The organism is Nonomuraea thailandensis, from assembly GCF_024172165.1.
GTDB classification, from domain to species: domain Bacteria; phylum Actinomycetota; class Actinomycetes; order Streptosporangiales; family Streptosporangiaceae; genus Nonomuraea; species Nonomuraea thailandensis.
The window spans coordinates 12,242,260-12,472,945 of the sequence record NZ_JAMZEB010000002.1 but is presented as its reverse complement, the minus strand read 5'-3'; the positions used below and the strand labels follow the sequence as shown (position 1 = coordinate 12,472,945).

The 230,686-nt window shown below is 70.5% G+C and carries 178 protein-coding genes, 1 tRNA gene and 2 pseudogenes (2 of these 181 running past the window's edge); 86 read left to right on the top strand and 95 right to left on the bottom strand.

Going from position 1 to position 230,686, the window contains the following annotated elements; genetic code table 11:
• The 3 genes from HD597_RS61995 to HD597_RS61985 all read left to right on the top strand — a co-directional run.
• On the top strand, positions 1 to 682 hold the 3' portion of the coding sequence (locus tag HD597_RS61995) for an NAD(P)-binding domain-containing protein (protein WP_253758732.1). Its footprint begins 95 nt before the window's first position; 682 of the gene's 777 nt are visible here — the last part of the coding sequence; its start codon lies off the left edge, out of view; its stop codon occupies positions 680 to 682.
• Between the two features lie 261 nt (positions 683 to 943).
• Positions 944 to 1,381, top strand: a complete 438-nt coding sequence (locus HD597_RS61990; protein ID WP_253758730.1) for a hypothetical protein — start codon at positions 944 to 946, stop codon at positions 1,379 to 1,381.
• Positions 1,378 to 1,896, top strand: coding sequence for a nitroreductase/quinone reductase family protein (locus HD597_RS61985; protein WP_253758727.1), 519 nt, complete (start codon positions 1,378 to 1,380; stop codon positions 1,894 to 1,896). Before HD597_RS61990 ends, HD597_RS61985 begins: the two co-directional genes overlap by 4 nt.
• Before the next feature lie 16 nt (positions 1,897 to 1,912).
• Here the strand turns inward: HD597_RS61985 and HD597_RS61980 are convergent, their stop codons facing one another.
• A complete protein-coding gene (locus HD597_RS61980) occupies positions 1,913 to 2,470 on the bottom strand; it encodes a TetR/AcrR family transcriptional regulator (RefSeq protein ID WP_253758725.1) in 558 nt (185 codons plus the stop codon).
• Between the two features lie 90 nt (positions 2,471 to 2,560).
• On the opposite strand from HD597_RS61980, the gene HD597_RS61975 reads away from it, so the two are divergent.
• The 3 genes from HD597_RS61975 to HD597_RS61965 are packed head-to-tail and all read left to right on the top strand — an operon-like array spanning position 2,561 to position 7,003.
• On the top strand, positions 2,561 to 3,499 hold the full coding sequence (locus tag HD597_RS61975; protein WP_253758722.1) for an alpha/beta hydrolase: 939 nt from the start codon (positions 2,561 to 2,563) through the stop codon (positions 3,497 to 3,499).
• Complete coding sequence (locus HD597_RS61970; protein ID WP_253758720.1) at positions 3,492 to 5,264, top strand: ABC transporter ATP-binding protein; 1,773 nt, start codon at positions 3,492 to 3,494, stop codon at positions 5,262 to 5,264. Before HD597_RS61975 ends, HD597_RS61970 begins: the two co-directional genes overlap by 8 nt.
• Entirely contained in the window at positions 5,261 to 7,003 is a 1,743-nt protein-coding gene (locus tag HD597_RS61965; protein ID WP_253758718.1) for an ABC transporter ATP-binding protein, read from the top strand. Before HD597_RS61970 ends, HD597_RS61965 begins: the two co-directional genes overlap by 4 nt.
• Here HD597_RS61965 and HD597_RS61960 read toward each other — a convergent pair.
• Complete coding sequence (locus HD597_RS61960; protein ID WP_253758716.1) at positions 6,984 to 7,445, bottom strand: GNAT family N-acetyltransferase; 462 nt, start codon at positions 7,443 to 7,445, stop codon at positions 6,984 to 6,986. The two genes, HD597_RS61965 and HD597_RS61960, sit on opposite strands and share 20 nt — an antisense overlap.
• 145 nt (positions 7,446 to 7,590) lie before the next feature.
• Between HD597_RS61960 and HD597_RS61955 the strand changes: the two genes are divergently transcribed.
• Entirely contained in the window at positions 7,591 to 9,915 is a 2,325-nt protein-coding gene (locus tag HD597_RS61955) for a polysaccharide lyase 8 family protein (RefSeq protein ID WP_253758713.1), read from the top strand.
• A 34-nt stretch (positions 9,916 to 9,949) separates the two neighbouring features.
• Here the strand turns inward: HD597_RS61955 and HD597_RS61950 are convergent, their stop codons facing one another.
• On the bottom strand, positions 9,950 to 10,993 hold the full coding sequence (locus HD597_RS61950) for an alpha/beta fold hydrolase (RefSeq protein WP_253758709.1): 1,044 nt from the start codon (positions 10,991 to 10,993) through the stop codon (positions 9,950 to 9,952).
• 58 nt (positions 10,994 to 11,051) lie between these two features.
• On the opposite strand from HD597_RS61950, the gene HD597_RS61945 reads away from it, so the two are divergent.
• On the top strand, positions 11,052 to 11,624 hold the full coding sequence (locus HD597_RS61945) for a helix-turn-helix domain-containing protein (protein WP_253758707.1): 573 nt from the start codon (positions 11,052 to 11,054) through the stop codon (positions 11,622 to 11,624).
• Between the two features lie 14 nt (positions 11,625 to 11,638).
• Here HD597_RS61945 and HD597_RS61940 read toward each other — a convergent pair whose 3' ends face one another.
• Entirely contained in the window at positions 11,639 to 13,483 is a 1,845-nt protein-coding gene (locus HD597_RS61940; protein WP_253758705.1) for a serine hydrolase domain-containing protein, read from the bottom strand.
• A gap of 514 nt (positions 13,484 to 13,997) precedes the next feature.
• On the opposite strand from HD597_RS61940, the gene HD597_RS61935 reads away from it, so the two are divergent.
• The 3 genes from HD597_RS61935 (at position 13,998) to HD597_RS61925 (ending at position 17,389) form a co-directional block, all read left to right on the top strand.
• Positions 13,998 to 14,621 (top strand): WD40 repeat domain-containing protein, encoded by a 624-nt coding sequence (locus HD597_RS61935; protein ID WP_253758702.1) that lies wholly within the window; start codon positions 13,998 to 14,000, stop codon positions 14,619 to 14,621.
• Between the two features lie 168 nt (positions 14,622 to 14,789).
• Entirely contained in the window at positions 14,790 to 16,031 is a 1,242-nt protein-coding gene (locus HD597_RS61930) for an FxsB family cyclophane-forming radical SAM/SPASM peptide maturase (protein WP_253758699.1), read from the top strand.
• Positions 16,028 to 17,389 (top strand): HEXXH motif domain-containing protein, encoded by a 1,362-nt coding sequence (locus HD597_RS61925; RefSeq protein WP_253758696.1) that lies wholly within the window; start codon positions 16,028 to 16,030, stop codon positions 17,387 to 17,389. The genes HD597_RS61930 and HD597_RS61925 overlap by 4 nt, the downstream gene beginning before the upstream one ends.
• 15 nt (positions 17,390 to 17,404) lie before the next feature.
• On the opposite strand, the gene fxsT is transcribed toward HD597_RS61925, so the two are convergent.
• Positions 17,405 to 19,903 carry an FxSxx-COOH system tetratricopeptide repeat protein gene (fxsT, locus tag HD597_RS61920; protein WP_253759974.1) on the bottom strand — a complete coding sequence of 833 codons (2,499 nt, stop codon included), beginning with the start codon at positions 19,901 to 19,903 and terminating at the stop codon, positions 17,405 to 17,407.
• Positions 19,904 to 20,660: 757 nt separating this feature from the next.
• Here fxsT and HD597_RS61915 point away from each other — a divergent pair.
• Positions 20,661 to 22,628 carry an nSTAND1 domain-containing NTPase gene (locus tag HD597_RS61915; RefSeq protein ID WP_253758694.1) on the top strand — a complete coding sequence of 656 codons (1,968 nt, stop codon included), beginning with the start codon at positions 20,661 to 20,663 and terminating at the stop codon, positions 22,626 to 22,628.
• Here HD597_RS61915 and HD597_RS61910 read toward each other — a convergent pair.
• Positions 22,560 to 23,168, bottom strand: a complete 609-nt coding sequence (locus HD597_RS61910; RefSeq protein ID WP_253758692.1) for a hypothetical protein — start codon at positions 23,166 to 23,168, stop codon at positions 22,560 to 22,562. The two genes, HD597_RS61915 and HD597_RS61910, sit on opposite strands and share 69 nt — an antisense overlap.
• Positions 23,169 to 23,473: 305 nt before the next feature.
• Here HD597_RS61910 and HD597_RS61905 point away from each other — a divergent pair, with 305 nt between their 5' ends.
• Positions 23,474 to 24,034, top strand: coding sequence for a hypothetical protein (locus HD597_RS61905; RefSeq protein ID WP_253758690.1), 561 nt, complete (start codon positions 23,474 to 23,476; stop codon positions 24,032 to 24,034).
• Here the strand turns inward: HD597_RS61905 and HD597_RS61900 are convergent.
• On the bottom strand, positions 24,007 to 25,272 hold the full coding sequence (locus HD597_RS61900; protein ID WP_253758689.1) for an oxidoreductase: 1,266 nt from the start codon (positions 25,270 to 25,272) through the stop codon (positions 24,007 to 24,009). The two genes, HD597_RS61905 and HD597_RS61900, sit on opposite strands and share 28 nt — an antisense overlap.
• Before the next feature lie 40 nt (positions 25,273 to 25,312).
• Here HD597_RS61900 and HD597_RS61895 point away from each other — a divergent pair, with 40 nt between their 5' ends.
• Both HD597_RS61895 and HD597_RS61890 read left to right on the top strand, forming a co-directional pair.
• Positions 25,313 to 26,266, top strand: coding sequence for an aldo/keto reductase (locus tag HD597_RS61895; RefSeq protein WP_253758687.1), 954 nt, complete (start codon positions 25,313 to 25,315; stop codon positions 26,264 to 26,266).
• Positions 26,267 to 26,414: 148 nt separating this feature from the next.
• Positions 26,415 to 27,308, top strand: coding sequence for an IclR family transcriptional regulator (locus HD597_RS61890; protein WP_253758685.1), 894 nt, complete (start codon positions 26,415 to 26,417; stop codon positions 27,306 to 27,308).
• A 19-nt stretch (positions 27,309 to 27,327) separates the two neighbouring features.
• On the opposite strand, the gene HD597_RS61885 is transcribed toward HD597_RS61890, so the two are convergent.
• Both HD597_RS61885 and HD597_RS61880 read right to left on the bottom strand, forming a co-directional pair.
• Positions 27,328 to 28,965, bottom strand: a complete 1,638-nt coding sequence (locus HD597_RS61885; protein ID WP_253758683.1) for an FAD-dependent oxidoreductase — start codon at positions 28,963 to 28,965, stop codon at positions 27,328 to 27,330.
• A gap of 11 nt (positions 28,966 to 28,976) precedes the next feature.
• Positions 28,977 to 30,413: an aldehyde dehydrogenase family protein gene (locus HD597_RS61880; protein WP_253758681.1), complete on the bottom strand. Its 1,437-nt coding sequence runs from the start codon at positions 30,411 to 30,413 to the stop codon at positions 28,977 to 28,979.
• 143 nt (positions 30,414 to 30,556) lie between these two features.
• Here HD597_RS61880 and HD597_RS61875 point away from each other — a divergent pair, with 143 nt between their 5' ends.
• The 6 genes from HD597_RS61875 (at position 30,557) to HD597_RS61850 (ending at position 38,154) form a co-directional block, all read left to right on the top strand.
• Positions 30,557 to 32,359: a thiamine pyrophosphate-binding protein gene (locus tag HD597_RS61875; RefSeq protein ID WP_253758679.1), complete on the top strand. Its 1,803-nt coding sequence runs from the start codon at positions 30,557 to 30,559 to the stop codon at positions 32,357 to 32,359.
• A complete protein-coding gene (locus HD597_RS61870) occupies positions 32,356 to 33,360 on the top strand; it encodes a zinc-dependent alcohol dehydrogenase (RefSeq protein ID WP_253758678.1) in 1,005 nt (334 codons plus the stop codon). The genes HD597_RS61875 and HD597_RS61870 overlap by 4 nt, the downstream gene beginning before the upstream one ends.
• Positions 33,361 to 33,375: 15 nt before the next feature.
• Positions 33,376 to 34,857, top strand: a complete 1,482-nt coding sequence (gene tcuA / locus HD597_RS61865; protein WP_253758675.1) for an FAD-dependent tricarballylate dehydrogenase TcuA — start codon at positions 33,376 to 33,378, stop codon at positions 34,855 to 34,857.
• Positions 34,858 to 34,919: 62 nt separating this feature from the next.
• Positions 34,920 to 36,356 (top strand): MFS transporter, encoded by a 1,437-nt coding sequence (locus tag HD597_RS61860; RefSeq protein WP_253758673.1) that lies wholly within the window; start codon positions 34,920 to 34,922, stop codon positions 36,354 to 36,356.
• Positions 36,357 to 36,358: 2 nt separating this feature from the next.
• Complete coding sequence (locus HD597_RS61855) at positions 36,359 to 37,300, top strand: NAD-dependent epimerase/dehydratase family protein (protein ID WP_253758671.1); 942 nt, start codon at positions 36,359 to 36,361, stop codon at positions 37,298 to 37,300.
• A complete protein-coding gene (locus tag HD597_RS61850; RefSeq protein ID WP_253758669.1) occupies positions 37,297 to 38,154 on the top strand; it encodes a sugar phosphate isomerase/epimerase family protein in 858 nt (285 codons plus the stop codon). The genes HD597_RS61855 and HD597_RS61850 overlap by 4 nt, the downstream gene beginning before the upstream one ends.
• 13 nt (positions 38,155 to 38,167) lie before the next feature.
• Here HD597_RS61850 and HD597_RS61845 read toward each other — a convergent pair whose 3' ends face one another.
• A complete protein-coding gene (locus HD597_RS61845) occupies positions 38,168 to 38,581 on the bottom strand; it encodes a hypothetical protein (RefSeq protein WP_253758667.1) in 414 nt (137 codons plus the stop codon).
• A gap of 60 nt (positions 38,582 to 38,641) precedes the next feature.
• Positions 38,642 to 39,061: an HIT family protein gene (locus HD597_RS61840; protein WP_253758665.1), complete on the bottom strand. Its 420-nt coding sequence runs from the start codon at positions 39,059 to 39,061 to the stop codon at positions 38,642 to 38,644.
• A 141-nt stretch (positions 39,062 to 39,202) separates the two neighbouring features.
• Here HD597_RS61840 and HD597_RS61835 point away from each other — a divergent pair, with 141 nt between their 5' ends.
• On the top strand, positions 39,203 to 41,281 hold the full coding sequence (locus HD597_RS61835; RefSeq protein WP_253758663.1) for a serine/threonine-protein kinase: 2,079 nt from the start codon (positions 39,203 to 39,205) through the stop codon (positions 41,279 to 41,281).
• Positions 41,282 to 41,284: 3 nt separating this feature from the next.
• On the opposite strand, the gene HD597_RS61830 is transcribed toward HD597_RS61835, so the two are convergent.
• Positions 41,285 to 42,289, bottom strand: a complete 1,005-nt coding sequence (locus tag HD597_RS61830; RefSeq protein ID WP_253758661.1) for a LacI family DNA-binding transcriptional regulator — start codon at positions 42,287 to 42,289, stop codon at positions 41,285 to 41,287.
• A gap of 201 nt (positions 42,290 to 42,490) precedes the next feature.
• On the opposite strand from HD597_RS61830, the gene HD597_RS61825 reads away from it, so the two are divergent.
• Complete coding sequence (locus HD597_RS61825) at positions 42,491 to 43,450, top strand: hypothetical protein (RefSeq protein ID WP_253758659.1); 960 nt, start codon at positions 42,491 to 42,493, stop codon at positions 43,448 to 43,450.
• Between the two features lie 70 nt (positions 43,451 to 43,520).
• On the opposite strand, the gene HD597_RS61820 is transcribed toward HD597_RS61825, so the two are convergent.
• On the bottom strand, positions 43,521 to 46,103 hold the full coding sequence (locus tag HD597_RS61820; protein ID WP_253758657.1) for an FtsX-like permease family protein: 2,583 nt from the start codon (positions 46,101 to 46,103) through the stop codon (positions 43,521 to 43,523).
• Complete coding sequence (locus HD597_RS61815) at positions 46,100 to 49,132, bottom strand: ABC transporter permease (RefSeq protein WP_253758655.1); 3,033 nt, start codon at positions 49,130 to 49,132, stop codon at positions 46,100 to 46,102. Before HD597_RS61815 ends, HD597_RS61820 begins: the two co-directional genes overlap by 4 nt.
• Before the next feature lie 356 nt (positions 49,133 to 49,488).
• Between HD597_RS61815 and kdpF the strand changes: the two genes are divergently transcribed.
• From kdpF to HD597_RS61780, 7 genes are all read left to right on the top strand, one after another.
• A complete protein-coding gene (kdpF, locus tag HD597_RS61810) occupies positions 49,489 to 49,578 on the top strand; it encodes a K(+)-transporting ATPase subunit F (protein WP_253758652.1) in 90 nt (29 codons plus the stop codon).
• Positions 49,578 to 51,239, top strand: a complete 1,662-nt coding sequence (kdpA, locus tag HD597_RS61805; RefSeq protein WP_253758650.1) for a potassium-transporting ATPase subunit KdpA — start codon at positions 49,578 to 49,580, stop codon at positions 51,237 to 51,239. Before kdpF ends, kdpA begins: the two co-directional genes overlap by 1 nt.
• 1 nt (position 51,240) lies before the next feature.
• Complete coding sequence (gene kdpB / locus HD597_RS61800; protein ID WP_276083328.1) at positions 51,241 to 53,334, top strand: potassium-transporting ATPase subunit KdpB; 2,094 nt, start codon at positions 51,241 to 51,243, stop codon at positions 53,332 to 53,334.
• The gene (locus tag HD597_RS61795) at positions 53,335 to 54,144 is read left to right on the top strand and encodes a potassium-transporting ATPase subunit C (protein ID WP_253758648.1); all 810 of its coding nucleotides are present in this window, start codon (positions 53,335 to 53,337) and stop codon (positions 54,142 to 54,144) included.
• 1 nt (position 54,145) lies between these two features.
• Positions 54,146 to 56,695: a DUF4118 domain-containing protein gene (locus HD597_RS61790; RefSeq protein WP_308210945.1), complete on the top strand. Its 2,550-nt coding sequence runs from the start codon at positions 54,146 to 54,148 to the stop codon at positions 56,693 to 56,695.
• Positions 56,696 to 56,818: 123 nt separating this feature from the next.
• Positions 56,819 to 57,715, top strand: a complete 897-nt coding sequence (locus HD597_RS61785) for an ABC transporter ATP-binding protein (RefSeq protein ID WP_253758646.1) — start codon at positions 56,819 to 56,821, stop codon at positions 57,713 to 57,715.
• Entirely contained in the window at positions 57,712 to 59,274 is a 1,563-nt protein-coding gene (locus HD597_RS61780) for an ABC transporter permease (protein ID WP_253758644.1), read from the top strand. Before HD597_RS61785 ends, HD597_RS61780 begins: the two co-directional genes overlap by 4 nt.
• Before the next feature lie 52 nt (positions 59,275 to 59,326).
• On the opposite strand, the gene HD597_RS61775 is transcribed toward HD597_RS61780, so the two are convergent.
• The 6 genes from HD597_RS61775 to HD597_RS61750 form a co-directional block, all read right to left on the bottom strand.
• On the bottom strand, positions 59,327 to 60,046 hold the full coding sequence (locus HD597_RS61775; protein WP_253758641.1) for a MerR family transcriptional regulator: 720 nt from the start codon (positions 60,044 to 60,046) through the stop codon (positions 59,327 to 59,329).
• A 26-nt stretch (positions 60,047 to 60,072) separates the two neighbouring features.
• Entirely contained in the window at positions 60,073 to 61,497 is a 1,425-nt protein-coding gene (locus tag HD597_RS61770) for a serine hydrolase domain-containing protein (RefSeq protein WP_253758639.1), read from the bottom strand.
• Between the two features lie 119 nt (positions 61,498 to 61,616).
• Positions 61,617 to 62,432, bottom strand: a complete 816-nt coding sequence (locus HD597_RS61765) for a class I SAM-dependent methyltransferase (RefSeq protein WP_253758637.1) — start codon at positions 62,430 to 62,432, stop codon at positions 61,617 to 61,619.
• A gap of 464 nt (positions 62,433 to 62,896) precedes the next feature.
• The gene (locus HD597_RS61760; RefSeq protein ID WP_253758635.1) at positions 62,897 to 63,472 is read right to left on the bottom strand and encodes a hypothetical protein; all 576 of its coding nucleotides are present in this window, start codon (positions 63,470 to 63,472) and stop codon (positions 62,897 to 62,899) included.
• A 114-nt stretch (positions 63,473 to 63,586) separates the two neighbouring features.
• Complete coding sequence (locus tag HD597_RS61755; RefSeq protein ID WP_253758633.1) at positions 63,587 to 64,882, bottom strand: hypothetical protein; 1,296 nt, start codon at positions 64,880 to 64,882, stop codon at positions 63,587 to 63,589.
• Positions 64,852 to 65,946 (bottom strand): TOMM precursor leader peptide-binding protein, encoded by a 1,095-nt coding sequence (locus HD597_RS61750; protein WP_253758631.1) that lies wholly within the window; start codon positions 65,944 to 65,946, stop codon positions 64,852 to 64,854. Before HD597_RS61750 ends, HD597_RS61755 begins: the two co-directional genes overlap by 31 nt.
• A gap of 544 nt (positions 65,947 to 66,490) precedes the next feature.
• Between HD597_RS61750 and HD597_RS61745 the strand changes: the two genes are divergently transcribed.
• Positions 66,491 to 66,718 (top strand): hypothetical protein, encoded by a 228-nt coding sequence (locus tag HD597_RS61745; protein WP_253758629.1) that lies wholly within the window; start codon positions 66,491 to 66,493, stop codon positions 66,716 to 66,718.
• Positions 66,719 to 66,784: 66 nt separating this feature from the next.
• On the opposite strand, the gene HD597_RS61740 is transcribed toward HD597_RS61745, so the two are convergent.
• Positions 66,785 to 67,060 carry a hypothetical protein gene (locus HD597_RS61740; RefSeq protein ID WP_253758627.1) on the bottom strand — a complete coding sequence of 92 codons (276 nt, stop codon included), beginning with the start codon at positions 67,058 to 67,060 and terminating at the stop codon, positions 66,785 to 66,787.
• Between the two features lie 191 nt (positions 67,061 to 67,251).
• Between HD597_RS61740 and HD597_RS61735 the strand changes: the two genes are divergently transcribed.
• From HD597_RS61735 to HD597_RS67155, 4 genes are all read left to right on the top strand, one after another.
• A complete protein-coding gene (locus tag HD597_RS61735) occupies positions 67,252 to 67,473 on the top strand; it encodes a hypothetical protein (protein ID WP_253758626.1) in 222 nt (73 codons plus the stop codon).
• 332 nt (positions 67,474 to 67,805) lie between these two features.
• The gene (locus HD597_RS61730) at positions 67,806 to 68,582 is read left to right on the top strand and encodes a hypothetical protein (protein ID WP_253758624.1); all 777 of its coding nucleotides are present in this window, start codon (positions 67,806 to 67,808) and stop codon (positions 68,580 to 68,582) included.
• Between the two features lie 13 nt (positions 68,583 to 68,595).
• The gene (locus HD597_RS61725) at positions 68,596 to 68,814 is read left to right on the top strand and encodes an FAD-dependent monooxygenase (protein WP_308210995.1); all 219 of its coding nucleotides are present in this window, start codon (positions 68,596 to 68,598) and stop codon (positions 68,812 to 68,814) included.
• On the top strand, positions 68,768 to 69,049 hold the full coding sequence (locus HD597_RS67155; RefSeq protein ID WP_345694345.1) for an aromatic-ring hydroxylase C-terminal domain-containing protein: 282 nt from the start codon (positions 68,768 to 68,770) through the stop codon (positions 69,047 to 69,049). The genes HD597_RS61725 and HD597_RS67155 overlap by 47 nt, the downstream gene beginning before the upstream one ends.
• Before the next feature lie 38 nt (positions 69,050 to 69,087).
• Here HD597_RS67155 and HD597_RS61715 read toward each other — a convergent pair whose 3' ends face one another.
• Positions 69,088 to 69,303, bottom strand: coding sequence for a hypothetical protein (locus HD597_RS61715; protein ID WP_253758618.1), 216 nt, complete (start codon positions 69,301 to 69,303; stop codon positions 69,088 to 69,090).
• A 265-nt stretch (positions 69,304 to 69,568) separates the two neighbouring features.
• On the opposite strand from HD597_RS61715, the gene HD597_RS61710 reads away from it, so the two are divergent.
• On the top strand, positions 69,569 to 70,309 hold the full coding sequence (locus HD597_RS61710; protein WP_253758615.1) for a class I SAM-dependent methyltransferase: 741 nt from the start codon (positions 69,569 to 69,571) through the stop codon (positions 70,307 to 70,309).
• Positions 70,309 to 71,232 carry an NAD(P)/FAD-dependent oxidoreductase gene (locus tag HD597_RS61705; protein WP_253758613.1) on the top strand — a complete coding sequence of 308 codons (924 nt, stop codon included), beginning with the start codon at positions 70,309 to 70,311 and terminating at the stop codon, positions 71,230 to 71,232. Before HD597_RS61710 ends, HD597_RS61705 begins: the two co-directional genes overlap by 1 nt.
• Before the next feature lie 48 nt (positions 71,233 to 71,280).
• Here HD597_RS61705 and HD597_RS61700 read toward each other — a convergent pair whose 3' ends face one another.
• The 7 genes from HD597_RS61700 to HD597_RS61670 all read right to left on the bottom strand — a co-directional run bounded on the left by HD597_RS61700 (position 71,281) and on the right by HD597_RS61670 (position 88,936).
• A complete protein-coding gene (locus tag HD597_RS61700) occupies positions 71,281 to 73,725 on the bottom strand; it encodes a class I SAM-dependent methyltransferase (RefSeq protein ID WP_253758611.1) in 2,445 nt (814 codons plus the stop codon).
• The gene (locus tag HD597_RS61695) at positions 73,712 to 75,142 is read right to left on the bottom strand and encodes an ABC transporter ATP-binding protein (protein WP_253758609.1); all 1,431 of its coding nucleotides are present in this window, start codon (positions 75,140 to 75,142) and stop codon (positions 73,712 to 73,714) included. Before HD597_RS61695 ends, HD597_RS61700 begins: the two co-directional genes overlap by 14 nt.
• Positions 75,139 to 75,897 (bottom strand): ABC transporter permease subunit, encoded by a 759-nt coding sequence (locus HD597_RS61690; RefSeq protein WP_253758606.1) that lies wholly within the window; start codon positions 75,895 to 75,897, stop codon positions 75,139 to 75,141. The genes HD597_RS61695 and HD597_RS61690 overlap by 4 nt, the downstream gene beginning before the upstream one ends.
• Positions 75,898 to 75,986: 89 nt before the next feature.
• Entirely contained in the window at positions 75,987 to 76,913 is a 927-nt protein-coding gene (locus tag HD597_RS61685) for an ABC transporter permease (protein ID WP_253758605.1), read from the bottom strand.
• A 10-nt stretch (positions 76,914 to 76,923) separates the two neighbouring features.
• Positions 76,924 to 78,456: an ABC transporter substrate-binding protein gene (locus tag HD597_RS61680; protein WP_253758601.1), complete on the bottom strand. Its 1,533-nt coding sequence runs from the start codon at positions 78,454 to 78,456 to the stop codon at positions 76,924 to 76,926.
• A gap of 2 nt (positions 78,457 to 78,458) precedes the next feature.
• On the bottom strand, positions 78,459 to 85,007 hold the full coding sequence (locus HD597_RS61675) for a type I polyketide synthase (RefSeq protein WP_253758599.1): 6,549 nt from the start codon (positions 85,005 to 85,007) through the stop codon (positions 78,459 to 78,461).
• Positions 85,004 to 88,936 carry a non-ribosomal peptide synthetase gene (locus HD597_RS61670; protein WP_253758598.1) on the bottom strand — a complete coding sequence of 1,311 codons (3,933 nt, stop codon included), beginning with the start codon at positions 88,934 to 88,936 and terminating at the stop codon, positions 85,004 to 85,006. Before HD597_RS61670 ends, HD597_RS61675 begins: the two co-directional genes overlap by 4 nt.
• Positions 88,937 to 89,049: 113 nt before the next feature.
• On the opposite strand from HD597_RS61670, the gene HD597_RS61665 reads away from it, so the two are divergent.
• The 3 genes from HD597_RS61665 to HD597_RS61655 are packed head-to-tail and all read left to right on the top strand — an operon-like array spanning position 89,050 to position 93,278.
• Entirely contained in the window at positions 89,050 to 90,225 is a 1,176-nt protein-coding gene (locus HD597_RS61665; RefSeq protein ID WP_253758596.1) for a class I SAM-dependent methyltransferase, read from the top strand.
• Between the two features lie 36 nt (positions 90,226 to 90,261).
• On the top strand, positions 90,262 to 92,208 hold the full coding sequence (locus HD597_RS61660; RefSeq protein ID WP_253758594.1) for a phosphopantetheine-binding protein: 1,947 nt from the start codon (positions 90,262 to 90,264) through the stop codon (positions 92,206 to 92,208).
• Positions 92,205 to 93,278, top strand: a complete 1,074-nt coding sequence (locus tag HD597_RS61655) for a saccharopine dehydrogenase NADP-binding domain-containing protein (RefSeq protein ID WP_253758592.1) — start codon at positions 92,205 to 92,207, stop codon at positions 93,276 to 93,278. The genes HD597_RS61660 and HD597_RS61655 overlap by 4 nt, the downstream gene beginning before the upstream one ends.
• Before the next feature lie 51 nt (positions 93,279 to 93,329).
• Here HD597_RS61655 and HD597_RS61650 read toward each other — a convergent pair whose 3' ends face one another.
• Positions 93,330 to 94,550: an alpha/beta hydrolase family protein gene (locus tag HD597_RS61650; protein WP_253758590.1), complete on the bottom strand. Its 1,221-nt coding sequence runs from the start codon at positions 94,548 to 94,550 to the stop codon at positions 93,330 to 93,332.
• A 232-nt stretch (positions 94,551 to 94,782) separates the two neighbouring features.
• On the opposite strand from HD597_RS61650, the gene HD597_RS61645 reads away from it, so the two are divergent.
• Positions 94,783 to 95,376, top strand: coding sequence for a hypothetical protein (locus tag HD597_RS61645; RefSeq protein ID WP_253758587.1), 594 nt, complete (start codon positions 94,783 to 94,785; stop codon positions 95,374 to 95,376).
• A gap of 14 nt (positions 95,377 to 95,390) precedes the next feature.
• Here the strand turns inward: HD597_RS61645 and HD597_RS61640 are convergent, their stop codons facing one another.
• Positions 95,391 to 96,392, bottom strand: a complete 1,002-nt coding sequence (locus HD597_RS61640; RefSeq protein WP_253758585.1) for a hypothetical protein — start codon at positions 96,390 to 96,392, stop codon at positions 95,391 to 95,393.
• Between the two features lie 407 nt (positions 96,393 to 96,799).
• Between HD597_RS61640 and HD597_RS61635 the strand changes: the two genes are divergently transcribed.
• A complete protein-coding gene (locus HD597_RS61635; RefSeq protein ID WP_253759966.1) occupies positions 96,800 to 97,714 on the top strand; it encodes an ADP-ribosylglycohydrolase family protein in 915 nt (304 codons plus the stop codon).
• Positions 97,715 to 97,866: 152 nt separating this feature from the next.
• Here HD597_RS61635 and HD597_RS61630 read toward each other — a convergent pair whose 3' ends face one another.
• On the bottom strand, positions 97,867 to 98,163 hold the full coding sequence (locus tag HD597_RS61630; protein ID WP_253758582.1) for a hypothetical protein: 297 nt from the start codon (positions 98,161 to 98,163) through the stop codon (positions 97,867 to 97,869).
• A gap of 305 nt (positions 98,164 to 98,468) precedes the next feature.
• Between HD597_RS61630 and HD597_RS61625 the strand changes: the two genes are divergently transcribed.
• Positions 98,469 to 98,960 (top strand): hypothetical protein, encoded by a 492-nt coding sequence (locus HD597_RS61625; protein ID WP_253758579.1) that lies wholly within the window; start codon positions 98,469 to 98,471, stop codon positions 98,958 to 98,960.
• 52 nt (positions 98,961 to 99,012) lie between these two features.
• Here the strand turns inward: HD597_RS61625 and HD597_RS61620 are convergent, their stop codons facing one another.
• From HD597_RS61620 to HD597_RS61590, 7 genes are all read right to left on the bottom strand, one after another.
• Positions 99,013 to 100,482 carry an SDR family oxidoreductase gene (locus HD597_RS61620; protein ID WP_253758578.1) on the bottom strand — a complete coding sequence of 490 codons (1,470 nt, stop codon included), beginning with the start codon at positions 100,480 to 100,482 and terminating at the stop codon, positions 99,013 to 99,015.
• Between the two features lie 125 nt (positions 100,483 to 100,607).
• Positions 100,608 to 102,644: an ABC transporter ATP-binding protein gene (locus HD597_RS61615; protein WP_253758576.1), complete on the bottom strand. Its 2,037-nt coding sequence runs from the start codon at positions 102,642 to 102,644 to the stop codon at positions 100,608 to 100,610.
• A gap of 28 nt (positions 102,645 to 102,672) precedes the next feature.
• Positions 102,673 to 103,557, bottom strand: a complete 885-nt coding sequence (locus HD597_RS61610; RefSeq protein ID WP_253758575.1) for an ABC transporter permease — start codon at positions 103,555 to 103,557, stop codon at positions 102,673 to 102,675.
• Complete coding sequence (locus HD597_RS61605; protein ID WP_253758573.1) at positions 103,554 to 104,501, bottom strand: ABC transporter permease; 948 nt, start codon at positions 104,499 to 104,501, stop codon at positions 103,554 to 103,556. The genes HD597_RS61610 and HD597_RS61605 overlap by 4 nt, the downstream gene beginning before the upstream one ends.
• 30 nt (positions 104,502 to 104,531) lie before the next feature.
• Positions 104,532 to 106,427 carry an ABC transporter substrate-binding protein gene (locus HD597_RS61600; protein ID WP_253758571.1) on the bottom strand — a complete coding sequence of 632 codons (1,896 nt, stop codon included), beginning with the start codon at positions 106,425 to 106,427 and terminating at the stop codon, positions 104,532 to 104,534.
• Positions 106,428 to 106,593: 166 nt separating this feature from the next.
• Positions 106,594 to 107,658, bottom strand: coding sequence for a dipeptidase (locus HD597_RS61595; protein WP_253758569.1), 1,065 nt, complete (start codon positions 107,656 to 107,658; stop codon positions 106,594 to 106,596).
• Positions 107,655 to 109,010, bottom strand: a complete 1,356-nt coding sequence (locus HD597_RS61590) for an amidohydrolase family protein (protein ID WP_253758567.1) — start codon at positions 109,008 to 109,010, stop codon at positions 107,655 to 107,657. The genes HD597_RS61595 and HD597_RS61590 overlap by 4 nt, the downstream gene beginning before the upstream one ends.
• A 155-nt stretch (positions 109,011 to 109,165) precedes the next feature.
• On the opposite strand from HD597_RS61590, the gene HD597_RS61585 reads away from it, so the two are divergent.
• Entirely contained in the window at positions 109,166 to 109,930 is a 765-nt protein-coding gene (locus HD597_RS61585) for an IclR family transcriptional regulator (protein ID WP_253758565.1), read from the top strand.
• The gene (locus HD597_RS61580) at positions 109,923 to 110,879 is read left to right on the top strand and encodes an ornithine cyclodeaminase family protein (protein ID WP_253758563.1); all 957 of its coding nucleotides are present in this window, start codon (positions 109,923 to 109,925) and stop codon (positions 110,877 to 110,879) included. The genes HD597_RS61585 and HD597_RS61580 overlap by 8 nt, the downstream gene beginning before the upstream one ends.
• Before the next feature lie 18 nt (positions 110,880 to 110,897).
• On the opposite strand, the gene HD597_RS61575 is transcribed toward HD597_RS61580, so the two are convergent.
• Positions 110,898 to 111,344 carry an Lrp/AsnC family transcriptional regulator gene (locus tag HD597_RS61575; RefSeq protein ID WP_253759965.1) on the bottom strand — a complete coding sequence of 149 codons (447 nt, stop codon included), beginning with the start codon at positions 111,342 to 111,344 and terminating at the stop codon, positions 110,898 to 110,900.
• Between the two features lie 153 nt (positions 111,345 to 111,497).
• On the opposite strand from HD597_RS61575, the gene HD597_RS61570 reads away from it, so the two are divergent.
• Positions 111,498 to 112,388: a tryptophan 2,3-dioxygenase gene (locus HD597_RS61570; protein ID WP_253758561.1), complete on the top strand. Its 891-nt coding sequence runs from the start codon at positions 111,498 to 111,500 to the stop codon at positions 112,386 to 112,388.
• Between the two features lie 235 nt (positions 112,389 to 112,623).
• On the opposite strand, the gene HD597_RS61565 is transcribed toward HD597_RS61570, so the two are convergent.
• Positions 112,624 to 113,130, bottom strand: coding sequence for a hypothetical protein (locus HD597_RS61565; protein ID WP_253758559.1), 507 nt, complete (start codon positions 113,128 to 113,130; stop codon positions 112,624 to 112,626).
• Between the two features lie 69 nt (positions 113,131 to 113,199).
• Here HD597_RS61565 and HD597_RS61560 point away from each other — a divergent pair, with 69 nt between their 5' ends.
• Positions 113,200 to 114,498, top strand: coding sequence for a ClpP family protease (locus HD597_RS61560; RefSeq protein WP_253758557.1), 1,299 nt, complete (start codon positions 113,200 to 113,202; stop codon positions 114,496 to 114,498).
• Positions 114,495 to 115,085, top strand: coding sequence for a ClpP family protease (locus tag HD597_RS61555; RefSeq protein ID WP_185101837.1), 591 nt, complete (start codon positions 114,495 to 114,497; stop codon positions 115,083 to 115,085). The genes HD597_RS61560 and HD597_RS61555 overlap by 4 nt, the downstream gene beginning before the upstream one ends.
• Positions 115,086 to 115,112: 27 nt before the next feature.
• On the opposite strand, the gene HD597_RS61550 is transcribed toward HD597_RS61555, so the two are convergent.
• The 6 genes from HD597_RS61550 to HD597_RS61525 all read right to left on the bottom strand — a co-directional run bounded on the left by HD597_RS61550 (position 115,113) and on the right by HD597_RS61525 (position 124,333).
• Complete coding sequence (locus HD597_RS61550) at positions 115,113 to 115,439, bottom strand: helix-turn-helix domain-containing protein (RefSeq protein WP_253758555.1); 327 nt, start codon at positions 115,437 to 115,439, stop codon at positions 115,113 to 115,115.
• Between the two features lie 614 nt (positions 115,440 to 116,053).
• On the bottom strand, positions 116,054 to 119,419 hold the full coding sequence (locus HD597_RS61545) for an alginate lyase family protein (RefSeq protein ID WP_253758553.1): 3,366 nt from the start codon (positions 119,417 to 119,419) through the stop codon (positions 116,054 to 116,056).
• 99 nt (positions 119,420 to 119,518) lie between these two features.
• A complete protein-coding gene (locus HD597_RS61540; RefSeq protein WP_253758551.1) occupies positions 119,519 to 121,141 on the bottom strand; it encodes an extracellular solute-binding protein in 1,623 nt (540 codons plus the stop codon).
• A gap of 33 nt (positions 121,142 to 121,174) precedes the next feature.
• Positions 121,175 to 122,044, bottom strand: coding sequence for a carbohydrate ABC transporter permease (locus HD597_RS61535; protein WP_253758549.1), 870 nt, complete (start codon positions 122,042 to 122,044; stop codon positions 121,175 to 121,177).
• Positions 122,045 to 122,139: 95 nt separating this feature from the next.
• Positions 122,140 to 123,051: an ABC transporter permease gene (locus HD597_RS61530; protein ID WP_253758547.1), complete on the bottom strand. Its 912-nt coding sequence runs from the start codon at positions 123,049 to 123,051 to the stop codon at positions 122,140 to 122,142.
• On the bottom strand, positions 123,044 to 124,333 hold the full coding sequence (locus HD597_RS61525; RefSeq protein ID WP_253758545.1) for a polysaccharide pyruvyl transferase family protein: 1,290 nt from the start codon (positions 124,331 to 124,333) through the stop codon (positions 123,044 to 123,046). Before HD597_RS61525 ends, HD597_RS61530 begins: the two co-directional genes overlap by 8 nt.
• A gap of 79 nt (positions 124,334 to 124,412) precedes the next feature.
• Between HD597_RS61525 and HD597_RS61520 the strand changes: the two genes are divergently transcribed.
• Both HD597_RS61520 and HD597_RS61515 read left to right on the top strand, forming a co-directional pair.
• Complete coding sequence (locus tag HD597_RS61520) at positions 124,413 to 125,417, top strand: LacI family DNA-binding transcriptional regulator (RefSeq protein WP_276083325.1); 1,005 nt, start codon at positions 124,413 to 124,415, stop codon at positions 125,415 to 125,417.
• A gap of 132 nt (positions 125,418 to 125,549) precedes the next feature.
• Entirely contained in the window at positions 125,550 to 125,732 is a 183-nt protein-coding gene (locus HD597_RS61515; RefSeq protein ID WP_253758539.1) for a hypothetical protein, read from the top strand.
• Here HD597_RS61515 and HD597_RS61510 read toward each other — a convergent pair.
• Together HD597_RS61510 and HD597_RS61505 are read right to left on the bottom strand one after the other, a co-directional pair.
• Entirely contained in the window at positions 125,717 to 125,959 is a 243-nt protein-coding gene (locus HD597_RS61510) for a hypothetical protein (protein WP_253758537.1), read from the bottom strand. The two genes, HD597_RS61515 and HD597_RS61510, sit on opposite strands and share 16 nt — an antisense overlap.
• A 520-nt stretch (positions 125,960 to 126,479) precedes the next feature.
• Positions 126,480 to 127,178, bottom strand: a complete 699-nt coding sequence (locus HD597_RS61505) for a TetR/AcrR family transcriptional regulator (protein WP_253758535.1) — start codon at positions 127,176 to 127,178, stop codon at positions 126,480 to 126,482.
• A 378-nt stretch (positions 127,179 to 127,556) separates the two neighbouring features.
• On the opposite strand from HD597_RS61505, the gene HD597_RS66405 reads away from it, so the two are divergent.
• Positions 127,557 to 127,814 carry a hypothetical protein gene (locus HD597_RS66405; protein WP_308210942.1) on the top strand — a complete coding sequence of 86 codons (258 nt, stop codon included), beginning with the start codon at positions 127,557 to 127,559 and terminating at the stop codon, positions 127,812 to 127,814.
• A gap of 27 nt (positions 127,815 to 127,841) precedes the next feature.
• Complete coding sequence (locus tag HD597_RS61495; RefSeq protein ID WP_253758532.1) at positions 127,842 to 128,048, top strand: tautomerase family protein; 207 nt, start codon at positions 127,842 to 127,844, stop codon at positions 128,046 to 128,048.
• Positions 128,049 to 128,213: 165 nt separating this feature from the next.
• Here the strand turns inward: HD597_RS61495 and HD597_RS61490 are convergent, their stop codons facing one another.
• The gene (locus HD597_RS61490) at positions 128,214 to 128,813 is read right to left on the bottom strand and encodes a TetR/AcrR family transcriptional regulator (RefSeq protein ID WP_253758530.1); all 600 of its coding nucleotides are present in this window, start codon (positions 128,811 to 128,813) and stop codon (positions 128,214 to 128,216) included.
• A gap of 93 nt (positions 128,814 to 128,906) precedes the next feature.
• Here HD597_RS61490 and HD597_RS61485 point away from each other — a divergent pair, with 93 nt between their 5' ends.
• On the top strand, positions 128,907 to 129,680 hold the full coding sequence (locus HD597_RS61485) for an SDR family NAD(P)-dependent oxidoreductase (protein WP_253758528.1): 774 nt from the start codon (positions 128,907 to 128,909) through the stop codon (positions 129,678 to 129,680).
• Positions 129,681 to 129,761: 81 nt separating this feature from the next.
• Positions 129,762 to 130,514, top strand: a complete 753-nt coding sequence (locus HD597_RS61480) for an SDR family oxidoreductase (RefSeq protein ID WP_253758525.1) — start codon at positions 129,762 to 129,764, stop codon at positions 130,512 to 130,514.
• A 151-nt stretch (positions 130,515 to 130,665) separates the two neighbouring features.
• On the opposite strand, the pseudogene HD597_RS61475 reads toward HD597_RS61480, so the two are convergent.
• Positions 130,666 to 130,764 (bottom strand): annotated as a pseudogene (locus HD597_RS61475) (IS5/IS1182 family transposase); the annotation flags it as partial.
• Between HD597_RS61475 and HD597_RS61470 the strand changes: the two are divergent.
• Positions 130,754 to 130,870: pseudogene (locus HD597_RS61470) on the top strand (IS3 family transposase); the annotation flags it as partial. The pseudogenes HD597_RS61475 and HD597_RS61470 sit on opposite strands and share 11 nt — an antisense overlap.
• Position 130,871: 1 nt before the next feature.
• Positions 130,872 to 131,270: a tyrosine-type recombinase/integrase gene (locus HD597_RS61465; RefSeq protein ID WP_253759964.1), complete on the top strand. Its 399-nt coding sequence runs from the start codon at positions 130,872 to 130,874 to the stop codon at positions 131,268 to 131,270.
• 476 nt (positions 131,271 to 131,746) lie between these two features.
• On the opposite strand, the gene HD597_RS61460 is transcribed toward HD597_RS61465, so the two are convergent.
• From HD597_RS61460 to HD597_RS61450, 3 genes are all read right to left on the bottom strand, one after another.
• Complete coding sequence (locus HD597_RS61460) at positions 131,747 to 132,382, bottom strand: hypothetical protein (RefSeq protein ID WP_253758521.1); 636 nt, start codon at positions 132,380 to 132,382, stop codon at positions 131,747 to 131,749.
• A 29-nt stretch (positions 132,383 to 132,411) separates the two neighbouring features.
• Positions 132,412 to 132,774, bottom strand: a complete 363-nt coding sequence (locus HD597_RS61455) for a hypothetical protein (protein ID WP_253758518.1) — start codon at positions 132,772 to 132,774, stop codon at positions 132,412 to 132,414.
• Positions 132,775 to 133,163: 389 nt separating this feature from the next.
• On the bottom strand, positions 133,164 to 133,415 hold the full coding sequence (locus HD597_RS61450) for a hypothetical protein (RefSeq protein WP_253758516.1): 252 nt from the start codon (positions 133,413 to 133,415) through the stop codon (positions 133,164 to 133,166).
• A 317-nt stretch (positions 133,416 to 133,732) separates the two neighbouring features.
• Between HD597_RS61450 and HD597_RS61445 the strand changes: the two genes are divergently transcribed.
• The gene (locus HD597_RS61445; RefSeq protein ID WP_253758514.1) at positions 133,733 to 134,803 is read left to right on the top strand and encodes a HesA/MoeB/ThiF family protein; all 1,071 of its coding nucleotides are present in this window, start codon (positions 133,733 to 133,735) and stop codon (positions 134,801 to 134,803) included.
• The gene (locus tag HD597_RS61440; RefSeq protein ID WP_253758511.1) at positions 134,800 to 136,047 is read left to right on the top strand and encodes a hypothetical protein; all 1,248 of its coding nucleotides are present in this window, start codon (positions 134,800 to 134,802) and stop codon (positions 136,045 to 136,047) included. Before HD597_RS61445 ends, HD597_RS61440 begins: the two co-directional genes overlap by 4 nt.
• Before the next feature lie 116 nt (positions 136,048 to 136,163).
• On the opposite strand, the gene HD597_RS61435 is transcribed toward HD597_RS61440, so the two are convergent.
• Positions 136,164 to 136,556 (bottom strand): hypothetical protein, encoded by a 393-nt coding sequence (locus HD597_RS61435; protein WP_253758509.1) that lies wholly within the window; start codon positions 136,554 to 136,556, stop codon positions 136,164 to 136,166.
• 114 nt (positions 136,557 to 136,670) lie between these two features.
• Between HD597_RS61435 and HD597_RS66400 the strand changes: the two genes are divergently transcribed.
• Positions 136,671 to 137,771, top strand: coding sequence for an integrase core domain-containing protein (locus HD597_RS66400; RefSeq protein ID WP_253758507.1), 1,101 nt, complete (start codon positions 136,671 to 136,673; stop codon positions 137,769 to 137,771).
• Between the two features lie 82 nt (positions 137,772 to 137,853).
• On the opposite strand, the gene HD597_RS61425 is transcribed toward HD597_RS66400, so the two are convergent.
• The 4 genes from HD597_RS61425 to HD597_RS61410 all read right to left on the bottom strand — a co-directional run bounded on the left by HD597_RS61425 (position 137,854) and on the right by HD597_RS61410 (position 141,808).
• Positions 137,854 to 138,147 carry a hypothetical protein gene (locus HD597_RS61425; RefSeq protein WP_253758504.1) on the bottom strand — a complete coding sequence of 98 codons (294 nt, stop codon included), beginning with the start codon at positions 138,145 to 138,147 and terminating at the stop codon, positions 137,854 to 137,856.
• A gap of 423 nt (positions 138,148 to 138,570) precedes the next feature.
• Positions 138,571 to 140,370 carry an IS481 family transposase gene (locus HD597_RS61420; RefSeq protein WP_372513612.1) on the bottom strand — a complete coding sequence of 600 codons (1,800 nt, stop codon included), beginning with the start codon at positions 140,368 to 140,370 and terminating at the stop codon, positions 138,571 to 138,573.
• 248 nt (positions 140,371 to 140,618) lie between these two features.
• On the bottom strand, positions 140,619 to 140,924 hold the full coding sequence (locus HD597_RS61415) for a hypothetical protein (protein WP_253758500.1): 306 nt from the start codon (positions 140,922 to 140,924) through the stop codon (positions 140,619 to 140,621).
• The gene (locus HD597_RS61410; protein WP_253758498.1) at positions 140,921 to 141,808 is read right to left on the bottom strand and encodes an SAM-dependent methyltransferase; all 888 of its coding nucleotides are present in this window, start codon (positions 141,806 to 141,808) and stop codon (positions 140,921 to 140,923) included. Before HD597_RS61410 ends, HD597_RS61415 begins: the two co-directional genes overlap by 4 nt.
• A 294-nt stretch (positions 141,809 to 142,102) precedes the next feature.
• Here HD597_RS61410 and HD597_RS61405 point away from each other — a divergent pair, with 294 nt between their 5' ends.
• The 4 genes from HD597_RS61405 (at position 142,103) to HD597_RS61390 (ending at position 145,107) form a co-directional block, all read left to right on the top strand.
• Positions 142,103 to 143,407: an NsdA family TPR-like regulatory protein gene (locus HD597_RS61405; RefSeq protein WP_253758496.1), complete on the top strand. Its 1,305-nt coding sequence runs from the start codon at positions 142,103 to 142,105 to the stop codon at positions 143,405 to 143,407.
• A 44-nt stretch (positions 143,408 to 143,451) separates the two neighbouring features.
• Positions 143,452 to 143,589 (top strand): hypothetical protein, encoded by a 138-nt coding sequence (locus tag HD597_RS61400; RefSeq protein ID WP_253758494.1) that lies wholly within the window; start codon positions 143,452 to 143,454, stop codon positions 143,587 to 143,589.
• 11 nt (positions 143,590 to 143,600) lie between these two features.
• Positions 143,601 to 144,158 (top strand): GNAT family N-acetyltransferase, encoded by a 558-nt coding sequence (locus HD597_RS61395; RefSeq protein ID WP_253758492.1) that lies wholly within the window; start codon positions 143,601 to 143,603, stop codon positions 144,156 to 144,158.
• A 493-nt stretch (positions 144,159 to 144,651) separates the two neighbouring features.
• Complete coding sequence (locus HD597_RS61390) at positions 144,652 to 145,107, top strand: hypothetical protein (RefSeq protein WP_253758490.1); 456 nt, start codon at positions 144,652 to 144,654, stop codon at positions 145,105 to 145,107.
• Here HD597_RS61390 and HD597_RS61385 read toward each other — a convergent pair.
• The gene (locus tag HD597_RS61385; protein ID WP_308210994.1) at positions 145,073 to 147,121 is read right to left on the bottom strand and encodes a DUF6571 family protein; all 2,049 of its coding nucleotides are present in this window, start codon (positions 147,119 to 147,121) and stop codon (positions 145,073 to 145,075) included. The two genes, HD597_RS61390 and HD597_RS61385, sit on opposite strands and share 35 nt — an antisense overlap.
• A gap of 545 nt (positions 147,122 to 147,666) precedes the next feature.
• On the opposite strand from HD597_RS61385, the gene HD597_RS67150 reads away from it, so the two are divergent.
• Positions 147,667 to 147,870 carry a PfkB family carbohydrate kinase gene (locus HD597_RS67150; RefSeq protein WP_372513657.1) on the top strand — a complete coding sequence of 68 codons (204 nt, stop codon included), beginning with the start codon at positions 147,667 to 147,669 and terminating at the stop codon, positions 147,868 to 147,870.
• A gap of 148 nt (positions 147,871 to 148,018) precedes the next feature.
• Here HD597_RS67150 and HD597_RS61380 read toward each other — a convergent pair whose 3' ends face one another.
• From HD597_RS61380 to HD597_RS61330, 11 genes are all read right to left on the bottom strand, one after another.
• The gene (locus tag HD597_RS61380) at positions 148,019 to 150,151 is read right to left on the bottom strand and encodes an MGMT family protein (RefSeq protein WP_253758486.1); all 2,133 of its coding nucleotides are present in this window, start codon (positions 150,149 to 150,151) and stop codon (positions 148,019 to 148,021) included.
• 577 nt (positions 150,152 to 150,728) lie between these two features.
• Complete coding sequence (locus tag HD597_RS61375; RefSeq protein WP_253758484.1) at positions 150,729 to 152,594, bottom strand: N-6 DNA methylase; 1,866 nt, start codon at positions 152,592 to 152,594, stop codon at positions 150,729 to 150,731.
• Positions 152,591 to 153,484 (bottom strand): serine/threonine-protein kinase, encoded by an 894-nt coding sequence (locus HD597_RS61370; protein ID WP_276085435.1) that lies wholly within the window; start codon positions 153,482 to 153,484, stop codon positions 152,591 to 152,593. The genes HD597_RS61375 and HD597_RS61370 overlap by 4 nt, the downstream gene beginning before the upstream one ends.
• Positions 153,481 to 155,607: a UvrD-helicase domain-containing protein gene (locus HD597_RS61365; protein ID WP_253758480.1), complete on the bottom strand. Its 2,127-nt coding sequence runs from the start codon at positions 155,605 to 155,607 to the stop codon at positions 153,481 to 153,483. The genes HD597_RS61370 and HD597_RS61365 overlap by 4 nt, the downstream gene beginning before the upstream one ends.
• Positions 155,604 to 161,978, bottom strand: a complete 6,375-nt coding sequence (locus HD597_RS61360) for a DEAD/DEAH box helicase family protein (protein WP_253758478.1) — start codon at positions 161,976 to 161,978, stop codon at positions 155,604 to 155,606. The genes HD597_RS61365 and HD597_RS61360 overlap by 4 nt, the downstream gene beginning before the upstream one ends.
• Complete coding sequence (locus HD597_RS61355) at positions 161,975 to 163,036, bottom strand: ParA family protein (protein WP_253758476.1); 1,062 nt, start codon at positions 163,034 to 163,036, stop codon at positions 161,975 to 161,977. The genes HD597_RS61360 and HD597_RS61355 overlap by 4 nt, the downstream gene beginning before the upstream one ends.
• Positions 163,033 to 164,211, bottom strand: a complete 1,179-nt coding sequence (locus tag HD597_RS61350; protein WP_253758474.1) for an ATP-binding protein — start codon at positions 164,209 to 164,211, stop codon at positions 163,033 to 163,035. Before HD597_RS61350 ends, HD597_RS61355 begins: the two co-directional genes overlap by 4 nt.
• Before the next feature lie 52 nt (positions 164,212 to 164,263).
• The gene (locus HD597_RS61345) at positions 164,264 to 169,219 is read right to left on the bottom strand and encodes an Eco57I restriction-modification methylase domain-containing protein (RefSeq protein ID WP_253758472.1); all 4,956 of its coding nucleotides are present in this window, start codon (positions 169,217 to 169,219) and stop codon (positions 164,264 to 164,266) included.
• Entirely contained in the window at positions 169,219 to 171,963 is a 2,745-nt protein-coding gene (locus tag HD597_RS61340) for a DEAD/DEAH box helicase (RefSeq protein ID WP_253758470.1), read from the bottom strand. Before HD597_RS61340 ends, HD597_RS61345 begins: the two co-directional genes overlap by 1 nt.
• A gap of 11 nt (positions 171,964 to 171,974) precedes the next feature.
• Positions 171,975 to 172,976, bottom strand: a complete 1,002-nt coding sequence (locus HD597_RS61335) for a serine/threonine-protein kinase (protein ID WP_253758468.1) — start codon at positions 172,974 to 172,976, stop codon at positions 171,975 to 171,977.
• A gap of 155 nt (positions 172,977 to 173,131) precedes the next feature.
• Positions 173,132 to 174,895, bottom strand: coding sequence for a serine/threonine protein kinase (locus HD597_RS61330; RefSeq protein WP_276083324.1), 1,764 nt, complete (start codon positions 174,893 to 174,895; stop codon positions 173,132 to 173,134).
• A gap of 359 nt (positions 174,896 to 175,254) precedes the next feature.
• Here HD597_RS61330 and HD597_RS61325 point away from each other — a divergent pair, with 359 nt between their 5' ends.
• The 6 genes from HD597_RS61325 to HD597_RS61300 all read left to right on the top strand — a co-directional run bounded on the left by HD597_RS61325 (position 175,255) and on the right by HD597_RS61300 (position 190,281).
• Entirely contained in the window at positions 175,255 to 181,431 is a 6,177-nt protein-coding gene (locus HD597_RS61325; protein ID WP_253758463.1) for an nSTAND1 domain-containing NTPase, read from the top strand.
• Positions 181,428 to 183,464, top strand: coding sequence for an MBL fold metallo-hydrolase (locus HD597_RS61320; protein WP_253758461.1), 2,037 nt, complete (start codon positions 181,428 to 181,430; stop codon positions 183,462 to 183,464). Before HD597_RS61325 ends, HD597_RS61320 begins: the two co-directional genes overlap by 4 nt.
• 180 nt (positions 183,465 to 183,644) lie before the next feature.
• The gene (locus tag HD597_RS61315) at positions 183,645 to 184,484 is read left to right on the top strand and encodes a hypothetical protein (RefSeq protein ID WP_253758459.1); all 840 of its coding nucleotides are present in this window, start codon (positions 183,645 to 183,647) and stop codon (positions 184,482 to 184,484) included.
• 778 nt (positions 184,485 to 185,262) lie between these two features.
• Positions 185,263 to 187,632, top strand: a complete 2,370-nt coding sequence (locus tag HD597_RS61310; protein ID WP_253758457.1) for a DEAD/DEAH box helicase — start codon at positions 185,263 to 185,265, stop codon at positions 187,630 to 187,632.
• A gap of 1,082 nt (positions 187,633 to 188,714) precedes the next feature.
• The gene (locus tag HD597_RS61305; RefSeq protein ID WP_253758454.1) at positions 188,715 to 189,824 is read left to right on the top strand and encodes a tyrosine-type recombinase/integrase; all 1,110 of its coding nucleotides are present in this window, start codon (positions 188,715 to 188,717) and stop codon (positions 189,822 to 189,824) included.
• A complete protein-coding gene (locus HD597_RS61300) occupies positions 189,817 to 190,281 on the top strand; it encodes a tyrosine-type recombinase/integrase (protein WP_253758453.1) in 465 nt (154 codons plus the stop codon). Before HD597_RS61305 ends, HD597_RS61300 begins: the two co-directional genes overlap by 8 nt.
• Before the next feature lie 206 nt (positions 190,282 to 190,487).
• On the opposite strand, the gene HD597_RS61295 is transcribed toward HD597_RS61300, so the two are convergent.
• Positions 190,488 to 190,561: transfer RNA gene (locus HD597_RS61295), tRNA-Arg, on the bottom strand.
• A 54-nt stretch (positions 190,562 to 190,615) separates the two neighbouring features.
• A complete protein-coding gene (locus tag HD597_RS61290; RefSeq protein ID WP_253758451.1) occupies positions 190,616 to 190,927 on the bottom strand; it encodes a hypothetical protein in 312 nt (103 codons plus the stop codon).
• 200 nt (positions 190,928 to 191,127) lie between these two features.
• Between HD597_RS61290 and HD597_RS61285 the strand changes: the two genes are divergently transcribed.
• Positions 191,128 to 192,120: a protein kinase family protein gene (locus HD597_RS61285; protein ID WP_253758449.1), complete on the top strand. Its 993-nt coding sequence runs from the start codon at positions 191,128 to 191,130 to the stop codon at positions 192,118 to 192,120.
• A complete protein-coding gene (locus tag HD597_RS61280; RefSeq protein ID WP_253758447.1) occupies positions 192,104 to 193,057 on the top strand; it encodes a cobalamin biosynthesis protein in 954 nt (317 codons plus the stop codon). Before HD597_RS61285 ends, HD597_RS61280 begins: the two co-directional genes overlap by 17 nt.
• A gap of 429 nt (positions 193,058 to 193,486) precedes the next feature.
• Here HD597_RS61280 and HD597_RS61275 read toward each other — a convergent pair whose 3' ends face one another.
• From HD597_RS61275 to HD597_RS61260, 4 genes are all read right to left on the bottom strand, one after another.
• The gene (locus HD597_RS61275; protein WP_253758445.1) at positions 193,487 to 193,720 is read right to left on the bottom strand and encodes a hypothetical protein; all 234 of its coding nucleotides are present in this window, start codon (positions 193,718 to 193,720) and stop codon (positions 193,487 to 193,489) included.
• Positions 193,721 to 193,812: 92 nt separating this feature from the next.
• Positions 193,813 to 194,610 carry an exodeoxyribonuclease III gene (locus tag HD597_RS61270; protein ID WP_253758444.1) on the bottom strand — a complete coding sequence of 266 codons (798 nt, stop codon included), beginning with the start codon at positions 194,608 to 194,610 and terminating at the stop codon, positions 193,813 to 193,815.
• 35 nt (positions 194,611 to 194,645) lie between these two features.
• Positions 194,646 to 195,617, bottom strand: a complete 972-nt coding sequence (locus tag HD597_RS61265) for an inositol-3-phosphate synthase (RefSeq protein WP_253758442.1) — start codon at positions 195,615 to 195,617, stop codon at positions 194,646 to 194,648.
• Between the two features lie 7 nt (positions 195,618 to 195,624).
• Positions 195,625 to 198,162, bottom strand: a complete 2,538-nt coding sequence (locus tag HD597_RS61260; protein ID WP_253758440.1) for an ATP-binding protein — start codon at positions 198,160 to 198,162, stop codon at positions 195,625 to 195,627.
• Positions 198,163 to 198,236: 74 nt separating this feature from the next.
• Here HD597_RS61260 and HD597_RS61255 point away from each other — a divergent pair, with 74 nt between their 5' ends.
• Positions 198,237 to 199,382 carry an MFS transporter gene (locus HD597_RS61255; RefSeq protein ID WP_253758438.1) on the top strand — a complete coding sequence of 382 codons (1,146 nt, stop codon included), beginning with the start codon at positions 198,237 to 198,239 and terminating at the stop codon, positions 199,380 to 199,382.
• Here HD597_RS61255 and HD597_RS61250 read toward each other — a convergent pair.
• The gene (locus HD597_RS61250) at positions 199,348 to 199,977 is read right to left on the bottom strand and encodes a hypothetical protein (protein ID WP_308210940.1); all 630 of its coding nucleotides are present in this window, start codon (positions 199,975 to 199,977) and stop codon (positions 199,348 to 199,350) included. The two genes, HD597_RS61255 and HD597_RS61250, sit on opposite strands and share 35 nt — an antisense overlap.
• A gap of 18 nt (positions 199,978 to 199,995) precedes the next feature.
• Here HD597_RS61250 and HD597_RS61245 point away from each other — a divergent pair, with 18 nt between their 5' ends.
• Positions 199,996 to 200,163, top strand: a complete 168-nt coding sequence (locus tag HD597_RS61245; RefSeq protein WP_253758436.1) for a hypothetical protein — start codon at positions 199,996 to 199,998, stop codon at positions 200,161 to 200,163.
• Here the strand turns inward: HD597_RS61245 and HD597_RS61240 are convergent.
• Positions 200,139 to 201,698: an ABC transporter substrate-binding protein gene (locus tag HD597_RS61240; protein WP_253758434.1), complete on the bottom strand. Its 1,560-nt coding sequence runs from the start codon at positions 201,696 to 201,698 to the stop codon at positions 200,139 to 200,141. The genes HD597_RS61245 and HD597_RS61240 overlap by 25 nt on opposite strands.
• Positions 201,699 to 201,897: 199 nt before the next feature.
• Between HD597_RS61240 and HD597_RS61235 the strand changes: the two genes are divergently transcribed.
• A complete protein-coding gene (locus HD597_RS61235; RefSeq protein ID WP_253758433.1) occupies positions 201,898 to 203,775 on the top strand; it encodes a sensor histidine kinase in 1,878 nt (625 codons plus the stop codon).
• The gene (locus HD597_RS61230; protein ID WP_043630385.1) at positions 203,768 to 204,124 is read left to right on the top strand and encodes a DUF742 domain-containing protein; all 357 of its coding nucleotides are present in this window, start codon (positions 203,768 to 203,770) and stop codon (positions 204,122 to 204,124) included. Before HD597_RS61235 ends, HD597_RS61230 begins: the two co-directional genes overlap by 8 nt.
• Here the strand turns inward: HD597_RS61230 and HD597_RS61225 are convergent.
• The gene (locus tag HD597_RS61225; RefSeq protein ID WP_253758431.1) at positions 204,102 to 205,496 is read right to left on the bottom strand and encodes an MFS transporter; all 1,395 of its coding nucleotides are present in this window, start codon (positions 205,494 to 205,496) and stop codon (positions 204,102 to 204,104) included. The two genes, HD597_RS61230 and HD597_RS61225, sit on opposite strands and share 23 nt — an antisense overlap.
• A 73-nt stretch (positions 205,497 to 205,569) precedes the next feature.
• Between HD597_RS61225 and HD597_RS61220 the strand changes: the two genes are divergently transcribed.
• A complete protein-coding gene (locus HD597_RS61220) occupies positions 205,570 to 206,049 on the top strand; it encodes a MarR family winged helix-turn-helix transcriptional regulator (RefSeq protein WP_253758429.1) in 480 nt (159 codons plus the stop codon).
• Here the strand turns inward: HD597_RS61220 and HD597_RS61215 are convergent.
• The 7 genes from HD597_RS61215 to HD597_RS61185 are packed head-to-tail and all read right to left on the bottom strand — an operon-like array spanning position 206,019 to position 213,790.
• Positions 206,019 to 206,891 carry an ABC transporter ATP-binding protein gene (locus tag HD597_RS61215; protein WP_253758427.1) on the bottom strand — a complete coding sequence of 291 codons (873 nt, stop codon included), beginning with the start codon at positions 206,889 to 206,891 and terminating at the stop codon, positions 206,019 to 206,021. The two genes, HD597_RS61220 and HD597_RS61215, sit on opposite strands and share 31 nt — an antisense overlap.
• A complete protein-coding gene (locus HD597_RS61210) occupies positions 206,888 to 207,625 on the bottom strand; it encodes an ATP-binding cassette domain-containing protein (RefSeq protein WP_253758426.1) in 738 nt (245 codons plus the stop codon). Before HD597_RS61210 ends, HD597_RS61215 begins: the two co-directional genes overlap by 4 nt.
• Positions 207,622 to 208,476, bottom strand: a complete 855-nt coding sequence (locus HD597_RS61205) for an ABC transporter permease (protein WP_253758425.1) — start codon at positions 208,474 to 208,476, stop codon at positions 207,622 to 207,624. Before HD597_RS61205 ends, HD597_RS61210 begins: the two co-directional genes overlap by 4 nt.
• The gene (locus HD597_RS61200; protein WP_253758424.1) at positions 208,473 to 209,489 is read right to left on the bottom strand and encodes an ABC transporter permease; all 1,017 of its coding nucleotides are present in this window, start codon (positions 209,487 to 209,489) and stop codon (positions 208,473 to 208,475) included. The genes HD597_RS61205 and HD597_RS61200 overlap by 4 nt, the downstream gene beginning before the upstream one ends.
• 3 nt (positions 209,490 to 209,492) lie before the next feature.
• A complete protein-coding gene (locus HD597_RS61195; protein ID WP_253758423.1) occupies positions 209,493 to 211,109 on the bottom strand; it encodes an ABC transporter substrate-binding protein in 1,617 nt (538 codons plus the stop codon).
• Between the two features lie 22 nt (positions 211,110 to 211,131).
• A complete protein-coding gene (locus tag HD597_RS61190) occupies positions 211,132 to 212,742 on the bottom strand; it encodes a hydantoinase/oxoprolinase N-terminal domain-containing protein (protein WP_253758422.1) in 1,611 nt (536 codons plus the stop codon).
• The gene (locus tag HD597_RS61185; protein WP_253758421.1) at positions 212,735 to 213,790 is read right to left on the bottom strand and encodes an S-methyl thiohydantoin desulfurase family protein; all 1,056 of its coding nucleotides are present in this window, start codon (positions 213,788 to 213,790) and stop codon (positions 212,735 to 212,737) included. Before HD597_RS61185 ends, HD597_RS61190 begins: the two co-directional genes overlap by 8 nt.
• A gap of 103 nt (positions 213,791 to 213,893) precedes the next feature.
• On the opposite strand from HD597_RS61185, the gene HD597_RS61180 reads away from it, so the two are divergent.
• Positions 213,894 to 214,328, top strand: a complete 435-nt coding sequence (locus tag HD597_RS61180; protein WP_253758420.1) for an RpiB/LacA/LacB family sugar-phosphate isomerase — start codon at positions 213,894 to 213,896, stop codon at positions 214,326 to 214,328.
• On the opposite strand, the gene HD597_RS61175 is transcribed toward HD597_RS61180, so the two are convergent.
• Positions 214,329 to 214,886: a TetR/AcrR family transcriptional regulator gene (locus HD597_RS61175; protein ID WP_253758418.1), complete on the bottom strand. Its 558-nt coding sequence runs from the start codon at positions 214,884 to 214,886 to the stop codon at positions 214,329 to 214,331. It abuts the gene before it with no gap.
• Positions 214,887 to 214,958: 72 nt separating this feature from the next.
• Here HD597_RS61175 and HD597_RS61170 point away from each other — a divergent pair, with 72 nt between their 5' ends.
• The 6 genes from HD597_RS61170 to HD597_RS61145 all read left to right on the top strand — a co-directional run bounded on the left by HD597_RS61170 (position 214,959) and on the right by HD597_RS61145 (position 222,743).
• Complete coding sequence (locus tag HD597_RS61170) at positions 214,959 to 215,363, top strand: organic hydroperoxide resistance protein (protein WP_253758416.1); 405 nt, start codon at positions 214,959 to 214,961, stop codon at positions 215,361 to 215,363.
• Positions 215,364 to 215,426: 63 nt separating this feature from the next.
• The gene (locus tag HD597_RS61165; RefSeq protein ID WP_253758414.1) at positions 215,427 to 216,593 is read left to right on the top strand and encodes an amidohydrolase; all 1,167 of its coding nucleotides are present in this window, start codon (positions 215,427 to 215,429) and stop codon (positions 216,591 to 216,593) included.
• Positions 216,594 to 216,620: 27 nt separating this feature from the next.
• Positions 216,621 to 219,134: a Tex family protein gene (locus tag HD597_RS61160; protein ID WP_253758412.1), complete on the top strand. Its 2,514-nt coding sequence runs from the start codon at positions 216,621 to 216,623 to the stop codon at positions 219,132 to 219,134.
• 331 nt (positions 219,135 to 219,465) lie between these two features.
• Positions 219,466 to 220,725 carry a carotenoid oxygenase family protein gene (locus HD597_RS61155; RefSeq protein WP_253758410.1) on the top strand — a complete coding sequence of 420 codons (1,260 nt, stop codon included), beginning with the start codon at positions 219,466 to 219,468 and terminating at the stop codon, positions 220,723 to 220,725.
• A 19-nt stretch (positions 220,726 to 220,744) separates the two neighbouring features.
• Complete coding sequence (locus tag HD597_RS61150; protein ID WP_253758408.1) at positions 220,745 to 221,626, top strand: TetR/AcrR family transcriptional regulator; 882 nt, start codon at positions 220,745 to 220,747, stop codon at positions 221,624 to 221,626.
• 97 nt (positions 221,627 to 221,723) lie between these two features.
• Complete coding sequence (locus HD597_RS61145; RefSeq protein ID WP_253758406.1) at positions 221,724 to 222,743, top strand: hypothetical protein; 1,020 nt, start codon at positions 221,724 to 221,726, stop codon at positions 222,741 to 222,743.
• Here the strand turns inward: HD597_RS61145 and HD597_RS61140 are convergent.
• The 3 genes from HD597_RS61140 to HD597_RS61130 are packed head-to-tail and all read right to left on the bottom strand — an operon-like array spanning position 222,740 to position 225,285.
• On the bottom strand, positions 222,740 to 223,813 hold the full coding sequence (locus tag HD597_RS61140) for a spore photoproduct lyase family protein (protein ID WP_253758404.1): 1,074 nt from the start codon (positions 223,811 to 223,813) through the stop codon (positions 222,740 to 222,742). The two genes, HD597_RS61145 and HD597_RS61140, sit on opposite strands and share 4 nt — an antisense overlap.
• A gap of 13 nt (positions 223,814 to 223,826) precedes the next feature.
• Positions 223,827 to 224,576 carry a DNA-formamidopyrimidine glycosylase family protein gene (locus tag HD597_RS61135; RefSeq protein WP_253758402.1) on the bottom strand — a complete coding sequence of 250 codons (750 nt, stop codon included), beginning with the start codon at positions 224,574 to 224,576 and terminating at the stop codon, positions 223,827 to 223,829.
• Positions 224,577 to 224,586: 10 nt separating this feature from the next.
• Complete coding sequence (locus HD597_RS61130; protein ID WP_253758400.1) at positions 224,587 to 225,285, bottom strand: TetR/AcrR family transcriptional regulator; 699 nt, start codon at positions 225,283 to 225,285, stop codon at positions 224,587 to 224,589.
• Between the two features lie 100 nt (positions 225,286 to 225,385).
• Between HD597_RS61130 and HD597_RS61125 the strand changes: the two genes are divergently transcribed.
• A complete protein-coding gene (locus HD597_RS61125) occupies positions 225,386 to 226,606 on the top strand; it encodes a saccharopine dehydrogenase family protein (protein WP_276083322.1) in 1,221 nt (406 codons plus the stop codon).
• A 76-nt stretch (positions 226,607 to 226,682) separates the two neighbouring features.
• Entirely contained in the window at positions 226,683 to 228,332 is a 1,650-nt protein-coding gene (gene ilvD, locus HD597_RS61120; RefSeq protein WP_253758396.1) for a dihydroxy-acid dehydratase, read from the top strand.
• A gap of 211 nt (positions 228,333 to 228,543) precedes the next feature.
• Here ilvD and HD597_RS61115 read toward each other — a convergent pair whose 3' ends face one another.
• The 4 genes from HD597_RS61115 to HD597_RS61100 form a co-directional block, all read right to left on the bottom strand.
• The gene (locus HD597_RS61115) at positions 228,544 to 228,939 is read right to left on the bottom strand and encodes a hypothetical protein (protein ID WP_253758394.1); all 396 of its coding nucleotides are present in this window, start codon (positions 228,937 to 228,939) and stop codon (positions 228,544 to 228,546) included.
• A gap of 159 nt (positions 228,940 to 229,098) precedes the next feature.
• Positions 229,099 to 229,992, bottom strand: a complete 894-nt coding sequence (locus HD597_RS61110) for a sigma-70 family RNA polymerase sigma factor (protein WP_253758392.1) — start codon at positions 229,990 to 229,992, stop codon at positions 229,099 to 229,101.
• Positions 229,993 to 230,001: 9 nt separating this feature from the next.
• A complete protein-coding gene (locus HD597_RS61105) occupies positions 230,002 to 230,388 on the bottom strand; it encodes an STAS domain-containing protein (protein WP_168010020.1) in 387 nt (128 codons plus the stop codon).
• Positions 230,389 to 230,429: 41 nt separating this feature from the next.
• On the bottom strand, positions 230,430 to 230,686 hold the end of the coding sequence (locus HD597_RS61100) for a phosphotriesterase family protein (protein WP_253758390.1). Its footprint extends 721 nt past the window's final position; only the last 257 of its 978 coding nucleotides appear in the window; its start codon lies off the right edge, out of view — the gene reads right to left on this strand; the stop codon is at positions 230,430 to 230,432.

Genomic DNA, 230,686 nt, shown 5'->3' with positions numbered 1-230,686 from the left:
CGAGGTGTTCCTCTCGCCCCGCGGCGCCCGCACGGCCGCGGAGCTGTCCGAGCGCTACGGGAGCGTCCAGGTGTGCGCGGGCAACCAGGACGTGGTGGACCGCTCCGAGGTGGTGATCATCGCCGTACGCCCCCAGGACCGGCACGAGGCGCTGACCGGCCTGCGGGTGGGCGACGACAAGATCGTGATTAACGTGATGGGCGGCGTCGCGAACGACGACGTGCGCCGCGCGCTGGCCACCGGCGCGCCGCTGGTGCGGGCCATCCCCCTGCCCGCCGTCCGCGAGCGCCGCTCCGTCACGGTGACCTGCCCGTCGCATCCCGTGGTGGACGCGCTCTTCGAGCCGCTGGGCGGCGTGCTTCCCGTTCCCGACGAGGCCGCCTTCAACGTCTTCTCGGCGCTCACCGCGACGCTGACCTCCCACTACTGGTACCTCGCCACGCTCACCTCCTGGGCCGCCGGGCACGGCATGACCGCCGACGCCGCGGACCGCTACGTCCGCGGCCTGTTCCAGGGCGTCGGCCGGAGCCTGAGCGACGAGTCCCGTTCCCTGGACCGGCTCGCAGCCGACCACGAGACCCCGAACGGGCTCAACCAGCGCATCCGCACCACCTGGTTCGACCAGGCCAACTCCGACGCGCTCCGCGCGGCTCTCGACGCCCTTCTCGCCGACCTGAGGTGACCCCGGCTCAGGCGGGCTCCGTGGCCCGAGCTGCCGCGCAGGGGGCGTAGCCCTTCCTCGACGTGGCCGGCGCGATGCGCCGGCTCGCGATCGAGCGTGCCTTCGAGCGCTTCCGGGCTCATGCTGCCGACCTCGATCCCTCCCCTCGTGCGCCATCGAATCTGAAAGTCACTTTCTCAAGCGATTGACTAGCCGATAGCGGAATGCCTAGAGTCACTCGCTGGAGATAGTGACTGTCTCGAATCTGAAGGGACTCGCGCAATGACGCTGGAACAGAGATCACGCAGCCGGATCGTCCTGGTGGCGATGTACGTCGGAGCGGCACTCACCGCGCTCGCCGCCCTCTTCCCGTTCGCCGACCGGTCGGTGCTGGCGGATCACCTCAGGGCGAGCTACCCGAGCTACGACCCCGGCGCGATCGACGCGGCCGTCTCCGCGTACCTGGTCATCCTGGCCACCGTGGGGGCGCTCGGGCTCATCGGCTGGTTCGGCACGATCCTGGCGGCGCGCGCCGGCAAGCGCTGGACCCCGTGGCCGGCGACCGGACTGCTGGTGATCGCTCTGTCCATCGCGATCGCCGGGCTCACCGTCCAGGACGTCTCCGGCGATGTCGGCCTGGCGCCGCTGCTGGGCTGGCTCCTGGTACTGCCGTGCGTACCCGGCCTCGTCGCGGTCGCGATGTGGAAGAGAACGCGATGAGCGAAGACCGCCCGGGGGCGCGAGGCGCCGGCGGGGCCGTGACGCGGGGGCTCGCGGCGCTCAAGCGGGCGATGTACCGGGGCGGGCGGCCGAACACGATCATGCGGTGGTGGAACCGTCTCGACGCCCTCGCCTACGGGGTCCGCTGGTTGTCGCCGGGCCATGCCGCCGTCCTGAAGGTGGTGGGGCGCCGCAGCGGGAAGCTCACGTCGGTTCCGGTCGCGGTCACCCGCCACCGCGGCGCCGACTTCCTCGTCTCGATGCTCGGACCGGACGCGAGCTGGGTGCGCAACGTCGAGGCGGCGGGCGGCAGGGCGGCGCTGCGCCGGCAGGGCCGCGAGTTCCCCGTCCAGCTCGAGGAGATCCCGACCGGCCAGCGCGCCGAGATCCTGCGCCGCTACCTCGCCGGCGCGCCCGGCGCCCGGCCGCACCTCGGCCTGGCGCCGTCGGCGCCCCTGCCGGAGTTCCGCCGGATCGCGCCGCGGCACCCCGTCTTCCGCGTCCACGAGCTCTAGACGGAGCCCGGGGGCCTCAGCGGAAGGCCGGCAGGACCATCTCGACCAGCGCGTCCACGTCGGCGTCCACCATCGGCTCGCCGGTCATGCCGAGCCGGTGGAGCAGCGTGCCGACGATGACGTCGATGAAGAACAGCACCCGGCGCTCCGGCTCGCCGAGCACGTCCTGGAGGGCGAGCCGGTAGGGGTCCTGCAGCCGCGAGGAGAGGATCTCGCGCAGCTCCGGGTCGCTGACGGCGTCACTGAACACGCCCGCGAACGCGTCGCCCACCCCCGGCTCACCGATCTTCCCCGCGATCCACCGGATGGCCGAGGACAGGATCTCGGCCCGGTTGCCGCCCTCGAGCGGCGCCGGGCCGAACGCGTCGAGGAGGCAGTCCACGATCAGCGCCCCCTTCGTCGGCCAGCGACGGTAGATCGTCGTCTTCGCGATACCGGCCGCGGCGGCGATGCGCTCGACGGTGGCACGCGCGTAGCCCAGCTCGTGGACCGTGCTCAGCGTCGCGGCGAACACCACGGCGTTGACGCCGGAACGCGGGCGGCCGGGCGGCCGGGCGGGTGTGCTCGAGGTCATGCGCACACGATACCTTTTTACGCTACCTTGGGTTTCGAAACCTTAGGTAGCGAAACCTGAGGTAGCGAAACTCGCCGACCAAGGAGGGACATGAGCGACATCACCATCGCGGAGCGGCCGTCGGAGCCGGACTGGCCGACGCTGACCGCCGCGGAGCTGATCGCCTACCGGGACGCCGAGAACCGGGTCCGCGCGTCCGCCGCGGCCCGGGCGATCACCGGCGAGCCGGATTCGGGCGCCGCGATCGAATGGCGCCGGGTGGCGCTGCCCGGCCGCGAGCTCCCGGTCCGGGTGTACCGCCCCGCGGCCGGCGGCCCCCTGCCGCTCGTGCTGCACGTGCACGGCGGCGCCTTCGTGGGCACGGCGGCGCAGAGCGACTGGGTCAACAGCCACCTCGCCGCCCACCTGCCCGCGCTGGTCGTCTCGGTCGAGCACCGTCTCCTCGACTTCGCGACCCCGCTGTCCGCCGCCGCGGACGACGGCTGGGACGTGCTCGGCCACGTGGTGGGCCACGCCACGGAGTGGGACGTCGATCCCGCGCGCACCGCCGTCTTCGGCGAGAGCTGCGGCGCGCTGATCAGCGCCCTGGCGGCGATCAGGGCCCGCCGGGCCGGCCTGCCCCTGCGGGCGCAGGTGCTGGTCAACCCCGCGGTCGACGTCACCCCGGCGGCCCTCGGCCACGAGTCGATGAGCCGGTTCGCGCACACCCCCACCCTCACCATGCCGCAGTTGCGCTTCTTCCAGCGGCTGGCCGTGCCGGACGGAAGCGACCCCCGGGTCCTGTCACCGCTCCACGCCGGCGACCTGAACGGCCTGGCCCCGGCGCTCGTGGTGGTGCCGACCCACGACCCGCTGGCCGACCACGGCCGCCGCTACGCCGACCGGCTCCAGGCGGCCGGGACGCCCGCGCGGCTCAGCGAGTACCCGGAGGCGGGGCACGCGTTCCTCAGCATGCCGGGCGTGGCGCCCCAGGCGGCGCCGGCCCGGGCGGAGATCCTCGAGTTCCTCCGCGAGGCCCTCCATGGATGACGACCCGCTCGGGGGCGCCCCGCCGCGGGTGTCCGGGGCCGGCACCGTGGCCGGCCTGCTGCGCCCGCACGCCGGCAGTTTCGCCGCCCTGGTGATCCTCCAGGTGATCGGCGCCGTGGCGGGCCTGGCGCCGCTGCTGGCCGTGGTGGAGCTGGGCCGCGCGTTGTTGTCGCCCGGCCCGCTCGACAGCGGTCACGTCTGGTTCGTGGTGCTCGCCGGCGCGGCCGGCCTGCTGGTCCGGTTGCTGTTCACCTCGGCCTCGTCCGGGATCGGGCACCTGCTGGACGGCCGGGTGCAGCTGGCGTTCCGCCGGCGGCTGGCCGCGCACCTGGGGCGCGTGCCGATCGGGTGGTTGTCCCGGCGCCGGACGGGTGAGCTGGCCAAGCTGGTCGGCGACGACGTGAGCGCGGTGCACCCGTTCGTCGCGCACACGCCCGGCGAGCTGGTCTCGGCGTTCGTCGTGCCGCTGGTGTCGCTGGTCTACCTGTTCGCCGTGGACTGGCGGCTCACGCTGATCACGCTGATCCCGGTGCTGCTGGCCCTGGCGATGGTGCCGCTCATGATGACCGCCGCGCGGCAGCGGGAGCAGCGCGAGTTCGACGCGGCCATGGGGCGGATCGCCGGCTCGGCCGTGGAGTTCGTGCAGGGCATCGCGGTGGTCAAGGCGTTCTGCGGGGCGGAGCGTACGCACCGGAGGTTCCTGACGGCCACGGACGAGTTCGCCGATACGTTCCTGCGGTGGGCGCGCGGGCTGGCCCCGATCGCCGCCGCGATGCAGACGGTGCTGGCGCCGCCGTTCGTGCTGCTGGTCGTGCTGGCCGGGGGCGCCGTCCTGATCGGCGGCGGCGGCCTGGCCCCGGCTGACCTGCTGCCGTTCCTGCTGCTGGGGCTGGGGCTGACCGCACCGGTGGCGGCGCTCGGCCACGGCTTCGACGACATGCAGGCGGCCTGGCGCGCGGTCGGCCGGATCCGGGACGTGCTCGCGGTCGAGCCGCTGCCCGAGCCCGCCCGCCCCGTCGCGCCGCACGGGCACCGGGTGGAGCTGCGGGACGTGCGCTTCGGGTACGACGCCGGACGCGAGGTGCTGCGCGGGATCGACCTGGTGCTCGAACCGGGCACGGTCACCGCGATCGTGGGCCCCTCGGGCAGCGGCAAGTCCACGCTGGTCCAGCTGCTGCCCCGGTTCTTCGACCCCACCGGCGGCTCGATCACCCTGGGCGGCGTCGACCAGCGCGAGCTCGGCAGCCGCCGGCTCTACCAGGCGGTCTCCTTCGTCTTCCAGGACATCCGCCTGCTGCGCGCCTCGGTCGCCGACAACATCGCGCTGGCGGTCCCGCACGCCGGCCGCGACCAGGTGGTCCGCGCCGCCCGCCTGGCGGGCGTCCACGACCGGATCCTGGAGCTGCCGCGCGGCTACGACACGGTGCTCGACGAGGAGGCCGGGCTGTCGCGCGGCGAGGCGCAACGGGTCGCCCTCGCCCGCGCGCTGCTGGCCGACACCCCCGTGCTGGTGCTCGACGAGGCGACCGCGTTCGCCGACCCGCAGACGGAGCAGGCGGTGCGGCGAGCGCTGGCCACGTGGCAGGGCGGCGAGCGGACGATCGTGGTCATCGCGCACCGGCTGGAGACGATCGCCGACGCCGACACCGTCGTGATGCTGGACAACGGATCGATCGTCGAGCGCGGCACACCGGCCGAGCTGCTGCACCGCGACGGCAGGTTCGCCGCCTTCTGGCGGTCACACCGAGGAGACGAGCCCCGATGATACGCATGCTGCTGCGCGTGCTGGGACACCAGTACGCGCGACCGGTGCGCCGCACCGTGGCGCTGATGACGACGACCGCGATCCTCGAAGGCCTGTCGTACGCCCTGCTGGTCCCCGTGCTCGCAGCCCTCTTCGAGCGCGACGCCGCAGCCGCCCGCCCGTGGCTGATCGCGTTCGGCGCGGCGGTCGCAGTCTACGCCGGGCTCCGCTACGTCAGCGACCTGTCCGGGTTCCGCGTGGGGACCACGCTGCTGCGCGGCACGTACCGCCGGCTCGGCGACCACCTGGCCCGCCTGCCCATCGGCTGGTACGGCCCCGGCCGCGTCGGAGAGGTGTCGCTGCTGGCCGGCCGGGGCGTGCTGCAGGCGATGAGCGTGATCGCGCACCTGCTGACGCCGTACGTCTCCGCCGCCGTGACCCCGCTGACCATCGTGGCGGTGATGCTGGCCCACGACTGGCGGCTGGGCCTGGCCGCGCTGCTCGCCGCGCCCGCCGTGGCGGCGGTCCAGCTCTGGACGGGACGCGCGACGGCGGCGGCCGACGCCGAGCGCCACCACCGCGACCAGCAGGCCGCCGGCCGGGTCGTCGAATACCTCCAGGCCCAGCCGGTGCTGCGGGCCGGCGGTCGCACCGTCGAGCGCTTCGGCCTGCTCGACGACTCGCTGCGCGAGATCCGGCGTGCTTCCCGCCGCTCCGCGCTGTCGGCGCTGCCCGGCGTTCTCGGGCTGTCCCTCACGGTGCAGGCGATCCTGACCGCGCTGCTGGTCCTGGGCACGTACCTGGCGCTCGGCGGCGGCATCGGCGCGGCCGAGGTGCTGGCGATCCTGGTGCTGGCCGCCCGCTGCGCCGACCCGCTCCTGTCCCTGGCCGACCTCGGCGGCCAGCTCCGCGGCGCCCGCGCCGAGCTGGCCAAGCTCGACACGCTCCTGAGCACCCCGCCGCTGCCCGAGCCCCGCGAGCCGGTCCGCCCGGACCGCCACGACCTGGAGTTCGACTCGGTCACCTTCCGCCACGGCGACCGCACGGTGATCGACGACCTGTCGCTGACGCTGCCCGAAGGGCGGCGGCTGGCCGTCGTCGGCCCGTCGGGCGCGGGCAAGAGCACCCTGCTGCAGCTCCTGGCACGTTTCCACGACGTGGACTCCGGCGCGGTCCGCATCGGCGGCGCGGACGTCCGCGCCGTCGACACGCGGACGCTGATGTCCCGGATCGCCATCGTCTTCCAGGACGTCTACCTCTTCGAAGGCACGATCGAGGACAACATCCGCCTCGGCCGCCCCGACGCCACGGAGGCCGAGGTCCGCGAGGCGGCGACCGCCGCCCGCCTGGACGAGGTGATCGACCGTCTGCCGGACGGCTGGGCCACCGACGTCGGCGAGGGCGGCGCCCTGCTGTCGGGCGGCGAGCGCCAGCGGGTGTCCATCGCCCGCGCCCTGCTGAAGGACGCCCCGATCGTCCTGCTGGACGAGGTGACCTCCGCCCTGGACCCGGTGAACGAGGAGGCGGTCCATGCGGGCATCGAGCGGCTGGTGGCGGGCCGGACGGTCGTGATGGTGGCCCATCGCCTGCGCACCGTCCGCGACGCCGACCGCATCGCCTTCCTGGACGCCGGCCGCATCGTGGAATCAGGCACCCACGACGACCTGCTCCGCCGCGGCGGCCGTTACGCGGCCTTCTGGGAGATCTCCATGGCCCCGGCTGCGAACGGCGGTGTGGACGTCAGAGCGTCCGGGTCATGAAGGCGCTGTGCGGGTCGGGGCCGTAGCCGGCGAACGCGCCGCAGGGCTCGAAGCCGAACTTCTCGTACAGCCTCCTGGCCCGCGCGAAGTGCTCGGTGGAGCCGGTCTCCAGGCTGAGCCGTTCCAGGCCCATCGCCTTGGCCTGCTCCAGCATGTGGGTGAGCAGCAGGCCGGCGATGCCGTCGCGGCGGCGGGCGTAGGCGGTGCGCATGGACTTGATCTCCCCGTGCGCGCCGCCGATGCGCTTGATCGCGCCGCAGCCGACGAGCTCGCCGTCGTCGTACACCACCCAGAACGTGACCTCGGGGCCGCGCAGCGCGTCGAGGTCGAGCGCGTGCACGCTGCCTTCGGGGGTGATGGAGCGCATCTCCTCCAGGTGCTCCTCCAGGAACGCGGCGATCTGCGGCCCGCGCAGATCGTCGACCACGATCGTGAACGCCATCGCTCTCCCCCGTGCGGCCCGGCCCGTTCCCCACTCACCATGCGGTCGTGCATGCCGGTGGCACCAGACCGCAACCAGGCGACATGCATCTGGTCGGGCAGAAAGCGGGGATACGCGAAGATCAGGGTTCCATATCCTATTACGCATGGTGATCCACCCCCTCAGCCGACGTTCCGCCCTGCTGGGCGCCGCCGCCACGGCCGGCCTCGCCCTGTGGGACAGCCCGGCCGAGGCGGCCGGCAGCACCCTAGGGGCCACCATCGGGGCCGCCGCGTTCGACGCCGCGCGGGAGCGGTGGGTGGGTCTGCTGGCCGGAGGGGAGTACAACAGCGCCTACGCCGACAAGACGCGGGCGGTCGAGGGCTCGGCCAACGCGGTGCTGCGCAAGCTGCGCTTCTCCTCGGGCCGCCGCCCGAGCCTGTGGCCCGACCTGCCGCTCGACGACCCCCGTACGGGCAACTTCAACCGCGCCTACAACCGCATGCGCACGCTGGCGCTGGGCTGGGCGACACCGGGCACCACCATGCACGGGGACGACGAGGTCGCCGAGACCGCGGTCAGGGCGCTGGACTTCCTGTACGAGCACGCCTACCACGAGCGGCTCGACCCGCGCGGCAGCAACTGGTACTGGTGGGAGATCGGCGTCCCCCGCTCGCTGACCGACACCTGCGCCCTGCTGTACGACGGCCTGCCCGAGGACCGCCTCAAGCGCTGGCTGCGCCCGTTGCGCCGCTGGTGCCCCGACCCGGAGCGCCGCGTCAGCCACCACGGCGTCGTCGAGACCGGCGCCAACCGCGCGGGCAAGGCCATGGCGGTGGCCATGCGCGGGCTGCTCACGCACGACGCCCGCCTGGTCAGGCGGGCCAGGGACGCGGTCTCCGACCTGCTGCGGCCGACCAGGGGCCCGGGCGACGGCTTCCACCGCGACGGCTCCTTCATCCAGCACGACGTGTACCCCTACACCGGCGCCTACGGCGTGGACTATCTGGAGAGCGTGGCCAAGCTGATCGTCATGCTCGCGCGGTCGCCGTGGGAGATCTCCGGCATCGAGAAGGTCTACGACATCGTCGATCGCTCCTTCGTGCCGTTCGTCTTCGACGGGCTGATGATGGACTGCGTGCGCGGCCGGTCCATCTCGCGCCAGGGCCACCGCGACTACCACTCGGGGCAGAAGACGGTCGAGGCCATCCTCACCTTGCTGGACGCGGCGCCCGAGCGTCATGCGCGGCGCTGGCGGCCGCTGGTGAAGGGCTGGCTCACCCGCAACCAGGCCATCCCGTACGACACGGTCGCCCCGCTGTCGAGCATCGCGAAGGCCAGGGCGCTGCTGGACGACCCATCGGTCGAGGTCGGCGCGCGCACGACCGGCACGTACGTCTTCGCCGACATGGACCGGGTCGTGCACCGCCGCCCGGGCTGGGCCTTCGCGATCGCGATGAGCTCGCGGCGCATCGGCGCGGCCGAGGCCATGAACCGGGAGAACCTGCACGGCTGGCACACCGGCGACGGCATGACCTACCTCTACACCGGCGACCTCACCCACTGGAACGACGAGCTGTGGCCGACGATCGACCCGTACCGGCTGCCCGGCACGACGGCCGACACCCGCGAGCGGGCCGATCTCCAGCACGGTCATCGCCGCCTGCCGCCCACCCCGTGGGCGGGCGGCGTGGCCCTCGACGGCGAGTACGGCGTGGCCGCCATGGAGCTGGTCGCCGGCGGCTCCTCCCTGCGGGCCAAGAAGGCGTGGTTCCTGCTCGACGACGTGGTGATCGCCCTCGGCGCCGGCATCTCCGCCTCCGACGGCCGCCGCGTCGAGACCATCGTGGAGAACCGCAACACCCACGACCGCCATCCGCCGCTGGCGCGGGGCGACGGCTGGATCCACCTGCCCGGGGTGGCCGGCTACGCGCTGCTCGACGGCGACAGCGCGGGCGCCGAGGTGATCCGCGAGAAGCGCACCGGCCGCTGGCGGGACATCGACCAGGGCGCCACCACCGGCGGCGACCGAACCCCGGTGACCAGGCACTACACGACGATCGTCATCGACCACGGCGTCGATCCGCGCAAGGCGCGCTACGCCTATGCCGTGCTGCCCGGCGCCTGCGCCGCGCAGACCGCGGCCTACGGCCTGCAGCTCAGGATCCTCGCCAACTCCGGCTCCGTGCAGGCCGTCGCCCGCGGCGACCTGCTGGCCGCCGTCTTCTGGCGCGCCGGAAGCGTCGAGACCGCGCACGGGACGCTCGCCGCCGACGGCCCCTGCACGCTGCTGGTCCGCCGGGACCACGAGCTGGTACGGCTCGCGGTCTCCGACCCGTCCAGGACCGCCGACGAGGTGAGGATCACGCTGCCCTGGCCGGTGCGATCGGTCAAGAAGGGCGGCCGCGGCGTCCGTAAGGCCAAGCGCTCGATCAAGGTGGAGCTCGGCGGCAGCCGCGGCCGTACCCACACCGCCGTGGTCCGGGTCTGACGCCGGTGCTCAGCCGCGCCCGCCGACACGTTCATCAGCGGGCCGTGAACGAGAGGATCTCCCGCACCACCGCCTCGGGGTTCTCCTCCGCGAGCCAGTGCCCCGACTCGGGGATCTCGGCCGCGCGCGTGATGTTGCGCAGCAGGGGCGCCACGGCCGGCCGGGTGGCGGCGAGTGAGCCGGTGGCCGTGAGGAGCAGCGTCGGGGTGTCCACGCGGGCGGCCGCGGCGTTGTCGCGCTCGTCCGCGTCCAGGCTCCGGTAGAGCTCGAATCCGGCGCGCAGGACGTCCCGGCGGCTGTAGGTGCGGACGAACTCCTCGACCTCCGCGCCGGTGAAGGGCTGCTTCGTCCTCGTGCCGCCGAACGCCGCCCCGCCGTGGGCGACCTGCGGGTAGAACGCCGTGAGGTATTCGCGCACGTCCGCCGGATCGTCGATGAGCCGCTCGGGAACGGCCCGCTGGCTGTTGAAGGCCATGTGCCAGGAGAAGGTCCGGTACCGCGCGGCGGGCAGCTCCGGCCCGGGGAGCGGGTAGTCCATGTGCACGTAGGACCTCACCTGCTCGGGGAACTGCGAGACGTACTGGAATCCGACCCCGCCGCCGAGGTCGTGCGCGACCAGGTCGAAGCCGCGCAGCCCGATCCGGTCGCGCAGCAGGCCGTGGACGTAACGGGCCAGGGTCTTCTTGTCGAAGCTCGCCGGGCTGCCCTGGCTGTCGCCGAGGCCGGGGAGATCGAGGGCGTAGACGGTGTGACGCTCGGCGAGCGCCGGCAGGACCTTGCGCCATTCGTACCAGGTCTGCGGCCAGCCGTGCAGCAGCACCAGCGCCGGGCCCCTGCCGCCCGTGACGTAGTGCATGCGCACGCCGCGCACGGTCGCGAACCGGTGCTCGAACGTCGCGTTGAACGCCGCGTCGTGCCTGGTCGCCGCGTCGTACGAGGCCGCCGGCGGGGTCGTCGAGGCGGCGGCGGCCGGCGCCCCGCCGGGCGGGTGCCATCCGGCGGCGCCGCCCGCGGCGAGTGAGAGGGTCAGCGCGGCGGCCGTGAGGAGCAGCCGCCGCCGGCTTCGAGTCGGTGTCATGCCCCCAGCTTGAGCTGCGGCCTTGCGGTTGTGCACACTTTTTTGCAGGATTGCAAGAGTGACGGAGGACCAGGCGGTACTGCAGAACGTCGGCCCGAGGCTGCGGCACTTCCGCAAGGCTCTCGGCATCACCCTCGCCGAGCTGGCGGAGCGCACGGGGCTCACGCCGAGCACCATCTCCCGGCTCGAACGCGGGCACATCCGCCCCACTCTCGAACAGCTCCTGCCGCTCGCCCGGGCCTACTCCGTGCCGCTCGACGAGCTCGTCGCCGCCCCGGCCACCGGCGACCCGCGGGTGCACCTGCGGGCCTTCCACAAGCACGGGCTGACGTTCGTGCCGCTGGGGGTGAAGACGGGGGGTGTGCAGGCGTACAAGGTGATCTATCCCCCCGTCTCGCAGCTCCCGCCGCCGAAGTTCCACAGGCACCCCGGCAGGGAGTGGTTCTACGTGCTGCACGGGGCGGTCCAGCTCGTCCTCACCGACACCCGGACGGTGCTGACGGCGGGCGAGGCGGCGGAGTTCGACACCGGCGTCGCGCACTGGATCGGCAACGCCCGGGACGACATGCCCGCCGAGACCATCGCCCTCTACGGGCGGCAGGGCGAGCGGGTGCACATCACCGACGTCTGAGCCGCTGGCGCGGGTCAGGGCCAGCCGTACACCTTCCTGACGGCGGCGGCGACCTCGGTGACCAGGCTCGTGCTGCTGCCGTTGGCCAGGACGGCGAAGCCCGCGCCGAGCTTCGGGTAGCCGGTGAACACGGACCTGAAGCCGTAGTTGGAGCCGTCGTGGCCGTAGGAGAAGCCGTCGGTGCCCGCGCCGGCGAGGAACAGGCCGCGGCCCATGCCGGGCTGGGGGCCCTGGCTGAGCAGCGTACGGACCGAGGCCCTGGTGAGCGGGCCGGCGAGGTCGCCGGAGGCGGTGTAGGCCCGGTTGAGGTAGGACACCAGGCGGCACAGGTCCAGCACGTTGGTGTAGAGGCCGGCGGCGGCCGACTCCGGGTAGCGGTTGCGTTCGCCGGGGATCACCGCGCCGGCGGCGGTATGGCCGGCGGCCTGCTCGAACCCGGGGCTGAGGGCGTAGGAGCTGGTGGTCATGCCGAGCGGCGCGAACACCTCCTGCTGCATGTACTGCGCCAGCGTCAGGCCGGTCTGCTGCTCCACCATCCGCTGCAGGAGCACGAACCCGGCTCCGGAGTAGTGGTACTCGGCGCCCGGCGCGGTGGTCAGCTCGATCTTCGGGGTGTTGCCCCCGCCGTTCATGATCTGCAGCAGCGTGGGGACGGCCGCGTCAGGGCCGTAACCGGGGAAGCCGCCCCCGCCCGCGTCGAACCCGGTGCAGGCGCTCGCCGGGGTGGTGGAGCCGCGGCCGATCACGCCCGCGCGGTGCGTGAGCATCCGGTCGATCGTGGGCACCGCCGTGGAGGTCACGCAGGAACGGCGCGGCAGGGTCCAGCCGAGGTAGGGGCGGATGTCGGCGCCGAGCGCGATCTTCCGGGTCTGCAGCAGGCGCAGGACGCCGATCGCGCTGACGGCCTTGCTGATCGAGGCGGCCTGGAACGCGGTCTCGGGATGGGCCGCCGCGGCGCCGCCGGCCTCCAGCCGGCCGTACCCGGTCGACCAGGCGATCTTGTTGCCGACGACCACCGCGACCGCGACCCCGGGCGTCCGGTACGCGTTCATCCGCTGCCAGATCGTCGAGCCGCCGACGGCGTTCTCGACCTGGCGCACCTTGTCGGCGGGCAGCGACGGCACCTTGCCGCGCGAGGCCAGCGCCCAGCCGCCGGACGGCGAGAAGGCCATACCGTGCACCTGCCAGCCGCCGGCCGCCAGGGTGTTCATGCGGTCGAAGCAGGCGTCGGGGATGCCGCGGGCGTGGAACTCGTCCTGGGCCACGACCGTCCAGCCGCCGGCGCGGGGGAAGGCGACCCGGGTGATGCGGCGCCCGCCCTGCGTGAGGTTGCGCATCATCTGGTAGCACTCGTCGTCCACACCCTTGGCGTAGTAACCGGCGGAGGCGGCCACCACCCAGCGGTCGCCGCCGGCGGGCGGGAAGGCGACGTCCACGACCTGCTGCCCGGCCTGGTAGAAGGCGTCGATGCGCAGCTCGCACGCCTCGGGGATGCCGCGCGCCGTCACCCCCCGGTCCGTGGCGATCACCCACCGGTCGCCGCCCTCCGGCGGGAAGGCCACACAGTTGATCTTCCTGCCTGCCTCGCTGAGCCTGCCGATCTCGGCGAAGCAGGCGTCGGGGATGCCGCGCGCGAAGTACCGGCCGTCCTGCGTGACGACGACCCAGCCGCCGGACGGGGTGAACGCGAGCGCCGTGACCCCGTACGCGGCCAGCTCACCCAGCTTGGTGTGCGCCTCGTCGGGAATGCCGCCGTCGTAGTAGGGGTAGCTCGCGGCCTGGGCGGGGGCGGCGACGTGTCCGGTCGCGGCGCCAAGACCGGCGGCGCCTGCCAGGGCCAGGAAACGTCGGCGTTCCATGGGTCACTTCCTCCTCAAGCCGGGCCCGACGATCTTAGGGGTGTTCGAGAAGGTTGTTCATCCCTGGTGGGGATCCGGGGGTTGCAACCCGAATCGGTCCGCTTGCACACGCCCGTCTCGCAGACCCCTCCTGCGCAGGCCGCGGCAAGCGTCCGCTCCTCCGGAACAGGGATCCCGGGCCGCTACAGTGACGCCTGCTCGTGATCACGATCAGGGCTCCGGGGCAGAACGCCTGGAAGGACAGGGAGATGGCGCGACGCGCGGTGAGGACGAGTGCCGGAACGCCGGCGGTCGCACTGGGTCTCCTGGCAGCAGGCACGTGCTGGCACACGCCCATGGTGATGGCGACGCCGGTCGCCGGCCAATCTGCCAGGTCCGCAGAGGCTCCGCCCTTCGGCAGTGAGCTGCGCGGACCGCTGAAGGGCCACGCACGCGGCATCACCGCGCTGGCGATCGGCGAGCGCAGCGACGGCACTCCTGTCATCGTCTCCGGCGGCGAGACGGCACCGTACGGATGTGGAACCTCAACACCGGCAAGCTCATCGGCAAGCCATGGTGGGGGCACTGTTCCACGGTCATGGAGATCGAGGTCACCAAGAGCGCCGATGGGAAGCCCATCTTTGTGACCGGCAGCACTGACTCAAGGATGCGGATCTGGAGCCTCGACACGCGTAGACCCATCGGCAAGCCTTTCAACACCTGCTTCACCTGCATGGTGTACGGGATCGCGATCGGGGCGCGCAGCGATGGACAGCGCATCGTGATCTCGGCGGAGATCCCGTACTTCCCGCTGGACGAGGGAAGCCCACCAGCGACGCTGCGTATCTGGAGCCTGGAGTCGGGCCGGCCCCTCGGGGAGGCCCTCACGCATGAAGGAGACGCCCACCATCCCGTCGTCGTGACGGCCAAGGACGGCGACGGCACCCCGGTCATCATCTCGGGTGGCGACGACCGCAACGTGGTCGCGCGCAACCTCGACAGCGGCCGGCCCCTTGGCGGCTCCTTCACCGGCCACACCGGCGACATCAGCGCTCTGGCCGTGGGCACCCGCGAGGACGGCACCCCGTCGTCGTCTCCGGCAGTCTCGACGCCACGATCCGGATGTGGAGCCTCGCCTGAGCACACCTACGCCGCATGAGCCGCCGTCGCCGGTCCACCTCACGTGGCCGGACAGAGAAATCTCAGCACAGACGTAATATGCGACTTTTGACGCGGTACACCGTACGTTTTAGCCTGTCGGCGTGGGGTCCACTTTGGTGCAGATCACCGCGGTAAGGAGCCACATCCTCCTTGTCCGGGAGGCTGTGTGACAGCAGGTGACGAGCTCGCGCCTCGAGACGACGAGGAATGGCCGGCCACCCTGGATGTTAAGGCGCTCCGAAACACGGGCTGGGAACCGACACCATTCCGTGAATTCGTGCTCAAGATTCACAGCCGATGCAATCTTGCCTGCGATTACTGCTACATGTACGAGATGGCCGACCAGAGCTGGCGGGGCAGGCCGGTCCGCATGTCACCTGCCGTCGCCGGCCAGACCGCCGCCCGGATCGCCGAGCACCTCCACGACCATGGCCTCACCTCCGCCCAAGTGGTGTTCCACGGCGGAGAGCCGCTGCTCGCGGGCCCCCGGCTGATCGAACACCTGGTGAATTCCATACGCCGTCAGGTCGGCCCCGATATACGGATAACCTTTCATGCGCAAACCAACGGCGTGGAGCTGGACACCGGATATCTCACCCTCTTCGACCGCCTGAACATCCTGGTCGGCGTGAGCCTGGACGGCGCCGCCGCCGCGCACGACCTGCATCGCCGCTTTCCGAGCGGCCGCGGCAGTCATCAGGCGATGATGCCGGCGCTGGAGAACCTCACCGGCACATTCAGGCACCTGTTCGACGGACTGCTCTGCACGATTGATCTGGGCAATGATCCATGCGAAACATATGAGGCGCTGCTGGCCTTCGACCCGCCGGCCGTGAATTTCCTCCTGCCGCACGGAAACTGGTCCGCTCCCCCGCCAGGCCGGGATACCGCCTCACCGGAGGCCCCGTACGGTGAATGGCTGACGTCCGTGTTCGACCGCTGGTACCACGCGCCGCGCAGGGAAACGCAGGTACGCCTGTTCGAAGAGATCATGCAGGTGCTGCTCGGCGGTGTGCCGGCCAGCGAGGTCGTGGGCCTGGCCCCGGTGGCGATCATCGTGGTGGAGACCGATGGAGCCATCGAGCAGTCCGACGCGCTGAAGTCCGCCTACTCCGGAGCCGGCGCGACCGGCTTGCATGTCTCCCGCAACTCCTTCGACGAGGCCCTGACGCTGCCCTCGATCATGGCGCGGCAGATCGGCGAGCTGGCGCTGTCCCCGCAGTGCCGGTCCTGCCGGATCAACCGGGCCTGCGGCGCCGGTCTCTACGCCCACCGCTACCGCGTGGGAACGGGTTTCGCCAACCCTTCCGTCTACTGTCCAGATCTGTATCGTCTGGTGACCCACATCGCCGGCGCCTTGCGTACCGATCTCGCGGCGCGCGTGCAGTACCTGCGGGACCGCAGATGATGCCGCCTGCCTGCGACATCCCCGACGACGTCTTCACGGCGCTGGCCCGCGGCGCGGGAGGTTACCGGGCAGCGCGCCGCCTCACGGCGGTCGAGACCAGCAAGACCCTGCTGTTCCTGCGCGGCGTCGTCCTCGAATCCGAGGCCGCCCGCCACCCGGAAGCAGAGGCCGCCGCCCGGGCCTACGACCTGCTCGCGTCCATCCAGCACATCTCGCCCGGCGCTGTCGAGGCCGTCCTCGCCTACCCCACGACCGGCGCCTGGGCCAGGAGCACCGTGCTGGCCCTGCGCGACGTACATCCCTTCCGTGCCCATCCCGGGCAGCTCGCCGCCTTGGCGGCGGCGGCCGCCATCAGGGCTGGGTCACGGCACTCCATCCCCGTCGTCGCACACGGACGGGTGCTGACGCTGCCCTCACTCGGGCAGGCCCGGCTGAGCACCGACCGCAGCGCACTGCCGATGCGCTACGAAGTGACCATCCGCACGGGACCGTCCGGAGCCGAGATCATCGGGCGGCATGGCCAGGTGCGCTTGCCGTCCCTCTCGCACCGGGACGCGGACGACTGGCGAGGGCTGCGCCGTCTGTCCGCATCCGCCGACGGCGCCAGCCTGACCGTCACTCTGGACGATCTCGACCCTCATCGCCTGAGCGACCAGACTGACTTCTCCGAGCGGGTGTCCCCTGCCGAGCTCACGCTCTGGCAGTCGAGGCTGGAGGCATCCTGGACGATCCTCGTACGCCACCACTGGACCACCGCCGCGGAACTGCAAGCAGTGCTACGGACCCTGATCCCGCTGCGCCCGCTTCCCCAGGGACAGCGCAGCGGTACCGACCCCCGGCTCTTCGGTGCATCCGTGTTGTCCCTTCCGCCGAACGCTCTCTCCTTCGCCCTGACCCTCGCCCACGAGCTTCAGCACGCCAAGCTCGTGGCTCTGCTCGACGCCCTCCCCCTGATGGACCCCGAGGACGAGCGGCGCTACTACGCACCCTGGCGCGATGATCCGCGGCCGCTGGGCGGCCTGTTGCAGGGCGTTTACGCCCATCTCGGCGTCAGCGGCTTCTGGCGTCGCCAGCGCTGGCAGGAGTCAGGGCAGGCCGCGGCGCACGCTCACGCCCAGTTCGCCCGCTGGCGCATGGCGGCGTTGTCGGGTGCGCGTACCTGCACCGCCGCCGACGGGGTCACGCCGTCCGGCCGGCGCTTCCTCGCGACGCTCACCCGCACCCTGCGGGCGTGGAACCGGGAGTGGGTCCCGGAGCCGGCGCTCGACCGGGCACGTCGTGAGGCGTGGCACCACCTCATGACGTGGCTGGCACGGAACTCCGCAACGAGCGCCGCCCGCCACTCGCCCGGCGACTGAGCCGTGCAGTCCTGATCAGATCGGGGGCGGGTCGAAGTCGAAGTCCAGCGGACGGATCTCCTTGGCCACCACGGTGTCGGGGTGCGCGGCACCGAGCAGCTCGTCGTACGTGCTGAACGTGGGTCCGGCGAGCACCTCCGCCTCGTCCTCCCTGTCCTGCCTGCGCAGGATGCTCACCAGGTTGGCCGCGCAGCCCAGCGAGAGGGGATGGGCCTCACCGAACAGCTCTCGTGCCGTGTCCATGGTCTGCTCAGCGAGGGCACGCGCCCGTTCCAACTGGCCGAGGGCGGCCAGGTCGCTGGCCAGGTTGATGGCGACCGTCAACGAGTAGTGGTGCTTGCGCGTGAGAGTGCTGTCGAGGCCCTTGAGGCACTCCTCGTTGAGCCTGGCCGCCGCCGGCGCGTCGCCGCGCACGCGATGCAGGAGCGCGAGGTTGCCGGCACAGCTGTAGTTGTAGGGGTGTCTCTCGCCGTAGATCCGGGGATAGCGGTTCACGATGTCCCTGGCCAGCCGGAAGGCCTGGTCCACGTTGCCGATGGTGCGCAGGATGTTGGTCTGGTTCATCGCCGCCGCGAGAGTGTCGGGCTGGTTCTCCCCCAGCACGTGGTTGCAGCGGTCGTGGACCTCGGTGGCGATCTCCAGCGCCTGCTCGTAGTCGCCGTTGCGGCGCAGGGCGATCGACCGGTCCTTGCCCGCGCGCAGTGTCCAGATGTGGTTGGCGCCCAGCTCCTTCAACGCGTATTCGTGCACGTCCTGCCCCAGGTCGCAGGCGGCGGCGTAATCACCGCACAACCGCACCAGGCGGGCCAGGCCGTTCCAGGACGTGACGAGGGTGACGGCAGGCACGCTGGGGGTCATCTTCCTGAGCTCGTCGTACGCCCGGCGCTGCAGCTCGCGTGCCTTCACGTACTGGCTCACCAGGCCGTAGTCGAGTGCCAGGTTGTTCATGACGCGCAGCGTCTCCAGACCGTTCTCGCCGAAGACGCGCCCGCACCGCTGCAGCGTGTCCTCGTCCTGCGCGAGTGCCGCCCGGAACTCACCGCGGCCCCGCAGGTCGGCACCGAATCCGTTCGCCAGGCTGAGGGTGACCTTGTCGTCGGCGCCCAGGACCCGCCCGGCGAGGTCGAGAGCCTCCCTGCTGTTGTCGTAGGCCTCGGCGTACTCGCCCTGCTCTCGCAGGACGTTGCTCAGGTGCCGGTGAGCGGCGATGACCTCCGGGTCGGCGGGACCGGAGTCGGCGGTCCAGCCGTCGATGAACCTCTCGGCGAACGCCCGCGCGGTCTCCCAGTCGCCTGCCCGGTGCAGGTAGCGCACGGCCTTGTTGGCGAAGGCCCGCACCTGCGGGCTGCGGCACGCCCCGACGGAGGCGGCGGTGATGTGCCCGATCAGATCGTCGTAGCCGGACCAGTTGGCCTCGGTGTCGGGATCATCAGGGGCGGCGCTGGCGAGCAGCAGGTGGACGGTGTGCCGGAAGTACTCCTGATCCTCCCCGGAGAGCTCGCCCCGCAGCAGTGACTGGATCAGGCGGTGGACCTGGATGGTGCGCGTGGCCGGATCGATCTTGGCCAGGGCGAGGCTGCCGATCAGGCGGATGGCGCGGCTGTGGAGGATGGGATCCGCCAGCACGTCATGCAGCCGCTCTCCGGGCTCGGTGACGCTGCGGCGGAACACCTCCCGGGGGATGGGCTCCGGGCCGAAGAAGGCGCAGCAGCGCAGCAGGTCGACCGCTACCGGCAGTTGTTCGTCGAGCTGCGAGACCGACAGCCGCCAGGCCGCCGTCATCGAGCGTGGGTATTCGCGTGGCTTGTAGTCGTCGAGCACCGCCGCCATCTGCTTCTCGAGCAGCACGAGGTAGTCGTCGACTGCCATGCCGGTGAAGGCCTGCATGGCGCCGGCCTGCTCCAGAGCGAGCGGCAGGTCGCCGAGCTCGTGCGCCAGCCGACCGGCCTCGGCGTCACTCATCTGCCTGGGCACGCGCTTGCGCAGGAACTCCACGCTCTCCCTGCGGGTGAACACATCGACCAGGACGATCTCAGCCGCGTCCTGCCACTCCTGGTTGCGCGAAGTGATCAGAACGCGCCCTGGGCCGCCGGGGACGAGCCGGGCGACCTGCTCGGGCTGGTCGGCGTTGTCGAAGACGAGCAGCCATTTGTCGTACGGCTTGCCGGTACGCAGCGCTTCGATCACGGCGGCGGCCGCCTCCGCGATGCTCTGAGCCCTGACGCTCTGCAGGCCCAGGCGCGGCGCGAGAGCCGCCAGCGAGGCGTTAATCAGCTCGGGACGATCGGCAGAAACCCACCATACCAAATCGTATTCATACTGATATCGGTGCGCATACTCAACTGCGATCTGCGTCTTGCCGACGCCTCCCATGCCGTGCAAGGCATGCGGGAGCACCGCGGTGACTCTGGAAATGCTCTGATGCAGGACGTCGAGGAGATCTTCGCGCCCAGTGAAGTTCTTCAGACGAGGCGGGATCTTCTCGCCCCACACTTGCGGTCGGCGCTCTTGCATCCCGGCCATGCCCTTCCTCTTCTGGTGGAGCAATTCTAAGCACTTTTCGCGCCCAGCCCTACCCGTGTTCCTGCGACTCGCCACCGGTGTCCGGTGAATCCGCGCATGGCCGCTGATAATGGTCGCCTGGTCTCCGCAATACGGGACACCCGAAAACCGGTGCAGCCCGTTGAGGTCGATTCACACCCATGCTCTCACCACCTCATACAGAAGTGCGTCGCCACCGGGATGGGCAACACCTTGATCGAGCGGGACGCTGACGAGAACATGCTCCTGTAGCTCCCCGTTCTCTCTGCACCGCGACGCGGAAGGCAACGTGGTTGACAAGACACACGCGTACCGAGGGCGAGCAGGCCGATGGGCACCCAGAGGGGCTGCCCGATTTGTCGTCTGTTGACCTGGATGCACTGAAAAGAATGGCCAGTGAAGACCCTACGGCATTCGGGCGAGCCCTGCATCGCGCACTCACAGGAGGTGAGATCAAAACGAGGTTAGGTTTTGATTCCGGCATATAGCATGTCCAGCATGCCGCGCATGCCGAGAACTCGCCTTAGCAGGGATCGTTCATGGAACCAATCACTCACCCAAGGGGACCAGGACCGCATCACCGGACGACTGCATGCTCCAATATCCCGAGGTCCTATTGTTGCCGAAAAGGGACACTTTATGATTTGTCGGCGCCGGGTCGATCCGTCGCATGCCGGCATTTTTCGATGAGTGTTCGTTTCAGCATGCCGTGCCTTGGCGAGGCGGCCTCATGACGATCCCTCTGATGACCAACGGCGTGTATCAGGGCCCCTATGTCGGCCAACGCCCTTTTCGGGAAGACGAGGACTCGCGGTTCTTCGGCCGCCGGCAGGAGTCCTCCACGATTGCCGATGCCTGGCGCAAGCAGCGGCTCCTCATCCTGCACGGCCCCTCCGGCGTGGGCCGGACAAGCCTGCTGCGTGCCGGCGTGCTCCCGCTGATCGAGTTGGGCGCCACCGGAGTGCTGCCCGTCGGCAGGGTCACCCGGCGAAGGGTCTTCCCGAGCGCCGCCCTGCCTGAGCACAACCCGTACGTGCTGGGACTGCTGGCCTCCTGGTCTCCAGCCGACTCCGTCGGCCGGCTGGCAGGGCTGACCCTCACCGAGTTCCTCAAGCGCCAGGGCGACAGGGCCAGTATGTTCAGCGAGCCTGTCCCTCTGCTCGCAGCGGTGGACCAGATCGAGGAACTCCTCGATGGCCCGCCGGGCTCTCAATCGCACCGCGACGAGTTCCTGACCCAGCTCAACGAGGCGGTGGCGAAGCTGCCCGAGCTGCGCCTGCTGATCGTCGCACGGGACACCGACCTGCCCTGGTTGCGCGACAGGCTGCAGCTCTCGCCCGCGCTGATCCGTATGGAGCCACTGGATCACGCCGCGGCCGTCGAGGCGGTGAGCAGGCCGCTGCACCACACCGGCAGATGGTTCGCCGGCGACACCGCCGCCGAGATCGCCGCCGACCTGCGTGGTGCCACCCAGGTGATCGAACCGGCCCTCCTCCAGGTCGTGTGCTCGCGGTTGTGGGAGGCGCTACCGGCCGAGGTGGAGGCGATCACGATGGCCGACGTCGGCGAGCGTGCCGGGGTCGACCGGTCGCTGGCCGCCTTCTGCGGCGAGGTCGTGGAGTACGTCACGGATGGCCGCGGCGTTTCCGCCCCGTCCTTGATGACCTGGTTGCAGCAGCACTTCACCAGGTCGGCGGCCGAGCCGGTCGCCGAGGGCGAATCCGAGACCCGCGGCATGCCGAACGGCCTTCTGCGCGCCCTCGAGGACCGCCACCTGCTGAAGGCGGAGCTGCAGCGCGACGGGCGGGTCTACCGGCTGCAGCACGAGCGGCTGGCCGGCCCCTTGCTGCAGGCTCGTCCCGCCGGCCGCGCGGCGCTGGACACCGATTCTCGCGAGCATCTGGAGGCCGCCGCGGTCGCGCTCGCCAAGGGTCTATGGCCGGAGGCCGAGCGCGAGCTCCGGCTGGCTGTGCAGTTCGGTGAAGAAGAAGATCTTCGGCTGCAGGCGGAGGTCGAATGCCTATGGGGAGACATCGCCCACGCGCGCAAGGATCACGAGCGGGCGGGGAAGCACTACCGCGAGGCTGCCATGCTCTTCGAGGCGTTGCAGGACACTTTCGCGGTGGCCTGGCTTCTTGCCGCGGCCGGCGCCGTGCTGCTGCGCGACGAGGAGCGGGGCGCCGAGGTCATGGCGGTGATGCGGTCGGCCGCCGACCGGCTCCCCGACGACCTGTCCCTGCAGGTGCAGCTCGGCAGGACGCTCTGGCTGCTCGGCCGGGACGACGCGGCCAAGGCGATTCTGGGCGGAGTCCTGGCCGCCGACGCCGCCATGCCACAAGCGCTGCGCGCACGTGGCGAGATGCTGGCAGACCTGGGCGATGTCCGGGCGGCGCTGGCCGACCTGCACCGCGTGCGCGGTTACCGGCCGCCCACCACTCGCGCCGCCCACGCGCTGGTGCTGTCGGCGCTCAGCAGGGAAGGCGAAGGGGAGAACGACCTGCTGTCGGCGCTCGGCGACGCGCCGGAGCACGGCCTGGTGCTCCTGTACGCCGCGCGGGCCAGAGCCGCGCAGGGCGATCACGCGGAGGCCGCCGCACTGGCCAGGCGAGCTCTCACGGCCGACCCGCCACTACTTCCTGCGCAACGCGAGAAGGCTCTTCAGCTTTCCCGCTCTGTTTCCGGCGGGTTCCAGAGCTGACGAGTTCCTGACCATTCCGGCCTCGGCCGCGGCGGCCTCGTAGAAACGATCCACTTTTGCTTCGAGCGTCTTGAAATCGGGCGAGCTGAGCAGTTCTCCGCCGAAATGCTCGCCGTTGGCCGCGTCGTAGATCAGATTCGCCGAACCGACGATGCTTGTCACAAGGCTGCGTGCCTGTTCTCCGAGGTCGCGCGCGGCGTCCCCCACCGCGCCTGGTTTGAGGAGCGCGACCTGGCCGGCGTGTACGACCACCTGGATCGCTTGTTCCTGCATGTCCACCAGTTGGGTGCTCAGGTCGGCCCAGGCTCGCTGGCCCGTGATGTCGGCACGCATGCGCAACCGGGCGACGGCGCCCAGCAACTCGGCCGCGCTCTGCTGACATGACTGCTCCCAGCGCTCCAACGCCTGCCTCTCCGCCTGACGCTCCTCTTTCCGGAGATTGGCCCTGTTGGTGAGGGCTACCCCGGCGAACGTGCTGAGAGCTCCGAAGACCACGCCCAGGACCGGGATCAGCGCGAGGAGCACGTTCTGGTCCAACATAAATACATGCTGCCACCCATTGGCCAACGTCGGAATATGGCATGATTTATCGAAATAGAGATAACCCTTACTGCTAATATGCGACAGCCGTTGCTCGTCGGGACGGCCGCCACCGATTGGGGCCTTTGCCCGAATTGCCGTAACCGGTGAGGGGAAGCGTCGGGGACATGGAGCTTTGGAGCGGATTCCTTGGTCAAGTGATGGATGACCGGCCGTCCGTTACGGAATCCTGGACGAGGCGACAACGACGCAGCCCGCCGGACCGGCTGCCCCCCGAAGCGATGTACGAGTGCGATGGCGGATCCGTGGAACAGCTGGAATACCGAAAGCTCATCAAGGTGCTGGAGCAGGTGGCCGCGGCTCGTCAGGGGGCGCTGTATCCGGTGCTGGCCGAGGCCCTGGCCGTCCACCTCGGGTGGATCGACGCGTTCGTGGCCGAGAACCCCGCGTACCTGGCGGTGGGCTGCGGTGGTGAGGAGCAGTATCTGACCACGTTCCGGCCGGACTTCGTGGAGGAGTACGTCGAGCGCTGGCGCTACAACAACCCGTTCGCCTCGCACGACGGGGTCGCCTGCCTGACCCGCCACGGCGTGGCGACCCTCGGGCAGCTCCGGCTGCGGGCGACCGGGCCGGAGCGGGACTTCGCCGACAAGTTCCTGCGCCGCAACGGCATCGACGACATGTTGAAGATCGTCGTCAGGTCGCGGGCCACGGGGACGGTCAGCACGCTGGGGGTGCCGTTCGACGGCGCGCGGCGGGCCATCGGGCCGGGCGACCGGCTGATGGCGGCCACGCTGGGGCCGCTGCTGAGCCCGTACTTCGACGCGGACGCCGGTGACTACCCGCCGGCCAGCCAGGCGCGGTAGCGCCGCAGCAGCCGGGCGCGGCGGCGCGCGTCCAGGCGCAGCGCCGCGTCGGGGTCGGTGGTCTCCGGAGCGGTTCCGCGGGCGGCGGTCCGTCTCAGGATCCAGCGGACCGCGGCCTGCTTCGCGGCGGAGACCGTGGCCTTGTCGGACGCCGAGGAGGGCGGCAGCGGCTCGGGGCCGGGACGTCCGCACGACCAGTCGCGGGGAAGAGTGGGGCGTTGCGCGAGGGCGGTGGCGACCCCGACGACGGCCACCCCGGCGCGCAGGACCTCCTGGGCTCCTTCGGCGGTCCTGATGCCGCCGGTCAGCATGATCGGCATCGGGGAGGCCGCGACGACCTCGCGGGCGAGGTCGAGGAAGTACGCCTCCCTCGCCAGGGTCCGCTCGTCGAGAACGCCGTGCATGACCGGGCGCTCGTCGAGAACGCCGTGCATGACCGGGCGCTCGGCGCTGCCGCCCGAGAGCTCCACCAGGTCCACCGGGTGCTCGCCCAGCAGCTCGACCACCCGCAGCGCGTCCTCCTGCTGGAAGCCGCCGCGCTGGAAGTCCGCCGTGTTGAGCTTGACGCCGAGCGCGGCGCCGGCGGGCATGGCCGCGCGCACGGCCCGCACGACCTCGATCAGCAGCCGGGCCCGCTGCTCGATCGGGCCGCCCCAGCGGTCGGTACGCCGGTTGGCGAGCGGGGACAGGAACTGCGAGAGCAGGTAACCGTGCGCGGCGTGAATCTGCACCCCGGTGAAGCCGGCCTCGATCGCGCGGGCCGCGCCGGAGGCGAACATCGTGATCACGGCCCGGATGTCGTCGTCGTCCATGGCGACCGGCCGGGCGAAGCCGCCGGTCCCGGAGATCGGGACGCCCGACGGCGACCAGGCGACGCCGCCGAGGTCGGCGCGTACCTGCCGTCCGGGGTGGTTGAGCTGCATCCACGCGGCGGCGCCGCCGGACCGGGCGGCGGCGGCCCAGGCGGCGAACGGCTGGAGCGGCGCCCGCGCGTCGAGGACGACTCCGGCCGGCCCGGTCATCGCGCGGGCGTCCACCATGACGTTGCCGGTGATGAGCAGCCCGGCGCCGCCGGCGCCCCAGATGCGGTAGAGCCTGCGCAGCCGGTGGTCGGGAATCTGGCCGGGCGCGGCGAGGTTCTCCTCCATCGAGGCCTTGGCGACCCGGTTGCGCAGCACCGCGCCGCTGGGAAGGGTCAGTGGGGAGAACAGCACTTCAGCCTGGTCCGAGCCTTGCACGTGTTGCAGCATAAGCAACGGTTTGGGCATTATGCAATCTATGACAACGCACGGGATCACTCCGGCCACCGGGCCCGCTCCGATCGTGCTCGGCGGCAACGTGTTCGGCTGGACCGCCGACCGCGAGGCCTCGTTCGCGGTCCTGGACGCCTTCGTGGCGGCGGGCGGCACGCTCATCGACACCGCCGACTCCTACTCGCAGTGGGCCCCGGGCAATGCCGGCGGCGAGTCGGAGACGATCATCGGCGCCTGGCTGGCCGGGCGCGGTGACGGGCCGCCGGTGTCGATCGCCAGCAAGGTGAGCCAGTCGAAGCACCGCCCTGGGCTCGCCCCGGACAACATCCGCGCCGCGGTGGCCGACTCCCTCGCCCGGCTCGGCCGTTCGTCGATCGAGCTGTACTACGCCCACTTCGACGAGGAGGACCGGCCCATCGAGGAGATCGCGCGGGCCTTCTCCCGGCTGCGGGACGAGAAGCTGATCGCCGAGATCGGCGTGTCGAACTTCAGCGCGCAGCGGATCGCCGCCTGGCTGGACGTGGCGGAGCGCGAGGGGCTGCACGGCCCGACCGTGATCCAGAAGGAGTACAGCCTCGTGGAGCGCGGCATCGAGGCCGACGTCGTCCCGCTCGCGCGCGAGCGCGGCCTGACCGTCATGACGTACTACTCGCTCGCCCGTGGCTTCCTCACCGGCAAGTACCGTGGCGGCGCGACGGTGGACAGCCCCCGGGCCCAGGCCGCGGCGGCGTACCTGGACGAGCGCGGCCACGCGGTGCTCGGGGCGCTCGACGAGGTGGCCGCCCGCCACCAGGCCGCGCCGGCGGCCGTCGCCCTGGCGTGGCTGGCCGTCCGGCCCGCCGTCAGCGGCGTCATCGCCTCCGCCCGCGACACCGGCCAGCTCGGCGACGTGCTCGCCGCCGCACGGGTGCGGCTGAGCGAGGAGGACGTCGCGCGCCTCGACGCCGCCTCAGCGACGGCCACCTCGGCGGGCCGATGACGCGAACCGGCAGCCACCTCGGCGGGCCGGCGAGGCGAGCCGGCGGTCACCGCCGCGGCCGGCGAGGCGAGCCGGCGAGCGTCCGGGGGTCGCTGTGCCGGCGGTGACGGCGTGCCTGAGCGCGATCGCGGCTGACTAGGATCCAACCATGGGCGATTGGACCCCACCCACCGCCGGAGGTGACCGGCAAGCCGGGCAGAACGTCATCGTCGCGCTCCGCCGCGGCCTGGACATCCTCGACATGTTCAGCGCCGACCGGCGGGTGGTCGGCATCACCGACATCGCCCTGGAGCTCGGCATCCACAAGTCCAGCGCGTCCCGGCTGGCGGCGACCCTGGCCTCGGCCGGATACCTCGTTGCGGCCTCGGCGGGCAACTACACGCTCGGGCCGCGGCTGGCCGTGCTCGGCTCGCTGCTGGCCGCCCGGCAGGATCTCGCCTCGGTGGTGACGCCGTTCCTGCGGGAGCTGGTCGAGGTCACCGGCGAGACCGGGCACCTGGCGGTGCTCGACGACACCGTCGCCAAGACCGTGCAGGTGGTCGACGGCTGGCACACGGTGCGCATGCACTCGTGGGCGGGCAAGCTGTCGCCGGCGCACTGCAGCTCGATGGGCAAGGCGCTGCTGGCGGGCCTGTCCGACCCCGAGGTCGCCAAGCGGTACCCGGACGCGGAGCTGCCGGTCCGGACGGTGCACACCATCGGCACGGTCGAGCGGCTACGCGCCGAGCTGGCGCGCATCCGCCGCACCGGGGTCAGCCTGGACAACGAGGAGCTGGAGGCGGGGCTGCGCTGCGTGGCCGCGCCGGTCTTCTCGCCCGAGGGGGGCGTGGACGCCAGCATCAGCATCTCCGGCCCCGCCCAGCGGATGACCCGCGACCGCATGGCGGTCCTGGCCAAGCTGGTCCGCTGGTACGCGTGGCGGGCCAGCATGGCGCGCGGCGTGCTCGCCGTGCCACCGGGCTGGCCGGCGGCGCCCGCGGAGGAGCCGCCGGCCCCCGACTGGATCGAACGGCCCGGCGCGGCCGGCCACCCCGACACCTGACCGCAGCGCCGGCCGTCGTTCAGCGGGCGGCGTCCAGGCCCGCGAGGTAGCCGAAGGTCATCCCCACGGCGAGGGTCGCTCCCGGCCCCGGGTAGCCGTCACCGGTCCAGAAGGCCGCCGCGTTGCCGACCGCGTACAGGCCGGGCAGGGGCGATCCCTCGCGGGTGAGAGCGCGCCCGGCGGTGTCGGTGACGGGCCCGCCCTTGGACCCGATCACCCCGGAGTACACCCGCATCGCGTAGTAGGGCGCCCGGTCGATCGGGCCGAGGCAGGGGTTGCCCTCCTGCCAGGGGTCGCCGTAGTAGTCGTCGTAGGCGTCGCCGCCGCGCCGGAAGTCGTGGTCCACGCCCTCGGCGCAGAAGCCGTTCCAGCGCTCGACGGTCGCGGCGAGCCCGTCCGGGTCCACGCCGATGCGGCCGGCGAGCGTGGCCAGGTCGCCGCCGCTGACGATGTGCCCGGGCAGCGGGCCGTCCGGCGTCAGCCCGGGGAGCGGGTAGCGCTCGCGGAAGCCCTCGTCGAAGATCAGGTAGGCCTCGTCGCCGGGTTCGAGCCGGTGCATGGCCTTGCCGAACTCGTTGTACGGCACCGCCTCGTCGACGAACCGCCGGCCCTTCCGGTTGACCACGATCTGCCGCGGCACCCCGCGCTCGCGCACCAGCCCGCGCGGGTACGGCACGCCGTCGACGAGGTCGCCCTCGGGCCGCGCCATGGGCATCCACCAGCCCTCGGACAGGTTGTCGACGGGCAGGCCGAGGTCGTCGGCGACGGTGAGGGCGATCCCGGTGTCGCTGGGCGCCGAGGCGGACACGCCGAGCCCGGCGGGCAGCAAGCGGTGGCGCAGTTCGTCCATCGCGTCGAACGCGCCGGTGGCCAGCACCACCGAGGACGCCCGGATGGTCCGCTCGCCACCGCCGGTCCGCACCCGCACGCCGATGACGGCGTCTCCGCCGCCCGCCCGCACCCCGGTGACGGCGTCGTCCCCGCTGCCCGCCCGCATCTCGGTGACGTCGCCGGTCAGCACGGCGGTCAGCGCGGTGCCGGTGCGGACCGTGGCGCCGGCCCTGACGGCCCCGTCGAGCAGCGCGGCGACCAGGCCGAGGCCGCCGGTGCGGATCCCCCGGGCCATCCTGTCCGCGAGCAGGTCGTGGTCGATGCGGGCCGGGTAGCGCCACCTCTCCCACTCGGCGTGGGTGATCGGGCTGTATCCCGGCGGCTGCCGGATCGACCGCACCTGGGGGACCAGCTCGTCGAGGTGGACCGGGGCGACGTCGAAGCAGCGCCCGCCGCGGGTGGCTCCGGCGTGGTCCTGGTGGTAGTCGGGGTAGTTCGGGCAGACGACGAACCGGTGCGGGGAGTGCTTCTCCACGAAGGCGGCCATCACGCGGGCCTCCCGGACGAACGTGCGGATCATCGGCTCGTACCGGGTGTCGAAGATCTGGTCGAGGTACCGGTTCGCCAGCTCGTCGGAGTCGCCCGCGTTCTCGGGCGTGCCGTTGGCGGGCAGCCACACCCGCCCGCCCGAGAGCGCGCTGGTGCCGCCGATCTCGTCCGCCGACTCGATCACCAGGGTGCGGGCGCCGCTGGTGGCCGCCGCCAGGGCGGCCGTGAGGCCGGCGGCGCCGCTCCCGGCGACGACGACGTCGTAGGTCTCGCTCATGGAAGTTCCTCTCATTCCGGCCGGCGCAGGTTGAGCACGACGATGCGCGGGTCGGTCATGTCCTGGACCGCGTACCGGGGCCCCTCCACACCGTGCCCGCTGTCCTTGACCCCGCCGTACGGCATGGCGTCGGCGTGGTAGCTGGAGGTGTCGTTGATCATGACGCCGCCGACGCGCAGAGTGCGGGCGGCGTGGAAGGCACGGTCGAGATCCTGGGTGAAGACGCCCGCCTGCAACCCGTACCGGCCGGCGTTGACCCTGGCGATCGCGTCGTCGAGGTCGCGCACCGGGACGACGGACACGACCGGCGCGAAGATCTCCTCGGTCAGCACCTCGCTCTCCTCGGGCGGCTCGGCCAGCAGGGCCGGCGTGAGAACGCTACCGGTGCGCTCGCCTCCGACCCGTAGCCGCGCCGATCTGCCCGCCGTCTCCACCCAGGTCGCGGCGCGCCGGGAGGCGGCCTCGGAGATGAGCGGGCCCACGTCGGTGCCCGCCGCCCGCGGGTCTCCGGCCTTGAGCCCGGCGACCCGGTCGGCCAGCGCCTCGGTGAACTCGTCGAATCGGGTGTGCTCGACCAGGATCCGCTGCACGCTGGTGCACACCTGGCCGGCCTTGCGGAAACCCGCCGTCGCCACCAGCCGCACCACGTCGTCGAGCCGGGCGTCGCCGGCGACGATCGAGACGCTGTTGGAGCCGAGCTCCAGATGGGTCCTGGCCAGGCCGGCGCCGGCCGAGATGACGCGTCCCACCGCGGTCGAGCCGGTGAAGGTGTAGAAGCGCACCCGGTCGTCGCCGAGCAGCGCGGGCCCGATCGCGCCGCCCGGCGCGCACACCAGTTGCAGCAGGCCCGGCGGCAGCCCCGCGTCGGCGAACGCCTGCACGACGTTGATCGCGCTCAGCGGGGTCTTCTCGGCGGGCTTGAGCACGACCGCGTTGCCCGCCGCGATGGCCGGGCCGACCTTGTGCGCGACGGTGGACAGGGGCGCGTTGAACGGTGAGATCGCGACGACCACGCCGACGGGGACGCGGGTGGTGAAGGCCAGGCGGTTCTCGCTCCCGGGCGTCGCGGCGAGCGGGACCTGCTCGCCCGCGATGCGCAGCGCCTCCTCGGCGCTCAGCCGGTAGATGCCCGCCGCCCGCCGCAGCTCGCCGCGCGCGTCGGACTCCAGGAAGCCGGTCTCGCCCATGTAGTCGCCGACGAGCAGGTCCGCCCGCTCCTCCATCAGGTCGGCCACCCGGAGCAGGATGCGGGCGCGCTCGCCCTCGTCCAGCGGGCTCTGCGAGGCGCGGTACGCGCCGGCGATCGCGTCCCCCGCGTCGGCCGGCGTGGCCTCGGCGACGCCGGCGAGCACGTCGCCGGAGTACTTGTCCAGAACCTCGATCCGGCCGGCCGCATCCCGCCACTCACCGTCGATGTACAGGCCGCTCGCGCGTGCCGCTGTGCTCATTCAGGTCTCCTTCACCAGCACGACCCGTTGACGTGCGACTCAGAGACTACCTACGATCTCACATCATGCAAGGCGTTGCGTGTGATGCAATGCAACGGAGATCGCTGTGCTCCTACCAGCGGAATCAATCATGGAGGTCAGCTGTGAGCCTCACCGGCGCACAGATCATCACCGAATACCTGGTTCGCGAGAACGTGCCCTACGCCGTCGGTCTCTGCGGCCACGGGGACCTCGGTCTGCTGGACGCGCTCGTGGAACGGCAGGACGACATCACGACGATCTCGGTCCACCACGAGTCGCTGGCGGGGTTCATCGCGGACGCCTACTACCGGATCACGCACCAGCCGCTGGCGACCTTCACCTCGTGCGGCCCCGGATCGGCCAACCTGCCCATCGCCCTCGGCTCCGCGCTGATGGACGACTCCGCCTTCCTGGCGATCACCGGCAACGTCGCGACGAGCCAGTTCAACCGCGGGCCGTTCCAGGAGACCGGGCGCCACTTCCAGGCCGACTTCCCCAGCGTGGTCCGGCCGTACGTCAAGCGCAGCTACCAGGCCACCCGCGCCGAGCAGCTCCCGCTGATGCTGCGGCAGGCGTTCGCGCAGATGCGCGGCGGCCGCCCCGGCCCCGTGCACCTGGACGTGCCGCTGGACGTGTTCGTCGACCGCACGGACGAGCCGGTCCCCGACCCCGCGGACTGGGGCACCGGCCGGCCCTCCGCGCCGGGGGCCGGGCGCGCCGAACTCGACGCGGCCTGCGCGCTCATCCGCGACGCGGCGCGCGTCGTGATCGTCGCCGGCTCCGGGGTGGAGGGCGGTGAGGCGGAGGCGGAGCTGCTGGCCTTCGCCAGGGAGCACGGCTTCCCGGTCGCGACGTCGCCGCTGGGCAAGTCGGGGTTCCCGGGCAGCGATCCGCTGGCGCTGGGCGCGACCGGCCGCAACGGCACCTACCAGGCCAACCACGCGACCAGGAACGCCGAGGTGGTGCTCGCGTTCGGCACCCGGTTCGACGACCGCTCGACCAGCTCGTGGCTGCCGGGCTACACCTACTCCTTCCCGCCCGCCAAGCTCGTCCACGTCCACGTGGACGAGCAGGAGCTGGGCCGCAACTTCCCGCCCGCGCTGGGCATCTGCGCCTCGCCGCGCGAGGTGCTCGCCCAGCTCCGCGAGCGCCTGCGCGACTTCCCGCCGGCCGGCGCGGTCGCCGAGGGCCGCCGCCGCTGGCTGGACGAGCTCGGCGAGGCGAGGGCGAAGTGGGCCGCGCACACCGAGCCGCACGACCACTCCGACGCCTCCCCCATCCGCCCCGAGCGCGTGCTCGCCGAGCTGCGCGGCGCGCTGCCCGCGGACGGCATCCTGCTCAGCGACGTGGGCGTGCACCACAACTGGATCGTGCAGAACTGGCGCACCGACGCGCCCCGCACCGTGCTGCAGAGCTGGGGTTACGCCTCGATGGGCTTCGGCGTCGGCGGCGTGCTCGGCGCGCACCTCGCCGCGCCCGACCGGCCGGCCGTCGCGGTCGTCGGCGACGGCGGGTTCCTGATGTTCCCGAGCGCCGTGGCGACCGCCGTCCAGTACGACATCCCCGCCGTCTGGCTCGTCTGGAACAACGGCGGGTTCATCTCCATCCGCGACCAGCAGAAGCTCTACTTCGGCGCGGACCGGCAGCTCGCCACGAGCTTCGAGCACGCCGCGAGCCGCACGCCGTACTCGGCTGACTTCGCCGCGCTCGCCCGCTCGATGGGCGGCGAGGGCCTCACGGTCACCGAGGCGGCCGACCTCGGCCCGGCGCTCAAGACGGCGATCGACCTGCGCCGTCCCGTGGTGGTGGACGTGCGCGTCGACGACGCGGTCGGCCTGCCGGCCGCGGCCACCTGGGAGCTGCCGCCGCTCCCCCACCCCGCGCCGTCGTTCGGCTGGCCGGAGGCACAGGAAGGAGCGCGATGAAAGCGCTGATCAAGACCGCTCCCGGCCCGGGCGCGCCGGAGTGGGCCGACCGTCCCGAGCCCCGGCCGGCGGCGGGAGAGGTGCTGCTCGAACTGGTGGCCGCCGGCCTGTGCCACACCGACCTGGGGATGATCCACGGCGACTACGGCCCGGGCAGCGGGTACGCGCCCGGCTTCCCGCTCGTGCTCGGCCACGAGTACGCGGGCCGGGTGGTGCAGGCGGGGCCCGGCACCACCGTCCCCGTCGGCAGCCGCGTCGTGGGCAGCGCGCACCTCACGTGCGGCGCCTGCGTCTGGTGCCGCCGGAGCCGGTCCATGTTGTGCGAGAGCCGCAAGGTCCTCGGGCTCGACGTGGACGGGGTGTTCGCCGAGCGCTTCGTCGTGCCGGAGCGCAACCTCGCGGTCCTGCCCCCGGGCCTGCCCGACCGGCTGGCCGTCCTCGCCGAGCCCTTCGCCGTCGCGGCGCACGCCGTGGACGTGGCCCGGCTCGGCCCCGACGACGACGTCTGCGTCATCGGCCCGGGGACCATCGGCCTGCTCACCCTCGGAGCCCTCGCCGGCAGGCGGGTCACCGTGGTCGGCAGGGCCGAGGACACCCCCCAGGCGGCCAGGGCGAAGGAGCTCGGCGCGGCCGGGGTCGTCACCGCCCCGGACGAGGTCGAGGCCCTGCACGGCCGCTTCGACGTGGTGTTCGAGACCGCGGGCACGGCCGCCGCGGTGACCACGGGCACCAGGCTACTCGGCCGCGGCGGGCGGCTGATCTGCGTGGGGCTGCCGGCCGAACAGGCCCGCTTCTCCTCCGCCCAGCTCTCCTGGAACGAGCAGACGATCGTCGGCTCCCGCGCCTACGACGTCTCCACCTGGGCCTCCGTGCCCGCCCGGCTCGGCGCCGCCCCCGGGCTGGAATCCATCGTCACGCACACCGTGCACCTGTCGGACCACCGGCGCGCGCTGGAGCTGGTCGAGTCCCGGCAGGCGACCAAGGTGCTGCTGCATCCCTGAGAAGAGGCAACAACGTTGAGCGAACATTCACCCGGCCGCGCGGACGTCGTCGTCGTAGGCGGCGGCAACGCCGGTTTCTCCGCGGCCCACGCGGCCGCCGAACGCGGGCGCCAGGTGGTCCTGCTGGAACGCGCCCCGCGCGAGCAGGCCGGCGGGAACAGCTACTACACGGCGGGCGCGACCCGCATCGTGCACGCCGGCCTGGACGACCTGCTGGACTTCGTCGAACCCGACGAGCGGCACTCCCGCACCGTGGTGCCCGCCTACTCGGCGGACGAGTTCGCCGCCGACCTGGCCAAGGTGACCGGCGGGCGCAACGACGCCCGGATGACCGAGCTGCTGATCGGCGACAGCGCGGCGACGATCCGCTGGCTCGCCGCCAAGGGCGTCCGCTACCGGCTCATGTACGAGCGCCAGGCGTACGAGCGCGCCGACGGCGGCTACCTGTTCTGGGGCGGTCTGCACGTCGGCAACGTCGGCGGCGGCGTCGGTCTCGTCGCCGACCACACCCGGGTCGCCGAGGCCGCGGGCGTCACCATCCGCTACGGCCACCAGGTGACGGGGTTCCTCACCGGCGACGACGGGAGCGTGACCGGCGTCCGGTACGAGAGCGCCGACGGCGCCACCGGGGAGCTGCGGGCCGACTCCGTGATCGTGACCTCGGGAGGGTTCGAGGCCAACCCCGAGATGCGGGAGCGGCACCTCGGCGCCGGATGGGCCAGGGCGAAGGTGCGCGGCACGCCGTACAACACCGGTGAGCTGCTGCTGCGCGCGCTGGAGCTCGGCGCCGCCCGCGGCGGCGACTGGACGACCTGCCACAGCGTGGCGTGGGACGCCCTCGCCGAGCACAACGAGAGCAACCGCGAGCTGACCAACCGCCTCACCCGGCAGAGCTATCCGCTCGGCATCGTCGTGAACGCCGAAGGCAGGCGCTTCCTCGACGAGGGCGCCGACTTCCGCAACTACACCTACGCCAAGTACGGCCGGGAGATCCTGCGCCAGCCCGGCTCGATCGCCTACCAGATCTACGACGCCGCGCTCCGGCCGCTGCTCCGCACCGAGGAGTACGACATGCCGGGCATCAGCGTCGTCGAGGCCGGCAGCATCGAGGAGCTCGCCGGCGGCCTCGGCATCGACGCCGCGGCGCTCTGCGCCACCGTCAAGGAGTTCAACGCCTCGATCGAGACGGACCGCCCGTTCGATCCCACCGTCAAGGACGGCAGGCGCGCCCACGTGACTCCCCCGAAGAGCAACTGGTCCTCGCCGATCGACCGTCCGCCCTACTACGCATACCCGGTAACCTGCGGAATCACCTTCACCTTCGGAGGACTGAAGGGCGACGACCACGGTCGCGTACTGCGCGAGGACGGCACCGCCGTTCCCGGGCTGTACGCCGCGGGCGAGGCGCTGGGCGGGCTGTTCAGCGGCAACTACCCGGGCGGCACGGGCCTGACCGCCGGCATGGTGTTCGGCCGGCGGGCCGGCTCCGTGGCCTGACCACTCCCGGCGGCTCACCGGAACCGCCGGCCCTTCGACCCCCCTGCGAAGCGGAGACCATCATGACCACCGACCCGACTCCAGCGGACCCGACTCCAACCCCGACTCCGACCGGCTCGACTCCGACCGGCTCGACTCCGACCGAGACGTCCCCCGACCCGAAGGACGTCCGCACCGCCGTCTCCTCCGGCGTCATCGGGACCGCCGTGGAGTACTACGACTTCTTCGTGTACGGCACGGCGGCGGCGCTCGTGCTCAACGAACTGTTCTTCCCGACCTTCTCCCCCGCCCTGGGCACGCTCGCGGCGTTCGCGACCTTCGCCGTGGGCTTCGTGGTGCGGCCGATCGGCGCCATCGTCCTCGGCCACATCGGTGACCGGGTCGGGCGCAAGAAGGCCCTGGTGTTCTCGCTCGTGCTGATGGGCGTGGCCACGTTCGCCATCGGCCTGCTGCCGACCTACTCCTCCGCGGGGGTCCTCGCGCCGATCCTGCTGGTGACGCTGCGGCTGGTCCAGGGGCTGGCCCTCGGCGGCGAGTGGGGCGGCGCCACCGTGCTCGCCTCCGAGTACGCCGGGCGGGGCAACCGCGGGTTCCTCGCGTCCTTCGTGCAGCTCGGCTCCCCGCTCGGGCTGCTCATGTCCAGCGGCGCGTTCGCCCTCGTCGGCCTCGGGTCGGACGAGTTCGTCCAGAGCTGGGGCTGGCGGATCCCGTTCCTGGCCAGCGCGATCCTGGTCGCGATCGGCCTGTACATCCGGGTCCGGATCATGGAGTCGCCCGAGTTCAGGCGCGCCACGGCGGCGGGCGAGATGTCCACCCGCACCCCGCTCGTCGAGGTGTTCACCTACTCGTGGCGGCAGGTGCTGATCGCCATCGGGATCCGCTTCGTCCCCGACATCGGCTTCTACATGGCCGCGACGTTCCTGGTCAGCTACGCCACGACGACGATGGGCTACCCCCGCGGAGCCATCCTGAGCTGCGTGATGATCGCCGCGGCGATCGAGCTGATCACGATCCCGCTCTTCGGCCGGCTGTCCGACCGCATCGGCCGCAAGAAGGTCTACCTCTTCGGGGTCGTGTTCCTGACCCTGCTCGCCTTCCCGCTGTTCGCCCTGGTCTCCAGCGGCTCGATCCTGCTGACCGGGATCGGCGTGGTGCTGGCCCTGGCCGTCGGGCACGCCGCCACCTGGGGGCTGAGCGCGGCGATCAACTCCGAGCTGTTCCCCACCCGCTACCGGACGACGGGCGCCGGCCTCGGCCTCAACGTCTCCAACATCGTCGGCGGCGGCCCCGCGCCCCTCATCGCCTCCTCCCTGGTCATCGCCGCCGGCGGCGGGTCGTGGCTGGTGTCGCTCTACATCGTCGCGGCCGGCGTGCTCAGCCTGATCGCGATCGTGTCCATGGCCGAGACCTCCGGCCGGGACCTGTCCGAGGACTACAGCAGCCGCACGGCCCCGGCTCCCACCGGGATCACCCCCGAGGTGAGGGGGCAGACCCTGTGACCGTGCTCGTGACAGGCGGCGCCGGCTTCCTCGGGCACCCGCTCGTATGCGGGCTCGCCGCCCTCGGCGAGCAAGTGGTCAGCTTCGACCGGCTCACCCGGGGCTCGTTCCCGCCGTCCGTGACGGAGATCGCCGGTGACATCACCGACGGCGCGCGCCTCGAACACGTGCTGCGGACGTACGCGGTGACGGAGGTGGTGCACGCCGCGGCGGTCGTCGGCGTCACCGCCAGCGTCGCCGGCCTGCCCGCCGCCGTGAACGTCAACGTCGACGGCGCGGTCGCCCTGTTCGAGGCGGTCTGCCGCGTCGGCGGGGTCCGCCGCGTCGTGGACCTCTCCTCCGAGGAGACCTACGGCCACTTCGTCAGGGACCCGATCAGGGAGGACGACCCGGCGCTGCCCGTCTCCCCCTACGGCATCACGAAGTACGCGGTCGAGCGGCTCGGCGAGTACTACGCCGACCAGCACGGGCTGCCCTACGCCGCCGTCCGGCTGTGCTGGGTGTACGGGCCGGGCTTCCCCCGCCGCCGGCTGCCTCACCCGTGGCTCCAGGACGCGGCGGGCGGCCTCGCGAGCCGGCTCGCCCGCGGCGGCGACCAGCGCATCGACTTCACCTACGTGGACGACGCGATCGACGGCATCCTCCTCGTGCTGAACGCGGAGCGGCTCGGCCACCGCGCCTACAACGTGGCCACGGGTCACGCCGTCGGCCTGCGCGAGCTCGCCGCCGAGATCGCGCAGCTCCGCCCGGGCTGGCAGGTCGATCTCGGTGACGGGCCGCTGGAGATGGCGCCGGGCGTCGCCGCGGCCCGCAAGGGCGCGCTCGACATCACGCGGGCCCGCGCGCTCGGCTACGCCCCTCGTGTCCCGCTGTCCGAGGGGCTCGCCCGCATCCTGTCCGGCCTCGAAGCCGGCCATCCGCTCACGCAAGGGAGCCACCCATGACCCTCGCCCTCGGCGGCACCACCTACAGCTGGCTGCACCAGGCGCCGTTCTACGACGCCCTCCGGGGCCTGGCCGCGACCGGGTTCCGGCAGATCGAGATCACCACGGCCGCGCCCCACCTGCAGACGAGCGGCTTCGGCGCGTACGAGCGCCACGCGCTGCGCCGCGAGCTCGCCGCCCTCGGGCTGACCGTCACCTCGGTCAACCCGGGCTTCCTGGACATCAACCTGATCAGCCCCAGCAACGACTTCCGCCGGGCCGGCCTCGACGCCGTCCTCGGCGAGATCGAGCTCGCCCACGACCTCGAGGCCCCGATCGTCATCCTCATCCCCGGCCGCAGGCACGCCCTGTCCCCCGCGCCGGCCGACGCCTGCCGCTGGTGGCTCGACCAGGCCCTGCGCGTCCTGCTGGACCGGGCGGAGCGGCTGGGGGTGACGATCGCCCTGGAGACCAGCCCCTACGGCTACCTCGGCGACGCGCGGCAGCTCTCGGAGGTCGTCGACGAGATCGGCGCCCCGAACCTCGGCATCGCCTACGACGTCGCCAACACCATCAACCAGGAGGATCCGATGGACGGCGTCCGCACGGCCGGCCACCGGATCCGGATCGCGCACATGAGCGACACCTGGCGCGGCCAGTGGGCCCACACCTCACCGGGGCGGGGTGAGGTCGACTTCGCCCGCTACGCCGAAGCCCTGCGCTCCATCGGCTTCGACGGCGTCACCGTCTTCGAGCTGATCGACCTCGAACCGCCGCTGCCACGCCTGCACGACGACATCGCCGCCTTCGAGAAGCTGGGCTGGAGCCTGGAGCGGACGGGCGCGGTGCCGTGGCACCCGTCCGGCCGGCGATGAGCGGCGTGGCCGGTCAGCCGGTGTAGCGCAGGATGTGCACGCCCTGGTTCTGGTCGGAGATGTAGATGCAGCCGCGCCGGTCCACGACCACGTCCTCCGTCTGGGCCACGAGCCTGTCCTCGGGCACCGAGCCGGTCGCCCTGCCGCTGCACGTCCGGGTGGTGCTGATGGTGTGCGGCGCGGCGCCCTTGCCGTAGGAGACGTCCACGACGCTCCAGCCCGAGTGCCAGAAGTGGCCGGTGTAGAGGTACCACCTGCCCCTCACCTGGCGAACGGCCATCTTGAAGGCCGGCCGGTGATCCATGTCGGTGTAGCCGACGACCTCCACGTTGCGGGCGAACTGCCCCCTCGGGCCGGCGGTCACGGCGTCGGCCCGCGCCGGCGCCGTGACGGCCAGGGCGGAGGCCGCCGTCAGCGAGGTGCGCAACGCCTGCCTCCGCGACACCCCGCCGGCCGAAAGATCATCTTTACGCGGTCGCGCTTCCCCTCAGGACGCGGCGGCGGCCCTGATCCGGTCGGCCAGGGGCGACAGCGACGACAGCGGCAGGTCCCGATGCGTCCAGGCCCGCTTGAGATCCTCGGGGGTGTAGCGCGGCAGCAGGTGCAGGTGGAAGTGGAACACGGTCTGCCAGGCCGTGGGGCCGGTGGCGTGCCAGATGTTCATCCCGCCCGGCTCCAGCGCGCGGCGCAGCAGGGCGGCGGTGTGCACGGCGGCCCCCATCAGCAGGCCCGCCCGGTCCGGGCCGATGTCGGTCAGGTCGCGGCAGTGCTCGCGGGGGACGACCAGGGTGTGGCCGCGGGTCGCCTGCGAGATGTCGAGGAAGGCGACCGCGTGCTCGTCGGAGTAGACGATCTCCGCGGGGATCTCCCCGGCTACGATGCCGCAGAACGTACAGGTTCCGGTCATGACCGCCCTTCCTTCCACATGATCGAGCCAGAGTGTAGCGACGCCCGCACGGCCGCTGGTCAGGCGGCGGCGTTCCGGCGGGCCCGGAACCGGTCCGGCTGGTCACCGAACCAAGAACATGTCCGCAACGTCTTCTATGACGTGATTACTCCAGACACGGTGCTGGCCGGCCGGTATCGCCTCTTGTCACGGCTCGGCAGCGGCGGGCACGGTGAGGTCTGGCGCGCGCAGGACACGCTGCTCGCCCGGGTCGTCGCGGTGAAGACGATCCGCGCGGCCCTGGCCGACAACCCGGAGTTCGCGACCCGGTTCCAGGCCGAGGCCCGCTCGATGGCCACCATCGACCATCCCGGCGTGGTGAGCGTGTTCGACTTCGGGATCGCCGGGACGGCCGGCGGGCGCACACCGTACCTGGTGATGCAGTTCCTCGACGGCGAGCCGCTGCACCTGCTGCTGGCGCGCCGGGGACGGGTCGCTCCCGGCGCGACGATGGACCTGGTCGCGCAGGCCGCCGCAGCGCTCCAGGCGGTGCACGAGGCAGGCGTCGTGCACCGGGACGTCAAGCCCGGCAACCTCATCATCCGGCCCGACGGAACGGTCGCGCTGACCGATTTCGGCATCGCCAGGGCGGCTGAGGGGCACAAGCTGACCGCCTCGGGCATCGTGCTGGGCACCGCCACCTACTGCGCCCCCGAGCAGGCCGAGGGCTCCCCGCCCACGCCGGCGATGGACGTCTACGCGCTGGGCGTGGTCGCGTACGAGTGCCTGGCCGGGCGGGTGCCGTTCGCGGGCGACAACGCCGTCGCGATCGCGCTCCAGCACCTGAACGAGACGCCCCCGCCGCTGCCCGGCGACGTGCCCGGCCGGGTCGCGGAGGTCGTCATGCGTGCCCTCGCCAAGGATCCGGCGAGCCGATGGCCGAGCGCCGCCGCCCTGGCCGCGGCGGCCCGCGCGCTGGTCGACGATCCGGACGCGGGGCACGGCTCCATCAGCGGGACGCGAGCCCGTCCGGCCGCGGGCACCGCGCCGGACCCCGCTCCGGCCGCCGCGGACGCCACGGGTGATCCTGCTCCAGCCGTCCCGGGCATCGCGCGGGATCCTGCTCCGGCCGCGCCGGATCCTGCTCCGGCCGTCACGGGCTCAGGCGAGGACCGGGTCACCGAGCCGCGAAAGGCCCGTCGCTCCCGGCGAGGGATGGCGCTGGCGGGAGGCACGCTCGCCGCGGCCATCGCGGCGGCACTGGCCTGGAACCTGCTGCAGGCCGACCCACCGGCCCCGGCCGCGACCCAGGCGCGCACCGGAGAGACGCCGCCGAGCACCGGGGCGGACCCCACGCCGGATCTCGGTACCCACACCGAGGACGAGACGTCCGCGAAGCCCGAGAGGTCGGCGAAGCCGGATGAACCCACGAAGCCGGCCACGTCGGCAAAGGCTCAGGACCGCCCCACCACCGCGGCCACCGGCCTGATCGTCGGCGGTATCCTCCACGTCGGCGGGCCCTCGTCCGGAGGATCGGCCGCGGACGGCTACCAGCCCGGACTGGTCGAGGTCTTCACCGAGAAGAACAAGCGGGTCAAGGGCGAACGCGCGGACCAGGGCGGATTCCGCTTCGCCTTACCGCAGGGCGGCTACCGCCTCCAGACCGCGATCGGCAAGCAGACGTGCTCGACCACGGCCGAGGTCAAGCAGGGCAGGACCACGCGGGCGGACCTGAAGTGCGCCGTCTCCCAGCCTCCGACGCCGGACGCGGGCTCGCGGAGCGCCACCGTCCAGGACAGGCGCGGCGACGCCAAGGGCGGCCCGAACGCGGGCGAGGCGCCTCCGCACGCGGATCTCGTGAGCGCCGTGGTGCGGGGCGGCCCCAAGGGGGCGACCGCCGAGTTCACCACCGCCGGCGCGGTTCCCGGGAGCGCCCCTTCCGAGGGCAACAGCCGCAGCACCTGGACCGTCTCCGTCGAGCAGGACGGCAGGACCGCCACCGTCTCGCTCACCGGCGCCAAGGGCGCGTGGACGCTGCAGTGGGCGGCCGGGAACGACGAGGGCGACCAGGTGACGGCCGCGGCCAAGCCCGTGATCTCCGGGGCGCGGATCTCCGTCGCCCTCGCGCCCCGCGCGCCGCTGAAGACGGCGCCGATCGACTTCGCCAAGCCGTACCGGATCGTCAGTGCCGGCTCGAACGTGATCCACGTGTTCCACGGCTGGACGGACTCCGCCCCGTGACCGTCAGGCGGCCGTGCTGGAGCCGCGTACCACCAGCTCGGTGGCGAGTTCGAGGTGGCGGGACTCGACGCTCTCGCCGCCGGCCAGGCGCAGCGCCATGCGCAGGGCGACGGCGCCCATCTCCCGCAGCGGCTGGCGGACGGTGGTCAGCATCGGCGCGGTCATCGTGGCGATCTGCGTGTCGTCGAAGCCCACGACGCTGAGGTCCTCGGGGATGCGCAGGCCCCTGCTCCTGGCGACCTGGATGGCGCCGAGGGCGATCTCGTCGCTGGCGGCGAAGACGGCCGTCGGCGGGCTCGGCAGGTCGAGCAGGGCGGCGCCCTCCTGGACGCCGTGGGGATAGCAGAACCCGGAGGTGCGCACGTACTCGGCGGGCACGGGCACGCCCGCCTCCTCCATGGCGGCCCGGTAGCCGTGCATGCGCGCCTGGTTGGAGCCGGCGGTGGCGGGACCGCCGAGGTAGGCGATGCGGCGGTGGCCGAGTGCCAGGAGATGCCGCGTCGCGGACATGCCGCCGGCGAAGTTGGTCGGGCCGACGCTCGTCACAGGGCCGGCCGGCACGTTCAGCGGGTCGATCACCACCACCGGAAGGTTCGCCTGGATCAGCACGCCGAGCTGGTCGGGCGTCGGCTCGACGGCCAGCGTGATCACCGCTCGCCGCCCGGCCTCGACCAGGCCGCGCGCCCAGGAGACGCCGTCGGCCAGGTGGTCGGTGCTGGTCACGACGACCGCCGCGCCGGATTCCGCCGCGGCCTGCATCGCACCCTGGACGATCTTGTCGGAGTACGCGCACAGGGGCCCTTCCACCTGCAGTTCGACCGTCGCCACCGGCTCCCGGAGCGCTGATCGGTGGACGTAGCCCCGCTCCACCAGCAGCTCCCGCACCAGCTCGCGGGTGGCCGGAGCGACGTCGCTGCGGCCGTTGAGCACCTTCGACACCGTGGCCACGGACACGCCCGCCGCGGCCGCGATGGTGGCCAGCGTGACCTGTCTGTGCCTGCTCGGCATGTTTCCCTCCTTGCGGCCCGAGTGTCGCGACAGGGGCCCGAAACGGCGAGTCGCGCACATTATGACCTGCCGAGGCACGAGCCGACGGCGACGATGGAAATTGCCTGCTTCATGCATATTTGTCTGATTAGTGAGCTGATCACCTCCCATCGATGATCTCGTCTCTGGTCCGTGAACCCGCACGTCAGCAGGCTTGAACCCATGAAGAACACCCTGAAGATCGCGCATCGGCCGCTGCTCTTCTGCACGGCCGCGATGGTGGCGCTGGCGATCGTGAGCGGCGTCGGGCTCCTCGTGGACGAGCGGACCGTGCTGGGCGAGGCCGTCTGGCTCAAGCCGTTCAAGTTCTCCGTGTCCTTCGCGCTGTACGCGATCACGCTGGCCTGGCTGATCGGCCAGGTGGACCGCTGGCGGCGGACGATGTGGTGGCTCGGCACCGTGATCGTCGCGGGCTTCGTCGTCCCCGAGGTCTCCGCCATCACCTTCCAGGCCGCCCGCGGGGTGAGCAGCCACTTCAACCTCACTCCCGGGCTGGACGAGACCGTGTTCATGGTCATGGGCGGCGCCGCCTACCTCGGCTGGCTGTCGACCCTCGCGCTGGGTGTCCTCCTGATGTTCCAGCGCCGCGTGGACCGGGCCATGGCCTGGGCGATCCCGCTGGGGTTCGTCATCTCCCTGGCAGGCATGTCCGTCGGCTACCTGATGACCGCCCCGACGCCCGGCCAGGCGCTGAGCCTGGCCGCCGGGATCGACCTGACCACCATCGGCGCGCACGGCGTCGGCGTCACCGAGGCCGGCTCCGGCATGCCGCTCACCGGCTGGGAGACGGGCGCCGGCGACCTGCGCGTCGCGCACTTCGTCGGCATCCACGCCCTCCAGGTGCTCCCGCTGCTCGCCATCGTGCTGGGCCGCCTGTCGTGGCCCGCGCTGGACGGCGCCAGGACCGGCCTCGTGGTCGTCACCGCCGCGGGCTACGCGGGCCTGACCGGCCTGCTGCTGTGGCAGGCCCAGCGCGGCCAGTCCCTCATCCACCCGGACGCCGGCACCCTGGCGGCGGCCGCGACGCTCGCCGGGCTCGTCGCCCTCGCCGCGGCGGCCGTCCTCCTCTTCGCCGCCCGGCGTGCCCCCGTCGCCCCCGCGCCGGCGCCCGCCGCCGGTTGACCCGTCCGGGCGCTCGCCTCGACCCCGCACCGCGGCCGGACGTTCGCCCATGCCCGGCCTGGCCGCGGAGTCAGGGGTCGCCCACGCGGAGGGCCGCGTCGAGGTTGCGGCGGCGGCTCATGGCGGTGTGCGCGTACGCCCCGAGCACCGCGCACAGGCCCAGCCCCGCCGCCAGCGCCACGGGCGTGAGCAGGCCCGGCGTGTGATCGGCGACGGGCAGGCCACCCGCGAAGGCGGACATGTCCACCCCCGGCCCGAGCGCGGCCGGCAGGCCCATGCCCAGAGCCACGCCCACCGGTGCGGTGACGAGGACGACGGGCATCAGCTCCAGCAGGGTCAGCCGCCGGGCCTGCCGGTCGGACAGCCCGAGCGTGCGCAGCAGCGAGACCGCCCTGGCCCGCCCGGCAGCCCCCGCGGCCAGCGACAGCACGATCGCGACCAGCGCGTACGCCCCCAGCGCCACCGTCACGACGACCATCGTCGCGCGGACCGTCCCGGTGAGCGGGTCGGCCTGGATGGCCGCCAGCGCCGCCTCCTGCGTCTCCACCGTGGCGGCCGGCACCAGCCGCGCCAGCTCGGCGGGCGAGATGTCGCCTCTGATCAGCAAGGTGTTGGCCGCGGGCCACGGCAGCACCTCCCGCGGCACGAGCAGGAACTGCCCGTCGGCGTAGAACCCGGGCACCGCGTCGATCACGCCCTGGACGGTCAGCCGCACCGCCGACAGCCACCTGACCTCGACGGCGCCCTGCCCGCCCAGCGCGGGCGAGACCAGCGCGGACGCGGGCCCGGACAGCTCGGGCAGGCCCATGGGCGCGCCCTCGTTGACCCGCCGCCACTGCGCGAGGTCCACGGCGACCGCGTACGGCCACTCCCCGGTGGCCCCGAGCTGCACCCGGCCGGTCAGCGCGAGCGCCACCTGCTCGACCCCGGGCGCCCGGCGCACCCGTTCGACGACGTCGGGCGGGATGTTCGCGGCCGACGTCAGCTTGATCGGCGCGCCCACCTTCTGCCAGGACGCCAGCCGCTGCGTGGCGGTGATCCCGTCGTGGACCACCGCGGCGAACACCGACAGGCTCAGCGCGGGCAGCAGGATCAGCACCGGCAGCGCGCCCACGGACCGCTCCCTGGCCGCCCTGGTCGACCCGAGGAACGGCACGGCCGCCCGCCCGCGCGCGGCCAGCCGGACGAGCAGCCGCAGCGGGTACGGGTAGCACCGCAGGGTGATCAGCGCCGCCGCGAGCGTCAGCGCGACCGGGATCAGCAGCAGGAACGGATCCTGCTGCCCGGTGCCCGACTGCCCGCGGGCCCGCAGCAGGTACGCCCCCGCCAGCGCGAGCACGACGACCAGCGCCTCCACCGTCACCCGCCGCGCGGACGGCCGGACGGCGACCAGATCGGCACGGTGCTCCCGCAGCGGCGTGCGATGCGCCAGCACCAGGCGTGCCACGGCGAAGGCCACGACGGCGACGACCACGACCGCGGGGCCGAGGTGCACGATCGGCAGCACGGGCCCCGGCAGGAGGAACGACAGGGCGTACCCGGCGAGGGCCGCGGGCCCGACCAGGACGGCGGTCAGCGCGCTCCCGGCCGACACCACCTGCCACAGCGAGGCGCCGCGCGCCCGCGCCAGGGCCAGCGTGCGCTCCATGCGGTCGGTCAGCAGCCGCGCGGCCAGCGCGATCACGCCGAGCGCGACCGCGAACAGGCCGCCGAGCACCAGGTACATGACGGTCTGCGCGGCGGACATCGCGGCCTTGAAGCCGGTGAGCAGCTGGGGCAGCCCGGTGACCAGGCGGTAGCTGATGGTGCCCGTCCCCTGGACGTCCACCTGCCGCTGGAACTCGGCGGCGGCGGCCTCGACGCCCGGCACGTCCAGGGCGCTCGCGGCCCGCCCGTCGAGGGCGAGGACCCAGCGGTAGGTCAGGGTGCGGCCCCTGTTGGTCAGCGCGCCCAGCCCGTCGTCCGACATCAGCGCCGTCGTGTGCAGCTCCTCCGGCCCGTCCACCGGCACGACCTTGGTGACGTGCAGGACGTCGGCGTCGTGGCTCCAGGAGCGGCCGGCCGGGTCCCTGGCCCTGAAGACGCCGACGATCCTCACGGCCGTGTGCACGCTCTCGCCGAGCATCCTGGTCTGACCGACGTCCAGCCCCATCCGGGACACGGCCTCCTCCACGACGCCCACCTCCACGACCGGGATGGTCGCGCCCTGGTACCGCATGGTGGACGGCTTGCCGGGCGCCCGGCCGCGCACCCAGTCCACGCGCCGGGCGGCGTCGGACAGCCAGCCGAGGTTGACGAAGTTGCGGAACGCGCTCGTCTCGTTGACGGGCGTGCGGTGGGTCTTGGCGCTGATGTGGCCGCCGGGCCCGATCAGGGGCCGCAGCGCCGGCGGAAGGAGCCGCCGCCAGTGGAGGTCGCCGCCCTCGAACTGGGCGCGCGAGTACAGCTCGCCGGCGGGCAGGGCCGGAGCGCCGGTGACGGTCAGGTCGGTCCGCACCGCCTCGGCCTCGGTCAGCGACCGGCGCAGCGCCTCGTCGAACGACGCCTGCATCGTCCTGGGCAGCCCGGCCACGAGCAGGCAGGCGATCACCGTCAGCACGACGAGCAGCGCCGACGTGCCCGCGTGCGCCCGGACTCCCAGGGGGATCCTCACCGCTCCTCCAAGCTCTGCCCCCGCCACATGCGCCGGGCCAGCCCGGCGACGATCGCGACCAGCACCGCCGTCACCAGGGCCAGCATCAGGGCCACGGACGCCCACGGCACGTGGAACAGCACGTCCGGCGTGACCGCCGACGCCTGCCCGGTCAGCACGATCCGCGGCACCACCAGGCTCCCGACGACCACGGCGAGCCCGGTACCGGCCGCGAGCGACAGCCCGATGACGAACGCCTGCTCCGTGGCCAGCATCCCGAACACCTGGCGGGAGCCGGCGCCGAGCGCCCGCAGCACGGCGAACTCGGCCCGCCGCTCCCCCGCCGCGACCACGGCGTTCACCAGGAACCCGAGCACCGCGAACCCCAGCGCCGCGGCGAACCCCAGGGTCAGCCCGCCCTGCAACGATCCGACCAGCGGATCGTCGCGCAGCTTGGCCGCCAGCTCCCGCCGGTCCACCGTGGTCACGTCCCATTGCGGGTTGCGGCGCAGGACCTCCCGCGCGGGCGCGGAGCCGCCGGTGGCGAGCCACCACTCGGTGGCGGGCCTGGACGGCTGCGCCGCGGCCAGCTCGTACGCCTGCAGCGTCTCCCAGTCGGCGAGCACGCCCTGCTGGTCCGGGGTGCTCGTGGGCATGCTCGTCACGAGGCCCGCCACCTCGATCCGCAGGACCCGGCCGGCGAAGCGGACATCCGCGCTCTGCCCGGCGTGCAGCTTGAGAGCGGCGGCCAGGCCGGAGGTGAGCACCACGGGCAGCGGCCGGGGCTCCCGCGCCGGCCCGAAGGTGATCACGCCGTGCGGATGGGTGACGGCTCCGGTCACCTGCACGTCCCGGCCGTCCGCGCTCAGCCCGGTCAGTCCGAGGCCCGCCTGCTCGCCCGGCACGAGGCCGCGTACCGACAGCGGATAGGCGATCGTGCCGGCGCGGCCGGCCAGCGGGGCCAGGTCGAGCTCGATCCGGTTGCCGCCCGGCCGCAGCTCGCCGAGCGGCACGTCGCGCCACGCGCCCAGCGCGTCGGACAGCACCAGCCGGGCCCGCACGGTGGCGCGGGACTCGACCCGCACGGTCAGGGCGCGCGGCCGTCCGGGCAGCTCCAGCCGGCCCGCCCGGTCACCGGCGAGCGCCGCGGACAGCTCCGCCACCGGCCGCGCCGACAGGTCGGGGCGCAGGCGGAACAGCTCGCGCAGCCTGCCCGCGTCCAGGGCGAGCAGCAACGCGCTCTGGCCCCCCACCTCGGTCGGCGCCCGGAAGGCGGGCGAGGCGGCGGTGACGCCCGGCAGCGCCGTGAACGCCGTGCCACGGCCGAGCGCCCCCAGCTCGGGCCCCTCGGCGGGCCCCGACAGGCGCAGGTCGGCCGCCGCCTGGTGGTCGGCCTGATCGCGTTGCGAGGCCTGCCAGGTGGAGGTGGTGGCCATGGAGACGACGCCGATCGCGATGGCCAGGGTCAGCAGCAGCGCGGGACCGGCGTACCTGAGCGGCCGTCTGCTGACCTGCCACGCCCCCATCGCGGGGGCGAGGGTGGGGCGGCGCGAGGTCAGCCGCTCGGCCAGCCGCGACACGCGCGGCACCAGCCGCAGCCCCAGCAGGCCGCCCGCGAGCAGGGCCAGGACCGGGCCGGAGATGATCAGCGGGTCGATGCCGAGCCCGCCCGCCGCCGTCGCGGTGACCGGCGCGCCGTAGCGCTGGAGCTGCCAGATCGCCAGCGCGGCCACCGCCAGCAGGGCCAGGTCCGCGCCCGCCCCCTGGATCAGGCCGCGCCGGGCGCCGCGCCCGCGCGCCGACTGCTCCTCCACGTACGTGCGCCGCGCGCCCGCCACGGCCGGCAGCGCCAGCAGCACGGCCGCGGCCAGCGCCACCCCGGACGAGACGAGGTACGTCCCCGTGTCGGCCGCCGGCTCCAGCCGCACCCCCGAGGACCTGATCCACGGCAGCAGGCCGATCAGCGCGAGCAGCGGCGGCCCCAGCAACGGCGCCACGACCGCGCACGGGAGCGCGACCAGCAGCGCCTCGCCGCCGGCCAGCGCCGCCAGCCGGGGCGCGCCCGCGCCGCGCGAGCGCAGCAGCGCCACCTCCATGCGCCGGTGGTCGGCCAGCAGCCGAGCGGTCAGCATCAGCGCGTACCCGGCGAGCAGCAGCAGTTGCAGCACCGGGATCAGCATGGTGGAGCGGGTCACCAGGGACGCGGTGCCGAGCTGTTCGAGGAGCCCGGGAAGCTCCCCGGCGGTCAGGCAGTTCGCGCAGCCGGCCGCCGGCAGCCGCTCGCCGACCCGGCCGACGGCCTCGGCCAGCGGGCGCAGCCGCTCGGGCGTCAGCGCGCCGAGCTCGGGCTCGGCCGCCCAGACGGCCCTGACGCCGGTGGCGAAGCGCGCGAGGAACGTCTCCCGCGTCACCATCAGGGGCCCGTAGGTGGTGTACTCGCCGCGCTCCACGCCCCTGCGCAGCAGCTCCTCCCCGGCCCAGCGCTCGCCCACGGGGTCGTCGAGCCGGAAGACGCCGACGACGCGGACCCGGACCGGCCGCCCGTCGAGCCGCGCCCTCGTGACGAACTCCTCGCCGAGCTCGAAGCGGGTGCCCGCGGCCGCCGGCTCCGAGATCACCGCCTCCACGGCCTGCCCGCCGGTCCGCGGCCACCTGCCCCCGACCAGCCGGGCGTGCCGGTCGAGCCCGTCGTGGCCGCCGAAGCGCAGCAGCTCGGGCAGCTCCTCGCCGTCCTGCCCCGGCATGACGTACGAGTCCGAGCGCAGGCTGGTGGTGACGGCCGGCGGCGACCCGTAGGCGGCGGCGAGCTCGTCGCGCACGATCCGGTCGTACTTCGGGAAGGTCCTGGCGTCGACCTGGGCGCTGACGGTGGTGGTCGTCTGGCGGTACGAGGCCGTCTCCATCGCCCTGCGCACCCCCGCGCCGGCGATGGAGGAGGCGTACATCGTCAGCGCCGCCAGCGTGGTCGTCGCCAGCAGGATCGACCCGAACGCGGCCAGGAGCAGCAACGGCTCGTCAAGGGCACGCTTGACGACCAGCGGCGCCCGCATCCCCGCTCTCCTTCCCCCGGTGATAAAGACCTTCGGGGGCGGGCAGGACCAGGGCAAGGGTGCGGGCGCACCTGATACGCGCATGTGATCGAGCGCCCGGCCGGCCGTCCTGGGATCGGCTCTGGCGGCCCCGCGTAGTGAGGCCGTCAATATTCGGGCTGCGGCCGTATGAATCCCGTCAAGAACGGCAAAACACCCCAAATCTCGGCGTTTGCTTGATCTGCGGGCCGCCCGTCGAGGGCGGCGGCGATCTCATCAACGAGCTGAGGAGTGGGGATGGCAGACGTCATCTTCGTCGCCCTGACGATCGCGATCTTCGTGATCTTCGGGCTGGTCGTGAAGGCGGTGGAGCGGCTGTGAGCACTGTCAACGCCACCGGCCTCGTCGTGGTCATCGGTCTGGTGATCTTCATGGTCGCGGCCCTGCTGTTCCCGGAGCGGTTCTGATGAGCACGCCGCTCGCCGGGATGATCTTCATCGCCTCCCTGATCGTCGCGCTGGCCCTGGTCTGGAAGCCGTTCGGCGACTACATGTACCGCGTCTACTCCGGCGCCCGGCACAACCCCGTCGAGCGGGTGATCTACCGGCTCCTGGGGGTGCGCGCCGACGCCGAGCAGAGCTGGCCCGTCTACGCGCGCAGCCTGCTGGCCTTCTCGGTGATCTCGATCCTGGTCGTCTACGCCGTCCAGCGACTGCAGGACAAGCTGCCGCTCAGCGTCGGCATGGCGCCGGTCACCGACCACATCGCCTGGAACACCGCGATCAGCTTCGTCACCAACACCAACTGGCAGGCCTACTCCGGCGAGTCCACGATGGGCCACCTGACCCAGATGGGCGCCCTGGCGGTGCAGAACTTCGTCTCGGCCGCGGTCGGCATGGCGGTGGCGATCGCCCTGGTACGAGGCTTCGCCCGCCGCAGGTCCGGCACCATCGGCAACTTCTGGGTGGACCTGGTCCGCGGCTCGATCCGCATCCTGCTGCCGATCGCGTTCGTCGGGGCGCTGGTGCTGGTCGCGGGCGGGCTGATCCAGAACTTCGCCGGCCCGCACGAGGTGACCACGCTGACCGGCGGCACCCAGGCGATCACCGGCGGCCCGGTCGCCTCCCAGGAGGTGATCAAGGAGCTGGGCACGAACGGCGGCGGCTTCTACAACGTCAACTCCGCCCACCCCTTCGAGAACGCCGCCACCTGGACGAACTGGTTCGAGATCTTCCTGATCCTGGTGATCCCGTTCTCCCTCACCCGCACCTTCGGCCGGCTGGTCGGCCAGGTCCGGCAGGGCTACGCGATCCTCGCCGTGATGGGCACCCTGGCCCTGGCGAGCGTCCTGCTCACCAACGCCTTCGAGCTGTCGGGGAACGCGACGGTGCCGCAGGCCGTCGGAGCGGCCATGGAGGGCAAGGAGGTGCGCTTCGGCGTCTCCAACTCCGCCACCTTCGCCGCCGCCACCACCCTCACCAGCACCGGCGCGGTGAACTCCTTCCACGACAGCTACACCCCGTTCGGCGGCATGATGACGCTGTTCAACATGATGCTGGGCGAGGTCGCGCCCGGCGGCGTCGGCGCCGGCCTGTACGGCATGCTCGTCCTCGCCGTGATCACGGTGTTCGTGGCCGGGCTGATGGTCGGCCGCACCCCGGAGTACCTGGGCAAGAAGATCGGCGCCCGCGAGATCAAGCTGGCCTCGCTCTACTTCCTGGTCACCCCGGTGCTGGTGCTGGCCGGCACCGCGTGCGCGATGGGCTCGGCGGAGCAGCGCGCGAGCATGCTCAACACCGGCCCGCACGGCCTGGCCGAGGTCCTGTACGCCTTCACCTCCGCCTCCAACAACAACGGCTCCGCCTTCGCCGGTCTCACCGTCAACACCCCGTGGTACGACGTGGCGCTCGGCCTGTGCATGGCCTTCGGCCGGTTCCTGCCGATCATCCTGGTGCTGGCCCTGGCCGGCTCGCTGGCCGCGCAGTCACCCGTCCCGGAGGGCGCGGGCACGCTGCCGACACACCGGCCGCAGTTCGTCGGCATGGTCATCGGCGTCACCGTGATCCTGGTCGCCCTCACCTTCCTCCCGGCTCTCGCGCTCGGCCCCATCGCAGAAGGACTGTCCTGACATGTCGACCCCCGTGCTGGAGAAACCCGCGCAGGCCCGTGTGGGGGGTGGCCTGCTCGACCCGAAGCAGATGCTCGCCTCGTTGCCGGACGCGCTGAGGAAGCTGAACCCGGCCACGTTGTGGCGCAACCCGGTGATGTTCATCGTGGAGGCCGGCGCGGTCTTCACCACCGTCCTGGCCGTCTTCGACCCGTCGTTCTTCGCCTGGGCGATCGTCGTGTGGCTGTGGCTGACCGTCCTGTTCGCCAACCTGGCCGAGGCCGTCGCCGAGGGGCGCGGCAAGGCGCAGGCCGCCACGCTGCGCAAGGCCAAGACCGACACGCAGGCCCGCCGCCTCAAGGGCCCCGCGTCCGGCGAGTGGGACGTCATCCGCGCGCCGGACCTGCGGCAGGGCGACCACGTGATCGTCGAGGCCGGCGAGATCATCCCGGGTGACGGCGACGTCGTCGAGGGCATCGCCAGCGTGGACGAGTCCGCCATCACCGGCGAGTCCGCCCCCGTCATCCGCGAGTCCGGCGGCGACCGCAGCGCCGTCACCGGCGGCACGAAGGTGCTGTCCGACCGGATCATCGTGAAGATCACCCAGAAGCCGGGAGAGAGCTTCATCGACCGGATGATCGCCCTGGTGGAGGGCGCGAACCGGCAGAAGACGCCGAACGAGATCGCGCTCAACATCCTGCTCGCCGCGCTGACGATCATCTTCCTGGTCGCCACCGTCACCATGCAGCCCCTGGCGATCTACTCCAAGCTGGCCAACCCGGGCGTGCCCGACTCCCTCGCGCTGAACGCCGACGGCGTCACCGGCGTGGTGCTGGTGTCGCTGCTGGTCTGCCTGATCCCGACCACGATCGGCGCGCTGCTGAGCGCGATCGGCATCGCCGGCATGGACCGCCTGGTGCAGCGCAACGTGCTGGCCATGTCGGGCCGCGCCGTGGAGGCGGCCGGGGACGTCTCCACGCTGCTGCTGGACAAGACCGGCACCATCACCCTGGGCAACCGGCAGGCCGGCGAGTTCGTCCCGATCGCCGGGGTAAGCGAGCAGGAGCTGGCCGAGGCGGCGCAGCTGTCCAGCCTGGCCGACGAGACCCCCGAGGGCCGCTCGATCGTGGTGTTCGCCAAGCAGCGCTACGGGCTGCGTGAGCGGGAGATCCACGGCGCGGAATGGGTGCAGTTCACCGCGCAGACCCGCATGTCCGGCGTGAACTTCGAGGGCCGCGAGGTGCGCAAGGGCGCCGCCACGGCGGTGATGAAGTGGGTGCGCGACGCCGGCGGCCACCCCACCGACGACATCGGACACCTCGTGGACGGCATCTCCGCCTCCGGCGGCACCCCGCTGGTCGTGGCCGAGCGCGGCCGGGTGCTCGGCGTGATCCACCTCAAGGACGTGGTCAAGGAGGGCATGCGCGAGCGCTTCGACGAGATGCGCCGCATGGGCATCCGCACCGTCATGATCACCGGCGACAACCCGCTGACCGCCAAGGCCATCGCGGACGAGGCCGGCGTGGACGACTTCCTGGCCGAGGCCACCCCCGAGGACAAGCTCGCCCTGATCAGGAAGGAGCAGGCGGGAGGCCGCCTCGTGGCGATGACCGGCGACGGCACCAACGACGCCCCCGCCCTGGCCCAGTCGGACGTCGGCGTGGCCATGAACACCGGCACGTCGGCCGCCAAGGAGGCCGGCAACATGGTCGACCTCGACTCCAACCCGACCAAGCTCATCGAGATCGTCGAGATCGGCAAGCAACTCCTCATCACCCGGGGCGCGCTGACCACGTTCTCCATCGCCAACGACATCGCCAAGTACTTCGCGATCATCCCGGCCATGTTCGCCGCGGTCTACCCCGGCCTGGACGCGCTCAACGTCATGCGCCTGTCCAGCCCCCAGTCCGCGATCCTCGCCGCGGTCATCTTCAACGCGCTGGTCATCATCGCGCTGATCCCGCTGGCGCTCAGAGGGGTCCGCTACCGGCCCTCCAGCGCCTCCAGGCTGCTGTCGCGCAACCTGTACGTCTACGGGCTCGGCGGCATCGTCGCACCCTTCATCGGCATCAAGCTCATCGACCTGCTGATCCAGTTCCTTCCGGGGATGTCTTAAATGGAACGCCTGCCAAGCTGGCTGCGCCAGCACCTCGCCGCCCTCCGGGCGGTCGCCGTCCTGACCGTGCTGCTCGGCCTGGTCTACCCGCTGGTCACCACCGGCGTCGCCCAGGCCCTGTTCAACGACCGGGCCAACGGCTCCATGGTCGCGGGCGGGCACGGCAGCTCGCTCATCGGCCAGTCCTTCACCGACGCCGACGGCAACCCGGTCAGGACGTACTTCCAGTCCCGCCCGTCGGCGGCCGGCGACGGCTACGACCCGACCTCCACCTCGGCGAGCAACCTCGGCCCCGAGGACGTCATCGACACGCGGGATCGGCAGTCGCTGCTCACCCAGGTCTGCGCCCGTTCCAAGGCGGCCGGCGAGCTGGAGGGCGTCAGCGGCGCCCGCCCGTACTGCACCCCCGACGGGGCCGGCGCGGTGCTCAAGGTCTTCCCCGACCGCGCCGTCAGCGTCAACCAGGCCTGCCCCACCACCCCCTTCATCGCCGCCTACCAGGGCCTGAAGGTCGAGTGCGCCCGGCCGGGCGAGGACTACGCGGCCGGCCGCACCGTCCCCGTCCGCGGCGACGTGACCACCGTGCGGGTGCCCGCCGACGCGGTCACGGCCAGCGGCTCCGGCCTGGACCCGCACATCTCCGTCGCCTACGCCGAGCTCCAGGCGCCCCGCGTCGCCAAGGAGCGCGGCCTGCCCCTCGACAGGGTGCGGGCGCTGATCGGCGAGCACACCACCGGCCGGGCGCTGGGCTTCATGGGCGAGCCCGCGGTCAACGTGCTCGAACTCAACCTCGCCCTCGACCGGGGCTGACGTGCGGGGGCGGCTACGGGTCTACCTCGGGGCGGCGCCCGGGGTCGGCAAGACGTACGCGATGCTCGGCGAGGGGCGCAGGGCCGTCGAGCGCGGCCGGGACGTGGTCGTGGGCCTGGTCGAGACCCACGGCCGCCCCCGCACCGCCGCCCTCCTGGAAGGCATGGAGATCGTCCCCCGCAGGATCGTCGTCCACCGCGGGGCCGGCTTCACCGAGCTCGACGTGGCGGCCGTGATCGCCCGCCGGCCGAAGGTGGCGCTGATCGACGAGCTGGCCCACACCAACGTTCCCGGCTCGAAGAACGCCAAGCGCTGGCAGGACATCGACGAGATCCTGGACGCCGGCATCGACGTCATCTCCACGGTCAACATCCAGCACCTGGAGTCCGTCAACGACGTCGTCCAGGAGATCACCGGGGTCCCGCAACGCGAGACCGTGCCCGACGAGGTCGTCCGCCGCGCCGACCAGATCGAGCTGGTGGACATGTCACCGGAGGCGCTGCGCCGCCGCATGGCGCACGGCAACGTGTACGCGCCGGAGAAGGTCAGCGCGGCCATGTCGAACTACTTCCGCGTCGGCAACCTGACCGCGCTGCGCGAGCTCGCGCTGCTGTGGGTGGCGGGCAAGGTGGACGACCAGCTCGACCGCTACCGCGCCGACCACGGCATCGCCACCACCTGGGAGACCCGCGAACGCGTCGTCGTCGCGCTCACCGGCGGCCGGGAGGGGGACACGCTCGTCCGCCGGGCCGCTCGCATCGCGGCCCGCACCAAGGGCGCCGACCTCCTGGCCGTCCACGTGACCAGCGCCGACGGGCTGGCCGGCGCCGACCCGGCCAGCCTGGCCCGCCAGCGCGCCCTGGTCGAGAGCATGGGCGGCACCTACCACCAGGTCGTCGGCGACGACGTCCCGCGCGCGCTGCTCGACTTCGCCCGCGGCGTCAACGCCACCCAGCTCGTCCTCGGCGCCTCCCGGCGCGGCCGGTTCGCGCAGATCCTCTCGCGCGGCGTGGGGGTGGAGACCACGAGCCGGTCGGGCTCGATCGACGTGCACCTCGTCACCCACGAGGAGGCCAGGAAGGGCCGGAGAAGGCGCGAACGCGCCCGGGCCGCCCTGACCCGCGAACGCCGGCTGGCCGGCTGGGCCGTGGCGGTGACCGGCATGCCCGCGCTGACCGCCACGCTCGCCCCCTTCCGCGACGTGCTGCAACTGCCCAGCGAGATCCTGCTGTTCCTCTGCCTGGTCGTGGGCGTCGCCCTCATCGGCGGCATGTGGCCGGCCATCGTCGCCGCCGTCGGCGGCTCCCTCCTGCTCAACTGGTTCTTCACCCCGCCCATCGGCCGGATCACCATCGCCGCCCCGGAGAACCTGCTCGCCCTGATCGTGTTCGTCCTGGTCGCGGCAGCCGTCAGCACCATCGTGGACCTGGCCGCCCGCCGCACCCGCCAGGCCGCCCGCGCCGGCGCGGAGGCCGAGGCCCTGTCCACCCTGGCCGGGCACGTCCTGCGCGGCGAGGCCGCCCTGCCCTCCCTCCTCGGCCGCCTGCGCGAGACGTTCGGGCTCGACTCCGTCACCCTGCTCGAACGCATCGGCGAGCCCACCCCGGACGACCAGGCCCAGCCCGGAGCCTGGCGCATCGTCGCCACCTCCGGCGGCACCCCCTGCACCGCGCCCGCCGTGGCCGACACCGACGTCGTGATCAGCGACGACCTGGTGCTGGCCGCCCGCGGCCGGCTGCTGGACGCCGGCGACCGCCGCGTGCTGGAGGCGTTCGCCGCCGAGGCCGCCGTCGCGCTGCGCCAGGAACGCCTCCAGGAGGAGGCCGAGCTGGCCAGACCGCTGGCCGAGGCCGACAAGATGCGCACCGCGCTGCTCGCCGCCGTCAGCCACGACCTGCGCACTCCTCTGTCGGCCGCCAAGGCCGCCGTCGAGAGCCTTCGCAACCAGGACGTCACCTGGACCGACGAGGACCGCGACGAGCTGCTCGCCACCGCCGACGAATCCCTGACCCGGCTCGACCGGCTGGTGGAGAACCTGCTCGACATGAGCCGCCTGCAGGCCGGCGTCCTCGGCCTGTCGCCGCAACCCGTCGCCCTGGAAGAGGTCGTGCCCCGCGCCATCGACGACCTCGGCCCGCTGCGCGACCGCGTCGAGGGCGACATCTCCATCGACCTGCCCGACCTCGTCGCCGACCCCGCCCTGCTGGAGCGCGTGCTGGTCAACCTGATGAGCAACGCCGTCCGCCACAGCCCGCCGGACCGCAGGGTGCTCATCACCGCCAGCCGGCACGACGACATGGTCGAGATCCGGGTCGTCGACCGCGGCCCCGGCATCCCGCCCGAGCACCACGAGCGCGTCTTCCTGCCCTTCCAGCGGCTCGGCGACCGCGACAACGGCACCGGCGTCGGGCTCGGCCTGGCTCTCTCGCGCGGGCTCACCGAGGCCATGGGCGGCACCCTCACGCCCGAGGAGACCCCGGGAGGTGGTCTCACGATGATCGTCAGCCTGCCGATCCACTCCAGGGCGGCACGGCCTTCCTCGGCACCCTGACCGTCCGGACCGAGCCGGTCCGCCCCAGCCTCGGTTAGGGCACATGCCCGATACCTTCGGATGACCCGCGCTTCTACCGTCTTGACCAGTACCAAGGGGAACAAGACGAGGAGCGTGGCGGCCATGGAACTGGCCATCGAAGTGGAAGGACTGGTCAAGTCCTTCGGCCGGGCCCGGGCACTGGACGGGCTGGACCTGAGCGTACGAGCGGGCGAGGTGCACGGCTTCCTCGGCCCCAACGGATCCGGCAAGTCGACCACCATCAGGACCCTGCTGGGCCTGCTGCGCGCCGACTCCGGCCGGGCCGTGCTGCTGGGCGGCGACCCGTGGCGCGAGGCGGCCGCGCTGCACCGGCGGCTGGCATACGTGCCGGGCGACGTGAGCCTGTGGCCGGGCCTGACCGGCGGCGAGGTGATCGACCTGCTCGGCCGGCTGCGCGGCGGCCTGGACCCAGCCCGCCGGGCGCAGCTGCTGGAGCGCTTCGAGCTGGACCCGCGCAAGAAGGCCAAAACCTACTCCAAAGGCAACCGGCAGAAGGTCGCCCTGGTGGCCGCGTTCGCCTCCGACACCGAACTGCTCGTCCTAGACGAGCCCACCTCCGGCCTGGACCCGCTGATGGAAGCGATCTTCCAGCAGTGCGTGACCGAGGAGAAACAGCGCGGCCGGACCGTCCTGCTCTCCAGCCACATCCTGTCGGAGGTCGAGGCGCTGTGCGACCGCGTCACCATCATCCGGCGCGGCCGCACGGTCGAAGCCGGCCCCCTGTCCCAGCTGCGCGGCCTGGCCCGCAACCGCGTCACCGCCGAGCTGGCCTGCCCGCCCAACGGCCTGACCCGGATGCCGGACCTGCACCAGGTGCGGGTCCACGGCAACCGGATCTCCTTCGAGGTCGACCGCACCCGGCTGGACGCGGCACTGGCCGAGCTCATCCGGGTCGGCGTACGCGACCTGACCTGCACCCCTCCCTCACTGGAGGACCTGTTCCTGCGCCACTACAACAGCACCAAGGCGGAACGATGAACGGCACCTGGACCCTGACCAAACTCGTGCTCAGGCGCGAGCGCTTCATCGCCCCGCTCTGGATACTGCTGCTGGCCGCCCTCGCGGCCGGACAGGTCCAGCGCTACGCCACCGCCATCCCCGACATCGCCGCCTTCGCCCGCGAGATGGCCGCCAACCAGGCCCTGACCGCCTTCGCCGGCCAGGTGCACTCCGCCACCCTGGCCGGCATGGCGGTCTGGAAGAACGCCGACGCCATCTACACCATCCTCGGCCTGATCATGATCCTCACCGTCATCCGGCACAGCCGCGGCGAAGAGGAGTCCGGCCGCGCCGAACTGGTGGGCGCCGGCGTGGTCGGCCGCCTGGCACCACTGACCGCCGCGCTCGCCGTCACCTGCGGCTCGGCGGTGGCCGCCGGACTGCTCACCGCCGCCGCCATGACCGCCACCGGCGCCGACCCCGGCGGCTCCCTCGCCTTCGGCGCCGCGATCACCGCCGCCGGCCTGGTCTTCGCCGGCCTGGGCGCGGTGGCCGCCCAGCTCACCCAGACCGCCCGCACCGCCGTCGGCGTGGCCGCACTCGGCCTCGGCCTCAGCTACGTCCTGCGCTTCCTCGCCGACGGCAGCGGCCTGACCGCCCTCAAGTGGCTGTCCCCGCAGGGCTGGTCACACCTGGTACGCCCCTACGGCGACGACAACGTGGCCGTGCTGCTGCTCAGCCTCACCTTCACCACCACGGCCGTCGCCCTGGCCTACCGGCTGCTCACCCGGCGCGACCTCGGCCACGGCCTCATCCCCGAACGTCCCGGCCCGGCCTCCTCCGACCGGCTGCGCAGCCCGCTGAGCCTGGCCTGGCGGCTGCAGAAGGGCCTGCTCGGCGGCTGGATCGCCGGATACGCCATCGCCGGGCTGGTCCTCGGCGCCCTGGCCACCTCCATCGAGGAGGTCGCCCGGCAGGGCGCCGCCGTCGAGGAGTTCTTCCGCCGCTACACCGCCTCCCCCGAGGCCACCATGACCGACGCCTACCTGTGGCTGATCGTGCTCAGCCTCGGCTACGTCTCCGCCCTCTACCCACTGCTGGCCCTGCTACGGCTACGCAACGAGGAGACCACCGGCCACGCCGAACTGCTCCTGTCCGCCCCCGTCTCCCGCCTGCGCTGGGTCACCGGCCACCTGCTCTTCGCCCTGGCCGGAACCGTCCTGATCCTCGCCGCCGCCGGCCTGACCATGGGCCTGGTGGCAGGAGCCCCCGGCAAGGTCCTCACCGGAGCCCTGGTACAGGCACCCGCCACCTGGATCCTGGCCGGAGCCGGAGCCCTCGCCTTCGGCCTGCTCCCCCGCGCCGCCGCCGCGATCTCCTGGACGGCCTTCCTGTTCGTCAACCTCTTCGGCGAAGTGCTCGGCCCGATCCTCGGCATCGACTACTGGATCGCCAAGTACGCCGTGCCCTACCCCAACCTGCCCATGGTCATCTCGGGCGAGCCCTTCACCGCCACCACCGTCCTGATCATGGCCGGCATCACCACCGCCCTCACCGCGACCGGCCTCGCCGCCATCAGGCGCAGAGCGGTCGGCTGAACGATCGGCGTGGCGCGATCCCGTCCGGCTCACCGGGCGGGATCTGCGCGCGTCAGCCCCGCATGAGGCTGGCGAGGCGGTCCCAGGCCGGGGACGAGGCTCCGGGCTGGGACTGCTCGGCCAGCCGGGCGACGGCCTCGCTGTGGACGGGGCGGGCCTCGGATCGGCTGTGGTGCCGGGCGTACCAGCTCCGGGTGCGGTCCGCCAGGGCGGGCAGGCGGGGATCGTCCGGCGGCCAGCCGTAGGCGGCGTCATGTTCGAGGTAGAGGGCGCGGAACTCGGGGTCGCCGAGGAGCTCGCGCTTCTCGGCGACCCACACGGAGGCGTCCTCGGGCGAGGCGGTCTGCATGAGGATCCAGCCGTCGCGCTCCAGGCTGCGCTGGCGCTCGCTCACGCCGGCCCGGCTCAGCTCGTCGAGGAAGTCGGCCACCTCGGGAGAGACGAAGAGCCGGTCGCCGCCGCGCAGCTCGGCGAGTTGCTCGCGGGTTCGCCGCAGCCGCGCGATGCGGTCATCCAGGTCACGGTCGATCTCGGCGATGGCCGCCGTGAGGGTGTCCGTGTCGGCGTCGAGCAGGTCCTTGATGCGGGCCAGGGGCACGCCCGCCTGCGCCAGAGTCCTGATCTTGACCAGCTCGATCGCGTGCTGGGCCGTGTAGCGGCGGTAGCCGGAGGAGTCGCGGGCGGGCTCGGCGAGCAGGCCGCGCTCGTGGTAGTGGCGGATGGCCTTGGTGGTCACTCCGGCGTAGTCCGCGAGCCGGCCGATCGTGAACATGCCGGACATCCTCCCACTCCGTCGGATCAGGCCCGCCGGGCCAGCCGGCCGCCGCCGTTGCGGAAGCGCGCCTGCCCGTCGCGGACGTCATGGTAGGAGACGAGCAGCAGCCGCAGGTAGCCGTCGAACGCCTCCAGCGGGAAACCGGCGGGCGCGAACAGGCCGGGCCGGATCGCCACGTAGCGCTGCGGCGGCGCGGAGGTGGTGCCGCCCGCGAACTCGGTGAAGACGCGCTCCTGCGAGGGGTCCGCCGGCTCGTACGTGGTCCGCTCCTCCAACTGGCCGTCGACGATGCTGACGTCGATGCGGAGCTGGTCGGAGCGGTAGGTGCCCACGTACGGGGTGAGGTCGACGTCCTGCTCCGTCTCCGTGATCAGCGTGGGGATCGCGACGCCGAGATGCTCGGTGAGCAGCCACTGCAGGAGCTGGTCCTGCAGCATGATCGCGCCGGGGGTGTTGCCGAAGGAGGCGAGGACCAGGTCGTGCTCGGGGATGACGCACAGCAGGGACACCCCGCCGGGCGACGCGCCGGACATGGCCAGGACGGTCGTGTCGCCGAAGGGATAGCACACCCAGCCCATGCCCATCGGCGGGGTGTTCGGCGACCCCATGTCGTACGAGATCTGCCGCATCAGCGCGGTCGAGGCGGCGGACAGGACGCGCGTGCCGGAGGGGGACACGCCGCCCGCGAGGTGGGTGCGCCCGAACGCGAGCAGGTCGGCGACGGTGCCGATGGGCGTGCCACCGGCCGGCCCCCAGGTGTCGGGCAGCGTGAACATGCCGGTGGGCCTGGCCTCCATGGTCTCGGGGTCGGGGAAGTGGCCGATCGCCGTGCCGCGCAGGATGGCCTGCTCGGCCGAGGTGCTGGAGTCGTGCATGCCGACGGGGGTGTAGATGTCGCGTGCGAGCAGTTCGGGGAACGGCAGGCCGGTCACCACCTCCAGCAGGCGGCCGGCGACGATCATGCCGCCGTTGGAGTAGCTGAGCTGCTCGCCCGGCTCGAACAGCACGCCGCAGGCGCCCGCCAGCCCGGCGACGTACGTCTTGAGGGCGTCGCGGCCCTTGGCGTCGGGGAAGTACAGGTCGGCGTCGATGCCGTTGGTGTGGGAGATCAGGTGCCGGACGAGGATCTTGTCCGCCGCGCCCGGCGCGTTCAGGGCGAATTCCGGCAGGTACGTCACGACCGGCGTGTCGAGGTCCAGCACGCCCTTGTCGACCTGCTGCAGGACCAGCGTGGTGGTCAGGACCTTGGTGACGGAGCCGAACAGGAACCCGGTGTCCTCCAGCATCGGCGCGCCGGTGGTGAGGTTCGCGGTGCCGTGGGCGACGACGATCTGCTCGCCGCCCTGGTGGACGCCGGCGACGAACCCGGGGACGTGGTTGGCGGCGCAGTAGGCGGCGGCCTGCTCGCGGATCCGGGCCGCGGCGGTGTGCAGTGCGTTGTTGTTCATGGGGACGATCGTCGAACCTTGCCCCTGGGGCAAGGTCAACCCCCGCACCGGGAAATCCCCTCAGAGGTCGCCGCAGCCCGGCCTGACGGTCCCGGCGACCGGCCTCGGCGGTGCGGCGTTCAGAACCGGAAACGTACGATGCGGGTGGATCGCTTCAAGCCCGGCAGCAGGTTCATGAGCCGGTACGCGCGGCGGACGTTCGCGGGGGCCTTGGCCATCAGGATCGGCGAGTCGGACAACGGCGCCTCGTCGACGTACCGGAGCCGGGGGTGCCACTGCGCCAGCGCGGCCGGATCGTCGAAACCGCAGTGGAAGCGGGCGTCGTACTTGCGCAGCGTGGGATCCCACTTCGAGGTGCGCCACGCCCAGACCGGCACCGTGTCGAGCTGGATCTGGCCGGTGGGGAAGGCGTCGACGACGCCGGTCAGCAGCCGCCGGACGTCCGGCTCGGTCAGGTAGGGCACCAGCCCCTCGGCGATCATCAGCACCGGCCGGCCGCGGGGCACACGTTCCAGCCAGGCCGGGTCGGTGACGCTGGAGCCGATCACGGTGTGGTGCTCGCGCGGCGGCAGGAACTGCTGCCTCAGCTCGATGACGGCGGGGTAGTCGAGGTCGTACCAGTCGACGGTGGCGGGCGGGTCGATCCGGTACACCCGGGTGTCGAGCCCGCACCCCAGGTGCAGGACCACCGCGTCGAGGTGATCGGCCAGGAAACCCCGGGCCCAGTCGTCGTGGGCCTTGGCACGGACCACGGCCACGAGGCCCATCTGGCTGGTGCCGAACCGGCGCTGGTCGTAGCCGGGGTCGAGGCGGCGCATCACCTCCTCGGCGCGCTCGTCACCGAGAATCGGGTCCGGCAGCCGGTTGTCCAGGGCCTTGGCCTTGAGGACGGGGGTGAGGGTCTTCTGCACCCCGACGAGTTCGCTCTCCTTCACACCAGCGACGTTATGCCGTGGACGGCCGCGTGTGCATGCCGCGCTGCCGGCCGCCGGCTCCGGCAGGCTGTCGCCCGGCGATCCCCTCGACGGCCGGGCCAGGAGACCGCCCTTGTCCAGCATCCTCCCCCCGCCGTCACCGTACGCCGCGACGCCGGGTGCCGACCGGAGCCCGCGCCGTCTCCCGTGTCTCGTACGCGAGTTCCTTCGTCGCGGGCGGAGGACGGTGCCGCGGCATGCGTCCCGGCATCGCCTCGCCAGGTGGCCGGCGCCGGGATCAGCGGAACACGACGCAGTCCGCCCGGTTGTCGAGGCCGCTGTTGCCCAGGTCGCTGTCCGACGTCCATGGCTGGGACACGTACTGCCCACCGGTGCGGTCGGTGGTGAGTCCACGACCGCATCGACCATCGCGCCGCGCGTGGCCTTCTCAGGGACTCGACGGCACCGGATGAAAGAGATGGCGGTCAGGCGGGCTCCTGGCGTCCCCTCGTCGAGCTCGTGATCAGACGGCCTCCGGTCACGCTGCCCGCCAGCAGTACGAGCCCGGACAGCACACCACTCACGAACGGCGTCCAGTCCGCGGCGGACGTCCACGCCATCGCGAAGCCCGCCACGCCGAGCAGCGCGAGCACCGCCCCCGGAACGGCGATGACGCGGTCCTTCCAGATCGGGGCCAGGGCGAGGAAGTGCACGCCCACCACGAACGCCACCCAGGCCACGTTCGCCTGCGCGGGCGCTCCGAGGGCGGCGAGCACCGGGATGCCGCCGAACAGCAGGACCGCCTCGGCGGCCACCACCGCGAGGTAACCGGGGGTGAACATGCTCTTCGGCCGGGAAGAGCCCTGGCCGCTCGCCGCGGAGGCGGGGACGGGGGCGGTTCGTTCGGCGCGGGCCGTGGCGAACCACAGGACGAGCACGAACCCGGCCGCCAGGACGGCGATGATCCGGAGCACGGTCGCCACCGCGCTGTTCAGCGGCTCGTGCGCGTTGACGAGAACGAAAACGGCGCCGAAGACCGCGCCGACCAGCAATCCTGTCATGCGTTGCATGTCGATCATTCAACTGTGTTCCGGACCGCCTCCGCATGGGCCCTGGACGGAGGACGAGGTGGGCCTGGCCCTACCCGCCCCACGCCATGCTGTACGGCTCCGGCTTCACGACCTCGACCGGCGGCGGAACCAGTGGCGGCGCGTCCGGACGAAGGTCACGACGAACAGCACCTGTATGCCGCCCTCGACCAGGATGAGCAGCGCGGCGTCGACCGCGGCGAGGAGGGGGCCGCCGTGGAACCCGGCCCACAGGGCGGTCAGCGCGTTGGTCAGCCCGCTGACGATGATCGGGGCGCCGTAGAAGGCGAAGACCGTCAACGTGACGGAGCTGCCCAGCGCGAGGGCGACGGCGTAGATCCGCACGGCCCGGCGCTCGTGGACGGCGAGGTCGCCGGTGGGGTCGCCGGTGGGGTCGGTCGCCGGCGAGCCCGGCTTCCTGAGCGGTGCCACCGCCCTGGCGAGCAGGTACCGGACGTATCGCAGACCGTCGCCGAACAGGTCCTTGCACCGGAGCAGGTCGCGCAGCACGAAGTAGAGGTCGGTCCGCATGTAGATCTGGGCCTGGAGGGGCAGGCACAGCAGCGTGGTCAGGATGAAGGCCCGCAGCAGCGCCTCGGTCGGGCCGGGCAGCGGCAGGTAGGCGACGGCCAGCACCATCGTCGCGATGAGGAACACGTCGGACGCCATCCCGGCCAGATACACGCGGTACCGGTGCCGCCGGGGAACTCCCCAGATGGCGGTGACGTCGGTCTGCACGACGAGGTAGTGCAGCCTGGTGCCGAACCCGATCCTCGCCGGCGCGCCGAGCGAACGCGCCGCGATCAGGTGCATCAGCTCGTGCACGCTCGCGACGAGAGAGAAGAACGCCGTGTTGACCAGCACGGACAGCCCGGTGTAGCCGCTCCAGAAGAAGTCCCGGTGGTGGGGGAACAGGCTGGGCCGGGCGAGAACGGTCAGGGACGCGGCCGCGACGACGGCGACCCAGAACAGCTTCATCGGCCTGGAGAAGACCCATCGGACGTGCCGCTCGGTGACGCCCTCGAAGTGGCCGGCCACCGGCGCCGACTCCGGGCCGGGGAGCGCGCGCCCGTCGATCTCGGCCACGAACGCGAGGTCGGCGAGCGAGTCGACGAAGTCGGCCACGTCCAGCTCGACGTCGTGCTCGGCGGCGATCGCGGCCTCGACGTCCGCGACCGGCCGCCCCTCGCGGAGCAGCCGGATGACCTCCCCGCACACCGCGGGCAGCTCGACGAACTCGCCGAGGTCCGGGCGGCCGACGATGACCGCGTCCGGGTCGTCGTCGTCGGGACGGACGACGAGGTGGTGGAACCGTACGACGCTGCCCGCGCCGGCCTCGGCCGCCTGGGCGCTCACCGTGTCCCCGGCCCGCAGACCGGGCACGCGTCGTCACGCGGGACGTCGATGGAGTACTGGTGGTCCCAGACGGCCAGGTTCCAGTGGAAGACCCTGCCGCGGGTCTGCGCCGGCAGGCCGCCGAGCTGGTACAGCACCTCCAGCGCGCACAGGTGGCCGCTGATGTTCGCGCTGGCGGCGACCACCGCGTTCGGCCGCGACTCGGCCAGCAGCCGCCCGAGCTCCTTCTCCTTGCGCGCCTCCTCCTGCCGGTCCAGGCAGGCCCAGCAGCCTGTCTCCCCGGGCACGAACGAGCCCACGACGACCATCGGCCCGGTGTACAGGCTCATGAACCACGGGGTGCCGGTCCGCAGGGCCGCTTCGTTGGTCCACTCGACGATCTCGGGGTGCGGTTCGTCAGCACACAGGACGAACACGTCGCAGTCGGTCATCAGCTCGGCGACGTCGCCGGGGCCGCCCACCTTGGTCTCGCTCCCGGTCACCAGGACCGAGCCGTTCATCGCCCGCAGCCGGGCGGCCGCCTGGCCGACCTTGGACCTGCCCACGTCGGCCTCGGCGTACAGGAGCTGGCGGGTCAGGTTCGACTCTTCGACGTCGTCGAAGTCGGCGATGCGCAACGCGCCGATGCCGCTCGACACCAGCCCCGCGGCGACGGCCGATCCGGTGCCGCCCACGCCGAGCAGGCTCACCCGGGCGTTCCTGATCGCGGACTGGACGTCGTGGGGTGACGTGCGCGGCGAGGTGTCGATCCAGCTGAAGAAGTGGCGTGCGGACTCGTACCGGGCGACCTCCCGCTCCGTGAGGTTCGCCGGCACGGGGGCGCCGGCGTCCTCGACGAAGCCGCTCTCGACCAGGTCTTCGATGACGGCGCGCACGCTGTCGTCGTCCACATCGGGGTGGGTCTTGCCGAAGTCGGCGCAGATCTCCCCGACGGTCCGGGTGCCGTCCATCAGGGCCAGGATCGTGGCGATGCTGCCGTCCTCGTCGTCGGCTATCTCGGAGGCCACTCCGAACTGGGACAGCCCGATGACGATGCGGTTGCCGGGCAGCACGAACGGCTGGTGGACACGTTTCACCCTGGGCAGACGCACTCGGCCACCCTCTCCTTCACACACTGGAGGCGGAACCGGCCGGACCACGGCCGGCCGGTTCCGCGTGTCCGTGAATCAGCCGCTGGCTCCGCCGCGGTTGATGGTGGTTTCGATCTTCTCAAGCTTCCTGATCTTGACCTCGAGCTTCTTCTTCTTCATCGCCATCTCCTCGCTCTCGATCGCGAACCGGGTGACTCCCGAGAACAACCGGTGCAGGCAGCACAGGAAACACGAGTCCCGCTCATCACCGTTTTACCAGCAAGATCATCACACGCGGCAAGCACGACCGTCAATGTCGCCCACCGGCCCGGGCCGCGGGGAGGCCGCCGTCCCTGGGCACACCGGCGGGGCCTTCCAACGATCCCGGCGCGTGGCGTGGCCGACTCCGCCGTCCTACCCTTTCTCCCGCCTTCGCTCGACATTGACAGGAATCGGTGAAGATCCGTAGCGTGTCGAGCAAAGGCCGATAATAATGGACGCCATCAGGCGTCCCGCGGAAAGGAAAAGCGTGCGACGCAGATTGGCGCAAGCAACCTCAACGCTTATGGCAGCGGCATTCCTGACGGCCGGAGGAGCCTTCCTCTCCGCCGCTTCCGCGGAGGCCGGGTCAACGCGGCAGAGCCACGCCGCGGCCGGCTGGTCACCGTACAAGAATTACGCCACCCACGCGGCCTGCCAGCGAGAGGGCGGCGAGCTGCTGAACGCGGGCATCATCCAGGACTACGACTGTTCATGGGACAGCCCGTACTGGCTGCTCAGCGTTTACAGATAATCCCGCGGCAACCGATCGAGGATGGCGGGCCACGCCCGCCACCCTCGATCGCGACCTGCGGCCCAGTTATTCGATACGTACGCGCAACAACCAGTACGGGCTGTCCCACGAGCATTCATAGGCGATGACGACCCCGCCACCGAGCATTTCCCGGCCCTGCTGACGGCAGGCCTCATAAGTGGCGTAGTTCTTGTAGTCCACCCAGACCGCGGCCGGGGCCACCACGTCTGCCCGGTGTGCGGTTTCGGCTTGCGCGGAAGCGGTTGCGAGGAAGGCTCCTCCCGAGGTCAGGAATAGTGCTGCCAGGAGCGTTGAAGCGACTTTCGCCAGTCTGCGTCGCACGCTTTTCCTTTCCGCAGGACGCCCGATAGCGCCCGTCATTTCGACCTTTGCCTCGACACGTTACGGATCTTCACTGAAGCATGTCAACACCGGGATTCGAGCGCTTCACATCACCCCAAGAGCCACGTCGACGGCAGGAGTCATCAAGACAAGGCCGCCCATATGATGATCTTGATCATCAGTCTTGGATCTTGACCCTCAGCAGGGTCCGCGGCCGGGGCGCCTTCCACGCCCTCCGCGCCGCCGTGCTCGACATGGTGGCCCTACCGGCGGGCGGGGCGACCCTGCTGAGCGCCGCGGTGGGTGAGGCGCATCCTGCTGGCGTGGCCATCGGGCCGGCCTGCGCCAGTGTGCCCTCCCTGGCGCTCATCCGCCGCATGCGCGAGCGTTCGGCAGTGCGGCCACCCGCTTGATCAGCCACTTCGCCTGTGCCCGGGCGGGCAGCGGGCCGGTGCGCCCCCCGCCTTCCAGCGCCGATTCGAAGACCACCACCTGACCTCGCCTCAGCTTCGCGCCGGCGCCGGGGGACGGCCAGAACGCCGACGGTCAACGCCGGCAAGATCAATGCGTACCACACGGGCTCACCCCGGCCGCCACCGTCTCCGGACGGCTCCCGCTGAAACTTTCCCCGGCCGCAACCCCTCCACCAGCACCGTCATCGGCCGCTGCCGCCGCGCGCCCTCCCCGGAGCGCCGGATGGCATACCTTACTCCCGCTCACCCCCGCTCGCGTCAGAGGAGTCGCCGTGCGTACCTGGCCTGCCCGCGTCGTTGTGTCCCTCCTGCTGGTGCCGCTGGCGGCCCCCTCCGCCTCGGCGCAGGCGGAGGCGCGCCCGTGCGCGAAGGCGAACCTGCTGTTCTGCGAGGACTTCCAGGCCATGCCGGTCGGCGGCGCCAGCAGTCTCCGCTGGGGAATCGACACCGAGCACGGCACCCTCACCGTCGAGCGCGCCGGGCGGCGGGGGGAGAAGGTGCTGCGGGTGCACACCGAGGGCAACGGCCGCGCGTTCCTGAAGGTGGACGACTTCGCCGCGCCGGGCAACAGCTTCTACGGGCGCGTACGGTTGCGGGTGAGCGCGTTCCCCACCGCGCCGGACTGGGCGCACTACACGCTGGTGGAGGCGACAGGCGACGGGCCCGAGATCGTCCGCCCGCTCGGCGGCCAGTACGCCCCGCCGCCCCACAGGGGAGCCGCCTACTGGGGCGTCGGCGCGGACGGCGGCCCCACCGGGGACTGGACGAACTGGCGGGCCACCGCCCCCTCCGTCGCCGGGGCCTGGACCTGCGTGGAGTGGCACATGGACGCCACCGGCAACCGGGTCTCGCTGTGGTTCGACGGGGTGGCCAAGCCGGAGCTCACCGTGTCCACCCGGGAGCACGGCGGCAACCCGGTGGACTTCGTCTTCCCGCGGTTCGACACGGTCAAGCTGGGCTGGCAGCTCTACCAGGAGAACCCGGCTCCGGCCGGCTACGACGTGTGGATGGACGACATCGCGCTGAGCGGCCGGAGAGTGGGCTGCTGACCGTGCACGAAGCCTGCTCGGCATCCCGCAGCCGGTCATCGTCCGCCTGCTCGAAGAGCATGCGGACGAGCTGGGCGCGCAGATCCGGCACGGTTGCGCGGTGGCCGGTTTCGAGCAGGACGACGAGGGCGTGACGGTCGAGCCGGCCACCGGCGAACGCCTGCGTTCGCGCCACCTCGTCGGCCGTGACGGCCGGACCTGCTCGGCCGCCGCCTGCCCGACCCCGACGTGAAGCAGAGCCGTCTCTACGGTCTGCTGCATCGCGGCCGCGGCCTGCTGCTGGACCGCACCGAACGCCTGACCCCGGCGGCCGGCCGGACCGGGTCGATCACCTCGCCGATCCCACCGCGGCGCCGGACGTCCCGTGCGTCCTGCTCCGCCCCGGCGGCCACGTCGCCTGGATCGGCGACGATCAGCAGGACCTGAACGGCCATCTCACCCTCTGGTTCGGCAGGCCCGCCACCTGATCAGTGGTCATCCCGCACGCGCAGAGCCACGAGGGCCGTTACCCGAGGGAGTCGAGACGCTCGCGCCCCTTGTCCGTCAACGACGCCAGATGGACTCCCACACCGAAGCTGGTGAAGCCCGATCTGGCCGCCTTCGTGAATTCTGCGACCACCACGTCGGAGGGGAACTCCTTGACCAGGACGTCATAGGCCGCGAATCCGTGGTCCCGGACGGCGGCGAGGACCATGTCCGTGTTCAGCTCGGGGTGTGCCACGATCTCCTCCAGCGGGTCGCCTTGCCCCTACAGTCCCACCATCCGCCGAGACCCTGTCATCCTCAACGACTTTCGCGATCCTCCTCCCGCCGATCACGAGGGATCGGGCGGCCCCGCGCCGGCGCCCGCCCTTCCCGGGCGGTTCCTTCGGCCTGGCGGTCTCCAGCCTGGCGGGCGGCTGCTCCGGCCGGCGAACAACTCAGAGGTCCTTGACGACTCCTCCATGCCCTCCTTAGGCTCCCGAAATGGTAATGATTATCAATTCATGGAGAGGACGAGCATGGCGGACGAGTACGAGCGATCCGCGGAATTCGTCGACCTGATGCTCGCGGCGCCCTGGCGAGGACTGGGTCCGCCGCTCGCGGAGGCCTTACGGGGGGTCACCGGCCCGATCGTGGACGTGGGCGCCGGCGGCGGGCACGGCACCCGGGTGATCGCGGAGGCGGTGGCCGGAGCGGAGATCGTGGCCGTCGAGCCGTCGACGGCGCTCCGGTCCGTCCTGCTGGCCAGGGTGGGCGAATCGGCGGAGCTGCGCGAGCGGGTGACGGTGCTGCCGGAGCACCTCCTCTCGGCGGCGCTGCCGCCCCGGCCGGGCGCCGTCGTCCTGATGAACGTCATCGGCCACTTCGACCCGGCCGACCGGCAGGCGGCCTGGGCGATGCTCGCGGATCGGCTCGCTCCCGGCGGCCGGGCGGTGCTGAACCTGCAACCGCCCGCCGAGCCGGCGGCGGTGCCGGAGACGAGGTTCGCCGACGTGCGGATCGGGCGGCGCCGCTACGAAGGGTGGGGGCGTGCCGAGCCCGCCGGCCCGGACCGGATCGTCTGGCACATGACCTACCGCACCTACCAGGACGACAGGCTCGCCGACGAGCTGAAGACCCACTACGACTGGTGGGTGCTGGACGAGCGGCGGCTCAAGGAGGAGGTCGGCCGGCACGGCCTGGTGCAGCACCGCACCGGCCCGGACGAGCTCGGCATGCACGTCATCGACAGAGGAGACGCGTGATGTACGAGGTGGTCGTGGTCGGCGGCGGGCCCGCCGGGCTCAGCGCGGCGCTGGTGCTCGGGCGGCAGCGGCGCCGGGTCCTGGTGGTGGACGCCGGCCGGCCGCGCAACGCGCCGGCCGCGGAGATGCACATGTTCCTCGGCCGGGACGGCGGCTCCCCCGCGACGTTGCTGGCCGATGGCCGCACGGAGGTGAGCGCCTATCCGACGGCCGAGCTCAGGCAGGGGCGGGTCAGCTCGGCGGAGGGCGAGTCCGGCCGGTTCACGCTGTCCCTGGAGGACGGCGAGCGCGTGGAGGCGTCCCGGCTGGTGCTGGCGAGCGGGCTGACCGACGAGCCCGTCGCGATTCCCGGGCTGGCGGAGCGGTGGGGCAGGAGCGTGTTCCACTGTCCGTTCTGCCATGGCTACGAGACGAACGGGAAGGTGCTCGCCGTCATCGGCAACGGCTTCGAGGCGATGCTGGCCGCCTACGTCGCCGATCGGTACAGCGACGACGTGGTGCTCTGCACGAACGGCCCGAGCGCCCTGCCCGAACCGGTGGCCGCGGCCGTCAAGGCCCGCGGCGTCCAGGTGGTCGAGACCCCGCTGGCGGGCCTCGACGGCGAGCTGGACGCGCTGACCTTGCGCTTCGCGGACGGGACGGAGCTGGCGCGCGAGGCCGTCTACCATCGTGCGCCCACCCGGCCCAACACCGACCTGGCGGTGCAGCTCGGTTGCGCGTTGCTGCCCGATGGCTGCGTCGAGGTGGACGAGTACGGGAGGACCAGCGTGCCGGGCGTCTACGCGGCCGGGGACGCGGCGCACCTGAAGGCGGTGCCGGACCCGGTGACGCTGGTGGGGCCGAGCGCGGCCGACGGGGTGCGGGCGGCGGTCTGGCTGGAGCAGGAGCTGTTCCGCGCCGGCCTGCCGGTGGCGCCGGGCTGACCCCGCCGACCGGTACGACGGGCCCGCGCGCCCGCCGTACCGGCGTTCTCAGAGCCTCGTCGCGACGAACAGGTGCTGGGCGGGCGAGGCCAGCGGGGAGCCGGCCCGCGGCAGCTCCAGGATCGGGCGCAGCCCGGCCTCCGCCAGCTCCGCCGGAAGCTCCCGCCCGGTCAGGAACACCCGGCCCGTGCCGCCACGACGGTCACCGGCGCCGAGCTCCGGCCTCCCCTCCCTGGGGGACAGCAGGAACTGCATGGTGGCGAGCACCAGGTAGTGCTCGCGGATCGCCTCGGTGACCACGACCAGCCCGCCGGGGGCCAGCAGCTCCCTGATCCAGCGCAGGGATCGCCCGGCGTGCCGGGCGCAGTGCAGCACGTTGGCGGCGATCACCACGTCGGCGCCGCCTCGTACGGCTCCCTGGGCCACGAGGTCGGCGTTGATGTCCAGCAGCGCGTAGCGGAGCCGGTCGCCGAACCGGTCCTCGGCCGCCATCGTGAAGAATCTGGACACGTCGGTGAAGAGGTAGTCCGCCTGGGCGTCGCCCAGCCCGTCCAGCGCCGCGGCGGTGCTGCCGCCCGCGCCCGCGCCGAGCTCCACCACACGCAGGGGCGCGGAACGGGTGGCCGCGGCCCGCCCCACCAGGTGACCCATGGCGGCGTTCAGGTAGGTGTTGCTGACGTTGTTCTGGTCCTTGCCGAGCGAGGTGAGCAGGTCCCCGTCGGGGAACAGCAGTGCCTGCGCCATGATCTCGTCCCGGAGCAGCTCGGGCAGGCGGGCGAGAGCGGTGCGGTAGAAGGTCGCCATCTGGCCGGGGTAGCCCAGCTCGGCGCAGGCGCGCTCCAGGCCGGCCGCGTCGTCCTGCGCCGCGTCACCCGGGCTCACGGTGTCGAGGCGGCCGCCGGGGTGGCGGCGGGCGAGCCCTTCGGCGCCCAGCACCTCCAGCCAGCGCCGGACGATCCATTCGTGCCGCGCGGCCACGCCCAGCGCCGCCATGATCTGCTCGGCTGTCCGGGGCCTGCCGGGAGGCGCGACGCCGGCGACCAGCCGGTTCAACGCCCGCAGCGCGATCTCGTCAAAGCGCCGGACGGCGTGCGGCAGGTGGGTGAGCGCGGAGTCGGGCACCGGCTCCGGTGTCCGCCCGGCCATCCGCGCGAGGGCGAGGCGTCCGGCCCGGTCGGCATCGGCCGCCTCGCCTGCCACGCTGACGGCGTCGTGACCGGGGCCGCTGGGGATCCGTACCGTCAGGTCCTCGGGGATCGGCAGGCCGGCACGCCTGAGCTCGCGGCGGGCCACCTCGGCCAGCCGGGCCCGGGCGAACGCGCCGAGCGGCTCGTGCGGCCGGCCCGTGCCCGCCAGTTCGTCGGGAGGCGTGGCGGCTGCCGCGGCCGGAATCGCGACCTGCAGCCGCACGGGGTCGTCCGGGTCGAGCAGCACCGCGCCACCCGCGTCCCCCAGCGCGGCCCGCAGGCTCGCCCCCGTCGGTGCGCCGGGCTCGAACAGGCCGTTGGGGATGCCGGTCACGCGGACGGGACCGTTCTCGCGGGCCAGGGCGGCCATGGGCTCAGGCCCGAGTTCGTCCCACCGGCGGAGGGCGGCGGGCGGGCTCCGCGGCGGCTCGACGTGGAGCACGGCGTCGAACCGGTACCGGGTCAGCTCGGTGTCGGCCGTGAGCGTCTTGGCGAACAGGCTGACGGTCACCCGCCGGCCCGCGCTCGCCGCCACCGCCGCGAGGGTCGCGGGGTCGAGAAGCAGCTCGGTGTCGGCGGCGGCCCGGTCCGCCGATCCGGGTCCGAGCCGGCGGTAGTGCTCGCCGAGCAGCCCCGAGTGGCGTACGTCCCCGACGACGACGGTGCCGCCCGAGGTCACGAGGCCGATGGCGTCGTGGAGCACGGCCGCCAGGTACTCCACGCCGGGGAAGCACTGGGTGACGGAGTTGAGGAGCACGCAGTCGGGCCGGTCGCCGAGGCGGGCCAGGGCGGCGCGTACGGCACCGCCGTTGATCTCGTGGGCGGCCGCCCGCACGACCGTGACGCCGTCCAGGCCGAGCCCGGTCAGCCGCGTGACGACGTGCCCGGCGATGTCGGTCCCCACGTAGCCCTTGAGGTGCGGGTGGAGGCGGTGCAGCAGCAGGCCGGTGCCGCAGCCCAGTTCGAGCAGGCGGGACGGCCGGTGCCGCAGGACCAGCTCGGCGGTGCGGTCGGCCCACTCGGCCATGTGGTCGGCAGGCAACGGACGGCCGGTGCCGGTGGCGCGCCAGCCGGCCAGGTCGAGGTCGGGACGGTGTGCGCCCTGGCCGGACCCGTAGGTCCACTCGTAGACCTCTCCCCAGTGTTCGAGGTGCTCGGCCACCAGGTCGCCGAGGACGGGCGGCCGTCCCGGCTCCTGCCGCACCGACAGCGCCGCGGGATCGGCCGTGACGACGAGCCCGCCTGTTCCGGTCAGGTCCGCGCGGGTGATCCAGGGGTGGGCGAGCAGGGATTCATAGGGCGTCAAGGGATGGCCTCCGGTGATCGTCGTGAGAGCAGGGACGGGGGTGCAGCCGGCCGCCTTCTACGCGGAGCACGCGATCGGCGCGGGCGGCGACGGCCGGATCGTGGGTGACCGCGAGCACGGCGAGGCCGCTTTCGCGGCGCAGCGCGTCGATGAGGTCGAGGACCTGGGCGGCGGTGCGGGTGTCCAGGGCGGCGGTGATCTCGTCGGCCAGCAGCACGGCGGGCTCTCCCGCGAGCGCCCGGGCGAGCGCGACCCGCTGGCGTTGCCCGCCGGAGAGCGCGCCCGGGTAGCGATGCGCCAGCTCCTCCGGGAGCCCGACGGTGGCCAGCAGGTGGAGGGCCCGCGCGCGGGCGGCCCGGCGAGACAGCCCGCGCAGGGTGCGCAGGGGCCGGGTGAGCGCCGCGCCGACGGTGCGGGCCGGGTTGAGCACGTCGAGGGGGTTCTGCCCGGCCAGGGCCAGCGCCCGCAGGGCTGCGGGGCTCCGCTCGCTCACGGGCCAGGGCAGCGGTTGTCCGGCCACGGTGGCCTGTCCTGCCTCGGCGGGGTGCAGTCCGGCGAGCGCGCGCAACAAGGTGCTCTTCCCCGAGCCGGACGGCCCGAGCAGCGCCACCGCCTCCCCCGCCCGGATCGTGAGGTGGACGTCCGAGAGCAGGGGTGCTCCGCCGGGCGGCTGCGCGACGGTCGTCCCGCGCGTCTCCAGCACCGGTCCGCCGCGCATCACCCTGGAACGGATCGGTGTCGTGGGCGCGGGGCCGGGCCCTCCGCCCGGGCCGAGCCGTACGACGTGGTCGGCCAGCTCGCGCACCACCCCCATGTCGTGGGAGACGACGAGGGTCACCGAGCGGCCGTCGCCGCGGCGCCGCCGTACCCGCTCCAGGACGAGTGCGAGCGCGGCCGGGTCGAGCGCGCTGGTGGGCTCGTCCAGCACGAGCAGCTCGGGGCCGGCTGCCAGGGCGCGGGCGAGCGCCACCCGCTGCGCCTGCCCGCCCGAGAGCTGGTGCGGGCGACGGCGGGCGAGGCCGGCGGGGTCCAGGCCCACCTCGGCGAGCGCCCGTTCCTCCGCTCCCGTGCCGCGCGCGGATCGGGGCAGCGCCTCGCGCACGGCCGCCCGCGCGTCCAGCAGGGGGTGCAGCGCGGAGGCGGGGTCCTGGCCGAGGAAGCCGACGGTGCGCCGCCGCCAGCGACGCGGGGCCCGTACCGGGGCTCCGTGCCATTCGATCCGGCCGCCGGCCTGCGTCAGTCCGGGGGGCAGCGCGCCCAGGACGGCCCGCAGCACGGTCGTCTTGCCCGCACCGGACGGTCCCACCAGGGCGAGCACCTCGCCGGGCGCGATCCGCAGGTCCAGCCGGTCGACGATCACGGTTCCCGCCCTGCCGGTGACGGTGAGCCCGCGAACGGTCAGCCCGTCCCGGTTCATGACAGCCCGCCCCGGGCGGCGAGGGAGTGGGCGAGCACCGCCACGCTGCCGGCCAGCACCGCCAGGGCAGCCGCCGGCGCGATCGTCGCCGCGGCGTTCAGCCCCAGGCCTTGCAGGTTCTCGCGGAGCATGGCGGCCCAGTCCGGCGCGGGCGGCGCCGGGCCGAAGCCGAGGACGTTCAGCGCGGAGGCGAGCTGCACGGCCAGCACCACCCGCTGGCCGAGGTCCGCGCCGACGAGCCCGGCATGCGCGGGAAGGACCTCGCGCAGCACTACGGCACCGCCCCGCTCCCCTCGGGCCAGCGCCGCCTCCACGTAGCCCGCGTGCCTGGCCGCGGCTGTGGCGTCGGCGACCACCCGCAGGGTCAGCGGCGTGCCGCCGAGCACGGTCCCGGCGACCACCGCCGCGGGGCCCGGCAGCGCCACCACCGCCAGCAGGGCGAGCAGCAGCAGGGGCAGGGCCAGCAGCAGGTCGGCGGCGCCGGCGGCGGCCCGCCCGAGCCGCCCGCGGCTCCATCCCGCCCAGAGCCCGCCCGCCACGCCCAGGGCCGAGGCCGTCAGCGCGGCCGCCAGCGAGGTCAGCGTCAGGTCCCTGCCGCCGGCCAGGACCCTGGCGAGCACGTCCCTGCCGAGCGCGTCGGCGCCGAGCGGCAGCCCGGGCGCGGGCCCGGCCCATGGGGACGCGACGATCGCGGCCGGGTCGTGCCCGGCCACCGCCTCTCCGCCGAGCGCTGCCAGGAGCACGGTCCCGGACACCGTTCCGAGGACGAGCACGGTACGCGGACGGCGCCCGTTCACCGGGTCCCGCGCGGCACGGACCTCCGGAACCGGCCTGGTGAAGCCGTTCACGGGCCCGCCGTTCCCCGGCGGGCGCCGTCGGCGGCGGCGAGGCCGGCCACCACGACGGCGGCGGCCAGCAGGGCGACGCTCTGGACGACCGGCACGTCCCTCGTCGAGATGGCCGTGACCAGCAGCTCGCCCAGCCCGGCCAGCCCGAACAGGGTCTCCGCCACGGCAGTGCCCGCGACCAGCCCGCCGAGGGTGACGGCGAGGAGCCGGGTGGCGGGCGCCGCGACCATCGGCAGCACGTACCGCAGCGCGATCGTGGCCGGCGGCAGGCCGCGAAGCTCGGCGTCGAGCACGTAAGGCCGGGCCGCCACGTCCGCGATCGCCCCGCGGAGCAGGGCGGCGCCGTACGCGGCGATCGGGAGCGCGAGCGTGAGCACGGGAAGTGCGAGCAGATCGGGCCGGCTCCAGGCAGGCTCTCCGGCGGGCAGCATCGAGACCGGCGGGAACAGCCCCCATCCCGCCGACAGCCAGGCCACCAGCGCGGCGGCCACCACGGCCTGGGGCAGTGCCGCGCCCGCCACGATGACCGCGTTCGCCGGGTGCCGCAGCCACCTGGGCCCGCGCGCGGCGGACCAGGCCAGGGCCGCGGTCAGGGGCGCGCTGACCGCCAGCGCCGCCGCGGCCAGGACGAGCGTCACGCCGGCCCGCTGCGCGACGAGCTCGCCGATCGGCCGGCCGGTGATGAGCGATGTTCCCGGATCACCGGTCAGCACGCCCGTCAGCCAGTCCAGGTAGCGGACGTGCAGGGGCCGGTCCAGCCCCTGCTCCGCCCGCAACCGGGCCAGCTCCCCGGGGGCGGCGCGGCCGCCGCCGAGGACGTCCGCCGCGTCACCCGGGAGCGCCGCCGTGCACAGGAAGATCACCACTGAGGCGGCGGCCATCAGCAGGACACCCCTGGCCGACGCGCGGACGGGCCACGGCATTCGGGACACCTCAGCCGTCCAGGCTCACCTGGTCGATGAACGCCGAGGCGAAGCCGATCCCCTCGGGCACGCCGCTCACCCCGGCCCTGGCCAGGTCGAGGCGGTCGCTGAGCGCCCAGATCGCGTAGCCGCCCTGGTCGCGGAGCCTGGCCTGCAGCTCGCCCAGGAGCCGGTGCCGCTCGGTGTCGTCCGGCTCGGCCAGGGCCTTGTCGAGCTCCGCCGACCAGGCGCGGTCCTGCCACGCCGTCTCGTTGGTCGGGGAGCCGGGCGTGAGCGCCACCCTCACCACGTCGAGGAACGGGATGCCGCCCAGGTAGCTGATGTAGAAGGGTTCGCGGGCGTAGACGGCGGAGAAGTAGGTGTCGGCCGGCTCGACGGCCACCTTCACCCGCATCCCGATCTCGGCGAGCTGCCGGGCGATCAGCGTGGCCGCGCTGTCCATGCCCGGATAGGCGGTGGTGGTGCGCAGTGTGAGATCGACGCCGTCCGCGAGGCCCGCCTCCGCCATCAGCTTCCTGGCCCGGGCGAGGTCGCGGGTGCGCTGTTCCAGCGTCGCCGGGCTGGTCGGGTCCTTGGGGGTGATGAGGTCGTTGCCGGCCTCGCCGTAGCCGAGGAAGACGGTGTCCAGGAGCTGCTGCCGGTCGAGGGCGAGCCGGACGGCCTGGCGTACCCGCAGGTCGTCGAAGGGCTCGGTGTCCATGCGCATGACCAGCGGGTACAGGGTGGCGCCCGGCCGGCGCAGCAGCCGGACCGCGCTGTTGCCCTCCTGCTGCTTGGCCAGCGTGGCGGGCACTCCCCCGGCCAGGTCGACCTGGCCGGACAGCAACGCCTGCGCGCGTGCCTGCGGGTCGGGCACGGCACGCACCTCGATGATCCTGGCGGGCGGCTCGGGACCCCACCAGTCGTCGTTGCGCTCGTACACCACCGCCTGGGCGCCGCCCCTGTCCGTCGGGCGGAACGGGCCGGAGCCGGGCACCGGCTTCCCGAAGTCGTCGCTGCCCTCGGGCACGACGAACGTCGCGCCCTCCAGCGCCTTGCCGACCTCGGCGTAGGGCTTCCTGGTCACCAGCTCGAACGTGGTGTCGTCGATGGTCGTGGAGGCGTCGAGGTCGAACATGGCCATGCGGCCGAAGTTCTCCGCCGCCTTCTTGCCCATCCGGCGCAGCGAGAACAGCGCGTCGGCCGCCCTGACCGGGCGGCCGTCGGAGAAGGTGGCGTCGCCGCGGAGGGTGATGCGCCACTTGGTCAGGGTGGCGTCGGGCCGCCACTCGGTCGCCAGGCGCGGCTTGGTGCCGCCGTCGGCGCCGGGAACGGTGAGGACGTCGTAGGTCAGGGCCATCCTGACCACGTCGCTCTCGCCGGGCAGCAGGCCGTGCGGGTCGGTGACGGCGTTGGAGGGCGAGCCGGGCGCGGCGTAGCGCACGGTGCCTGTGCCTGTGCCTGTGGCGGCCGGTGCCGGGCCGGACGTGGTCGTGGAACAGCCCGCCAGGAGGGCGACCGCGGTGACGACCGCCGCTGACCGGCGGCGGAGCTGCGTGTGCATGGTTACCTTTCTCGAAGTCGCGCCAGCGCCCTGTCGAGCGCGGCGTTGATCAGCCGGGCCACGGCGGGCAGCACCGGAGGGTGCAGCAGGCCGTAGTGGTGGGCGTCGACGCCGGTGGCCTCGACGGGCCCGGCCAGGTGGCGTCCCCAGCCGAGGTCGGGCCGGCCCGGCGGAGTGTCGTCGACGCCCATGCCGATGCCTGAGTTGCGAGGTGAGGGCCGCTCCGCCCGGATCAGCAGCGTGACCGTGCCCCGGTCGGCCAGCCGCCGCGGGGTATGGGCGGCCAGCGCCCGCAGGTGCCTGGCGAACACGGCCACCCGCCCCGCCAGGTCCTCGCCGCGGCCGAGCAACCGGTGCTCGCGCAGCCGGTCGGCGGCCGCGGCCATCCGCCGCTCCTCCGGCACGTCACCGACGCTCAGGTCGATGCCGAGGTACGCCTCCAGGGCGTGCAGGTGCCGGACCGTCACCTGCCATTCGACCTCGGCGGCGTCGCTGCCGGGAACCTCGCGGATGAGCGCGGGGTCGTTGGAGTCGAGCAGCGCCAGCAGCGCGGCGGGCCGGCCCCCGGCGTGCAGCTGCCGGGCCATCTCCTGGGCCACGGTGCCGCCCATCGACCAGCCGCCCAGCAGCCAGGGGCCCTCCCCCGGGCCCCCGGAGGCGTCGATCGCGCGCACGTACTGCTCGGCGATGCCCTCGACGGTCTCCGGCCCCGGCCCGTACGCGCCCGCCAGCTCGGGGTCGGCGAGCGCCACCACGTCCACGCGGGGATCCAGCAGCCGGGACAGCTCGGCATAGCACAGCACGTCCCCGCCCGAAGGGTGGGCGAGGTACAGGGTGGGGCGGGCCGCCCCGCCGGGCTCGGCACGCAACGGCAGCACGATGTCCCGCACGGGGACCGCCTCGGCGCGCACCGGCGGCACGGGGACCGCCTCGGCGCGCACCGGCGGCACGCGGCTCGGCTCGGCGCGCAGCGGCAGGACGATGCCCCGCACGGGGCACGGCTCGGCCGGGGCGGGTGTGACGTGGCCGGAGGAAGGAACGTCGTCGCCGGGCGGTCGTGCCGCGACGGTCTGCCCGGGTTCGGGCAGGGTCGTCCAGGCGGCGGGCGACGCGGCCAGCTCGCGCACCCGTGCCGCGTGCCCGGCGATCACCGCCTCCAGCTCGTCGCCCGGCAGGACGCCGTCCAGCGCGTCCCATTGCAGCCGCAACTCGCCGTCGTGTTCGAGCACCTGGTGGTCGAGCCAGGTCTGCGGGGTCTGCGAGAGCGCGTGCACCTGCTCGCCCGCCCACTCCAGCCGGCCGCCGCCGTCCACCATGTCGGTGATGCCGAGCGCGCTGGTGAACACCACGGGGACCGGCCGTACCTCTCCCGTCCTGGCGGCCTGCTCGGCGAGCACGTCCAGTGCGAAGAAGCCGCGGTGGTCGAGGTCCGCGAACATCCTCGCCTGGGTGGCCGCGGCCCGGTCGGCGAAGACGGCGGCGGGCTCGGCGGGGACCTCGTGCAGCAGCAGGGAGGTGAAGTCGCCGACGACCCGGTTGACGTGCGGGTGGATGGCCGGGCGGTCGAAGAGGGTCAGCGTCACGCAGAACCCGGCCGATCCTGACCAGCGGGCCAGGGCGTCGGCGTAGACGGTCAGCAGCGCCGCCGCCGGAGTGACCCGGTGCCGGGCTGCGGCCTGCCGGAACGCCGCCCACTCCGCACGGTCCAGCCGTGCGGAGCGTCGTACGAACCTGGGAGGCGTCCCGTCCGGGTCGCGGACCGGCAGGCGGGGCGGGCCGGGAAGCGTGTCGAGCCGCTCGCGCCAGTAGCGCGCGGCGCGGTCGTCGCCCCGGCGCTCCAGGGCCGCGGAGCAGGCCGCCGGGTGCAGATCCAGCGGCGGCAGCGGGACGCCGGGGCGGGTGTAGAGGGCGTGCAGCTCGGACTCGATGATCCACCAGCTCGCGGCGTCGCAGATGAGCACGTCCACCCCGATGAACAGCCTGATCAGGCCGCCGGGCAGCCGGGCCGCCTGGATCTGCGCCAGCGGCCAGCGGTCCGGCGGGCCCGGCCTGGTGGACAGCCTCTCCCGCAGGGCGGCCAGCCGTTGCGTCCGGCGCTCCCGCGTCAGCGTGGTCAGGTCGTGCGCCCGGATCCGGTAGCGCGGCAGGTCGTCCAGCACGCGCAGCCGTCCCTCGGGGGTGGCCACGGCGCGCAGCATGGGGTGGCGGGCCACGACCTGGTTCCACGCCTCCTCGAAACGGCCGAGGTCCAGGCCGTGGCAGTCGTACTCGAGGGAGAAGTGGCAGGGCAGGTCTCCCCACTGGTAGCCGCCGTTGCGCCCGATCCAGTAGGCGTGCTGGACCCGGGTCATCGCGAAGGTGCCGTCACCGTCGAGGACGTCCTCCTCCAGCGTGACCTCCGGGTCCGGCCCGGTGCCCGCCGATCCGACCAGCTTGGCGATCCCCGCCACGGTGGGCGCGGCCAGCAGGTCCCGCATTCCCGGCCGCGCGCCGAAGCGCTCGCCGAGCGCGGCCAGCATCCGCACGCCCAGCAAGGAGTGGCCGCCGAGCGCGAAGAAGTCGGCGTCGGGATCGGTCACCGGGACGCCGAACAGCTCCGACCACAGCTCCGCCACCACCCGCTCGGACGGGGACAGGCGCGCCACGTCGCGGCCGGTCCCCGCGATCGTCCTGGGCCTGCCCGCCTCGGCGATGCGCGGGTCGAGGCCGGTCGCGGCGACCGACACGACCGGCGGCAGGATGCCGGACTCGCCTGCGGCCAGCAGCCGGTCCAGCGCCCTGGTGCCGGTGGGGGCGTCGAGCGCGCCGGTGAGGACGACGGTGGCCTCGGCGCCGTCCTCGGCCACCCGCCAGCCGTCCCAGACCGCGCTGATCCACCGGGTGGGGCCGGGTGCGGCGAGGCCGAGCGCGTCCATCGCGGCGTTGGCGGCCGCGTAGGGCCCCATGCCGACGCCTCCGACCAGCGTGGTGAGCGAGGACATGAGGAGCACCGTCCGGGGACGGCGCTCCGCCGGCAGCGCGGTGATCGCGTCCCGCAGCGCGAGCACTCCCCCGGCCTTGGCCCGTACGTGCTCGGTGGCCTGCTCGGCGTCGAGCGATCGCAGCGGATCCAGCCTCGCCCCCGCCACCACGCCTGCCGCGTGGACGACGAGCCCGATCGGCCCGCCGGCGGAGAGCTCCCCGATCAGGGCCGCGGTCGCGGCGGGATCGGCGGCGTCGCAGACTCGCACGTCCACACCGGCCCCGGCGAGCGCGGCACCCCGGCGATCGGCCGTCCGCGAGGTGACGACCACGCGATGCCCGCGCGCGGCCAGGTGACGTGCGAACAACTGCCCGACGGCCCCGAGCCCGCCGGTGATCAGCACGGTGCCGGGCGGCGTGGCGTCTCCTCCGGTGACGGGCGGGGTCCACGGCGCCAGGCGCCGTCGCCATCTGGACGCGCCGCGCAGGGCGGTCTCCGTTCCCGTTTCTTCTCCGCTCGCGAGGACGCCGAGCTCGCGCAGCACGGCGCCCGCCTCGGCGGCGGGATCGGCCGGCGCGCCCAGGTCGAGCGTGGCCCACCGCAGGCCGGGCTGCTCCTGGCCCAGCACCCGTGGCAGCACGCGGACGGCCGCCTGCGCCGGATCGGGCGGTGGATCGCCGCCCACCTGCTCGCCGTACCGGGTGACCAGAAGCAGGCACGGCTGCCCGGGCTGCTCCGCCGCCACGGCGGCGACCTCCCCGAACGCCAGCACGGCGGCGGAGACGGCGCCGCCGCCCGGCTCGGCGTCCGTCGCGACCGCGACCAGCCCGGCCAGGGGAACCGTGGGATCGGGCGATTCGAGGCGGACACGCAGCTCGTCCGCCAGCGCGCCGGCGCCGATCACCGCCCAGCGCCCGGCCGGGACCGGGGCCGAGCCGGTGGGGACGACCTGGGTCCAGACCGGGACCTGCAACGGCTCGTCCGCGTCGATCTCCGATGGCGTGTCCGGGGAAGGCGGATCGATCCACAGGCGGCGGCGCTGGAAGGCGTACCCGGGCGCGTGCACCCGCCGCCCGCCGGCCGCGGGCAACGCGGCCAAGTCCACCGGCCTGCCATGGGCCCACAACGTTCCGGCGGCCTGCCGCAGGCCCGCCGTCTCCGGCTCGTCCGGCAGCAACGTGGTCACGACCGACCGCAGGCCGGGCAGGGCGTTCCTGCGGGCGAGAGCGGACAGGGCGCTTCCCGGCCCGGCCTCCACGAGCAGGGTCTCGCCCTCCGGGCCGGCTGCTGCCCGCAAGGCACGCGCGAACCGTACGGGCTCGCGCAACTGCCGCGTCCAGTGACCGGCGTCCGCCAGCTCGGCGCCGATCGAGGCGCCGGTGACCGTGCTGAACACGGGCACGTCGGGCGCGCCGCCCGTCAGCCCGGCCAGTGCCGCGCCCAGGCCGGGCAGCTCCGGCTCCATCAGGCGGGAGTGCATCGCGGCGTTCACCCGCAGCCTCGTGCCCGTGATCCGACGTCCGCGCAGTTCGTCCGCCAGCCGGTCGATGGCCGCCGCGGGCCCGGACACCACGCACGCGGCCGGGGCGTTGACGGCGGCGATGTCGAGATCGGGGTGATGTGCCAGCAGCTCGCCCACCGCTTCCTCGCCGAGCGGCACCGCGAGCATCGATCCGCCGCCGGCGGCTCTGGCCGCGGCGGCGCACCGGGCGGCGACCAGCCTGGCGGCTTCGGGGAGCGGCAGCGCGCCGCTCACGGCCGCGGCCGTGCACTCGCCCAGGCTGTGCCCGACGAGGGCGTCGGGCACGATGCCCCACGACGCCAGCAGCCGTGCCACCCCGTACGACACGGCGAAGACCGCCGGCAGCCCGAATCCGGCGTCACGGACGCGGGCCTCGGGGATCGCCGGATCCAGGGCGTCGCGGACGTCGGCGCCGAGCAGCGGGAGCAGCCGCTCCGCGCACTCGTCCACGGCCCGGGCGAAGACCGGTTCGTCCCGGTAGAGCCCACCGCCCATCCCGGGATACGCGCTCCCCGCGCCAGGAAAGGCGAGCACCAGGCGCGGGGCGGCGGCCTTGACGGGGGTCGCCGCCGCCAGGCCGGCCCGGCCCACGCCCGCCACCCGGTAGGCCAGCTCGGCACGCCCTGTGGCCAGCGTGCGGGCGAGCCCGGCCTCGTCGGCTCCGGCCCGGGACGCTACGGCGCGGGCGGTCGCGACCGCGGCCTCAGGGGTGGCGGCCGAGACGGCCAGCAGCTGGGGCCGCCGGTCGGCGGGCACGGGCGGCCGGCGCGGTGCCGGCCCGAGCACCGCATGGCAGTTGGTGCCACCGATGCCGAACGAGCTGACCCCGGCCAGGGCAGGCGTGTCCCAGTCCCTGGTCCCGGCGACGACCTCGAACGGCGAGCCCTCCAGGCCGAGCAGCGGGTTGAGCGGATGGGCGTGCAGCGACGCGGGCAGCACCCGGTGCCGCACCGCCAGGACCGCCTTGATGAACGAGGCGATGCCGGCGGCCGAGTTGGCGTGGCCGATGTTGCCCTTCACCGAGCCGAGCCCGCACCACGCCGGCCCGGTGTCGCCGAACACCCGCCGCAGCGCGGCCACCTCGATGGGATCGCCGAGCGCGGTGGCGGTGCCGTGCGCCTCGATGAGCCCGATCTCGTGCGGTGACGCGCCGGCCACCGCGAGCGCTTCGGCCACCGCCCGGGCCTGGCCGCGCATGGACGGCGCGGTGAACCCGGCCTTGTCGGCTCCGTCGTTGTTCACCGCCGAGCCGTGCAGCACGGCGAGCACCGGGTCGCCGCCGGCCAGCGCGTCGGCCAGGCGGCGCAGCACCACCACGCCCACGCCCTGCGTGTAGACGATGCCGGTGCCGTCCGCGCTGAACGGCCTGACCGTCCCGTCCGCCGCGTACACGCCGCCGGCGACGTGCACGTACCCCTGGCCCTGCGGCACGATCAGCGACACCCCGCCCGCGAGCGCGGTGTCGCACTCGCCGGACAGCAGCGACTGCGCGGCCAGGTGCACGGCGACCAGCGAGGTCGAGCAGCTCGACGCCACCGCCACCGCGGGCCCGGTCAGGTTCAGCCGGTAGGCGGTCTGCAGCGGCAGGTAGTCGGCCTGGGTGGAGATCGCCGTCTGCAGGCTGCCGAGCGGGTCCCGCCCCGCGCCTGTCGGGTTCCACCGGCCGGCGAGGTTGCTCGCCAGGTAGGCGCTCTGCATGGCGCCCGCGAAGACACCGACCGCGCCCGCGCCGCGCCCGCCGCCGTGACCGGCGTGTTCCAGCGCGTGCCAGGCGCATTCGAGGAACAGGCGGTGCTGGGGGTCGAGCAGGGCGGCCTCGGCGTCGCTGAACCCGAACGGCTCGGGGTCGAGCTCCTCCTGTCCCTCGATGAGCCCGCCCACCGGGACGAAGCCCGGGTGTGCCCGTAGCCTGCCCGGCACGCCCCTGGCGGCCAGCTCGCCGTCGGTGAACCTGGTCAGCCCTTCGCGGCCGTCCCGCAGCAACTCCCAGTAGGCGTCGGCGTCAGGCGCGCCGGGGAAGCGGCAGGCCAGGCCGACGACGGCGATCCGATCCTGCGCGGCGCTCATCCGGCGAGCTCCGCCGCACGCGCCCGAGCCGCCCGCCGGGCGGCGGCGTGATCAGGGGCGGGCTGGTCGGAGGCGGGCTGGTCGGAGGCGGGCTGGTCGGAGGCGGGCTGGTCGGAGGCGGGCCCGGATGCCGGCGGCGGGCTCTGCCTCGGTGGCGGGGTGGCGTCGCGGGACGCCTCCTTTCGGGTGGTGATGAAGGTGGCGAGCTCCCTGACCGTTGGCCGGGCGAACATGTCCACCACCGTCAGTTCCTCGTCGAGCTCGGCTCGGAGGGCGCGGTGGGCGAGCACCATGGTCAGGGATGAGGCTCCCAGCCGGAAGAAGGGCGTGCTCACGTCGACCGGCGTCTTGAGCAGCTCGCTGAAAACCCTGGCCACGGCCCGCTCCACCTGCGGATCGGGACCCGCCTGCGAGGCGGCCGGGGCGGGAGACGGCGGTTCCGCGTGGGGCGCGGGCTGCGGGTCGGCGCCGGGCGTGACGGACGGCAGCGTCGCGGCGGACGGCAGCGGCGTGGCGGGTGCCAGCGTGGTGGCGATTTCATGGGTGAGCGGCCCGTCGGTGCCGCCCTCGACGACGAGCTCCATCACCCCGTCGGGCGACACGGTGAGGCTGAGTCGCAGCCCGCGGGTGACCGTGGTGCTGATCGCCTTCGCCTCGGGCGCGGTCGTGGGAGGCGCCTGCTCGTGGAGCGCGGCCTCCGGCGCGGGAGCCTCGTCCTCGGCCGGGCTCCCGGATGGCCGGTAGGGGCTGGCGAGCGCCTTGTAGTCGATCTTTCCGTTGCCGGTGATCGGCAGGCTGTCCATGAGCAGAAACCGGTTGGGCACCATGAAGCCGGGCAGGCTCGCCCGAAGGGCCTCGGCCAGCTCGTCGTCCGACGGCGGCGCCGCGGGGTCGGCGGGCACCACGTAGCAGACCAGCCTGGGCCGTTCGTCGGGCCCGGGCACGGCGCGGGCCACGGCCTGACGTACGGCGGGATGCCGGTCGAGCGTGGCCTCGATCTCGCCCAGCTCGATCCGGTGGCCCCGGATCTTGACCTGCCGGTCCAGCCGGCCGAGGAACTCGATCGTCCCGTCGTACCGCCAGCGGCCGAGGTCGCCGGTGCGGTAGAGGCGGCGGCGCAGGATCGGGTGCGTGATGAACCTCTCGGCCGTCTGCCCGGGATCACCGACGTAGCCGCGGGCCAGCCCGTCGCCGCCGATGTGCAGCTCGCCGGGCTCACCCACCGGGCAGGGACGGCCGTGCTCGTCGAGGATGTGGAAGGACTGGCCGCCCAGCGCCCTGCCGTACGGGATGCTCGGCCAGGACGGATCGACCTGCCCGATGGGGTGGCAGATCGACCAGATCGACGCCTCGGTCGCCCCGCCCAGGCTGACCACCTCGGCGCCGGGCGCGAGCGCCCGCAGCCGGTCGGGCAGCGTCACCGGGATCCAGTCGGCCGACAGGAACACCAGCCGCAGCGTGGACAGCGCCTCGCGGACCGCCTCCGGCTCCAGCTCGGCGTACTCCACCAGCATCTCCAGCAGGGCGGGAGCGGTGTTCCACACGGTGACCCGGTGGCGGGCCATCAGCTCCAGCCAGTGGCCCGGGTCGCGCTGGCGGTGAGCCTCGGGCACCACGACGGCGCCTCCCGAGCCGAGCACCGAGAAGATGTCGTAGACCGACAGGTCGAAGCTGTACGCCGACAGGGCGAGCACCCGGTCGTCCGGGCCGAGCGGGAATCGATCGTCCAGGTCGTCGAGGGTGGTGCGGGCCGCACGATGCTCGACGGCCACGCCCTTGGGCCGCCCGGTCGAGCCGGAGGTGAAGATCGCGTAGGCGAGATCGTCCGGCGCCGGCCGTCGCGGCTGCGCGGAGTCCGCTCGCCGCAGCACGCCGTCGGCGTCGAGCCGGTGCGCGCCGACGTGTTCCGGCCAGGCCGTGTCGTCGGCCTCCGGCGCCAGCAGCGCCGTCCGGATCGACGCCTGCTCGCTCAGGGAGGCCACCCGGCCGGCGGGCCAGGAGGGCTCGACGGGCACGTACCCGGCTCCACTGGCCAGAACGCCGAGCAGGGCCGTGACCTGGGCGATGCCCTTGTCCGCCACGACCGCCACCAGGTCGCCCGGTCCGACGCCGAGCGCGGCCAGCGCGCGGCCGGTACGCAGGGCTCGCCCGGCGAGGTCCCGCGCCGTCACCTCGCGGGTCAGGTCGAGCAGGGCGGGCGCGGAGGGGGCCCGCCTGGCGGCGGCGCGCAGCGGCTCGTCCAGGAGTGGACCGGCCCCGCCGAACGCCCCGCCCGCCACGTCCTCGTCGGCGAGGAACGACGGGTCCCAGCCGAGCGCGGGGTCGGTCCACAGCTCCGGCTCGGTGGCCAGCCGCCGCAGCAACCGGACGTGCGCGGCCAGCATGCCGTCGACGAAACCGGCCGGCAGCGCGCCGTCCACGGCGTCCCACGCGATGCGGAGCCTGCCGTCCTCGTCCCAGACGATGTGGTCCAGCATCACCTGGGGCGTCTGCGAGACGCCGAAGACCTCGGTGCCGAGCCAGGCGGCAGGTGGCTCGCCCGGGCCTGCCAGGCCGACGCCGCTGGTGAAGACCACGGTGTGGGTGGGCAGGGGCAGACCGGTGGCCGGGTCGGTCACCCGGGGGCGCTCCCCGGACTCGATCGCGGCGCGCAGCGCCTCCATCCCGGAGACGGCCCGGTGGTCGAGATCGGTCCAGAATTGGCGGTTGACGGCCGCGGCGTAGCCGGCGAAGCCGTACCAGCGGCCGGGGTCGGCGACGGGGACCTCCACCAGGACGGTGCTGGTGAAGTCGCCGACGATGCTGTCCAGGCCCGGGGTGTCGTCGCCGAGGGCGAGGTCGTCGCGGTCGAAGAGGGTGGTGTTGAGGCAGAAGGGGTCGCGGGCGCCCCAGCGCTGCAGCACCAGGCCGAAGGCGGCCAGCAGCAGGCCGGTGGGGCTCAGCCCGTGCGCCGCGCCCTGCTTGCGCAGCTGCGCCCACTCCTCGGCGGGCAACTCGGCGGCGTGCCGGACGAGGCGGTGGCCGCTGAACTCGGCCGGACCGCGGGTCCAGGGCAAGCCGGGGCCGTCCGGCAGGCCGGGTGCGCGGCGGGCCCAGTAGGCGGAGGCCTGCTCGCGGCGCCGCAGCTCGGCCGGATCCTCCAGCCGGCGCCGTACGAGATCGGCGAACCCGAGGGGCGGCGCGGGCAGCTCCAGGCCGGGATCGGCCGTGTACCGGCCCCACTCCCTCATCAACCGCATCCAGCTCATGAGGTCCAGGGCCAGCACGTCCACGCCGACGAACAGCCGGGTACGGCCGTCCGGCAGCAACGCCGCACGCAGGTCGAACAGCGGCCAGCGGTCGGTGGGCAGCACCTGGTGCGAGCACTCCGCGCGCAACGACTCCAGCGCCTGCCCGGCCCGTTCCGGACTTTCACCACGCAGGTCGGTACGGGTGATGGCGTAGCCCGGCACCTGGTCGAGAACCGTCTGCCGGGCATCGGCGCCCACGACCATGCGCAGCATCGGATGCCGCCGGACGAGCCGGTTCCACGCGGTCTCCAGACGGTCGAGGTCCGCCTCCTGAGAGCCCTGCGGCACGCGGTCGTACTCGAAGTAGTAGAAGGTCGCCACTCCCCCGAGCGGGAACGCGGGATCCCGGCCGACCAGGTAGGCGGTCTGGATCGGGGTCAGCGGGAAGGACTCACCGTCCCCGGCGGGCTCGTCGGGGACGATCCCGGCGGCGACCGTCCGCGCGGTCGCCGACCCGAGGAAGGCCGTCAGCGGGAATCCGAGCCCGGACTCCTCCAGCAGGCGCCGGCGCAGGCGGACGGCGGTGAAGGACTCCAGACCCAGGGTGGTGAGCGGGGCGTCGGGGTCCAGGTCGGAGGGCCGGAGTTCCAGTACGTCGGCCAGGCAGGCGAGCACTTCTTCGACGGTGGCGGAACCCAAGGGTGACCCCTTCCACAAGCGGCGGCAATGGAAACGGTTTTCATTGCTACACAACTTGGCCGGTTTGTCCAGATCTTGAAAATGATTACCGTTATTTCGTACGATCTCGCCTCATGCCGCCCTTGAACGACCGTGCCGACACCGCCGGGCAGGCCGCCCTCGCAGGCGCCGACCCGAGCGCCGCGGCGGGAGCCGTCCACGACCTGGACCGGCTGATCCTGCTCGGCCTCGCGGCCGACCTGCACCGGCGCACCCGGCTGGAGCGGGGCACCCGGCTGGGCCGGGGCGCGGCGCGCGAGGCCGACGCGATCGCAGGCGACCACGGCGGGGCGCATGAGGCCGACGCGATCGCAGGCGACCTCCGGGCCGCGCCCCGGCACCGCTGGATCGCCGGCCACTGGCTCGCCGCGCTCCACGAGGCCGGCCTGGTCTCCAGGAACGCCGCGGGCCGCTACCACGACCTGCACGCCCCGCGGCGCGCGGAGCTGGCGGCCGCCCGCACCCGCGTGGAAGCCGCGCGGCTGGCGCTCGGCTACCCGGCCGAGCTGAGCGAGCTCATGCTGCGCTCGCTGCGGCTGCTGCCGTCCCTGCTGCGCGACGAGGTCGGCGTGCAGGCGCTGCTCTACCCCGACGGCGAGCCCGCCACCGCCGAGGCCGTCTACCGCGGCAACCTGATCAGCCGCTACCTCAACGCCGCCGCGGCCGAGGTGCTCACGGATCTGGCCGAGCGAGCCGTCCGGCCGCTGCGGATCCTGGAGCTGGGCGCCGGCATCGGCGCCACCACCGCGGACCTGCTGCCGGTGCTGACAGGCAGGCCGGTCGAGTTCTACCTGTTCACCGACCTGTCTCCGTTCTTCCTCGACACCGCGCGCCGCCGCTTCGACGCCGGCTTCCTGCGCTACGCCCTGCTCGACATCGCCCACGACCTGCCGCGCCGGCCGGGCGAGCTGGACCTGGTCGTCGCGGCGACCATGGCGCACAACGCCCCGCACGCCGGCCGCCTGCTCGGCCAGGTCGCCGCGTCGCTGGCGCCCGGCGGGCGGGTGCTGCTCATCGAGACCGTCCGCGAACATCCGCAGTCGCTCACCACGATGCCGTTCGCCCTGTCCACGCAGGACGGGCCGCCGCGGCGGCTCGACGGCCGGGCCGGCAGCACCCGCACCTACCTGTGCCGGGAGGAATGGCTGAGCGCGCTGGAAGGCAGCGGGCTGCGGATCGAGGTGGACCTGCCGCGTCCCGGCGACCCGCTGACCGCGCTGTCGCAGCGCCTGCTCGTGGCCACCCGCTGATCACCCGACCGTTCACCCGATGATGGGAGTACACGCATGAAGGAGCTGGCCGAGATCTGGTCGGAGCTGCTCGGCCTGCAGCCCGGCGAGATCCCGCACGACGTCGGGTTCCTGCGCCTGGGCGGGGACTCGGTGCTGGCGGTCCGCATGTCGGCGCTGGTCCGCAAGCGGCTCGGCGTCGCGCTCGCCCTGTCCGACGTGCGGGTCGAGACCACGCTGGGCGACCTGGCCGAGCTCGTACGACGGCACACCTCCGGCGACGCGCCCGCGACCAGGGCGCTGCCGCTCACCGTCACGCCGCGCCCCGACCCGCACGCCGAGTTCCCCCTGCTCCCCCTCCAGCAGGGCTACTTCGTCGGCCAGCAGGACGGCTGGGAGCTGTCCTACGACTCGGCCCACTACTACCTCGACTACGCGCTGACCGGGGTGGACGGCGACGAGGCCGCCGACGCCCTGGCGGACGCGGTCGAACGGCTCGCCGCGCACCAGCCCACGCTGCGCGCCCGGGTCACCTCCGACGGCCGCCAGCACGTCCTGCCCGCCGGCGCGCCCGGCGCGGTGCCCCGGGTCCGGGTGTACGACCTGCGAGAGGCGAGCCCGGACGAGGTCGCCACCGCGCTGGGCGACGTACGGCAGGAGATGAGCACCAACGGCCCCGACCCCACGAGCGGCCCCGGCATCGACGTCCGGCTCACGCTCCTGCCCGGGGACGAGGGACGGCTGCACCTCGGACTCAGCCTGCTGATCTTCGACGGCTGGTCGTCCAGCGTGCTCAGCCGCGACCTGCTCACCTTCGTCGCCGACTGGAACGCCGCTCTTCCGCCCCTGGACATCCACTTCGGCGACTACGTCACCTCGCTCGCCGGCCTGCCCGCCACCGAGGCCTGGCAGGCCGACCGGGACTGGTGGTGGTCGCGGCTCGACACGCTGCCGGGACCGCCGGCGCTGCCGCTGGCCGCCGACCCGCAGGAGGTGCGCCCGGTCACCATGGGCAACCGGGAACACCGCTGGAGCGCAGAACGCTGGGCGGCGCTGCGGCGGCAGTGCACCGACCGGGGCGTGACCCCGTCCACCGCCATGCTGACGGCGTTCGGCGTGGTGCTGGCCCGCTGGGCCGGGCACCGCCGGATGTTGCTGAACTCGCTCCAGCTCAACCGCCTGCCGATCCACCCCGAGGTGCAGCGCGTGGTGGGCGCCTTCGCCGCGACCATGCTGCTCCCCCTCGACCTGGACCCCACGGCCACGTTCGCCGGGCTCGCCACCGCCGCGCAGGCGACGTCCGGCGAGCACGCCGCCCACAACCTGATCACCGGGGTCGAGGTCGGGCGCGAGGTGGCCCGCCGCCGCGGGAGCTGGCGGCCGGTCGGGCCGGTCGTGTTCCAGAGCGTGCTCGGGGTGGACGCGGCCATGGGCGGCGGGCCGCCGGAAGACGCGGGGCCGCTGGGCCGGGTGGTCGCCTCCGACTACTTCCACCAGCTCCGCACGCCACAGGTGGCGATCGAAATCCGCTGCTTCGAGCTGGGCCCGGAGATGGTGGCGGTCTTCTCCCTGGTCGAGGAGCTGTTCGAGACCGATCAGGTGACGGCCGCGTTCGCCGAGTTCGTGGCGCTGGTCGACGCCCTCGCCGAGGGGAGCGGCTGGGACCGGGTGCCCGGGCTGCCCCCGGACGCGGAGCCCGGCTCGGCGACCGTTCCGCGGCTCGGCCTGCTGCCCGAGCCGGCCGTCCGCCACCGGGAAGGGCCGCCGGCCGACGATCCGGAGCAGGCCGTCGCCGACGTGTTCGAGGAGCTCCTGGAGGTGCCGGTGCTCGACCGGGCCGCCGACTTCTTCCGCCTCGGCGGGGACTCCCTGCTCGCCGTACGGGCGGTCGTGCGGCTCGCCAAGGAGGCCGGCGTGTCCGTGCCCGTACGCGAGTTCCTGGCCGACCCCACGGTGGCCGGGGTGGCCGCCATCGTCCGCTCCCGCCTCGGTGACCAGCGGTGATCGGAATCCTGGGCGCCACCGGCGCGGTCGGCCGCACGGCCGCGCAGCGCATCGCCGCCTACGGCCTCGGGCCGCTGCGCCTCGGCGGCAGGAACCTGACGGCGGCCGCGGACCTCGCGGCCTCGCTTCCCGCTCCCGCCCACGCGGTCAAGGCGGACCTGAACGACCCCGCCGAGCTGGCCGCCTTCTGCGAAGGCTGCCGGATCGTGGTCAGCTGCGCGGGGCCCACGTACCAGGTGCTCGACACGGTCGCCCGCGCCGCCTTCGCCGCCGGCGCCGACTACGTCGACATCGGCGGCGAGCTGGCCGCCAAGGACGCGCTCACCGGCGAAGGCGTCGCCGGTGGCCGGACCGCGGTGTTCTCCGCCGGGGTCATGCCGGGCCTCTCCGGCCTGCTGCCCCGGCTGCTGGCCGAGGGACGACCGCTGCGCCGCCTCGACGTGTACGTGGGCGGAGCCGCCGTCTTCACCCCGCTGTCCGCGGTGGACGCGTTGCTGACCAGGGGGCCGCGGTTCGGCGAGCCCATGGCGGCCTGGCGCGACGGCCGGGTGGCCCCCGGCACGCTGGCCCCGCTGCACCAGGTGCGGCTGCCGGGCTTCCCGGTGCCCGTGCACGCCTGGCCGTACCTCACCACCGAGGCACAGACCCTGGCCGCCGGCACCGGGGCCGGCGAAGTGCGCTCCTACAACGTCTTCGCCTCCAACCGCCTCCCCGAGGCCCTCGCCTCGGCCTGGGCCGAGACGCCGGACACCCGTCCCGAGACACTGGCGCCACACGCCGAGACGGTGGTGCGCGCCTCCCTGCGGGACAACGCCGACTTCGGCGCCTTCTACGTCATGCTCTTCACCGCGCGTCCCCGCCCTGGCGCCCCGCCCGGGCCCACGAGGGTGCTGCTCACTGCCGTGGACTCCTACGCGCTGAGCGGGGTGGTGATGGCGCTGGCCGCCCGCGCGGTGCTGTCCGGCTCCGTACCGGCCGGCGTCCACCTGGCGGCCGAAGTGCTGGACCCCGGCGCCACGGCTGCCGCGCTGCGGAAGGACGCGCTGGTGGGAGGCATCACCATCGAGTAGGGCGGCGCCTGTGCCGCACCCGTGGGACATGCCCGCGCATGGACCGAGCCGCTATGCGCAGGTCTTCTTCTCCGGGACGCAGAACTCGACCTCCGGGTACCTCGCCGACGGCTTGTCGAGCAAGGGCCGCGGCTTCTTGCGCAGGTGCCGGTCGAAGAAGGCCGTGACGTACTTGCGGGTGATCGCCATGGCGCGGGCGCCGGGGATGTCGGCGCCGTCCTCGATGCCGAGCTGGTCGACCAGCACGCCGAGGTCGGTGAAGGACGTGTGCGCGGCCCCGGTCACGAGCAGCCAGCGTTTCCAGCCGTGCAGCCCCGCCCAGACGCCCTCCCAGTTGGCGCCGGTGCCGGGCCGGCCCGGCGTGTACGTGGCCGGCTTGCCCAGCAGGAGAAACGGCCGGGACAGCCCGGCGTCGGGAAGCGGGGTCTCGACGGTGCCGTCCACGTCGATGCCGGCACGGATCCGGGAGTCGGCGGCCATGGCCGCGAGCGTGCTCGCGCCGCCGGCGGACTGGCCGGACATGGCGATCCTGGAGGTGTCGATCAGCCGTGCGTGCTTCCACTTCGGGTGCGCGCCGGTCAGCTCGTCGAGCACGAAGGAGACGTCGGCGGCCCGGCCCCGCTCCAGCTTCCACCACACGGTCAGGTCCTTCTTCATCTCACAGGTGACGCAGGTCGTGACCCTGCCGTCGGGGAAGGTCTGGGCGACGTTCTCGTAGGTGTGATCGATGGCGGCCACCACGTACCCCCGGCTCGCCAGCTCCTCGGCCAGGGCCGTGAGCTCGGATCTGGGCTTGCTGTGCCCCGGGGAGAGCACGATGAGGGGCAGGCTGCGCGCGCCTCCTGCGGGGCGGGCGTCGGTGAAGGCGTGGGTGCGTACCTTGCTCAGCGTGTCGGCCGGGACACTGGTGATGTCGCCGTCCGCGAGGAGCAGCTCGGACTCCTTGGGTGTCATGTACCGCGCCCGGTGGCGGCCCGGCGCCTTGGCGGGGTACCACAGCGAGACCATGAGCTCGCGGGCCTTGACGCCGGGAACCCAGGGGTCGGGGCGCGAGGTGTCCTTGAGGTGCAGGGACGTCGTCCCGACCGGCTGCGAGCCGGTGGGCTTGGGCAGGGACAGCTCGCGGGCGGCGGAGGCGGGCTCCGCCTGGCCCAGGCCGGTGGCGACCATGGCGGCCACGAGCCCGGCGACAGCGGCCAGCCTGCCCCGCCGCCAGGGTTTGCGCAGCTCCCGGGGCTTGGCCTGGCCATGGTGGTCGATCATCTGACTCATGCCGATCGACTATACCCTGAGAGTATACGCGCGGCGTTTATGTGATCGAACGCTTGAGGATGCGTGGATCCACCACTTGGAGATCATCTGATCGAATCGAGCCAGAGGCCACGCACGGCGAAACCCCGGCTCTTGACCGCCGTCAGCATCCGTGTCTAGATCGAAAAGGCCGCCCCGCCGCACCCCTCTGGAGGACCCCTCCCATGGCCGCAGCAGCGACTCTCAGACCACGATGACCCGGCCGGACCGCCCCACCACGCAACCACCCCGCCGGGGACAGGCGTTACGCATCTCCACCGTCCTGGCCGGGCTGCTCAACCTCGCCCTCGCCGCCCTGCTGGCCGGCATCCCGTCCAGCTCCCCCACCCTCGACGAGCTGCCCACCCCCGAGAACCACGCCGCCGCCCCGCTCCCCGCCGACGCCACCCGCGTCCATCTCACCGCCTCCCCCACGACGAGCGCCGCACGCCCGCGCCGCGTCACCACCGCCCCGACGACCACCCCGGCCCGCGGGCACAGCGACCACCGCCCGACAGTCACCCCCAGCCCTCAGCGCTCCACCCGGCCCGCCGTCCTCCGCACCACACCGGCCGGACCGACCCCGGTGGCCGCCGCACCGACCACCTCGCACCGCCCGGCGCCGGCAACGTCCAGCCCCTCCAAGGCCGAAGAGACACCAGAGTCACCGGATCCGGAGACGACCTCCCAGCACACCCCGCCGGGACAGACCCGAGAACCCCCGGGACAGGTGGCCAAGGAGCAGCGAGCGGAGAACGACGAGGACACGCACACGCCACCCGGCCAGGCCAAGAAGTCCGAGCCGTAGCCGCCCGGCCTCCGTCATGCCTGGCCACCGACTCCCCGCAGGTATCCGACGAAGTCCCCCACGTACGCGTTGTAGCGTTGACGCCAGCGGGACAGGTCCTCGGCGATCACCTGCTTCCCGATCAGCTCGGTCAGATGACTCATCAGGAACTCGTCATCCTGGCTCGCGTCGAAGGTCACCTTGTTCGTCGAGATCTCGAACCGCCTGATCAGATCCAGTCGCAGCGTCTTGTAGTGGAACGAGTTCGCCGAGAATCGCATCGACTCCGGCATCTCCCGTCCGCTCGACTGGGGGCCGTGAAACCACGACACGTAGACGGCGTCGTCGAACATCTCGAACCGGTAGACGGCGGTGTCCTCGGTGTACAGCAGGTCCACCGGGCAGATGTGCCGATAATCGAAGAGGGAGATCACGGACATCACCAATTCGTCGTAGACCTCGGCCTCCAGCGTCTCCGGAGTCTTGCCGCGCGAACGGGCCCAGAACCTTCTGTCGCTCGCTCTCCTCGCGATGGACCTGCGGTCGCCGGGCCGCAACATGGCCACCTTCACCTGCTGCGGGATACGCTGGCTCTCTCTGAGGCGCGCCGCGACATAGCGAGCACTGGGCCCTCGGAAGGCGTAGAAATCCGTCCTCCCGAGGCTGCGGGTCATGTCCACGTTGAACTTGTCCCCGTAGCCCTCGACCGGGTCGAGAGGCGGATAGACGTCGGTGGGCAGGAAACTCTCGTTCGCCCTGGCGAGCTCGGAATTGAACCGGGCGGAGAAGTCCTGCAGCTGCTCGCCGAGCGCCTGTTCCAGACTGCGTTCCTGCACCCGGGTGCTCAGCAGCGTGAAAATCGCGGCGAACACCACGCTCGCGATGAGATTGAGACCGATCGCGGAAAGGACCGAGCCGGCCGTCAGAGTCTCATCCCGCGTCACCAGCACGATGCCCACCACCAGGGTCGACACGCACGCCAGCGCGAAGGCGTACACCACCAGCGTTCGGCGAAGCCCCTGGTTGCCGGAGCTCATGAGCGACCTGCCTTCACGAATGCTCCCGTTCACGGCCGTGATGAGAAGGCGGCAGGGAGCGCCTCGCCATGACAACCGTCATGAACTGAGCGAGCCTCTCCCGGCGCGACGAGACTCTCCGCTGGAGCATCGGCTTTTGCCTGCCGCCACGTTACGTTCGGTGGCCGCACGCCCGCCACGTCTCCATCCCGCACGCACTCGCCACCATCCTGCGGGCCCATCCTGGCCGCCTCGCACGACAAGAACCCCTGCGGCCACCTCTTCCGAGGCACGCGCAGCGGCGAGCTGCCGGCCTCACGCGATGCCCCCTGTCGTGGGCGTGAGGAAACGACGCATGCCCACGGCTCCGTGACGTCCCGAAATCAGCGAACGTGAAGTACGCCGGCGAACAGCCGACGTACTTCACAATGAGAGCGATGTCAGCTCATCTCCCTGCGCGGGCCACAGCCTCTCTCCACGGCTTGGCTCTCGGCGACGCCTTCGGTTCCCAATTCTTCGTTCCGGCCAATCGTCACACCCTCTCCTCTCGCCTTCTTCCACCAGCTCCGTGGCAGTGGACGGATGACACCGAAATGGCGTGTTTCGTCTACCGCGTCCTGGCCGATCACGGCACCATCGACCAAGACGAACTCGCGACGAGTTTCGCCACCCGTCATGACTTCGACCGCGGGTACGGCCCTGCGACGAACCGGATGCTCCGGCTGGTCCGTGAAGGAGGCGACTGGCGGGCGCTCTCCGCGGGGCTCTTCGACGGCAAGGGCTCGTGGGGCAACGGTGCCGCGATGCGGGTGGCGCCACTCGGCGCCTGGTTCGCCGGCGACCTGGCCGAAGTCGTCCATCAGGCCACCCTGTCAGCGCAGGTCACCCACACTCATCCCGAAGCGGTGGCCGGCGCCGTGGCCGTCGCAGTGGCCACAGCCGTCGCCGTCGGCGACCCCGGCCTGTCCGCCGGGCGTTTCCTCGATCGCATCAGCGAATACGTTCCCGCGAGCGCGGTCCGCGACGGCATCGCCGAGGCTCGGCAGCTCCTCACCATCAGCGACCCCACGCTGGCCGCCCGGATGCTCGGCAACGGGCGGCAGGTCACCGCGCACGACACGGTCCCGTTCACCCTGTGGGTGGCAGCCCGTGAACGCCATGACTTCGAGGCGGCCATGTGGACCACGGCGGCGGCCGGCGGTGATGTCGACACCACGTGCGCCATCGTCGGCGGCATCGTCGCAGCTTCCGAGAGCAATCACCTCCCACCGCAGTGGAGAGGAAGATGCGAGCCGCTACCGGGCTGGGCAGGCACCCCGCCACTCGACTCCGAGCCCGCCTGAACCCCGGGAAGAATCACCCGCTGTTCCGCTGTCTGGCGGTTCGTGCCACTCTCCGCGCGGTTCGCATGTCAGGCGGTGCCGTGTATTTACGACGCGTGATGGGGCGTACGAGCGCTCACCGAGCACGGCCGCCGCCCCACACGATCAGCCCATCATGGCTCCGCAGGATGGAGTTCGCGTCCCACAGCGCACGGTGTCCCCCAGGCGCAGAGACCAGCGGTGACAGTGCCGCTGAACGCCCCCGGTTGCGCCACCGGGAGGCCGAAGCAGATCGCCGGCAGCAGCACGATCTGGCACAGCAACGCGACCACGGCCGCCTTCGGATACCGGCCCACCCGCCGGAAGTCGTCCAGGGTAAGGCTGAGGCCCAGGCCGAGCATGACGATGCCGATGGCGAGGGGCAGACTGGATAGATCAACGAGGAGCCCATGGCGGACATTCTCGGGCATTCCCACAGGTCCCGATAGGGTTCAGAGCTTGCCCTTGCGAGAGTGCGAGCCGAACGGCGCGGCTCGATCGACGACCCGGGCCGTCACCAGGATTCCCACCTCCTTCGGGCTCCGGCAAGGGTCGGCGTCGAGGCGCGCCGTCCCTCGCCGCGGAAGCACCCGGTGATCCGGCTCGCCTGCCGCCGGGCATGCGCGGGCCCGGTGCCGGCGCGGATGCGGGGGCGACGGTTGCGCAACGCCGCGCGACACGATCGGAGCGTCGTCGGGCGGCAGAGCGCCGCCCCGGATGCGAGGAGTGATGCGGCATGTCTGCTGCGATTCTCAAGAAGGTACGCGGACGGCGAGCGATCTGGGTCGCGGCCGTGGCCACGCTCGCCGGCATCGGCTTGGCGGTCCCGGCGTCCGCCGCTGTGCCTCCCGAAGTGATCATCGTCGACACGTTCGCCACCCGGACGGCGACGGGCGCCGCGAACATCTTCTTCGACTTCACCGTCCCGGCCGGGAACTGGACCGCCGAGGCCACGCTCACGGGCCGCAACAACACGGCCGTGGCATCCGGCCTGGCCTGCACGCTGCTGATCATCAGCGAGAGCAGCACCAACAACAGCCGCACGGTCGCCTCGCTGGGCCCCAACGGTCAGCTCGCCAGCCTGGCAGCGGTCACGGCGCGCACCGTGAGCACCTCCGGGCTCGTGCGGTTGTCGTGCAACGCGACCACGACCTCGAACATCTCGATCTTCAACGTGAGCATCATGGCGACGCGCGTCAACTCCCTGACCCGCGTGAACCTCGGCTGAGCCCGCGGCCGGCCCGGTGGCTCCAGCGCCCATGAGCGAGCGCCCGGCCACGTCACGACGGGGAGCGCTCCTGTCGCCGGGCCGCCGCGGCCACGTTGACCGGCATCCGGCCGAAGATCAGGCCGTGGAAGGGTGCGATCGCCCACCAGTACAGGTGGCCGAGCAGCCCGTGCGGGTGGAAGATCGCCCGCTGCGTGTAGATCGTACGGCCGCCGGAGCGGGTGACACCGAGCTCCAGCCAGGCCAGACCGGGCAGCCGCATCTCGGCCCGCAGCCGCAGCAACTCGCCCGGGACCACCTCCTCCACCCGCCAGAAGTCGATCGAGTCGCCCACCCGCAGCCGGGCCGGATCGCGCCGGCCGCGCCGCAGGCCCACGCCGCCGACGAGCCGGTCGGCCAGCCCGCGTAGCTGCCAGGCGACCGGCAGGGAGTACCAGCCGTTGCGGCCGCCGATGCTCTCGATGACCTGCCACAGCGCCTGCGGGCTCGCGGGTACGGCCAGGCGCCGGTCGTCCACGAAGAGGCTGCCGCCCGCCCAGTCGGGGTCGGTGGGCAGCGGATCGCTCGGCGCGCCCGGTGTGGACGCCGAGGACCACCGGGTCGCGACGTCGGCCTCCTTGATCTTCTTGAGCGCCAGGCCCACGGCCCGGCGGAAGCCGATCAGCCCGCCCTCAGGGTCGGGCACGTGGCGTGCGATGTCGTGCTCGCCGCACACCGCCTCGTTGCGCAGCGACTCCACCAGCGGGCGCGCGATGCTCGCCGGGACCGGCGTGACCAGCCCCACCCACAGACTCGACAGCCGGGGGCTGAGCAGCGGCACCGGGATGATCACCCGGGGCGGCAGCCCGGCCACGGCGGCGTAGCCCTGCATCATGTCGGCATAGGTCAGGACATCCGGGCCGCCGATGTCGAACCCCCGGTTCACCGTTCCCGGCACCTGTGCCCAGGCGACCAGGTAGCGCAGCACGTCCCGCACCGCGATGGGCTGGGTACGGCTGCGCACCCAGCGCGGCGTCGTCATGACCGGCAACCGCTCGGTCAGGTGGCGCAGCATCTCGAACGAGGCCGACCCCGACCCGATGATCACCGCGGCGCGCAGCACCACCGCCGGCACGGCTCCGCGCAGGAAGATCTCCCCCACCTCGGCCCGCGACCGCAGATGCGGCGAGAGCCGCTCGTCCCCGGCGGGGCCGCCCAGATAGACGATCCGCCGAACCCCCGCCTCGGCCGCCGCCGCCGCGAACACGCGCGCCGCCAGACGGTCCCGCTCGGCGAACCGGCCGCTCGCGCCCATCGTGTGGATCAGGTAGTACGCGACGTCCACCCCGGCCAGCGCCCGGCGCGTCCGCTCCAGGTCGGTGGCGTCGGCCTCGGCGACCTCCGTGCGCGCGGCCCAGGGCAGGTCGCGCAACTTCCCGGCCGAGCGCACCATGCAGCGAACGTCGTGACCGGCGGACAGCAGCTCCGGGACCAGCCGCCCGCCGATGTAGCCGGTCGCCCCTGTGACCAGGCACAATGGCATGGCTCTGGACGTTCCCTCTCCCGCGCGGGTCATGCCCGGCCGACGCGCGGCCTCGCTGCTGTCAACGGAAGCTCAGGTGCCGCTCCGAGCCTTCACGCCGGCCACGCCGGTGTGCCTGCCTCAGGTCAGGAAGCCGGCGTGGCCTGCGGCTCCCTGAGCGGGAAGTGGCACGCCGCCGAGTGCCCCGGATCGAACCCGAGCAGCGCCGGTTCCTCCTCGCCACACCGTGCCCGCGCCCGCGGGCAGCGGGTACGGAAGCGGCATCCCGACGGCGGGTCGAGCGGGCTGGGCAGCTCCGAGCCGATGTCCATCGGGTCGCCGGCCTCGCCCGCGGCGGGATCCGGCACCGGGATGGCGGCGATCAGGCTCGCGGTGTACGGGTGCGCGGGACGGAGATAGATGTCGTCCGCCGACCCGACCTCGACGAGCTTGCCCAGGTACATCACCCCGACGGTGTCCGCCAGGTACCGCACCACAGTCAGATCATGAGAGATCACGACGTAGGTGAGATCGTGCTTGGCCTGCAGCCGCTTCATCAGGTTGAGCACCTGCGACCGGATCGACACGTCCAGCGCGCTCACCGGCTCGTCCGCCACGATCACCCGCGGGTTGAGCGCCAGCGCCCGGGCCAGCGCGATGCGCTGCCGCTGGCCGCCGGAGAACTCGTGCGGATGGCGTTCCAGCACGCTGTGCGGCAGCCCCACCTCGTCGAGCAGCTCCCTGATGGCCTCCAGTTGCTCATCGGCGGTCCCGATGCCCTGCGCCTCGAACGGCTCGCGCAGGATGGCGCCGATGCGCATGCGCGGGTCCAGCGCGTCGAGCGGGTCCTGGAACATCATCTGCAGGTTGCGCCGATGCCGGCGCAGGCTCCGCCCGCGCAGCTCGTTCAGCTTGCCGCCCAGGGCGGTGACGCTGCCCGAGGAGGGCCGCTCCAGCGCGACGATCATCTTGGCCAAGGTGCTCTTGCCGCAGCCGCTCTCGCCGACCAGCCCGAAGGTCTGGCCGGGCCGGACCTCGAACGACACGCCGGACACGGCCTTGACGCTGCGCGCGGGGCCGAGCAGCGGGAGGCGGCGCGGCACGCCGTACTCCTTGACGAGGTCGTCCACGGCCAGCACCGGCTCCTCGGGCCGCCCACCGCGCGGCTCCCCAGCCAAAGCGGGGCTGGTCACGGGCGCCAGCGGCCCTTCGACCGGGTGCCAGCAGGCGAGCAGATGCCCGGGGCGCGCGTCGGCCGGCGGCGGCGCCTCGACCGCGCACCGGTCGGAGGCGTGCGCGCAGCGGGCGGCGAACCGGCAGCCCGCCGGCGGGTCGGCCAGGTCGGGCGGGAGGCCGGGGATGGAGTACAGGGTGTGCTCGCGCTGCTGGGTCAGCCGGGGCGTGCAGGCCAGCAGCGCCTGCGTGTACGGGTGCCGCATCCCCGTGAAGAGGTCGCCGGTCCTGGCGCTCTCGACGATGCCGCCGGCGTACATGACGCTGACCCGGTCGGCCCAGCGCGCGATCACCCCCATGTCGTGGGTGATCAGCAGCATGGCCATCCCGAGGCGGTCCTTCAGATCGTGCAGCAGCCGCAGCACCTGGGCCTGGACGGTCACGTCGAGCGCCGTCGTCGGCTCGTCGGCGATCAGCACCTTGGGCTCGCAGGACAGGGCCATGGCGATCATCACCCGCTGCCGGAGCCCGCCCGAGAGCTGGTGCGGGTAGTCGCCGTACCTCTCGGCCGGACGGGCGATCCCGACCAGCGCCAGCATCTCCAGCGCCCGCTCACGCGCCTGCCTCGGGCTCGCGCCGCGGTGCAGCCTGACCGGCTCGGCGACCTGCTCACCGATGGTCTTGGTGGGGTTGAGCGAGGTCATCGGATCCTGGAAGACCATGGCGATCTCGTTGCCGCGGACGCGCTGGTAGTCGCGTTCGGGCAGGCCGGCCAGCTCCCGTCCGTCGAGTTTGATCGATCCCTCGGTGATCTGCCCGCCGGGCGGGAGCAGGCCCATGATCGAAAGGCCGGTCATCGACTTCCCGCTGCCCGACTCGCCCACCAGGCCGAGCGTCTCGCCCCGGCGCAGGCGCAGGTCGACGGCCTTGACGGCCTCGACCGTCGACCTCCTCAGCCGGATGCCGGCGGACAGGCGCTCGATGGCCAGAACGTCACCGTCGTCGGGCATCACTCGCCCCTTTCCGTGCGGGCGGCCATCAGCGCCGCCTCAGCCGTACGTCGATCGAGTCACGCAGCGCGTCCCCGACGAAGTTGAACGCCATGACGATCAGCACCAGGCAGCCCCCGACCGGATAGATCAGCCACCAGGCGCCCTCGAACAGGTGGCTCACGCCGTCGGAGAGCTGCGTGCCCCACTCGACGTCGGGATAGTTGAGCCCGAACCCGAGGAAGCCCAGCAGTGAGACCGCGATGATCGCGTCGGCCACCTGGAAGGTGATGTTCACGATCACGACGCCCAGCGCGTTCGGGATCAGGTGCCTGGCGATGATGCGCGGCCTGGTCGCTCCCATCACGGTCGCGGCGGAGACGAACCCCCGCGAACGCAGGGAGAGCACCTCGGCCCTGACCAGCCGGGCGGGCGCCAGCCAGGAGAACGCCCCCAGGATCAGGCTGAGCGACAGGACCGAGGAGCTGAACCGCGTGGCGGCGATCAGCACGATGAACAGGAAGGGGATCGACAGCAGCGTGTCCACCACCCGCATCATGATCCCGTCCACGACGCCGCCGGCCAGGCCCGCGACGGTGCCGTACAGCGTGCCGAACGCGGTGGCGATGAGCGCCGCGAACAGCCCGATCTGCAACGACGCCTGGCCGCCCTGCATGATCCGCCCGAGCACGTCGAAGCCCTGGGCGTCGGTGCCGAGCGGGTGTTCGGCGTCCGGCGGCAGCAGGCTGTTCACCGGATCGACGGCGGTCTGCTCGGTGACGTACAGGTGCGGGCCGACGAAGCAGAACAGCGCGAGCAGGACGATGATGCCCACGCCGAGGACGGCGAGCCGGTTCTGCACGAAGGAGCTCAGCGCCAGGCGCCATCCGCTGGTGGCCCGCGGCGCGGCGGGCGTGGTCGGCGTCTCGGTCATGCGCGCTGCGTCCTCGGGTCGCTGACCGCCACCAGCAGGTCGGCCAGGAGGTTGCCCAGGACGGTCAGGGTCGCGGCGACCAGCGTGTAGCCGAGCAGAACCGGATAGTCCTGGTTGTTCAGGGCGTTGAAGAACAGCAGCCCGAGGCCCGGGTAGTTGAAGACCGACTCGACCACGAGGTTGCCCGCGAGCAGCAGGGGGATGGTCATGCCGATCAGCGTCACCAGCGGCAGACAGGCGTTGCGCAGCAGGTGACGGGTCAGCACCAGGCGCATCGACAGCCCTTTCGCCCGGGCCACCCTGATGTAGTCCTGGGCGAGCTGGTCCAGCGCCGCGGAGCGCTGATATCGGGAGTACAGCGCGACCGTGACGCCGGTCAGCGTCAGCACCGGCAGCAGCATGGCGCGCGGTTCAGTGAAGATCACCCAGGTCGAGCTCGACTGCGAGGCCTGCGCGGGCAGGATGCCCAGCCCCAGCGCGAAGACCTGGATCAGCAGCATCGCCAGCAGGAAGACGGGCATCGAGTAGGCGACGAAGGTGAGCGTGGTCAGCACGTTGTCGCCGATGCTGTTGCGCTTGACCGCCTGGAAGACGCCCAGCGGCACCGCGACGGCGATCGCGAGGACCAGGGCCGTGCCGGCCAGCATCGCCGTCCGCCCGGCGTTCTCGGCCAGCAGCGCGTTCACGCTCTGGTTCAGCTTGTAGGAGTAACCGAGGTCACCCTGCAGCAGCCGGCCCAGGTAGGTGAAGTACTGCACGATCACCGACCGGTCGTAGCCGTGCTCCCGGTCGAAGGCGGCCACCGCTTCCGCGCTGGCCTGCACGCCGAGGATCGCGCGGCCGGGCGAGCCGGACATGCCGTGCAGCATGACGAAGGTGATCACCGAGACACCCAGGACCACGATGACTGACGTCGCCAGCCGTCGCAGCACGAACTGGAGCACGCTGCCCCTCCTTCCTGTCGTTCTGTGGTGCTAGCGCAGGTACCAGTACTCCGGCGTCAGCACCGTGGTGGGCAGGGCGGCGAAGGTGTCCCGCGGGCCGGACAGGGTGTTCTTCCAGGCCCAGATGGTGTGCGCGGTCGGCAGCCACAACACGGGCAGCTCGCTCCGCAGCCGCTCGATCTCCGCCTGGACGGCCTGGCGGTCGTCGCCGTGCACCGAGGCGCGGATCAGCTCGTCGGTCTGCGGGTCGCTGTAGGCGCCCACGTTGCCCGACCCCTTGGAGTCGAACGTCCCGGTCATCGTCGGGTACGGGGTGGTGCTGAAACCGCCCCAGGTGGACATGGCCCACTCACCGGCCTTCGACGGGGCCGCCGGCACGTTGTAGTTCTGGATCAGGAAGCTGAACGTCTTCGGCGCGACCGTGATCGCGATGCCCAGCTTGCGGGCCTCCGAGGCGAACGCCGTGCTGACCGCGCCGTGCAGTTGCGGCTCGCTGCGGTAGAAGAGGTTGAACTTGATCGCCTGGCCCTGCGGGATCCCCTCCCCGCACTCCGACGGCCCGCTCCCGGGGCGTTCGCACGTCGTGGTGCCGTTCGGCACGACCTTCCACCCGTGGTCCTCCAGCAGCTTGCGCGCCGCCTCGGGGTCGTAGGGGTAGGGCGCGGTGGCGACGTCCTTCGACGCGTACGGCGAGCTCGCGGGCGCCGTGCCGTAGCTCTCCGCCGCGGCGCCGTTGTACATGCCCTTGCTGGCGATGTAACCAGGCTGGTCGATCAGGTGCTGCAGCGCCTGCCTGACGTAGAGCTGGCCGAGGATCTTGTCGACGTTGTCGGTGGTGTCCTTGAAGTTGAGCATGATGAAGTTGAAGCCCAGCCGGGGCGCGCCGTAGACGTTGTACCCGGCCGCCTTGAGCGCCCGTACCTGGCCCACGTGGCTCTGGTCCACCGTGCCCATCGTCAGGTTGCCGCTCAGAAGCTGGTTGAACTTCGCCGTCTCGGAGGTGAACGGCCGGAAGTTCAGCGTCTTGATGCGGGGCTTCTGCGGGCCGGTGTACGCCTCGTTGGCGGTCATCGAGTAGAAGTTCGTGGTCACGTCGAAGCCGCTCAGCCGGTACGGGCCGTTCACCGTCTGCCAGAGCGGGTCGGTGGCGAAGCCGGCCGGATCGCGCGAGGCCTTGTCGAGGTAGGTGTAGATCGCCTCGGCGTTCTCCGGCTCGCCCGGGTCGAGCAGCGGCCCGTCCGCCGAGGCGCGGGCCCACTGCTTGGCCGGCAGCGGCACGACCGAGGTCAGCTCGTCGGCGGTGAACCACTCGGGGTTGTAGGCCTCCGACAGCTTCAGCGTCACGGTGTCGGGCGAGGACGCCTTGACGCTCGTGACGTTGTCGGGGAACTGGCCCGGCGTGTAGCCGCCCCAGTTGGCGGCGTTCTTCTTCAGTGCCGCCTTCAGCAGGTCGATGAAGAAGACCACGTCGCCGGCCTCGACCGGAGAGCCGTCGGACCAGGTGTAGCCCGGCTTCAGCCTGATGGTCACCGTCTTGTTGCCGTCGGAGAACTCCGGCGGCTCGGCCAGGCTGAGAGCCGGGTTGACCTTGGGGCTGGCGCCTTCGGGGAACCAGTAGAGCGGCCGGTACATGAGCCGCTGGAACTGGTAGGTCACGTAAGTCGAGTTGAACGCGCCGGGCACGATCGGCAGCATGTAGTAGGGCCCGGCCCCGGGCTGCTGCGCGATGTCGACGGTTCCGCCGTCCTTGGGCGTGCCCGACTCCGCCGGCAGCTCGCCGAACGTCTGCGAGCCGGACTTCCGGGCGGCCTGGTCGCCGGCCGTGGCCTTGCCGTCGTCACGTCCGCCGCCGCTGCACGCCGCGAGCGGCAGGAGGACGGCCAGCGTCGCCGCGACGAGCGCGCGCCGGCTTCGGGAGCCGCTCATGGCCGCTTCACCGCGGCTCGATATCCGGTCAATCGGTAGGTGTCCACGTCGTCCGTTCCTGTTGCCGTCGGGGGGTTGGGAGGAGAGGTCAGGGGTCGCTGCCGCGGAGGCGGGGCAAGGGTCATGGCCGGGCCGTTCGTGGCGGAACGTCACGGCACGGCGGCCGTCAGCCGCCCCAGACCGCCTCCGCGTAGGCGCAGAAGTTGCGGCCGAGGATCTTCTCGATCCTGGTCGAGGAGTAGCCGCGCTCCTTCAGCAGCCGCGCCAGCTCCCGGAACTGGTCGACCCCGCGCAGGTCGACGACGAACGGGAAGGTGTCGCTGCGCTCTCCGGCGGCGGAGGCCCCGGCCTGCCGGCGCAGCGCCACATGCTCCGCGAGCCGGGCCCGGTAGGCGTCCAGGTCGTCGACGGGGGTGATCGTCCCGTCGGTGCCGATGCCCACGTGGTCCTCGCCGCACACGTTCACGGCGTGCACGATGTGGTCCACCACGTCGCGGGCGCGGGCGTGCCCGGAGGCGTTGAGGAACGGCATGAAGTAGATGCCCACGAAGCCGCCCTGCGAGGCGACCAGCCGCAGCTCCTCGTCGGTCTTGTTGCGCGGCAGGTCGACCAGCGCCCGGCAGCCGGTGTGGTTGATCGAGACGGGCTGCCGGGACAGCCGCGCGGCCTCCAGGCAGGTCCGCTCGCCGCTGTGCGACAGGTCGACCATGACGCGCTGCTCGTTGAGCGCCTCCACGACCTCCCGCCCGAGCGGCGTCAGGCCCCTGTTGCCCGGCGCCATCGAGCCGTCGCCGATCTGGTTCGCCTGGTTGTAGGTGAGCTGGATGATCCGGACGCCCTGGCGGGCGAAGGTGGCGACGCGTTCGGGCCGGTCCTCGACCGCGGCGGCGTTCTGGAATCCGTAGATGATGCCGATCTTGCCTGTGCGCTTGGCCTCGGCGATGTCCGCGGCCGTGTCGATCCGCATCAGGTGCTCGTGGTGGGTGGCGATGATCGAGCCCCACGTCTCGATCTCCCGCAGGGTGTGCGGGTAGGGGTCGAAGTCGCCCATCGTGTAGCCGAGGGTGACGTTGATCGCGGTCACGCCCGAGGCGTGCGCGTCGGCCAGCGTACGCGCGTCGATGGTCAGCGAGCCGCTGGTCTGGACGAGCGTGCCGGTTTCGGCGACGTTGGGGTTGTCCAGCACGCCGAGCGCGTTGACGACGAGGTGATCGGTGATGTCGACGCTCATGCTCGCGTCCCTTCCTCGACGCCGCCGGCGCGGGAGCGGTCGTAGTCGGCGCGGTCATGGCGCCGACCGCGCTTGACCGTGGTGATGATGCGGCGCAGATGGCCGATGTCCTCGTACGGGTCGGCGGCGACGACGACCAGGTTGGCCAGCTTCCCGGCCTCGACGCTGCCCGTCGTGGCCCGCTGCCCCAGGGCGGCCGCTCCCGCCAGGGTCGCCGCGCGAACCACCTCCCGGGGCGGCATTCCCATGGCGTGGACGAGGTGGTCGAGCTCGTCGTGCAGCGAAGGGTAGGGGTCGTCCGGCGGGGTCTCGTAGTCGGTGCCGGCGCAGATCTCCACGCCCACGTGGCGGGCGCGGTCGATGAGCCGCCGGACCACGTCGCGCGCCATCCCGGCCGCGTCCGGCGGGCTGAGCGGGATTCTGCCGACGACGCTCGCCGTGGCGTCGAGGACGGTGCCGCGCCGCCGCATCTCGCCGAGCAGCACGTCGATCGCGTCCACCGGCGCGTCCAGGAATCGCCGGTACACCTGCGCGAGGTGGGCGCGCTGCCCCCGGTACGTGTCGGGCCGGACGCCCGCGAGCTCGTAGGCGAGCATGTGGACGTGGGACACCACGTCCACGCCGGCCGCCACGACGTCACCCGGCAGGGCGGGGAACACCGACCCGTGCGCCCACACCCGCATCCCCTGCCGGTGAGCCTCGGCGGTGATCCGGGCGATCAGCGAGGCCCCGAGGTCGGCGTAGACCTTGATGGCCACGGCGCCGGTGCCCCGGGCTCGCGCGACGGCGGTCACCAGGTCGGTGTCCTCCCCGATCGCCTGCATCCACGGCGCCGTGCCGGGCGTCGTGCCCTGGGTGACCTGCCACGTGCGCGGGTCGTCGAAGAAGCTCTGGCCGGCCATCAGGGCGGCGTTGTGCACGTCGGGGCCGGGGATCTCGCCGATCAGCGCGGCCCGCTCCAGGTCGGCCATCTGCCGCAGGTCGCCGGCCATCTCGCGGATCGCGGTGACGCCGCCGTAGAGCTGGCGGCGCATCGTCTCCTCGGCCCGCCGGCGGTTGGGCGGGGTGGACAGGTGCTGGTGAGTGTCGATGAGGCCCGGCAGGAGGAAGGCCCCCGCCAGGTCGACGACCTCGGCGCCGTCGAGGTCGGACGCGCCGAGCTCGGTGTCCGGCACGACCTTCCTGATCATCGCCCCGTCGGTCACCACCGCCATCGCGCGGCGGACGGGCGCGCCCGTCCCGTCGATCAGCGACACGTCGCGGTAGACCGTCACCTCACCTGGCGCGGCGGGCGCGAAGGGGGTGGGCGCCGGGTCGTCGCCCGCGACCGGTCGTTCGTCTCTGTCGGTCATGGGGGTCGCTCGGTCTCCGTTTCAGAGCTTCGTCGAGAGGGAGATTCTCGACGCGATCTGTTACGTACAGCGTAACAAGTGTTGCAACACTAGCAACGTCTGATAACATGCGTCAAGCGTGGAATGATGGCTCCGACGACCGTGGAGGGGGACCTTTGCCCAAGCCGGCCAGCTCTGCCGTGGACAAAGCCCTCGACCTCATCGAGGCCGTCGTCCAGGCGAACCGCCCGTTGAGACTCAGCGAGTTGGCGAACCTGGCGGGGATGCACCGCGCCACCGCCTACCGCATCCTGGTCGACCTGGTCCGCCGCGGCTGGATCATGCGCAGCCAGGACCACTACCTGCCCGGCACGATCGTGCTGCAGTTCTCCCAGGCCGCCGCCGCCAACTCGCTCGTGGTGCTGAGCAGGCCGGCGCTCCAGTCGCTGTCCGACCAGACGGCGATGATGGTGAACCTCCAGGTCCTGGAGCCCGAGGGCGCGCGAGTGATCGACGTCGTACGCCCGCCGCGGCTGGCCATGATCACCGACCTGCTGGGCGAGCTGCTGCCCATCCACAAGTTCGCGGGCCCCATGGCCCTGGTCTCCGCGCTCGACGACGCCGCGCGGGTCCCCTACCTGCGCGTCGCCGAGCAGCAGCGCGACCCCGCCACGGCCAGGGCCGAGCTGCTGAGAGACCTCGACCAGGCCCGCCGCACCGGCTTCGCGCTGGAGCGCGGGCGCAACGAAGAAGTGATCGCCTCGCTGAGCCGCGCGGTGCTCACCGGCAGCGGGCGCCCGATCTGCGCTCTGACGATCGTCGGCCTCGACAGCGAGTTCGACGACGCCACCCTGGCGAAGCTGAAGGACAGCCTCATCACCGCGACGAACGAGCTGCGAGCCACCCTGAGCGGCACGACCCCCGGAGCCGACCTTGATTGACACCGCAGTGAGCGGAGTTCTCGTCCTCGACCGGGACCAGACCAGGGCGGCCTTACCCCCTGACGCGCTCCTCGCGGCGGTGCGCACCGCCCTGATCGCCGTCAGCCGCGGCGAGACCTCCGCCCCGCCCCGCGTCGCGGCCCGGTCCTCCCACGGGCTGCTGGGCGCGATGCCCGGTTACGTGCCCCGGCTCGGGCTGGCCGCCAAGCTCGTGACGGTCTTCTCCGCCGTCACGGCGGGCGGGCACGGCGCCCACCGCGGCATCGTCGCCTACTTCGACGAGGAGAACGGCCGGCCGCTGGCGGTCATGGACGCCGAGACGATCACCGCGCTCCGCACGGCGGCCACCGCGACCGCCGCCATGACGGCGCTCGCGCGGGCCGACGCCCGCCACATCGCCGTCATCGGCACCGGCACGCAGGCTCGCGCCCAGATCGGCCTCGTCGCGGCGATGGACTCCGCGCGGCTCCTGGTCGGAGCGCGTGACCGCGCCGCCGCCGAACGCCTCGTCGCGGGCGTGCCCGCCGCCCGGGCCTGCGGCATCGAGGAGGCGGTCAGGCAGGCGGACGTCGTGTTCTGCTGCACCTCCAGCCGGGAGCCCGTTCTGCGCTGGTCCTGGCTCGGCGACGGCGTACACCTCAGCTCGGTGGGCGGCTCCGACGGGCCGGAGTTCGGCGACGACACCCTGCGCGCGTCCTCACTGTTCGTGGAGTGGCGGGGCGCCGTCACCGAGCCGCCACCGGCCGGCGCCTGGGAGCTGCAGGGCGCCGACCCGGTCGCGGCCCGCCTGATCGGCGCCGTGCTCGACGGCGCGGATCCGGGCCGCGGCTCAGCCGAGGAGCTGACGCTGTTCAAGTCCACCGGCCACGCCGCTCTCGACGTCGCGGCGGCCTCGGTGGCCTACCGGGTGGCCCGCGAGCGCGGGCTGGGGCTCAACGTGGACCTCTAGGCCACCTCTAGGCCACCTCTAGGCCGTCGATCCTTCAGCCGGCGCCGCGCTGACCGGCCGGTGGGCGAGAGGGCTGGAGAAGATCATGGTGCTCGACGGCGTCCCGTAGGCGGCCAGGCGATCGATCAGGGCCTCGAACGCCGCCATCGAGGGCACCGCGATCTTGAGGATGCTGCACACGTCACCGGTGACCCGGTGGATCTCCCGGATCTCCGGCCAGTCCGCCACCCCGGGGTCGCGCAGCACGCAGGTGGGCCCGTAGCAGGTGAGCTGCACGAACGCGGACACCCCCCAACCGGCCCGCGTCAGGTCCACGGCGGCGTGGTAGCCGGTGATCACCCCCGTCTCCTCCAGCCGCCGCACCCGCTCGGCGACCGCGGGCGGTGACAGGTGGACGCGGCGCGACAGCTCGTTGAAGGAGAGCCGGGCGTTCTCCTGGAGCTCACGCAGCAACTCCCAGTCCATGGCGTCCACCAGGGGATCCTTTCGCTCGAAAACGGTATGGGGCAAATAGGTACCAGACATAAGGCGATTCGCGAAAAGGCCGTTGAACCGGCATTCCTTCCCCGCCCTCACCGCACCATCATGAGGTGCCGCTGAACGAAAGGAGCGCGGCACATGGAAACGACAGCACGGGTGCGCCCGACCTCCGCCGGAGAACGGGCCGAGCGGGCGCAGGCCGGCGGCGGCCTGCCGACCCTCGATTTCGAGCGGGAGCTTCCCTACGACGCCTACGTCCGCACCGACATCCTGCACGACCTGCAGCGCCCGTTGAGCGACGCGCCGGGCGAGATGTCGTTCCTGGTGATCACCCAGGTGATGGAGCTGTACTTCAAGCTCATCGCGTACGAGCTGCTCTCCGTCCGGGAGGCGCTGCGGGCCGACCGGGTGCCCGCCGCTCTCGGCGCGCTGCGCCGCACGGCCCTGCACCTGCAGGCTCTGAACGCGAGCTGGAACGGCCTGCGCTGGATGACGCCCGCGGACTTCAACAGGTTCCGCGACCTGCTCGGGGAGGCGTCGGGGCTGCAGTCGGGCATGTACCGGCTGGTGGAGTTCCGGCTGGGGCTCAAGAACGAGGCGCTGCTGCGGCCGTTCAGGGGCGCGGCGGTGAGTGACAGCCTGCGCCGCGCGTTCGACGAGCCGAGCGTCTGGGACGCCGCCACCGCACTGCTCGCCAGGCACGGTTACGCCCTCCCGGCCGCCGTACTCGACCGGGACCACGGCTCCGAGTACGAGCCCAGCGAGGCGGTCGAGCAGGCCTGGGTGCGGGTCTACCGCGACGACGCCGAAGCGGGCGACCCGGAGCGCGCCCGCCTCCGGGAGCTCGGGGACGCGCTGACCGAGGTCTCCGAACGCTTCGCGGAGTGGCGCTACGCGCATGTGGCGGCGGTGCGCAGGTCGATGGGCGCGAAGCCGGGCAGCGGCGGGTCCAACGGGCTGGCCTGGCTCGAACGCAGCATGACCCGAACGGTCTTTCCCGAGCTCTGGTCCGCCCGTACCCACATGTGAGGCCGCCGGCTCCGCGTCCGGCACCGGCGGTCTCTTCCTGACTCCGGCCGTGGACGTGATCAGGAGAGGCTGGAGTTCCGCCGTCGGCTCTCCGGTCTCCGGCGAGCCGGCGCCGGCCCGCGCTGCGTCACTCGCCCCCGCCCGGACCCGCGGCAAGGGTGCCGCGGCGTTCCTCCGGGCCCGCCGGGCAGCAGCGCCGTCCCGGATGCGAGGCCAGAGGCCACCGCTTCATGCCTCAGGAGGCGGCCGACGCCTGGCGGCGCGTGAGGAGACGCTGGGCGAGGGACGATGATGGTGACGTCCATGCCGAGGTGTTCTCCGCCACCGGCCGGTCCTCGCCCGTGACCAGATCCGCCGGCTCCCCCTGCTGGCCGGGATCGGCACCATCCTTCAGCGCGAGAACGATCCCGTCGACGTTCGGGCGGCGGCGGACCGGGGGCTCACGGTCGAACGGCTGCGGAGTCGACTGCGCGGCGAACAGCGAGCTCCGGGTGGTCGCTGTTCGCCGGTGCTCGCGTCTGGCATCGGGCTTCGGCGACCACGTCCCCGCCGCTGGAGGCCAGGCGAGGCACTTGATGCACCTCGGCCCACGGCCCGGATCGACTGGTCCGCTCGGCCGTCCCGTGGCGGGCTGCCACCCCTCCTTGTCGCAGATCAGCAGCCCGTGACTCTCCCAGGAGTCCCACTCACCGCGATGCCACGTCCACGAGGCCAGCACCAGGCGGCGTCCTGCAGCGCGCACCCACCGCTCGGCACCGGAGCTGGCCGAGAGCTTCCTTTCCGACCTGCGACGGCGAAGTCCCGTGAGGGCATGACCGACACCCTCGCCACCGCCACCCGCGTCCTGGTCGGCGAACCTGCCCGGACGTCCGTCCGACAAGATCATCCGGCGGGCACTACGCGAGTACTCCTTCCTGCCGAGGACCGCAGGCGGGAGCCGGCACCGGAGATCGCCCGCGCTGTCCGCTGGCTGGAGGGCGCTTCGCTCCCGCTGAGTGCCCTGGAGGAGACCAAGCACGCCCGGGCGGCGTTGGAATCCCTGGCGCTGTGCCTGGACGGCAAGCCTGCGGCGACCTCGACGTACCGGCGCAAGCGGGCCGTCTTCCATCACGCGCTTGAGTACGCCGTGGAGCCGGAAGAGCCTTCGGCGAATCCGCTGCACAAGGTCAAGTTCCGCAAGGCCAAGGTGAGCGGCGAGATCGATCGGCGCTCGGTGGTCAGCCCCAGGCAGGCTCGGAGTCGCGCTCGGACGTACCAATACCGTCGGGGCGTGGCCAACAACGATGTCGAATGCTCAGCTGAGGCACCCGTCCTGGCCATGCACACCCATACGAATCTCGAACCCGGCCCGGCAGCCGGACCGCGCTCCCCGAACCGGCCGGTAATCCCGCTGTCCCTGCTCAGGAGCTCTCGCTGCTCAGAGCAGATCTGCCCCAGGCAGATCGTGTCGACGCCGGTCCGGATCGCCTCACAAGATGGACGCATGAGCGAAGAATCGAACCTTCCGCTGTTCAACCCACGAATGAGACGCGAGCTCTATGAGCAGCGGGTTCTCGTTCTCGACGGCCCTCTCGACGACGACAACGGGACACTGCTGGCCACCCAGCTGATGGCACTCGCCACGCAGGACGCGTCGTCCGACATCGCCTTGTGGATTCATTCCCCAGGTGGCTCGGTCCCGTCGATGCTGGCGATCCGCGACATCATGCGCCTCATTCCCTGTGACGTATCGACCCTCGTCCTGGGCATCGCTTACAGTGCCGGGCAGTTCTTGCTGTCGTCGGGGGCCCGTGGGAAGCGCCGCGCTCTACCGCACTCACGAGTCCTGATGCACCAAGGCTCGGCGGGAATCGGTGGCACCGCGGTCGACATCGAACTGCAGGCCGGCGACCTTCGGCATACGCGCGACACGGTGCTCGGTCTGATTGCCGAGGACACAGGTCAGCCTGTCGAGCGCATATTCGAGGATTCTCTGCACGATCGCTGGTACACGGCACAGGAAGCCCTGGACTACGGCTTCATCGACGCCATCGTGCAGAACTTCGACGAGATCGCGCCGCAAAACCGCCCACGGCTCGGATTCGGCGTCACCCAAGGAGTCGGCCAGTGACCACATATACGATCCCGAACGTCATCGCCTCGAACCCTCGTGGCGAGCGGATCATGGATGTCTACTCGCACCTGCTCACCGAGCGGATCGTCTACCTGGGCACCGCAATCGACGCGGGCGTCGCGAATGCTCTCATCGCGCAGCTGATTTTTCTGGAATCAGACAACCCCGAGGCGGAGATCCAGTTCTATATCAACTGCGAAGGCGGAGACCCGAGCGCGATGCTCGCGATCTACGACACCATGCGCCACATCCGCCCGCGGGTCTCGACGACCTGTGTAGGACAGGCCGTCGCGGTGGGTGCCGTGCTTCTCGCCGCGGGCGCCGAAGGCAAACGTGCCGCTCTCCCACACGCACGGATCATCCTGCACCAGCCGGCGGCCCAGGGGCGCGGAGCGATCCCCGATCTCATCTTGCAGGCCGACGAGGTCGTACGGGTCCGGGCGGACATCGAGCGCATACTTTCACGGCACACCGGCCAGACGGTCGAGACCCTGCGCGCCGACACCGATCACGATCGCGTGTTCACCGCTACCGCGGCCTTGGAGTACGGGCTCCTCGATCAGATCATCGAGGAGCGTTCATAGGCCCGTGGACAATCCCGGCAAGCCGCGCTACGCGGCCAGAGCATACGCTGCCGAGCAGGTGGCACCTCTCGACGCGCCCTGCTGAGCAGGCCGCAAGCTCTCGGCAACGGCAAGGGTCAGATCGACCAGGGTCACATCCAGCGCCCCGGCGACCGCGGCGATCATTTCGCTCGACGGCTCCTTGACGCCTCGTTCGATCTCGGAGAGATATTGCGGCGAGACTCCGGCGCGGCTTGCCGTCTCGCTCAACTTCTCGCCCCGCTCATGGCGAAGCCCTCTCAAGCGCTCACCGAGCACCTGCCGCCACAGCGGCTCGCGAGCCGGAGACGGCTCGGGGGCGGTCCGATTGATCACTGGACGCGACGGCAGGGATGAGGCCATACCTCACCATAGGTCGATGGCGCGTTCGAGTTCTGCCCGCTTCGCGCAGAGCAGAACCGTCACCGCTTACCCTTGCCCAGCCTCAGGCCATTCGCGCGCTCACCGAGCGGTCGTCGCGGCGGCGACCACTCGGTGAAGCCGAAGACCGGCCACGTGAGCACCGCTTGCCCAGGTGGTGTTCCTTCATGATGAGGATCCGGTCGAGTCCTGCCGGAGCTGAGCCGCCCCACGCAGCAAACCCAGATCAAGCCCTGTGACCCACCATTCGGCTCTGGACCTGCCTCTCGTGCGCAAGAACGTCGAGAACACCAGAGCTGAGAGGGCTTCGGGTGCCGTACGCGATTTCCGGTCACCCGGAGGCGGAAACGCGTACGGCAGGATGATCCGCTGTGCTGCTCCTGGCCGGTGAGCTGCTTGGACACCACCTCAGCTACCGGGAGCCCGCTCCTGTTCCCCGGTCAACAGCCCACCGTGACCACACCTCGGCACTCTTCTGACTCAACCCCGACACCGGATCCCCTTGCCGGCAGGCTCCTGGTCGTGGCGGTCTCAGCGGTTGCCGGCGCCGGGGCACTTGGCCGCAGGAACTACCGCCCCCCGCAGGACCGAGCGACAGTGACGTTCTCGAACGAGCTCTCCGTGGATGCGTGAAGCCCGACGCCGCCGCTGCGCACAACGGTGTCGCGACCCTTCAGGACCTGAACGCCGTCCAACGTCACGGTGATGCGGTCGCCGTGAATCGCCGCACCCAGTCGCACGGGACCCGTCAACGGGTTGCTGATGGATGCCTTGGCCACTGTGACGGGACCCGACGCGTGAGCCTCGCGGATGATGCTCGCGTACTGGGTTCCGTCGCTCGTCTTGCCGACGTGGATCCGATACCCGTAGGCGTCCGTGGTGTCGCGCAGCGAGATCCCTGCGTTACCGACGGATCCGTCGACCGTGACCGTGGTCTCCACGGCATAGTCGCACGCCTCGGAGAAGCGGGCCGGCAGGGTCGAGTCGGCCAGTACGTGCGCCCGGCCACCGGCAGGCGGCGTGAGGTGCAACTTGCCCGAGGCGACGGACACAGACCCTGTTGTTCCCCGCCAACCGGCCTGATCGAGCCCTTCCCTGATCACGATGTTGTCGAAGGTCGCGGCCCGCCGATGGGTGAAGGCGGCGGCGCCACCCGTCGGCAACTGTCCGTCGTCCGCGGAGATCGACGTGTCTCCGACCTTGGCGCTCAGATGCTTCCCGATCGCGGATACGACCAGCTTGTGCGGGACGTTGGCGCCGCTCGGCAGTGCGGTCTCCGCGAGAACCTCCGTCGTCGAGTCGTATATCTTCACGAGCTTCAGCGTCGCTCCCGACGTGGAGTTGAGCACTTCGGCCCGGTAGTAGTTGCGGGAATCGTGGTAGCGGAACACGAGACCGGTACGGGCCGTCGTCTGGCCGCGTAGTCCGGGAACGATGTCCGCGGCCATGACCACGTCATCGGGTACGTCCTGCAGCGCCGCGAACGACATCATGTCCGCAGTCGAGGTCTGTGCCAGCTGCGTGTCCGGCTGTGCGCCGGTCAGCGCCCAGGTCCCCTGGACCGGCGTCCAGCCGCCGAAGGTTCCGTTGAAGTCATGGACGGTGCGGTCCAGGCCGGCGTCGTCGAACTCGTCGTCGAGCACGGGTGCCGGGGCGAAGTGTTCCTCGAGTGACACGGTGATGAGGTTGCCCGTGCGGGTGAACGCGATCGGGGTGTCGTTCACCATCACCACGTTCGCGTTCGGCGCGTTGATGGAGAGCGTGCCGGTGAACGGGTCCCCGAGCGAGATCCGGGCGGTCGCGCCGCGCAGTTCCACACTGACGTCGGACACCGGTGCGGATGCGCTGATGACGGTGTTGTCCTGGTCGATCAGCGACGACCCTCTGGTCAGCGCGTACCTGGTGAGCCCGCCGCCCGAAGCACGCTCGAGGTACGCGGTCTCGGCGTTGGTCGTGGCGACTCCGAACGCCCTCGACGAGGGAGTCGCCTCGCGCGAAAGGTAGAAGCGTCCGGTCGCGTCCGGCAGGGTGATCTCCATCGCCGTCGCCACGGAGTGGCTCACCCCGGGCATGGCGATGCGCTTCGCCGTCACCGAGGGCGCCGCGCCGGCCCGGCCGGGAACCACGACCGTGTCCAGTCCCGTCGGCCCGGTGGAGGACCAGTCGTACGACAGGTAGTCGACGTTGGTGAGCACCTGCTCGCCGACGCGTACGGCGCCATTCTCGTGGACGCTGGGGGTTACCGCGGCGCCGGCCGTGGCCACCGGGATGAGCTGCACGCCGGCGACGGGTGCGGATCCGGGCACGGTGTCGAACCCGACCGTGGCGACCTTCGTCGTCGGATTGACGGTCACCGGATCACCGGGGAAGTGCCAGAGCTGCCGGTAGTCGTGCGCGGCGGTGTCACCGGTGAGGTCGTCGGAGACGATCCAGAAGCCGGGCTTGACGAAGTAGACCGCGCGATCGTGCGCGACCGGCCGGTAGCCCATCGCCGCACCGCGGTAGATGTCGAGGCCCGCGTTCGAGCGCCACAGCGACGTCGTGCGGGGAACGCCTTTGGCCTGCGGCTCTCCGTCGACCTCGACGGTGTTGTGCGCCTCGGTCTCACGGCGCATCCAGTCGTTCGTCTGAGTCGCGCTGTAGTCCCCCACCCCGGAGTCGACGATCAGCGGACGCCCGTACGCCGCCATCACCATGCTGAGGTCGTCCGGATGCCGATGCGAGGCGGTGTAACTGGAATTCTGGTTGTTGATCAGCATGTACCGGGCATCGGCGTCCCAACCGGAACGCTGAACCGCGAAGCTGATCGGAAACACCGTGGACGACAGCGTCGGGGCGGTCCCCTGCGTTCGGCCGGAGGCGACCCAGGTGAAATCGGGCCAGGAGTTGCGTACACCGCTCCTGCGAATGGCCGACGTACCCGCGTAGTTGTTCGGCGTGTCGCCGATCGCCGCGGGTTCGAGATTCGGCTGACGGGTCGCGAACAGCGAGTCCGCGATCCAGTCCGCCCCCTGGACGAGCGCATCAGGAACGGTTCGCCCGTTGGCATCCGCGACCGCTATGAGGGAGTTGAGCATGTCCGCCACGTATGCCTGATAGTTGAACGCCGGCTCGCGGTACACACCGTCGCCCTTCACGTGCGCGCGCAGGAACCGCTCGGCCGAGCGCACCGCGAACCACTCCCAGCCAGATGATGACGAGAACTCGGGCAGGAACACGGCTGCCGCGTGGACGGAGCGGGCCATCGACATGTACCAGTTGTTTCCGACATGAATCTGCATCACGCCGACGAGGTAGCCCGTCGTGGCGTGCACGCCGGACAGGTACGCCACGAGATCGCTCGCGTCGATGCCAGGATCGGTCCGGAACACGGAGAACGCGCTGACCAGCTGGGCGAGCCGCTTGGCCGCCGACAGGTTGCGGCCCTGCGGCCAGCTCTGATTGTCGGCGAAGAAGTCCAGCGAGATGTCCATCCACGCCGCCGCGTACGCCGCACGCTTTGCCGGGTCATTCTCGGACACGTAGGCGTATGTCAGTTTGGGCATGAACGTGAAGTCGCTCATCAGGGTCTGCGCGCCGCCCGGGGTGGTCTGCGTCCCACCCCACGGGTCCTGCCAGTCGATGTCGATCCGCTGCTCGGCGCTGTTGTAGAAGTTGCGGGTCTCGGCGCCGAACCGGAAGATCCCCGCCGCGAGCTCGTCGGGGCCGGAGTCGCCACCGCCCAGGCCCTCGGCCGGAGCCGGGTACTGGACGTCGTCGCGGCCCGCGTAATAGACCTTGAGCTCGCGCGCGGCGCCCTCTTCATCACCGGCGGCCAGCTCGGCCGCCACCGCGCCGAGCCCCGGGCGCGTCAGGTCGAGCAGCCGGCCGAGATCCGAGATGTCGGCGACGGCGGCACTACCCGGCGACAGAAACGCCGCCACCAGAGCCAGCACGACCGCCGCACGGACCCGACGACGCGTGTACCAACGTAACGTGCCCCGTCTCACCACGGTCTTCTCCCTAACCCTGTGGAAGTGTCAGCTGCGTCCACGTCAACCACCCGCCTGCTCCTCGTACTCGGCCTTGATCTTGTTGCCCACCCGGTCCATGAACTTCTTGATGGCCGGCTGCCACGCCGAGACGGGCTTGTTCCCCAGCTGGATCTCCAGCAGCACCGAGTCCAGTTCCTGCTGCTCGCTGGCAGCCTTGCTGGCGGCGGTCTCCGAGTACAGCCCGAGGGCCGGGTCCGCGACGGCGAGCGGGACGCCGGCGACCTGATGGTCGTGCTGGTCCTGTACGGCCTGGCGGTTGCCCGGCTCGTAGATGACGGGCGATGCCTCGGCGAGGTACCGCACCGGCAGGAATATCTGGCTGCGCGCGGCCTCGGTGAGGGTCGGGTCGGAGCCGTTGCGGGTGAACGTCCGGCCCTCGACGCCGTACCGGAGGGCCAGGTACTCGCTGCTGCCGAAGGGTGCGCACAACCAGTCGAGGACCCTGAGGATCTGCTTGATCCGGTCGGCGTTGTCGGTCTTGGCCATGGCGGTGAAGCTGGACAGGGTCGGGCCGGGCGTGCGTACCTGCGTCCCTGTGCCGTCGCGGGTGGGCGAGAGCATGCCGGTCAGGCGGAAGCCGGGCACGTCCTTCGCCTGGCCGTAGAACTTGCCCCACCCGGCGTACCCGCCGATGGTGAACGAGGTCGTGCCGGCCAGCATCCACGCGTTGCGCTTCGTGTTGGGCGCGCCCGCGTGGTCGGGATGCACCACCCCCGACTTCACCAGCTCGACGGTGTCCTCGAGGGCCTGCGTGAACTGCGGTGTCGTCCCGGAGTGGGTGAAGACGCCACCTTCGGCCTGCCAGACGCCGGCGCCGCCGGGCCAGTTGCCGGTGATCCCGTTCATCTCAAGGATCGTGTTGAACGGGATCTGTCCGAACGCCCACCGGCCGCCCCGCTCGTCGGTCAGCGCGTCCGCCATCTCCTTGAACTCGGCCCACGAATCGGGCTGGAGGCTGAGCCCTGCCTTGGCCAGCAGGTCGGCCCGGGTGTACAGCACGGTGCCGATCCGTGCCCGCGGCACGGGGATGCCCCAGATCCGCCCGTCGTAGACGGTGCTGCGCCAGGCATCGGTGGGCAGGGCGGCGAGGTTCGGGTAGGCGAGGACCGCGTCCCCGGACAGGTACTCGGTGAGGTCGGTGAATGTCGCCTTCAGCATGGCCGGCATCTGCTGGACAACGCCCTGGATAGCCACGATGTCGGGCAGATCTCCACCGGCGATGGTGGTGGCGACCTTGCTCTTGTAGTCGGTCGAGGCGACGTACGTGATCTTCAGTTCGGTGCCGAGTTTGCTGTTGAGGTTCTGCCAGTAGGGGTTCGAGCCGAGCGCGGGGGCGATCGGGTCGTAGGTGTACGTCAGTGCCGTGACGGCTTCGCCCCGCACCGGTTGTGATGCGGCGCTGGAGGCGGCCGGGTAGGTGAAGTATCCCGGCGACACCCCGGCCGGCTCGGCGATCAGGTCGGGCGTGGCCGCGGTGACGGGCTTGTAGGTGGGCAGCTTGACCGGCCCGGTCGAGCTGTTCGGCGAACTCGGGCTGCCGTCGCCGCAGGCCCCGAGCAGCGGGGCCAGCCCCGTTGCCGCGCCGAGTGCCAGGACGTGGCGGCGGCTGAAGATGGGTGCCATGACGTCTCCTTTCCACATGGCATGGACGACCGGTCAACCCTTGACGGCGCCGACCATGAGTCCCTTGGCGAAGTGCTTCTGGATGAAGGGGTAGATGAACAGGACGGGCAGGACGGAGATGACAAGAATCGCCATCTGGACGGAGATCTGCGGTGGCAGGTTCTCCAGGTTCGAGCTGAGCTGGTCGGATCCGATCGGGGTGTTGTTGACGACGTAGGTGCGCAGCACCAGTTGCAGCGGCCACTTTTCCGACGACTGGAGGTACAACATCGCGGAGAAGAAGGCGTTCCAGTACGCCACTGCGTAGAACAGCCCGATCACGGAGACGACCGCCTTCGACAGTGGCAGGACGATCCGCAGCAGGATGCGCATCTCCCCGGCACCGTCGATGTAAGCGCTCTCCCGCAGCTCGCCGGGGATTCCCTGGAAGAACGCGCGCATGACGATGACGTTGAAGGCGTTCACCAGGACCGGCAGGATCAGTGCCAGGTAGCTGTCCAGCAGGCCGAGCTGTTTGACCGTCAGGTACATCGGGATGATGCCCGGATTGAACAGCAGGGTGAACACCGTCATCAGCAGGATCGGCTTTTGCAGCAACGAATCCGGCCGCGACAGCGCGTACGCCAGAGCGATCGTGCTGACGAGGCTGAGTGCCGTGCCGACCACGGTGATGCCGGCGCTCACCAGCAGCGCACGGGTGACGATTCCTCCGGACAGGACGGCCCGGTAGGAGTCCAGCGTCGGTTCGTTCGTCCACAGCACGAAGCCGCCCGCCCTGTTGACCTCCTCCGGGGAGGCGATGCTGGTCATGAGCACCGCCCAGAACGGCACCAGAACCGCCAGGCAGCCCAGGCCGAGCACGAGTCCCCGCGCACCGACCCCCAGCTTGCTGGGCTCGCCCATCCAGACCGGGCGCTGGCTGCGGCCCGAGCGTGGCCGCGGCCCTGTGCCCGCGGCGGGGCGCGCCACGGACACCGCAGTCGGCGCAGATCGGCTCGTCACTTGGCGTACACCCCCTGCTCGCCCAGGGCGTGGGCCAACCGGTTGGCGCCGAGCACGAGCGCGACACCGACAATGCCTTTGATCAGCCCCACCGCGGCCGCGGTGCCCCAGTCGCCGCCGACGATCCCGTGGTTGTAGACGTAGGTGTCGAGTACTTCGCCGGCACCGGCACCGACCTGTGCCTGCTGCAGGATGATCTGCTCGAACCCGACGGACAGCGAGTCACCGAGCCGCAGAATCAGCAGCAGGACGATCACCGGGCGGATGTAGGGCAGGGTCACGTGCCACAGCCGGCGAGCTGCCGAGGCGCCGTCCACCACAGCGGCCTCCATCTGCGCCGGATCCACTCTGGACAGTGCGGCGAGGAAGATGATCGTCGACCAGCCGGTGTCCTTCCAGATCACCTGTGAGGTGATCACGAGTTTGAACAACTCGGGTACGCCCACGATGTGGAACGTGGACAGGTCGGCCGAGCGCAGCCAGGCGTTGAGCATCCCGCCGTTGCCGAACATCTGCTGGAACAGGGCGACCACGATGACCCAGGACAGGAAGTGCGGCATGTAGAGGATCGACTGGGCGAGGCGTTTGAGCCGTTCGCTGATGGTCGCGTTCAGGATCAACGCGAGGCAGATCGGCAGCGGGAACACGAAGACCACCTGGATCAGCGTGATGATCAGTGTGTTGACGAGGGCGTTGAGGAACACCGGGTCGCCGGTGAGCACCGGCTCGAAGTTGTCCAGCCCGACGTACGGGCTGTGCCAGATTCCGAGGAACGGCTGGAAGTCCTGGAACGCGATGATGTTCCCGCCGAGCGGCAGATAGTGGAACAGCAGCAGCGCCGTGACCCCGGGAAGCGCCAGCAGCAGCAGGACCCGGTCACGCCGCCAGCGGTCGCGCAGGCTACGCATCGCCGGTCTCCACCGGTGCGGGCAGGCCGATGGGCCGGCCCGCGACGCAGGCTCGCACCGCCGCCCGCAGCCGGTCGTCGGCATTGGCCGCGACCCTCCTGCTGCGGGCAATCGCGGGCGCCGGGTCGGTGGCGATGTCGGTGACCGCCGCGACGACCGTCGCCGCGGCACGATGGTCGAGCTCGATCACCAGGTCGGGGGCGCCGAGGTCGGCGAACATCTGAGATTTCGTGGTCTCGGTCGGCTGCCGGAGGTAGACGGTCGGGATCGCATGTCGTGCGGCCAGGATCGGCGAATGACACTCCATGCTGACCACCAGCGACGAGACGGCGTAGACCCCGGTCGCCTCCTCCAGCGGCCAGTACCGGTCCAGGAGCCGGACCTGACCGAGTGTCTGTGGACTGAGCAGGCCGGGAAGCTGCTCGTGAGCGAGCTCGACGGCATAGCTCATCTCGGGCACCACGACGGCCGGCAGGCCGCTGACGCGTACCCAGGTCTCGATCGCCGCCGCCAGCACCGCCAGGTCGTGCGTCGCGGTGGCCCGGTTGACCGCGTCGCGCCGCATCTGCTCGCGGGTCGGCTCCGTGCCGTAGATCTTCGCATAGGGGGCGTAGCGCAGCCGCGGAACGAAGCAGGCGAACCGACCGGGCTGCAGGCCGAAACCCTCCAGCAGGCGAGCGGCAGCGACGGCGTCGGTGTGGTCGAACGCGAACGTGCCATCCGGCCCGAAGGCGAGGTCGGGCCCGGTTATCTTCTGGCCGCGCAGGGTGGCCAGGGTCAGCGTTTCGCGGCAGTACACGAAGTCGGCGCTGTCGAAACGGTCCTTGACGTCGTCCTCGAGATAGGACGGTGGGAGCAGATCGACCATCTGTGCCAGCTCCGGCAGCGTCGCCATGGTCGGTGGGCACAGCGGATCCACGGTGACCCCGAAGTACCCGTACGGGCGGCCCACGTGCTCGCGCCACCAGTCGATCTCGGTGCTCTGGAAGGCGTCGGCTCCCGATCCGTGCATCAGGACGTCCGCGCCGTCGATGGCGGCGGCCAGCTCCGGGGTGCTCGGCCCGTCCCCGCCGAGAGTGCCGTCGACGACGCGCAGGTCGGGAAACGCGTGCCGCAGCATCGATCGTTCGCGCTCCTCCAGCCGCACCGGCCAGAGGACGACCTCCACGCCGGGGGCGAACCGCTGAAACGCCCGCACCACGCCAGGGGAGTGAGCCACGTCGCCGATGTTCACCGTCGCCCAGGAGGACCGCAGGAGGACGGTGCGACGTGTCGATGTCATATGTACTCCTTGTTGACGTAACGTTAATTCAAAATAGGGTTGGTGAGACGTTACGTCAAGGACCGAGTAGGCTGTAGTCATGGCAACGCAACGTGACGTCGCACGGGCGGCTGGGGTGTCACTCGCCGTGGTGTCGGCGGTGGTCAACGGCACGAGCCACACCCGGATGAAGGAATCCACCCGCACCCGGGTGCTCCAGGCGATGCAGGAACTGGGCTACCAGCCGAACCGGACGGCGCGCTCGCTGCGGCTCAACCAGACCGACATGATCGCGATGATCCTCAACAAGATCGACAACCCGGTCTACGGACCGCTGCGGCACGGGGTCTACGAGGCGGCGGCGGAGCACGGCGCGACGGTCCTGCTGGGCGATGCCGAGACGATGCGCTCCGGCAGCCAGTTCCTGACCCGGCTGCTCAGCCAGGGCACGGTCGACGGTATCTTGATCCGCGGCGAAGGGCTGCTGGACGACGACGTGATGGCCGAGCTCCGCTCCCACCCCAAGCCGATCCTCATCCTGGAACACGCACTGGACCATCCCTGGATCGACGTGGACGATCGCCGCGCGGGCGAGATCGCGACGCGGTTCCTGGTCAACCTCAGCCACCGCCACATCGTCTTCGTCGGGGGTTCGGGGTACCTTTCCCAGCAGCGCTACCTGGGCTACCAGCAGGCGATGGACGCCGCCGGCCTGACACCGGCTCCGCACCTGGCCACCGGGTTCGGCGAGCAGGCCGGCGCCGACGGGCTCCGGCAGGCCATGCAGGCGGCAACCGCGCCGACCGCCATCGTCGTCAACAACATCATGAGCGCGGTCGGGGTCCTGGCCGCCGCACGCGACCTCGGCATCGCCATCCCCGACCAGCTGTCGGTGGTCGGCATCCACGACGTCGACCTGATGCAACACCTGCGCCCGGCCGTCACCGCAGTCCGGATGCCCATGTACCAACTCGGCCGGGCCGGCGTCGAGGCGCTTTACGACCTGATCGCGGGGCGGCCAAGCGCAGGCGGTGTCATCACCGACCCCGAACCCGAACTGGTGATCCGTGACTCAGCGACTGCTCTGACCCGGGTCCGCGACTAGCGTTCGCATGATCGCGTCCCGCTCGGAAACCCGATTTCGTACCGCGAGCTGAGGTTCTGCTGCACGATCAGGACGGCGACTGCGACCGTCTCGCGGTTGTTGTCTTCGCTTGTCTACCGGTTGGTGAGGGGCTTGTTCGGCCTGCTGACCGTGCTGATTCGTGCTGATCTGTCCAAGGAGGTTGAACTGCTGGTGCTCCGTCAGGAGAACCGGGTGCTCGGCCGTCAGCATGGTGAGCGGCCGGGATGGAATCACGTCGACCGGCTCTGGCTCACGGCGTTGTCCCGGCTGACCCGCCACTACCGGGAAACCTGAATGCCGAGCAGCTTGTCCACTGTCGTGAATCCCGCCACATCGGACGGTATCGACGCCTGGCGCAGCGTGATGACCGCGAGGAGAGCAGCGGCGAGTTCGAGAGGGCTCGTCCGGCTGTCCGTCCACGAGCCGCAGGCGCGGTGCCGCGCCACCAGATAGCCGAGGACGAGCAGAAGCGGCAGCGGCATGATGCCGTAGGCGAAGGCCAGTGTTTTCGGGCTGCGCACGATGTCGAAGGTGACCGGGCCGTCCAGATCGGGCCGGTTGCTGGGGCTGCCGTCGAATCGCGGGATGCCCGTGCCGGTGTCCTGTTCCAGGACACCTGGCCCCTGCGGGGGTCAGACAGATACGGAACGGAATCCGGCGCTTTAGTCCTTTCCATCTGGGCGGCCGTGCCGACCCGGCAGCGCGACTCTGTCGGTAGTCCCGGCACGCCCTCCGAGGTGCACGCCGACGGCTCCGCTCACGTCTACGTCGAGAGCAGGGGACCGACACGGCTTTCTCCACTGTTCCCCTCAGCATCGGTATGGCCCTCCCCTTCGAGGCCTCCCTCGACGGCAGCCCGATCTCCTACCCGCATGACGACTACCGGACGCGCTTCCGGCTCAGGATCGGGCCATCTCGCCGCCGAACGTGCCGGGCCGGCGAAGCGCCTGGTTGAGCCGGTCTTCGAGGTAGGCGCGAATCTCGGTCGCCGATCGTGGCCCGAGGGCGGTCGTCATGATGCTCATTCCATGTCGCTGCTGTTCAGGCGTGGTGCGTGATGCGTTCGAGCCATCGGCACAGAAGGGCGGCCTCGACCGGTTCCAGGGCCTCGGTCCCGGTGAGTTCGAGCTGCGCGTGCAGGCGCAGCGCCGCGGTGTGCAGCGGGTCGGCGTCGTTCGCGCCGGCCGGTTCAACCAGTACGTGTGAGAACACGGCGTCCCGCATGCGATGGGACAGCGCGGGGTCGCCGAACAGGGCGGGTCTGGCGATGTGGTCGAGGGCGGTCCCGACGTTCGCCGACAGGATGAGCTGGGCGGCGGTGTGCGGCTCGACCTTCAGCGCGCCCGCCGCCGCGCACTGCGTGAGCGCCGCCACCAGCAAGTCCATCACGCGCTCTCGAGCCGACGAGTGCGACCACGGCCTCGGGGTGAACATCAGCTGGTAGAGGGCCGGGTTCGACTGCGCGAAGGCCATGTGGCCGTCCCAGCCGGCGTGCAGGTCGGCCACCGGGTCGCCAGTCTGCTCCTGGGCGGCCTTGAGCGCGGCGTAGCGCTCGTAGCCGTGGTCGGCGACGGCGTCCAGCAGGCCGCGCTTGTCGCCGAACAGCCGGTAGAGCACGGGCTGGCTGACGCCGACGGCCTCGCAGACCGCCCGTGTGGCGACCTCGTGGTCGGAGGACGACGCGAGCTGCCGCTCCGCCGCCTCGATCATCGCCGCGCGAAGCGGGTCGTTCTCTGACATGCGATCAATGATAGCGACAGGCGCTAGCGGGGTTACGGAGCTGTGCTATCGTATGACCGTAGCAGCGATACGATGGAGCCGTATCGCCGATAAGATCAAGGGGTCTCCCATGAGTGCTCAGCGTGTGGCGGTCGTCGGCGGCGGCTCCCGTGGAACAGACAAGACGATCACGGTGCCGCTGGGGCACGGGGCTGCGCGGTCGCGGCGGGTTTCCACGGGCCGGACTTCCCGCGGCACCTTCGTCATGGCCAGGGAGGCCGCACGCCGCGTGCGTGCCGGGGGCGTGATCGTCAAGATGTCCACCTCCGCGGTCGGCCTGCAGTTCCCGGCTACGGCGCGTACGCCGCCGGAAAGGGCGCCGTCCAGGCGACGACACTGGTGCTCGCCCGAGAGCTGCGCAGACGGGACATCACGGTCAGCGCCATCGGTGCCTCCAGCGAGTACGGCCGGCTCACGGCCGTGGCCCTGGCACGGGCGGGGCACACCGTCGTGCTCGGCATGAGGCGGTTCCGCAGCCATCTCGATCCCGGCAAGAACGGCAGCGACGTCGTCTCGATCGTCGCCGACCGCGTCCGCGCCGAGTTCTCCCGACGTGTAGGCATCGAGGACCTGCTGTCCTCAATCGCCTCACTCTGAATCACCACTACAGGAAAGGTCATCACCATGCCATTCGCCAACCTCAAGGTGCCCGCAGACACCCTGACCCCCGAGTCCAGGAAGAAGCTCATCGACGCCGTCACCGACGCCTACGCCGCGGTCTACGGAGAACGGGCCCGCGCCACCACCCTGGTCCTCTTGGAGGAGGTCCCGGACGGCGGCTGGGGCCTGGGCGGCAACGTCCTGACCGCCGAGATGCTCGGCCGTAGCTGACCCGTCCGGCGGTAAGGCCGCACCCCCGGACTCGCCCGCCCGTTCTCTCACCTTGGAACGGGCGGGTTCAAGCCGGGGCGAACCATACGGTGACGGTCAGGCCGCCTCACGGGCGCGGGTGCGGTTCGGCGGTGAGGGCAGCGCGGCGGGCCCCGAGCCCGCGGATCAAGCGCGGAGGGCGTCGATCAGGGCGTCTATGGCGGCGAATGCGGCGGAGGTGTCGAGGCCTGCGCGGGAGACCAGGGAGAGGCCCTGGACGGTGAACAGCAGGAGTTGCGCCTGAGCCTCGGGCGTGGCGGCCCGGGTGACCTCGCCGGTGGCCTGCGCGCGCCGCAGGGCGTCGGCGACGATCCGGGTGAAGCGGACGTGTGAGCGGGCCACGATGTCGCGGGCCTCGGCATCGTGCGGGACGAGCTCGGCGGAGGTGTTGCCGATCATGCACCCTTGCGGAACGCCGACGTCGGAGGCGTACTCCTGCGCCCGGGCCGGATGGGTGAGCACCTCGCGCAGCGCCGGCAGCACCGGCCCGTCCTCCAGTGCCGCGAGCAGCCGGCGCTCGTAGGTGTCCCAGTAGAGCTGGACCGCCGCCAGGTAGAACTGCCGCTTGTCGCCGAAGGCGCCGTACAGGCTGCCGCGCTCCAGGGCGAGGGCGTCGACGAGGTCCTGGACGGAGGTCTCTCCGTAGCCGCGGGACCAGAACAGCAGGAGCGCGCGCTCGAGGGCCTGGTCCTTGTCGAATGCGCGGGGGCGTCCTGTGCGTGCCATATCCCCAGGGTACGACTTTTTGACCGCTTGCACGAAATACCGTACGGTGACGACTGAGCGACTTCTTGAACGTTCACACAGAAGTCGGCGCGCGTGAGCGCGCCGACGGACGAGAGGCAGGACCCCATGGACTTCAACGGGAAGACGGCCCTGATCACCGGATCGGGCGCCATCGGCGGGCTCGGGCACGCGGCGGCGAGGATCCTCGCCGCCGGCGGGGCCGACGTGATCATCACCGGCACCGACCCCGGCCGAGGCGCCCAGGTCGTGAACGACGTACGGGCGAGCGCGACCGGCACCGTGCGCTTCATCCCCGCCGACCTGGCCGACCCGCGGGCCGTGCGACAACTGGCCGAGGACGCCGGGACGGTGGACATCCTCGTCAACAACGCGGGCGTCGTCCCGTTCGGCGCGACCGCCGACCAGGACCTCACCGACTACGACGCCGCCTTCGCGGTCAACGTGCGCGCGCCGTTCGTCCTGGTCGCCCGGCTCGCGCCGAAGATGGCCGCCGGCGGGGGCGGCAGCATCGTCAACGTCAGCTCCACCGCGGCCACCCTGGGCATGCCGGCGATGGCGGTCTACGGCGCCACCAAGGCGGCGCTGGAGTCGCTGACCCGTACCTGGGCGGCCGAGTTCGCCGCCTCCAACGTGCGGGTCAACGCCGTGGCGCCCGGCCCGATGACCACCTCCAAGGTGGTGGCCGCCATGGGCCCGGACCTCGGCGGCATGGGGCTGACGACGGCGCTGAAGCGCACCGCCGACCCGGCCGAGGTCGCCCAGGTGATCGCCTTCCTCGCCGGCGACGGGGCCGGCTACGTGACGGGCGCCGTCGTGGCCGCCGACGGAGGCCGCACCGCCATCTGACCCGGCGCGCGCTCCAGCCCCTTCGCACCACCACCCTTACCAGAACCACGCGCTTGGGCGCGAGTGAGGAGATCCAGGTCAATGGGTCGTCTTGAGGGCAAGTACGCCCTGATCACAGGAGCGACGAGCGGCATCGGATTCGAGACCGCCCGCGAGTTCCTCGCCGAGGGAGCGGCCGTCGCGATCACCGGCCGCTCGCGCGAACGACTGGAGGAGGCCGCCCGGCGGCACGGCGGCGACCGGGTGCTGCCCGTCCTGTCCGACGCCGGCGACGTGCCCGGCCAGGCGGCACTCGCGGCGCGGCTGCGGCAGGAGTGGCCGCGGCTCGACATCGTGATGAGCAACGCCGCCGACGTCACCCACCTGCCGATCGAGCAATGGACGGAAGAGGCGTTCGACCGGCTCGTCGCCACCAACCTCAAGGGGCCGTTCTTCCTGGTCAAGGCCCTGCTGCCGCTGTTGTCCCGGCAGGCGTCCGTCATCCTCGTCGGCTCCGTCTCCGCCTTCATCGGGCACGAGAACGCAGCGGTCTACGGCGCCGCCAAGGCCGGCCTGCTGTCCCTGTCGCGCGGGCTGACCTACGAGCTGAAGGAGCGGGGCGTCCGCGTCAACGGGCTGAGCCCGGGCCCGACCCTCACGGACACGTTCGCCTCACTCGGCCCCGAGCGGCAGGCCGCCCTGTACGACGAGCTGCGGCGGACCGTGCCGCTGCATCGCATCGGCACCGCCACCGAGCTGGCCAAGGCGGCGGTCTACCTGGCCTCTGACGAGTCCGCCTACACCGCCGGCACCGTCCTGCGCGTCGATGGCGGCATCGGAGAGCTCGCCTACTGACCTGGATTCGTCAGCGGTCCTGCACCACACTCCCGGTTGTGCGACCTTGCTGAGATGCCTCATAGGCGACCGGCCACGAGACACCGCGCGAAGCCGAGCACGGCCAGGGCGAACACCGTTTCGGAAGGCGGTTAATTTGTAGGTGTTCGTCCTAGTATGTTCCTCGCCAGGTCGGGGTGGATTCGTCGGTGATGCGCTTGCCGGCATTGTCGATCATCGCTATGCGGATCATGGCCTCGGAGCTGGCCAATGCGATCTTCGAATACCTGGAGATCTGGCACAACCGGCAACGACGACACAGCAGCCTCGGCATGCTCACCCCGATACAGTTCGAGAACACACCCACCGTGGCATGAAATCCGGAAACGCGACTCCATCAAACTCGGGGCACACCAGCTGGCCCTGGGCGAGGCATGGAAGGACACCGGGTTCGCCTTCACCCAACCGCACGGAGATCGGCTGCATCCCCAGAACGTCACCGTACAGTTCCTGTGGCTGGCCTACCTCGCCGGCCTGCCACCCATCCGGCTCCACGACCTCCGCCACGGCGCAGCCTCGCTCATGCTGGCGGCCGGGGTAGAGATGAAGGTCGTACAGGAGACGCTGGGCCACACCTCCAGCTCCTTCACCGCCGACACCTACACCTCGGTCTTCCCCGAGGTGGCGATGGCGGCCGCGGAGAAGACCGCAGCGCTCCTGCTCGCCGAGGAGGAGAACACGGGGAAGCCAGCAGAGGTGAGTCCGCTGCGGGTCTGACCCGCCACATCAGCAACCGGCCCCGTGATCGCCGCGACCAGACGGCGGGACGGGGCCGTTCCGTTGCCAAGGCAGCCCCAGAACACCCATGCCGATCATGGTGTGGACGGTGTTGGCGCGCGCGAGCACGTACGGAGCACGCAGCCGCTAGACGAAAGTTCTAGAACGCGATCCGATCCCGCATTACCGCAGATCAGGCCATGATCAAGGCGCGCCCTGCAGGATTCGAACCTGCGACCGTCGGATCAGAAGCAAGATCTTTTAGTGCCGCGCCGTGTCCTCGGGTAATGGTTCGTGCCACCTCAGCACGTTATGTGTGTCAGACGGAGCCAGATCCTGACGGCACGTGACGGGGCGTACGAGCACGCACCGAGCACGATCGGCCCTCGCCCTAGCCACCATCGTTGCGACCGTCCGCTCAAGCCACGCCTTCAGAGCCGCATCGATACCACCTGGCGAGATCGCACCCCGGCAGGTCAGCCTTGTGCGCGTACAACGGCGACGGCTATCTCCCCGTTAACCGCATAGGACGCGACCGTGGGAGCGACGACGCCGTCGACGACGACGGTTGCCAGGCCCGCCGAGCCTGCCGAGTAAGTCACGCTTTCGACCAGCGCGTCCTCCACGACAACCGTGGCCTCCTCAGGGCTGCTCCTGCGACCGGACACGTGGATGAGCTGGACATGTTCTCCACGCCGCAGGTCATAGGGCGCCTGGCCTGGCTTGAGGGCCAGCCCCACTTCGACGGGCTTTCCCTCGGCTGCTCCGTTTCCGCCGACGGCGGCCATCGGCCCGGTGAGCAAGGTGCCAGGAAGCACCGCAACTGTGGCTACGGCGGCCGCGACCTCGTCACGCTGGGACCAGGACCAGTAGGAGCCCCCGTCATCGGCGACACGGGCCTCTTGCAGGGCGCCGCTACCGAAGGGATGCCCGGCGCCGATACGCTGCGTGACACGAATGACAGAGACGCGTTCGTCAGCCCGCAGTACCAGCGAGGTGGTGGCCAGGGCGCCGCCGAGCACGAGCAACACCGCCAGCGCGGCCAGCGCCGGCCTGCGCTGCCGAACCGGCTGAGGCAGTGCGCGGGAAGCGGCCTCGGTCAGCACGCTCATTCCTCCCCCTGTCTCCAAGACCGGCGGCTTCAGATGTTGTGCGCCGGATTGCACTTACGCATCGAACCAGCGGGCGCGACGTCCGAGCCATAGCAGAACTTCGCACGCTTGATGGAGCCGAAGAACACCGAATCCAGGACACATCCGCTCTTCGGGCCAGCCTGCAGCAGAATCGTCCGGCCGATCGTGGTCCTGTACTGCACGGCCACCTTGTTCTCGTCATCGAGCCGGTCACACAGTGCGACATGTTTGCGATCGGCGCTGATCTCTACGTCGCCGAGCCGGCCGTAGCCATCCGTCCACGGCCCTGTGGACGCCCACGCGGACGAGGACATCAACAACGCGCACGCCAACGCTCCCTGTACAACTGCAGCACACCGCAGCACCGGCACCCCCTCCACCAACCCACGCCATCACCAAGAGTAGCTAATCTACATCTGAAAGTAGTCGCACAACTCGAGAACGCTCCTCCTTTCTGAACGCAGTCGGCCGCTCGGCCGGATACCGGCCAGCCCACCCCTGCACCCTTCACGCCAGTCGAGTTCGACAACAAAACCCATACCTGCACTCCGCGGTCAGTGCAACAAGACGAACGATCGCAAGGACTGGTCCGGACGACCCGCGGCAATCTTCCGATCGGGCCTCGATCCTCTCGGCGACGGCATCTCCGACGGCTTATGGAAACCGCCATCGCGTCCAGGCATGGAGCTCGGCTCCTCATGGGATCGAGTGCGTGATCGCCGTACCACGCCTCCGTACAGGCGCCCCGGCTGCTCTGTGCTCAGCTCGTCGTCGACGGACCCGCCGCCGAGCAGGTCATCGCCCCCTGCCGCCGATCAGCCTCGCGCGGAAGGGTGTCCCGCTCGGAAAGTCGGTTTCGTGTGAGCTGGGGTATTGCTGCATGATCAGGGTTGCAGAACCCCATGTCGTACATGCCGGTGGAGTTGTCCCAGGACTTGGCGTTGAAACGGTAGGGGTTGTACTCCTCCTTGGCGGCCGGGTCGCGGGGGCCCGCTACGCGTCGAGATCGCAAGCCATCTCCGATTGCCGGTGCCGGACGCACGGTAGGCCACGTTCCACGCCTGCCGGAATTGTAGAGATGTTGTAGTGCTTGCGTAGAGGTGCCGGAAACAATCGACATCGCAACTTCCTCACAGCCGAAAGGGGGTTCAACATGAAGGCTGAGAGCAAGCCGGTCAAGAAGGTTTCGCTGCAGATCCGCAAGCTGGAGAAGGTCGAGACCACGCTTTGGCGCGATGGCGGCGGCTGATCTATAGCGCATCGGCCGACCGGGCATCGCCTGGTCGGCCGATGCTCGTTTCCCCCGACATTCTCAGCTGAAAGGCCGTCGTGCTCCGCCCGAAGATCAAAAGCGTACACCAGCCCGTCGCCCTGCCCGGCGACCGCATCATCATCGGCACGATGCAGCTGGGCGTCTCCTCCGAGATCCAGGACGACGAGGACGGCACGATCGCCAGGCTCATCACCCTCATGGACGGCACGCGGACGATCGACGAGATCTGCGCGGCCTGCCCGGACGTCGATGAGCAAGACGCTCGCGAGGTGATCGCGGGCCTGATCGGCAACGGTTTCGTGGAGGACGCGGCTGCTCCCCTGCCCGTCGGCCTCACCGAGCGCGAGGCCGCCCGATATGAGCCGTCAAGGCACTTCTTCTCCTGGATCGACACCAGCCCCCGCAGCTCTCCGTACGACGTCCAGGCCCGCATCAAGCACGCCAAGGTGGCGCTGCTCGGCATCGGCGGCACCGGCTCGGCGGTCGCGGCCGGGCTGGTCTCCAGCGGCGTCGGGGCGCTGGCCATCGGCGACTTCGACACCGTCGAGGAGCCGAACCTCACCCGGCAACTGCTCTACAGCGAGGCGGACATCGGGCAGCCGAAGGTGGACAGCGCGGTGGCCCGGCTGCGCGCCATGAACAGCCTGGTGGACGTGACCGGCACCATCCTCAAGGCGGGTGGCGCCGATGACATCGCCAAGCTGATGGAGGGGTGCGACGTCTTCGTGCTCTGCGCCGACGAACCGCAGCCGGACATCATGCTCTGGACCAACGAAGCCGCGCTGCGCACCGGCACCCCCTGGTTCGTCAGCTTCTACACCGGGCCGATGGCCGTCGTCGGGTCGCTGATCCCGGGCGAGACCGGCTGCTTCGCCTGCCTGCGCCGCCAGGAGGACCAGCGCGAGTACCGCTCCGAGGGAAGGCCGCTCACCACCGAACGGCCGAACGCCGTGATCGCCGCAAGCGCCAACATCAGCGGCCACCTCTGCGCTCTCGAGATGATGTATCACCTCGCCGGGCTGCCCGCGCAGACGCGCGGCAGGTTCTTCCACTGGAACTACGCCATGTGGACCCACTCGTACTCCATCGACATTCCCCGCTACGACGACTGCCCGGCCTGCTCGTGATCACCACCAGCACCCGGGTCGACCTGCACCCTCTGATCTCCCGTCCCGACGACGACGATCCGGACCTCATGGTCTTCGGCCGGGCGGAGATCGGTGAGTACGTCGAGCTGCCCACGGTGTACGGGGAGGCGCTCCGGCTGCTGGGCGAAGGCCATCCGGCCGGTGCGGTCGAAAAGCGCATCGCCGATGAGCAAGGCGCCGAGATCGACGTCGCCGAACTCGTCGAAGCCGCCACCGGTCTGGGGTTCATCCGCGCGATCGACGGGGAGCCGGTGCCCGACCCCGCGACGGACGCCCCGCGCAGCCATTTCCCATGGCTCACCGCACGGCACGTCGGCTGGATCTTCAGTCTGCCGATGAAGGTCCTGTGGGCCGCGACCACGGTGGCGGCCCTGGCGTCCCTCGTCATGCGGCCCGAACTCGTGCCGACATACGAGCATTTCTTCTGGAGCGACTATGTCGGCCTGGCGGTGCTGGTCAACACGGCGATGATGTCGGTGGCGATCAGCGCCCACGAGATGATGCACCTCATGGCGGCCCGCTCGCTCGGCGCGCCGGGGCGGATCGGGTTCGGCACCCGGCTGTACACCCTGGTCGTCCAGACCGACGTCACCGGCGTGTGGGGCGTGCCCAGGCGCCGCCGCTACCGGGCCTACCTCGCCGGGATGACCTGGGACTTGTTCCTCATGGCCACGATCATCCTGCTGGTGGCGTACGTGCCGATGCCGTCGCTGGTCGCGGCGTTGCTGCAGGCGCTGCTCGTGACGGTGCTCATGACCATCCCGTTCCAGCTCCAGGTCTACATGCGCACGGACCTGTACTACGTGCTGCGCGACCTGCTGCGCACCAGCAACCTCTTCGACGACGGCCTGGCGTACGCCAAGTACCTGCGAGCCAAGGTGTGGGCCGCGGTGCGGCGGCGTCCCCCGCCTGCGGAGGATCCGACCACCGGCCTGGACCCGCACGAGCGGCGGGCCACCCGCGTCTACGCTGTCGTCCTCGTGGTCGGAGGAACCTTCGCCCTCGGCAACTACGCTCTCTTCGCCATCCCGATCGCGATCGAGGCGGTGCTGCGCGCGGTGGACGCCCTCGCCGGCTCCTTCACCGGCGGGCCGATTCTCCCGGCGATCGACTCGGGCCTGCTGATCCTCGTCGAGGGCGGCATCCAGGTGCTCTTCGTGATCACCTTCATCCGCACCCACCCGCACTGGTTCGGCCGGATCAGCCGCCGAGCAGGTCGGTGACAACGCCGTCCGATCAGCAGGAGTCCCCATGCGATTGATGCCGGCGTCCAGCAGAACGGCCGGCGCAGCTTGGCGAGCCCGAGGTCGAGTCAGCCGGCCGCCCAGAGGCCGGCGAATCAGCTGCTGAGTGCGCTGGAGAGGGTGACCACCGCACTGACGAGGAGGGCCACCAGCACCACGTTGCGGAAGCGATCCGGGTTGATGCGGCTGAAGACCGCGTTGCCGGCGAACCACCCCGACCGCACGACCGGCAGTCCCACCAGGCCGATCCAGATCGACTGGGAGTTCACCTGGCCGGCCACGGCGAACCCGACCAGGCTGAGCACGCTGGTGCCGGTGGAGGCCGAGAGCGCGCCGGAGACCAGGCCGGCGCCCACCAGCACGGAAGCATTCCCGGGCACCTTCACCCGCCGCCACACCATGACCGTGCAGCCCAGGACTCCGATCCCGATCAGCACGCTGAGCACTTGCGGGGACATCACCGCGTACACCCAGAGGCCGAGCGGCATTGCGCCTGCCGATAATTACATCCGTCCAGGTCATGGCTCTGCGAGGGCTTCGCGTGGCGTACGCGAGCTCCGGTCACCCGAGAGACGGAAGCGCGTACGGCAGGATGATCCGCTGTGCTCCTTCGCCTGGCCTATCTGACCGTCACGAACGCCTTCGCCGCGCTGCGGCTACTGCCCATGAGTGATCGGGACAAGGACGTGGAGATTCTCGTCCTGCGTCACCAGATCGCCGTCCTTGAACGCCAACTCGGTGCTGACACCCGAGTGAGATTCGCACCCGAGGACCGGGCCCTTCTCGCCGCGCTCCTGACCTCGCTGCCGCGCGAGGTCCTACGCCGGCTGCGGCTCCTCGTCCGGCCCGACACCGTCCTGCGCTGGCACCGCGATCTGATGCGACGGCGCCATGCCCGTACCTGCCGACCGAAGCGGCCCGGGCGCCCGCCCACCGTCCGCTCTATCCGCGCTCTCATTCTGCGCCTGGTTCGGGAGAACCCCGGCTGGGGTTGTCGGCGAGTGCATGGTGAACTCACCACGCTCGGCATCAAGGTCGCGCCGTCCACGGTCTGGGAGATCCTCCAACAGGCGGGCCTTGGCCCGGCGGCCGAACGGGCCTCCACCACGTGGGCCGACTTCCTGCGCTCGCAAGCCGACGCTCTGCTGGCCTGTGATTTCATCGAGACCGTCATCTTGAACGGGCAACGCCAGTACATCCTGACCGTCATCGAGCACGCCGACAGGCGCGTCCGCGTGCTGGGCACCACCGCCCACCCGACCGCCGACTGGGTCATCCAGGCGATCAGGAATCTGGTGATGGATCTGGAAGATGCGGGCCGCCGGGCGCGCTTTCTGATCCGAGACAGGGACGGCAAGTTCCCCGCCCTCATGGACGAGATCTTCGCCGAAGCCGGCATCAAGACCGTGCTCACCGGTATCCAGATGCCGCGGATGAACTCGATCATGGAGAGGTGGGTGCAGTCCTGCCGCCACGAACTCCTGGACCGCTGCCTCATCTGGAACGAACGCCACCTACGGCACGCTCTACGCGAGTACGAACACTTCTACAACCACCACCGAGCCCACCAAGCCCTGAACCAAGCCGCCCCACTGCGTCCCGTCCCGGACCCGATCGCAGACCCCGAACGAATCGTCGACCTGAACATTCGCCGACGAGACCGACTCGGCGGAGTCCTCCACGAGTATTCACATGCCGCTTGACCTGCACGGAAGGAGTTTTCGGCAGGCGCAGTGTCGGACTCGTCGGTGATGATCAGGACGGTATGCGTCACGATGTGTCCCTTTAGTCCTTGACCTTTTCCTCGTTCGGGCCGGCCCCGTCCGAACTGGTTTCGCTGGTCTCGTTGCTGCCGTTGCCGCCGTGCGAGCCGTCGTCGGCGGTGACGGGTGCGACCAGGAAACGTAGCCCCCATGGGCGCACGTCGCTGGCCGGCGTGTTGGCGGCTGACAGGATGTGCTTGGTCGGGGACATGGGGAAGACATCGCCAGTCCGGAAGATCTTGGCCCTCGATTCCCCGTCCGGAGAGTGCGTGATGAGGTCGAGGGCCGACCGGTCCTGCATGGTACTCGTCAGCATTCTGATCTCCTGCTTGTGCACCCTGTGGGTGCTGGCCGTTGGCGTGCGTTGTTGAAGCGGTGGGTCTCTTCGGGTGCCGAGAGGCAGCTGAAGGGCTGGTCTCGTTGGCGGGTACCGGCGTCTCCTGGATGCGCTCCTCTCCGCGTTCTGCAGTTGGTGACGGCGTAGCGGACGGCGGTCATCAACGGACGTGCAGCGCGTTGGAGGCGTGGTGTCACTAAAGAATGATTTCGTTCGTTCGTGAGAAGTGACCGCGGATGTTCGCGGCATTCGACCGCACCAAGGCGACTGAAGGGTGTGCCGGCGTTCGCGAGAAGGGACCGCAGTCACGGGCTCAGGGGCTTTGGCAGCTACGAGAGGTAGGGCGTTTGCTCTCGATGTGAGGTCCCAGGACATGCTTAACCGTTTGTCATCGGGAGATGCTTAACGTCCGTCGGGCTGGGTGCCCTTGCCTCGGACGTAGAGACGGGTGACGGGTGTGGTGTCGCGGCGGGGCCTGATCGCCAGTTCTTCCTCGCCATGCAGGACCCGATAGTGCGTGTCTTCGATGACGACTGTGACGAGCTTGCCTGCGTGCCGGGGGCCGAGTTTGATGAACTGCTTGTTCACCATGAACCGGCCGCTGGCATGGACGCGCCGTTGCACTCGGATCGATCCCGCCGGCAGCGGCGGTGGTGGCAAGGGAGTCGCTGCGGTGCGCGCGCCCGGTAGCCGGGCGGCGCGGTCGGCGGTGATGGGGCAGGGCCAGGTGCCGACCAGGGCGTTGTCGGCGATGGCGTGCATGAGGTGGCCGTCCAGCCGGATGGTGATGGTGCGCCGGGCCAGCGCGAAAGCGATCTGGCACTTGATTCCGGCGATGGTGACGTGGCCGTCGCGTTGGACTATGCGATCGATCTCGACTGCCTCGCCTGCGGCCAGCTCGGTGTTGCCGTTGATGCGGCGCAGCGCCGCCGCTGCCGGCGCTGGTCCAGCGGGGTGGGCTCCGTAGCGCATTACCAGGTAGGCCAGGTCGTGGGGCAGGAGCCGGGAGACGATGGTGCGGACCAGGTGGCCCTCGAGCAGGACGTGCAGGCTGCGCAGATCGGCCCAGACGGTCAACGTCCGTCCGGCCAGTCCCCTGGGGACGGAGAACCGCTGCCGGCCGGGAACGAGCGTGACCTCTCCGCTGGGCGGGACGCGGATCTCGAACTCCACCGCCGACTCATCCGGGCGGTTCGCTGGTGGTTCGATCACATCAATCCGCAGCGGCGCTGCTGTTTGGCCGGCCTCGTCGGCGAGAAGCTGCCCGTCGGAGTAGGTGGGGGCGTGCGGGCGGAAGACGCTGGCCGGGGTTGCCATGTTCAGCGCCTGGTGGGGCCGTTGATGGTTGTAGGCGTGCACCCAGGCATCGATGGCGTCCTGGGCGGCGGTCAGCGACTCGAACGGCGCCACATGATCCAGCAGTTCGTGGCGGAGCGTTTTGTGGAAGCGCTCGATCTTCCCGGTCGTGGTGGGCGAGCGGGGCTTGGTGAGCCGCTGGTTGATGCCGTTCTCCCGACACACCCGCGCGAACAGCACCTCCACCGGCTGCGGCCGATTGTGCCGGCCGGTGAACTGCTTGCCGTTATCGCTGAGCACCTCAAACGGCACCCCGTAGCGGCGCATCGCCGCGGTGAACGCCGAGCACACCGCTCGTCCTGATGGCACGGCGACCACCGCTGCGATCACCACGAACCGCGAATGATCGTCGATCCCGGTGACCATCTTGCACTCGCGGCCATCGGCCAGCGGTACGCCGCCGACCAGGTCGAGCTGCCACAGATGCATCGGTGCCTCGCGCTGCCAGCGCCGGTACTTGCGCTGATGCTCCTGCTCCTGGCGCCGCACCAGCCCGTTGCGGACGAGCATCCGATGCACCGTCGCCCGGCCGGGAACCGGATCCACTCCCCGCGGGCGCAGCTCATGCACGATCCGCCGGGCGCCCCATCGTGGGTGCTGCCGCCGCAGCTCACACACCAGCGCCTCGACCTCGGCCGGCAGCCGGTGCGGGCTGGACTTGGGCCGCCGCGACCTGTCGGCCAGTCCCGGCATGCCTTCCTGCTCGAACCGTTTCCGCCAGCTGTGCAGCGACTGCCGCGAGACTCCGTACCGGGCCGCGACCTCCCCGATTGGTGACCCGCCGAGAACCTCCCGTACAGCCCGGTACCGGTACTCCACCAGAGCCTGCTGATCCACGCTCGCCACCCGACACGAGAGTCACTCTGGGCAAGCATCATGCCACGATCTGTCAAGAGTGTCCCGAGAACGAATGGTTAAGCATGTCCTGAGGCCTCACATTGACATTTGCCTAGGTCAGAGCCATCCACTCGCGTGGCGGCCGAGTGCGGTCAGGACTGGCGAACATCAACTCCACCGGATCGGAGGTGCGGTCGCTCGTCACGAACAACTGCGGTCGGAACTGGCCAACAAAACCAAAAGAACGTCTCGTGTCGTCATCCGAACGCTCCTGGCCCGACGGCCAAGAGGGAAATGACCGTGGGCGGGTACGCCTGGAGCGCCTCGGCGATGTCAACCCGCAGCGCGTCGTCAGCGGCGATGATGCCGCACCACACCTCCCGCAAGCAGGTCCCTTCCACCGGGGCGATCGCGGTCGCGTCGAACGCCGGAAACGCCTCGAACTTGCACAGATCGGGCTCCCACACGACCAGCCAGCGCCCTTGGCATGAGTCCTGCAGGCGCTCAGCAAGGCGCAGGCCCTTTTCAACGGTCAGCGCACAGGCCGCGCTGCTGACGCTCATGCCGCATCCCTTGCGGACGTGACGACGTACTGGCCGAACTTGGCGACCGCCGCGAGGAAATACGCGTCGCCAACGTCGATCCGCCGATCGTTCGATCGCCACTGCGATGCCTCGACCAAACCGGGCTCCTGAACGTCCAACCCGTCGAGCATCACGGCGATCTCGGCCGCGGTGCGCGGATAGATCGGCATGAAATACCGCTGGTAGATGGCGCGGAGCCGGGCGAGCTTCGCGGGCTCCACCTTGTCCCAGCAGCAGTGGGAGAAGACCAGATAGCCGGCGGGAAAGGCCCGCATGTACTCGTGCAGGACGCCTGCGGGGTTCTCATCGTTTCTCCACAAGTGCAGTAGCGCCGTGGCGACGATGCACACCGGTTTGCTCTCGTCGAGCAACTCCCTGGCTTCGTTCAGCACGCGGGCAGGGTCGCGGGCGTCCGCGTGGACCAGGAGAACATTGTCCACCCGGGCGAGCATTGCTCGGTCGGGGACGGCCACCCCCTGGGACCCATCCACGTGGACGACACGGGCGAGCGGCTGATGGTGTCGTACGACGTCATTCACGGAGACACCGCCCGGCGTGGGGAGCCCGGCCCCGAGGTTGAGGATCTGATCGACATCGCCGAGGGCGGCGGCCGTGACACCTCGCAGGGCGAAGTGCCGGTTCTCCGAGACGGCTACGGGCAGGAGCGGTGCGATCTTGAGCAGTTCCTCGAGCGCAGCTTTGCCGGATGTGCAGTGGTCCTCGCCACTTGCTCCGGCATCAGGGCCCCTGCCGGACAAATCACGCTTGTCGAGACCTCTCACGAGTGAGTGGTCGCCAACTGGGACGGTGCTCGCTGCGGTAGGACCGTAGACGAGCTGGGAGACGGTGGGTACGTCGGTCATCAAGGAGCCTCGGAACGGGTTTCAGGGGGCGGAAGCAGACAAGGACGTCCTCGTGCTGGCCGATTCCTCGCTGGTCTTGCTTACGTGGTCCAGCAAATGCGTTGTGTAGCCACCCGGTCACCCAGGGCTGCGACATACTTTCTATGCATTCCATACACATGCTGACCTGCGGGTTTCCGCTCATGCGGGGCCGTTCCATGTCGGCGGAATCGACCGTGCCCGATATGCGCGGTTGCCGAACGGCGCGGCAAACGGCAACCCTTCTGGCAGAGCCGCATCAGGGGGAGCCTGGCGATGGTCAACGACATCAGGCGCAGGGTCAATCGCCTTCGTAAGCAGATGCTCAACCAGAACCGCACGATCGACGACATCGCGGTGGAGATCCGCATTCAGTTCGGCTTGACGCCGTTGGCCGCCTACAGGTCGGCGCTCGGCATGTCTCAACCCGAGGTCGTGGACCATTACCGGGAGCAGTCGCCCTCGGCGGTCATGGACCAGCCGCTGCTGTCCAGGCTGGAGATGTTCCCCGCCTTCGGCTCCAGAGCACCGCTGGCCACGCACATCATCACCCTGGCGAGCGTCTACCGCACGACACCGCTCACGCTTCTGGACCCGAACTCCCTGGACCGGCTCGCCGCACAGGAACGGGACATCCTCATCCGGTGCAACGCGGGATTCGCTGCTGCGCCGCCCCGCCTGGGCGAAATCGCGCTCCCCTCATCATCAACCGTTCAGGTACGGCTACCGGCACCCGGCAGCCTGCAAGAGGAGGTAGAAATGATCGCTCGCCGAGCCATGCGGTTCGCCACTGGGGCGGAAGGCAGCAACGTCGGCCCTGAAACGCTGCAGCAGATCCGCTCCGAGGTCGCCCATGTCGCGCAGCTCTACCCCCGGCAGCCGCTGGTCCACCTCCTGGGCAGCCTCGCGGAGCTACAGGACATGGTCTTCCGGCTCTTGGAAGGCCGTCAGCGACCCACCGAAAGTGCTGACCTGTACCTGTTGAGCGGGATCATCTCGGGCATGCTGGCCAAGGCATCACACGACCTGGGCAATCCGCATGCGGCCATGACCCAGGCCCGCGCCGCGATCGTATGCGCCGAGAACGCCGGCCACGACGGACTGCGCACATGGGTCCGCGTCCTGCAATCCATGATCGCCTACTGGGCGGGCAACCCCCACGAAGCGGCCCGCTACGTCGACGCGGGAGCCGAGCACGCCGCCCGTACCGCAAGTACATCTGCCGTCTGGCTCCCCGCTCAGGCAGCGAGAGTCTGGGGCGTGCTCGGCCATGCCGAACGGGTCAATGAAGCGATCACGCAGGCAGAGGAAGCGCGGGAGCGGGTCCAGCGAGATGAACTGGACGAGTTCGGCGGCATCATGACGTTTGCACGCCCGCGGCAGCTCTACTACGCCGCCGACGCCCAGGTCTGGCTGCCCGACAGGAACGCCGCGCCGCCGACACCGCGACAGAGGCGATCACCGCCTACGAGAACGCCGATGACGACGAGCAGTCGTTCAGCGATGAGGCCGGCGCGCGGGCGGACCTCGCGCTCGCCCGCGTTCATCTGGGCGAACTCGACGGCGCCGCCGACGCCCTGACCGATGTCCTCGATCTGCCCGTTGAGCAGCGCATCGGTGGCGTCGTGGCCAGCGCCCGACGCATCCACTCGGCGCTGCTGGCCCCCAACTTCCGCGGCGGCTTCACCGCGATCGACCTTCAGCAGGCGATCGAGCAGTTCGCCGGAGTACCCGTGCAGAGTGCGCTACCGTCCGGCCATTAAGGTCGGCGTCCATGTACCCGGTAACGGTCACTTCGCCAAGGCTCACCCTCCGAGAGTTCACCGCGGCCGACGTAGACGCCCTTCTGGCCATCTACGGGGATCCGCAAGTCGCCGAGCACATGAGCTTCGAACCCAGGTCCCGGGAACAGGTCGAGCGCACCATCGCGAGCGTGACGGCGGCGGCCCAGGCCGAACCCCGCACGGATTACTCCCTCGCCGGTGTTCAGCCGGACGGAGAGCTGGTGGCGTTCGCCCGGATAGCGATCGACGCCGGCCACCCGCTCCAGAACAGCGCGCAGATCGGATTCGCCCTCCGTGCCGACCGCTGGTGCCAGGGCCTCGGCTCCGAGGCGGTCCGGCTGCTGCTGCGGCTCGGGTTCGAGCAGCTCGGCGTCTACCGCATCTGGGGAGCGCGCAGTCCCCTCAACGAAGCGTCCGCCCACGTCATGGCCAAGGCCGGCATGGTCGAGGAAGGCGTTATCCGCGGGCATCTCAAGCTTGCGTCAGGATGGCGGGACTCCATCGTCCACTCCATCCTTGCGCCCGAGTGGGATCCCCCGACCACTTGACCATCCAGCAGCGTCACGGCTCTTCCTACAGGGCCGGCCACACCAGGTGCTGTGCCGCTGCCGCTGCGCGCCGCGCTCGCATCTGCGGGTGCCTCATAGGGCTCGCGCATCCGAAGAGGCCTATGGGCTCTTGGCCTCGCCCGGCGACACCTCGGACGGCGTGCGGCGCATCTCCTCTTCCAGAGTTGCGAGAACCGCCCGTGCCACCGCTCGCACCCGAGTGCGATGCCCGGCCAACTCCCTGGCGAACCCTTGAGCGGTGCGACCGACCCAGATGGCCTGGCCCGCGAACTGGTTACAGGCGGGATCGAGCGCCGTCTCCAGCCGGTCCACATGCGCCCTGGCCTGAGCGATGAGCTGCTGTAATTCCGCACGACGCGGATTGGGTACCGGAGCCATCGGCTTCCTAGAGGAAAACGTTGAATGGCTTGCAGTGACCTATCGAACATTATGAGACTGGTCCGGAAGCTGGCCTGCCTTCGAAGGAAAATCAATGACGAATCCGGCATGGCGCATGATTTCGGCACCCCTAATCGCACTTTTCGTGCTGGCCGGGTGTGGAGGGACCGATAATCCCGAAGCGCCGACGGCTGCCGAAGCGGGCGCGACCCTCAAGGAGCACATCACCCGCACCTTTGAGGGCGCCCAAGCCAAGGACGTCCAAATCACAGATCCGGGCGGCAAGGATGTCCCGTGCAGCGAGGGCAAGGTCAAACGCACGTACGCGGCCACAGCAAGGAATGACATCGGTTCAGGGGACCCGAACTCGATGCTCCTGGTCATGGCCGGCGCCCTCGATCTCGTCGCCGAATACGAACTGAATGCGCCCGGACAGCGCACGATGCAGGATCTTGTCAGCAAGGAGTTCAGGACGCATATCGTGCTGTCGTCACCGGCCAAGCACGTCATGGTCATCAGCGGCGAGACGGACTGCCTTCTGCCTGGCTGAGTTCATCGAATCGCTTCCACTCGTCCTCCGCCGTGTCCTTGGCTCCGCGGAACAGCACGTCCAACTGCTTCGTCGCCTCGCCGATGCGGCTCTTGTCAGTCAAGCCGGATCCATTGGCGATCAGCCAGTTGTTCAGGTTCCGGAGCGCTTCCTTGCTCTGAGCGATCTTTTCGAAGGGCAACAGCTGTCCGTTCTCGTCAACGATCGGCGGTACGTTGAACCGTTCGTCCGCCGCCGATACCTGCGGTCTGAACCCTTCCGCCATCAACGTGTCCACCAACCACCTTCCTCTCGCCAACGCAGCCAGCCTGGACTTATCGTCAAGAGCGTCCAGCCGCGTCTTGTCGACCTCGGTCAGGTCGTTGAGCATGGCTCCCGCAATCGTGCTCACTGCGATCCACAGCGGCTGTCCCTGCAAGGCCACGGGCGCCCCCGCCACGTTGATGAAGAGCCCGAGCTTGGCGGCCTGCTGTTCACGGAACTCCTTGTCCCGTTCGTCGAGCCGGCCTTGCACCGCTCGTTCGGCGGCGAACTGCATGCCTGCCGTGTAACCGAGCGCCTTCATCACCCGTTCCAGGTGGTCGATGCCTCGGTCACCGTCAGCCCGAGCCGCTGCGGTCATGAGCCGATCGGTCAATTTGCCCATGCCCTCTTCGAACGGCGCGATAGTGGCCGGAGAGGTTGCGAACAGCCTGAGGAACGCGTACGTCTCCTCCGGCGACAGCCGGAAGGCTGGCTTCAGTCCCGGCACGACCGTCTCCACCGGCCCGAAGGCACTGCCCTGCGTACGGTTCGTGTCGCCCAGGTTCGCACCCTCGGTGACCTCCGTGGCATACGCGCCGGCGATCTCGGCCAGGTGCTTCCTGGTGGCATCGTCGAGGTCCACGGGCCTGATCCCCTGCCGCTGCTCGGCCGGGGTGGTGTTGGCGAGCTCGGGCAGCGCCCGCATGAGATCGAAGGCGAATCTCGCCGATTCGGGAGAGTGCTCTCCATCCTTCTCGTCGTAGGCTCCCGCCGCTGTCGCGAGCATTCGTCCGAAGGCGTTCGCCGCCTCGGGGCCAGAGGACACTTCTCTGCGGGTCCTCCAGGCGAGGTCTCGCAGCAGCGTCGACAGCGGCACGCCGTCCTTCCGCACGGCGGCCAGGGCCAGGCGGGCGGCGGCGGGATTGTTGCCCAGCGCGTCCAGGTATCCCGCCATCTCCTTGCCCTGGAGCCGGCTGTCCGGAGTCAGCGCGTGCGCCTTCACCACCTTGGCCAGCCACTCAGGAGGAAAGTCCCCCGCCCGGAGCAGCCAGCCCAGTGAGCGATCGCCGGGCTTGCTGGGCCCGCGCGCGAACTCGTTCTTGAGCTTGGCGAAACCAGGCACATCCGTACCTGTGAACACGCCGGACCGCTCACCGTACCCTCGGGAGACCACGTCCGCGCCCCGCACTGCGGTGCCGAAGGCACGGCTCACCACATCGATGGCCTTCTCCGGGTCGCGCATGCCTGCCCGCAGCTTGCCGACAATGCCGAGCGTGCCCTCGACGCCCAGCCCGGCGAAGAACGCCGCGGTAAAATCCGGGTCGTCGCGATGAGCGTCCAACTCGGTCATGAGCGTGCGAAGCGCGTCATCGTGGGGCCGCTCCATGAACGATCCGGAACCCGACTTCGCGTCCCTGAACCGCTCGGCCAGCTCCGCCCCCTTCTTCCTGGCCTCGCTCTGCGACAGGAGCCGGCTCTCGTCGAACGGCAGCAGACCGGTCCGCCAAGGAGTCAAAGCGTTCGCCGCCCTGGCGGCCTGGGCACGGCGGCGCAACTCCGGCAACTTCACCTCCAGCCACAACAGGGTGGCTGCGAGCGGCTGCAGATCCGCCGTGGTCAGCCTCGCCTGCTCCAGCAGCCTGCGCAGCTCCCCGGCCTCCTCACCGACACGGTCCCCACCGCTCTTGAACGTGGTGATAAATCTGTCCATGAGCTCGGGATCGAGCCCACTGTAGTCAAGGGACATCGGGCCGGTACCCGGCGGCGTCATCCCCACGATCGCCTCCCGCCTGTTGGCAGCGCCCTCAGGGTAGGGGCAAGAACGGCCATACCAGCATCGATCGACCGGTTCGGCATACTCTGACGCGCATGTCCAGCTGCCGCCTCAGACAGGATTGGTCGTGTCCCCCTCGGAGGGATGCCATTCTGTGAACTAGGGTTTTCCTGCCGACCCCGGGTCACTGTCGACGTCGAACGCGTACAGGTGCTGCCCGGCCCAGACCTCCTCCGTGGTCCTGCTCATCGAACCGACCGGCGCACGCACGATCATCGGCAGCCACCCCGACCTACTGCACTGCCTCACCATTCCCGTCACCGCCGTATCTCCACGCGACATCGTCTACCTCGCAGCCTGGCGAAACATCTTCACACCAGCCGTACAAGCACTCGCAGCTCAAGACGCCCAGGTCGCCGGTGTCCCCCCAGAGGCCACATCTGCCACGCGGTACCTGATCGGCTCACGCAACGACTTCGCAGCCATCCCACCGCCAGAAGCCACAGCCGTCGTCACTGATGGCGCCAACGGCGTAACCGTCTATCCACTCGGGAGAAAGCGACCACTACCCAGCGCATCCCGTAGAAGCTGTAGACGTCGCTGGCGCAAGTGACGCCTTCGCCGCCGGGCTCCTGTGGGAAGTCGGCAACGGAAGCCCTCTCCAGGAGGGTATTCACCGCGGCCTCGCTTGGGCCGCTGCAACCGTCGGCGTGAAAGCCTCAGTGCCAATCATGGCTCGTGAGTAGTTCGGGAGAACGGTACGACGGTTATTAGTGAGCGTTTAGTCCTGTCTGATCTCAAGGTTCAGGTGCATGCCAAATGGTCCGCCACCACCGAAAGTGGAGCAGATTCAAAAACCGTACAGTCCTCACCATCACGGGTCAGATAGCGCCCTCAGTGGGAGGCTGAAAGCTTAGCTTCAAGCTCTTGGAGTCCGCGTTGACAGACTGCCCATTGGATATGGCCGCTACCAGCATCAGCAAGAACGACGCTTGCGACGATATCAGCGTGACAGGGGGGAGTTCCATGCTGGCTGCAACCACCCCGCGCGCCCGTACTCTTGGGGTTCTTGTACCACGTCGAAGGCTGGGGGTCGAGAATTTGGACGATGCGTGCCTTCACCGCCAAGAGATCGTTGAGCGCGGCAATCACAACCTCTGAGGCATCAGGTTGTGCGAGCGCGTCCGCAGCGAGGGATGGGCGCTTTGCGTAGTCCGCAGCCAGCAGCTGACCACGGACCTGCGCCCACCCCGGAAAGCCACTCAGAGCGTTGACGAGTCGCTCTAGTCGACCTTGAGATACTCCACGGTTACGCATCCATTCAAAGTTGATAGAAAGGACCGATTTGCGTACGCCTGTGTAGATACTCCAGACCGCCGCCTCATCGGAGCCGAGACTGAACCACGCCGTGGCGGAGGGATATTCGGCTTCACCGAAGTAGTACCCACGGAAAGACGGATGGCTTTCCGCGTGCCGGTAAACCGCCAGCAGGGTGTTGGCCACGTCCTCAGGGCAGTATTGCTCAAGCGCACGGAGAAGGCTGCCCTCATCCCACTTGCTCTTCCCTCGCGATACAGCCGCACTTCGTTCGTTCGTCATCGCCGGGACGGCACCGATGCTGCCCGCTTCAGGCGGCGCGGCATCGTAGTCTGTGGCGGGCAGCGGGTCGCCGAGCGCCAGCTGGATGGCGATCGCGATCGATTCAAGCCAGGAGATGGTCTCTTCCGCCTCCCGCGCGCTGATGGCTGCCTTCTGCCCGGGCTGGTTCGGGTCGTGGTCGGCCGTGTGCGCAATGTTGTTCCGGCGCCATGCGATCTCCCGCAGTTTGCTCCGCACGCCGTCAGAAGTGATCGGCGCCGCTGCGTCCTGAGCAGTGAGGATCTCTGCGACCTTCACCCAGAGGTTGACGGTGCTGACATGGGCGAACCCTTCCTTGATCTTGTCCGGGTTCTGAAAGGTCATGAACGCGAAGGTCTGCTCAAGGTGGGCGCGGAAGGCCTCGTCGAGAGGCTCATCGTGATGATGAACCTTCTCAAACAGTTCGACGGGGATGGATAGCTTGCTGAACTTCGGAGGACGAGCCACGCCCGGCTGCAACGCGAGAGCCACCGCCCGATCTATGATCTCCCGCGTGATCCAGTGGTCCAACGCCGCTACGGACTGAGTCCAGGCGGCTCGGTAGAGATCGCCGACGTCAAAAGCTCCCACCCGAAGCCGTTCCAGGTTCTGGCCCCCGTGTACGAGTTGCCGAGCGTATCCGAGGTTCTGCTGAAACTGCTCGAACGCCGGCGGGATGTCGTCGGGTAGAGACGCAGACGATGCCCCGCTGGTCCTCCCTGAGATCACCCCTGCTTCGATGAATACCTTTCGAAAATCATTCGCCGTAACGCGACGTGCCGGGTTCGCCCGCCCGGCTTGGTCGAAGGTCAGTCCTTCCTGCTCCAAGACAGTACGCGGTTCTTCGGTCCGCTTGGGGTCCAGCCAGCGAAACTGCGGCGAGATCCGACCTCCCGCTTGGAGAACTCGATGAGCGTTGTACCCCTCGGGGGCCTCGGCCATGAATCCGCCGACCGACTGAGCTGACATACCCACCAGCTCGGCCAAGTCACCATAGGTCGTCCAGCTACCAGGCTTCAGGTGCTCCAGGGCCTTTAACACCACGTTCCAACGGGGATCGGCATACTTGCGGCCCTGCGCAGGTAGTCGCCGCGCTCGGTATTGACGCCCCAACTCCCGATAGAGCTCAACCCCCGGAAAGTCTTCCAGCGCCTGGATTCCTGCCGATGTGATCGACCACCCGTTCCGTTTAACCATCCAGCCGAGCGACGCCGCTTCCCCCGTCCGGAATCCCAGCTGTGCCCACCAGCGTGTCTGGCCGTGCGCGTTGGGACCCTGGTGCTCCGGAGCGATGGAGATCCTTTCGGTAACTGCTTGCCGCACTTCATCGGGCTGGAGCGGGCGACCAGCCTCGTGAAGGACCTCCAAGGTCGTGCGAAGAATTGGTGCGATGTGCTCGGCGAAGGACATCAGGACTCCTTGATCTCAGGCGCTTATTATGCCTAATTAAGGGTCTGGGCCACCACCAACTGAGCAGATCAACGGAGGCACCGCGGATCGGCAACACGAGGCAATCTCTCCGAGGCGATCTAGACAAATGGGGTGCAATGCCTCTAGAGGGTACATAAGAGAAGAGAGAGAAGTGGGAACAGAGCACAGTTGCCATATATAGGCGGAGCTCCGGCAGAGGATGCCTCACCAAAAGTATCCGCCGCTACCGGAATTCACGTAGTCACCCATCGTGCCACGCCGGATGCCCCGCGAACTATCTCCGTGGTCACAACCATCTGAGCCTGTTGATCAAAGAGTTGGTCGCTGCCCTGCTCTCGCGCCCGACTCGCGTGTGCGTCGACGAGGTGTCCCGGTCCGGAGCCATGGCGCAGGTCCGGGCCAGGATTGGCAGTGTGGAGGCCGCATTCCCAGCCTGCGGGACGTCGTCGCAGCGGGTGTATGAACGGCGGCTGTCCGGTGCCACGGCCCGGGGCCAGGAGGTTCTCATCCACCTGCGGGTACACCGGCAGGCAACTGGGAGTGTCCACTGAATCATCTACGCCTGATCTGAAAAGACGACATTTGCGCTGCCGAGGCCCGCGCGCCCTAGGTCGATGAGAGTCGCTCCCTGTTCTGCAACTCTGGCGACGATCTTCTCCAGTCTCTCAAGCCGGGTGAATGCCGCACCGAGTCGACGTTGTTCCTCGAGAGGAAGCCTGGGGATCTCGACCTTCCTGATGTCGGATCGCGAGGTTCCGGACTGGCTGCGTCCGGCGGCCTGAGATCCGGCGATGCGGAGAAATCCAGCCAGGCAGGCGGGGTCGATTCGCGATGGATCCACTCGGAAGAGATGAAGACCGCTGCCAAGGACAGCATCTTCTTCGTGAACGATCCGCGCGATGAACGCCCTGCCTCCTGAGGGCACCACCACATCTCCGGGTTCAAGCCTGACCATGTCCGCCGAGGGAGATGTGCGACCGCCGGGACCACGGCCGGCGAGCACGTCATCGACGGTCAGCACGGGTAGCTTGCCGGAACCGGCTTGCTGTCGAGGAGCCTGATGCACGGTGACCGCGCCTGCCTTCACTTGCTCGGCGATCGTCGTCATGGCCAGCTCGGGATGCGTGACAGAAGAACCTTGGATGTCGTGCAAGGCCTTCTGCAGCTCGGTCACAGACTCCGCGAGATTCTGATACGCGGAACAGAATGTCCTCCCGGAAACATCCGTCAACTGCGGCGGAGTGAGGTCCACCTCCTCATCCAGCAGCTCGATGAGAGCTCTCCCCCCTTGACCTCCCGTGTCGGAAGCGAAGTCCCGCCAAGCGTCCAGGACCCTCGCGCTGAGCTGCGCCCACCGTACGTCTGAGACATCGATCATGAGCACGTGTGAGGGTATGGGATCGCCGGGCGCTGGCTTACGCAGCATCCACAGATGCGGCGCGCTCAGGGCGTGCGGGGCCGCGCCCACAGGCAGAGAGATCACCCCCCGAAGCGTGCCGCTGCGTAGCAGTTGGGCGCGGATACGGCGACCGGATCGCCGGTTGGCGGCCGCAGCCGGCATCAGGACAACAGCGTGCCCACCGGGCTTGAGGTGGGAAAGACAGTGCTGGACCCAGGCCAGCTCCGACTCGCCGCGTGGCGGCAGGCCGTATTGCCAGCGCACATCGCTGGCGAGCTCCTCGTATCCCCAGTTGCGGTCACCGAACGGTGGTGCACATACCACCGCATCAGCGAGAACTTCTGCGAAGCCATCCGCGCGAAGAGAGTCTCCGGCTCTGATGACGGCATCATGCCCGTGCAGCAGGAGGCGCGCTGTCGCGATCCGAGCCGCGTCCTCGTCGCGATCCTGCCCGCAGACGTGGGCAGCGCCCGCGCCTGCAGCCGAAACCAGCAGGCTGCCCAACCCACACGTCGGGTCGATGACCGTGCCCCCCTTCGGCACAACGAGGGCCGTCATCAGATCCGCGACTTCGGGCGGCAGCGTGACGACGCGCCGAGAATGCGCCTCCAGGTAACGGTCGTAGAGGAAGTCGAACGTCGGTGCGGCACCGCGTTCGGCCACTAGTTCGGACACGGCATCGAGCAGCGACCGCGGGAACGCCGACGACACTTCCTCGGTCTCACCGGACAGCAAGAATGTTCCGATACCGCCGACCACATGCGCGAGCTGGAGATCTTCGACCCCGGCACGGAGTTGTTGCCAGACCCGTTCGTCCAGCGGGACCTCGGCGATCTTTCCCTGGCGGCGCAGCCATTCCTCGACTTCGGCCAGGGAGAACAGAGGACTGCTGGATGTCCCGCCGACCGGCTCAGGGAAGTCGTCGAATCTGCGACGCCAGTTGCTGACGGCGGCGCGCCCAACCCCCGCCAACCTTGCGATGTCGGCCGCTGCGACCGTGGCGCTGTCCTGCAAAACCTTCACTCCAACCCCGATAGAGCCGCCGCGTACAGGTGAACGGGGTCTGCGGAAACATCCCGATCCACCCATCCGTGCAGCGGCGGTAGATCACGTATCCATGGGCGAAGCCCTTGATAACCGGTCACCGCGCTGTCCGGACGTTGCTCAGGTGTCTTGGCAAGCAACTGCCGGATCAACGCCTCCAAGCCGGCGGGAACCCCCTCCATGGCAGGGGGATCCTCTGTCCTACTGCGCGTGATTTCCCGTAGCAGATCGTCGTGCTGGAACGGCCGGGATCCTGTGCACAGTTCGTACAGCAGGCACCCGACCGTGTAGAGATCACTGGCCCGGCTGGCAGGCTTCCCGTCGAGTAGTTCGGGCGCCATGTAACGAGCCGACCCGGGGATTTGCCCGTAACCGGTGATGGTGGAGAACTCGCCCGCGCCGAGCGAGGTGGCGACGCCGAAATCGATGACCTTGACCATGCCGTTCGGGCAGAGCACGAGGTTTTCCGGTTTCACATCGCGATGAATCAGCCCGGCGTCGTGCGCTGCCGCCAGCACCGCGCATACCTGCGCGCCGATGAAGGCGACCCAGGGGTACGGCAGGCGTTCGTACTCGTCATTGAGCTTGCCGACGCTGTCGCCGGGCAGCGACTCCATCACCATGAACAGGTCGCCGTCGTTGCCGAAGTCGTAGACCACCGGTACGCCCGGGTGGCTCAGTCTGGCGGTGATCCGGGCTTCCCGGCTGAACCGCCGCCGCGCGTCCTCGGCCGAGGCCAGATCGGCCGTGCTGATCAGCTTGATCGCCACGGGTCGGTTGAGCCGCAGGTCCTTACCTTCCCAGACCTCTCCCATTCCTCCTTGCCCGATGGGAGAGGTGATTCTGTAACGATCGGCGACGGTTCTCATGGCAGGAACCGGCTCTTTCTGCCATGCCACGAGATCACGATGCTGTCCCTGGCTCGCGTGCTGGCGACGAACAGCAGCGACCGGGCTCGTCGCATCTCACGCCGGAACCGCAGCGGGTCGCTCTGCTCGAAGTCCATATTGCGGGGCACCAGCCCTTCAGCCACGCCTGCGATGATCATTCGCTGGTACTCCAGGCCCTTGAAGCGGTGCATCGTCCCGATGTGCACGGGTGCCTCGACCAGCCGGGGGCCGTCACTGGTGATGGAGCATGAAACGATCTCGGCTTTCCCTAGGCGGTTCTCCACCTCGGACACCATGGAACGCCTGGGCACTGCGATGGCGATCGAACCGCCGTCCCACTCCTTGACCTGCCTCACGATTCCGTCCAGCTCGGCATCCCAGGTGGAGTACGGCACGAGCGAAGGCTCGGGACCGCGCAGCACCGACCGGTAGCCGGCCAGGTCGTCGCTGCCCTCGTCCAGGTCGTCCCATTCTTCGTGGCCCAGCAGTCGTACGGCGGCGCCGAGAATCTCGTGTGTGGTGCGGTAGCTGAGCGTCAGCTTGGAGGATCGGCCCCGGATGTTGATCCCCAGGCTGCCCAGTGAGACGTAGTTGCCGTAGATCCGCTGGTGAGTGTCACCTGCGATGAACAGATCGTTCGGACCTTCAGGAATCATCGCCCGCAGCATCTTCCAGTGCGCGACGGACAGATCCTGGGCTTCGTCGATGACGATGTGGCTGTAGCGGGGCCGATGCCAGATGCCGGACTCCCGTTGCAACCCCGCGTTGGCCTCGTAGGACGCCCTGTCCCTGGCTTTCTCCATCTCCAGCCGGGCCGCACGCTCGGCGAACTGCTGATTGGTCCAGACACCTTTCGCGTCAAGCCGCAACACGTAGCGTTCGGCCAACCGCCAGATGGCCGCACGATCCTCCCTGCTGATGGAACGGCCACGACCCACACGGCGTACGCGGAAATAGTCGGCTCGGGTGGCGCACGCCTGCCCGAGGATGACCTGGGACCATTCGGCGCGCATGAAGTCGGCGTCCCAGCGGGATTCCCCCTCCTCCAGCAGCAACTCCTCCCATTCCTTCAACGCCTTGGTGTCGTCGATCCGCGTCCGGTGCCCGCCTGAATTCGCTTGGGCGACGATCGCGCCGGCGACCTTGTCGACGTTGAGAATGTCCACGTACTGGAGAATTTCGGCACCGGCCAGGGCGATCAGCCGCTGCCTCAGATCCGCGGCGAGGTTGGTGTTGAACGTGGTGAGCAACACTTTGCCCGAGCCCGGGCCGAGCCGGTCCACTAGATGCTTGACCCGGTGCAGGGCGACGATCGTCTTGCCGGTGCCCGGGCCGCCACTGACGCGGGTCGGACCGCTGTAGGACCGTTCGACGATCTTTCGCTGGGTCGGGTGCAGGAACACCCTCCAGCGGCCGAAGTCCCCCTGTTCCAGGATTTCCTGCAGATCGGCGTCATCGGTCGTGACCGTGGCAGGACGTACCAGTGCCGCCTGGTAATCCTCGGCGTCGATCTCCTCGGTGACCGCGACCGGGGTGGTGATCTGGTCAAGGACCTCTTCCGGGGTCTTGCCCGAGTACAGCGCGAGCAGGACTTCCCCGGTCAGCTGGGGCGCGTAGGAGGCCAGACCCAGGAGTTCGTCCTCAGTGGTGATCTTCGCGATCAGGCCGAGCAACGGCTCGGCCACGCCCAGGTCCCGAAGCTGTTCAGCGGAGAACTTAGCGAACAGCGGCTCCGGCCCCGCCGGCTTCTCGACGACCGTGGCCTCGATGGTGACCAGGTCGACGAACTCGATGCCGCCCGTGACCGGGTTGATCTGGTACGCGAACTTGTCGAGGTTGTCGTAGACCTCCTGACGCGCCTTGACCGCGACCAGGATGTAGTCGTTGCCGCCCGCGTGCAGCAGCAGCGCCCGATAGTCGAGGTTGACCCGCGCCGAGTACAGCCGTGGGTGCCCCTCCAGCCGCTTGAACCTCAGGCCCGGATTGTTGAGGTCCTGCCGGAACTTGTGCTGGAAGTCGTAGATCGCGCCCTTGACCGCCCGGGGCAGTTTGAGGATCTCCTTGTCGGCCTTGTCCAGCAGCCGAAGAGTCGCCCCACTCACGCGATGCCTCCCATAAGCTCCTCGGGCGTCCAGCCCGCCACGGTTCGTGCGTCCCATCCAGCCTCGGCGAACGCGGCGTCACGCCTTCGAGCCTCGTCGTCGTCTCCGGCGAGCACGATCGCCACCTTGGCCGTGGGCCAGGCCAGCTCCGCCTGCCACAACTGCTCGCCCAGCTCGAAGCCCACCTGCGGCGCGGGTGCCCCCAGGGCGGCCAGCTCGTGCACGAGGCCGGCCAGGCCCGGTTCGTCCGGATCCAGCAGGTCGAGCACCTCTTCCCAGCGTTCGGGCATCTCTGGCGCGGCTCCCGTCTGCCGCACCACGGTGACCTCGGCCTCCGAGCGCAGCTCCTCATCGAGCGGCACCAGGCTGAGCGCGGTCAGGAATCCGCCGCCACCCGCGGCGGCGAGTTGCGCCGGGTCGAACAGGTCCAGTCCGGTACGGGCGAGTTGCGCGCTGTCACCCTCCCCGGCGTCCAGGAACTGCAGCAGGTTGCCCCAGTAGAGCCAGTCGGCCCAGCGGCGCTTGTGGGATCCCTCGCCGGCGATGATCGTCTCGTACCGATCGTCGATCACAGTGAAGGCGCTGAAGACCCGCTGGTCGAGGACGATCGTCAGCGATTCGCCGCGGCAGACCGCGATCTTGCCGGGCGCCGCGGCCGGAAGCGGAAGCCCCCGCAACGAGGCGTTGACCCGCTCGGCCACTCCCCCGGTGTCACAGACGCTCTTGTCCGTCGACACCGTCAGTGCGCCGGCGACCACCGCCTCGGCCCTGCGCAGCCACAGCTCCGCATCCGGAGAGCCGAGGTAGGCCAACAGCATCTCGATCGGGTTGGACCACATCGTGCGTACCAGGTCATCCGGATCGCGACCGGTGAGCTTCTGGTAGTAACCGCGGGCGCTCGCCTGGGCGTTACCGAGGTACGGCGCGTGTGACGCTTCACGCGAGGAACTGGGCGCGAACCCGATCTCCTCCCATGCCTCCAGGTTGTCCCAGGTGAGCTGGAAGACCAGCCCGCGATGCGCTCGCAGCCGGGAGCGCTTCTCCGCGTCATCCGCAAGCCGGTTGATCTCGGCGGTCGCGTGGTAGGCATAGCCGTCGAGGTAGACCGAGACCTCCTGTGGTTCTGAGTCGACCAGTCGGAATACCACGTCCGGCCGGGTGCCACGGATGGTGTTCTGCAAGGTCATCCGCCAGTGCCGGATCTTGCCGTCGGGTGCTTGGATCCGCAGGTCGGCGGTCTTGCGCCCGTTGACCACTTCTCCTCGGGCGAGGGTTTCGGGGGTGTCGAACCTGCGCGCCCACGATTCGAGCCCGCCGAGGAACCGCGCTTCGAGTTCGCTCTCGACCTGGTCCCACAGCGAGATCTCGCTGGTGTCGACGACGTCGGTGACCTGCCAGTCGTCCAGCAGCTCGGACAGCATCTCCTCGGCGTCCGCCCTGCTGACCTTGTCATAGTCGCTGCCCGGCACGTGCGAAAGCAGGCAGCGGTGGCAGGCGCGCTTGGTGCTGTCCTGCTTGCACTGGCACTCGGAAACGATCTTGTGTGCTTCGGTCAGCACCTCGCGGAAGCCCTCGGGCGCGGCGAGCCTGTGCAGGTAGCCGGTGCCACCGGGCAGGGTGTCATGCAGTACAAGAAAGCGTCGGCGGCGTCCGGTGTCGTGGTCGGGCATCGTGGCCGTGACGATCGACAGGTGGTCCGGATCTCCGCCGTACTTTGCGGCCACGCCGGCCATCAAAGCGGCGGCGAAGGTGACGGTCCGTTCCGTGGCCATCAGCGTGGCGATCGGGAGCAAGATGCGCAGCGCCTCGGTGTGCAGTTCGTGCGCGAGGATCACCTTGACGTGATCGGTGTCCTGGGCCGCCCGCCGGAAGGTGCACCACGGACGGTGGTGGCGACGGCTCTTGTCCGCCCACGAAGCCGCCAGCAGGCCGTCCGACTCGGCGACGGGAGGGCCGTCCACGGTGGTTCCGCCGCAGGCCGGGCAGACGTGGAACGGGTTGAGCCGGGCGTCTTCGCCGGCGAACTTCTTGTAGTCCTGCCGGTCGTTTCGCATCGTGCCCAGGTTGAACCGGCGGATGGCGGCCTTGCGGGTGAAGTCCACCCCGAAGACGACCTTGTGATGCCGCCACGAGCCCTGCTCGATGTCGGCGGTGTCGATGTCGACCGCGACGGCTCGCTCGTAGTAACGCTGCTGCCGGTCGTCGCTGTCGTCCCCAATCTGGGCGTCGTCCCTGCGGTCGTGCGCGTAGACCCTGGTCGGCCGCAACACCTTGTAGAGCGACTCGATCTCCCCCAGACCGGCGCTGGTGCAACGTGGGCAAGCCGAGGTGTCCTCGATCGCCTGGCTGGTCCGCACGTAGCCACAGCTTCCGCAGACCCGCCAGTCCTCCAAGGTCGACCGTGACGGCGTGCCAATGTCCAGCCCGCTCACCTTATGCTCGTAACCGCGCATGTAGAAGGAGTTGCCGGGCGCCAGTTCGGTCAGCGCGAGCCGCGCCGACCGCTGGTACTCGCGAATTTCGGAGTGATACTGCTTGTCACCCGCAATCGTCTCCTCCCAGGTGATGGTCGCCTCCAGCGTGGTGGCGGAGTCGATCAGAGAGTAATTCGGCAGCAGTCCAAGCTCGACGAGCGTGTTGTGGGCGTCCTTTCTGCCGATCTCTCCGATAATCCTGATCACCTCCCGTCGCTCTGCGTTCAGGGAGCGTTTGGCCGCTCGTTGCAGCTGATCCGCCTCGACCAGCGCTTCGATCGCCTCTTTCATGGCGGTCAGTCGCTGCCGGAGATCGGCCAGTCTCTGGTCCCACTCGTCAGCGGCATTCCGTACAACCTGCTCCAGGCCGGACTCGGCGAACGCGCGAAGATCCGAGGCAGCCTCAAACGTCACGTCGTCCCCGAATAGGTCAAGGAAGCCCTCAACGGCTCGCGACCCGAGCGCTACCGGGACGAACGAAGCCAGCCAGCCATTCTCCCCGAACAGCGCGGAGGCCCGGCGCGGCAACGCCAGCACCCCGGGAATCTGCCCACGGGCGCTGAGGTCGACCAGGTGCGCGAAATACTGCCTGCGCAGGATCTCCACCGCCGACAGATAACTGCCGGGCGGCACGATCTCTCCGACGATCATCTCCGTCGGCTCGTTCAGGAAGTACAGGTCCCGAGGGGAACGTCCGACCATCGTGACCATCAAGGCGTTACCAGTCCGGCGTCCCGCCCGCCCGACTCGCTGCACGTAATTGGCCGGTCCGGGCGGCATGGAGGCGAGGATCACCGTCGACAGGTCGCCGATGTCGATGCCCAGCTCCAGCGTGGGCGTACAGGACAGGACGTTCGGATCGTTGTAGCGGGTTCCTGCTCTGAAGCGCTCCTCGACCTGCTCACGTTGGCGGCGGGTGAGCGCGCCGGTGTGCTCGGCCGTGACCACGCGGAACGGCTCGTATCCCATGTAGAGGCGCCGGTAGTAGTCGTCGCGGTACTTCCTGGTGCCCCGATCGGTCAGCTTGCCGCCACAGCGGTAACGCGGGCACGGCTGGCCGTACCACTCCGCGACCAGCTCGGGCCGGATGGTCTGCTGCCAGGCGCACTGATCACAGCCCAGGCCAGCGTCATTGACCTGCCCGTCCTGCAGCGCGTACACCATGATGTGCCCGGGCTGCAGGCCGTACACGCCGGTCGAGCCATCGACGACCCTCTTGGCGACAGCCCCTTCCGAAGCGAGGACCGGCAGCAGTCGCGCCAGGTACTCCCCGGCCTGGCCCTTGCCCAGCTCGAGGCACCGGGTCGCCCAGTCCTGAGGCCAGCCCTGGTCCGCGTCGATGCGGTCGAACTCGGAATTCTTATTCTTGAACCGGTCGAGCAGGAACGTCGGGGCGCTCAGCCCGCGCGGGAACGCCGGCATGCCGTCGGGACGCTGCCCCCAGATCGCCCGGTAGCGGTTGGTTCCGGCGATTCTGATCCACTCATCCAGCCAGGTGTGCTTGATCGCACCTCGATAGCGCAGCCGGTCCAGGAATCCGCGGATGAACGCGAGATAGCGTTCGTCGTCCTGCCGCTCGATCATCCCGGACAGCCCGACGTGCACGTCTCGCGCCAGCTCAGCGATCTTCTGCGGGTCTTCGAGCACCACCTCACCGACCGCGGTGCGGGTCAGGTCGAGGGTACGGCCCTGCCTGCTGCGTAGCCCGAACTCCAGGATCGTCTGGAAGGCCAGCCGTTGCCCGATCAGGTCCCATGCCTGTGGGGTGCCGCTGGTCGTCTCGGCCAGGATCGCGTCGATCTCCGGCCGGTCGTGCAGATCGGGGGGAACCACGGCGGGCAGTACACCGGACTCGCTGGCCGCGGCCGCCAGGTCGCCGATCAGGTCGTTGAGCAGGATAGGCGCCTCGGTGTCCAGGCGGGAGTTGATCAGCCTGCGCAGCGAGAAGGCGAACGATCGGTTGGCGACGAACCCGGCGCGGTGGGCCGCGTCCTGCACCGAGTCGTTGAACAGCAGCGTCTTGCGCTGCTCGGCCTCCAGCTGGTGGCCCGCGAACAGTTGCGTGACCGCCACCGAAGCGAGTGACGCCAGGCCGGCGCCGAGGAAGCGGATGCCCTGCTCCATGTCGCAGGCCGGGCAGCGATCCTGTTTGGCCGCGTGGTTGCCGTCCTGCTTGGTGCTCAGGTTCGCCAGCACAAAGACGATGTCGCCCTTACCGTACTCGTCTCGATCGGGGTCGTAGGGACGGACCCGGTCGCCGTCGAGGATTTGCAGGCCCTTGGCGTTCGCCTCGGCCTCGCCCTTGGTCGCGTGGATCAGTGCCCGAACCCGTTTCTTCTCCGGGCCGATCGCGGAGCGGTAGATCTTCTCAGGGCTGGTGATCAGCTCGGCCGGATCCTTCTCCGGGGAGAACGCCGCCCAGCCGGAGCGTCCGCAGTGGCGGCAGTAAATGGCCGGAAGCCGGCTCTTGCCCATCACGCTTAACGTCGAGTCGGCGTCGGTGACCGGCTCTTCGCCGATCCATGCGAACGCCGGGGTGTGGTGGACCAGGCGCAGCAGCCGCGACACCGCCCGCACCCACATGTGCGTCTCGATCATGAGGAACGGCCTGTTCGGGCGTCCCAGCACCTCGCTGGGAATCCGCGCTTGCGAAAGCAGGGCGACGAACCTCGCCAGCGCTCTGGCCGCCTGGCCGGGGTTGGCCTGGATGGAGGCGCCCCAGCTGTAGGCACCCTTCTTGGGCAGGCGCTCCAGCATCTCCTCAAGAGTCTTCGGCTTCCCGTCGCCGAGGAGGTCGAGCACGGCATGGGTGAGGATGTGCTGCTTGAGGATATTACCGAGTTCGACGTCACTGATCGTGTTCTTGCCGGTGACAGCAGCGGCGAGCTGATCCATCGCTCCCTGATGAATCAGTGGATCACCGCAGGCGATCAGATCCTCGGGTCCGGGGAGCGGCAGGGCGAAGTCGATGTCGCCCATGAACTCCTCGGCGGACAGCCGATCCTCGGCCACCACGGCAGCCTCGGGGAACGCCGTGCCGAAGACCTGTTCGGCCACCTCACGGATGACCTTGCCATCCCCGCCCTCGCCCAGGGTCGCCGAGGTGGCGACCGGGCAGATGTCGCCGAGCGGCCTGCCGGGCTGCGAGTGCCCTGTCGCGGCGGCGAGCCGCCGGAGAAGCATCGCGACGTCGGTGCCCTGCGCGCCGTCGTAGGTGTGGAACTCGTCCACTACCACGTAGGCCAGTTCGGCGTCCTTCCAGAGCGGGAGGTCGTCGGCCCGCTGGAGGAGCAGGTCGAGCATCTTGTAGTTGGTGATCAGGACGTCCGGCGGGTTACGCCGGATCTCCGACCGCTGGGTCATCACCTTCGGATAGCCGACCTCGGGCGTGTCACCGATGTAGAGCGCGGCGGTGACCTCTTCCATCCCGGTCTGCTGGAGATAGTCGTTGATTCGTTGCGCCTGATCGGTCGCGAGAGCGTTCATCGGGTAGAGCAGCACGGCCTTCACCCCATGCCTGCCCTGCGCCCTCTGCCTCCGACAGTGATCCAACACCGGCACCAGGAACGACTCCGTCTTGCCCGAGCCCGTGCCCGTGGTGATCAGCGTCGGCTCGGCCTGCTTGCCGAGCGTGCTCAGCCGCTCGAACGCCCTCGCCTGGTGCCGGTAGGGTGTGAACCCACTCGGCACCCACTCCACCCGCTCCTGCCACCCGTCCTCCGCCGCCCGGAACGGCGTCCTGATCCGCAGGTACGGGCCGCGGAAAATGCCCTGTTCCGGGTGCTTCAGGAAAAGCTTCAGAGCTTCCTGCGTCCTTGGATCCGACAGAGCGAACGTGGTGGTGAGGTACTGGGTCAGGCTCTCCCGCAGCTCCTCGGCGGCCAGCGTTGGCTTCATTCGTGCTCTCCCGGCATATCCAGACGGCTGAGCAGGCTTTCGGCCAGCTGCTGAAACTCGGCCCGGCACTTGGCCACATAGGCCTGGGTACTGCCCAGCGCGCCGTCAGCGGCCCTCAGATCGAACATCGGTTTACGGGCATCGTGCGAAAGCGGCATCAGGCTCTGGTAGTTGCGCATGGTCGCGACCTCGTAGGATTCGCCTGCTTGTTGAGGAGCGCTGGTCAGAACCGAGTCGGCGAAAACGTGCGGGATGCGCTCCAGCCATCGCCGGTAGGCCTTCACCGGGCGATCCAGGCGCATGGTTGGCTGCATGATCACGTATCCGATGGGACGCATGGCCCCCGAGGGTGCCGAAATCTCCGGCGGAACTCTCGGAAGCACCGTGTTCTGCCAGGTGCTACGCCATGTTCGCAATGCCGGCCCCAGGTTCCGCAGCCCTCGAAGTGAGAAAAGATCCGCGGCCAGGGGCATCAGTACGGTGTCGGCGGCGAGCAGGGCGGCGCGGTTGATGGCGCCGAGATTCGGTCCGACATCGATGAGGACGAGGTCGGCATCCACTCGCTGTGCGGCGTCCCTGATGATCCGGTGAAAGGCGGTTGTGGTCCGGATGGCAGCCGGGTCCCCTATGAAGCACGAGGGCCACGCAGCCGAGAGCCGATCCTCGAACGCACTCAGGCCCAGATCTCCAGGGACCAGCCACAATCCGTCAGCGATGTCGATCGGCGCGTGGAAGGTGACATCTCCCAGACCCTCCATGATCGGCTGCACCGAGGCCGCGACGGTCCCGGCATCGTTCATCTCGACCTTTGCCATCGCGGCGCGGATCCGTTTGATGAGATCCGATTCGCCGCTGTCGCCCCACGCGGGGAACTCCGGCTCGGCCCATAGCGCCGCCAGATACTCCTCATCAAGGAACATCGAGGTCAGGTTCGCCTGAGGATCGAGATCCACGGCGAGGACCCGACGACCGAGACGCTGGAGCATGTGGGCCAGGTGGTAGGTGAGCGTGGTCTTGCCCACTCCGCCCTTGTTGTTAAAGAGCGCTAGTGAGATCATCCGGCTTTCCTCAACGTCACGGACCACGAGGAGGCATCCACCTGGAATACCGCGGGCGGATTCGTGTTACCGGCCAGTTCCGCCTGGATTCGAGTGATGCCCCGCCCGAAACGGTTGACGTAGCCGAGTGACTTCATCGCCGCCGCCAGGGACGGGTTGCGGTAGTCGTTGACCCGGTCGAAGTTGTCCTCACGCACCTGCCCATAGGGTCCACCCGGATTGGAGACCTCGATCCGGTCAGCGAACCACAGGATGCGGATCGGCGCGTTGGAGCTCTCGTAGTTGCGGTGCATCACCGCGTTCATGCAGACCTCGCGCAAGGCGCCGATCGGATAGTCGGGTTGAGACTTCTCCCGGAAGCCGGTCTCCTCCACCACCCGGGTGTGAAGATGCCCCTTCAGCAGGGATTCCAGCCGTTCGGCGAGACCGACCGCGTTGAGGCGGATCTCCTGCTCGTCCAAGATGGCAGCGTCCATGCCGTCACCGTCGTACCGGACGAACTGTACGTAGGCTCCCGGGATGAAGGCACTGGGGTCGTATCCCAGCACCAGCAGGCCAAGCACGGTGGGCGTGCCTGTCGCGTCGGCCATGCGAAGGCTGTTGAGCTGGAGAAGTTCCGGTCTGCCGTTCTCCTCGATCACCTCGGAGGCAACCTCCGAGGGAAGGTAGGTTGAGCGGAAAAGTCTTAGGTCGACGTCGTTCAGCGTGCTTCCTGTGGCCGACCGGCCATCGAAGGGGCCGTCGCCGGCGCGTCGGCGCTCTGACAGGATGCGCTCGTCCTCGCGGTTGGCCTTGCGCGTGGTCGGGCCTGGACGAACCCACACGACGCCGTCGTAACGGACCGGTGGCGTGGTGGATGACTCCACCCGCACCCGGATAATCACCTTCCCCTTGAAAACGGCCTTTTCTACCGTCATCGACGGCCTGGGGAGGATTTTTCCGCTGTCTCGATGCTCGGTCACTTTCAACAGATCGCTGTCGGCGGTCTTCACGTCCGACAGTGGCCGCCCGTGTTTGTCCACTCCGATGAGCAGATCGCCACTGCCGCGACCGCAGAGGTCGTTGGCAAGCGCGCAGATCGCCTGTCCAATCTTCTTGCCGTCGCCAGCGGACTCCTTGAACTCAAGGACGGTGCTCTCCTGGTCGCCCAGCTCATGGAAAAGATCCGAAGTCATGCCAGACATTGTGCCGCCTCGCAGCGACGAATTCCGCAGATCGGCTCCCCGCTCACTGGCTGCCTTCCTGTACGGCCTGGGCCTGCTTCAGGCGTTCGGCGAAAACCGCATGGGCTTGGCGGTATTCGGCTTCACGGTCGGCCTTGTAGAAGGGTGCCGCGTAGCCATCGGGGGCCGGGCCGTTGATCTCGGGGTCGAGGTGCGCCATGAGCGTCTCAAAGTCTGCCTTGGTTTGGCCGTGGCCATAGGCGTTGAAGTTCTCGGCCAGCCTTCGACCCTTCGCGTCAAACCACATCGCGCTCTCGTAGGTCACCAGGTGCGCGAACCGAGCCCGGTAGGCGGCGATGAGTTCATCGACGCCCATGCCGAGCATGACGGAGACCAAGACGTCCAACTCCACTAGGCCAGCACGACGCTGGTACTCACTGCGTAGCGGAGTAACCGTCTCCCAGATGGGATTGATCTCGCCAAGTGGCGACATGCCGGGCCAGTCGACGACCCACGACTCACGAGTCCAGTCGTCGTTATAAAGCTCGGCCCAGAGATCCGCGTAGGCCGTGGTCAGACAGTTAAGGCGCATTGTTCGCAGTAGGAGCGCTTCCGCCATATGGTGGCCAGGGTCGGGGGCAGGCATGGTGCGTGCCCCCGAGATATCTAGGTGGCCACGCCCGGTAACCCGCAGGAGATAGTCCAGCGGAAGCCCAGTCCAAAACCCGGCCACCAGCACAGTCTCCCGATTCGAAGCCAGCGCCATACTTCGCACGAGATGGATGTGAGCAGGACCGGGTGGGATTAGTACAGGAAATAGACTTCTCTCGGTGCTGTTCGGGATCATCTCGCGCCAAGCCAGCCGATAGAACTCGGTGTATCTACGGTTTTCACCGTCGCGAGTGGCCCATCGATCCTGAGCAGCAAGATAAGTCTCCAGGTCGCAGGCCCGCTGGTAGTCAGTTGAGGGAACTGCATCGTCTGCGAGAGTGGCCACGTTAACCACAGGATCGTTTCGCCCCATAAGCGGAGGCTGCTTGGCGAATGGCGTGGCAACGCTAAATTGCGGACCACGCAGAATTACTTCTGACCAATTGTCGGGACGCGCAGCCCGCCAGACGATAAGACCATCTTTCTTAGCGTTCGTCTCATTGTAGCCGGCACTAATTCGAGGGAAGGCCGCGCCAAGTCGCCGATCGACTTTTGATAGAGCAGTGATCGCTGCCTGCTCGGCAACTGTTACTGGGTAGAGAAGTTTGGTTTGCTCAACGGGCACATCTGTCTCACCGGTAAGGAATTGCCACATAGAGAGTACCGCTTCGTCGACATGGACGAGTCGATCACGGTGAGGGCGTAGATCCCAATAGCCGTTGTGCTTGATACCAGGCGATTCTCCCGAACCGTCATGGCCGAAGGATCCCACCAGGGGCGCGATATCATAGAGCCAGCTTACATGCGTGAAATAAATATCCCTTTCTGTTCCATAGATCTGAACGGCGTACTCGACGTTCCAGTCAATATCCGCAAACAATAGCCGCCGGTTATGAAAATGTGCATGAATTCGAAGATGTCGATATGCAGCTCCTCGAAGACGGCCTTCCTGAGACCCTACGAAGTGACTGTCAGGGTGCAATAGCCCTGCAATTCCCTGACCAGACAAGTTCCGCCAGGCTCGGATCATGAACGCGCGGTATAGGTTCAAACGAGTTCCTGCAAGCAAATCATATGCCGCACGTGAACCCAGAAAGGAGACCATGCCCGTGTTGGCTGCCAACTCGCCTAGCAGATATGAGCGACAGCGTATTTCCGCCAAGATATCCCGCTTGCGGCTATTCAACTCTGCCGCCGACGGCTTTTCAGCTAGTATGAACCATGGATCCAATTCGGCAAGAACCGAGGCTTCCACCCATTCAGGCCTGACCCAGGGCGGATTGCCGACTTGAAGGTCGAAACCACCCGCGGTGAAGACATGTGCGAACTGCAATTCCCAGTGAAAAAATCCCTGATCCTCTGTGATGTCTTCGGCCAGGCCCAGCCAAGGGAAGCGCTCCGACAGCTTGAACGCTGAGTCCATCCCCATCCAGGCAGGAAGCTGGTCCTCGTAGGTCTCAAGATCCGCCAGCGACGCGAAGCTTGCGACCAGCGAGTCCTCCGGAATGTCCGCCCGGCCGAGTACAGCCTCGGCAAAGTCGAGCCAGTCGTTCAGGTCCGACAGCGGGATGACCTTGCGCACCGGGTCCGGCTGTGATCGTGGCTTGGCAGTTCTCTTTGGGCCGCCTCCAACCATGGTCTTCGCGTCGGCGAGGTCGAGCTGCTCGTCCCCGGTCTCAAACAACGAGTCCGTGACGTACACCTGGCCGAACCCGAGAGACTCCTCCGGCTCAGCCCGTACAGCTGACTCGGCGAGAACCACCTGCTCCAGCTCAGCGGACGTAGTGGGCCCGTAGATCGGGCCTGTGCCGTCGAGAAGGCCGGCCTTGTCGAGCGGCCAGAACCACAGCGCACACCAGGCGTCCATCACCTTCTTGAGGCGCCAGTACGGCGTGCCCGGTGCGGTCAGGTCTTCGTAGACCTTCTCCTTGGGGATGGCCTGCGATGGCTGGGTGATCCAGTCGGCGCCCCAGACGTCGATCTTGCGGCTGATCTCCCGTTCCGAGATGGTGAGGCGCTGGACGACCAGGTCCCACAGGTATTCGGCCCGGCCGGATAGCGCCTGGAGCCGCTGGAGCTGGGACAACCGCCGACCGGCGGACTTCTTGTCGGAGACCTTGGCGCGAATTTTCTTCTGCCAGGCCTTGAGCTGCTTGGCCTGCTCCGGTGCGAGGTTCTTGGCTTCCTTGGCGTCGGCGACCGCCGCCCAGCCCTCGGCGGGCAGCAGGAAGTGGTGAATCTGGCCCGAAGGGACCGCCCCGGCGGAGAAGGGGAGGTCGGCGGGGGCGGTCTTGAGCCACTCGCCCTTGGTGAGCTGTGCGGCCTCGTAGACCCGGCGTCCTGCCCCGATGAGGGAGTTGCCCCGGCGCAGGTGAAGACCGAACCACGGTGCCTGGAGGCCGGGGTGCATGACGTTGAGCCAGACGGAGACCTCGGCCAGCTCGATCGCGGTGTCGTTGAGGTCGACGCCGTATGAGTTGTGCAGGGCGACGTACGCCTTGACCCGCTGCAGTTCCTCCTCGTACGACTCGGGGTCGATGGAGAGGCCGAGCTCCTGCTGGCGGCGCTTCAGGTAGAGGTCGGCGACCTGGTTAATGGCTTCGTTGAGGAACGCCCCGGAGCCGAGCGCCGGCTCGCAGATCTTCCACGACAGGATGTCGCGCGCCGTGGTGTCCTCGGTGACCCGGTGCTGGAGCGCGAGCTGAACGGTGACGCGGGTCAGCGACTCAGGCGTGTAGTAGGAGGCGCTGGTCTCGCGATCACGACCGGCCAGACGGTAGACGAACGAGCCTGCCGGGTAACGCACGTACTCGTCGGTCTTGTTGCCGTCGTCGTCCGTCCGGATGACGAAGACCTCGGAGGGGTAGTCATCGACCTTGGACGCCGGGATCATCCAGGAGCCGTCCTTGGGGTCGCCGCCCTTGGCCACCTCGTACAGCTCCTCGGTGGCGATGAAGCCGGTGTAGGACATCAGGCCCTCGTAGACCGCGCCAAGCTGGTTGATCCCGAGCTGCGCGTACGAGATGAACCCGCCGCGTTCCTTGCGCCGTCCGCGCGTGAGCATGAGCTTGCGCAGCACCTTGTAGAGGATCTCGTTGCGCAGCCGGGTGTCGATCGTGCGCGGGTCGTCCTCGTCGAGGGGCAGGTCGCGCCGAATGAGGCCGGTGGAGGGCGATTCGAAGAGGCCGGATTTCAGCGGTTCGAAGCGCAGCCCGTCCTCCTCCGAGACCTCGTCGCCGGTGCGCGGGCGGTGCCCCTCGTTGACCATGCGGAAGAGCAAGTCGAGGGACTCGTATAGGTGGAAGCCGTTCCTGGCCTCCTCGCCGGTCAAGTCGCGGACGACCAGGTCGCCGAGGCGGGCCAGGCTGTAGCCGCGGGTATAGTCCTCGTCGTCGGTCGGCAGGATGCCCAGCTCAGGCCGGGCCTCGGCGTACAGCAGGAAGAGGATCCGATACAGGTAGCGCAGCGACTCCCGGCCAAGCTCGCGGGCCAGGGCGGAGGGCTCCATGATGCCTCCGGGCTGCACCCCAGCGGCACGGATGCGAGCGAGGACCTCGTTGGCGATGAGTTCCACCGACTCCTTGAGCCCGTCGCGCAGTTCCTTGGACACGCCGACCGCGTGGTTGCGTGAGCTGGCCAGCAAGTCGGCGAGCGGCTCGGAACCACCCTCGGCTGGGGGCAGCAGAGAGTCGGCGCCGAAGAGAGCGGCGATGACCTCCAGTTCGGCGGGATCGTTGCGGCCGAGCGCGACGTCGAGGGAGACGGCCAGGTAGCGGCCCTCACCCCAGGTCGCCCGGTCGGCGAGGATGACCACGCCGCCGGCCAGGATGAGGACGTAACGGGGCGGGTTCTCGCTGGCCAGCAACCAGGAGGCCAGCTTGGTGGCGTCCTTGATCTGCTCGCGGCCGTCCAGCTGGACGGGGTGCAGGAGCTGCCCGTCGAGACCGGCGTCGACCTCGGCAGCCCAGCCGCATTCGATCGCGATCAGGTGGTCGTCGGCATAGGCGACCTGGACCGGGTAGTCCTTCCCCGCCCGCTCGACGGTGATCTCACGGGGCTGGGCCTGGTAGCCGAGTGCCTTGAGCACGTGGATGTGCAGCTCGCCGAGCTGCTTGCGCCACTGCGGCAGGTCCTCGGGGAGCTCGTCCTCGCGCAGCCGTACGTCCATGTCGGCGAAGAACGGCCGGTCGGTGAAGTACGGCTTGCCGAGGGCCCGCAGACCCTTGCGCGGCGTGGTCCGGCCGTCCTTCTCCTCCGCCGTCCAGCGGGCGAGCAGGCCGTCCTTCTTCTTCAGGTCCTTGGGCAGCACCTCGGCGAGGTAGTGGGCCGAGAAGTAGTCGCCGCGGTTGACCAGCGAGTCGAGTCTCATCACACATCCTGAGGAACGAGGACGGCGAGAACCCGCAGCAGCGGTTCGCCGGTGGTCTGCATGGAGTCGAGCAGGCGCTTCTGCCGCTCGACGGTGTCCTGGACGCTCCGCTCCTTGCGCGTGCGCTGGGAGACGTGCACGCCGTCGAGGGTGAGCTGCTGCCAGGTGTCGAGGTGACCGCGGTAGCTGTCGAGCGGGGCCACGACCACCGCGTCGTACTCGGCCCGGCGGGCTTCCAGGTGCTCGCGGGCGACGGCGACGGCCTGCGGGAGGCGGGCCTGGAGCGGCTGGAGGTCGATGGGGCGGCCGGTGTTGGTCATAGGCGGCCCGACCTCGGCTTCGGCGAGGATCTCGGTCATCGGGTCCTGAAGGACTCCTTCGCCGGTGACCGCCATCCACTCGACCACGGTGGGCTGGCCGAGAGCGTTGGAGTAGATGCCCTGGATGAGGAAGGTCGGCTCGTCCACCTTCGCGGTGATGACGGGAGCCTTCTGGCGGCCGAGGCGTACGAGCACCTTGTCGGTGATCCAGTCGACCAGCGGGTGCAGGTCGGACAGGTAGGCGATCTCGGGCCACATGGTCTTGGTACGCCGGGCCTCGTTGAGTTTGCGCTGCGCGAGCGCGCGGTCGAAGGTGACTTTCATCCGCTTGCGTACGTCGTGGGTGCGCAGGTAGTCGGCGGGCAACGCCGAGAGCCGGTGGACCAGGTCCGGCGGCGGGGTGAACGCCATCAGCTCGCCGTCGTCCTCCAGGTCCTTGAGCAGGCCGAGCGTGGTGATGGCCTCCTTGACGAAGGTCTCGGAGGTGTCGAACAGCCTGGGGACGTCCGCCTTGAGCGGGTCCGGATTGGCGGGCTCGGCGCCGACCGAGCCGAGCAGGTCGGCGAGGAAGTCATCGATAGGGCGGTCCTCGATGGACTCCTCGACCGTCTTGCCTTCGAGCAGGTCCTGGATGAGGCGGCGTTCCTCGCGCTCGGCACGGTATTCACCCGTGACGGCCTCGGCGGTGCCGAGCGTGCAGTGTGCGGTGGCCTCCTTCTCCAGGAGTTTCTCGGCGACGGTCCTGTCGTCCTTGGCGCCCTCGACGCCGGAGGTGAGAATGAGCGCCTTGAACTGCGGCTGGTGCTCCTGGCCGTAGCGGTCGATACGGCCGTTGCGCTGTTCGATCCGGATCAGGCTCCACGGCACGTCGAAATGGATCATGTGGTGGCACTGCCGGTGCAGGTTGACGCCCTCGCTCGTCACGTCGGTGGTGACGAGCAGCCGGACCGGGCTCTCGGCCAGGCCGAAGCGCTCGATGACGTCCTGCTGCTGCTGGTCGGTCATGCCGTTGCCGAGCATCATGTCGACGGCGTCCTGCTTCAGGCCGAGGCGTTCCGGGAGGACGTCTGCCAGCCACTTGACGGTCTCGACGCTCTCGGAGAAAACGACGACCCGGTTCTTCTTCAAGTCGATCGCCCGGAGTTCGCCGATCAGCGCGGTGAGTTTGGCGGGTTCGTCGATCTGAGCGGTCAGGTGCTGGAGGGACTTCAGCGCGTCGATCTCCCGGGCCTCCGTGGCGTTCTTCAGCCGGTTGGCCACCGTCTTCGCCAGGGCCTTTGGGCTGGACAGGAACGCCTTGAGCAGTGTGTAGGGGAAGAGCCGGTTCTTGGCGGAGACGACCGGGCCGCCGGTGCGCTGCTCGCCCGCGAGCCAGACCTGGGTGAGCTCCTCGAAGACCTTCTCTTCTGCGGCGCCGGCCGTGCACCTGACGGGGATGGAAGGCCCACGGTCAGGCCACTTGCCGCCCATCTGGTCGCGTACCTCGGGGCTGATCTTGGTGCGGCGGATGTAGAGGTGGTCGATGTCGCCGGCCGAATACTTGCTGTCGTCGGCGATCGCCGCAGGGTCGAGCATGCGGATCAGCTCGGCGAAGGACTCGCTGTTGCCGTTGTGCGGGGTGGCGCTGGCCAGCAGGAGCGCGTCGGTCTGGCGGGCCAGCAGCTTGGCCAGCTTGTTGCGGTCGGTCTTCTCGCCCATCAGGTTATGCGACTCGTCGATGACGACCGCGTCCCAGTGCAGCTTCTCCAGATGCTGGCCGTACTTGCCCGCGTTCTTCAGCGTGTCGATGGAGACGATGATCCGCTTGTAGTACGTGAAGGGGTTTCGGCCTGCCGGAATGTCACGTTGAATGCGCTCGACGCCGACGGAGTCCAGGCGAATCAACGGGATGGCGAAGCGGGTCCAGAGTTCGTGCTGGAACTGTTCCAGAACCTGTTGCGGGGTGACAACCAGGATGCGCTCCCCCCGGCCACGCTTGATCAGCTCCGCGAGGATGAGGCCGATCTCCAGGGTCTTGCCCAAACCGACCACGTCGGCGATGAGAATGCGCGGGCGCAGGCCCTTGAGGGCGAGCTCGGCGGGGCGCTGTTGGTAGGGCAGCGGGTCGAGGAGAAATCGGTCGGCCAGCGCCAGGCCCTTTTCCGTCTGCGGAAGCGGAGTCCTGCGAAGGACGGCTTCCAGGAACAGCCTGCTCTTGGCGAAGCGGGAGGTCTCGTCCTGTTCCAGGACGGTCTCCTCGGGCCTGAGCAGACTGACCTCCTCCAGCGCGGTGAAGAAGACCGCGTCCTCGTCACGGACGAACTCCGACGCGCCGACCGCCGTGATCTTGTATCCGTCGTGCGCGGTCTTCGCGCAGGTACGGACGATCCACTCGGCGTCCCGGACTTCGATCCGGGCGCCGGGGGGGTAGGAGGTCTCGGTCACTGGGGCTGCTCCTAGAAGGCGGCGTTGACGGAGTAGATGGAGCGCAGGTGGTCGGCCAGCTTGGCGACGACCGAGCCGGGGACCACGACCTCGGACAGATCTTTCCTCGGCGGTCTGGGACGCGGCGCGACTTCCTCGGGATCGCTTTCGCGCTCAATGTAGGTGGCTTCGACGAGCCGCTTCAACGGGGCACGACCACACAGCTTCGTCAGCCGGTCACGTGCCTCTGCGACGGTCGGGCGTGCGGCGGGGTCGTGCGCGAGCATCTTCTCGATCAGGGGCCTCGTGCTGTCGGGCAGACCGTCGAGATTCGGATGGGTGTCGGCACTGATGATGTTCATGAGCATCGCCGCGACATTCCCACCGTCGTAGGGGTAATGCTTGGCCAGCGCGAACAGCAGCGTGGCGCCGAGCGCGTAGACATCGGCGGCGGAAGTGATCTGCTTGGGCGTGTTCGCCTGCTCGGGCGACATGCAGGCGGGGGTTCCCAGCGTCGACTCGGTGGTGGTCAGGTCGGTGGGACCATCGGCGAAGGCAACCAGGCCCAGGTCGATGACCTTCGGCCCGTCCTGGCCGAGTAGGACGTTGGCGGGCTTGAGGTCGCGGTGAAGCAGGCCGGCGGCATGGATGTCCTTCAGCGCGCCGGCCAGGACGACGCCGAGCGCGGCCGCGTCTGTCTCCGTCAATGGGCCGCGAGTCTCGACGAACTCCTTCAGCGTCAGACCGCGGACGAACTCGATCGCAAGCCAAGGTCGCTCGTCGTCCTCGTCCGAGGCGTCCACGAGCGAGGCGAGGTGCGGGCCCTGGATCGTGCGCAGCGCCTCCGTTTCGCGCGCGAAGCGGGTTCGCACCTCGGCTCTGGAGATCAGATCCTCACGGATGACCTTGACCGCCACGGCCTCGTGGTCGGCGGTGACGCCGTAGAACACGCGCCCCATTCCACCGAATCCCAGGCGACCCCGCAGCGTAATGTCGCCGATCCGCTTGGGATCGGAGCGGTCCAAAGGGTCCATGCTCACCTGCCTCCACGACAAAGAGCCTCAGGGTATATGGCGATGTTCCTTCGGCTGCTCACTTTCACCCATGCAGCACCTCGCACCACACAGTAGCGAATATGAGCGTTGCGGACCACACAAAGAACCTGTGTACCGAATTTACACATTGCCTATCACGCCGGAGCAGCGTGCTGGTAACCGGTGAGGTCGGTGGAGGCGATGATCTGCTGGTAGCCCTTGGCATCCGCGTCGTGCGCGCCGAGCACGAAGAAGGAGACCTTGGACTGCGGCAGGTGCCAGATCTTCATGGTGTAGGACCCATGGTTTGAGCACGGTATCTGCCACTTCCTGTAGTACGCCTTCCTGCCGTCGGCCATCTTGGCCAGCCCCGAGTAGTCGAGCTGGGCGCCTTCGTCGTACGTCCATTCATAGAGTGCGTACTCTCCGGTGTAGATGTCGTAGGTGCCCTGCGGGTCGCGCCAGGTCCGCCCGTCTCGCAGGCAGGGCATCGGATGGTCGATGAGCCACCCCCACCGCCTGTTCTCGATGGCGCTGCCCGGCCAGACCTTGTCGCTGGAGCCTGTCTTGATCGCCATGGCGTCGGGCCTGCAGGCGAAGTCCCAGGGGCCGCTCGACCCCCGCGAGCGAGGTGATTCGACGCAGATCAGGTCCTTGCGCGCCTTGATCATGCGCCACCCCTTGGGCAGCGTCATCTTGATCCCCTTGAACGTGACGGCCTTGCCCTTGAAGCGGGGCTTCTTCGACGGTGCCGGAGAAGATGGTGCCAGAGAAGGGGTGGCCGTCACCGTCGCAGTGGGCATCACGGTCGGCGTGACCGAGGCCGCTATCGGGGCTTTCGCCTGGGTCAGGGTTTCCGTGGCGGAGCCGGGGGCGAAGGAGACGATCGCGGTCACAGCGATCAGGGTCACGGCCACGGCGGTGACGACGTAGGCGAGCACCCAGGCCGGACGCCGCGCCACGACCTGTGCCGGCGCGGCCGACGGCACCGTCGTCGGCTCCGGCGGGACGGGATCGGCCACGGTCGTCGGGCGGGAAGCCTGGGCGCCGGTCTCCGCGGTGGCTGCTTCGGACCAGGCGGGCGTCTCATACGGCTGCATCACCCAGGTGCGTTGGAGCAGCGCGGTGGCGTCTTCGATCCGCTCCGCCTCCGCTTCCCGGCCGGGCCAGGCCTGCAGCGTCGCCGCCAGCACCTCGTCGGCGAGCGGTCTATCGGCCGGCGTCTTGCCCAGGGCCCGCCGGACGAGGTCACGCAGCCCCTCCGGGACGGCGTCCGTTTCCGGCATCTCCTCACGTACGCGGTAGGCCAGCACCTCCGGGCGGCCGAGACCGTACGGATTCTCCGCGGTTGCGGCGAAGAGCACCAGCATCGCCCAGCCGTACACGTCGGCGGGAGTGCCCGACGGGCCCTCACCATACTCCTCGGGGCTGATCCAGCCGGGCGAGCCAACGAGCTGGCCGGTACGCGTCATCGACGTGCCGTCCAGCGCCTTGGCGATACCGAAGTCGATCAGGCGAGGCCCGCCGGGCGAGAGGATCACGTTCGATGGCTTCAGGTCCCGGTGCACGACCTTGGCCGCGTGCATGGCCACGAGAGCTTCCGCCAGCCCGGCGGCCAGGCCGTATAACGCGGTTTCCGGCAGTGGACCTTCGGCCTGCACGTGCTGCTCCAGCGTGGGACCGGCAATGTACTCGGTGGCCAGCCACGGCCGCTCGGTGCCGGAATCGGAGGAGAGGACCCGCGCTACGCACGCGCTCTCGATGTCGCCGATCACCCGGATCTCACGGCTGAACCGGCGGCGGAACTCCACGTCCACCGACAGAACCTCGTGCACAAGCTTGACGGCCACCCGCCGGCCTGTAGCGTCTACACCCCCGTAGACCACGCCCATGCCGCCGGAACCGAGCCGACCTACCAATCGGTAGGGCCCGATCTCACGGGGGATCGCTCGTCAGCAGCGGCAGCACTCGCCCTCCGGGAAGACTTATAGCGGTTCGGTAGAGATTGGGAGATCATCTCTCAGATGGTTAGTGTATTGGATTCACGGGACAATTCTCGCAATCTCGTTGCGCCACATGTCGGTGATCGGTAGCATTCACCCCACATTCCGGTTGTCGATGGGCCGGCACGGAGACCCCAAGCTCGTCACCTCAGGACATCGGCGACTCGTCTGCGCTCCTGCTGGAAGATCTGGACCGCCACAAGCGGGCCCGCCGCACCTGTCCCTCGAAGCCAGCTCGGTCAGCGTCCCGACCTGTACGAAGCAGTAGCCATCCCGTGACCCAACGTTCCTATGGTCAAAGGCACGCGAAGAAGGGCGGCGACACATTGCAGCAACGCTCCAGCGCTAAAAGCTCGCACGGCTCGCATACAAGACCTCTGGGCAGCGTCAGCACCCTGTCGGCATTCGGGCAGGCCGATGTGATCATCGCGGAGGCGGCGGCCAGGGTGACAGATGATGATCTCCTTGCCATCCGCACGTATCCTGCACCGTTCCGTAAGAGCATCCTGAGCCATGTCGGGCTTCGTGACATGCGATCGATCACCAAACTGACGGCCGCCAGCCTCGCCAGGACGCTACGCGGCAACGACAATCACCGGCGCCGCTCGCTGATCCACCACTTGAGCGTGCCTTTCATCCCAGTGTTCGAGAATCACGAGGAACTCTCCCGGGACGAGTGCCTGAAGCTGCTCAACCCTGCCTCCAACGTGCTCCCGCTCCCCAAGGCGCGCACGCTCGTGGAGATGATCGCGGCCACCAGGGTTCTGGGCGATTTCCTGACCGATCTCGTTCTCGCGTACATCTACCGGCTCGACCTGCCGCTGTCCCCCATCGCGCTCGCGCTTCTCACGCATTCGTGCCCAAGCATGACGCCGGCCGCCACCACGGCGATCAATTCGGCCTGGGCCGGGCTTCGCACCCTCCATCCCGAGCTTCCCGAACAGCCGATCTCGTTACACCAGCTCAGAGACGCCGCGCTGTCCCTCCCCTCCCGATCAGACCCGATCGGCGATGAGGGCAGCGCGCAGGAAGGGAGTGAGATGGCTCCTCATGAGCCAGGTCAGGTAGACGCTCCGTCCCCGGCCGACGCTCTGCGGGCGGAGTTGGATCTACTGCGGGAGTCGTTCCTGAAAGCGGCCGCTGCCGCTGAACGCGCGCGAGCGGCCTTCGCTGACGGCACACGTCCGTCAGACCAGGACATCGACATGATCACCCTCGGTGTCCAGGACTTCGACGGTCTACGCAACAGACTGGAGTCCGCACACGACACTCCCATCACCGCCCCCACTACTGATGCCCTCGATGAAGCGCTCACCGTTCTCGAGTCGGCCGGTGCGGCGCGCCACGCGGTTCTCGCACTCGCTCACGTCAGCGGCCCACCTCAACTGGAAGGGCTGCTTCAGGAGATACGCGAAGCGACCGCCGTCCCATCACCCGCCCTGGAGATCCTGGCCGAACTCATCCGCCTCGCCCACGATGACGAGGCCATCATGCAGGTGTTCGCACTGCAGGAACGCTTTAGGGAAGAGGCGCCCCGCCACTGGGTGCCGCTGGCCATGGCCGCCGCCAAGGGCATGCTGGTCGTTTCCTCCGTTCCTGAGGTGACTGACGAGGGTGCCGCGCCTCGGCCCGCCGAAGAGGACGAAGATGCGGGTGGAGCCGCAGACAAGCCACCGGATCACCCGGCACCCCACGCACTGGAGGCGGAGCCGGCCGAGGAGGACGAGCTGGCGGACCTGGACGTCTTCATCGCCGGCAATCGCACGCAGCTGGCGCCGTCGAAGGCCGCCCGGTCGCCGAAGGCGGAACCTAGCTCCGCTTCGCGAAAGCAGGAGCAGCCTCCGGCCGCGGACGTACAGAGCGAGCCCGTTCGTACCTCGGACGAACCGTCTCCGCCGTCCTCTCCCGCTCCGACTGTGAGCGGCCCGAGCATGACCGGTGACGTAGCCGAAGCCGAAGCGCTGGCGCTCCGTTCCGGGCGGTTCGGGTTGGCGGCCTGGCTGCATGACGCCGCGGGCAGGCCGTCGGCCGAGGCGAGTGCCCGGCGATGTGCCGCGATAGCGGCGCAGATGAGCGAGTTCTCCGGTCGGCTGTCCGCCGCCTTCACCGAGTGCGCCCGCGAGGTGTCGATGAAGGCTCTCGGCGATGACACGCCCGGCCAGTTGCTGACCTGGGCAGCCGCACTCCGTACCGGACTGATCCACCCAACGTCGGAGGCCGCCCATCTGCTGGACGAGTTCTCCTCGGTCCTATCTCCCTACCCCGGGCTGGCCGCGTACGGCGAGGCGTTCAGCGGGATGGCCCGAGCCGGCGCCTACCTTGTCCCGGGCTTGTCCGGGCGGATGCACGACGCGTCGCAGGCCGAAGCCGACCGAGACCGGGCCGCCGCGGCCGCCGCCAGGTTCCTGGAGGACGGCCCATCCCAGAAGATCAAGTTTGCCCTGGCCACCGAGGTGTGGAAGTCCCTGCTGCAGGACGATCTGAGCCTGGGCGGGCTGCTGTCCATCGCCGCTCAGGACGACGCCTCCCGGATACGTGAGGTGACTCAGAAACTCGACGCCCTCAGAGCCGGAGGCGCCATCGACCGGATGATCGACGAGTCCACCAAGGCCAGGACCTCCCGGAAGAGAAGCAACCACATCCACTCCAGCGCACGGGCCAAGCTCGTCGAGAAGATCGACAGAGCACTCGACCTCGTGGCGGACTGGGTGACGGCGATACGTGAAGAGAAGTCGCTGCGGACGGACGACGCCGGCGTCTCCAGGGTGGTGAAGGAGCTCGACGAGCTGCGCACGATTGTCGGCCGCAACCGGTCGAAGGCCCGCGAAGAGCTCGCGAGCCTGGCGAGCTCCCCGGACCCGCTCATCGCCGCGGCGGCGGCCGGAGCCTCACTGCTCGTGAATGACACCCTGCGGTTGCTGGACGGCGGCGCGCTTGGGCAGCCGGAGCCGTCCGCCGCACAGGTACTCAACGCCGACCTGCTCCTCACGCCCGCGATCCGATTTGATGGAGACACCGTTTCCCCGCTGGACGAACCGACGCCGGCCGACCTGCTGGCCACCTGCACCGACGGTGAGCGGGACTGGCGTGCCGCCTTCGAAGCCCGGGCCGCTCGCGGCGACCACGCCGGCACTCGGGCCGTGCTGTCCGTACTGGCGCACGAGGACCCGGCGCTGGCCACGGAGCTTCGCGGGCGCAGGGAGAAGCTCGTCGATGCGGCCCGGCACGACCGTGACAATAGGATCGAGGACATTCAGGACCGAATCGCTGAATGGCGGCGGGACGGTGTGCTGCCTGAGACGATCGCCACCCGCTTCGTCGGGATGTTGCAGGCGCTCGGCAATGACGACCGGGACGACTTCGATGCCATTTTCGACGCCCTTGGCCTGCTCGCGCAGGAGGCGGCGGGGATCCGCCAGGAGCAGATCGCTGCCGAACTCGCCGCGCTGGATGGTCTCAGTGCCGAGAACACCGACGTCGCCGCGGTCCAGGAACGGATCCGGGCCTACATCGAGAGCGGAGACCTGACCACCGCCCGCGAGTTCACCGCTCAGGCCAAGGCCGGCAACCAGCTTCCGGAGATCTCCGACGCGGTCGATCACTTGGAACGATACTTTCCGCATTTCCCCCAGGCGTTCGAGGCCATGTCCGCCAGGCTGCCGGGCAAGCAGAAGGGCCGTGAAGGAGAGGAGTGGCTGCGGAGACTCAAGGACGCGCTCCACAGCGGCAACGAGATCGGTGAACCCGCGCTGAGCGACCTACTGCTGCGCAGCGGGCTGTCCATCGCCGCCATTCCCCGAGGCCGCCGCGGAGTTTCCGAGAACGCGCTGCGCGTCTGGCAGCACATGGCCCAGGGGCCGAAGTCGGCGGGCAACTTCAGAAGCACCGTCACGGGAGTGCTGCAGATGATCGGCCTCGAAGGCGATCAGGAAGGGTCCCGTGAGGAGCAGAACCGGATCTGGATCACGTTGAACCGGGTCCGTACGATCGTCGACCCGCTACTGCCCTCCTTCGGGTCCCGGATGAGCCCATCGGGCGACCGGCTTCGCCTTCTGCTGGTGTGGAAGTCGCCGGGGCCTCAGCAGGTGATCGAGTGGCTCAAGGACCAGCCTGGAGACCAGACCGTGCTGGTCTTCTACTTCGGCGTCCTCACAGTCGAGCAGCGGCGCCAGCTCGCCGCGGCGAGTCGTCGCCGACCGGCGCCGGTCGCGGCGGTGCTCGACGACACCGCGATCAGCTATCTCGCCTGCCTGCCCGAGGCCAATTGGGCCTCGACCGAGAGCCTCCTGGCCCCGTTCACCTCCACCAACCCCTATGCGCCGACTGGCGACGTACCTGAAGAGATGTTCTACGGTCGTGCGGACCAGCTGCACGAAGTGACCAGCAGGACCGGCTCCTCGTTCGTTTACGGGGGGCGCCAGCTCGGGAAGTCGGCCCTGCTCCGCAAGGCCGAACGGAACGTTCACAAGACCGATGAGAACCGTAAGGTCATCTCCGAGATCATCCAGAACATCGGCAGGAGCACCCCTGTCAAGGCCCTGTGGCCGATGCTCGCGGGCAAGCTCGCCGAGGCCGAGGTACTCCCCGGCACCTCGGGCAACCTGTCCGACCCGAAGGAGATCTGCGACGAGGTGAAGGCATGGATCGGCGCCGATCCTGCCCGGCAGCTGCTGATCCTGCTGGACGAAGCCGACGAGTTCCTCAACACCGACGCCCGAGACGCGGATGCCGCCTTCAGTAACGTCATCACCCTGCGCAATCTCATGGTCGACACTGATTATCGAGTCAAGGTCGTCTTCGCGGGCCTGCACCAGACAGCTCGGTTCAAGAGCCATTCCAATCAGCCGATCACTCACCTGGGCACTCCCATCGCGGTCGGACCGCTCGAACCGCAGGACGCCTACAGCTTGCTCACCAAACCGCTCCAGGCGCTGGGATTCCGCTTCGCCCCACGACTGGCGGCACGGGTCATCGCCGAGGCGAACAACGCCCCAGCTCTGATCCAGCTGTTCGCGGACGCCCTCTTGACGCGACTGCGCCGGATTCCTACGACCCACGCAAAGATGCCGTACGAGATCACGCGCGAAGACGTGGACAAAGTATGGCGGGACAGCAAGCTCGCACAGGGTTTCCGCGACCGCTTCGAGTGGACGCTGAACCTGGACAAGCGGTACAAGGTCATCGCCTATTCCGTTGCGTTCCGGGCGCTCAATGAGGGAACAGACGTCACGTTGACGGCCGGCGAACTGCGGTCCGAGTGCCAGGAGTGGTGGCCGCAAGGGTTCCGCGACTCCACCAGCGACGGCTTCCGTGGCCTGCTCGAGGAATGCGTCAACCTGGGCGTGCTTGCCGCTGACGGAGAGGGCTACCGGCTGCGTACCCCGCACATTCTCAACCTGCTCGGCGGGGCCGAGGAGGTCGAGGCCGTGCTCGTGCAGGCCGAGGCCTTCGAGCGCCCCGACTCCTTCGACGCGCAGTCGTACCGGGACGAGTACAAGAGCAACGGCGAGTGCTCGCCACTGACCGGCAGCCAGGTCGCTCGGCTGCTCAGCCCGCGCAATGTCCTGTATCTCATCGCCGGTTCTCCGGCGTTGCAGATCGACAGGGTCGCAACCGCTCTCGAAGAAGCGGCGTCACGGCACAAGCAGGCCCAGACGTGGCGGGTGGAGCCCGGTGGTTTCACGTTCGAGGGAGCGCTGCAACGCGCCGCGCAAGGCTCGGATCACGACGTGGTGATCGTCGACCTCACGGGACAGCCGCACAAAAGGGCAACCGCGATGTACCGAGCGGCGGCCGGCGCGCTCTCCGCACCCACTCGGGGCACCATCTCCATCGCGCTGATCGCACCGCCGGAACATGCCTCCATGTGGCTTTCCACCAGCCGAGGGGCGGCGAACGGGGACACCGAGGCCACCGCGCAGACGGGCACGGCCGAACTCATCGAGCTGCAGCGGTTCAACCGCCCCGCGATCCGGCAGTGGATGTACGAGGTCGGGCTCGGCTTCCAGGAAGACCCGAACCGCGCCGAGCTGCTCCGCACCACTGGAGGCTGGCCGCTGCTGATCAGCAAGGTAATCAACACTCTTGCTGACGGTGACACTGATCGCGAACACGCTCTGGAGTTCTGCCGGGCCTATCTGGAACGGGAACCGGAGCAGTTCGTGCAATCGTCCGGGGTCCTGTCCAGCATGGCGGTCAGCACCGCTTGGCGCATGCTCGTGGAGATCTCCGACATCGCCGACACACCCGAGACGCTCGCCGGTTTCCTGGCCTCAGGGGATGACGGGCATCCACTGGCAGAGGCGGGCTTGCAGGAGGAGGGCTACATCTCCACCGCAGACCTGGTCGAGGTGTTGCGGATCCTCGGCGCGCTCGTGCCCCAGGAGGACGGGATGCTGAAGCTGGAGCCCGTCCTCTCAGAGGCCACTCAGCGGATGGGACTCTCCAGGTGACCTCCGATCCCTTGCTGCCGATTCTCCAAGCGGCGGCGCGCGTACTCCTGTCGCGGCCGGCCATGGCCGGGACAGAGCACGACGCTGAGCAGTTCGCCGCCGAACGACGCCACGTCATCATCGACGCGCTGATCAAGGTTCCGGCGCTCAGAAACAAGATCCGTGGGGAACTGGAGCTCCGGCGTGACCAGCCTGAGCTCGACGCGTCCTCCACTCTGGTCCTATCCACGGACGATGACGTCGTCCGAGCCGGCCTGCGACTGCTCGAACTACTCAACAAGTCGGACACAGTTCGCGAGACTCTACGCGCCCGCCTGCAAGCCAGGATCAGCGGGTTGAGGAGCAAACTGGAGATGGAGAAGGGCCGTCACGAGCACACCGTCAAGGCCCTGCAGAGCGCCGGCAACGCACTCGTCGACGCGGAAAAGCGTGCGGAGGAATTGGAAACGCAGGTTGCGGCGCTCCAAGGCCGTCTGCACGACCCTCGTGTCCTGGCCTCCAACCTGCTCGCGGTCCTTCAGCCGTCTCCTGGCCTCACTCGCGACAGTGCGGAGGCGCGCGATCCGCGTAACGAGCGCCTCGATGGTCAGGACCGGTCTCCTGTCGTAGTGGCTGCCGAGATCGCCGGAATCGAGCCGGACTCTCTCGTCACCGCGCTTCAGGCGATCATCTCGCCGCCGCAGCCTCACCTGAGTCCCCAGGTGACCGTCTCGCGAGAGCGGACCCTGCGCGTGCGCCCCCTCGGAGGCGCCACCGAGATCGGCGGCTCGTGCGTCCTGATTGAAGCGGGTGAGACTCGCCTCCTCGTGGACGCGGGACTGATCCCGGGCGATCCTGCGCTGCCTCCACGTCACATCGATGAGGCCTTGTCAGAGCCCATCCAGGCCGTAATGATCACACACGCTCACACCGATCATTGCGGGTACGTTCCAGCGTTGGCCACGCGTTTTCCGGACCTGCGCATCCTCGCCACACCCGAGACCACCGCCCTGATGCCGCGCATGTGGGCGGACTCGGCGAAACTCATGGGGGAACGGGAGCGGCTTCATCGCCGGTGGGGCACCGACAGCGAGCCGCTGTACCAGCGTGATGCCGTCGAGCTGACCGCGCGGCGGTGCGAAGAAGTGCCCTTCGGCGTCACGCGCACGATCGGCGACCTCACCGTCGAGTTGTTCCCCGCCGGGCACATCCTCGGCGCGGCCGGAGTCGTCGTCCGAGCCGGCGACCAACGAGTGGTCATCACCGGCGACATCTCAGGCTTTCGGCAGGAGACCGTGGACGGTTACTCGATTCCGGACTCCGCGCGCGAAGCGGATCTCCTCGTCATGGAGTCCACGTGCTGCGCCGAGGAGCACAGTTCCCGGAAGACCCGCGTCAAGGACCTGGTCCGTGCCGTCGAGGACGTGTACGCGGCCGGAGGGCGGGTGCTCATCCCCGCCTTCGCGCTAGGCCGCGCTCAGGAACTCGCCATGATCATGCGGACCCGTATGCCGCACGTCCCTGTGCTTCTCGATGGTATGGCGGCCGATCTGGCGTCGTCCTTCGAGAGCGTGACAGCAGACCGGCATTCGCCCTTGCGTATCTTCGGGGGCAACGTCAGCCGGGCTGAGCGGCCGGAGCACCTGGACCTCTTCACCTCTGGTGTCGTGATCACGACCTCGGGGATGCTCACGGGCGGCCCTGCCATCGAATGGGCGGCCCGGATCCTTCCCGAAGCCCGAAGCGCCCTGTTCCTGTCTGGATACCAGGATGAGGAATCCGGCGGGGCCAAGCTCCTCAGGCTCGTCGAGGACCGGGCCTCCCATCTGACCATCGACGATCGCGGCACGAAGAAGGAGATCCCGCTCAGAGCGCGGATCGAGATGATGCGCTTGTCCGCCCATGCCGACAAGCGAGGTCTGCTCGACATCGCCGACGAAGTCAGCGCCCGTCAGACCATGCTGGTCCATGGCCTCCCGCGTCGCCAGGAGGACTTCCGGCAGATATTGGGAGTTAGAGGGCATCGTTGCGTGGCCACGGGGTCCTGGCAGTAGTCATTGTCGTCCGGTCAACCATTTCCGGCTCTGTGGCAGCGCGCGGGCAAGCAACGGCTGCCGTACAAACCGGCCAGGGCACTCAAGGTGACCGCCGGGCACTGGCGCGAGCATGCTGTGGTTGATCGTCCTGACCTTTCACGCACTCTCGGACCTGGCCACGCTCATGGAAGGACACTTGTGAACACGCCTGGCCCCCGACGGGAACGGCTTCCCGAGGACTGCCTGTACCCCAGCCGTCCGCTCAGCCCGCTCGGCGAGACGCTGCTCGATATCCGCGCCTGGCGCATGTACGACAGGCGTGTGGCGCCCAGGCTGCACCGGTGGCAGGGACGCCTGGAACTGCTGACCCGTCGAGGCAAGGGCTCGACAGAGCGCCTGGACCTCGGTTCGGACACCCAAGACCCACTGCTGACAGCACTTGCACGGGTGCCTGACCTGCTGACCTTCCCGGCGGAGGCGGCTGTTGAGATCACCTGCCTCGCCGAGTTGGAGGAGCGTGTGGCCGAGCTTGCCGAACCGTTCGGCGAATTTCAGGACGCGTGGACCCTGTTGGGCGACGAGCACCTGCCGCCCCAGGAAGACTGGGACGAAGAGGACCTGGCCGACCATGCTGCCGGCCACGATCGGGTGCCGCCGCACGACGAGCGAATCTATGCCCGCTACGACGACCTCGCGCCACTGCTGATCTCCATCAACGGCGTCCCCTACCTGGCTGCCCAGGTGGCCGGCCGCTGCACGCTCATTCCGATGGATCCAGGCCAGGACTCTCCGCCGCTCCCACTCGTCCGGCGCGTACACGCCACATACGGCTACGCCTGGGACGGCGGATCGCCAGCATCCAACAACAGTTGGTGGGAAGGCGCCGGTGAAGTCCGCACCGGGCTCCACATCGCCTGGGCCGCGTACAACGAGGGCGGCTACGTCATGATCGGGCGCGGTACCGCCGAGGAGTTCATGGCCGAGGTGCACGCTTCCGACTTCTTTGCCAATTCCTCAGACCTTGACGAGGAAGAATGACAGCGAGCCTTTCTCACTGTTCAGGTTGAAGGTAACGACGAGCTCATGCTCCGGCTGCGTGACAAGCGGCTGGAACTGCTACGAGCCGATGTGAGGAGTATCGTGCTGGGTCGCGCCTCCAGCCCTGAAGTCCACTCTCGATCCGATGTCGCGAATGTTGCCGATTCTGCTGACATTTCTGCTGGGCCCAGCGGTACGTACCGCCACGGACGTCCTCTTCGCGGCGGCCACGGGCCTTGGTTCGTCCCAACGGGGCGACGGAATTTAAACGACAATCCGTGGACCACACTAACCGTTGTGCCAGTTCTTGCAGGTCGTTAAGATCGCTCCGCAGTCGGGACCTGTGCGGGTGTATACCGATGTGCGCTTGGAGTAACGGGTGAAGACTGGAGCTCATATGGCAGGCCAGGGACGGCCGAATCTTGTCGCCGTTATACAGAAGGCTTTGGCAGATGGGCCCGTCCCCGCTGATGAGCTACTCGTATCAATCCACCAAACAGGATTCCGGCGGGTGGACGCCGGGATGTTATGGGAAACGTGTGCTACACATGGCCTCGCTGATCTCCGAGACGGCCAGTGGGTGCCTCGAGGTTGGGCGGATGTACCCACTGAACGTGTGCCTCCGAACGGGTCCGTGGAAGAACGCGCTGTCGCAGAGGCCACCCGTCTCGCCACATCTATTGGACTACCCGCGCACGAGCCTCTGGCACCCGTCGGGCCTGTGCCCCCCGAGTGGCCCGGGACAGCCAGAAAGACAGCGGCCGCGCTTCGTCACGAGTTGACCGCCGTCTCCCAGCGCAGGGTGCAGACCGACGTTCCGTTAGTGGCGGTCACAGGCCTCGCGGTTCCCGGAGGTCGCCTGAGGCGTTTCGAGGCGCAGGGAGAGATCGGCGCCGCCGAGGGCATGAAGGCAACGCTGATCGTGCAGGGTCTGCCGTTCCAGGTTGAGATCATATCGGTGTTCGGCAGCGTGGTCACTCTCTCGACGCCCGCCGAGATGCCGATGACCAACGAGGCCACACTGCGGACCGACCTGTCCTGGCTGTTGAACGAGCAGAGCAAACGGCTTTCCGAACTCGTCAACGGCGGTCCAGGCTTCAACGCCGTGGCCGCTCTGGCTGCTGTGACACCGCCTGATGCCGGCGCCCCCTGGCACCAGCCACTTCCATCGGGCCCCTCTGGCCTCAATCAGGGTCAGCGGAGAGCGGTGCAGATCGCGCTCACTCATGGTGTGACCTGGTTGTGGGGGCCGCCGGGCACGGGCAAGACGACAACGCTGGCGGCCCTGATCGCCGAACTCTGTTCGCGGGGAAAGCGGGTGCTCCTGGCCGCGCCCACCAATGCCGCCTTGGACGTGGCGATCCAGGCTTTGCTCAAGCGGCGCCCCGATCTCGCAGCCGGTACACTCGTCCGGATCGGGCAACCCGCCGATCAGACGCTTACCCGCAGCGTGCTGGCTGACGAGATCGCGGCAGCCCGCGGTGCTCCGGTGGCCCAGCGTCGGGTTGAAGCGGGCACCGAGCTACGCGAAGGCCGCAAGAATCTCGACGCGCTGAAGAAACGGGAGCTTACCCGTACGGAGGAGACCTCCCGGCTGCGACTGGAGACACAGATCGCCGAGTTACAAGAACTCGTGTCCGCACTGGACAGCAAGCTCAAGGAGGTGCGCCGACAGGTCTGCCGGGACGCGACTGTCGTAGCCGCCACAGCCCACCAACTCCCGCTGGAGACCCTGAAGGGGCTCACGTTCGACGTCGTCGTGCTCGACGAGGCGAGCATGACTACGGCCGCGCTCGCCATGCTGGTTGCCGGAGCCGGCAACGGTCACACGATCATCGCCGGCGACTTCCGGCAGTTGCCTCCGGTCGTGGTTGCCGATACGCCTGAGGCGCAGGCCTGGTTGCATTGCAGCCCGTTCGAGAAGGCGGGCATTCCGGGCATGGTGTCGGCGCGCAAGGACCCTCCCAGGCTGGCTACCCTGACCCGGCAGTACCGCATGCGCCAGGTCATCGGTGACATCGTCAGCACCGCCTTCTACGACAACCGCCTCCAGACCTCCAGCACCACGGCCGGCAGAGCCGTGCGCAGCAAAGCTTCATGGGCCAAGGGCGAGCTCGTGGTCATCGACACCACCTCGCTGTGCAGCAGGACCGCACGACGGCAGGGCAGCCTCTCGCGGTACAACCTTGCGCACGCCCAGCTGGCAGCCTCACTCGTCGACATCGCCCTCCCAACAGCTCAAGACCTGGGCTTGATTACGCCCTTCGCCCCTCAAGCCCGCCTGCTGGAATCATTGCTGCCCGAGGACCGTCTGAAAGACTGGGCAGCCTCCACCGTCCACCGCTTCCAGGGTGGGGAGCGGGATATCATCGTCTACGACACCGTTGACACCGGCCTCGGCGTCAAGCCGCTCAACCGATGGTTCACCGAGGGCCACGAAGGCAGCGAAGGCACTCGCCTGCTTAACGTCGCAGCCAGCCGCGCCCGTGACCATCTCGTCGTGATCGGCTCCATGGACACGCTGCATAAACGTGGCGCAGCCCGCGACTCCGTGCGGACGTTCTTCGCGCATCTCATCGACTCGGCGGTCCAGATGCCCTGGCAGGCCGCCGTCTCCACGGGCATCACGGAACTCATCGAAGATGACCTCTTCGGGCGCCTACAGGACGACATCACACGAGCCGCGACCGTTGACATGTGGCTTCCCCGCGGCTCTCTCAGCCTTCTGCCGCGGCTCCTCCCCGCCCTCACCTCTGTGCCCAGTGGAGACTCAGAAGCAGTAACGATCTGGGTAGAGCCGGTGCGCGACGGCCACTTGCCGGACGAAGCCCTCCAGGCCCGCCGGGAGAGAGTCAACATCCGGCCCTGTATGCCCATCCTCGAATCAAGCGCCATCATCGGGAATGTCGTCTGGTCTTCGTCGACTTCTCTGCTCAGTTCCCATCCAGGAGTGGTGCTTCGGACCGAGCATCGTGCCTTCGCCGATGCGGCGCGCCGAGCCCAGCGCCGCCGTCCCAGCGCGGGAGCCCCGGGAAGCGGGCAGCTGGGCGACGACTGTGGACGTTGTCGGCGCATGCTGGTCCGTTACGAGCAGGACCGCCGCGGCCGGGCCGGTCTCCGCTACGAGTGCGCGGCCTGCGGTCCGTAGCTCCTCCCAATGATGCAGAAATTCCTTCGGCGATTAGCGTCGGCGGGATTGCTACCGGAGCTCCGCGTGGTCACCAGCACAGCGGGTTCGGGCGGAAGTGGGGCTGACACTGACGAGATTTGGCACGGTCACTGGCAGGCCGGCCACACAGCAATACGACACCGACAAGAGCCGCGTCCACAGCGATCAACACAAACTGAGCTTCGTCACTCGGCGACATCAGGGTCTCAGATACTGACACTTTGTCCGATTGTTTTGGTCAAGCCTTTGCTTCGCGTGCTGTCCGAATCTGGGCCTGAGCGCAGGTATTTATAAGAGTGACAGGGATCAGGTGGTCCAGGTGATCGGGCCACACCGACATGACTTCGCCGCACGACACCGCAACACCACCGAACCACTCCATCCGCCGTACCAGGCGGACTGCGGGCTATACCGTTCAGCACGACCGACGGCGCTCATCTGCTGATCGAAGCGCCCCCTCGGGCACCAGCGGCTGCGCGGTCTTCCAGGCCGGCGCTCTGGAAACGGCTTCTCATCTCGCTCGCACACATGGGTGCGTTCCTGCAGGAAAGCCGTCCTTGCGCTATGGCGACTCGAAGCGAAGAGCGCTGAGCCGACCGCGACGCCGTGCGGCGACCGCCGATAACCCGGCCCGGCGTTGACCGTCGGATTCGGCCTTGACCAACGCCATCCAGGTGGGCGTCGATACGCCCTGTCCGGCGCGGCCATCGATGCGGCGGGGTGACGACCACGGGCGTGCTCGCCCGATCACGCCGCCGCATCGGCCGTACCGGGCGGGAACATGGCGGTCCCGGCGCTCGACACCGCACAGGCGGCGGCACGGGCGTCAGGACCGCCGTACGCCCGTAGCCCGCGACCACCGGGGCCACGGCTGAGCGGGATAGCGCGGCATGTATCCGGGCCGGGACTTCCCCAAGGCACGCCCTTCGGGGATGGCAATCGGTCCCTTCACCGGCCCGCCTCCGGGGCTCGGCGCAGCATCCCTGCGCCAAGTGCCACCCGCGCAATGCCGCACCAACCCGATCCAACAGCACCACATATGAAAGAGGACAGGCATCACGATGGCTGAGGGAAGCACCTTCAAACGCTGTTCCTGCCGCGACGGCGACGGCAAGGCACTCGGGCAGCGATGCCCCAAGCTGCGCCGCGCCGACGGTGGGTGGAGCTACCGGCACGGTATCTGGAACTACCAGATCGAACTGCCGCCCGGAGCTGATGGTAAGCGGCGCGGGCCGCTGCGCCGGGGCGGCTTCGACTCCCAGGACGCCGCCAAGGCTGAGCTCGGCCGGGTGCGTGACCTGCTCGCGCTGGCCGACCCGCGCGAGCCAGCCACCCGCATCCAGATTGCCGACCTGATCAAGCGGACGCTGGCCGAAACCGACATGCTCCCGGACGTGGAGACGGTCCGCCGCAAGGTCAAGACCGGGCAGCATCTGACCCGGGAGATCACCGTCGGGCAGTGGCTGGCGGAGTTTCTCAACCGTAAGAGGAAGATCGAGGAGACCACTCGCCGTTCCTACGAGGGCCACATCCGCCTCAACCTCACGCCGTATCTGGGGGGGCTGCGGTTGGATCAGCTCAAGGTCAGCGACATCGCGTTGATGTTCGAGCAGATCGAGGAGTTCAACGACACCATCGCTGAACGCCGCGCCGACCCAGACCCGCAGGTGCGAGCGAGCGTGAAGTTCCGGCGGCCGATCAGCATCGCCACCATGCACCGCATCCGCGCGACCCTGCGGCACGCGCTCAACGTGGCCATGCGCCAGGACCGGCTGATCGACTTCAACCCCGCCGCGGTCTTGGAGATGGCCGCCTACACCCGGCCCAAGCCACTCGTGTGGACCGAGGACCGGGTCCGCACCTGGCAGGAGGACTTCCGCACTTACCGGGAGACCGAGAAACAACGCCGGGGCGGGCGGCGGGTCGATCCCATCGACGCCTACACCAGCGTGCCGCGACCGTCCTCAGTGATGGTGTGGACGCCCGCGCACACCCGCCTGTTCCTCGAAGAAGCCCAGCGTCACCGCCTGTTCGCCCTGTACCAGCTGATCGCGCTGCGCGGGCTGCGCCGGGGTGAGGTGTGCGGGCTGCGCTGGAACGAGGTTGATCTCAACGGCAACACTCTGACCGTGAACTGGCAGCTCGTCCAGCTGGCCTGGGGAGGTGCATGAGGGCACCCCGAAGACCGACGCCTCCGTGCGGACGATCGCTCTGGACACCGACACCGCTCGGGTGTTGCGTGCCCATCGGCAGCAGCAACTACAGGAACGGCTGGCCATGGGCGAGGCATGGACCGACACCGAGTTCGTGTTCACCCAGCCCGACGGCAGTCGGCTGCATCCTCAGCACGTCTCCGACCAGTTTCTCTGGCTGGCCTACCTCGCCGGCCTGCCACCCATCCGCCTTCACGACCTCCGCCATGGCGCGGCCTCACTGATGCTGGCGGCCGGGGTGGAGATGAAGGTGGTGCAGGAGACACTGGGCCACACCTCCAGCGCCTTCACCGCCGACACCTACACCTCCGTCTACCCACAGGTCGCCATGGCCGCGGCCGAGAAGACCGCGGCTCTGCTGTTCGGCAAGGAAGACCAGGCCCGGCCTGGGCAAGTCATCTCGCTGAGGAACTGACAGTCGGATTAAGCATCCGGCCCCGCGTTCGCCGCCTGCTCCCGGCGAGGCGGGGCCGCTGCTCTTGGGCCGAGTGAGAGGACGGCAATGGATCATGGAGTGTGCGGGGTTGGTGCGGGCGAGCACGTATGGAGCACGCAACCACTAGACGAAAATTCTAGAACTAATCCGAACCCGCAAAGCCGCAGGTCAGACCATGATCAAAGCGCGCCCTGCAGGATTCGAACCTGCGACCGTCGGATTAGAAGTCCGGTGCTCTATCCAGCTGAGCTAAGGGCGCTCCCGCCTTATTGTGCATGATCCGGCGACATGTCACGCACACGTTTTCCCCGTGTCAGTCTGTCAACCCGATCACACCCCACATGAACAGCGGTCCCAGCGCGGTTACCGTCAACGTCCATCCGGTGGCCCGGCTGGGCGTATGGGCCTCAGGGAGGATATCGGACGCGGCGAGGCGGAGGAGGAATCCGGCGAAAAGGCCGAGGTGCGCGCCGAGGGTGGCGTTCGGGATCGTAAGGGGGGTGATGGTGGCGCCGGCTATGGGGGCCAGGGCGAGCGTGAGCATGGGCGTGGGGACGTCGTACACGCGTAGGGGGTCGAGGGTCAGTGCCTTCGGGGGGGAGTCGAGGGGGACCACGCCGAGCATGACGGCGTCCCGGGGAGCTGAGGACGAGGGGGTGGCGGGTGCCGATGCGTCGGGGACGAGGCCGGCAGCAGGGTCATGGCGAAGGTGGCCGGCGACAGCAGGATCGGTATGAAGTCGCACGCTAGCGGGGCGCGACGGGGAACTGCTGAGTTGGAAAAGGCCAGGCGGGGGTGGGGCAAATAGGTCTAAGCTGTCTGGGCATGGTCGCGACGCTCCTGCATGAAGTTCCGCTGCAGGGCGGGGACGTGACAGACGGGGTGGTGCGTGTCGGTGACACCGTGCGCAGACCGGCCAGTATGTCCACACCTGCCGTGCATGCCCTGCTGAGACACCTTGAGGCCGTCGGGTTCGACGGGGCGCCGAGGGTGGTGGGGATGGACGAGTTCGGGCGGGAGATCCTCACCTTTCTTCCTGGTACGACCGGGCTTCGGTTGGAGAGTGTGACCGATGAGGCGTTGGTTCAGCTTGCCGGGCTGTTGCGGCGGTTTCATGATGCAACCGCCGGGTTTCCGCTGACGGGGGTGGGGTGGGAAGGGGGCTCGAATGATGATCGGTCGCCGGAGGTGATCGGGCATTGTGATTTAACGCCGGAGAACGTGATATTTCGGCATGGGGTGGGTGGTCGATCCGGGGCGGCCTGGGGTGGTGGAGTCTCCGGTGGTGGAGTTTCGGATGCCGCGGGTGGCGCGGGTCGCGGGGCCTCTGGCGGGATCCCGGGTGGCGGGGGCTCGGGTGGCGGGGGATCGGCCGCCGCGGAGGGCGTGGGTGGTGCGATCTCCGCTGTCGCGGGTGGTGGGGTCTTGGGTGCCGCGGGTGGTGAGGTCGGTCCGTACGCGTTCATCGATTTTGATCTGGCACGGCCGACCACCAGGCTCTTCGACGTCGTGACCACCCTGCGCCACTGGGCCCCCATCTCCGATCCCGTCGACCGCGCCCCTCTCCTCCGCTCCGTCGACGTGGGCGCCCGGCTCCGGCTGTTCTGCGACGCCTACGGCGTGCCGCCCCGCGACCGCCGCCGCCTCCTGGAGCTGGCCAGGCTCCGTTTTCACCGCTCCTACGCGGTCATGCGCACCCGCGCCACCGTCGGCGGCAACTGGGCCAAGATGTGGGCGGGCGGCGCCGGTGAGCGCATCCGGCGGGCCGCTGCGTGGCTGGATGTGCACGAAGATGAGCTTCATGCCCATTTGGTTTGACCCTCTGGGGCTCGCCCTCGGCGTCGCCCTCGACCGGCTCCTCGCCGACCCGCAGAGCCCTGCCCACCCGGTCGCGGTGTTCGGGCGTGGCGCGGCGCGGCTGGAGCAGGCCCTGTACGCGGACGACCGGCGGCGCGGCGTGCTGCACGTCGCCGTGTGCGTCGGCGGCACGGCCACGCTCGGCGTGCTGGCGGTGCGGGCGACCTCCCGCAGCAGAGTCCTCCGTACGACCCTGACGGCCCTGACCACCTGGGCCGTGCTCGGCGGCACCACGCTGGCCAGGGAAGGCGCGTACATGTCCGACGCCCTGGAGAGCGGCGACCTGGAACGCGCCAGGGCCCGCCTGCCCCACCTGTGCGGCCGGGACCCTCGCGGGCTGGAGGCTCCCGAGCTGGCGCGGGCCACGGTCGAGTCGCTGGCCGAGAACACCTCCGACGCCGTCGTGGCGCCTCTGTTCTGGGGTGCGGTGGCGGGGGTGCCGGGGATGCTGGCGTACCGGGCGATCAACACGCTGGACGCCATGATCGGGCATCACTCACCCCGCTACGAGAGGTTCGGCTGGGCCGCCGCGCGGCTGGACGACGTGGCGAACTACGTGCCGGCGCGGCTGACCGGCGTGCTCACCGTACTGACCGCGCCCGATCCGGGTGGTGCGCGGGCCATGCTGCGCAGGGACGGTCACCGCCATCCCAGCCCGAACGCCGGGCGGTGCGAGGCCGCGTTCGCCGGCGCCCTCGGGGTCACACTCGGCGGGAAGAACGTCTACGGGGGGAGGGTGGAGGAGCGTCCGACGATGGGGGACGGGCCTTCGCCCCAGGTCCGCGACATTCCCCGTGCGGTACGGCTGACGCGGGCCGTGAGCCTCGCGGCCGCCTGCGTGGCGGGAGCGGCCATGATCGGCGCGTCCTTGGCGGGCGCTTGGACACGCCGCCGCTGATGAGAGGCTGGGGCGGGGGCCTCAGGCCGCATCGCCGCCGAGAGCAGCCATGAGAGCGGGGCGAAGGCGCAAGAACGGGAGCGGAGGTGCGGACGCGGGGACAGGGGCGGAGGTGACGGTGCGGACGCGGGGCCGAGAGCGAAGGTGACGGTGCGGACACGGGACCGCGAGCGAAAGTGACGGTACGGACGCGGGGGCGAGAGCGAAAGTGACGGTGCGGGGGCGGGAGCACAGGTGGAGGGTGTCCGCCGTTCAGATGTAGAAACCATGGCAGGGAAGAAGCACCATCTCGCGACCGCCCGGTGATCCGCCCCGGACCGAGAGAAGCGGTGGTGCGCTGTGCGGCCCCGCCCAAGTGCCGCACAGCGCGCCATGAACCCGCCTCGCGCCACCACACCAGCACGCGCCCCCCCGTGACGCGCGCCCCGCCTACATGATGCGGTTGAGGTTGAGCACGAGCCAGATCACGAAGATCACGACCAGCGTGATCCCGATCATCGACTTGGCGGCGTTGTGCGCGGTCGTCCTCCTCGCCATGACTTGCCTGGCGCTCTGCTTGTAGACCTGACGCATGATGATCATGGCCTGGAACCGGCGCCCGAGGGCGAACACGGCAAGCCCGATCAGGATGAACAAGATGACGCGGCCGTCTGCAGGTTCCACGGGAATCCCCCCTGTGGTCCGCTGGAGTTGCTTACCGCCCCCGAAACTGTGAGAACACACAATACTCGGCCGACAGCGATTTGTGACTATATTTATGCGCCCAGGTCAACCACGATCGGCGCGTGATCCGACGGCCCCTTCCCCTTGCGCGCCTCCCGGTCCACGTACGCCGACCGCACCCGCCCGGCCACGTCCCCGCTCGCGTACACGAGGTCGATCCGCATCCCCTTGTTCTGGTGGAACATCCCGGCCCGATAGTCCCAGTACGTGTACGGATGCGGCCCCTTCATCGGCGTCGGCACCACGTCGTGCAGCCCGAGGGCGCGCAGCTCGGCCAGTGCCTGCCGTTCGGCGGGCGTGACGTGGGTGGCGCCGACGAACAGGGCGGGGTTCCACACGTCGGCGTCCGTGGGCGCCACGTTGTAGTCGCCGCAGGCCACCACGGGGCCGGCGGCCACCTCGGCGGCCAGCGCGTCGCGCAGCGCGGCGAACCAGTCGAGTTTGTAGGCGTAGTGGGGCGAGTCCGGCGTGCGGCCGTTGGGTGCGTACAAGGACCAGACGCGCATCCCGCCGCAGGTCGCACCGATGGCGCGGGCTTCGGGGCGGGCGGCGCCGACCCCTTCGAGCTCGCCGAAGCCGGGCTCGCCGGGAAAGCTGGGCGTCACGTCCGACAGCCCCGCCTTGGACAGGATCGCGACGCCGTTCCAGCGGCCGTCCCCGTGGGCGGCGACGGCGTAGCCGAGGGCCTCCACCTCCGCCGTCGGGAACGCCTCAGCCGGGCATTTGGTCTCCTGCAGGCACACGATGTCGGGCGCGGTCTCCGCCAGCCAGTCGAGCAGGCGGGGCAGCCGCGCCTTGACGGAGTTCACGTTCCAGGTAGCCAGGCGCATCCCTCTAGCGTGCCACCACGGCCCGCGGAGCCGGGTCAGACCGCCTTCATCAGCGCGCCGGACACCTCCTCCAGCAACCCACCGGCACCCCGGTCCATGGCCTGCTTGGCGTGCCGGGCCGCGTCCAGCGCGTTCCCCGCGGCGCTGGGCGAGTCCTCGACGACCAGGCGCAGCTCCAGCTCCAGCGGGGACCCGCCGAACCCCTCGCCGTCCAGCCTGATGTAGGCGACCTTGCGGTCGTCCATGAACGGGACGTACTGGGCGCCGACGTGGATGGACGCGCCCGCGCCCGTCGCCTTCGTCGCCTGCTTGCTCCGCATCCGCCCGGCGTCCTCCAAGTTGACGAAGTCCATGTTGCCGCCGCCCAGGAGCTGGTGCCCTCCGGTGAGGCGGACGCCGTTGCCGGTCAGGGCGTCGACCAGGGCGCGGTGCACGAGCGTGGCGCCGAACGAGCTCTTCAGGTCGTCGCCGATCAGCGGCAGCCCGGCCGCGGCGAAGCGGGCGCGCCACTCGGGCGAGCGGGCGAGCACGGCCGGCATGCAGTTGACGAACGCGCACCCGGCCTCGACGGCGGCCCGCGCGTAGAGCTCGGCGGCGCGCTGCGCGCCGGTCGGCAGGAAGTTGAGCACCACGTGGCTGCCCGTCTCCCGCAGGTGGGCGGCGACCTCGGCGGGCGTGGCGGCGCCGCGCGGGTCGATCAGGTCTGCCGAGCCGGGCCCGACGCCGTCGGCCAGGATGCCCTCCACCACGGGTACGCCCAGGTGCGGCACGTCCGCGAACCGGCGGGCGTTGTTCGGCGCGGCCCAGATGGCCTGCGACAGGTCCTGGCCGAGCTTGGCGCGGCCGACGTCGAAGGCGGCGGTGAAGCGGACCTGGGAGATCGCGTAGCCGGCGCAGACGGGATTCGGCAGGCCGGGGGCGTCGCCGTCGCGGTAGTGCTCAACGCCCTGCACCAGCGAGGACACGCAGTTTCCCACGCCGATCACGGCGACGTTCACAGAACTCATGCCCGGATTAGATCAGGCCCGTGCGCCGGGCACGCGCGACGGCCTCCACGCGGGAGGCCGCGCCCAGCTTGGCCATGATGTTCGACACGTGCACGCCCGACGTCCTGGCCGAGATGAACAGCCGCTCGGCGATCTGCCGGTTGCTCAGCCCCTCGGCCACCAGCCCCAGCACCTCCCGCTCCCTGGCCGACAGCAGGGGCTCCTCGCCGAGGGGCACCCGCAGCGTGGCCGCCGCCGACTCGGCCGCGTGCCGCAGCGGCTCCGAGCCGAGGCCGCCGGCGATCGCGACCGCCTCGCGCAGCCGCTCGCGGGCGTGCCCGGGATCCTGCTCGGCCGCCCGCACCAGGGCCTGGCCCAGCGCGTACGGCTGCCCGACCGCCCGCCAGCCCGCCACGGCGACCTCCCAGGAGCCGCCGCACTCCGCCTCGAACGTGGCCCGGTGCGCCTGCTGCACCCGCCCGGTCGTGGCCACTCCCCCGGGCGCCTCGCGGACGCGCCCGAGGCCGGCCGCCAGCGCCAGCAGCGGCCAGGCGTAGCGGCGGCTCAGGGTGAGGTCGTGCTCGGCCAGCACGTGGTCCACCACGCGGCCGGCCCGCCGCGGATCGGGCCCGGCCAGGGCGAGGCGGCATTCGAGCAGGTCGGGCTCCAGGCAGGAGTCGTAGCCCCGCGACCGGCCGCGCATGAGCGGCCTGACCCGGCCGACGATCTCCTCGGCCTCGCCGAGCGCGCCCTCCCAGACGGCGACGGTGCCGAGCACCATGAGGATCCAGGCCCGGTGGATGGGCGGCGGGTCGAGCGCGAGGGCGCTCCGCATCACCTCGCGGGCCTCCTTCCAGCGGCCCAGGGACGCGAGCGGCTCGGCCAGGTTCGCCGCCAGGTGGCCGCCCCTCGACCTGGCCAGGCCCAGGCGGCGGGCCCTGGCGATGCCCTCGCGGGCCACGGACTCGGCCCTGGCGTGCTCCCCCGCCGCCTCCAGCACGTCGGCCTCGCTGGCGTAGGTGATGAGCAGGCTGTCGTCGTCGGGGGCGGTCGCCCTGGCCTCGGCGTACAGCCTCGACGCGGCCCCGAGGTCGCCGTCCAGGGCGGTGAGTGCGGCCAGGGTGGTCAGGGACCTGGTGTCGCCGAGCGCGAGCGCCTCCTCGGCGTGGGTCCGGGCCTCGGTGTCCTGGCCGTTCCAGGCGAGCATGGTGGCCAGGGCGCCGATCAGCCTGGACTCGCGGGGCGCCAGCCGTACGGCGGCGCGCAGGTCGTCCAGGCCCTCCTCGCCGAGCAGGTCGCGGACGGCGACCCGCAGCTCCAGCAGGCGCGCCGAGCGCAGCGGATCGTCCGCCTCCTCCAGTGCCCGGGTGGCCAGCTCCTCGGCGCGTTCCGCGTCGCCCTCGCCCAGGGCGTCGCGGGCGGCCAGCTCCAGCACCTGGACGTGGTCGGCGCCGTCGCCGGCCTGGTCCCACAGCTCCAGCACCCGCTCCCAGCGGCGGGCCGCCCGGGCGGCCTCGAACGCGCGCGGCCGGTCCCCCGCCGCGTACCAGTGGTCGGCGGCCAGCTCGGGGTGGGCCTCGGCGCACCGGGCGTGCAGCCGCCGCCGCTCCCCCGGCAGCAGGTCGTCGTAGACGGCGTCGCGGATGAGCGCGTGCCGGAAGGTGTAGCCGTCGCCGTCCACGAGCAGCAGCCGGGCGCGTACGACGGGCCGCAGCGCCTCGTCCAGCGCCAGGTCGTCGAGCCCGGCGACGGCCCGCAGCACGTCGTGCGGCGTCCTGCGCCCGGCCACGGCGGCGATGCGCAGCACCTCCAGCCCTTGCGCGGGCAGCCGCTCCGCCCCGGCGAGCAGCAGCTCACGCAGCGAGGCGGGCGTGGCGGCACCTGCGCCGACACGGGCGTCGGCGAGCGTGGCGGCGGCCGCGTCGGCGAGTGCCTCGGCGAACAGCGGGTTGCCCTCGCTCCTGGTCACGATCACGTCGAGGTCCAGCGGCTCGCCCTGCCGCCCGAGCAACTGGGCCACCTCGTCGCGCCCGAGCGGCGGCACTCTGATCACCTCGGCGCCCGGCAGGCGCAGCGGCTCCCGCGAGGTCGCGACGACGAGCACGCCGGGGGCCATCAGGTTGCGCGCCAGGAACACCAGCAGGTCGACGCTGGCCTGGTCGGCCCAGTGCAGGTCCTCCAGGACGAGGACGAGGGGCCGCCGCTCGGCCGACCGCTCGACCAGCAGCAGCACCTCCTCGAACAGCCGGGCCCGCCCCAGGTCCGGCAGTTCCTCGACCTCGCCCAGCTCGGGCAGCAGCCGGGCCAGCCCCCTGCGCCCGCCGCCCGGCACGAGCCCGGCGCCGTACTGCCGGACCAGCCCGCGCAACACCGGGACGAACGGCGCGTACGCGACGCAGCCCGGATCCGCCCCGCCCTCGGCCACGAACGCGTCGGCCCCGGAGACGAACTCGCCGACCAGCCGCGTCTTGCCGATGCCCGCCTCGCCGACGACCAGCACGACGCCCGGCGCACGCTCCCGCGCCGCCGCCAGGCGGGCCAGCTCCGCCGCACGTCCCACGAACACGCCCCCCATTATGAAGAGGCGGCTAAGCATCATGCCCGATGTGCCGGAAACGGGTTTCCGCGACCGTCGAGGACATGATGACGCGCGAGATGAACCTCATGATGGCCGCCTCGACGGCCGGCCTGCTCGGCTTCTACCTGCTGTTCTCCTCCGTCCCACTCTACGCCGCGACCGGCGGCGGCGGCGGGGTCGGCGCCGGGGCGGTCACGGGCGCCATGATGCTCGCCACCGTCGCGGCGGAGCTGGCGGTCCCGTGGCTGCTGTCCCGGCTCGGGTACCGGTCGGCGATGGGGCTCGGGCTGGCGCTGCTCGGCCTGCCCGCGCTGCTGCTGCCGGTGTCGGCGGAGCTGAGCTGGGTGGTGGCGATCAGCGTGCTGCGCGGGGCCGGGCTGGGCGTCCTGGTGGTCGCGGGCACCGCGCTCGCCGCCGAGATCGTGCCCGAGGAGCGCCGCGGCGAGGGCCTGGGGCTGTACGGCGTGGCCGTCGGCATCCCGTCCGTGGTCGGGCTGCCGCTGGGGTTGTGGGCGAGCGACGCGCTGGGGTTCGCGCCGGTGTTCGCCGTGGCCGGGCTCGTGCCGCTGGCCGGGCTCCCGGCCGTCCTGGGCCTGCCCGTGACCAGGGCCGGGCACGGCGAGCAGCCCACGCCCGGCACCGCGCCCGGCACCGCGCCCGCGGCGGGGCCCGCGGCGGGCGGGCTGGCTAGCCTGGCGCTGGTCTTCGCGGCGGTGACGACCGCGACAGGCGTCCTGGTGACGTTCCTGCCGCTGGCGGGCTCACCCGAGCTGGCCTCGGCGGCGCTGCTCGTGCAGTCGCTGGCCACGCCAGCGGCCCGCTGGTGGGCGGGCAGGCACGGGGACCGGCGCGGCTCGGCCGGGCTGCTGGCGCCCGGCGTGCTGGCCTGCGCCGCCGGCGTCGCGCTGCAGGGCTGGGCCGGCGGCCCGGTCGCGGCGGTGGCCGGGATGGCGCTGTTCGGGGCGGGGTTCGGGGTGCTGCAGAACGCGACGCTGGCGCTGATGTTCGAGCGGGGCGGCGCCGCCAGGGTGAGCGCCCTGTGGAACCTGGCCTACGACGCGGGCATGGGCGTGGGGGCGATGGGGTTCGGGCTGGTGCTGGGGCACACCGGGTACGCGGCGGGGTTCGGGCTGGTGGCCCTGCTCGTGGCGGCCACGCTGCCGCTGACCAGGGTCAGGGCCGCCGGTTGCGCTCCACTCCCACGGTGATCTCGTTGCCCAGGCGGCGGCCCAGGAGCAGCTCCAGGTCGTCGCCGCTCCAGAACCTGCCGGGGTCGTACCAGTTGGGGCGGCGCCCGCCGGGCAGCAGCCCCATCGCCTCGTAGGTGACGGCCACCACCTCGGCGCAGTAGGCGCTCTCCAGGTTCGCCTCCTTGCGGCTCCTGCGCGGCACCCGGCCCCGCATCCAGCGCGCGGCCAGCCTGGCGGTGGACGGGAACGGGGTGCCGTCGAGCCTGGCCACCGTGCGCAGGGCGGCGTCCTCCATCTCGGGGGTGGCCTCGGGGTCGAGCTGGCGCAGCCAGGCCCGCTGGTCGTAGCGGTCGGCCCACACGGTCACGGCGTCGCGCAGGTCGTGGAGCTGCACGCCGCGCTGGTGGGTGCCCGACCACAGGTCGAGCAGGGACTTGCCGAGCTCGGCGTGCCACATCATCGGCGGCATGTCCTCGATCACGATGGCCATGCCCACGTGGTTGACCGGGCTGTTGGTCATGGTCTGGATGGCGCGGTCGGGCACGGAGCGGCCGCGGAAGATCCACAGGTCGCCGGTCCTCGTCACCTTGACGGCCTCGTCGAGAGTCAGCACAGGGCTAGCCTAGGCAACATGCGCTGGTGGAAGATGCTCGGATTGGCGGGAATCATGGGTGTGGCGGCCACGGGAGTGGTGATCGCGCGGGCGGAGCGGCGGCGCCGCGCCTACACCCCGGAGGAGATCAGGGCGCGGCTGCGCGAGCGGGCGGGCGGCGATCAGCCCGACGGCCGCAGGTCGTAGACGAAGACCACGTCCTGGTAGGCGGGATTGTCGTCGTAACCCTGGATGCCACCCAGGTAGGCCCGCCGCGACTTGACCACCCAGGGCAGCGCGGCGGCCGCCCGCTGGTCCAGCACGCGGGTGGTGGCCTGCTCGTAGGCCCGCTGCGCCGCCGGCTTGTCGGTCACCGTCAGCTCGGGCAGCGTGCCGAGCAGCGCGTCGAGGGTGCGGTCGTTGAGGTAGGACAGGTTGAACACGGGCGGGTTCGCGCTCTGGAAGACCTGGCCGAAGTAGGAGTAGCCGTCGGCGTAGTCGGGCCACCAGTACATGACGAAGATGTCCTGGCCGCGCTTCTTGCCCAGCTCCCACTGGGCGTTCCAGTGCATGCCCCTGACTTCGAGGGTGACGTTCAACGTGCGCAGCGTGGCCCGTAGCCGCCGGGCGAGCACCTGCTCGTCGGCCTCGCCCTCGCCGTAGGTCAGCCGTAGCCGCAGCGGCCGGCCGCCGGGGCCGTAGCCGGCCTGCTGGAGCAGCCGGGTGGCGCCGGCGAGGTCCTGCTCGGGCACGCGGTCCGGCACGTGGCCGAGCAGCCCTTCCGGCACGACGCCGCTGGCCGGCATCACGGAGCCCTTGAGCGCCTTGATCAGGCCCTGGTAATCGACGGCCTTCTGGACGGCCTTGCGCACCCTGATGTCCTTCATCGGCCCGGCGGCCGTGTTGAACAACATCACGGCCGTCGTGAACGACGGCCGGTCGGAGGTGCGCAGCCCGGACGCGGCGGAGGCGCGGGCGAACAGCCGCGGGTCGAGCCGGTCGACGAAGCTGGCCTCGCCGTTCTGCAACATCCGGTACGCCCGCTCGGTGTCGGGCACGACCTTGTACCTGACGGTGTTGTAGTGCGGCCGCTGCCAGCCGCCCCAGTACCCGTCGTACGCCGAGAGCGTGAGCTCGTCCTCCTTGCCCTTGTTCCACTTCGTCACCGTGTACGGCCCGGAGCCCGCGTCCCTGCCCTGGCGGAAGAACGCGGTCAGGTCGGAGGCGGCCTTGGTGTCGTAGATGTAGGCCGCGTACCCGGCGGAGGCCACCAGGTCCAGCGGCACGGGGTACTTCAGCGCGAACGTCACCGTGAGCGGCCCCTCGACCCTGATGGAGGAGACGGCGTCCCAGATGTAGGAGGCGCCGGTCTTGGCCCGCATCGTGCGCTCGATGGACGCCTTGACCGCCTCGGCGTCCAGCGGCCTGCCGGTGTGGAAGGTGACGCCGGAGCGCAGGGAGAAGGTCCAGGTCCGGCCGTCGGCGGAGGATCGCCAGGAGGTGGCCAGGCGGGGGGCGGACTTCTTGGTGACGGGGTTCCAGAGCGTGAGGGTCTCGTAGACGTTCTGGAAGGCGATGATCTCGTTGGAGTAGGAGCGGCTGGGGTCCCACTCGGTGACGATGTCGGTGTTCTTGACGTAGACGAAGGGCGACTCCCCCGCCGGCGCCCGCTGTGGCTCCTGGGGGGTCGAGCAGGCCGCCAGGAGGGTCAGCGCGACGGCCGCAACGAGTCGACGGCGCAACGCAAGCTCCCTCTGTGGCCGATGTGATTCCCGGGAAACCTACTCCAAGATTCAGCAGAGGCGTGACACGTGTCCAAAAGTCCCGAAAAATTGGGCATTCCGGTGATCGAATTGCTATTCTCGGGGCTTGTCCCGTCCGGGGTTGCCAGCTTGGGACCGACCGGAGTGAGGTGCCATGGGTCGTAGCCGAACGATCCGCATGAAGATCATCGGACTACTACTGGTGCCGCTGACCTCCATGGTGGTGTTGTGGGGGGTCATCACCGCCGTCACCGCCGGCGAGAGCTTGGAGCTGCGTCAGTACAAGACGGTCTGGACGAACCTCCGCCTGCCCGCGTACAAACTGATCAGCGAGATCCAGCGCGAACGTCTCATCTCGGCCCAGCTCCTGCGTAACGTGGCGGACGAGTCCGCCGTCGCCGCGCAGCGCACCAAGACCGACGCCGCCCGCGACTCCTTCACCCAGCTCTCCAGCACCATCAAGGACAGATCGGAAGAGATCCGCACACAGGTGAACGCGGTGTACACGCAACTCGACAGGCTCGACTCGGTCCGTGGGGAGATCGACGCGGGTCTGTCGGACCGTCTGCACAGCGTGGAGGCGTACAACTCGGTCATCGACACCCTGTACGGCCTGCACCGCAAGGTCGCGCTGATCGACGACATCCCGATCTACGAGCAGTCGCGCGTGGTCATCGAGATGGGCTACGCCAGGGAGCTGCTGAGCAGGGAGCAGGCCATCGGCCTCGGCACGGTCGACGCGGCCGAGCGCAGGCTGTTCACCCAGATCGCGGGCAACCGGCGCTTCCTCATCGACCAGGGTCTCGGCGAGCTCGACCCGGCGCTGCGCGATCCCCAGGTCGCCCTCATCAGCTCCCCCGCCTACCAGCGGATGCGGATGATGGAGGACCAGATCATCGCGGGCGGCACGCCGCAGGGCTGGCTGAGCACCACCGAGGGGCTGGCCAAGTCGTTCAACGAGGCCCAGATGAAGGCCAGCACGCTGCTGAACGAGCGCGCCGACCCGGTGGCCGACGAGGTGCTGTCGCGGGCGTTCCTGCTGGCGGGCACGGCGCTGGCGCTGGTGATCGTGTCGATCGCGTTCTCGCTGCGCATGGGTGACCGCCTGTCGAAGGAGCTCGGCGCGCTGCGGCTGGCGGCGCTGGAGGTCTCCCAGGAGCGGCTGCCGCACGTGGTCGCCAAGCTGCGCAAGGGCGAGAAGGTCGAGATGCCCGAGCTGTCCGTGGCCAGCACCACGGTCGAGATCGACGACGTGGGCCAGGCGTTCTCCACCGTGCAGCAGACGGCGGTGGAGGCCGCGGTCGGCCAGGCGCAGCTCCGCGAGGGCGTCGGGCACGTCTTCCGCAACCTCGCCAGGCGCAGCCAGACGCTGCTGCACCGCCAGCGCATCCAGCTCGCGGACATGCAGCACCGGGCCACCGACCCCGAGCAGCTCGACGACCTGTTCAAGCTGGACCACCTGACGACGCGCATGCGCCGCCACGCCGAAGGCCTGATCATCCTGTCGGGCGCCACGCCCGGACGCGGCTGGAGCCGGCCCGTGCCGCTGCTCGACGTGGCCCGCGGCGCCGCCGCCGAGGTGGAGGACTACCAGCGGGTCGTCATCGAGCCGATGTCCGGCCAGCGCCTGGCCGGCACCGTGGTCGGCGACGTGATCCACCTCATCGCCGAGCTGATAGAGAACGCCACCGTCTACTCCCCCGCGCACACCACGGTCATCGTGCGCGGCGAGGGGACGGCCCGGGGCTTCGCCTTCGAGGTCGAGGACCGGGGATTCGGGATGGAACCAGAAGAGCTGGCCGAGTACAACGAGCGGCTGGCCAGCCCGCCGGAGTTCGACCTGGCCGACAGTGACCGGCTCGGCCTCTTCGTCGTCTCCCGCCTGGCCGCCAGGCACGACATCCGCGTGACGTTGCGCGGTTCACCATATGGAGGGACCACCGCGATCGTGTTGATCCCGGAAGAGCACGTGGCGGAGCCGGAGCCAGAAGCCCCGGCGATCGCCGTGCAGAAGGAGCCCGCCGCTCGCCCCATGCGGGTGGTGCGTAGTGACTGAAGAGCGCTGGCTGGACGAGGACGCCGGTCCGATCGTCCCCGCCTACCTGCTGACCAGGGGCCGTACGGTGCCCGCGAGCGAGGCCATCGACCTCATCGCGGTCATCATCACCGCCGGCGGCCTCACGCCGCCCCGCGGCCTCGACCCCGAGCACCTCATCATCCTGCAGAAGTGCACCCAGCCCACGCGGCTGGTGGACGTGGCGGCCGAGCTGAACCTGCCCATCGGCGTGGTCCGGGTGCTGGTCGGCGACCTGCACGCCCAGCAACTCGTGCAGGTCGAGCTGCCGCCGCCCGCCCCGGACGCCAAGGTGCTGCTGGAAGTGATCAGTGGCCTGAAGGCGCTGTGACCGGCCCGCGGTTGAGATAGCCGTACCCGGCCGCGAACAGCGCGGCCACGACGCCCGCTCCGGCGGCTGCCCCGAAGACCCAGGGGTAGCCGCCGCCCGCGGCCAGCACGGCGGCGATCGCGGCGCCCGCCACGCTGCCGCCCACGATGCGGACCAGGGCGTTCACCCCCGCCGCCACGGCGGTCCTGTCCGGAGCCACGTGCTCCACGGCCATGGTGCCCAGAGCCGCGTAGCCGACGCCGAGGCCCACGCCCATCAGCGAGGACGCCACGTACAGGTGCGCCGGCGCCGTGTGCTGGACCACCAGCCAGAGCCCGGCCAGCGCGGTGACCCCCGAGCCGATCGCCACCATGGCGGACGCCGGCAGCCTGCGCATGATCCGGCCCGCGAACAGCGAGATCACCAGCATGAAGAGCGTGCTCGGCAGCAGGTAGATCCCGACCTGGAGGACGGTGGCCCCGAGCCCGCCCGCCGCCTCCGGCGCCTGGGCGAAGCCGGACATGCCGGTCAGCAGGGTGAAGAACGAGAACCCGAGCAGGAACGAGGACACCGTCGCCCCGACCGTTCCCCTGTGCACCAGCATCGCCATCTCCACCAGCGGCTCGGCCACCCCGCGCTCGACCAGCACCCACACGACCGCCAGCACGGCGGCCGCGGCGAAGAGCCCGAGCACGCCCGGCGAGGTCCAGCCCCAGGAGCCGCCCTCGCTGACGGCCAGCAGCAGCGCGACCAGCCACGCGGTCAGCAGCGCCGCCCCCAGCAGGTCGGGGCGGCCCTTGACCGGCGGGGCCGAGTCACGCACGAGGAAGGCCACGACGATGCCCGCCACCAGGGAGATGCCGCCGGTGATCCAGAAGACCAGGTGGTAGTCACCGGAGGCGAGCCCCGCCAGGATCATGCCGCCGCCGCTGCCGAACCCCATGGTCGCGCTCAGCACCCCGATGCCGGTCGCGAGCTGCTGCCTGGGCAGGGAGTCCCGGACCACCCCGATCGACAGCGGCACCAGCGCGGACACGAAGCCCTGCAACACCCGTGCCACGATCAGCCAGGTCAGCGAGGTCGCCAGCGCGCCCATGACGGAGCCGATCACCAGGAGCGTCAGGGCGGCGAGGATCATGCGGCGTCTGCCGTACATGTCGCCGAAGCGCGACAACAGCGGTGTGGACACCGCGCCCACCAGCAGGCTCAGCGTGAGGGTCCAGCTCACGGCGCTCAACGACGTGTTCAGCTCCCGTTGCAGCACGGGAAGCAGCGGAACCACCGCGGTGTTCTGGAGAGCGGCGATGGAGGCGGCGAAGGCCAGTGAGATCACCGCGGGCCAGGGGTTCCGGCTGGTCGTTGCCCGTGACGCGGGCACGACGACTGTCGCCATGTCGGCTCCTTTAGATAACTTGGGTAAGTAACCGAGAACCGATAATACATACGTAAGTTAGGTAATCAAGCGGATGGACGAGAATCTGCACCGTACGGTGGACGCCTATCGCCGGCTCGCGACCTCACTCAACCGCGCCAAGACGCACGAGCGGCTGACCGAGGCCGCGGGCATCCGCCTGGACCGGCCGGACGTCCAGATCCTCGTCGACCTGCTGGACGCGGGCGAGCCGCGCAGGATCGGGAAGATCGCCGAGAGCCTTCAGGTCGAGAGCCCGCACGTGACGCGGCACGTGGCCGCGCTGGAGCGGCGCGGCCTGGTGGAGCGGGTACGCGACCCCGACGACGGGCGGGCCTGGCGCATCGCCCTCACCGAGGACGGCGGCCACGCGGCGCTGGCGTGCCGCCGGGCCGCCTCGCAGTGGTTCGAGGCCGTGCTGTCCGGCTGGCCCGAGCCGGAGCGGGCGGAGCTGGCCCGGCTGATGGGCAAGCTCGCCGACGACATGTGCGTGTACCTGAGGAATCAGGCGGAGAGCACGTCCTCCGCCCGGTGACAGGCCACCTGGCGGCCGGCCACGTCCCGCGGCGCGGGCGCCTGCTCGCACCCGGGCACGGCCAGCGGGCAGCGCAGCCTGAACGGGCAGCCCGTCGCGGCGGGGACCGCTTCCGTCCTGCCCGTTGCCTCCGGCGGGGCGCCGCCCAGCCTGGGCACCGCGTCGCGCAGCGCCCTGGTGTACGGGTGGGCCGGGTTCGCCAGGAGCTGCGAGGTGGGGCCCGACTCGACCACGCGGCCCGCGAAGAGCACGTGCGAGGTGCGGCAGAGCCGTTCCACCACGGCCAGGTTGTGCGTGATGAGCAGGCGCTCGGTCTCCAGCGAGGCCAGCAGGTCGAGGATCCTGGCCTGGACGGTGACGTCCAGCGCGCTGGTGGGCTCGTCCAGGATGAGCAGGCGGGGGCCGACGGCCAGGGCCCGGGCGATCACCACGCGCTGGCGCTGGCCGCCCGAGAGCTGGTGCGGGCGGCGGCCGGCCAGCTCGGGGTCCAGGCCGACCTGTTCCAGCAACTCGGCGACACGGGCGCGGGCGGCGCGCGGGAGCGCCTCGGCGATGGAGCGGCCGACGCGCATCCTGGGATCGAGCGCCTCGGCCTGGAAGACGGGCTGCACGTCCTTCCTGAACGCCCTCAGATCCGCCTTCTTGAGGTTCTGGTCGCCGTACCAGATATTTCCGGACATGGGGCTCAGGAGGCCCAGGAACGCGCGCGCCAGCGTCGTCTTGCCCGAGCCGCTCTCCCCGATCAGGCCCACGCCGCCCTCGGTGATGTCCAGGCTCACGTCGTGCACGACCGGGCGGCGGCCGTACCCGAGCGTCACCCGTTCGGCCCTCAGCGTGGTCACGGCAGCGCCTCCAGCAGCTCTCGGGTGTAGGGGTGGGACGGCTGCGCCAGCACCTCGGCGGCGGGCCCCGACTCCACGACCGCGCCGTCCTTCATGACGAGCACCCGGTCGGCGATCGTCGAGACCAGCGCCAGGTCGTGGGAGACCAGCAGGAGCGCCAGGCCCCGCTCGGCCCGCAGCCGCCGCAGCACGCCGACCACCTCGGCCTGTACGGTCACGTCCAGCGCGCTGGTGGGCTCGTCGGCCAGGATGACCTCGGCGCCCAGGGCGATGGCCAGCGCGATGGCGAAGCGCTGGGCCTGGCCGCCGGAGATCTCGTGGGGGTAGCGGCGCAGGATCTCGCGGTCGAGCACGACCGCCTCCAGGGCCCGCGCCATGACCTCGTCCGTGGCCGGCCTGCCGTGCAGCTTGAGCGCGCGGCGCAGGAGCACGCCGAGGCGGGTGGCGGGGCTGAGCGCGGCCTGCGGCGACTGCATGACCAGGGCCGCGCGGGCGCCGCGGATCTCGCGGAGCGCCTTCTGGGAGGCGCTGAGCACGTCCACGCCACATACGCGTACATGTCCTGAAATTTCGGCGTTCTCGGTGAGGCCGAGCAGCGAGAGCAGCGTCGTGGACTTGCCCGACCCGCTCTCCCCCACGATCGCCACGCACTCCCCCGCGCCCACGTCCAGCGCGGGCACGTCGGCGACGAGCCGCCCGCCGTACCGGACCTGGAGATCGCGTACCTCGATCACCTGACCTCCGCTCGGGGGTCGAGCGCGTTGCGCAACCCCTCGCCCAGCACGTTGAACGCGAACGCCGTCACCAGGATCGCCAGCCCCGGGAAGGTCACCACCCACCAGTTCGTGGTGAACAGCGTCTGCCCCTGCTGCACCATCAGCCCCCACTCCGCCGTCGGCTCCTGCGCGCCCAGCCCCAGGTACGACAGCGCCGCCGAGGTCAGGATCACCCCGCCCGCGTCCAGCGAGAGCTGCACCAGGACGGGGGTGAGCGAGTTCGGCAGCACGTGCCGCACGATGATCAGCGGGGCGGGCACGCCGAGGCAGCGGGCGGCGTCCACGTACGGGCGGGTGGCGATCGAGGCGGCCACGGAGGCGGCCAGCCGGGTGTACCACGGCCACCAGGTCACCGCGATGGCCAGGATCACGGTGTTCACGCTGGGCTGCAGCACGACGGCCAGCGCCAGGGAGAGCAGCAGCGCGGGGAAGGCCAGGAACACGTCCGTGACCCGCATGATCACGTCCCTGAGCCAGCCGCCCGCGTACCCGGCGACCACGCCCAGCGTCACCCCGACGGCCGCCGAGACGCCCAGCACGGCCACGGCGATGGTCAGCGAGGTGCGTCCGCCGTACAGGATCCGGGTGAGCACGTCCCGCCCGACCTGGTCGGTGCCGAACCAGTGGGCGCCGCTCGGCGGCAGCAGCCGCTCCAGCGGGCGCGGCTCGTCCAGCGGGTACGGCGCCAGCCACGGCGCCAGCAGCGCGGCCAGCACGACGACCGCGAGCAGCACCGCCCCCAACGCGGCGAACCGGTCGGGGACGCGGGGCAGCAGGCCGCGGCGCAGCGGTTGCGCATCCGTCGTCATCGGGACCTCGTGCGGGGATCGACGAAGCCCTGGAGGACGTCCACGACCAGGTTGGCCAGCACGTACACCAGGGCGACCAGCAGGGTGACGCCCGCGATGCCCGGGGTGTCGAGCGCCCGGATCGACTCGGCGGCGTAGCGGCCCAGGCCCGGCCAGTTGAAGACGGCCTCGACCAGGAAACCGTTGACGATCGCGTACGCGAAGACCAGCGCGATCAGCGACAGCACCGGGCTCAGCGCGGGCCGCAGCGCGAACCTGGTCAGGATCGACGTCTCGCCGAACCCGAGCGCCCGCTCCAGCCTGGCGTGGTCCTGGCCCGACTCCTCGATCAGCGCGGCCCTGGTCATCTGGGCGATCACCCCCGTGGGGTAGGCGGCCACGACCAGGGCGGGCAGCACCAGGTGTTCGAGGGTGCTGGTGAAGATGGGCCAGTTGCCGGTGATGAGGGCGTCGACGATGGTGATGTTCGTCCAGAGGGTGAGCGGGCTGGTGGTGTCGAGGGAGGTGTCGTACTCGCCGGCGATCGGGAACCAGCCGAGGTTGCCGGCGAACACCGTCTGCAGCGCCAGGGCCAGCCAGAAGACCGGCACGGAGACGGCCAGCATGCTGCCCAGCCGCACCCCGAAGTCCGGCAGCCGCCTCTTGTGGCGGGCGGCGAGCACCCCCAGCGGGACGCCCACCGCGATCGCGACGAGCAGCGCCGCCCCGACCAGCTCCAGGGAGGCGGGGAAGGCCAGGTAGAGGTCGTCGCGCACGGGCTGCCTGGTGCGCAGGCTCGTCCCCCAGTCGCCGGTGACCAGGTCGCGCGCGTAGTTCAGCAGCTGCACGGGCAGCGGGTCGTCCAGGCCGAAGCGGGCGCGGGCCTCGGCGAGCTGCTCAGGCGTGGCCTTCGGCCCGGCGAACGCGACCGCCGGGTCGCCGGGCACCAGCCGCATGATCGCGAAGGTGAGCACGACCACGCCGGCCACGACCAGGAGGGCCTGGCCGAGCCGGCGGGCCAGATGGCGGAGCACGGCCTAGCTTGCGCGCGTGAGGTCGTAGAAGAAGACCACGCTGGGATAGGCCGGATTGTCCTGGTAACCCTGGACGTCCGCCGACAGCGCGCGCTGGTAGCGCTGCACGTACGGCGCCGCGACCGCCGCCTCCTCCTGGATGATCTTCTGCTGGAGCTTCCTGTACTCCTCCTCGGCCGCCGCCCGGTCCGTGGCCGTCAGCTCGGGCAGCTTGCCGATGGCCGCGTCGATCTCCGGGTTCTTCAGGTAGGACAGGTTGAACTGCGGCTTGTCGGCGCTCTTGAACACGTTGAGGAACCAGGAGTAGGCGTCCGGATAGTCCGGGTACCAGTACATGACGAAGACGTCCTGGCCGCGCTTCTTGCCCAGGTCCCACTGCGCGCCCCAGCTCATGGGCTTGGCCCGCAGCGTCACGTTGAGCTGCTTCAGCGTCGAGCCGAGCAGCGTCACCAGCAGTTTCTGGTCCTCGTCGCCGACGGCGTAGGTCAGGTCGAGCTCCAGCTCCTCCAGGTCGGGGCCGTACCCGGCGTCGGCGAGCAGCTGCTGGGCCCTGGGCAGGTCCTGCTTGGGCGCCATGCCCTCCACGTGGCCGAGCAGGCCCTGCGGCACCAGGCCGCTGGCCTTGACGCCCGAGCCCTCCAGCGCCGCCGCCAGGCCGTCGTAGTCGATCGCGAGCTGCAGCGCCTGCCGCACCCTGACGTCCTTGGTGGGGCCGTCGGCGGTGTTGAACAGCACCAGCAGGTTCTGGAACGACTCCGTCTGCGCGCTCTGCACGCCCGGCGTGCTGCCGGCCTGGGCGAAGAGCTGCGGGTTCAGCCGCCTGACCCAGTTCACCTCGCCCTTCTGCAGGAGCTGCCAGGCGGTGGTGATCTCCGGGGTGACGCGGAAGGCGACCTTCTTGTACTGCTCGGGCTTCCAGCCGCCCCAGTAGTCCTGGAACGCCTTCAGCGTCAGCTCGTTCTCCTCGCCCTTGCGCCAGGAGTCGATCGTGTACGGGCCGGTGCCGGCGGTCGTCCTGCCGTCGGCGTCCACGGCGTCCACGTCGTAGATCCAGGCGGCGTAGCCGGAGGAGCTGATCAGGTCGAGCGGGGCGGCGTACTCGAGCGTGAACTTCAGCGTGCCCGCGTCCACCGCCTCGATCTTCTCCACCGGGTCCCAGATGTAGGCGGCGCCGCCCTTCTTCTCGATCGTCCGCTCGATCGCCTTCTTGGCGGCCTCGGCGTCCATCGGGTCGCCGGTGTGGAACTTGACGTTCTGCCGCAGCTTGAACGTCCACTCCTTGCCGTCGCCCGAGGAGGTCCACTCGGTCGCCAGGCGCGGCTCGGCCTGCTTGGTCTGGGAGTTGTACCTGGTGAGACCCTCGTAGATGTTGGCCAGGGCGACGATCTCGTTGGAGTAGGAGGTCGCCGGGTCCCAGTCGGTGACCACGTCGGAGTTCGGCGCGTAGACGAACGTGCTGTCGTTGGCCTGCCCGCCGGTCTGATCCGCCGGACTGCCGCTGCTCGCCTGCGGCCGGGGCGTCCCGCCCGCGCCGCGCACCTGGCCGCCCGCGCACGCGGAGGCCGTCAGGGCGAGGACACCGGCTACCCCGGCGACGAGCAGACGCTTGTGCCAGCGCATGGTGGGGGGTCCTTTCGATGTGTCACCGGGCGAGGGGTCCGGCTGCTTTGACGTGCACCCGCACGGCGGGCTCGGAGAGATAGCTCAGCGGCACCTCCAGGAGGTCCACGATCTCGACTCCGGCGGGGTCGGCCCCCGCTGCCACGGCCCGCGCCCGCGCCTCCTCCTTGGCGCTCTCGATCGCCGCCGCCCGGCTGTCTCCCGCTGGCAAGATCGTATCGACTCTGCCGCTCGCCAGGGCGATGGCGGCCCCCACGGCGTTGGCCACCTCGGCGTGCTCCGGCCTGATCACGCGGCTCACCCCGGGGATGTGATCGGGCAGCAGGAACGCCCCGCCCCCCACCGCCACCAGGGGCCGGTCGGTCCTGCCGAGCGTCATCCGGTCCACGGCGTCGATCATCATCTCGTCGGCGAGGGTAACCGCGCTTTCCAGAATGTCTGCCTTTTCTTCCGACATGTCACCCTGCCTGTCGCCCTGCCTGTCGCCCTGCCCGTCGCCCTGCCCGTCAGCCCGCCTGTCACCCCGGAGGCGGTCGCGCCAGTCCTCGGCGCCCGGCGGGGTGCGGCCCGCCGCGACGGCCGCGTCCGTCATCGTCGCCGTCGCCCCGCCGAACACCAGCGCCTCCCGCACGATCCGGTAGCCGACCGAGTCGGGGCCGATGCCGTGCCGGCGCACGACGGTGCCGCCGCCGAGCGCGATGGCCAGGATGTCGGGCATGCGGAAGTTGGTCAGCACCCCGCCGATCTCCACCGCCGCCGCCGACTCCCGGGGGAAGCCGCCGGTCAGCACGCCGAGGTCCGTGGACGTGCCGCCCACGTCCACCACGACCGCGTCGGCCACGCCCGACAGGTACGCGGCGCCCCGCAGGGAGTTCGCCGGGCCTGAGCCGATCGTGGAGACGGGCAGCCGGGCGGCGTGCTCCAGCGTCATGAGCGTGCCGTCGTTCTGCGCCAGGTACGGCCGCGCTCCCAGGCCCCGCTCCGCCAGCGCCGTGACCAGGGCGCCGGTGACGTGGGCGGCGACGCCGTAGAGGGCGGCGTTCAGCACGGTCGCGTTCTCGCGCTCCAGCAGGCCCAGCGAGCCGATCTCGCAGCTCACCGAGACCGGCAGGCCGTACTCGGTCCCGACCAGCTCCGCGACCCGCCGCTCGTGGGCGTCGTCGGCGGGGCTGAACACGCTGGTGACGGCCACGGCGTCGGCCCGTACGCCGTCCAGGAAGCGGCGGACGGCGTCCAGGTCGAGCGGGCTGATCTCGCGCCCGTCCACGTAGTGGCCGCCGGGCACGACGGCCTCGCCCGCCGAGACGGCCTTGCGCAGGTCATCCGGCCAGTCGGAGAGCGGCGGCACGGCGGTGGTGGCGGGCGCGCCCAGCCGCACCACGGCCACCCGGCCGAGGCCGCGCCGCTCCAGGATGGCGTTCGTGGCGTGCGTGGTTCCGAGCATGACCCGCGTGACGTCCTCCCGGCCGCCGCCGAGCTCCGCGAGCACCGCGTCGAGTGCCGCCCGCAGGCCCTCGGTCACCTCGGGGGTGGTCGGCCGCTTGGCCTTGGCGATCACCCGGCCGTCGGCGTCGAGCACGACCGCGTCGGTGTTCGTGCCGCCGACGTCGATCCCTATGCGCAGGTCAGCCATGTGACAGCTCCTCGACGGGCACGTAGTCCAGGTCGTAGCCGAACGCCCGTGGCCCGGCCGTCTCCAGGCCCCTGGGGGTGCGCCAGAGCGGGTCGCAGGGCCAGGCGAGCACCGTGACGCGCTGGCCGTACCGCAGGCCCTCGGTCTGGACGGCGGCCGCGGTCTCGGTGTCCACGACCGTGATGAGGTCGGGCACCATGGCGCGCACCCGGCCGTCCTCGATCGCGACCAGGTTCTCGTTCTGCAGCTCCAGGCTCAGGCGGCGGCCACGGTCGTCGCCGGTGCCCTCGATCGTGGCCGTGCCCCGGACGAAGCCGCCCGTGGTGCGCCGCTCCACGTCGGTCAGCTTGCCGGTGATCAGCCTGGCGGCGCCGAGGCGGTCGCGCAGGGCGCCGAGCGGGTCCGCCGTGCCCTCGGTCGCCCGGCCGATCTCCAGGGCGCGGGTGACCGTACCCTCGATGACCGCGCCCCTGGCCCGGCCGGCGGTCAGCAGGTAGTCGGACATCAGCGCGTGCGAGCCCGCCGCCACGCAGACGGCCCGCGCGATGCGCTCGGACCAGAGACCGTCGACCGGGCGGATCGTCACCACGTTGCCCGCCACGTCGGACATGATCACCAGGTCGGCCGGGATCCCCGCCACGTACATCGAGACCATCTGGACCTCGGGGAAGGCCCGGCCCATCCCGTCGGCGTCGAGCAGCGGCACCCCGAGCTGGGCGGCCCAGGCGACGGGCGCGACGCCGTTGGCGCCGCCGATCTCGGAGGACATGATCGCGCCCGGCGGCCGGCCGAAGATGCGCTCGGCCTCCTCGGCGATGCGCTTCGGCTCGTCCTCCCCGTGGATCATCTCGTGGCTGACGGTCGGCGCGCCGATGCCGGACAGCGGCAGGATCAGCGCGTCCGCGGGCAGGTCGCCGAGTGTCAGCAGGGGCACGGGGCCGTACTCGCGGATGGCTCTGATCGCGGCCAGCGACCCCGTGCGCACGTCTCCCCCGCCACCGGTGCCCAGCACGGCGCAGCCGCGGGCGAGGGCCGGAATGTCGTTCATTTCAAGTCGCATATGTCGCCACAACCAAGCACATACGGCCTTCTGACGCCAGTCTCACGGCCGCGTGCCGCCTCTACCCTGGAAGGCGAAGGAGGAGGGACGCATGCGGATTTCCGTGGCCGCCGACAGCACGGACGGCGTGGCCGAGCGGGTCGTGTCCGAGCTGCGCAGGCGGGGGCACGAGGTCGTGACCCACGGCGCGCTCGGCGACGGCGAGCGCGACGACTGGGCGTGGGCCTGCGAGCTGGCCGCCAGGGACGTCAGCGAGGGCCGCGCCGAGCAGGCGGTCGTCTGCTGCTGGACCGGCACGGGCGCGTCGATCGCCGCGAACAAGGTGCCCGGCGTGCGCGCGGCGCTGTGCGTGGACGCCTACACCGCCGACGGCGCCCGCAAGTGGAACGACGCCAACGTGCTGGCGCTCAGCCTCCGCCTCACCTCGGACGTGGTGCTGGACGAGATCCTGGACGCGTGGCTCGCGGGGCGCCCGAGCACCGACCCGGCCGACGTGGCGAACGTCGCCCACCTCGACGCCATCTGATCAGGGCTTCAGCACCCGGGAGAGCGCCTTCTCGACGGCGGCCCTGACAGTGGCGGGGTCGTCGAGGTCGAAGCCGACCACGAGCCCGTCCCTGACCAGCATGAGCACGTCGGCGGTGCCGTCGGGGTCCGGGTGGCCGTCGGCGGCCAGCAGGTCGCGGTAGAGATCGCGGTTCCAGCGCCGGTGCGCGGCGATGGCCTCGCGCACGGGGTGCCCGGGATCGGGGTATTCCGCCGCCGTGTTGACGAAGGGGCAGCCGCGGAAGGCGGGGCCGGCCCCGAACTCGCACATGTAGGCGAAGACGGCGTGCAGGCGCTGCCTCGGTGAGCCCTCGCGCACGCTCTCCGCCAGGCCGCGCTGCGTCGCCGACTGCTCGACGATGTAGGCCCTGACCAGCTCGTCCTTGCTCGGGAAGTGGTGGTAGAAGGTCGCCTTGGCGACCCCCGCCTCCGCGATGATCCGGTCGATGCCCACCGTGTGGACGCCCTCGCCGTAGAACAGGCGGGAGGCGGTCTCCATCACCCGGGTCCGTGCCGGGCTCGCCGTTCTCACGCTCACCCGTTGACGATACCAGACAGATCTGTCTACTCTTGGCTGCACAGACAGGTCTGTCTACTAAGGAGCAGCGACATGTACACCGCCATCGCCACCGCAGCCGGCCGCGACGGCCGCGCGGTCTCCTCGGACCGCAAGCTCGACGTCAAGCTCGCCCGGCAGAAGGAGCTGGGCGGCAGCGGCGAGGGCACCAACCCCGAGCAGCTCTTCGCCGCCGGCTACGCGGCCTGCTTCGCCTCCTCGCTGCAGTTCGTGGCCGCGAGCAGGAAGGTGGACATCGCCGACGCCGCCGTCACGGCCGAGATCGGCCTGGGGCCCAACGGCAAGGGCGGTTTCCAGCTCGCCGCCACGCTGCGGGTCGAGCTGCCCGACGGCATCGCGCCGGAGGTCGCGCGGGAGCTGATCGAGGCCGCTCACCAGGTGTGCCCGTACTCCAACGCCACCCGCGGCAACATCCCGGTCGAGCTGGTCGTCGAGTAGGTCTTCAGAACCGTCACACCTGAGGCAGGGAAATCGTCGGTCCCGCCCTTTAGGGTGCTGGGCATGACCGACGTGCTGCTGCGCGGCGGGCTCCCCTGGGGGCTCGGGGCGCCTGCCGACATCCTGGTCCGCGAGGGCCGCGTCGACCGGGTCTCGCTCGGCCCGATCGAGGCGCCCGGCGCCCGGGTCTTCGACGTGGCGGGGCAGCTCGTCCTGCCCGGCCTCGTCGAGGCGCACTGCCATCTCGACAAGACCCTCTACGGCGGGCCGTGGGTGCCCCACTCCGCCGACGACACGCTCTCCGGCCGCATCGCCAACGACCTCGGCCGCCGCGCCGAGCTGGGCGTGCCGAGCGTGGCCCGGATCGCCGCGCTGCTGGAGCGCATGAGCGCGGCGGGCACCACGCACGTCCGCACCCACACCGACATCGATCCGGTGGCCGGCCTGCGCGGCGTGGAGGCCGTGCGCGAGGCCGCGGCCGGCTCCCCCGTCGACGTGCGCCAGGTCGCCTTCCCCCAGCACGGCGTGCTGACCAGCCCGGGCACCGCCGAGCTGCTGGAGGAGGCGCTGAAGAGCGGCGTGGAGGCGGTGGGCGGGCTCGACCCGGCGGGCATCGACCGCGATCCGGTGCGCCACCTCGACCTGATCTTCGGCCTGGCCGGGCGCTACGGCGCCCACCTCGACATCCACCTGCACGACGGGGGCTCGCTGGGCGGGTGGGAGCTGGAGCTGATCATCGAGCGGACGAAGGCGCTCGGGCTGGGCGGCAGGGTGGCGGTGAGCCACGCGTACGCGCTGGGCCAGCTCGACGACGCCCACCAGGACCGCCTCGTCGAGGGCCTGGCCGAGGCCGGGGTCGCGGTGGTCACCGCGGCCGTCTACAGCTTCCCCGTGCCTCCCGTCAGCAAGCTGCGGGCCGCCGGGGTCACGGTCGCGTGCGGGCACGACGGCATCCGCGACCTGTGGGGCCCGTACGGCAGCGGCGACATGCTGGAGCGCGCCATGCACCTCGCCTACCGCAGCACGTTCCGCAGGGACGACGACATCGAGCTGGCGCTGGAGGCCGCCACCGTCGGCGGCGCGCGGGCGCTCGGCCTCGACGACTACGGCCTGGCTCCCGGCGACCGCGCCGACCTCGTCGTGGTGCCCGCGGGGAGCCCGGCGGAGGCCGTGGTCGTTCACCCGGCGCGCACTCTGGTCATGAAAGACGGCGTCGTCCTGCACAATTGACCGGCGGGACCATCGAAAGGCAGGCAAGTGCTCTCTATTCACCAGCGGATCGCCGCAGAGCTCGGCGTACGCGACGGGCAGGTGCAGGCGGCCGTCGACCTGCTCGACGGCGGCGCGACCGTGCCGTTCATCGCGCGATACCGCAAAGAGGCCACCGGCACCCTCGACGACGCGCAGCTGCGCACGCTGGAGGAGCGGCTGCGTTACCTGCGCGAGCTGGAGGAGCGCAGGGCGGCGATCCTGGAGTCCATCGAGTCTCAGGGCAAGCTCGACGACGAGCTGCGCGAGCAGATCATGGCCGCCGAGACCAAGGCCAGGCTCGAGGACATCTACCTGCCGTACAAGCCCAAGCGGCGCACCAAGGCGCAGATCGCGCGCGAGCTCGGGCTGGAGCCGCTGGCCGACCAGCTCCTCGCCGATCCCACGCTCGACCCGGCGGCCACCGCGGAGGGCTTCGTCACCGAGGGCGTCGCCGACGCGGGCGCCGCGCTCGAAGGGGCCAGGGCCATCCTGATCGAGCGCTTCGCCGAGGACGCCGACCTCATCGGCGGGCTGCGCGAGCAGTTCTGGAGCCACGGGCGCCTGGCGTCGAAGGTCCGCGAGGGCAAGGAGGAGGCGGGGGCCAAGTTCTCCGACTACTTCGAGTTCGGCGAGCCGTTCACCAAGCTGCCCTCCCACCGGATCCTGGCCATGTTCAGGGGCGAGAAGGAGGAGATCCTCTCCGTCACCCTGGAGCCCGACGAGAGCCCCGACTACGAGCTGCGCATCGCCTCCCGGTTCGGCATCTCCGACCAGGGCCGCCCGGCCGACAAGTGGCTGGGCGAGACCGTGCGCTGGGCCTGGCGCACGCGCATCCTCGTGCACCTGGGCATCGACCTGCGCATGCGGCTGTGGCAGGCGGCCGAGGAGGAGGCGGTGCGGGTGTTCGCCACCAACCTGCGCGACCTGCTGCTCGCCGCTCCGGCCGGCGCGCGGCCGACGATGGGGCTCGACCCCGGCCTGCGCACGGGCGTGAAGGTCGCCGTGGTCGACGCCACCGGCAAGGTCGTCGAGACCGCCACCATCTACCCGCACGAGCCCAAGCGGCAGTGGGACCAGTCGCTGGCGGTGCTGGGGGCGCTCGCGCAGCGCCACGGCGTCGAGCTGATCGCCATCGGCAACGGCACGGCCTCGCGCGAGACCGACAAGCTGGCCGGCGACCTGCTCAAGCACATGCCGGGGCTCACCAAGATCGTGGTCTCCGAGGCGGGCGCGTCGGTCTACTCGGCCTCCCCCTACGCCTCGCAGGAGCTGCCCGAGCTCGACGTGTCGCTGCGCGGCGCGGTCTCCATCGCCCGTCGCCTCCAGGACCCGCTGGCCGAGCTGGTCAAGATCGACCCCAAGTCGATCGGCGTCGGCCAGTACCAGCACGACCTGGCCGAGTCCAAGCTCTCCCGCTCGCTCGACGCGGTCGTCGAGGACGCGGTCAACGCCGTCGGGGTCGACGTCAACACCGCCTCGGCGCCCCTGCTGACCCGCGTGTCCGGCATCGGCTCGACGCTGGCCGAGAGCATCGTCCGCCACCGCGACGCCAACGGCCCCTTCCGCACCCGCGCGGCGCTCAAGAGCGTGCCCCGCCTCGGCCCGAAGGCGTTCGAGCAGTGCGCGGGCTTCCTGCGCATCCGTGGCGGAGACGACCCGCTCGACATGTCGAGCGTGCACCCCGAGTCCTACCCCGTGGTGCGCCGCATCCTGACCTCCGCCAAGACCGACCTCAAGGCGCTGATCGGCAACACCTCGGCGCTGCGCACGCTGCGGCCCGAGGAGTTCACGGACGAGACGTTCGGCCTTCCGACGGTCACCGACATCCTGCGCGAGCTGGAGAAGCCGGGCCGCGACCCGCGTCCCGCCTTCAAGACCGCCACCTTCAAGGAGGGCGTGGAGAAGATCTCCGACCTCTCGTCCGGCATGATCCTGGAGGGCGTGGTCACCAACGTGGCGGCGTTCGGCGCGTTCGTCGACGTCGGCGTGCACCAGGACGGGCTGGTGCACGTGTCGGCCATGTCGCGCAACTACGTCAAGGACCCGCGTGACGTGGTCAAGCCCGGCGACATCGTCCGCGTCAAGGTCCTCGACGTGGACATCCCGCGCAAGCGCATCTCCCTGACGCTGCGCCTGGAGGACGAGACGACGGCCCAGCAGGGCGGCGACGGGCCCCGCAAGGGCGCCGGCCGGCCCGGGGGCGGGCGCGGCGACGGCCCGCAGGGGCGTGGCCAGGGGGCTCGTGGTGAAGGCGGGCGCGGGAACGGCGGTCGCGGTGAGGGCGGCCGTGGAGATGGCCGCGGTGACGGCGGTCGCGGTGACGGCGGTCGCGGGAACGGTGGCCGTGACGGTGGACGTGACGGCGGCCGTGGCAGGGGCGATGGTCAGCGCGGTGGTGACGGCGGCCAGCGCGGGCGCGGCGACGGCCGGGGCGGCCAGCGCCGCCAGGACCGGCCCGCTCCGAGCGGCGCCATGGCCGAGGCCCTGCGCAAGGCCGGCCTGACCGGCGACAACCGCTAGCACGAACGCACGGCCCGGGCCACGACGCACCTGCGCGTCGGCCCGGGCCGCGGCACGCACACCTGCAAGCGGCGCACTTTCCAGCCTCGGCGCCGCGTGGGCGGCGCCGCGCACGCGACTGTGCCCCGAAGCGTCGCGCACGCCAGGCCGATCACGCGAAGCCGGCCGTGGACCGGGCCGGTGGGTGTGCGGGGTGCCCGCAGGTCGTACGCGGTGCCGGGCCGGGGGTTCGGGGGCCGGCGGCGTGACGGGGCGTGCCTGCACTAGTGCACAGCCCGACGATTTCCCGCGTGGCGCTGGGCCGAGGCGTGCCTCTCCGTACGGTGCTCACATGAAGTATCTGGAAGGGCCCTTCGCCCCCGTCACCGAAGAGATCACCGCCTTCGACCTCCCCGTCACCGGACGCGTCCCGATCGAGCTGAACGGCCGCTACCTGCGCAACGGGCCCAACGCGCTGAACGTGGAGGACCCCGCCGTGCACATCTGGGGCATGGGCCAGGGCATGGTGCACGGGGTGAGGCTGCGTGACGGCCGGGCCGAGTGGTACCGCAACCGTTTCGTACGGACACCGGGCTTCGCGCCCATGGTGCACGTGTTCGAGCACGCCCGGCGCGTCTTCGCCCTGGCCGAGGGCGGCCTGCCGCCCGCCGAGCTGGACGCGGAGCTGAACACGGTGGGCCTGTGCGACCTGGGCGGGACGGCGCAGGGGTTCACGGCGGGGGCGCACTCCAAGCACGACCCGCTCACCGGCGAGCTGCACTCGCTGTCGTACATGCCGGGCCACGACTTCGTCCAGCACATCGTGACCGACGCCGGGGGAAGCGTCGCCCGGACCACCGCCATCCCCATGACCCGCACGCCGTTCCTGCACGACTTCGCACTCACCGAGTCCCACGTGGTGTTGTGGGACACCCCGCTGGGTTTCGACGGGTTCGAGTGCCGGTGGCTGCCGGAGCATCCGACCCGGGTGGGCGTGATGCCGCGGGCCGGTGGTGAGGTGCGCTGGCTGGACCTCGACCCCGTGCACGTCAGCCACACGCTCAACGCCTACGACGACGGCGACTGCGTCGTGGTCGACCTGGTCACGGCCGAGGGGCCGTTCGATCCCGCCGACCCCGGGGCGATCCGGCCCGTGCTGGACCGCTGGACGATCACGCCGGACGGGGTCCGTCAGCGACGCCTCGACGACCGGCCCCAGGACTTCCCCCGCGTGAACGAGGCGCGGGCCACCCGGCCGTACCGTTACGGCTATTCGGCCGCGACCGCCCTGTACGGGATCCCGTTCACGCCCGAGGGGCAGCCGCCCGACGACGCCTTCACCAACGCCCTGGTCAAGCATGACCTGGAGCGGGGGACGGCTGAGGTGCACGGGTTCGGCGGGGACGCGGCGGTCGGGGAGGCCGTGTTCGCCGCCACGGGCGCGGGCGAGGACGAGGGGTACCTGCTGACGTACGTGCACGACGCCGGGCGCGGCGCCGCCGACCTGGTGATCCTCTCGGCCCAGGACTTCACCGGCGAGCCCGTCGCGCGGGTGCACCTCCCCGTCAGGGTGCCGCTCGGCCTGCACGGCAACTGGCTGCCCGATCACTGAGGCATGGCAGCATGACGTCGTGAACGATCCGCGACCGCCGTACCTGCGCATCGTGGCCGACATCGAGCGCCGCATCGCCGAGGGGGAGCTGCGGCCCGGCGATCCCGTCCCCACGACCAGGGCGATCATGAGCGAGTGGGGTGTCGCGATGGCGACGGCCACCAAGGCGCTGGCCGCGCTCAAGCAGGCGGGCGCCATCGAGTCCACGTCCCGGGTCGGCGCCGTGGTCGCGCCCCGGAGGCTGCCGGCGCGGTCGGCCGGAGGGCTGGAACGCGACCGGCTCGTCCGCGCGGCCATGGAGATCGTCGACGCCGACGGTCTGGCCGCGCTGTCCATGCGGGCGGTGGCGGCCAAGCTCGGGGTCGCCACCATGACCCTCTACCGGCACCTCGACGCCAGGGCCGAGCTCACCCAGCTCATCGCGGACGCCGCGTTCGCCGAGATCGAGTATCCGGAGCCGCCGCCGGGGTGGCGTTCCCACCTGCGGGTGGCCGCTCAGCTCCAGTGGGGCGCCTACCATCGCCATCCGTGGTTGCCGCGGCTGGTGTCGATCACCCGGCCGGTCGCGCTGCCGGGGCTGCTGGCGTACGGGCAGTGGACCTTGCGCGCGCTCGACGACCTCGGCCTGGATCCCGGCACCCGGCTGCACGTCTACGGCACGCTGGTCAACTTCGTGCGGGGCACGGCGATCAACATCGAGAGCGAGGCGGGGGCCGAGCTGGACACGGGGCTGACCAGCAAGCAGTGGGTCAAGGCGCGGCTGCCCTTCGAAGGGGCGCTGATCGCCCGGATCACGGAGCCGGGCGCGGAGCTGGACCTGGAGTCGCTGTTCGCCTTCGGCCTGGAACGCCTGCTGGACGGGCTGGCCACCGTCATCGCGCCGCGGGACCTCCGGCGGTGAGGGCCGCCGCCGGCAGGTCGCAACGGTACGGGTGACGGCGCGCCCCCCGGTACGGGTGACGGACTGTGCCGGTGCGCCGCGACGATACGGTCTAAGGGTGAGCACGACTGCGTTCGAGACGGCGATCACTCAGGCCCGCGACCTGCTCAGATGGCGTTCCCCGCTGCGCACCGAGCTCTGGGCCGCCCGGCTCACGGCCGAGCTGGAGGCGTCGGAGCAGGCGGAGGAGTTCCTGCGGCGATCGGCGGAGGACGGCGGCCAGGAGGCACGCCTCGCCCAGGCCGCCCTGGCGGCGGTCAACGATCGGGGGGCGGACAACCCGTACGCGGCGGCCGGGAGCGCGGTGATCGACAGCCTGCCCGGGTGGGTGCGCCGCATGGGCGCGGTGACCTGCGACGGCGGCTGGTACGGCAAGGCCGACCCCTATGGCGAGCAGGTCCTGGCGGCCCTGTCCTTCCGCTACGACAACGGCAAGGAGCCGCACGTCCTCGTCGTCGGCATCGACCAGCCCAGCGGCGGCCTGGCCGTCGACGCGGTGGTCGAGGAGGCGAAGTTCCTCGACGAGCTGGACCTGCGGCCGACGCCGCCCGAGAGCGTGGCGGCGCGCATCCTGGACGCCTTCGAGCTGACCGACCGCGTCATGGGGGCGCAGGTCGCCGACACGCTGCCGGCCGTGCGCCCGTTCGCGCTCACCCGTGCCCGCACCGCCCTCACCCGCACCCGCGACACGACGCCGAGCCGAACAGCCGAGCCCGCGGACGGTGATGTGCCCGGTCGCACGCGTGACACCGCGTCCGAGATCACTCTGGACACGCTGCCCGACGTCCCCGGCGCCCAGGAGGCGTTCGGGAAGCTGGTCGAGTTCGTCGGGGACCACCCGCTGTGGTGGAGCCCGGCCAGGGCCGCGCAGTTCCTGACGCGGTGGCTGCCCAGGGAGGCGATCCTCTCGGAGGCGGCGATCGCGGCCATGCCCGAGGTCGTCCGCGCCTGGACCCGCCACCAGGGCGGCCACCCCGCCGTGCTGCGCCAGATCGACCAGGACGCGCCCCGCCTGCCCGCTCTCATGGCCGACGACTCCCTGGCCTCGCTGAACAAGCGCCTGGCGCGTGGCCGCTAGAAGGCGTACCGGATGCGGCAGTACGGCAGCCGCTCCTCGATCAGGCCGGTGAGCGCCGCGACGTAACGCCCCTTGTGCCCGTTGCGGTAGCGCACGTTCCAGCCGCCCGTCTCCGACCGCTTGGCCTGCTGCAGCTCGGGCCGCCACAGCACCTCCTCGGCCTTGGGATGCCAGCCGAGGTTGACCTGGTGCAGCCGGTCGTTGTGGGTCAGGAAGATCACCTCGGCGGCGAGCTGCGCGCGGGCCTCGGCGCCCAGGGCGTCGTCGAGCTGTTCGAACAGCTCCGCCCAGTCCTCCAGCCACCCGTCCCGTACGACGACCGGGCTGAAGTTGACGTGCACCTCGTAGCCGGCCGCCACGAAGTCGTCGATCGCCGCGATGCGGTCGGCGATGGGCGAGGTGCGGATGTCGAGCAGCTTGGAGTCGGCCGCCGGCATGAGGCTGAACCGCACTCTGGTGCGGCCTCTGGGCTCCCAGCCGAGCAGGTCGCGGTTGACGTGCTTGGTGGCGAAGCTGGCCTTGGCGTTGGGCAGCCGGCCGAACAGCTCCACCAGGTCACGCACGTTGTCGGACACCGTGGCGTCGAGCGAGCAGTCGGAGTTCTCGCCGATGTCGTAGACCCAGGCGTGCGGGTCGATCTGGCCGGCCTCGGCCATGACGCCCTGCCGGCCGGCGTGCCGCTCGACGTACCCGAGGATCTGCTCGATGTTGGCGAAGACCGTGATCGGGTTGCTGTAGCCCTTGCGGCGCGGCACGTAGCAGTAGGCGCAGGCCATCGCGCAGCCGTTGGCCGTGGAGGGGGCGATGAAGTGGGCGGAGCGGCCGTTGGGGCGCGCGGTCAGCGACTTCTTGACCCCGAGCACGAGGGCCTCGGTCTTGATGCGGACCCAGCGGGCCACGTTCGCCTCATCGCCGTAGAGCTCGGGGATGCGGTGGTGGCTCTCGACCTCGACACGCTCGGCGCCGGGGAAGCGGGCCAGGATCTCCCGGCCGCGCGGCAGCTCGGCGGCGGCGGGCTCGACGTAGATGCGCCGGATGTCCAGGAGCGGGTTACGGATCGTGGTGGCCATGTCACTGCTCAGGCTACCTGGGCTGGTCGAGTGGGCAGGCGTACGCGGTCCTGGAGGCGAGCTGCCAGGTCTCCACGGGCGTGCCGCAGCGCCGGCAGTGCTCGCGCTTGTAGACCCAGCGCTCGTCGGGCGCGGCCGGGTCGCTGACCACCTGCCCCGCGTCCCTGCCCAGGGCGAGGTACGTGACCGCCGCCTCCCACAGCCGCAGCGCCGTCTCCGCGTCGAGGCCGCGCGTGCCGGGATGCAGCCCGAGGAGGAAGAGCAGCTCGGCCCGCCAGGCGTTCCCGATGCCCGCCCACACCCCCTGGTCGAGCACCCCGGCCCCGACCGGCCCCCGGAACCCGGTCAGCCGCCGCACCGCCTCGGGCGCGGACGCGTCCTCGCGCAGCGGGTCGGGCCCGAGCGAGACGAACAGCGCGCCGACGCCGGCCGCGTCGAGGGGCTCGCACCGGGAGGGGGCGATGAGGTCGTACGCCACCTCCCCCGTGGCCAGCCGCAGCCGGGTGCCGCGCCGGGGCTCTGCCGCCGGGTCGTCGTACCGCAGGAAGATCCCCCGCATGCCCAGGTGCACGTGGATCGCCGGAAGGCCGCCCTCGAAGTGGTAGAGCAGGTGCTTGCCGACCGCCTCGACCCCGGCCAGCGCCCGCCCGTCGTAGGGCCGGGCGTCGAAGCGCCCCTGCGGGCCGGCGGCGCGCACGACGTGGCCGGCCAGGGCCGCGTGCTGCTCGCGGGCGTGGCGGTGGATCAGATGGCCTTCCGGCATACCCGGAGCCCTACCCCGCGAGCTGGGCCGCCGCGCTGGCGAGCAGCAGATCGAGCGCCGTCGGGTAGGCGCTGTCGTTCATCCTGGCGACCAGCAGCGGCGCGGTGGCGGCGATGTTGGGGTGGGTGCTGGCCGGCAACCGCGCGTACGTGTCGCGCCACACCTCCTCGTCGGCCTCCCTGGCCGCCTTCGGCAGGGCGAGGGTGGCGGCGTCGAGGATGGCGAAGGCCAGGCTCTGGTCGATGAACGCGTGGTAGATCCGCACGGCGTCCCGGTCCGCGAACCCGGCGCCGCGCAGGATCCCGATGATCGTCTCGTCGCTGGCCACCTCGTTGGGCCGGCCGGTGACGCGGCTGGCGGTCAGCACGGCGGCCTGCGGGTGCGCCAGGTAGGCGTTGTGGATGCGGGTGCCCAGCTCGCGCAGGTCGGCCCGCCAGTCGCCGGTGGGCCGGAAGGAGGCCATGGCGCGGCCGAACAGCTCGTCCGCGATGGCCAGGAGCAGATCGTCCATGCCGCGGAAGTACCGGTAGACGGTGCTGGCGTCGGCGCCGAGCGCCAGGCCCAGCCGGCGGGCGGTGAGCCCGGCGGCCCCGTGCTCGCTCAGCATGCGCAGCGCGGTCTCCACGATGAGCGCGTGGGTGAGCACCTGCCCCTGTTTGGTGGGACGCCGCCGCCGGCGTGCCGCTTCCGGCACCACCCGCTTGGCCATGGAAGGCCTCCTTATGCCAACGCCATTGACGTTGATGACCCTACGCGCGTTTGATGTAGGACACACCCCCCAAAAAAGCCATAAAAGGGGATCTATCGTCATGCGTATCCTTCTCGTAGGAGCAGGCGGTGTGGGAACCGCCATCACGCGGATCGCCGCCCGCCGACATTTCTTCGACCACATGGTGGTCGCCGACTACGACCTCCCCCGGGCCAAGGCCGCCGTCGCCGCGCTCGGCGACGAGGCCGCCAGGTTCACCCCCGCCAGGATCGACGCCGCCGACACCGGCGCCGTGACCGCGCTGCTGGCCGAGCACCGCTGCGACGTGCTGCTCAACGCCACCGACCCCCGTTTCGTGCTGCCGCTGTTCGAGGCCGCCCTCGCGGCGGACGTGCACTACCTCGACATGGCCATGTCGATGTCCAAGCCGCACCCCGACCGCCCGTACCAGGAGGTCGGCGTCAAGCTGGGCGACGAGCAGTTCGCCCGCGCGGCCGAGTGGGCCGCCCGGGGCAGGCTGGCGCTGGTCGGCATGGGCGTCGAGCCCGGCCTGGCCGACGTCTTCGCCCGGTACGCCGCCGACGAGCTCTTCGACGAGATCGAGGAGATCGGCATCAGGGACGGCGCGAACCTGACCGTGGACGGCTACGACTTCGCCCCCTCCTTCTCCATCTGGACCACGATCGAGGAGTGCCTCAACCCGCCCCTCATCTACGAGAGGGGCCGCGGCTGGTACACCACCGAGCCGTTCAGCGAGCCCGAGATCTTCGACTTCCCCGACGGGATCGGCCCCGTGGAGTGCGTGAACGTCGAGCACGAAGAGGTCGTGCTGGTGCCCAGGTGGATCCCGGCCCAGCGGGTGACGTTCAAGTACGGGCTGGGCGAGGAGTTCATCGGCACCCTGAAGACCCTGCACGCGCTGGGCGTGGACCGCACCGAGCCGGTCGCGGTCAGGACCGACGAGGGCACCGCCAGGGTGTCGCCGCGCGACGTGGTCGCCGCCGTGCTGCCCGACCCGGCCGAGCTGGGCGAGCGCATGCACGGCAAGACGTGCGCCGGCACCTGGGTCAAGGGCGTCAAGGACGGCCGGGCCCGCGAGGTGTACCTCTACCACGTGGTGGACAACCAGTGGTCGATGCGCGAGTACGGCTCGCAGGCCGTGGTGTGGCAGACCGCGGTCAACCCGGTGATCGCGCTGGAGCTGCTGGCCGGCGGGGTCTGGGAGGGCACGGGCGTGCTGGGGCCCGAGGCGTTCGAGCCGCGCCCGTTCCTGGATCTGCTGGTCGAGTACGGCTCACCCTGGGGCCTGCGCGAGCAGTGAGGGGGGCCGGGAGGCGACACCGGATCCGGACATTGGATCATTGAGGTGCCGCAACCCGTACATCGGAGGAATCCTCTTGAGCATCGCCGACGATCCCGACCGCGCACCGGCCCGCTCCCACCTGTACGCCATGGGCATGTCGGAGGAGGAGATGCGCCGGCCCGTGGTCGGCATCGCCTCCACCTGGACCGGCACCATGCCGTGCAACCTGACCCACCGCGAGCTGGCCGCCGAGGTGGCCGAGGGGGTGCGGGCGGCCGGCGGGCTGCCGATGGAGTTCAACACCATCGCGGTCTCCGACAACCTCACCATGCACACGCCCGGCATGCGCACCTCGCTGATCAGCCGGGAGGTCATCGCCGACTCGATCGAGCTGATGGGCCGGGCCCACCAGTTCGACGCGCTGGTGGCGATCGTCGGCTGCGACAAGACCGTGCCGGCGGCCATCATGGCGCTGGCCCGCCTCGACGTGCCGTCGGTGGTCCTCTACAGCGGCAGCATGATGCCGGGCCGCTGGCGCGGCCGTGACGTGACCATCCAGGACATGTGGGAGGCGCTCGGCGAGCGCGAGGTCGGCCGCATGGACCAGGCCGACCTCGACGACCTGGCCCGGCACGCCTGCCCGGGCGCCGGCACCTGCGCCGCGCAGTACACCGCCAACACCATGGGCACGGTCGCCGAGTTCCTGGGCCTGGCGCCGTTCGGCCTCGGCGACATCCCCGCGGTGGCCGAGGAGAAGAACGCCGCGGCCCGCCGGGCCGGCGAGCTCGCCCTGCGGGCGCTGGCCGACGACGCCCGCCCCTCGCGCGTGCTCACCGAGGACGCCCTGCACAACGCGATCGTGTCGGTGGCGGCCATGGGCGGCTCCACGAACGCGGTGCTGCACCTGCTGGCCATCGCGCGCGAGGCCGGGCTGCCGCTGGAGATCGACCGGATCGGCGAGGTCTGCCGCCAGGTCCCGATCATCACCGGGCTCAAGCCGAGCGGCGGCGACGCCACCGCGCTGGACCTGTGGCGGGCCGGCGGGACCTCGCTGGTGGTGCGCCGCCTGCTGGAGGCGGGGCTGCTGCGCGAGAGCGTCACCCTGGTCGACGGCCGCTCGCTGGCCGACGTGGCCGCCGGCGCGCGGGAGACGCCGGGGCAGCAGGTGGTGGCGAGCGCGGAGCAGCCGTTCAAGCGGCGTGGCGCGCTGGCCATCCTGCGCGGCTCGCTGGCACCCGACGGGTGCGTGCTCAAGCTGGGCGGCAAGGAGGACTTCCGCCACGAGGGGCCGGCGAAGGTGTTCGACTCGGAGAGCGACTGCTACGTCGCCATCCAGGAGGGCCGGATCGTGGCCGGGGACGTCATCGTGGTCCGGTACGAGGGCCCGGCGGGCGGCCCCGGCATGCGCGAGATGCTCTCCATCACCGGGCCGCTGGTCGGCCGGGGCCTGGGCTCCTCCGTGGCGCTGGTCACCGACGGCCGCTTCAGCGGGGTCTCGCACGGGCTGGTGATCGGGCACGTGGCGCCGGAGGCGTACCACGGCGGGCCGATCGCGCTGGTGCGCGACGGCGACACGGTGCGCATCGACAGCGCGGCCGGCACCCTCGACCTGCTGGTGCCCGAGGCGGAGCTGGCCGGGCGGCGGGCCGCGTGGGTGCGGCCCGAGCGGGCGGTCGAGCGGGGCGTGCTGGCCAAGTACGTGACGACCGTGGGCTCGGCCTCCGACGGGGCCGTGACGGTGTGAGGCCGGGGATCGAGCAGCGGGCGGGGGCGGCTATGCTGCGCATGGACGTTTGCCCCGCCCCCTGATGCGAAGGAGACTTACGCGATGTACAAGGAGTTCGCCGGCGAGGTCGTGATGTGGCTCGTCCCGGTCGTGGTGCTGATCGGAGTGGCACTCCTCGTCACCGCGTGAGCCCCGGAGGGGCCGGGCGTCCCGGCCCCTTCAGCCGACGTCAGCGGTAGTACTTGTACGCCACGCTCGTCCTGGCGTAGGTGCGGAAGTCCCCGTACCCGTCGATGTGGTCGTTCCACGCCTCCGACAGCTTCGCGGTGCGCACCGTGCAGGCGGCGTAGCGCACCTTGCGCGCGTTGACGCGGCCCACGTTGTCGTAGCACGAGCCGACCTTGCGGCCGTTCACCTTGAGGGTGACGGTGAGCTTGACGTTGAAGAGGTTCTTGCGGGAGATGTTCGTGATCCGCACCTTCACGCGGCACGTGTTCTCGCAGTGACCCCAGGAGGACTTGGTCCGGATGAGCTGCGCGCTGGACGTGGCGGCTTCGGCGGGCGCGGCCATGAGCGTGGTCGCGGCGGCCGCCACTAACGCCGTGGCGGCAAGGCTTTTGAACATTTCGCCCCCATAGTCGAGACTGTCGCTCCCCCCTTGGCAGCGACACATACGTGTCCCGACTACTACCAGGCATCCCGATCGACCGGGTTTGGTGGGCATGATCCGATACGAAACGGTTATCCCTTTATTTCGGGCTTATCTGCCCGCAACCCGGCCAGGTCAGGAAGCCCACGCCAGCAACGGCCCCCCTTGCCTGAGCCGTCTCAACGCCTGTTTCTCCAGCTGCCTGATGCGCTCCCTCGTGAGGCCGAGACACTGTGCGATCTCCGTGTAGGTGTGGACCTCCTCTCCGGTCAGCCCGTACCTGAGCCTGATCACGAACGCCTCCCGCGGCGGCAGGGTCGTGACCACCTGGCGCAGCTCCGCGCTGAGCGCCCGGCGCTCGGTCAGCTCCTGCACCTGCAGCCCGTCCTCGTCGGCGATCATGTCGCCGATCCGGCCCTCGCCGTGCTCACCGACGGGAATGTCGAGGCTGACCATGTCCTGGCCGAGCTTGCGTAACGCCGCGACCTGACCGGTCGAGCGCTCGGCCACCTCGGCCAGCTCCGCGTCGGTGGGCTCGTGGCCGAGCTCGGCGGCGAGCTGGCGCTCCACCCTGATCAGCCGCGACAGCTCCTCCGCGACGTGGATCGGCAGCCGCACGGTACGGCTCTTGTCGTGGATGCCGCGCTCGATGGCCTGGCGGATCCACCACATCCCATACGTGGAGAACTTGTATCCACGCGTGTAGTCGAACTTCTCCACCGCCCTGATCAGCCCGAGATTGCCCTCCTGGATGACGTCGAGCAACGGCAGCCCCCGGAAGGAGTACCGCCTGGCGGCGGACACCACGAGCCGGAGGTTGGACCTGATCAGCAGGTCCTTGGCGCGCTTGCCATCGAGCGCGACGAGTTCGAGTTCTGGCGTGCCCTCACCACGCTCGATCAGATGGCCCGCGTACAGGCCTGCCTCGATCCGCCGGGCCAGCTCCACTTCGTCCGCGGCGGCGAGCAAGGGGGTCTTTCCGATCTGCTCGAGGTACGTACCGAGCAGATCGGGCTCTTCGGCCGACATGCACGGGCACTACCCGGTAAACGGCGGCGAATTCCCCTCTTCGTTCAGCTCGGCGATGGCCAGCTCCGCCGTACTGCGGATATCGAAGAACTTGTCCAGCGCGGTGATCGCGAACAAATGCTTGCAGCGGCCGTTCAGCCCCGACAGCAGCAGCCGCCCGCCGGAGGCCGTGACCGCCTTGTGCAGATAGACGAGCACGGAAAGACCGGAGGAGTCGCACACGCTGACGGCCTGCATGTCGATGACGAGCATCGGGGGCTGCGTGAGATCGAGCGCCTTGGTGACGCGGTCGCGCACCTCCGCCGCGGACCCGAAGTCGAAATCCCCCGTCAACCGCGCGATGACGCAAGGCCCCTGGAGTCCCAGGCTGATCGACAAGGCCTGCTCCGAAGTCACCCAGCTCCACCTACCCGCGTCGCTCTCCCGATCCACCCACTTTACGAGAAGTAGCGCTTCGGGTTGAACACCAGCATCTGCTCAATCTGGTCATCGGTCACACCCGAGTCCAGCAGGGCGGCCAAGACGTCGTCGTGAATGTGATCGTAGCGCCAGTTCGGCGCCAGCGCGGGCCGGGCCTCGTCCCAGGCCCCGCCGAAGTAGTCCATGAAGCAGGCGGTGTCGTGGCTGAGGACCATGCGGTCGGCGTATCCACGCCGGCAGAGGGCCGCGATCGTGGCCACGCGCTGTGCCGTCG

What these genes read in the sequence shown, in the direction of transcription:
- HD597_RS61990 (WP_253758730.1), top strand. Translation starts at nt 944, where the DNA reads ATGACGCTGGAACAGAGATCACGCAGCCGGATCGTCCTGGTGGCGATG.
- HD597_RS61985 (WP_253758727.1), top strand. Translation starts at nt 1,378, where the DNA reads ATGAGCGAAGACCGCCCGGGGGCGCGAGGCGCCGGCGGGGCCGTGACG.
- HD597_RS61980 (WP_253758725.1), bottom strand. Translation starts at nt 2,470, where the DNA reads ATGACCTCGAGCACACCCGCCCGGCCGCCCGGCCGCCCGCGTTCCGGC.
- HD597_RS61975 (WP_253758722.1), top strand. Translation starts at nt 2,561, where the DNA reads ATGAGCGACATCACCATCGCGGAGCGGCCGTCGGAGCCGGACTGGCCG.
- HD597_RS61970 (WP_253758720.1), top strand. Translation starts at nt 3,492, where the DNA reads ATGGATGACGACCCGCTCGGGGGCGCCCCGCCGCGGGTGTCCGGGGCC.
- HD597_RS61965 (WP_253758718.1), top strand. Translation starts at nt 5,261, where the DNA reads ATGATACGCATGCTGCTGCGCGTGCTGGGACACCAGTACGCGCGACCG.
- HD597_RS61960 (WP_253758716.1), bottom strand. Translation starts at nt 7,445, where the DNA reads ATGGCGTTCACGATCGTGGTCGACGATCTGCGCGGGCCGCAGATCGCC.
- HD597_RS61955 (WP_253758713.1), top strand. Translation starts at nt 7,591, where the DNA reads ATGGTGATCCACCCCCTCAGCCGACGTTCCGCCCTGCTGGGCGCCGCC.
- HD597_RS61950 (WP_253758709.1), bottom strand. Translation starts at nt 10,993, where the DNA reads ATGACACCGACTCGAAGCCGGCGGCGGCTGCTCCTCACGGCCGCCGCG.
- HD597_RS61940 (WP_253758705.1), bottom strand. Translation starts at nt 13,483, where the DNA reads ATGGAACGCCGACGTTTCCTGGCCCTGGCAGGCGCCGCCGGTCTTGGC.
- HD597_RS61935 (WP_253758702.1), top strand. Translation starts at nt 13,998, where the DNA reads ATGTGGAACCTCAACACCGGCAAGCTCATCGGCAAGCCATGGTGGGGG.
- HD597_RS61925 (WP_253758696.1), top strand. Translation starts at nt 16,028, where the DNA reads ATGATGCCGCCTGCCTGCGACATCCCCGACGACGTCTTCACGGCGCTG.
- fxsT (WP_253759974.1), bottom strand. Translation starts at nt 19,903, where the DNA reads ATGCAAGAGCGCCGACCGCAAGTGTGGGGCGAGAAGATCCCGCCTCGT.
- HD597_RS61915 (WP_253758694.1), top strand. Translation starts at nt 20,661, where the DNA reads ATGACGATCCCTCTGATGACCAACGGCGTGTATCAGGGCCCCTATGTC.
- HD597_RS61910 (WP_253758692.1), bottom strand. Translation starts at nt 23,168, where the DNA reads ATGTTGGACCAGAACGTGCTCCTCGCGCTGATCCCGGTCCTGGGCGTG.
- HD597_RS61895 (WP_253758687.1), top strand. Translation starts at nt 25,313, where the DNA reads ATGACAACGCACGGGATCACTCCGGCCACCGGGCCCGCTCCGATCGTG.
- HD597_RS61890 (WP_253758685.1), top strand. Translation starts at nt 26,415, where the DNA reads ATGGGCGATTGGACCCCACCCACCGCCGGAGGTGACCGGCAAGCCGGG.
- HD597_RS61885 (WP_253758683.1), bottom strand. Translation starts at nt 28,965, where the DNA reads ATGAGCGAGACCTACGACGTCGTCGTCGCCGGGAGCGGCGCCGCCGGC.
- HD597_RS61880 (WP_253758681.1), bottom strand. Translation starts at nt 30,413, where the DNA reads ATGAGCACAGCGGCACGCGCGAGCGGCCTGTACATCGACGGTGAGTGG.
- HD597_RS61870 (WP_253758678.1), top strand. Translation starts at nt 32,356, where the DNA reads ATGAAAGCGCTGATCAAGACCGCTCCCGGCCCGGGCGCGCCGGAGTGG.
- HD597_RS61860 (WP_253758673.1), top strand. Translation starts at nt 34,920, where the DNA reads ATGACCACCGACCCGACTCCAGCGGACCCGACTCCAACCCCGACTCCG.
- HD597_RS61850 (WP_253758669.1), top strand. Translation starts at nt 37,297, where the DNA reads ATGACCCTCGCCCTCGGCGGCACCACCTACAGCTGGCTGCACCAGGCG.
- HD597_RS61840 (WP_253758665.1), bottom strand. Translation starts at nt 39,061, where the DNA reads ATGACCGGAACCTGTACGTTCTGCGGCATCGTAGCCGGGGAGATCCCC.
- HD597_RS61830 (WP_253758661.1), bottom strand. Translation starts at nt 42,289, where the DNA reads ATGCCGAGCAGGCACAGACAGGTCACGCTGGCCACCATCGCGGCCGCG.
- HD597_RS61825 (WP_253758659.1), top strand. Translation starts at nt 42,491, where the DNA reads ATGAAGAACACCCTGAAGATCGCGCATCGGCCGCTGCTCTTCTGCACG.
- HD597_RS61815 (WP_253758655.1), bottom strand. Translation starts at nt 49,132, where the DNA reads ATGCGGGCGCCGCTGGTCGTCAAGCGTGCCCTTGACGAGCCGTTGCTG.
- kdpA (WP_253758650.1), top strand. Translation starts at nt 49,578, where the DNA reads ATGAGCACGCCGCTCGCCGGGATGATCTTCATCGCCTCCCTGATCGTC.
- kdpB (WP_276083328.1), top strand. Translation starts at nt 51,241, where the DNA reads ATGTCGACCCCCGTGCTGGAGAAACCCGCGCAGGCCCGTGTGGGGGGT.
- HD597_RS61795 (WP_253758648.1), top strand. Translation starts at nt 53,335, where the DNA reads ATGGAACGCCTGCCAAGCTGGCTGCGCCAGCACCTCGCCGCCCTCCGG.
- HD597_RS61785 (WP_253758646.1), top strand. Translation starts at nt 56,819, where the DNA reads ATGGAACTGGCCATCGAAGTGGAAGGACTGGTCAAGTCCTTCGGCCGG.
- HD597_RS61780 (WP_253758644.1), top strand. Translation starts at nt 57,712, where the DNA reads ATGAACGGCACCTGGACCCTGACCAAACTCGTGCTCAGGCGCGAGCGC.
- HD597_RS61775 (WP_253758641.1), bottom strand. Translation starts at nt 60,046, where the DNA reads ATGTTCACGATCGGCCGGCTCGCGGACTACGCCGGAGTGACCACCAAG.
- HD597_RS61770 (WP_253758639.1), bottom strand. Translation starts at nt 61,497, where the DNA reads ATGAACAACAACGCACTGCACACCGCCGCGGCCCGGATCCGCGAGCAG.
- HD597_RS61760 (WP_253758635.1), bottom strand. Translation starts at nt 63,472, where the DNA reads ATGACAGGATTGCTGGTCGGCGCGGTCTTCGGCGCCGTTTTCGTTCTC.
- HD597_RS61745 (WP_253758629.1), top strand. Translation starts at nt 66,491, where the DNA reads ATGGCAGCGGCATTCCTGACGGCCGGAGGAGCCTTCCTCTCCGCCGCT.
- HD597_RS61710 (WP_253758615.1), top strand. Translation starts at nt 69,569, where the DNA reads ATGGAGAGGACGAGCATGGCGGACGAGTACGAGCGATCCGCGGAATTC.
- HD597_RS61705 (WP_253758613.1), top strand. Translation starts at nt 70,309, where the DNA reads ATGTACGAGGTGGTCGTGGTCGGCGGCGGGCCCGCCGGGCTCAGCGCG.
- HD597_RS61695 (WP_253758609.1), bottom strand. Translation starts at nt 75,142, where the DNA reads ATGAACCGGGACGGGCTGACCGTTCGCGGGCTCACCGTCACCGGCAGG.
- HD597_RS61685 (WP_253758605.1), bottom strand. Translation starts at nt 76,913, where the DNA reads ATGCCGTGGCCCGTCCGCGCGTCGGCCAGGGGTGTCCTGCTGATGGCC.
- HD597_RS61680 (WP_253758601.1), bottom strand. Translation starts at nt 78,456, where the DNA reads ATGCACACGCAGCTCCGCCGCCGGTCAGCGGCGGTCGTCACCGCGGTC.
- HD597_RS61675 (WP_253758599.1), bottom strand. Translation starts at nt 85,007, where the DNA reads ATGAGCGCCGCGCAGGATCGGATCGCCGTCGTCGGCCTGGCCTGCCGC.
- HD597_RS61665 (WP_253758596.1), top strand. Translation starts at nt 89,050, where the DNA reads ATGCCGCCCTTGAACGACCGTGCCGACACCGCCGGGCAGGCCGCCCTC.
- HD597_RS61660 (WP_253758594.1), top strand. Translation starts at nt 90,262, where the DNA reads ATGAAGGAGCTGGCCGAGATCTGGTCGGAGCTGCTCGGCCTGCAGCCC.
- HD597_RS61650 (WP_253758590.1), bottom strand. Translation starts at nt 94,550, where the DNA reads ATGAGTCAGATGATCGACCACCATGGCCAGGCCAAGCCCCGGGAGCTG.
- HD597_RS61645 (WP_253758587.1), top strand. Translation starts at nt 94,783, where the DNA reads ATGACCCGGCCGGACCGCCCCACCACGCAACCACCCCGCCGGGGACAG.
- HD597_RS61640 (WP_253758585.1), bottom strand. Translation starts at nt 96,392, where the DNA reads ATGAGCTCCGGCAACCAGGGGCTTCGCCGAACGCTGGTGGTGTACGCC.
- HD597_RS61635 (WP_253759966.1), top strand. Translation starts at nt 96,800, where the DNA reads ATGAGAGCGATGTCAGCTCATCTCCCTGCGCGGGCCACAGCCTCTCTC.
- HD597_RS61630 (WP_253758582.1), bottom strand. Translation starts at nt 98,163, where the DNA reads ATGCCCGAGAATGTCCGCCATGGGCTCCTCGTTGATCTATCCAGTCTG.
- HD597_RS61625 (WP_253758579.1), top strand. Translation starts at nt 98,469, where the DNA reads ATGTCTGCTGCGATTCTCAAGAAGGTACGCGGACGGCGAGCGATCTGG.
- HD597_RS61620 (WP_253758578.1), bottom strand. Translation starts at nt 100,482, where the DNA reads ATGCCATTGTGCCTGGTCACAGGGGCGACCGGCTACATCGGCGGGCGG.
- HD597_RS61615 (WP_253758576.1), bottom strand. Translation starts at nt 102,644, where the DNA reads ATGCCCGACGACGGTGACGTTCTGGCCATCGAGCGCCTGTCCGCCGGC.
- HD597_RS61610 (WP_253758575.1), bottom strand. Translation starts at nt 103,557, where the DNA reads ATGACCGAGACGCCGACCACGCCCGCCGCGCCGCGGGCCACCAGCGGA.
- HD597_RS61600 (WP_253758571.1), bottom strand. Translation starts at nt 106,427, where the DNA reads ATGAGCGGCTCCCGAAGCCGGCGCGCGCTCGTCGCGGCGACGCTGGCC.
- HD597_RS61595 (WP_253758569.1), bottom strand. Translation starts at nt 107,658, where the DNA reads ATGAGCGTCGACATCACCGATCACCTCGTCGTCAACGCGCTCGGCGTG.
- HD597_RS61590 (WP_253758567.1), bottom strand. Translation starts at nt 109,010, where the DNA reads ATGACCGACAGAGACGAACGACCGGTCGCGGGCGACGACCCGGCGCCC.
- HD597_RS61575 (WP_253759965.1), bottom strand. Translation starts at nt 111,344, where the DNA reads ATGGACTGGGAGTTGCTGCGTGAGCTCCAGGAGAACGCCCGGCTCTCC.
- HD597_RS61570 (WP_253758561.1), top strand. Translation starts at nt 111,498, where the DNA reads ATGGAAACGACAGCACGGGTGCGCCCGACCTCCGCCGGAGAACGGGCC.
- HD597_RS61560 (WP_253758557.1), top strand. Translation starts at nt 113,200, where the DNA reads ATGACCGACACCCTCGCCACCGCCACCCGCGTCCTGGTCGGCGAACCT.
- HD597_RS61540 (WP_253758551.1), bottom strand. Translation starts at nt 121,141, where the DNA reads ATGGCACCCATCTTCAGCCGCCGCCACGTCCTGGCACTCGGCGCGGCA.
- HD597_RS61535 (WP_253758549.1), bottom strand. Translation starts at nt 122,044, where the DNA reads ATGGGCGAGCCCAGCAAGCTGGGGGTCGGTGCGCGGGGACTCGTGCTC.
- HD597_RS61530 (WP_253758547.1), bottom strand. Translation starts at nt 123,051, where the DNA reads ATGCGTAGCCTGCGCGACCGCTGGCGGCGTGACCGGGTCCTGCTGCTG.
- HD597_RS61525 (WP_253758545.1), bottom strand. Translation starts at nt 124,333, where the DNA reads ATGACATCGACACGTCGCACCGTCCTCCTGCGGTCCTCCTGGGCGACG.
- HD597_RS61520 (WP_276083325.1), top strand. Translation starts at nt 124,413, where the DNA reads ATGGCAACGCAACGTGACGTCGCACGGGCGGCTGGGGTGTCACTCGCC.
- HD597_RS61505 (WP_253758535.1), bottom strand. Translation starts at nt 127,178, where the DNA reads ATGTCAGAGAACGACCCGCTTCGCGCGGCGATGATCGAGGCGGCGGAG.
- HD597_RS61495 (WP_253758532.1), top strand. Translation starts at nt 127,842, where the DNA reads ATGCCATTCGCCAACCTCAAGGTGCCCGCAGACACCCTGACCCCCGAG.
- HD597_RS61490 (WP_253758530.1), bottom strand. Translation starts at nt 128,813, where the DNA reads ATGGCACGCACAGGACGCCCCCGCGCATTCGACAAGGACCAGGCCCTC.
- HD597_RS61480 (WP_253758525.1), top strand. Translation starts at nt 129,762, where the DNA reads ATGGGTCGTCTTGAGGGCAAGTACGCCCTGATCACAGGAGCGACGAGC.
- HD597_RS61460 (WP_253758521.1), bottom strand. Translation starts at nt 132,382, where the DNA reads ATGAGCGTGCTGACCGAGGCCGCTTCCCGCGCACTGCCTCAGCCGGTT.
- HD597_RS61435 (WP_253758509.1), bottom strand. Translation starts at nt 136,556, where the DNA reads ATGCCGCTCGGCCTCTGGGTGTACGCGGTGATGTCCCCGCAAGTGCTC.
- HD597_RS61425 (WP_253758504.1), bottom strand. Translation starts at nt 138,147, where the DNA reads ATGCTGACGAGTACCATGCAGGACCGGTCGGCCCTCGACCTCATCACG.
- HD597_RS61415 (WP_253758500.1), bottom strand. Translation starts at nt 140,924, where the DNA reads ATGAGCGTCAGCAGCGCGGCCTGTGCGCTGACCGTTGAAAAGGGCCTG.
- HD597_RS61410 (WP_253758498.1), bottom strand. Translation starts at nt 141,808, where the DNA reads ATGACCGACGTACCCACCGTCTCCCAGCTCGTCTACGGTCCTACCGCA.
- HD597_RS61405 (WP_253758496.1), top strand. Translation starts at nt 142,103, where the DNA reads ATGGTCAACGACATCAGGCGCAGGGTCAATCGCCTTCGTAAGCAGATG.
- HD597_RS61395 (WP_253758492.1), top strand. Translation starts at nt 143,601, where the DNA reads ATGTACCCGGTAACGGTCACTTCGCCAAGGCTCACCCTCCGAGAGTTC.
- HD597_RS61390 (WP_253758490.1), top strand. Translation starts at nt 144,652, where the DNA reads ATGACGAATCCGGCATGGCGCATGATTTCGGCACCCCTAATCGCACTT.
- HD597_RS61385 (WP_308210994.1), bottom strand. Translation starts at nt 147,121, where the DNA reads ATGACGCCGCCGGGTACCGGCCCGATGTCCCTTGACTACAGTGGGCTC.
- HD597_RS61380 (WP_253758486.1), bottom strand. Translation starts at nt 150,151, where the DNA reads ATGTCCTTCGCCGAGCACATCGCACCAATTCTTCGCACGACCTTGGAG.
- HD597_RS61370 (WP_276085435.1), bottom strand. Translation starts at nt 153,484, where the DNA reads ATGAGAACCGTCGCCGATCGTTACAGAATCACCTCTCCCATCGGGCAA.
- HD597_RS61360 (WP_253758478.1), bottom strand. Translation starts at nt 161,978, where the DNA reads ATGAAGCCAACGCTGGCCGCCGAGGAGCTGCGGGAGAGCCTGACCCAG.
- HD597_RS61355 (WP_253758476.1), bottom strand. Translation starts at nt 163,036, where the DNA reads ATGATCTCACTAGCGCTCTTTAACAACAAGGGCGGAGTGGGCAAGACC.
- HD597_RS61350 (WP_253758474.1), bottom strand. Translation starts at nt 164,211, where the DNA reads ATGACTTCGGATCTTTTCCATGAGCTGGGCGACCAGGAGAGCACCGTC.
- HD597_RS61345 (WP_253758472.1), bottom strand. Translation starts at nt 169,219, where the DNA reads ATGAGACTCGACTCGCTGGTCAACCGCGGCGACTACTTCTCGGCCCAC.
- HD597_RS61335 (WP_253758468.1), bottom strand. Translation starts at nt 172,976, where the DNA reads ATGGACCCTTTGGACCGCTCCGATCCCAAGCGGATCGGCGACATTACG.
- HD597_RS61305 (WP_253758454.1), top strand. Translation starts at nt 188,715, where the DNA reads ATGGCTGAGGGAAGCACCTTCAAACGCTGTTCCTGCCGCGACGGCGAC.
- HD597_RS61290 (WP_253758451.1), bottom strand. Translation starts at nt 190,927, where the DNA reads ATGCTCGGCGTGGTCCCCCTCGACTCCCCCCCGAAGGCACTGACCCTC.
- HD597_RS61285 (WP_253758449.1), top strand. Translation starts at nt 191,128, where the DNA reads ATGGTCGCGACGCTCCTGCATGAAGTTCCGCTGCAGGGCGGGGACGTG.
- HD597_RS61280 (WP_253758447.1), top strand. Translation starts at nt 192,104, where the DNA reads ATGCCCATTTGGTTTGACCCTCTGGGGCTCGCCCTCGGCGTCGCCCTC.
- HD597_RS61270 (WP_253758444.1), bottom strand. Translation starts at nt 194,610, where the DNA reads ATGCGCCTGGCTACCTGGAACGTGAACTCCGTCAAGGCGCGGCTGCCC.
- HD597_RS61265 (WP_253758442.1), bottom strand. Translation starts at nt 195,617, where the DNA reads ATGAGTTCTGTGAACGTCGCCGTGATCGGCGTGGGAAACTGCGTGTCC.
- HD597_RS61255 (WP_253758438.1), top strand. Translation starts at nt 198,237, where the DNA reads ATGATGACGCGCGAGATGAACCTCATGATGGCCGCCTCGACGGCCGGC.
- HD597_RS61245 (WP_253758436.1), top strand. Translation starts at nt 199,996, where the DNA reads ATGCGCTGGTGGAAGATGCTCGGATTGGCGGGAATCATGGGTGTGGCG.
- HD597_RS61235 (WP_253758433.1), top strand. Translation starts at nt 201,898, where the DNA reads ATGAAGATCATCGGACTACTACTGGTGCCGCTGACCTCCATGGTGGTG.
- HD597_RS61225 (WP_253758431.1), bottom strand. Translation starts at nt 205,496, where the DNA reads ATGGCGACAGTCGTCGTGCCCGCGTCACGGGCAACGACCAGCCGGAAC.
- HD597_RS61220 (WP_253758429.1), top strand. Translation starts at nt 205,570, where the DNA reads ATGGACGAGAATCTGCACCGTACGGTGGACGCCTATCGCCGGCTCGCG.
- HD597_RS61205 (WP_253758425.1), bottom strand. Translation starts at nt 208,476, where the DNA reads ATGACGACGGATGCGCAACCGCTGCGCCGCGGCCTGCTGCCCCGCGTC.
- HD597_RS61195 (WP_253758423.1), bottom strand. Translation starts at nt 211,109, where the DNA reads ATGCGCTGGCACAAGCGTCTGCTCGTCGCCGGGGTAGCCGGTGTCCTC.
- HD597_RS61190 (WP_253758422.1), bottom strand. Translation starts at nt 212,742, where the DNA reads ATGGCTGACCTGCGCATAGGGATCGACGTCGGCGGCACGAACACCGAC.
- HD597_RS61185 (WP_253758421.1), bottom strand. Translation starts at nt 213,790, where the DNA reads ATGAACGACATTCCGGCCCTCGCCCGCGGCTGCGCCGTGCTGGGCACC.
- HD597_RS61180 (WP_253758420.1), top strand. Translation starts at nt 213,894, where the DNA reads ATGCGGATTTCCGTGGCCGCCGACAGCACGGACGGCGTGGCCGAGCGG.
- HD597_RS61170 (WP_253758416.1), top strand. Translation starts at nt 214,959, where the DNA reads ATGTACACCGCCATCGCCACCGCAGCCGGCCGCGACGGCCGCGCGGTC.
- HD597_RS61165 (WP_253758414.1), top strand. Translation starts at nt 215,427, where the DNA reads ATGACCGACGTGCTGCTGCGCGGCGGGCTCCCCTGGGGGCTCGGGGCG.
- HD597_RS61155 (WP_253758410.1), top strand. Translation starts at nt 219,466, where the DNA reads ATGAAGTATCTGGAAGGGCCCTTCGCCCCCGTCACCGAAGAGATCACC.
- HD597_RS61140 (WP_253758404.1), bottom strand. Translation starts at nt 223,813, where the DNA reads ATGGCCACCACGATCCGTAACCCGCTCCTGGACATCCGGCGCATCTAC.
- HD597_RS61135 (WP_253758402.1), bottom strand. Translation starts at nt 224,576, where the DNA reads ATGCCGGAAGGCCATCTGATCCACCGCCACGCCCGCGAGCAGCACGCG.
- HD597_RS61130 (WP_253758400.1), bottom strand. Translation starts at nt 225,285, where the DNA reads ATGGCCAAGCGGGTGGTGCCGGAAGCGGCACGCCGGCGGCGGCGTCCC.
- HD597_RS61125 (WP_276083322.1), top strand. Translation starts at nt 225,386, where the DNA reads ATGCGTATCCTTCTCGTAGGAGCAGGCGGTGTGGGAACCGCCATCACG.
- HD597_RS61115 (WP_253758394.1), bottom strand. Translation starts at nt 228,939, where the DNA reads ATGTTCAAAAGCCTTGCCGCCACGGCGTTAGTGGCGGCCGCCGCGACC.
- HD597_RS61110 (WP_253758392.1), bottom strand. Translation starts at nt 229,992, where the DNA reads ATGTCGGCCGAAGAGCCCGATCTGCTCGGTACGTACCTCGAGCAGATC.